This window comes from Pseudomonas sp. HT11 (assembly GCF_044875395.1).
In the GTDB taxonomy this organism is placed as follows: Bacteria; Pseudomonadota; Gammaproteobacteria; order Pseudomonadales; family Pseudomonadaceae; genus Aquipseudomonas.
In genome coordinates this window covers 2,346,287-2,565,965 of sequence record NZ_CP173217.1, presented here as the reverse complement: position 1 = coordinate 2,565,965, position 219,679 = coordinate 2,346,287, and the positions used below count along the sequence as shown (strand labels likewise).

General features: G+C 60.9%; 221 protein-coding genes and 8 pseudogenes (2 of these 229 cut by a window edge). 116 read left to right on the top strand and 113 right to left on the bottom strand.

What is annotated here, in order from left to right; genetic code table 11:
- Window positions 1-420: the beginning of a LysR substrate-binding domain-containing protein gene (locus ABWL43_RS12030; RefSeq protein ID WP_242197924.1), read on the bottom strand. 435 nt of this gene lie to the left of the window's left edge; the window shows 420 of its 855 coding nt (coding positions 1-420); the start codon lies at window positions 418-420; its stop codon lies off the left edge, out of view.
- 94 nt (window positions 421-514) lie between these two features.
- Between ABWL43_RS12030 and ABWL43_RS12025 the strand changes: the two genes are divergently transcribed.
- Window positions 515-1,144: an FMN-dependent NADH-azoreductase gene (locus ABWL43_RS12025; protein ID WP_404487843.1), complete on the top strand. Its 630-nt coding sequence runs from the start codon at window positions 515-517 to the stop codon at window positions 1,142-1,144.
- A gap of 97 nt (window positions 1,145-1,241) precedes the next feature.
- Here the strand turns inward: ABWL43_RS12025 and ABWL43_RS12020 are convergent, their stop codons facing one another.
- Window positions 1,242-1,799: an NADPH-dependent FMN reductase gene (locus tag ABWL43_RS12020; RefSeq protein WP_404487841.1), complete on the bottom strand. Its 558-nt coding sequence runs from the start codon at window positions 1,797-1,799 to the stop codon at window positions 1,242-1,244.
- Between the two features lie 227 nt (window positions 1,800-2,026).
- Between ABWL43_RS12020 and ABWL43_RS12015 the strand changes: the two genes are divergently transcribed.
- Complete coding sequence (locus ABWL43_RS12015; RefSeq protein ID WP_106578721.1) at window positions 2,027-2,263, top strand: hypothetical protein; 237 nt, start codon at window positions 2,027-2,029, stop codon at window positions 2,261-2,263.
- Window positions 2,264-2,323: 60 nt separating this feature from the next.
- On the opposite strand, the gene ABWL43_RS12010 is transcribed toward ABWL43_RS12015, so the two are convergent.
- Window positions 2,324-2,668 carry a hypothetical protein gene (locus tag ABWL43_RS12010; protein WP_404487838.1) on the bottom strand — a complete coding sequence of 115 codons (345 nt, stop codon included), beginning with the start codon at window positions 2,666-2,668 and terminating at the stop codon, window positions 2,324-2,326.
- 85 nt (window positions 2,669-2,753) lie between these two features.
- A complete protein-coding gene (gene gspG / locus ABWL43_RS12005; RefSeq protein WP_404487836.1) occupies window positions 2,754-3,203 on the bottom strand; it encodes a type II secretion system major pseudopilin GspG in 450 nt (149 codons plus the stop codon).
- 156 nt (window positions 3,204-3,359) lie between these two features.
- On the opposite strand from gspG, the gene ABWL43_RS12000 reads away from it, so the two are divergent.
- Window positions 3,360-4,253, top strand: a complete 894-nt coding sequence (locus ABWL43_RS12000; RefSeq protein WP_404487834.1) for a LysR substrate-binding domain-containing protein — start codon at window positions 3,360-3,362, stop codon at window positions 4,251-4,253.
- Here the strand turns inward: ABWL43_RS12000 and ABWL43_RS11995 are convergent.
- The 5 genes from ABWL43_RS11995 to ABWL43_RS11975 all read right to left on the bottom strand — a co-directional run bounded on the left by ABWL43_RS11995 (window position 4,250) and on the right by ABWL43_RS11975 (window position 9,415).
- On the bottom strand, window positions 4,250-4,831 hold the full coding sequence (locus tag ABWL43_RS11995) for a GNAT family N-acetyltransferase (RefSeq protein ID WP_119741603.1): 582 nt from the start codon (window positions 4,829-4,831) through the stop codon (window positions 4,250-4,252). The two genes, ABWL43_RS12000 and ABWL43_RS11995, sit on opposite strands and share 4 nt — an antisense overlap.
- Before the next feature lie 9 nt (window positions 4,832-4,840).
- Window positions 4,841-7,096, bottom strand: coding sequence for an Orn/Lys/Arg decarboxylase N-terminal domain-containing protein (locus ABWL43_RS11990; RefSeq protein WP_145165970.1), 2,256 nt, complete (start codon window positions 7,094-7,096; stop codon window positions 4,841-4,843).
- A gap of 203 nt (window positions 7,097-7,299) precedes the next feature.
- A complete protein-coding gene (dnaQ, locus tag ABWL43_RS11985) occupies window positions 7,300-8,040 on the bottom strand; it encodes a DNA polymerase III subunit epsilon (protein WP_242197927.1) in 741 nt (246 codons plus the stop codon).
- Between the two features lie 79 nt (window positions 8,041-8,119).
- Window positions 8,120-8,572, bottom strand: coding sequence for a ribonuclease HI (gene rnhA, locus ABWL43_RS11980; protein ID WP_029291380.1), 453 nt, complete (start codon window positions 8,570-8,572; stop codon window positions 8,120-8,122).
- 84 nt (window positions 8,573-8,656) lie between these two features.
- Window positions 8,657-9,415: a class I SAM-dependent methyltransferase gene (locus ABWL43_RS11975; protein WP_242197634.1), complete on the bottom strand. Its 759-nt coding sequence runs from the start codon at window positions 9,413-9,415 to the stop codon at window positions 8,657-8,659.
- A 65-nt stretch (window positions 9,416-9,480) separates the two neighbouring features.
- Between ABWL43_RS11975 and gloB the strand changes: the two genes are divergently transcribed.
- From gloB to ABWL43_RS11885, 18 genes are all read left to right on the top strand, one after another.
- Window positions 9,481-10,248 (top strand): hydroxyacylglutathione hydrolase, encoded by a 768-nt coding sequence (gene gloB, locus ABWL43_RS11970; RefSeq protein ID WP_404487831.1) that lies wholly within the window; start codon window positions 9,481-9,483, stop codon window positions 10,246-10,248.
- Between the two features lie 98 nt (window positions 10,249-10,346).
- Complete coding sequence (locus tag ABWL43_RS11965) at window positions 10,347-11,759, top strand: transglycosylase SLT domain-containing protein (protein ID WP_145165966.1); 1,413 nt, start codon at window positions 10,347-10,349, stop codon at window positions 11,757-11,759.
- Between the two features lie 237 nt (window positions 11,760-11,996).
- Window positions 11,997-13,826: an extracellular solute-binding protein gene (locus ABWL43_RS11960; RefSeq protein WP_404487829.1), complete on the top strand. Its 1,830-nt coding sequence runs from the start codon at window positions 11,997-11,999 to the stop codon at window positions 13,824-13,826.
- On the top strand, window positions 13,823-15,655 hold the full coding sequence (locus ABWL43_RS11955) for an extracellular solute-binding protein (protein ID WP_262206465.1): 1,833 nt from the start codon (window positions 13,823-13,825) through the stop codon (window positions 15,653-15,655). The genes ABWL43_RS11960 and ABWL43_RS11955 overlap by 4 nt, the downstream gene beginning before the upstream one ends.
- Window positions 15,656-16,729 carry a microcin C ABC transporter permease YejB gene (locus ABWL43_RS11950; protein WP_404487828.1) on the top strand — a complete coding sequence of 358 codons (1,074 nt, stop codon included), beginning with the start codon at window positions 15,656-15,658 and terminating at the stop codon, window positions 16,727-16,729.
- A gap of 1 nt (window position 16,730) precedes the next feature.
- Window positions 16,731-17,750: an ABC transporter permease gene (locus tag ABWL43_RS11945; RefSeq protein ID WP_106578708.1), complete on the top strand. Its 1,020-nt coding sequence runs from the start codon at window positions 16,731-16,733 to the stop codon at window positions 17,748-17,750.
- 1 nt (window position 17,751) lies between these two features.
- Window positions 17,752-19,365, top strand: coding sequence for an ABC transporter ATP-binding protein (locus ABWL43_RS11940; protein ID WP_404487826.1), 1,614 nt, complete (start codon window positions 17,752-17,754; stop codon window positions 19,363-19,365).
- A gap of 1,280 nt (window positions 19,366-20,645) precedes the next feature.
- Window positions 20,646-20,927: a peptidylprolyl isomerase gene (locus ABWL43_RS11935; RefSeq protein WP_010210937.1), complete on the top strand. Its 282-nt coding sequence runs from the start codon at window positions 20,646-20,648 to the stop codon at window positions 20,925-20,927.
- 130 nt (window positions 20,928-21,057) lie between these two features.
- Entirely contained in the window at window positions 21,058-22,920 is a 1,863-nt protein-coding gene (locus ABWL43_RS11930) for an extracellular solute-binding protein (RefSeq protein ID WP_145165744.1), read from the top strand.
- Window positions 22,920-23,978 (top strand): microcin C ABC transporter permease YejB, encoded by a 1,059-nt coding sequence (locus ABWL43_RS11925; RefSeq protein WP_145165745.1) that lies wholly within the window; start codon window positions 22,920-22,922, stop codon window positions 23,976-23,978. The genes ABWL43_RS11930 and ABWL43_RS11925 overlap by 1 nt, the downstream gene beginning before the upstream one ends.
- Complete coding sequence (locus tag ABWL43_RS11920) at window positions 23,978-25,000, top strand: ABC transporter permease (protein ID WP_242197651.1); 1,023 nt, start codon at window positions 23,978-23,980, stop codon at window positions 24,998-25,000. The genes ABWL43_RS11925 and ABWL43_RS11920 overlap by 1 nt, the downstream gene beginning before the upstream one ends.
- A 10-nt stretch (window positions 25,001-25,010) precedes the next feature.
- Window positions 25,011-26,582, top strand: coding sequence for an ABC transporter ATP-binding protein (locus ABWL43_RS11915; protein WP_404487824.1), 1,572 nt, complete (start codon window positions 25,011-25,013; stop codon window positions 26,580-26,582).
- A gap of 145 nt (window positions 26,583-26,727) precedes the next feature.
- Complete coding sequence (locus tag ABWL43_RS11910; protein ID WP_404487822.1) at window positions 26,728-28,125, top strand: sigma-54 interaction domain-containing protein; 1,398 nt, start codon at window positions 26,728-26,730, stop codon at window positions 28,123-28,125.
- A gap of 297 nt (window positions 28,126-28,422) precedes the next feature.
- Window positions 28,423-29,814 carry a GntP family permease gene (locus ABWL43_RS11905; protein ID WP_145165749.1) on the top strand — a complete coding sequence of 464 codons (1,392 nt, stop codon included), beginning with the start codon at window positions 28,423-28,425 and terminating at the stop codon, window positions 29,812-29,814.
- A 7-nt stretch (window positions 29,815-29,821) separates the two neighbouring features.
- Entirely contained in the window at window positions 29,822-30,595 is a 774-nt protein-coding gene (locus tag ABWL43_RS11900) for a 3-hydroxybutyrate dehydrogenase (RefSeq protein ID WP_369303402.1), read from the top strand.
- A gap of 100 nt (window positions 30,596-30,695) precedes the next feature.
- Window positions 30,696-32,651, top strand: a complete 1,956-nt coding sequence (locus ABWL43_RS11895) for an acetoacetate--CoA ligase (protein WP_404487820.1) — start codon at window positions 30,696-30,698, stop codon at window positions 32,649-32,651.
- Between the two features lie 140 nt (window positions 32,652-32,791).
- A complete protein-coding gene (locus ABWL43_RS11890) occupies window positions 32,792-35,329 on the top strand; it encodes a PAS domain-containing protein (protein ID WP_404487819.1) in 2,538 nt (845 codons plus the stop codon).
- Window positions 35,330-35,379: 50 nt separating this feature from the next.
- Window positions 35,380-35,655 (top strand): peptidylprolyl isomerase, encoded by a 276-nt coding sequence (locus ABWL43_RS11885; RefSeq protein WP_003174397.1) that lies wholly within the window; start codon window positions 35,380-35,382, stop codon window positions 35,653-35,655.
- 128 nt (window positions 35,656-35,783) lie between these two features.
- Here ABWL43_RS11885 and ABWL43_RS11880 read toward each other — a convergent pair whose 3' ends face one another.
- From ABWL43_RS11880 to ABWL43_RS11845, 8 genes are all read right to left on the bottom strand, one after another.
- On the bottom strand, window positions 35,784-36,692 hold the full coding sequence (locus tag ABWL43_RS11880) for a sugar kinase (protein ID WP_404487816.1): 909 nt from the start codon (window positions 36,690-36,692) through the stop codon (window positions 35,784-35,786).
- A 128-nt stretch (window positions 36,693-36,820) separates the two neighbouring features.
- The gene (locus ABWL43_RS11875; RefSeq protein WP_404487815.1) at window positions 36,821-38,029 is read right to left on the bottom strand and encodes an amino acid deaminase; all 1,209 of its coding nucleotides are present in this window, start codon (window positions 38,027-38,029) and stop codon (window positions 36,821-36,823) included.
- Between the two features lie 8 nt (window positions 38,030-38,037).
- Complete coding sequence (locus ABWL43_RS11870) at window positions 38,038-38,802, bottom strand: IclR family transcriptional regulator (protein WP_145165755.1); 765 nt, start codon at window positions 38,800-38,802, stop codon at window positions 38,038-38,040.
- 106 nt (window positions 38,803-38,908) lie between these two features.
- Window positions 38,909-39,298, bottom strand: a complete 390-nt coding sequence (locus tag ABWL43_RS11865; RefSeq protein ID WP_078742925.1) for a RidA family protein — start codon at window positions 39,296-39,298, stop codon at window positions 38,909-38,911.
- A 14-nt stretch (window positions 39,299-39,312) separates the two neighbouring features.
- Window positions 39,313-40,095 carry an amino acid ABC transporter ATP-binding protein gene (locus ABWL43_RS11860; protein ID WP_119735365.1) on the bottom strand — a complete coding sequence of 261 codons (783 nt, stop codon included), beginning with the start codon at window positions 40,093-40,095 and terminating at the stop codon, window positions 39,313-39,315.
- Window positions 40,092-40,754 carry an amino acid ABC transporter permease gene (locus ABWL43_RS11855; protein WP_122541442.1) on the bottom strand — a complete coding sequence of 221 codons (663 nt, stop codon included), beginning with the start codon at window positions 40,752-40,754 and terminating at the stop codon, window positions 40,092-40,094. Before ABWL43_RS11855 ends, ABWL43_RS11860 begins: the two co-directional genes overlap by 4 nt.
- 11 nt (window positions 40,755-40,765) lie before the next feature.
- Window positions 40,766-41,428 carry an amino acid ABC transporter permease gene (locus tag ABWL43_RS11850; protein WP_404487812.1) on the bottom strand — a complete coding sequence of 221 codons (663 nt, stop codon included), beginning with the start codon at window positions 41,426-41,428 and terminating at the stop codon, window positions 40,766-40,768.
- A gap of 52 nt (window positions 41,429-41,480) precedes the next feature.
- A complete protein-coding gene (locus ABWL43_RS11845) occupies window positions 41,481-42,329 on the bottom strand; it encodes a transporter substrate-binding domain-containing protein (protein ID WP_065929539.1) in 849 nt (282 codons plus the stop codon).
- 572 nt (window positions 42,330-42,901) lie between these two features.
- On the opposite strand from ABWL43_RS11845, the gene ABWL43_RS11840 reads away from it, so the two are divergent.
- On the top strand, window positions 42,902-43,150 hold the full coding sequence (locus ABWL43_RS11840) for a hypothetical protein (RefSeq protein ID WP_369303399.1): 249 nt from the start codon (window positions 42,902-42,904) through the stop codon (window positions 43,148-43,150).
- Window positions 43,151-43,246: 96 nt separating this feature from the next.
- A complete protein-coding gene (locus ABWL43_RS11835; protein WP_404487809.1) occupies window positions 43,247-43,579 on the top strand; it encodes a thioredoxin family protein in 333 nt (110 codons plus the stop codon).
- Here the strand turns inward: ABWL43_RS11835 and ABWL43_RS11830 are convergent.
- Complete coding sequence (locus ABWL43_RS11830) at window positions 43,560-45,125, bottom strand: transporter associated domain-containing protein (protein WP_404487807.1); 1,566 nt, start codon at window positions 45,123-45,125, stop codon at window positions 43,560-43,562. The two genes, ABWL43_RS11835 and ABWL43_RS11830, sit on opposite strands and share 20 nt — an antisense overlap.
- Window positions 45,126-45,687: 562 nt before the next feature.
- Here ABWL43_RS11830 and ABWL43_RS11825 point away from each other — a divergent pair.
- Window positions 45,688-46,050, top strand: coding sequence for a DAK2 domain-containing protein (locus ABWL43_RS11825; protein ID WP_404488397.1), 363 nt, complete (start codon window positions 45,688-45,690; stop codon window positions 46,048-46,050).
- 63 nt (window positions 46,051-46,113) lie between these two features.
- Here ABWL43_RS11825 and sohB read toward each other — a convergent pair whose 3' ends face one another.
- Complete coding sequence (sohB, locus tag ABWL43_RS11820; RefSeq protein ID WP_145165759.1) at window positions 46,114-47,139, bottom strand: protease SohB; 1,026 nt, start codon at window positions 47,137-47,139, stop codon at window positions 46,114-46,116.
- A gap of 193 nt (window positions 47,140-47,332) precedes the next feature.
- On the opposite strand from sohB, the gene ABWL43_RS11815 reads away from it, so the two are divergent.
- Together ABWL43_RS11815 and ABWL43_RS11810 are read left to right on the top strand one after the other, a co-directional pair.
- Window positions 47,333-48,043 (top strand): histidine phosphatase family protein, encoded by a 711-nt coding sequence (locus tag ABWL43_RS11815; protein WP_145165760.1) that lies wholly within the window; start codon window positions 47,333-47,335, stop codon window positions 48,041-48,043.
- A gap of 56 nt (window positions 48,044-48,099) precedes the next feature.
- Window positions 48,100-48,414 (top strand): SCP2 sterol-binding domain-containing protein, encoded by a 315-nt coding sequence (locus ABWL43_RS11810; protein ID WP_016969749.1) that lies wholly within the window; start codon window positions 48,100-48,102, stop codon window positions 48,412-48,414.
- Window positions 48,415-48,508: 94 nt separating this feature from the next.
- Here the strand turns inward: ABWL43_RS11810 and ABWL43_RS11805 are convergent.
- The 3 genes and pseudogenes from ABWL43_RS11805 to ABWL43_RS11795 form a co-directional block, all read right to left on the bottom strand.
- Window positions 48,509-49,120, bottom strand: a pseudogene (locus ABWL43_RS11805) (hypothetical protein).
- A gap of 6 nt (window positions 49,121-49,126) precedes the next feature.
- Entirely contained in the window at window positions 49,127-49,714 is a 588-nt protein-coding gene (locus ABWL43_RS11800) for an NUDIX domain-containing protein (protein ID WP_242197680.1), read from the bottom strand.
- A gap of 96 nt (window positions 49,715-49,810) precedes the next feature.
- A pseudogene (locus tag ABWL43_RS11795) lies at window positions 49,811-49,993 on the bottom strand (short-chain dehydrogenase); the annotation flags it as partial.
- Window positions 49,994-50,132: 139 nt separating this feature from the next.
- On the opposite strand from ABWL43_RS11795, the gene ABWL43_RS11790 reads away from it, so the two are divergent.
- Entirely contained in the window at window positions 50,133-51,059 is a 927-nt protein-coding gene (locus tag ABWL43_RS11790) for an alpha/beta hydrolase (protein ID WP_404487804.1), read from the top strand.
- Between the two features lie 192 nt (window positions 51,060-51,251).
- Here the strand turns inward: ABWL43_RS11790 and ABWL43_RS11785 are convergent, their stop codons facing one another.
- Window positions 51,252-52,412, bottom strand: a complete 1,161-nt coding sequence (locus ABWL43_RS11785) for an alpha-hydroxy acid oxidase (protein WP_262209133.1) — start codon at window positions 52,410-52,412, stop codon at window positions 51,252-51,254.
- Window positions 52,413-52,533: 121 nt separating this feature from the next.
- Here ABWL43_RS11785 and ABWL43_RS11780 point away from each other — a divergent pair, with 121 nt between their 5' ends.
- Complete coding sequence (locus tag ABWL43_RS11780) at window positions 52,534-53,319, top strand: DeoR/GlpR family DNA-binding transcription regulator (RefSeq protein WP_145165763.1); 786 nt, start codon at window positions 52,534-52,536, stop codon at window positions 53,317-53,319.
- Here the strand turns inward: ABWL43_RS11780 and ABWL43_RS11775 are convergent.
- From ABWL43_RS11775 to ABWL43_RS11765, 3 genes are read right to left on the bottom strand one after another with little or no spacing between them, the layout of a single operon-like run.
- Complete coding sequence (locus tag ABWL43_RS11775) at window positions 53,284-54,012, bottom strand: DUF72 domain-containing protein (RefSeq protein WP_404487801.1); 729 nt, start codon at window positions 54,010-54,012, stop codon at window positions 53,284-53,286. The genes ABWL43_RS11780 and ABWL43_RS11775 overlap by 36 nt on opposite strands.
- Window positions 54,009-54,440, bottom strand: coding sequence for a DNA methylase (locus ABWL43_RS11770; protein WP_145165764.1), 432 nt, complete (start codon window positions 54,438-54,440; stop codon window positions 54,009-54,011). Before ABWL43_RS11770 ends, ABWL43_RS11775 begins: the two co-directional genes overlap by 4 nt.
- A 2-nt stretch (window positions 54,441-54,442) precedes the next feature.
- Window positions 54,443-54,655 carry a hypothetical protein gene (locus ABWL43_RS11765; RefSeq protein WP_119735379.1) on the bottom strand — a complete coding sequence of 71 codons (213 nt, stop codon included), beginning with the start codon at window positions 54,653-54,655 and terminating at the stop codon, window positions 54,443-54,445.
- A 202-nt stretch (window positions 54,656-54,857) separates the two neighbouring features.
- Between ABWL43_RS11765 and ABWL43_RS11760 the strand changes: the two genes are divergently transcribed.
- A complete protein-coding gene (locus ABWL43_RS11760) occupies window positions 54,858-55,361 on the top strand; it encodes a DUF4142 domain-containing protein (protein ID WP_106580144.1) in 504 nt (167 codons plus the stop codon).
- 29 nt (window positions 55,362-55,390) lie between these two features.
- Window positions 55,391-55,951, top strand: coding sequence for a type 1 glutamine amidotransferase domain-containing protein (locus ABWL43_RS11755; protein ID WP_404487799.1), 561 nt, complete (start codon window positions 55,391-55,393; stop codon window positions 55,949-55,951).
- A gap of 60 nt (window positions 55,952-56,011) precedes the next feature.
- Here ABWL43_RS11755 and ABWL43_RS11750 read toward each other — a convergent pair whose 3' ends face one another.
- Window positions 56,012-56,218, bottom strand: a complete 207-nt coding sequence (locus ABWL43_RS11750; RefSeq protein ID WP_106580146.1) for a PLD nuclease N-terminal domain-containing protein — start codon at window positions 56,216-56,218, stop codon at window positions 56,012-56,014.
- Between the two features lie 161 nt (window positions 56,219-56,379).
- Between ABWL43_RS11750 and ABWL43_RS11745 the strand changes: the two genes are divergently transcribed.
- The 4 genes and pseudogenes from ABWL43_RS11745 to ABWL43_RS11730 all read left to right on the top strand — a co-directional run bounded on the left by ABWL43_RS11745 (window position 56,380) and on the right by ABWL43_RS11730 (window position 58,237).
- Window positions 56,380-56,937: an ATP-dependent Clp protease proteolytic subunit gene (locus tag ABWL43_RS11745; RefSeq protein WP_145165767.1), complete on the top strand. Its 558-nt coding sequence runs from the start codon at window positions 56,380-56,382 to the stop codon at window positions 56,935-56,937.
- A 189-nt stretch (window positions 56,938-57,126) separates the two neighbouring features.
- Window positions 57,127-57,603: a hemerythrin domain-containing protein gene (locus ABWL43_RS11740; protein WP_404487795.1), complete on the top strand. Its 477-nt coding sequence runs from the start codon at window positions 57,127-57,129 to the stop codon at window positions 57,601-57,603.
- Window positions 57,604-57,773: 170 nt separating this feature from the next.
- Window positions 57,774-57,884 (top strand): annotated as a pseudogene (locus ABWL43_RS11735) (KGG domain-containing protein); the annotation flags it as partial.
- Window positions 57,885-57,943: 59 nt separating this feature from the next.
- Window positions 57,944-58,237: a hypothetical protein gene (locus ABWL43_RS11730; RefSeq protein ID WP_404487793.1), complete on the top strand. Its 294-nt coding sequence runs from the start codon at window positions 57,944-57,946 to the stop codon at window positions 58,235-58,237.
- A 91-nt stretch (window positions 58,238-58,328) separates the two neighbouring features.
- On the opposite strand, the gene ABWL43_RS11725 is transcribed toward ABWL43_RS11730, so the two are convergent.
- Together ABWL43_RS11725 and ABWL43_RS11720 are read right to left on the bottom strand one after the other, a co-directional pair.
- Window positions 58,329-58,874, bottom strand: a complete 546-nt coding sequence (locus ABWL43_RS11725) for a putative natural product biosynthesis protein (RefSeq protein ID WP_404487791.1) — start codon at window positions 58,872-58,874, stop codon at window positions 58,329-58,331.
- A 62-nt stretch (window positions 58,875-58,936) separates the two neighbouring features.
- Window positions 58,937-59,320, bottom strand: coding sequence for a DUF2946 domain-containing protein (locus tag ABWL43_RS11720; RefSeq protein WP_242197707.1), 384 nt, complete (start codon window positions 59,318-59,320; stop codon window positions 58,937-58,939).
- A gap of 179 nt (window positions 59,321-59,499) precedes the next feature.
- Here ABWL43_RS11720 and ABWL43_RS11715 point away from each other — a divergent pair, with 179 nt between their 5' ends.
- Together ABWL43_RS11715 and ABWL43_RS11710 are read left to right on the top strand one after the other, a co-directional pair.
- The gene (locus tag ABWL43_RS11715) at window positions 59,500-60,108 is read left to right on the top strand and encodes an SCO family protein (protein ID WP_119735385.1); all 609 of its coding nucleotides are present in this window, start codon (window positions 59,500-59,502) and stop codon (window positions 60,106-60,108) included.
- Complete coding sequence (locus ABWL43_RS11710) at window positions 60,108-60,575, top strand: copper chaperone PCu(A)C (RefSeq protein WP_145165772.1); 468 nt, start codon at window positions 60,108-60,110, stop codon at window positions 60,573-60,575. The genes ABWL43_RS11715 and ABWL43_RS11710 overlap by 1 nt, the downstream gene beginning before the upstream one ends.
- A 449-nt stretch (window positions 60,576-61,024) precedes the next feature.
- Here ABWL43_RS11710 and ABWL43_RS11705 read toward each other — a convergent pair whose 3' ends face one another.
- On the bottom strand, window positions 61,025-61,354 hold the full coding sequence (locus tag ABWL43_RS11705) for a DHCW motif cupin fold protein (RefSeq protein ID WP_404487790.1): 330 nt from the start codon (window positions 61,352-61,354) through the stop codon (window positions 61,025-61,027).
- A gap of 140 nt (window positions 61,355-61,494) precedes the next feature.
- Here ABWL43_RS11705 and ABWL43_RS11700 point away from each other — a divergent pair, with 140 nt between their 5' ends.
- Window positions 61,495-61,980 carry an HIT family protein gene (locus tag ABWL43_RS11700; RefSeq protein ID WP_404487789.1) on the top strand — a complete coding sequence of 162 codons (486 nt, stop codon included), beginning with the start codon at window positions 61,495-61,497 and terminating at the stop codon, window positions 61,978-61,980.
- Window positions 61,981-63,083: 1,103 nt separating this feature from the next.
- Here ABWL43_RS11700 and ABWL43_RS11695 read toward each other — a convergent pair.
- On the bottom strand, window positions 63,084-63,566 hold the full coding sequence (locus tag ABWL43_RS11695) for a GNAT family N-acetyltransferase (protein WP_404487787.1): 483 nt from the start codon (window positions 63,564-63,566) through the stop codon (window positions 63,084-63,086).
- 176 nt (window positions 63,567-63,742) lie between these two features.
- Between ABWL43_RS11695 and ABWL43_RS11690 the strand changes: the two genes are divergently transcribed.
- Window positions 63,743-64,078, top strand: a complete 336-nt coding sequence (locus ABWL43_RS11690; protein ID WP_106580162.1) for a hypothetical protein — start codon at window positions 63,743-63,745, stop codon at window positions 64,076-64,078.
- Here ABWL43_RS11690 and ABWL43_RS11685 read toward each other — a convergent pair.
- The gene (locus tag ABWL43_RS11685) at window positions 64,068-65,681 is read right to left on the bottom strand and encodes a hybrid sensor histidine kinase/response regulator (protein ID WP_369303384.1); all 1,614 of its coding nucleotides are present in this window, start codon (window positions 65,679-65,681) and stop codon (window positions 64,068-64,070) included. The two genes, ABWL43_RS11690 and ABWL43_RS11685, sit on opposite strands and share 11 nt — an antisense overlap.
- A gap of 114 nt (window positions 65,682-65,795) precedes the next feature.
- Between ABWL43_RS11685 and ABWL43_RS11680 the strand changes: the two genes are divergently transcribed.
- Window positions 65,796-66,398, top strand: coding sequence for a LuxR C-terminal-related transcriptional regulator (locus tag ABWL43_RS11680; RefSeq protein WP_404487784.1), 603 nt, complete (start codon window positions 65,796-65,798; stop codon window positions 66,396-66,398).
- Here ABWL43_RS11680 and ABWL43_RS11675 read toward each other — a convergent pair.
- Window positions 66,395-66,829 carry a GNAT family N-acetyltransferase gene (locus tag ABWL43_RS11675; RefSeq protein ID WP_145165779.1) on the bottom strand — a complete coding sequence of 145 codons (435 nt, stop codon included), beginning with the start codon at window positions 66,827-66,829 and terminating at the stop codon, window positions 66,395-66,397. The two genes, ABWL43_RS11680 and ABWL43_RS11675, sit on opposite strands and share 4 nt — an antisense overlap.
- 205 nt (window positions 66,830-67,034) lie before the next feature.
- Between ABWL43_RS11675 and ABWL43_RS11670 the strand changes: the two genes are divergently transcribed.
- Genes ABWL43_RS11670 through argE form a run of 4 tightly spaced genes read left to right on the top strand, consistent with a single transcriptional unit; the run spans window position 67,035 to window position 70,630 of the window.
- On the top strand, window positions 67,035-68,366 hold the full coding sequence (locus tag ABWL43_RS11670) for a flavin-containing monooxygenase (RefSeq protein WP_404487782.1): 1,332 nt from the start codon (window positions 67,035-67,037) through the stop codon (window positions 68,364-68,366).
- Between the two features lie 23 nt (window positions 68,367-68,389).
- Window positions 68,390-68,800: a RidA family protein gene (locus ABWL43_RS11665; RefSeq protein ID WP_010171793.1), complete on the top strand. Its 411-nt coding sequence runs from the start codon at window positions 68,390-68,392 to the stop codon at window positions 68,798-68,800.
- A gap of 10 nt (window positions 68,801-68,810) precedes the next feature.
- The gene (locus tag ABWL43_RS11660) at window positions 68,811-69,488 is read left to right on the top strand and encodes a DUF1028 domain-containing protein (protein WP_404487781.1); all 678 of its coding nucleotides are present in this window, start codon (window positions 68,811-68,813) and stop codon (window positions 69,486-69,488) included.
- Window positions 69,485-70,630 (top strand): acetylornithine deacetylase, encoded by a 1,146-nt coding sequence (gene argE, locus ABWL43_RS11655; protein WP_404487779.1) that lies wholly within the window; start codon window positions 69,485-69,487, stop codon window positions 70,628-70,630. The genes ABWL43_RS11660 and argE overlap by 4 nt, the downstream gene beginning before the upstream one ends.
- A gap of 71 nt (window positions 70,631-70,701) precedes the next feature.
- Here the strand turns inward: argE and ABWL43_RS11650 are convergent, their stop codons facing one another.
- On the bottom strand, window positions 70,702-71,781 hold the full coding sequence (locus ABWL43_RS11650; RefSeq protein ID WP_404487777.1) for a LacI family DNA-binding transcriptional regulator: 1,080 nt from the start codon (window positions 71,779-71,781) through the stop codon (window positions 70,702-70,704).
- Between the two features lie 305 nt (window positions 71,782-72,086).
- On the opposite strand from ABWL43_RS11650, the gene ABWL43_RS11645 reads away from it, so the two are divergent.
- The 3 genes from ABWL43_RS11645 to ABWL43_RS11635 are packed head-to-tail and all read left to right on the top strand — an operon-like array spanning window position 72,087 to window position 75,338.
- A complete protein-coding gene (locus ABWL43_RS11645; RefSeq protein ID WP_404487776.1) occupies window positions 72,087-73,409 on the top strand; it encodes an MFS transporter in 1,323 nt (440 codons plus the stop codon).
- 23 nt (window positions 73,410-73,432) lie between these two features.
- On the top strand, window positions 73,433-74,419 hold the full coding sequence (locus ABWL43_RS11640; protein ID WP_404487774.1) for a dihydrodipicolinate synthase family protein: 987 nt from the start codon (window positions 73,433-73,435) through the stop codon (window positions 74,417-74,419).
- Window positions 74,409-75,338, top strand: coding sequence for a PfkB family carbohydrate kinase (locus tag ABWL43_RS11635; RefSeq protein ID WP_404487772.1), 930 nt, complete (start codon window positions 74,409-74,411; stop codon window positions 75,336-75,338). Before ABWL43_RS11640 ends, ABWL43_RS11635 begins: the two co-directional genes overlap by 11 nt.
- Here ABWL43_RS11635 and ABWL43_RS11630 read toward each other — a convergent pair.
- Window positions 75,335-76,246, bottom strand: coding sequence for a LysR substrate-binding domain-containing protein (locus ABWL43_RS11630; RefSeq protein ID WP_106580173.1), 912 nt, complete (start codon window positions 76,244-76,246; stop codon window positions 75,335-75,337). The two genes, ABWL43_RS11635 and ABWL43_RS11630, sit on opposite strands and share 4 nt — an antisense overlap.
- Window positions 76,247-76,496: 250 nt before the next feature.
- Here ABWL43_RS11630 and ABWL43_RS11625 point away from each other — a divergent pair, with 250 nt between their 5' ends.
- The 3 genes from ABWL43_RS11625 (at window position 76,497) to ABWL43_RS11615 (ending at window position 80,156) form a co-directional block, all read left to right on the top strand.
- Window positions 76,497-77,912 carry a purine-cytosine permease family protein gene (locus ABWL43_RS11625; protein WP_404487770.1) on the top strand — a complete coding sequence of 472 codons (1,416 nt, stop codon included), beginning with the start codon at window positions 76,497-76,499 and terminating at the stop codon, window positions 77,910-77,912.
- A 403-nt stretch (window positions 77,913-78,315) separates the two neighbouring features.
- A complete protein-coding gene (locus ABWL43_RS11620) occupies window positions 78,316-79,755 on the top strand; it encodes an ATPase domain-containing protein (protein WP_262209092.1) in 1,440 nt (479 codons plus the stop codon).
- Between the two features lie 23 nt (window positions 79,756-79,778).
- Entirely contained in the window at window positions 79,779-80,156 is a 378-nt protein-coding gene (locus tag ABWL43_RS11615; protein ID WP_145165790.1) for a response regulator, read from the top strand.
- Window positions 80,157-80,325: 169 nt separating this feature from the next.
- Here ABWL43_RS11615 and ABWL43_RS11610 read toward each other — a convergent pair whose 3' ends face one another.
- The 3 genes from ABWL43_RS11610 to ABWL43_RS11600 all read right to left on the bottom strand — a co-directional run bounded on the left by ABWL43_RS11610 (window position 80,326) and on the right by ABWL43_RS11600 (window position 82,390).
- Window positions 80,326-80,730, bottom strand: coding sequence for a DUF6896 domain-containing protein (locus tag ABWL43_RS11610; protein WP_404487768.1), 405 nt, complete (start codon window positions 80,728-80,730; stop codon window positions 80,326-80,328).
- Between the two features lie 323 nt (window positions 80,731-81,053).
- Window positions 81,054-81,677: an SMI1/KNR4 family protein gene (locus ABWL43_RS11605; protein WP_404487766.1), complete on the bottom strand. Its 624-nt coding sequence runs from the start codon at window positions 81,675-81,677 to the stop codon at window positions 81,054-81,056.
- A 17-nt stretch (window positions 81,678-81,694) separates the two neighbouring features.
- Window positions 81,695-82,390, bottom strand: a complete 696-nt coding sequence (locus ABWL43_RS11600) for a hypothetical protein (protein WP_404487763.1) — start codon at window positions 82,388-82,390, stop codon at window positions 81,695-81,697.
- Window positions 82,391-83,044: 654 nt separating this feature from the next.
- On the opposite strand from ABWL43_RS11600, the gene ABWL43_RS11595 reads away from it, so the two are divergent.
- Window positions 83,045-83,893, top strand: coding sequence for a hypothetical protein (locus ABWL43_RS11595; RefSeq protein ID WP_404487761.1), 849 nt, complete (start codon window positions 83,045-83,047; stop codon window positions 83,891-83,893).
- 645 nt (window positions 83,894-84,538) lie between these two features.
- On the opposite strand, the gene ABWL43_RS11590 is transcribed toward ABWL43_RS11595, so the two are convergent.
- The gene (locus tag ABWL43_RS11590; protein WP_404487759.1) at window positions 84,539-87,370 is read right to left on the bottom strand and encodes a TrlF family AAA-like ATPase; all 2,832 of its coding nucleotides are present in this window, start codon (window positions 87,368-87,370) and stop codon (window positions 84,539-84,541) included.
- A 742-nt stretch (window positions 87,371-88,112) separates the two neighbouring features.
- Between ABWL43_RS11590 and ABWL43_RS11585 the strand changes: the two genes are divergently transcribed.
- The 3 genes from ABWL43_RS11585 (at window position 88,113) to ABWL43_RS11575 (ending at window position 89,618) form a co-directional block, all read left to right on the top strand.
- Window positions 88,113-88,406, top strand: coding sequence for a fructose-bisphosphate aldolase (locus ABWL43_RS11585; protein ID WP_404487758.1), 294 nt, complete (start codon window positions 88,113-88,115; stop codon window positions 88,404-88,406).
- Window positions 88,407-88,682: 276 nt separating this feature from the next.
- Window positions 88,683-89,174 (top strand): GNAT family N-acetyltransferase, encoded by a 492-nt coding sequence (locus ABWL43_RS11580; RefSeq protein ID WP_404487756.1) that lies wholly within the window; start codon window positions 88,683-88,685, stop codon window positions 89,172-89,174.
- Between the two features lie 18 nt (window positions 89,175-89,192).
- Entirely contained in the window at window positions 89,193-89,618 is a 426-nt protein-coding gene (locus tag ABWL43_RS11575) for a GNAT family N-acetyltransferase (protein WP_369303370.1), read from the top strand.
- Here the strand turns inward: ABWL43_RS11575 and ABWL43_RS11570 are convergent.
- Together ABWL43_RS11570 and ABWL43_RS11565 are read right to left on the bottom strand one after the other, a co-directional pair.
- Entirely contained in the window at window positions 89,605-89,847 is a 243-nt protein-coding gene (locus ABWL43_RS11570) for a hypothetical protein (protein WP_404487755.1), read from the bottom strand. The two genes, ABWL43_RS11575 and ABWL43_RS11570, sit on opposite strands and share 14 nt — an antisense overlap.
- Before the next feature lie 256 nt (window positions 89,848-90,103).
- Window positions 90,104-90,643 carry a GNAT family N-acetyltransferase gene (locus ABWL43_RS11565; protein WP_178119754.1) on the bottom strand — a complete coding sequence of 180 codons (540 nt, stop codon included), beginning with the start codon at window positions 90,641-90,643 and terminating at the stop codon, window positions 90,104-90,106.
- 154 nt (window positions 90,644-90,797) lie between these two features.
- Here ABWL43_RS11565 and ABWL43_RS11560 point away from each other — a divergent pair, with 154 nt between their 5' ends.
- Window positions 90,798-91,691, top strand: a complete 894-nt coding sequence (locus ABWL43_RS11560) for a helix-turn-helix domain-containing protein (RefSeq protein WP_404487753.1) — start codon at window positions 90,798-90,800, stop codon at window positions 91,689-91,691.
- Here ABWL43_RS11560 and ABWL43_RS11555 read toward each other — a convergent pair.
- Window positions 91,633-92,220, bottom strand: a complete 588-nt coding sequence (locus ABWL43_RS11555) for a LysE family translocator (RefSeq protein WP_145165802.1) — start codon at window positions 92,218-92,220, stop codon at window positions 91,633-91,635. The two genes, ABWL43_RS11560 and ABWL43_RS11555, sit on opposite strands and share 59 nt — an antisense overlap.
- A gap of 232 nt (window positions 92,221-92,452) precedes the next feature.
- Here ABWL43_RS11555 and ABWL43_RS11550 point away from each other — a divergent pair, with 232 nt between their 5' ends.
- On the top strand, window positions 92,453-93,040 hold the full coding sequence (locus ABWL43_RS11550; protein ID WP_404487751.1) for a TetR/AcrR family transcriptional regulator: 588 nt from the start codon (window positions 92,453-92,455) through the stop codon (window positions 93,038-93,040).
- Here the strand turns inward: ABWL43_RS11550 and ABWL43_RS11545 are convergent.
- Both ABWL43_RS11545 and ABWL43_RS11540 read right to left on the bottom strand, forming a co-directional pair.
- Window positions 93,037-93,174 (bottom strand): annotated as a pseudogene (locus tag ABWL43_RS11545) (winged helix-turn-helix transcriptional regulator); the annotation flags it as partial. The gene ABWL43_RS11550 and the pseudogene ABWL43_RS11545 sit on opposite strands and share 4 nt — an antisense overlap.
- Before the next feature lie 33 nt (window positions 93,175-93,207).
- Window positions 93,208-94,092 (bottom strand): NAD(P)/FAD-dependent oxidoreductase, encoded by an 885-nt coding sequence (locus tag ABWL43_RS11540; RefSeq protein WP_369303366.1) that lies wholly within the window; start codon window positions 94,090-94,092, stop codon window positions 93,208-93,210.
- Between the two features lie 144 nt (window positions 94,093-94,236).
- On the opposite strand from ABWL43_RS11540, the gene ABWL43_RS11535 reads away from it, so the two are divergent.
- Entirely contained in the window at window positions 94,237-94,674 is a 438-nt protein-coding gene (locus ABWL43_RS11535) for an Rrf2 family transcriptional regulator (RefSeq protein ID WP_404487748.1), read from the top strand.
- Between the two features lie 4 nt (window positions 94,675-94,678).
- Here ABWL43_RS11535 and ABWL43_RS11530 read toward each other — a convergent pair whose 3' ends face one another.
- The 3 genes from ABWL43_RS11530 to ABWL43_RS11520 all read right to left on the bottom strand — a co-directional run bounded on the left by ABWL43_RS11530 (window position 94,679) and on the right by ABWL43_RS11520 (window position 98,523).
- Window positions 94,679-96,124 carry a mechanosensitive ion channel domain-containing protein gene (locus ABWL43_RS11530; protein WP_404487746.1) on the bottom strand — a complete coding sequence of 482 codons (1,446 nt, stop codon included), beginning with the start codon at window positions 96,122-96,124 and terminating at the stop codon, window positions 94,679-94,681.
- 250 nt (window positions 96,125-96,374) lie between these two features.
- Window positions 96,375-97,241, bottom strand: a complete 867-nt coding sequence (locus tag ABWL43_RS11525; RefSeq protein ID WP_404487744.1) for a pirin family protein — start codon at window positions 97,239-97,241, stop codon at window positions 96,375-96,377.
- Between the two features lie 76 nt (window positions 97,242-97,317).
- Window positions 97,318-98,523 carry a multidrug effflux MFS transporter gene (locus ABWL43_RS11520; RefSeq protein WP_404487743.1) on the bottom strand — a complete coding sequence of 402 codons (1,206 nt, stop codon included), beginning with the start codon at window positions 98,521-98,523 and terminating at the stop codon, window positions 97,318-97,320.
- 100 nt (window positions 98,524-98,623) lie between these two features.
- Between ABWL43_RS11520 and ABWL43_RS11515 the strand changes: the two genes are divergently transcribed.
- The 4 genes from ABWL43_RS11515 to ABWL43_RS11500 all read left to right on the top strand — a co-directional run bounded on the left by ABWL43_RS11515 (window position 98,624) and on the right by ABWL43_RS11500 (window position 103,832).
- Window positions 98,624-99,730 carry an efflux RND transporter periplasmic adaptor subunit gene (locus ABWL43_RS11515; RefSeq protein WP_404487741.1) on the top strand — a complete coding sequence of 369 codons (1,107 nt, stop codon included), beginning with the start codon at window positions 98,624-98,626 and terminating at the stop codon, window positions 99,728-99,730.
- Between the two features lie 2 nt (window positions 99,731-99,732).
- Window positions 99,733-102,816: an efflux RND transporter permease subunit gene (locus ABWL43_RS11510; RefSeq protein ID WP_404487739.1), complete on the top strand. Its 3,084-nt coding sequence runs from the start codon at window positions 99,733-99,735 to the stop codon at window positions 102,814-102,816.
- 110 nt (window positions 102,817-102,926) lie between these two features.
- Window positions 102,927-103,274: a hypothetical protein gene (locus ABWL43_RS11505; RefSeq protein WP_404487738.1), complete on the top strand. Its 348-nt coding sequence runs from the start codon at window positions 102,927-102,929 to the stop codon at window positions 103,272-103,274.
- Window positions 103,275-103,832: a DUF6896 domain-containing protein gene (locus tag ABWL43_RS11500; protein WP_404487736.1), complete on the top strand. Its 558-nt coding sequence runs from the start codon at window positions 103,275-103,277 to the stop codon at window positions 103,830-103,832. It begins immediately after the preceding gene.
- Window positions 103,833-104,254: 422 nt separating this feature from the next.
- Here the strand turns inward: ABWL43_RS11500 and ABWL43_RS11495 are convergent, their stop codons facing one another.
- The 4 genes from ABWL43_RS11495 to ABWL43_RS11480 all read right to left on the bottom strand — a co-directional run bounded on the left by ABWL43_RS11495 (window position 104,255) and on the right by ABWL43_RS11480 (window position 108,150).
- Window positions 104,255-105,484, bottom strand: coding sequence for a M20/M25/M40 family metallo-hydrolase (locus tag ABWL43_RS11495; RefSeq protein ID WP_404487735.1), 1,230 nt, complete (start codon window positions 105,482-105,484; stop codon window positions 104,255-104,257).
- 49 nt (window positions 105,485-105,533) lie between these two features.
- The gene (locus tag ABWL43_RS11490) at window positions 105,534-106,592 is read right to left on the bottom strand and encodes a diguanylate cyclase (protein ID WP_404487734.1); all 1,059 of its coding nucleotides are present in this window, start codon (window positions 106,590-106,592) and stop codon (window positions 105,534-105,536) included.
- Between the two features lie 89 nt (window positions 106,593-106,681).
- On the bottom strand, window positions 106,682-107,314 hold the full coding sequence (locus ABWL43_RS11485) for a LysE family translocator (RefSeq protein WP_404487733.1): 633 nt from the start codon (window positions 107,312-107,314) through the stop codon (window positions 106,682-106,684).
- The gene (locus tag ABWL43_RS11480) at window positions 107,311-108,150 is read right to left on the bottom strand and encodes a sugar phosphate isomerase/epimerase family protein (RefSeq protein WP_404487732.1); all 840 of its coding nucleotides are present in this window, start codon (window positions 108,148-108,150) and stop codon (window positions 107,311-107,313) included. The genes ABWL43_RS11485 and ABWL43_RS11480 overlap by 4 nt, the downstream gene beginning before the upstream one ends.
- Before the next feature lie 136 nt (window positions 108,151-108,286).
- On the opposite strand from ABWL43_RS11480, the gene ABWL43_RS11475 reads away from it, so the two are divergent.
- On the top strand, window positions 108,287-109,699 hold the full coding sequence (locus ABWL43_RS11475) for a PLP-dependent aminotransferase family protein (RefSeq protein WP_404487731.1): 1,413 nt from the start codon (window positions 108,287-108,289) through the stop codon (window positions 109,697-109,699).
- Here ABWL43_RS11475 and ABWL43_RS11470 read toward each other — a convergent pair.
- From ABWL43_RS11470 to ABWL43_RS11450, 5 genes are read right to left on the bottom strand one after another with little or no spacing between them, the layout of a single operon-like run.
- Complete coding sequence (locus tag ABWL43_RS11470; protein WP_404487730.1) at window positions 109,658-109,864, bottom strand: sigma 54-interacting transcriptional regulator; 207 nt, start codon at window positions 109,862-109,864, stop codon at window positions 109,658-109,660. The genes ABWL43_RS11475 and ABWL43_RS11470 overlap by 42 nt on opposite strands.
- 2 nt (window positions 109,865-109,866) lie before the next feature.
- The gene (locus tag ABWL43_RS11465) at window positions 109,867-110,535 is read right to left on the bottom strand and encodes a methionine ABC transporter permease (RefSeq protein WP_404487728.1); all 669 of its coding nucleotides are present in this window, start codon (window positions 110,533-110,535) and stop codon (window positions 109,867-109,869) included.
- The gene (locus ABWL43_RS11460; protein WP_404487727.1) at window positions 110,532-111,278 is read right to left on the bottom strand and encodes a methionine ABC transporter ATP-binding protein; all 747 of its coding nucleotides are present in this window, start codon (window positions 111,276-111,278) and stop codon (window positions 110,532-110,534) included. The genes ABWL43_RS11465 and ABWL43_RS11460 overlap by 4 nt, the downstream gene beginning before the upstream one ends.
- Complete coding sequence (locus ABWL43_RS11455) at window positions 111,275-112,069, bottom strand: MetQ/NlpA family ABC transporter substrate-binding protein (RefSeq protein ID WP_404487726.1); 795 nt, start codon at window positions 112,067-112,069, stop codon at window positions 111,275-111,277. The genes ABWL43_RS11460 and ABWL43_RS11455 overlap by 4 nt, the downstream gene beginning before the upstream one ends.
- Window positions 112,070-112,082: 13 nt before the next feature.
- On the bottom strand, window positions 112,083-113,114 hold the full coding sequence (locus ABWL43_RS11450; protein WP_404487725.1) for an isopenicillin N synthase family dioxygenase: 1,032 nt from the start codon (window positions 113,112-113,114) through the stop codon (window positions 112,083-112,085).
- Window positions 113,115-113,362: 248 nt separating this feature from the next.
- Here ABWL43_RS11450 and ABWL43_RS11445 point away from each other — a divergent pair, with 248 nt between their 5' ends.
- The 3 genes from ABWL43_RS11445 (at window position 113,363) to ABWL43_RS11435 (ending at window position 116,662) form a co-directional block, all read left to right on the top strand.
- The gene (locus ABWL43_RS11445; RefSeq protein WP_404487723.1) at window positions 113,363-114,103 is read left to right on the top strand and encodes a response regulator; all 741 of its coding nucleotides are present in this window, start codon (window positions 113,363-113,365) and stop codon (window positions 114,101-114,103) included.
- A complete protein-coding gene (locus ABWL43_RS11440) occupies window positions 114,100-115,404 on the top strand; it encodes an ATP-binding protein (RefSeq protein ID WP_404487722.1) in 1,305 nt (434 codons plus the stop codon). Before ABWL43_RS11445 ends, ABWL43_RS11440 begins: the two co-directional genes overlap by 4 nt.
- 175 nt (window positions 115,405-115,579) lie before the next feature.
- Window positions 115,580-116,662: an LLM class flavin-dependent oxidoreductase gene (locus ABWL43_RS11435; RefSeq protein WP_404487721.1), complete on the top strand. Its 1,083-nt coding sequence runs from the start codon at window positions 115,580-115,582 to the stop codon at window positions 116,660-116,662.
- A gap of 917 nt (window positions 116,663-117,579) precedes the next feature.
- On the opposite strand, the gene ABWL43_RS11430 is transcribed toward ABWL43_RS11435, so the two are convergent.
- Both ABWL43_RS11430 and ABWL43_RS11425 read right to left on the bottom strand, forming a co-directional pair.
- A complete protein-coding gene (locus tag ABWL43_RS11430) occupies window positions 117,580-118,374 on the bottom strand; it encodes a class II aldolase/adducin family protein (RefSeq protein WP_106580745.1) in 795 nt (264 codons plus the stop codon).
- A 123-nt stretch (window positions 118,375-118,497) separates the two neighbouring features.
- A complete protein-coding gene (locus tag ABWL43_RS11425; protein ID WP_404487719.1) occupies window positions 118,498-119,403 on the bottom strand; it encodes a LysR family transcriptional regulator in 906 nt (301 codons plus the stop codon).
- A gap of 225 nt (window positions 119,404-119,628) precedes the next feature.
- Between ABWL43_RS11425 and ABWL43_RS11420 the strand changes: the two genes are divergently transcribed.
- From ABWL43_RS11420 to ABWL43_RS11390, 7 genes are all read left to right on the top strand, one after another.
- Window positions 119,629-120,240 (top strand): cysteine dioxygenase, encoded by a 612-nt coding sequence (locus tag ABWL43_RS11420; protein WP_262207699.1) that lies wholly within the window; start codon window positions 119,629-119,631, stop codon window positions 120,238-120,240.
- A complete protein-coding gene (locus tag ABWL43_RS11415; RefSeq protein WP_404487717.1) occupies window positions 120,237-121,820 on the top strand; it encodes a rhodanese-related sulfurtransferase in 1,584 nt (527 codons plus the stop codon). Before ABWL43_RS11420 ends, ABWL43_RS11415 begins: the two co-directional genes overlap by 4 nt.
- Window positions 121,821-121,919: 99 nt before the next feature.
- A complete protein-coding gene (locus tag ABWL43_RS11410; RefSeq protein ID WP_404487716.1) occupies window positions 121,920-122,894 on the top strand; it encodes an ABC transporter substrate-binding protein in 975 nt (324 codons plus the stop codon).
- A 14-nt stretch (window positions 122,895-122,908) separates the two neighbouring features.
- Window positions 122,909-124,273, top strand: a complete 1,365-nt coding sequence (locus ABWL43_RS11405; RefSeq protein WP_404487715.1) for an LLM class flavin-dependent oxidoreductase — start codon at window positions 122,909-122,911, stop codon at window positions 124,271-124,273.
- The gene (locus tag ABWL43_RS11400; RefSeq protein ID WP_256676539.1) at window positions 124,270-124,395 is read left to right on the top strand and encodes a hypothetical protein; all 126 of its coding nucleotides are present in this window, start codon (window positions 124,270-124,272) and stop codon (window positions 124,393-124,395) included. The genes ABWL43_RS11405 and ABWL43_RS11400 overlap by 4 nt, the downstream gene beginning before the upstream one ends.
- A gap of 143 nt (window positions 124,396-124,538) precedes the next feature.
- Window positions 124,539-125,711, top strand: coding sequence for an acyl-CoA dehydrogenase family protein (locus tag ABWL43_RS11395; protein WP_404487713.1), 1,173 nt, complete (start codon window positions 124,539-124,541; stop codon window positions 125,709-125,711).
- A 13-nt stretch (window positions 125,712-125,724) separates the two neighbouring features.
- Window positions 125,725-126,672, top strand: coding sequence for a D-isomer specific 2-hydroxyacid dehydrogenase family protein (locus ABWL43_RS11390; RefSeq protein WP_404487712.1), 948 nt, complete (start codon window positions 125,725-125,727; stop codon window positions 126,670-126,672).
- 135 nt (window positions 126,673-126,807) lie between these two features.
- Here ABWL43_RS11390 and ABWL43_RS11385 read toward each other — a convergent pair whose 3' ends face one another.
- The 5 genes from ABWL43_RS11385 to ABWL43_RS11365 form a co-directional block, all read right to left on the bottom strand.
- Window positions 126,808-127,695, bottom strand: a complete 888-nt coding sequence (locus ABWL43_RS11385; RefSeq protein WP_145166220.1) for a LysR family transcriptional regulator — start codon at window positions 127,693-127,695, stop codon at window positions 126,808-126,810.
- A gap of 119 nt (window positions 127,696-127,814) precedes the next feature.
- Window positions 127,815-128,432 (bottom strand): isochorismate family cysteine hydrolase YcaC, encoded by a 618-nt coding sequence (ycaC, locus tag ABWL43_RS11380; protein ID WP_145166221.1) that lies wholly within the window; start codon window positions 128,430-128,432, stop codon window positions 127,815-127,817.
- 35 nt (window positions 128,433-128,467) lie between these two features.
- The gene (locus tag ABWL43_RS11375) at window positions 128,468-130,306 is read right to left on the bottom strand and encodes an amidohydrolase (RefSeq protein WP_404487711.1); all 1,839 of its coding nucleotides are present in this window, start codon (window positions 130,304-130,306) and stop codon (window positions 128,468-128,470) included.
- Complete coding sequence (locus ABWL43_RS11370) at window positions 130,303-130,893, bottom strand: antibiotic biosynthesis monooxygenase (RefSeq protein ID WP_145166223.1); 591 nt, start codon at window positions 130,891-130,893, stop codon at window positions 130,303-130,305. The genes ABWL43_RS11375 and ABWL43_RS11370 overlap by 4 nt, the downstream gene beginning before the upstream one ends.
- 1,706 nt (window positions 130,894-132,599) lie before the next feature.
- Entirely contained in the window at window positions 132,600-133,508 is a 909-nt protein-coding gene (locus tag ABWL43_RS11365; RefSeq protein ID WP_106580719.1) for a LysR family transcriptional regulator, read from the bottom strand.
- A gap of 204 nt (window positions 133,509-133,712) precedes the next feature.
- On the opposite strand from ABWL43_RS11365, the gene ABWL43_RS11360 reads away from it, so the two are divergent.
- Together ABWL43_RS11360 and ABWL43_RS11355 are read left to right on the top strand one after the other, a co-directional pair.
- On the top strand, window positions 133,713-134,111 hold the full coding sequence (locus ABWL43_RS11360) for a helix-turn-helix domain-containing protein (RefSeq protein ID WP_145163655.1): 399 nt from the start codon (window positions 133,713-133,715) through the stop codon (window positions 134,109-134,111).
- Window positions 134,112-134,169: 58 nt separating this feature from the next.
- Window positions 134,170-136,923, top strand: coding sequence for an ATP-binding protein (locus ABWL43_RS11355; RefSeq protein ID WP_404487710.1), 2,754 nt, complete (start codon window positions 134,170-134,172; stop codon window positions 136,921-136,923).
- Here ABWL43_RS11355 and ABWL43_RS11350 read toward each other — a convergent pair.
- Entirely contained in the window at window positions 136,870-138,369 is a 1,500-nt protein-coding gene (locus ABWL43_RS11350) for an ATP-binding protein (protein ID WP_404487709.1), read from the bottom strand. The two genes, ABWL43_RS11355 and ABWL43_RS11350, sit on opposite strands and share 54 nt — an antisense overlap.
- 95 nt (window positions 138,370-138,464) lie before the next feature.
- Window positions 138,465-139,415, bottom strand: a complete 951-nt coding sequence (locus tag ABWL43_RS11345; protein WP_404487708.1) for a GlxA family transcriptional regulator — start codon at window positions 139,413-139,415, stop codon at window positions 138,465-138,467.
- Between the two features lie 180 nt (window positions 139,416-139,595).
- Between ABWL43_RS11345 and ABWL43_RS11340 the strand changes: the two genes are divergently transcribed.
- The gene (locus ABWL43_RS11340) at window positions 139,596-140,318 is read left to right on the top strand and encodes a pirin family protein (protein WP_404487707.1); all 723 of its coding nucleotides are present in this window, start codon (window positions 139,596-139,598) and stop codon (window positions 140,316-140,318) included.
- Window positions 140,319-140,465: 147 nt separating this feature from the next.
- Complete coding sequence (locus ABWL43_RS11335; protein WP_214248621.1) at window positions 140,466-140,891, top strand: hypothetical protein; 426 nt, start codon at window positions 140,466-140,468, stop codon at window positions 140,889-140,891.
- Between the two features lie 62 nt (window positions 140,892-140,953).
- On the opposite strand, the gene ABWL43_RS11330 is transcribed toward ABWL43_RS11335, so the two are convergent.
- Complete coding sequence (locus tag ABWL43_RS11330) at window positions 140,954-141,952, bottom strand: quinone oxidoreductase family protein (RefSeq protein WP_404487705.1); 999 nt, start codon at window positions 141,950-141,952, stop codon at window positions 140,954-140,956.
- A gap of 102 nt (window positions 141,953-142,054) precedes the next feature.
- On the opposite strand from ABWL43_RS11330, the gene ABWL43_RS11325 reads away from it, so the two are divergent.
- Window positions 142,055-142,918 (top strand): LysR family transcriptional regulator, encoded by an 864-nt coding sequence (locus tag ABWL43_RS11325; RefSeq protein ID WP_404487704.1) that lies wholly within the window; start codon window positions 142,055-142,057, stop codon window positions 142,916-142,918.
- A 291-nt stretch (window positions 142,919-143,209) separates the two neighbouring features.
- Here the strand turns inward: ABWL43_RS11325 and ABWL43_RS11320 are convergent, their stop codons facing one another.
- Window positions 143,210-144,535, bottom strand: a complete 1,326-nt coding sequence (locus ABWL43_RS11320; protein WP_404487702.1) for an LLM class flavin-dependent oxidoreductase — start codon at window positions 144,533-144,535, stop codon at window positions 143,210-143,212.
- Window positions 144,532-145,470: an aliphatic sulfonate ABC transporter substrate-binding protein gene (locus ABWL43_RS11315; protein ID WP_369303448.1), complete on the bottom strand. Its 939-nt coding sequence runs from the start codon at window positions 145,468-145,470 to the stop codon at window positions 144,532-144,534. Before ABWL43_RS11315 ends, ABWL43_RS11320 begins: the two co-directional genes overlap by 4 nt.
- Before the next feature lie 245 nt (window positions 145,471-145,715).
- On the opposite strand from ABWL43_RS11315, the gene ABWL43_RS11310 reads away from it, so the two are divergent.
- The 3 genes from ABWL43_RS11310 to tal all read left to right on the top strand — a co-directional run bounded on the left by ABWL43_RS11310 (window position 145,716) and on the right by tal (window position 147,828).
- A complete protein-coding gene (locus tag ABWL43_RS11310) occupies window positions 145,716-146,660 on the top strand; it encodes an aliphatic sulfonate ABC transporter substrate-binding protein (protein WP_242200061.1) in 945 nt (314 codons plus the stop codon).
- Window positions 146,638-146,802: a hypothetical protein gene (locus ABWL43_RS11305; RefSeq protein WP_262207766.1), complete on the top strand. Its 165-nt coding sequence runs from the start codon at window positions 146,638-146,640 to the stop codon at window positions 146,800-146,802. Before ABWL43_RS11310 ends, ABWL43_RS11305 begins: the two co-directional genes overlap by 23 nt.
- A 102-nt stretch (window positions 146,803-146,904) precedes the next feature.
- A complete protein-coding gene (tal, locus tag ABWL43_RS11300; RefSeq protein WP_369303446.1) occupies window positions 146,905-147,828 on the top strand; it encodes a transaldolase in 924 nt (307 codons plus the stop codon).
- Between the two features lie 79 nt (window positions 147,829-147,907).
- On the opposite strand, the gene ABWL43_RS11295 is transcribed toward tal, so the two are convergent.
- From ABWL43_RS11295 to ABWL43_RS11275, 5 genes and pseudogenes are all read right to left on the bottom strand, one after another.
- Complete coding sequence (locus tag ABWL43_RS11295) at window positions 147,908-148,267, bottom strand: lysozyme inhibitor LprI family protein (protein ID WP_404487701.1); 360 nt, start codon at window positions 148,265-148,267, stop codon at window positions 147,908-147,910.
- 89 nt (window positions 148,268-148,356) lie between these two features.
- Window positions 148,357-148,482 (bottom strand): annotated as a pseudogene (locus ABWL43_RS11290) (aquaporin); the annotation flags it as partial.
- Window positions 148,483-148,591: 109 nt separating this feature from the next.
- On the bottom strand, window positions 148,592-149,779 hold the full coding sequence (locus ABWL43_RS11285) for a sugar transporter (RefSeq protein WP_145163632.1): 1,188 nt from the start codon (window positions 149,777-149,779) through the stop codon (window positions 148,592-148,594).
- A 111-nt stretch (window positions 149,780-149,890) separates the two neighbouring features.
- On the bottom strand, window positions 149,891-150,253 hold the full coding sequence (locus ABWL43_RS11280) for a type 1 fimbrial protein (RefSeq protein WP_262207758.1): 363 nt from the start codon (window positions 150,251-150,253) through the stop codon (window positions 149,891-149,893).
- 86 nt (window positions 150,254-150,339) lie between these two features.
- Window positions 150,340-151,338, bottom strand: coding sequence for a bile acid:sodium symporter family protein (locus tag ABWL43_RS11275; protein ID WP_404487700.1), 999 nt, complete (start codon window positions 151,336-151,338; stop codon window positions 150,340-150,342).
- 85 nt (window positions 151,339-151,423) lie between these two features.
- Here ABWL43_RS11275 and ABWL43_RS11270 point away from each other — a divergent pair, with 85 nt between their 5' ends.
- Entirely contained in the window at window positions 151,424-152,212 is a 789-nt protein-coding gene (locus tag ABWL43_RS11270; RefSeq protein WP_404487699.1) for an AraC family transcriptional regulator, read from the top strand.
- Between the two features lie 1,018 nt (window positions 152,213-153,230).
- On the opposite strand, the gene ABWL43_RS11265 is transcribed toward ABWL43_RS11270, so the two are convergent.
- The gene (locus ABWL43_RS11265; RefSeq protein WP_404487698.1) at window positions 153,231-154,244 is read right to left on the bottom strand and encodes an ABC transporter substrate-binding protein; all 1,014 of its coding nucleotides are present in this window, start codon (window positions 154,242-154,244) and stop codon (window positions 153,231-153,233) included.
- Window positions 154,245-154,338: 94 nt separating this feature from the next.
- Window positions 154,339-154,608, bottom strand: a complete 270-nt coding sequence (locus tag ABWL43_RS11260) for a RidA family protein (protein WP_404487697.1) — start codon at window positions 154,606-154,608, stop codon at window positions 154,339-154,341.
- Between ABWL43_RS11260 and ABWL43_RS11255 the strand changes: the two genes are divergently transcribed.
- Complete coding sequence (locus tag ABWL43_RS11255) at window positions 154,601-155,032, top strand: hypothetical protein (protein ID WP_404487696.1); 432 nt, start codon at window positions 154,601-154,603, stop codon at window positions 155,030-155,032. The two genes, ABWL43_RS11260 and ABWL43_RS11255, sit on opposite strands and share 8 nt — an antisense overlap.
- 49 nt (window positions 155,033-155,081) lie before the next feature.
- Here ABWL43_RS11255 and ABWL43_RS11250 read toward each other — a convergent pair whose 3' ends face one another.
- The 3 genes from ABWL43_RS11250 to ABWL43_RS11240 all read right to left on the bottom strand — a co-directional run bounded on the left by ABWL43_RS11250 (window position 155,082) and on the right by ABWL43_RS11240 (window position 158,788).
- Window positions 155,082-156,326: a zinc-dependent alcohol dehydrogenase gene (locus ABWL43_RS11250; RefSeq protein WP_404487695.1), complete on the bottom strand. Its 1,245-nt coding sequence runs from the start codon at window positions 156,324-156,326 to the stop codon at window positions 155,082-155,084.
- A gap of 125 nt (window positions 156,327-156,451) precedes the next feature.
- Complete coding sequence (locus ABWL43_RS11245; protein ID WP_404487694.1) at window positions 156,452-157,396, bottom strand: methyltransferase; 945 nt, start codon at window positions 157,394-157,396, stop codon at window positions 156,452-156,454.
- 12 nt (window positions 157,397-157,408) lie between these two features.
- Window positions 157,409-158,788: an iron-containing redox enzyme family protein gene (locus ABWL43_RS11240; RefSeq protein ID WP_404487693.1), complete on the bottom strand. Its 1,380-nt coding sequence runs from the start codon at window positions 158,786-158,788 to the stop codon at window positions 157,409-157,411.
- A 216-nt stretch (window positions 158,789-159,004) separates the two neighbouring features.
- Here ABWL43_RS11240 and ABWL43_RS11235 point away from each other — a divergent pair.
- A pseudogene (locus ABWL43_RS11235) lies at window positions 159,005-159,237 on the top strand (AraC family transcriptional regulator); the annotation flags it as partial.
- Window positions 159,238-159,474: 237 nt separating this feature from the next.
- On the opposite strand, the gene ABWL43_RS11230 reads toward ABWL43_RS11235, so the two are convergent.
- From ABWL43_RS11230 to ABWL43_RS11205, 6 genes are read right to left on the bottom strand one after another with little or no spacing between them, the layout of a single operon-like run.
- Entirely contained in the window at window positions 159,475-161,217 is a 1,743-nt protein-coding gene (locus tag ABWL43_RS11230) for an ABC transporter substrate-binding protein (RefSeq protein ID WP_404487692.1), read from the bottom strand.
- Between the two features lie 32 nt (window positions 161,218-161,249).
- The gene (locus ABWL43_RS11225) at window positions 161,250-161,522 is read right to left on the bottom strand and encodes a DUF2160 domain-containing protein (RefSeq protein WP_106580628.1); all 273 of its coding nucleotides are present in this window, start codon (window positions 161,520-161,522) and stop codon (window positions 161,250-161,252) included.
- 10 nt (window positions 161,523-161,532) lie between these two features.
- On the bottom strand, window positions 161,533-162,333 hold the full coding sequence (locus ABWL43_RS11220; RefSeq protein ID WP_369302658.1) for a carbohydrate ABC transporter permease: 801 nt from the start codon (window positions 162,331-162,333) through the stop codon (window positions 161,533-161,535).
- A 10-nt stretch (window positions 162,334-162,343) separates the two neighbouring features.
- A complete protein-coding gene (locus ABWL43_RS11215; RefSeq protein ID WP_017137728.1) occupies window positions 162,344-163,210 on the bottom strand; it encodes a carbohydrate ABC transporter permease in 867 nt (288 codons plus the stop codon).
- A complete protein-coding gene (locus ABWL43_RS11210) occupies window positions 163,207-164,304 on the bottom strand; it encodes an ABC transporter ATP-binding protein (protein WP_404487690.1) in 1,098 nt (365 codons plus the stop codon). Before ABWL43_RS11210 ends, ABWL43_RS11215 begins: the two co-directional genes overlap by 4 nt.
- Complete coding sequence (locus tag ABWL43_RS11205; RefSeq protein WP_145163607.1) at window positions 164,304-165,398, bottom strand: ABC transporter ATP-binding protein; 1,095 nt, start codon at window positions 165,396-165,398, stop codon at window positions 164,304-164,306. The genes ABWL43_RS11210 and ABWL43_RS11205 overlap by 1 nt, the downstream gene beginning before the upstream one ends.
- A 366-nt stretch (window positions 165,399-165,764) precedes the next feature.
- Between ABWL43_RS11205 and ABWL43_RS11200 the strand changes: the two genes are divergently transcribed.
- Window positions 165,765-167,597: a sigma-54-dependent Fis family transcriptional regulator gene (locus ABWL43_RS11200; RefSeq protein WP_404487689.1), complete on the top strand. Its 1,833-nt coding sequence runs from the start codon at window positions 165,765-165,767 to the stop codon at window positions 167,595-167,597.
- A 1-nt stretch (window position 167,598) separates the two neighbouring features.
- On the opposite strand, the gene ABWL43_RS11195 is transcribed toward ABWL43_RS11200, so the two are convergent.
- The 3 genes from ABWL43_RS11195 to ABWL43_RS11185 form a co-directional block, all read right to left on the bottom strand.
- Window positions 167,599-168,531 (bottom strand): FecR family protein, encoded by a 933-nt coding sequence (locus ABWL43_RS11195; RefSeq protein ID WP_404487688.1) that lies wholly within the window; start codon window positions 168,529-168,531, stop codon window positions 167,599-167,601.
- Window positions 168,528-169,070, bottom strand: a complete 543-nt coding sequence (locus ABWL43_RS11190; protein WP_404487687.1) for a sigma-70 family RNA polymerase sigma factor — start codon at window positions 169,068-169,070, stop codon at window positions 168,528-168,530. Before ABWL43_RS11190 ends, ABWL43_RS11195 begins: the two co-directional genes overlap by 4 nt.
- Before the next feature lie 348 nt (window positions 169,071-169,418).
- Window positions 169,419-171,536: a TonB-dependent receptor family protein gene (locus tag ABWL43_RS11185; RefSeq protein WP_404487686.1), complete on the bottom strand. Its 2,118-nt coding sequence runs from the start codon at window positions 171,534-171,536 to the stop codon at window positions 169,419-169,421.
- Window positions 171,537-171,796: 260 nt separating this feature from the next.
- On the opposite strand from ABWL43_RS11185, the gene ABWL43_RS11180 reads away from it, so the two are divergent.
- Both ABWL43_RS11180 and ABWL43_RS11175 read left to right on the top strand, forming a co-directional pair.
- A complete protein-coding gene (locus ABWL43_RS11180) occupies window positions 171,797-171,955 on the top strand; it encodes a hypothetical protein (RefSeq protein ID WP_369302664.1) in 159 nt (52 codons plus the stop codon).
- Between the two features lie 5 nt (window positions 171,956-171,960).
- Entirely contained in the window at window positions 171,961-172,587 is a 627-nt protein-coding gene (locus ABWL43_RS11175; RefSeq protein WP_369302665.1) for a helix-turn-helix domain-containing protein, read from the top strand.
- A gap of 49 nt (window positions 172,588-172,636) precedes the next feature.
- Here the strand turns inward: ABWL43_RS11175 and ABWL43_RS11170 are convergent, their stop codons facing one another.
- From ABWL43_RS11170 to ABWL43_RS11160, 3 genes are all read right to left on the bottom strand, one after another.
- Entirely contained in the window at window positions 172,637-173,164 is a 528-nt protein-coding gene (locus tag ABWL43_RS11170) for a hypothetical protein (RefSeq protein ID WP_404487685.1), read from the bottom strand.
- A gap of 266 nt (window positions 173,165-173,430) precedes the next feature.
- Entirely contained in the window at window positions 173,431-173,721 is a 291-nt protein-coding gene (locus ABWL43_RS11165; RefSeq protein WP_145163598.1) for a hypothetical protein, read from the bottom strand.
- 131 nt (window positions 173,722-173,852) lie between these two features.
- On the bottom strand, window positions 173,853-174,593 hold the full coding sequence (locus tag ABWL43_RS11160) for a hypothetical protein (RefSeq protein WP_262206160.1): 741 nt from the start codon (window positions 174,591-174,593) through the stop codon (window positions 173,853-173,855).
- 270 nt (window positions 174,594-174,863) lie between these two features.
- Between ABWL43_RS11160 and ABWL43_RS11155 the strand changes: the two genes are divergently transcribed.
- The 3 genes from ABWL43_RS11155 to ABWL43_RS11145 are packed head-to-tail and all read left to right on the top strand — an operon-like array spanning window position 174,864 to window position 178,925.
- On the top strand, window positions 174,864-175,331 hold the full coding sequence (locus ABWL43_RS11155) for a (2Fe-2S)-binding protein (RefSeq protein ID WP_262206161.1): 468 nt from the start codon (window positions 174,864-174,866) through the stop codon (window positions 175,329-175,331).
- Window positions 175,331-177,568: a molybdopterin cofactor-binding domain-containing protein gene (locus tag ABWL43_RS11150; RefSeq protein ID WP_404487684.1), complete on the top strand. Its 2,238-nt coding sequence runs from the start codon at window positions 175,331-175,333 to the stop codon at window positions 177,566-177,568. The genes ABWL43_RS11155 and ABWL43_RS11150 overlap by 1 nt, the downstream gene beginning before the upstream one ends.
- Window positions 177,569-177,584: 16 nt before the next feature.
- Window positions 177,585-178,925 (top strand): c-type cytochrome, encoded by a 1,341-nt coding sequence (locus tag ABWL43_RS11145; protein ID WP_404487682.1) that lies wholly within the window; start codon window positions 177,585-177,587, stop codon window positions 178,923-178,925.
- A gap of 59 nt (window positions 178,926-178,984) precedes the next feature.
- Here the strand turns inward: ABWL43_RS11145 and ABWL43_RS11140 are convergent, their stop codons facing one another.
- The 4 genes from ABWL43_RS11140 to ABWL43_RS11125 are packed head-to-tail and all read right to left on the bottom strand — an operon-like array spanning window position 178,985 to window position 180,888.
- Complete coding sequence (locus tag ABWL43_RS11140; RefSeq protein WP_242200109.1) at window positions 178,985-179,347, bottom strand: hypothetical protein; 363 nt, start codon at window positions 179,345-179,347, stop codon at window positions 178,985-178,987.
- Between the two features lie 2 nt (window positions 179,348-179,349).
- On the bottom strand, window positions 179,350-179,544 hold the full coding sequence (locus ABWL43_RS11135; protein ID WP_124417036.1) for a hypothetical protein: 195 nt from the start codon (window positions 179,542-179,544) through the stop codon (window positions 179,350-179,352).
- A complete protein-coding gene (locus ABWL43_RS11130; protein ID WP_404487681.1) occupies window positions 179,534-179,896 on the bottom strand; it encodes a hypothetical protein in 363 nt (120 codons plus the stop codon). Before ABWL43_RS11130 ends, ABWL43_RS11135 begins: the two co-directional genes overlap by 11 nt.
- Before the next feature lie 2 nt (window positions 179,897-179,898).
- Entirely contained in the window at window positions 179,899-180,888 is a 990-nt protein-coding gene (locus ABWL43_RS11125; protein ID WP_404487680.1) for a hypothetical protein, read from the bottom strand.
- A 483-nt stretch (window positions 180,889-181,371) separates the two neighbouring features.
- Between ABWL43_RS11125 and ABWL43_RS11120 the strand changes: the two genes are divergently transcribed.
- Window positions 181,372-181,674, top strand: coding sequence for a DUF6124 family protein (locus ABWL43_RS11120; RefSeq protein ID WP_124417032.1), 303 nt, complete (start codon window positions 181,372-181,374; stop codon window positions 181,672-181,674).
- An 87-nt stretch (window positions 181,675-181,761) separates the two neighbouring features.
- On the opposite strand, the gene ABWL43_RS11115 is transcribed toward ABWL43_RS11120, so the two are convergent.
- Window positions 181,762-182,007, bottom strand: a complete 246-nt coding sequence (locus tag ABWL43_RS11115) for a hypothetical protein (protein WP_404487679.1) — start codon at window positions 182,005-182,007, stop codon at window positions 181,762-181,764.
- 172 nt (window positions 182,008-182,179) lie between these two features.
- Here ABWL43_RS11115 and ABWL43_RS11110 point away from each other — a divergent pair.
- The 3 genes and pseudogenes from ABWL43_RS11110 to ABWL43_RS11100 all read left to right on the top strand — a co-directional run bounded on the left by ABWL43_RS11110 (window position 182,180) and on the right by ABWL43_RS11100 (window position 184,907).
- Window positions 182,180-183,126 (top strand): annotated as a pseudogene (locus tag ABWL43_RS11110) (ornithine cyclodeaminase family protein).
- A 21-nt stretch (window positions 183,127-183,147) separates the two neighbouring features.
- A complete protein-coding gene (locus ABWL43_RS11105; protein ID WP_145163568.1) occupies window positions 183,148-184,281 on the top strand; it encodes an FAD-binding oxidoreductase in 1,134 nt (377 codons plus the stop codon).
- Window positions 184,281-184,907, top strand: a complete 627-nt coding sequence (locus ABWL43_RS11100) for a transcriptional regulator (protein WP_262206170.1) — start codon at window positions 184,281-184,283, stop codon at window positions 184,905-184,907. The genes ABWL43_RS11105 and ABWL43_RS11100 overlap by 1 nt, the downstream gene beginning before the upstream one ends.
- A 59-nt stretch (window positions 184,908-184,966) precedes the next feature.
- Here ABWL43_RS11100 and ABWL43_RS11095 read toward each other — a convergent pair whose 3' ends face one another.
- Window positions 184,967-185,743: an ABC transporter substrate-binding protein gene (locus ABWL43_RS11095; RefSeq protein ID WP_404487678.1), complete on the bottom strand. Its 777-nt coding sequence runs from the start codon at window positions 185,741-185,743 to the stop codon at window positions 184,967-184,969.
- A 296-nt stretch (window positions 185,744-186,039) separates the two neighbouring features.
- Between ABWL43_RS11095 and ABWL43_RS11090 the strand changes: the two genes are divergently transcribed.
- Window positions 186,040-186,168 carry a hypothetical protein gene (locus ABWL43_RS11090; protein WP_262206172.1) on the top strand — a complete coding sequence of 43 codons (129 nt, stop codon included), beginning with the start codon at window positions 186,040-186,042 and terminating at the stop codon, window positions 186,166-186,168.
- A gap of 48 nt (window positions 186,169-186,216) precedes the next feature.
- Here the strand turns inward: ABWL43_RS11090 and ABWL43_RS11085 are convergent, their stop codons facing one another.
- On the bottom strand, window positions 186,217-186,450 hold the full coding sequence (locus tag ABWL43_RS11085; protein ID WP_262206174.1) for a hypothetical protein: 234 nt from the start codon (window positions 186,448-186,450) through the stop codon (window positions 186,217-186,219).
- Window positions 186,451-186,897: 447 nt separating this feature from the next.
- Here ABWL43_RS11085 and ABWL43_RS11080 point away from each other — a divergent pair, with 447 nt between their 5' ends.
- Window positions 186,898-187,134 carry a hypothetical protein gene (locus tag ABWL43_RS11080; protein ID WP_262206176.1) on the top strand — a complete coding sequence of 79 codons (237 nt, stop codon included), beginning with the start codon at window positions 186,898-186,900 and terminating at the stop codon, window positions 187,132-187,134.
- A 6-nt stretch (window positions 187,135-187,140) separates the two neighbouring features.
- On the opposite strand, the gene ABWL43_RS11075 is transcribed toward ABWL43_RS11080, so the two are convergent.
- A complete protein-coding gene (locus ABWL43_RS11075; RefSeq protein WP_106580020.1) occupies window positions 187,141-187,356 on the bottom strand; it encodes a hypothetical protein in 216 nt (71 codons plus the stop codon).
- A 36-nt stretch (window positions 187,357-187,392) separates the two neighbouring features.
- Complete coding sequence (locus tag ABWL43_RS11070) at window positions 187,393-188,103, bottom strand: glycosyltransferase (protein WP_404487677.1); 711 nt, start codon at window positions 188,101-188,103, stop codon at window positions 187,393-187,395.
- Between the two features lie 169 nt (window positions 188,104-188,272).
- On the opposite strand from ABWL43_RS11070, the gene ABWL43_RS11065 reads away from it, so the two are divergent.
- From ABWL43_RS11065 to ABWL43_RS11050, 4 genes are all read left to right on the top strand, one after another.
- A complete protein-coding gene (locus ABWL43_RS11065; RefSeq protein ID WP_404487676.1) occupies window positions 188,273-188,815 on the top strand; it encodes a cupin in 543 nt (180 codons plus the stop codon).
- 59 nt (window positions 188,816-188,874) lie between these two features.
- On the top strand, window positions 188,875-189,156 hold the full coding sequence (locus ABWL43_RS11060; protein ID WP_145163558.1) for a hypothetical protein: 282 nt from the start codon (window positions 188,875-188,877) through the stop codon (window positions 189,154-189,156).
- Window positions 189,157-189,257: 101 nt separating this feature from the next.
- A complete protein-coding gene (locus ABWL43_RS11055; protein WP_145163556.1) occupies window positions 189,258-189,515 on the top strand; it encodes a DUF6555 family protein in 258 nt (85 codons plus the stop codon).
- Window positions 189,512-189,751 (top strand): hypothetical protein, encoded by a 240-nt coding sequence (locus ABWL43_RS11050; protein ID WP_145163554.1) that lies wholly within the window; start codon window positions 189,512-189,514, stop codon window positions 189,749-189,751. Before ABWL43_RS11055 ends, ABWL43_RS11050 begins: the two co-directional genes overlap by 4 nt.
- 37 nt (window positions 189,752-189,788) lie before the next feature.
- Here ABWL43_RS11050 and ABWL43_RS11045 read toward each other — a convergent pair whose 3' ends face one another.
- The 4 genes from ABWL43_RS11045 to ABWL43_RS11030 form a co-directional block, all read right to left on the bottom strand.
- Window positions 189,789-189,968, bottom strand: a complete 180-nt coding sequence (locus ABWL43_RS11045) for a hypothetical protein (protein ID WP_404487675.1) — start codon at window positions 189,966-189,968, stop codon at window positions 189,789-189,791.
- A gap of 9 nt (window positions 189,969-189,977) precedes the next feature.
- The gene (locus ABWL43_RS11040; RefSeq protein WP_404487674.1) at window positions 189,978-190,904 is read right to left on the bottom strand and encodes an NADP-dependent oxidoreductase; all 927 of its coding nucleotides are present in this window, start codon (window positions 190,902-190,904) and stop codon (window positions 189,978-189,980) included.
- Window positions 190,905-191,060: 156 nt separating this feature from the next.
- Window positions 191,061-191,906: a DNA/RNA non-specific endonuclease gene (locus ABWL43_RS11035; protein WP_404487673.1), complete on the bottom strand. Its 846-nt coding sequence runs from the start codon at window positions 191,904-191,906 to the stop codon at window positions 191,061-191,063.
- Window positions 191,907-192,357: 451 nt separating this feature from the next.
- Entirely contained in the window at window positions 192,358-192,639 is a 282-nt protein-coding gene (locus ABWL43_RS11030; RefSeq protein ID WP_404488395.1) for a hypothetical protein, read from the bottom strand.
- Window positions 192,640-193,072: 433 nt separating this feature from the next.
- Here ABWL43_RS11030 and ABWL43_RS11025 point away from each other — a divergent pair, with 433 nt between their 5' ends.
- Window positions 193,073-193,747 (top strand): HAD family phosphatase, encoded by a 675-nt coding sequence (locus ABWL43_RS11025; protein WP_145163545.1) that lies wholly within the window; start codon window positions 193,073-193,075, stop codon window positions 193,745-193,747.
- A gap of 142 nt (window positions 193,748-193,889) precedes the next feature.
- On the top strand, window positions 193,890-194,654 hold the full coding sequence (locus tag ABWL43_RS11020) for an OBAP family protein (protein WP_404487672.1): 765 nt from the start codon (window positions 193,890-193,892) through the stop codon (window positions 194,652-194,654).
- 60 nt (window positions 194,655-194,714) lie between these two features.
- Here ABWL43_RS11020 and ABWL43_RS11015 read toward each other — a convergent pair whose 3' ends face one another.
- Both ABWL43_RS11015 and ABWL43_RS11010 read right to left on the bottom strand, forming a co-directional pair.
- The gene (locus ABWL43_RS11015; protein WP_145163542.1) at window positions 194,715-195,173 is read right to left on the bottom strand and encodes an Hsp20 family protein; all 459 of its coding nucleotides are present in this window, start codon (window positions 195,171-195,173) and stop codon (window positions 194,715-194,717) included.
- A 244-nt stretch (window positions 195,174-195,417) separates the two neighbouring features.
- Entirely contained in the window at window positions 195,418-195,828 is a 411-nt protein-coding gene (locus tag ABWL43_RS11010) for a phosphate-starvation-inducible PsiE family protein (protein WP_124528285.1), read from the bottom strand.
- Window positions 195,829-196,067: 239 nt separating this feature from the next.
- On the opposite strand from ABWL43_RS11010, the gene ABWL43_RS11005 reads away from it, so the two are divergent.
- The gene (locus tag ABWL43_RS11005; RefSeq protein WP_404487671.1) at window positions 196,068-196,208 is read left to right on the top strand and encodes a DUF2256 domain-containing protein; all 141 of its coding nucleotides are present in this window, start codon (window positions 196,068-196,070) and stop codon (window positions 196,206-196,208) included.
- Window positions 196,209-196,253: 45 nt separating this feature from the next.
- Here ABWL43_RS11005 and ABWL43_RS11000 read toward each other — a convergent pair whose 3' ends face one another.
- The 7 genes and pseudogenes from ABWL43_RS11000 to ABWL43_RS10970 form a co-directional block, all read right to left on the bottom strand.
- On the bottom strand, window positions 196,254-196,619 hold the full coding sequence (locus ABWL43_RS11000) for a histone-like nucleoid-structuring protein, MvaT/MvaU family (RefSeq protein WP_404487670.1): 366 nt from the start codon (window positions 196,617-196,619) through the stop codon (window positions 196,254-196,256).
- 157 nt (window positions 196,620-196,776) lie between these two features.
- Window positions 196,777-196,932 (bottom strand): annotated as a pseudogene (locus ABWL43_RS10995) (DUF4113 domain-containing protein); the annotation flags it as partial.
- A gap of 42 nt (window positions 196,933-196,974) precedes the next feature.
- Complete coding sequence (locus tag ABWL43_RS10990) at window positions 196,975-197,274, bottom strand: hypothetical protein (protein ID WP_404487668.1); 300 nt, start codon at window positions 197,272-197,274, stop codon at window positions 196,975-196,977.
- A 129-nt stretch (window positions 197,275-197,403) separates the two neighbouring features.
- Window positions 197,404-198,357 (bottom strand): sugar kinase, encoded by a 954-nt coding sequence (locus tag ABWL43_RS10985; RefSeq protein WP_404487667.1) that lies wholly within the window; start codon window positions 198,355-198,357, stop codon window positions 197,404-197,406.
- 70 nt (window positions 198,358-198,427) lie between these two features.
- Window positions 198,428-199,480: an L-idonate 5-dehydrogenase gene (idnD, locus tag ABWL43_RS10980; protein ID WP_262206191.1), complete on the bottom strand. Its 1,053-nt coding sequence runs from the start codon at window positions 199,478-199,480 to the stop codon at window positions 198,428-198,430.
- A gap of 11 nt (window positions 199,481-199,491) precedes the next feature.
- Window positions 199,492-200,856, bottom strand: coding sequence for an MFS transporter (locus ABWL43_RS10975; RefSeq protein ID WP_404487666.1), 1,365 nt, complete (start codon window positions 200,854-200,856; stop codon window positions 199,492-199,494).
- A 91-nt stretch (window positions 200,857-200,947) separates the two neighbouring features.
- Window positions 200,948-201,715, bottom strand: a complete 768-nt coding sequence (locus ABWL43_RS10970; protein ID WP_404487665.1) for an SDR family oxidoreductase — start codon at window positions 201,713-201,715, stop codon at window positions 200,948-200,950.
- A 253-nt stretch (window positions 201,716-201,968) separates the two neighbouring features.
- On the opposite strand from ABWL43_RS10970, the gene ABWL43_RS10965 reads away from it, so the two are divergent.
- From ABWL43_RS10965 to ABWL43_RS10910, 12 genes are all read left to right on the top strand, one after another.
- The gene (locus ABWL43_RS10965) at window positions 201,969-202,706 is read left to right on the top strand and encodes a FadR/GntR family transcriptional regulator (RefSeq protein WP_177017707.1); all 738 of its coding nucleotides are present in this window, start codon (window positions 201,969-201,971) and stop codon (window positions 202,704-202,706) included.
- 28 nt (window positions 202,707-202,734) lie between these two features.
- On the top strand, window positions 202,735-203,988 hold the full coding sequence (locus tag ABWL43_RS10960) for an enolase C-terminal domain-like protein (RefSeq protein ID WP_145163522.1): 1,254 nt from the start codon (window positions 202,735-202,737) through the stop codon (window positions 203,986-203,988).
- Between the two features lie 117 nt (window positions 203,989-204,105).
- Complete coding sequence (locus ABWL43_RS10955; protein ID WP_145163520.1) at window positions 204,106-205,416, top strand: MFS transporter; 1,311 nt, start codon at window positions 204,106-204,108, stop codon at window positions 205,414-205,416.
- Between the two features lie 348 nt (window positions 205,417-205,764).
- Complete coding sequence (locus tag ABWL43_RS10950; RefSeq protein ID WP_145163518.1) at window positions 205,765-206,757, top strand: transporter; 993 nt, start codon at window positions 205,765-205,767, stop codon at window positions 206,755-206,757.
- 15 nt (window positions 206,758-206,772) lie between these two features.
- Complete coding sequence (locus ABWL43_RS10945) at window positions 206,773-207,954, top strand: MFS transporter (protein WP_145163516.1); 1,182 nt, start codon at window positions 206,773-206,775, stop codon at window positions 207,952-207,954.
- Window positions 207,955-207,989: 35 nt separating this feature from the next.
- The gene (locus tag ABWL43_RS10940; RefSeq protein ID WP_404487664.1) at window positions 207,990-209,435 is read left to right on the top strand and encodes a carotenoid oxygenase family protein; all 1,446 of its coding nucleotides are present in this window, start codon (window positions 207,990-207,992) and stop codon (window positions 209,433-209,435) included.
- Between the two features lie 234 nt (window positions 209,436-209,669).
- Window positions 209,670-210,521 carry a fumarylacetoacetate hydrolase family protein gene (locus ABWL43_RS10935; RefSeq protein WP_404487663.1) on the top strand — a complete coding sequence of 284 codons (852 nt, stop codon included), beginning with the start codon at window positions 209,670-209,672 and terminating at the stop codon, window positions 210,519-210,521.
- Window positions 210,522-210,524: 3 nt separating this feature from the next.
- On the top strand, window positions 210,525-211,346 hold the full coding sequence (locus tag ABWL43_RS10930) for an IclR family transcriptional regulator (RefSeq protein ID WP_369302693.1): 822 nt from the start codon (window positions 210,525-210,527) through the stop codon (window positions 211,344-211,346).
- A gap of 21 nt (window positions 211,347-211,367) precedes the next feature.
- Window positions 211,368-213,014, top strand: coding sequence for a bifunctional 3-(3-hydroxy-phenyl)propionate/3-hydroxycinnamic acid hydroxylase (locus ABWL43_RS10925; protein ID WP_404487662.1), 1,647 nt, complete (start codon window positions 211,368-211,370; stop codon window positions 213,012-213,014).
- A gap of 22 nt (window positions 213,015-213,036) precedes the next feature.
- Window positions 213,037-213,885 carry a VOC family protein gene (locus ABWL43_RS10920; protein WP_242200150.1) on the top strand — a complete coding sequence of 283 codons (849 nt, stop codon included), beginning with the start codon at window positions 213,037-213,039 and terminating at the stop codon, window positions 213,883-213,885.
- Window positions 213,886-213,957: 72 nt separating this feature from the next.
- Window positions 213,958-215,436: an aldehyde dehydrogenase family protein gene (locus tag ABWL43_RS10915; protein ID WP_242200152.1), complete on the top strand. Its 1,479-nt coding sequence runs from the start codon at window positions 213,958-213,960 to the stop codon at window positions 215,434-215,436.
- A 72-nt stretch (window positions 215,437-215,508) separates the two neighbouring features.
- A complete protein-coding gene (locus ABWL43_RS10910; RefSeq protein ID WP_145163502.1) occupies window positions 215,509-216,492 on the top strand; it encodes a helix-turn-helix domain-containing protein in 984 nt (327 codons plus the stop codon).
- Between the two features lie 27 nt (window positions 216,493-216,519).
- Here the strand turns inward: ABWL43_RS10910 and ABWL43_RS10905 are convergent, their stop codons facing one another.
- The gene (locus tag ABWL43_RS10905) at window positions 216,520-217,455 is read right to left on the bottom strand and encodes a helix-turn-helix domain-containing protein (RefSeq protein ID WP_145163500.1); all 936 of its coding nucleotides are present in this window, start codon (window positions 217,453-217,455) and stop codon (window positions 216,520-216,522) included.
- A gap of 359 nt (window positions 217,456-217,814) precedes the next feature.
- Here ABWL43_RS10905 and ABWL43_RS10900 point away from each other — a divergent pair, with 359 nt between their 5' ends.
- The 3 genes from ABWL43_RS10900 to ABWL43_RS10890 all read left to right on the top strand — a co-directional run.
- Complete coding sequence (locus ABWL43_RS10900) at window positions 217,815-217,976, top strand: hypothetical protein (RefSeq protein ID WP_369302697.1); 162 nt, start codon at window positions 217,815-217,817, stop codon at window positions 217,974-217,976.
- A gap of 42 nt (window positions 217,977-218,018) precedes the next feature.
- Window positions 218,019-219,077 carry a phenylacetaldoxime dehydratase family protein gene (locus ABWL43_RS10895; RefSeq protein ID WP_404487661.1) on the top strand — a complete coding sequence of 353 codons (1,059 nt, stop codon included), beginning with the start codon at window positions 218,019-218,021 and terminating at the stop codon, window positions 219,075-219,077.
- 83 nt (window positions 219,078-219,160) lie between these two features.
- Window positions 219,161-219,679, top strand: partial view of a transporter gene (locus ABWL43_RS10890; protein ID WP_404487660.1) — the 5' portion only. 348 nt of this gene lie beyond the right edge of the window; 519 of the gene's 867 nt are visible here — the first part of the coding sequence; it begins with the start codon at window positions 219,161-219,163; its stop codon lies off the right edge, out of view.

Sequence of the window (219,679 nt, the reverse complement as noted above, 5' to 3'; positions counted from 1 at the left end):
CAGCTCGCCTTGTTTCATCAAACTCAGCAACGAACCGGGGATCCCCACCTGCACGCTGATATGCAGGCCAGGGTACTGCGCGGCAACGTCCTGCAGCTCCCGCAGCAAACGCGCCTCTGCGAACTCCTCCGACACACCTACGCGAAGGCTTCCTTCAAACGCCGAACGCGTCAGTTCTGCCCAGGCGTCACGATGCAGCGCCAGGATGCCGCGCGCGTAGGCGATCAACCGCTGACCATCCGGCGTCAGCTGTTGGGAACGCGTGGTGCGCGTCAGCAGTGGCTTGCCGACCTGTTCTTCGAGGCGGCGCAAATGCCCGCTGACGGCCGATTGCGTCAGGTGCAGGCGCTCACCGGCGCGGCTGAAGCCGCCTTCGTCCACGACCGCGACGAAGGTCTTGAGCAGCAAGGCATCAAACATATTCTGATAGGTGATCAATAGACGATGGAAATACGATTTATATTTCATCGAGCGCTATGTTGCAATGTTCAGGTCATCTTTCCTGAGACCTGTCATGACCACTCTCCTGCACATTGAATGCTCGCCGCGCAAACAGCGCTCTGCGTCGCTGGAAATCGCCCGACAATTCATCGCGCGTTATCAGCACAACGCCCCGGACACCCGCGTGGTGACGCTGGACCTTTGGGCTCTGGACCTGCCGGAGTTCGATGGTCCGATCATGGAGGCCAAATACGCCGGCCTCAGCGGCACAGCATTGACCGAGGAACAGGCGGCAGCCTGGGACGCGCTGAGATCGCTGGCGACCCATCTGCATCAGGCCGACCTGCTGGTGTTCTCGGTGCCGCTGTGGAATTTCGCGCTGCCCTACAAGCTCAAGCACTTTATCGACGTGGTTTCGCAGAAGGGCGTGCTGTTCGAGTTCAGCCCGGAGCATGGCTTGCGCGGGTTACTGCATGACAAAACGGCGGTGAATGTGTATGCGCGGGGCATGGATTTCTCAGCGCCTGACGCACAGGCGATGGACTTTCAGAAACCGTACATGGAGGCCTGGCTGGGGTTTATCGGCGTGACCGATGTGCACTCGCTGTACGTGGAAAAAACCATCTTGGGGCCGGAAGTGGATCAGGCGTCTCGCCAGGCAGCCACCGAGCAGGCCCTGGCGCTGGCAGACCGCCTCGCTTGACCACGGGGCGCCAGCTTGCCGGCGAAGGCGATGTGATTGGCAGCGCCAGGCGTGAGGGCCAATCGCCGGCAGGCAGGTTCCTACACAGGCAGACGCATCAGGCGGACTGCTTTTCTACCCACTTGCCGTAGGCGTCGATAAACGCCTGCAGGAACGGCCTGGTCTTTTCCGAGAGTTTTCCTGCGTCATCAAACACGCTGCCCGCGCCCCCCAGGTACGCTTCCGGTTGCTGCATGCACGGCACATCAAGGAACACCAGCGACTGGCGCAGGTGATGGTTGGCGCCAAAGCCGCCAATCGCTCCGGGCGACACACTGATGATCGCCCCCGGCTTGCCGCCCCAGACACTTTGCCCGTAAGGACGAGACCCTACGTCAATGGCATTCTTCAACGGTGCGGGCACGGAACGGTTGTATTCGGGCGTCACAAACAACACCGCGTCGGATGAGCGTACTTGCTGACGGAAACTACTGTAGGCTGCGGGCGGCGATGCTCCCTCGAGGTCTTCGTTGTAGAGCGGCAAATCGCCAATTTCCACAATGTTCAATTTGAGAGTGGCAGGGGCCAGATCGGCCAAGGCCAGGGCGACCTTGCGGTTGATCGAGTCTTTTCTCAAGCTGCCAACCAGGACGGCAATCGTGTAGACCTTGCTCATGGAGGTTTTCCCGACGTTTGACTAAGGAGCTTGCAGTTATAAAGTCTTCGCGGCAGGTTCACCAGAAGGTTTTGATAATTCCGCAGACGTTTGCCGAGCAGTGACTTGCGTAGGAAGACTCTGAAAACATCAGCGAATAGTATTTTTTTTCCATAGGTAAACTACCCCGCTCCATGACGGTCTACAGAACCGCAAATCGAGTGTTTATCTCCAGAGGTTCTAAACAGATGGCTGCAGTACTTGTCGGACAGTTCCATGCCAGAGACGCGGAAGGACGCGTGTATTCAGTGCATGAGTTCCAGGAATCCAACCCGGTGCAAGGCGACCTGGCTGGCTCGGCGCCTACCACTACCTACAAGCTGGCCATTGGCGATCGTGTAGAGAAACTGGAAGGCGATGAATTCAAATTGATCCAGTCGGGGACCATTATCGTCCGCGAATCGCAAACGACCCTCGCGTCATAAGATCTCAGCTTATCGACCTGCTCAGTCCTGGCCATTGATGGCATTGACTGGGCTGGGTGATCACGGCCGGCGTAGCTGCGTCACTTCCACGCCCTGCTCGCCCTCCACCTGCTTGAGCGTGACCATCAAACGCCCCCGCTCGCCCTCAACCGTATACAGCGAACGCTTGTAGCCCGGCGCGCCGTTAGCGGGATAGGCCACCACCTGCCTGATCAACACGACCTCCAGCACCGCCCCCACCTGCGCATCCACCTGTTCCTGGGAACGGATAAACGCCTCGAGTGCGCGGCTTTCCGGCGTGTGTTCATCGTGATTATCGAAGAGATAAGCAGCCACGCACCCCACGGTCACCAGCACCAGGAGTTGCTTGGCCGTTACCCCGAAGAAACGTGAGGGAATAGGCATTCGAGACCAGACCTGTTTTTGTTGTATTGGTCGTTATTGATCAGCGCAGCCATTCTAATCAGGTCGATGGCTAATGCCAGATGAATCAGTTGTCGCCGTAGGTAATGTCCTTGTTATCACCGACCCCACCCAGCGTGCGGTCCTTGCCGAACGAAAACAGGTCGAATGCCGTGTTGGGCTGGGTCGCCGGGTAGTGGTACTGATAGGCAACGCCCCACGGGTCGGTCAACAACTCGTCACTGACGTAGGGCCCTTTCCACTTGGCGTCCTGCGCAGGTGGCGTGGTCAACGCCTCCAGACCTTCCTCATCGGTGGGGTAGCGACCCGTGTCTTGGTGAAACTGTTCGACCGCCTTGCCCAGCTCGGCCACCTGGGCCTTGGCCGTCGCGATCTCTGCCAGCGTCACATCACCAAACAAGCGCGGCCCCACCGCCAGGGCCAGCAAGCCAATGATGACCAGTACCACCAGCACCGCCCAGCGTGTAAAACCTCGCTGGGGTTGCGGTTTGCCTGTGACTGCGGTGTATCCGGGCATTGGAAGGGCTCCCTGTTGAACCTCGGTTGATACGCTCTTTATATGACCCGCTCGTTGCAGCGCACGCAAGGTGAACGTTAGACGACTCGCATCAAGGCCCGCGCTGTTTTTTTCCCAGCCATTGAATCCCCGCCCCACTGACCCTAGACTCCGGCGATGCGTTTACGTCATATCGAAGTGATTCAGGCCATCTTGCAGACCGGACACCTCGGCACGGCCGCCGAGTGGTTGCAACTCCCCGTGGGCGATGTAGACGCAACGCTCAAGGATGCCGAGCAGCAACTGGGCTTCATGCTGTTTGCCAGTGTGCGCGGGCGTTTGCAAGCGACGCGCGAAACACTCGAACTGCAGGCACACATCAGTCACCTCTATGAGGCGCTGGAGCCGGTGCAACGCCTGGCCAGCCGCTTGAAACTCCATCACGCTCCGGCCTTGCGCGCGCTGTGCACCCCACCGCTGGCCAATCAGCTGTTGCCGCAAAGCATCGCCGTACTGCGCCGGCGCTTCCAGGACACGCCGTGCAACCTGTCGAGCCAGCCGACCCGCGAGATCGTCAGAAGCCTGCTGCTGCACGAAGCCGATGTGGGCCTGAGCCTGCATGACCCGCAACACCCGCAAATCCAGAGCAGCGTGTTGGCCGAGGGCAAGCTGCAATTGCTCGCCCCCCATGGCTGGCTGAAACCCAAACAAAAGTACATCGCCTTGCAGGACCTGGCCGGGCAATCGCTGATCGGGCTTGAAGGGCATGACCCGTTGAGCCGCTTGCTGGACGCCAAGCTGCAGGCCCTGCGCCCGCTGCCGGTGGTGCAGACGCGGGTGCAGACCTACCAGATGATGCGCAGCATGGTGGAAGCCGGCGAAGGCCTGGCGATTGTCGACCCGTTCACCGCGTCCGGTGCGCGCGAGGCTGGCCTGGATGCTTGCCCGGTCTCGCCGCCGATCATGGTCAGCCTGTACGCGCTGACTCTCAAGGACGCGGATACGTCACCGGCACTCAATGCGTTGCTGGACATTGTCACGCAGAAGGCCGATAGCTTGCTGGTGAGTTAAACCTGTTCGAGCTCGGTCTTGAACAACCGGTACCAGAAAATCGCCACTTCACGGGTCTGCGGATCGATGCCGCGATAACGCAGCTGATCAATCCCGCCCATGACATAGCCGCAACGCTCATACAGACGACAGGCGCCGAGGTTGTTGTTCTGGGTTTCCAGCATCATGCCCGGCAGGTTTTTCTTGCGACTCCAGAACTGCGCCACGTCCAGCAAGGCCTTGGCCACCCCATGACGGCGCGCAGGCAAGGCCACCGCCAGTTCGTCGACGTGGGCAAAGCCGTTCCAGTTGGTGCTGACCACGATATGCCCCACCGCACGGTCATCCAGGTACGCCATGAAGATCGCGCTGTCAGGCGCATCGCGAAAACTGGCGAACTCTTCCGGGTCGATGCCATAACACTTGCGGTACGGCAGGATGCGCTCAACGGCCCACTGATCGACGCGTTTGCCCATCTCCGGCACGCCGTAGGCACTGACCTCAAAACTGAAATCATTGCCCCACACGTAGGCATCAAAACCTTCATCGGCGACCCGTACGCTGAGCCCCGGGTACTTCGGGTTCATTACAGCTTGCATAAACATCCTTTACCCTTTGATGCAATCGACGGTGTAACAACGACCACCGCCGTCGTCTTCGTGTTGCAACCCATGAACATCGGCGACAAAACCGGGAAAACTGCTATCGAACGTCCTCGCGAACGCCAGGTAGTCAATGATCGATCGTGTCGACTCGGTAAAGCGCTCACCCGGCATGATCAACGGAATGCCCGGCGGATAAGGCACCAGCATCACGGCTGCGATGCGACCTGGCAAGGCGTCAATCGACACCGCCTCCACTTCGCCCCTGACCAACTGGTCGTAGGCGTCAGCCGGTTTCATCGCGATTTGCGGCAACACCGTGTACATGCGCTTGAGGTGTTTGGCCGTGGCATTGCTGCGATAACAGCCGTGCAGCTGGTCACACAGGTCGCGCAAACCGAGGTTCTGATAGCGTGCCGGCCCTTGTTTAAACACCGAGGGCAAGCAACTGGCCAGGCTGACATTGGCGTCGTAATTGCGCTTGAATTCCAGCAGTTCGGTGAGCAAGGTACTCCATTTGCCTTTGGTGATGCCCATGGAAAACAGCACAAGGAAGGAATACAGGCCGGTTTTTTCCACCACCAACCCGCGCTCCCAGAGGAACTTGCTGACCACTGCGGCGGGAATCCCGCAGTCGCTCAAGGCGCCGCCGGCGTTCAGGCCGGGCATCACCAGGGTCACTTTGATCGGGTCAAGCAGCACATAGTCTTCGGCCACATCGCCAAATCCGTGCCAGTCGTCCTGCGGATGCAACAGCCAGTCCGCGGTGACAACTCGATCGATACCCGCCACCGAGGGCGGTTGCCAGATAGAGAACCACCAGTCCTCGGCGGCGATGTGCTGGCGCAGGTTGGCCAGGGCGCGCCGAAAACTCAACGCCTCATCAAACATTTCCTGCAGCAGTGAGCGCCCGGCGGGGCCTTCCATCATCGCCGAGGCCACGTCCAGCGACGCGATGATGCTGTACTGCGGCGAGGTAGAGATGTGCATCATGAATGCTTCGTTGAAACGATCACGGTCCAGCTGCCGCGCGCCGCCGTCCTGCACATGAATCATCGAGGCCTGGCTGAAGGCCGCCAGCAGCTTATGGGTTGAGTGCGTGGTAAACACCAGAGGGCTGTCGGGCGTGCGTGAAGTGCCCATGCCGTAACGCCCGGCAAAGAACTCGTGAAACGCCGCGTAGGCGTACCAGGCTTCGTCAAAATGCAACACCTCGACACTGTTGCCCAATTGTTGCTTGATCAGCTCGGCGTTGTAGCACAGGCCGTCATAGGTGGAGTTGGTGACTACCGCCATCTTCACTTTCGGTGGCCGGCCACGCGTCAGAGGGCTGGCTGCGATTTTGGCGCGGATCGACTCGGGGCTGAACTCGCTCAAGGGAATCGGGCCGATGATCCCCAGTTCGTTGCGTTCCGGGCACAGGTACAGCGGGATCGCACCGGTCATGATGATCGAGTGCAGCACCGACTTGTGGCAGTTGCGGTCCACCAGCACCAGGTCGTCACGGCCGACCATGGAGTGCCAGACGATCTTGTTGGCCGTGGAAGTGCCATTGATCACAAAGAACGTATGATCGGCGCCAAAGTTACGCGCGGCGCGGGCTTCGGCTTCGGCCAAGGGCCCGGTGTGATCGAGCAGCGAGCCGAGTTCCGGCACCGACACGGACAAGTCCGAACGCAGCGTATTTTCGCCGAAGAACTGATGAAACGCCTGCCCCACCGGGCTTTTACGATACGCCACGCCGCCGCCATGGCCGGGCGTGTGCCAGGAGTAATTGGAGTCAGCGGTGTGTTGCACCAGGGCCTTGAAGAAAGGCGGCAGCAAGCCATCCAGGTAAGTGCGCGCCGCGCGAGCCACTTGTCGCGCCAGAAACGGCACGGTGTCTTCAAACAGATAAAGAATCCCGCGCAACTGGTTGAGCTCACTCATGGCATCGGCGGGCGCGTTTTCCAGAGTGACTTGCTCGCCCAGGGCAAAGATCGGCAGGTTGGGCGCCCGCACCCGCGCCAGGCGGATCAGTTCGACCATGTTTTGCAGCAAGTGGGTATTTTCCCCGGCACCTTCGGCGGCGATCAACATACACGCCAGCCCGTGATGGGTAGAAGCCACCAGGCGGCCCTCGGCGTAATCCACTGCAGAAAAAATACTGAAGCCTTCTTGTTCCAGCTCGTGGGCGATGCCTCGAACCCGGTCACCGGCAACGGTGTCGGCCTTGATATCACGGTGCACAATCAGAACAGGAAACTTCAGGTCTTTGTACATGAGTGCGGGCAGTCCCCAGGGCTATGTACTCAGGGTAGAAGCTGGGAGCGGATGTGGCGAATGAAGATTTCCAAGGCGCTGCAAATCAACAGTGGGAGCTGGCTTGCCTGCGATGGCGGTGGATCAGTCACAGATATGTTGGCTGGCCTACCGCTATCGCAGGCAAGCCAGCTCCCACATTTTTTAACCGTGTTCGACCGAGGCTATTGCTGGGTCAGCTGCGACCACAACGCCGGCGCGCCCGCCGACTTGGCAATCGCTTCCAACCGCGCCGCGTGCTCAGCCAGATCCTGCTCACTGGCACGGATGATGGTGGTCGGCTTGCGATCAGCCGGCAGGCGGCGGATTTCCGAAGGGCGATTACCCGAGCCCTCTGCCGAGCCGGTACCGTCGGAGGCGTTACCGGCCAGGGACAGGCTGGTTTGCCCGCCGGTCATGGTCAGGTAAACGTCGGCCAGAATCTCGGAGTCGAGCAAGGCGCCGTGGAGTTCACGGCCAGAGTTGTCGACGCCGTAGCGTTTGCACAAGGCATCCAGGCTGTTGCGCTGGCCCGGGTGACGCTCGCGCGCCATCATCAAGGTGTCGAGGATCGAGCAATGCCGGGAAATATCCGCACGCTCGGTCTGCCCCATCAGGGCAAATTCGTTATTGATGAAGCCGACGTCGAACGCCGCGTTGTGGATGATCAGCTGGGCGCCGTTGATGAATTCGAAAAATTCGTCGGCCACTTCGGCGAAGCGCGGCTTGCCCTTGAGGAACTCGTCGGTGATGCCGTGGACGCCGATCGCGCCCTCGTCACTGTCACGGTCCGGTTGCAGGTAGACGTGGAAGTGACGCCCGGTAAGACGGCGACCCATCAATTCGACACAGCCGATTTCGATGATCCGGTGACCATCGGTCACCGGCATGCCGGTGGTTTCGGTATCGAGTACAACAGATCGGATGGCCATCAGGGTTCAGCTCTCAACGGTGGTATGCACTGTGGTGTGCGTCAAAGGGCGCGATGTTAACACGTCAGTGGGCTCAGCTCTGTTTGTAGCCGCGCACTTCATCCACACCCCGGTTGGCCAACTGGTCGGCGCGCTCGTTGCCGGGGTGACCGATGTGCCCACGCACCCATTTCCAGGTGATGTTATGGCGATTGCATTGCTCATCGAGCAACTGCCAGAGGTCGGCGTTCTTCACCGGTTCCTTGGCCGCGGTTTTCCAGCCGCGCTTTTTCCAGTTGACCATCCACTCGTTGATGCCCTTCATCACGTACTGCGAGTCGGTCACCAACAGCACGTCACAACGGCGCTTGAGCTCTTCCAGGCCACGAATGGCACCCATCAGCTCCATGCGGTTGTTGGTGGTATTGGCTTCGCCGCCCCACAATTCCTTCTCCACGCCCTTGCACACCAGCAAGGCGCCCCAGCCGCCGGGGCCGGGGTTGCCTTTGCAGGCGCCATCGGTGAAGAGTTCTACGCTATCGGTCATCGGTTGCATCCATCAAAACGGGCTGGCGATCATCGACCGACAGTATCCCGAGGCCGAAAAATTCGGCGGTCATCAAAAAGAGGTTTACGGTTCGCTTTGCTTGCGATTGACCTTGGCCATCGGCATCGGCACCAGCTTGCCCATGGGCTGGCGCTGCACCTGACGCACCGGCCGCAGCCCGACCACGATCTTGCGCGCGACCAATAAATAGAAGCCGCCGCCCGACAATTGCCAGGCGCCCGCCCGGCGCTCCCAGCCCGCCAGACGGCCTTGCCACTTGGCCGACGCAAGCGGCGGACGATAGCACCCGAAGCGGCGTTTCTCCAGCGCAAAGCCCAGCAGGTTCAGCCAGTCGCCCACCCGCGACGGCGAGATGCAGCGTGCCTGGCGCAGGCCATCATGGGCGAACACATGGCGAAGGCCCCAACTGCTCCAGGGGTTGATGCCGACAATCAGCAAATGGCCCCCCGGGCGCACACTGCTGGCGGCTTCGCGCAACAAACCATGGGGCGACAGGCAAAAATCCAGGCCATGCTGCAACACCACCACGTCGGCGGCGTGCTCGCTCAAAGGCCAGGCCTGCTCCTCGCAGACGATCTCCACACCCGGCAACGGTGCACCGAGGCGCACATTGCGCTGCACCTGAGGCGCAGAAGGCGGCGTCTGCGCAGACGGGCCGTAATGCACCAGATAGCCACCAAAGAACCGACCCAGCTCGTCTTCGAGCATGCGCCGTTCTTCATCCAGCAAAAATTGCCCGATCGGCCCGGACAGCCATTCACGGGCTGCGCCGATCAGGGCCAGCCACTCAGGATCGGCCTGGGCGAACGCTTTATCAGTCATTGCATTCTCCAACTCGCCTAGACGTTCTAAGATGCACCAATGTGTTCAGCTTGGCGAATCGAAGAATGATACAGATCAGTGCCCTACCCGCCTTCACCGACAACTACATCTGGTTGTTACAAGACCCGCAAACCCTGCGCTGCGCCGTGGTCGACCCCGGCGATGCCGCGCCGGTGCTGGCCTGGCTCGAACAAAATCCGCAGTGGACCCTCAGCGACATCCTGATCACCCACCATCACCATGATCATGTCGGCGGCGTCGAGCAACTCAAGCGTGTGACAAATGCCAAGGTCTACGGGCCGGCAAACGAGAACATCCCGGCGCGGAACGTCGCGTTGCAGGACAACGACCGTGTCAGCGTACTGGGCCTGGACTTCGACATTTATAGCGTACCGGGCCATACCCTCGGCCATATCGCCTTTTACCATCAAGGCTTGCTGTTCTGTGGCGACACGCTGTTTGCCGCCGGCTGCGGCCGTCTGTTCGAAGGCACGCCGCAACAGATGTACACCTCGCTGGAACGCCTTGCCGCCCTGCCAGCCGAGACCCTGGTGTACTGCACCCACGAATACACACAAAGTAACCTGAAATTTGCCCAGGCGGTGGAGCCTGACAACGCCGATATTGCCGAACGGGTCGAGCAGGTCAAGCAATTGCGGGCCCACGGCGAGATGACGTTGCCGTCCAACCTCGCCCTGGAAAAACGTACTAACCCTTTTTTGCGTACCGCCGAAACATCCGTTAAACAAAAAGCGGACGAACGGAATGGGCGCGATAACCGCTCTGGGGCCGAGGTGTTTGCTAGCTTGAGGGCGTGGAAAGATAAGTTCTAAGCGGATGCAATCTGATACGGATTTTCTGAATGGTTGACCGGAACCAAAGCGCTTTCTAGAATCGCCCGACATTTTTGCCCGGAACTTACTTCCAGCCAATGTCGTCATCTATTCGTAAATCCATTTCTTCAGACGCATTGACCCGCCTGGCTCAAGCCGTGGCGGTGGCTGTGTCCGCTACTCTGGCGGGCTGCCAATCGACTCATTTCGCTGCACAATCCACCGTGCAACCCAAACCCAATCTTGCCGCCAAGATCAAGCAAAAACCTATTTGGCTCTCAGAGAAGCCCAGCCCCGAAGTGCCCCAGGATGTCTGGGAACGCATGCGACGGGGCTTTCAATTGCAGGACGGCCTGGGCGTCAACCCGCGCATCGAGCAACAGCGTTTGTGGTTCGCCAGCAACCCGTCCTTTTTGGAGAACGCCGGAGAACGCGGCAGCCTCTACATTCATTACATCGTCGAACGCCTTGAAGAACGCAACATGCCCCTGGAGCTGGCGCTGCTGCCAGTGATTGAAAGTGCCTACAACCCAATGGCCTACTCGCGCAGCGATGCGGTCGGCCTGTGGCAGTTCATTCCCTCCACCGGGCGCTACTTCAACCTGCGCCAGACCCGCGCCTACGACGGGCGCCGCGACATCACCGCCTCCACCACCGCCGCCCTGGACTACCTGACACGTCTGCATGACATGTTCAACGGCGACTGGCTGCTGGCCCTGGCGGCGTATAACGCCGGGGAAGGCACGGTCAGCCGGGCCATCGAGCGTAACGAAAAGCTCGGCCTGCCGACCGACTACTGGAACCTGCCCCTGCCCCAGGAAACCAAGGACTACGTGCCCAAGTTCCTGGCATTGTCCCAGGTGGTGCTGGCCCCCGAGGCCTATGGCGTCAACCTGAGCCCGATCGCCAACACCCCGTACTTCGAAGTGGTTGAAGTCAAGCAAAGCATGGACCTGTCACGGGTTGCCGCGCTGGCTGAAATCGACGAAGACGAACTGTTCCAGCTCAACCCGGCCCTGAAACAACGCACCACCCTCGACGGCCCCCAGCACCTGCTGGTGCCGAGCTCCAAGGCGCATCTGCTCACCAGCACGCTTTCGATGATGAAGCCCGAAGAACTGCTGGCCATGCGCCCGAAAAAGCAGGTGTTCGACGAAGTTGAGACCGCGCGCGTGGCCGGGCGCAGCCGCAGCTACAAAGTGCGCAGTGGCGACAACCTCACGCTGATCGCCAAGGCGAACAGGGTCGATGTGCATGACCTGCAGCGCTGGAACAAGCTCAACGGCCAGGCCCTCAAGGTCGGCCAGACCCTGGTGATGCAGGACACGCGCAAGCTGGTGGCCAAGGCTGACAGCAAGAAGCCGGTGCAGTACAAGGTCAAAAAAGGCGACTCGCTGTACATCGTCGCCAAGCGCTTCAACGTTGAAATGCAACACCTCAAGCGTTGGAACCCGCGCACCGGCCAGGCACTCAAGCCAGGCCAGATGCTGGTGGTTTCCGGGCCAAGGTAAACCTGCGTAAACGCTGGCCCGTGTGGGAGCTGGCTTGCCTGCGATGCAAACACCTCGGTGCATCAGTTGCACCGAGTTGATGCTATCGCGGGCAAGCCCGCTCCCACATTTGTTCTGCACGCCGTTCAATACCTTATCAGCCCCTGACCAGGAGCTTTCCAACAGCCTTTTTCCAGCCGGAACAAGCTGTTACTGTACCGATCATAAAGCCCAAGCCGCCTGGATCGGATCTCTGACTTGAAGCGTCCCCTCCTTCTACTAATAAGTCTGGCCTTGAGCTTTGCGGCGAACGCGACGATTACCGAGAGCCACGGTTATACGCAGTTCGGCACACTCAAGTACCCGGCCAAATTCACCCACTTCGATTGGGTAAACCCTGCAGCGCCAAAAGGCGGGACACTGCGGGTCATGGCATTTGGCACCTTCGATACGCTCAACCCCTACACCTTCAAGGGCTCAAGCCCGGTTTCCACGCCCAATTTCCTGCAATACGGCGTCAATGAGCTGAACGAGCCGTTGATGGTCGGCACCGGCCAGTACGCGCCGTCCGGCGACGAACCCACCTCCAGCTACGGGCTGATCGCCCAGTCGGTGGAATACAGCGAGGACCGCAGTTGGGTGGTGTTCAACCTGCGCCCCGAAGCACGTTTCCACGATGGCAAGCCGATCACCGCCTATGACGTGGCGTTTTCCTATCGCACGCTGCTGACCGAAGGCCACCCGCAATACCGCACCAACCTGCAGGAAGTGGCGCGGGTCGATATCCTCAACCGCCATCGCATTCGCTTTGTGTTCAAACGCGCCGGCAACCCGCTGCTGATCCTGCGCCTGGGCGAACTGCCGGTATTGCCCCAGCACTACTGGAAAAACCGCGACTTCAAGGCCACGACCTTTGAGCCACCGTTGGGCAGCGGGCCCTATCGCATCACCAAGGTCACGCCTGGCCGGCAGTTGGTGTTCGAGCGGGTCAAGGATTACTGGGGCAAAGACCTGCCGGTGAACCAGGGTTTCTACAACTACGACAACGTCGAAGTGGAGTTCTACCGCGACAGCGACGTGGCGTTCGAAGCCTTCAAGGCCGGCGAATTCGATATCTATATCGAGCACCAGGCCAAGAACTGGGCCACCGGCTATAACTTCCCGGCGGTCAACCGCGGCGACGTGATCAAGGCACAGATCGCCCATCAGATCCCGACCCAGAGCCAGGGCCTGTTCATGAACACGCGGCGGCCGACCTTCGCCCAGACCAAGGTGCGCGAGGCCCTGGGGTTGATGTTCGACTTTGAATGGACCAACCGCACCCTGTTCAGCAGCGCCTACAAACGCACCCTGAGTTACTACCCCAACAGCGAGTTTTCCGCGACTGGCGTGCCGGTGGGCCATGAGTGGCTGATGCTCTCGCCGTACCGCGACCAGCTGCCGCCCAACCTGTTTACGCAAGCCTTCAGCCTGCCGCAGACCGACGGTCGTGGCATTCCGCGCGACACCCTGCGCCGCGCCCTGGCGTTGCTGGGCGAAGCCGGCTGGAAGCTGTCGGGACAGCGCCTGCTCAACAGTGACGGGCAACCGCTGCGCTTCGAGATCCTGCTGGTCAACCCGAACCTGGAGCGCATCCTGCAGCCGTATGTCGAGAACCTCATCAGCATCGGCATCGACGCGCGCCTGCGTACCGTTGACCGCGCGCAATACAAACAGCGCCTGGATCAGTTCGACTTCGACATGATCCTGATCACCCTCAACCAGACCTTGAGCCCGGGCCTTGAGCAGTGGCAGTACTTCCACTCCAGCCAGGCCGGTATCAAGGGCAGCAAGAACTACGCCGGCATCGCCAACCCGGTGGTCGACCGCCTGCTGGAACAACTGCTGGCGGCGCAGACCCGCGAAGAACAACTGGCCGCCGGCCGCGCGCTGGACCGGATGCTGCTGTGGCAGCACTACAGTATTCCCAACTGGTACCTCAACTATCATCGCTTGGCGTACCGCAACCGGTTCGCCTTTGTCACCACGCCGCCTTACAGCCTGGGCCTGAGCGCGTGGTGGCTGAAAGCTTCGGAGAAAGCCCAATGATGAATTTGCGCAACGCATTCCTGAGCGGCCTGTTGCTGTGCAGCGCGGCCAACGCCGCGCCGCAACACGCGTTGACCCTCTACAACGAGCCGCCCAAGTACCCCGCCGACTTCAAGCACTTCGACTACGTAAACCCCGACGCGCCCAAGGGCGGCACCTTTCGCGAATCGAGCATGGGCGGCTTCGACAGCCTCAATCCCTACATCAGCAAGGGCGTGCCCGCAGACAACCTGCCCTTGATCTACGACACCCTGGCCATGCAAAGCCTGGACGAGCCTGTGACTGAATACGGGCTGGTGGCCGGCAAGATCGAAAAGGCCCCCGACAACAGCTGGGTGCGATTCTACCTGCGCCCCGAAGCGCGCTTTCACGATGGGCACCCGATCCGGGCCGAAGACGTCGTCTTCACCTTCCAGACCTTGCTCAAGGACGGCTCGCCGCTTTACCGCACCTACTACGCCGACGTCGATGAAGTGGTGGCCGAAGACCCGTTGCGCGTGCTGTTCAAGTTCAAGCGCACCAACAACCGTGAGTTGCCACTGATCCTCGGCCAGTTGCCGGTATTGCCCAAGCATTTTTGGGCCACCCGTGACTTTGCCAAGGGCAACCTGGAAATACCGCTGGGCAGCGGGCCGTACAAGGTGGCGCAGGTCAAGGCCGGGCGCATGGTTCGCTATGAACGCGTGAAGGATTACTGGGCCAAGGACCTGCCGGTCACCCAGGGTTTCTACAATTTCGATAACCGCATCACTGACTATTACCGCGACAGCACGGTGGCGCTCGAAGCCTTGAAAGCTGGGCAATTCGACTACTGGCTGGAATTCAGCGCGAAGAACTGGGCCAATGCCTACAACATCCCGGCCGTCACCCAGGGAAGGCTGATCAAGGAAGAAATCCCCAACGGCAACCCCACCGGCATGCAGGGTTTTGTGTTCAACACCCGCAAACCGATGTTTCAGGATGTGCGGGTGCGCAAGGCGATCAGCCTGCTGCTGGATTTCGAGTGGAGCAACAAACAGCTGTTCAACGGCGCCTACACGCGCACCCGCAGTTACTTTGAAAACTCGGAAATGGCCGCCACCGGCCTGCCGGGCCCGGATGAAACGGCAATCCTGGAGCCGTTTCGCGACAAACTTCCCGCCGAAGTCTTCACCCAGGCGTTCGAGCCTGCCAAGACCGATGGCAGCGGCATGATCCGCACCCAGCAGCGCGAGGCCTACCAGCTGCTGCAAGAAGCCGGCTGGAAGATCGTCGACGACAAAATGGTCGACACCACCGGCACACCGGTGACCATCGAGTTTCTGCTGACCCAGACCGACTTCGAACGCGTATTGCTGCCGTTCAAACGCAACCTGGCGGACCTGGGCATCAATCTGGTGATCCGCCGCGTTGACGTCTCGCAGTACATCAACCGCCTGCGCTCTCGCGACTTCGACATGCTGGTGGGCAGTTTCCCGCAATCGACCTCACCGGGTAACGAACAACGCGAATTCTGGGCCTCTTCCAGTGCCGACAAACCCGGCAGCCGCAACTACATGGGCCTCAAGGACCCGGTCATCGACCAACTGGTCGAACAACTGATCGATGCAGACTCGCGCAAAAGCCTGGTGGCCCACGCCAAAGCCCTCGACCGGGTATTGCAGTTCGGCTACTACGTGATCCCCAACTGGCACATCAAAACCTTCCGTGTGGCCTATTGGGATCACCTGGGCCACCCCAAAGTCCCGCCACGCTACGACGTCGGCATCGCCACCTGGTGGGCCAAACCTGACGTAAAACCAGCCGTTACCCTGGACACAAGCGCCGATCCGGCGAGCGGAGGCGATTAAATGCTGGCTTATATTGTTCGCCGTCTGTTGCTGATCATCCCCACGCTGTTCGGGATTTTGCTGATCAACTTCATCATCATCCAGGCCGCTCCCGGTGGCCCGGTGGAACAGATGATCGCCAAGCTCGAAGGGTTTGAAGGCGCCACCAGCCGTATTGCCGGCGGCGGCGCCGAAGTGTCGGTGGCCGGTTCCAGCTACCGCGGCGCCCAGGGCCTGGACCCGGCGCTGATCAAGGAAATCGAGAAAATGTACGGCTTCGACAAATCGGCGCCGGAACGGTTGTGGATCATGGTCAAGAACTACGCCCGGCTGGATTTCGGCGACAGCTTCTTCCGTGACGCCAAAGTCATCGACCTGATCAAGGAAAAGATGCCGGTGTCCATTTCCCTCGGGTTATGGAGCACGCTGATCATGTACCTGGTGTCGATTCCGCTGGGGATCGCCAAGGCCACGCGCCACGGCAGCCACTTCGACGTGTGGACCAGTTCGGCAATCATCGTCGGTTATGCGATCCCGGCGTTCCTGTTTGCGATCCTGCTGATCGTGGTATTTGCCGGCGGCAGTTACCTGGACTGGTTCCCCTTGCGCGGGCTCACCTCGAACAATTTCGACGAACTGACCTGGAGCGGCAAGATCCTCGATTACTTCTGGCATTTGGCCCTGCCCGTCACGGCGCTGGTGATCGGCAACTTTGCGACCATGACGCTGCTGACCAAAAACAGCTTCCTCGACGAGATCAACAAACAGTACGTGGTCACCGCCAAGGCCAAGGGCCTGACCCACCACCGCGTGCTCTACGGCCATGTGTTTCGCAACGCGATGCTGTTGGTGATTGCCGGCTTCCCGTCCGCCTTTATCGGCATCTTCTTCACCGGCTCGTTGCTGGTGGAAGTGATCTTCTCCCTCGACGGCCTGGGCCTGATGAGCTTTGAAGCGGCGATCAACCGCGACTATCCGGTGGTGTTCGGCACGCTGTTTATCTTCACCTTGCTGGGGCTGGTGGTGAAACTCATCGGCGACCTCACTTACACCCTGGTCGATCCGCGTATCGACTTCGCCAGCCGGGAGCATTGAGATGAACCTGTCCCCCCTCAATCGCCGCCGGTTCGAGCGTTTCAAGGCCAACAAGCGTGGCTGGTGGTCGCTGTGGCTGTTCCTGATCCTCTTTGTACTGAGCCTGGGCGCGGAGTTGATCGCCAACGACAAGCCACTGGCCGTGCACTTTGACGGTGACTGGTACTTCCCGGCGCTCAAGCGCTACCCGGAAACCGCCTTTGGCGGCGAATTCCCGCTGGAGGCCAACTACAAGAGCCCGTACATCCAGGAACTGCTCAAGGCCAAGGACGCCTGGACGCTGTGGGCGCCGATCCCGTTCAGCTACCAGAGCATCAACTACGACCTGAAAGTGCCGGCGCCCGCCCCGCCCTCCTCGGTCAACCTGCTGGGCACCGACGACCAGGGCCGCGATGTACTGGCGCGCGTGATCTACGGGTTCCGCGTGTCGGTGCTGTTCGCCCTGACCCTCACCGTGCTCAGCTCGATCATCGGCGTGATCGCCGGCGCCTTGCAGGGGTTCTACGGTGGCTGGGTCGACCTCGCCGGGCAGCGTTTTCTGGAGATCTGGTCCGGCTTGCCGGTGCTGTACCTGTTGATCATCCTCGCCAGTTTTGTGCAGCCCAACTTCTGGTGGCTGCTGGGGATCATGCTGCTGTTTTCGTGGATGAGCCTGGTCGATGTGGTGCGCGCCGAATTCCTGCGCGGGCGCAACCTCGAATACGTGCGCGCAGCCCGCGCGCTGGGCATGCAGAACGGCGCGATCATGTTCCGGCACATCCTGCCCAATGCCATGGTCTCGACCATGACCTTCATGCCGTTCATCCTCACCGGCGCCATCGGCACCCTCACCGCGCTGGATTTTCTCGGCTTCGGCCTGCCAGCCGGCTCGCCGTCACTGGGCGAACTGGTGGCCCAGGGCAAATCCAACCTGCAAGCGCCGTGGCTGGGCATCAGTGCCTTTGCCGTGCTGGCGATCATGTTGAGTTTGCTGGTGTTTATCGGCGAGTCCGCTCGCGATGCCTTCGACCCGAGGAAATGAGATGAATCAGGACAATCTGATCGAAGTCCGCGACCTCTGTGTCGAGTTCGTCACCGGCGACCATCACCACCGGGTGGTCAATAAGGTCAATTTCGATATCAAACGCGGCGAAACCCTCGCCCTGGTCGGCGAAAGCGGCTCGGGCAAATCGGTCACCGCCCACTCGATCCTGCGCCTGCTGCCCTACCCGCTGGCCCGCCACCCGGCCGGCACCATCACCTATTCCGGGCAAGACCTGCTGACGCTCAAAGAAAAAACCATCCGGCATATTCGCGGCAACCGTATTGCGATGATCTTCCAGGAGCCGATGACCTCGTTGAACCCGCTGCATTCGATTGAAAAGCAGATCAACGAAGTGCTCGGCCTGCACAAGGGGCTCACTGGCAAGGTCGCCACCCGGCGCACCCTGGAATTGCTTGAGCTGGTGGGCATTCCCGAGCCGCACAAGCGCCTCAAGGCCTTGCCTCACGAGCTGTCCGGCGGCCAGCGGCAGCGGGTGATGATCGCGATGGCCCTGGCCAACGAGCCGGAGTTGTTGATCGCGGATGAACCGACCACGGCCCTCGACGTGACGGTGCAGTTGAAGATTTTGGAGTTGCTCAAGGAGTTGCAGGCGCGCCTTGGCATGGCGTTGTTGCTGATCAGCCATGACTTGAACCTGGTGCGGCGCATCGCCCACCGCGTGTGCGTGATGCAGAAGGGTTGCATCGTCGAGCAGGCTGACTGCGAGACGCTGTTCCAGTCGCCCCAGCATCCTTACACCCAGGAGTTGCTGGCGGCGGAACCCAGTGGTGGGCCGGCGGCCAATGAAGTCGGGCCGCCCTTGCTGGAGGTTGATGACCTGAAGGTGTGGTTTCCGATCAAAAAAGGTTTTTTGCGTAACACCGTGGATTACGTCAAGGCGGTGGACGGTATCAATTTCAGCCTGCCTCAGGGTCAGACCCTGGGCATTGTCGGTGAGAGCGGCTCGGGCAAATCCACCTTGGGCCTGGCAATTCTGCGTTTGATCGCCAGCAAAGGCGGGATTCGTTTTGAGGGCCAGCAGTTGGACCGGCTGACTCAGCAGCAGGTGCGCCCGTTGCGGCGGGAAATGCAGGTGGTGTTTCAGGACCCGTTTGGCAGCTTGAGCCCGAGGATGAGCGTCAGCGAGATTGTTGGCGAGGGGTTGCGGATTCACAAGATGGGCACGGCTGTTGAGCAGGAGGCCGCGATTATCGCGGCGCTGCGTGAGGTTGGGCTGGATCCGGAGTCGCGGCACCGTTATCCGCATGAGTTTTCCGGGGGGCAGCGGCAGCGGATTGCCATTGCCCGTGCGCTGGTGCTCAAGCCGCGCCTGATTTTGCTGGATGAGCCGACCTCGGCGCTGGACCGTACGGTGCAGCGGCAGGTGGTGGAGTTGTTGCGCAGTTTGCAGGCCAAGTACAACCTCACCTATCTGTTTATCAGCCATGATTTGGCGGTGGTGAAGGCCTTGAGTCACCAGTTGATGGTGGTCAAGCATGGGCAGGTGGTGGAACAGGGGGAGGCTTCGGCGATTTTTGCTGAGCCGCAGCATGTTTATACGCGGCAGTTGTTGGAGGCGGCGTTTTTGGTGCCTGCTGGGGTCTCGGGGTGACGGGGTGTATATCCGTTACTGGGTGATGGCTGAGGTTGGTTTCGCCCTTACGGCGAGTCACTTTTGAAAAGAGCCCAAAAGTAACCAAAAGGCTCTTGCCCCACCACTCGGCACCTCGCTTAGGCTCGGTGTGCCCTCACGCAGGCATTACTCCGCGGGCCGCCGCGACGGGGCGTCCCTGCCCCGTCGCGGCTAAACCGGCGTCCTGCCGGTTTACCCGCTCCGTACTACCTGCGTTCGGCCAGCGTGGTTTAACGGGGCGCCTAAAATCAAAATCAAAAGCAGAGCACAGCGGCCTAGTAGCCGACCTGAGTGGTTAGATCAAAAGCGGAAGCGAGGCGGCCTGACAGCCGACCTGATCCTTGAAACTCAACCCAATTCAATGTGGGAGCTGGCTTGCCTGCGATGGCATCTACTGGGTTTCACTGATAGACCGAGGTACCTGCATCGCAGGCAAGCCAGCTCCCACAGAAAAGCAAAGCGGTGCGGTGCGGTGGTGGAGGTTGAACTCGGTCAACTTGTGGGAGCGGGCTTGCTCGCGAAGGCGCTGGGTCAGTGACATATGAGCTAACTGACCCACCGCATTCGCGAGCAAGCCCGCTCCCACCTTTGGATCTCTGTGCATCAGGTAGATGGGTGTCGGTTGTACTCGGTCAAAGGTGGGAGCTGGCTTGCCTGCGATGGCATCTACTGGGTTTCACTGATAGACCGAGGTGCCTGCATCGCAGGCAAGCCAGCTCCCACAGAAAAGCAAAGCGGTGCGGTGCTGGCGGGCTGCACTCGCTCCCACATTTGGAGCTCAGTGCATCAGGTAGAGGTGTGTTGATCTACTGTTGCCCTGCTTTTGCTTCTACCACTCAGGTCGGCTTTCAGGCCGCCGTGCTTTGCTTTTGATCTTGCTTCTGATCTGACAGGCCCCGTCAACCACGCTGGCCGAACGCAGGCTTGAATCCGTGGGTAACCCGGCAGGACGCCGGGTTAGCCGCGTTGGGCCATGGATGGCCCGTCGCGGCGGCCCACGGATTCAAGCCGGAGTGAGGGAATGCCGAGCCTAGGCGAGGCACCGAGTGGTGGGGCAAAGACCTTTTGGTTACTTTTGGGGCGTTTGCCAAAAGTGACCCGCTGTAAGAGCGGAACCCTAAGTGGCCGTTACCGCAGCAACGGATATGCCCCCAACCCAAACCCAAACCCGACCGAACCCAAACCCAACGGAACTTTGCCAACAAATAACCGCCTGAATCCGGTACGCTCACCCTTTTTAATTCAAGGAGTTACTCCCCATGGCCAAAGCCACCGCCCGTCACATCCTCGTGTCCACTGAAGACAAGTGCAACGAACTCAAGGCCCAAATCGAAGGCGGCGCCGATTTCGCAGAAATCGCCAAAGCCAACTCCAGCTGCCCGTCCAGCCGCGACGGCGGCAACCTCGGTTCGTTCGGCCCAGGCCAGATGGTCAAAGAATTCGACACCGTCGTCTTCAGCGCCCCGGTCAACACCGTGCAAGGCCCGGTCAAGACCCAGTTCGGCTACCACCTGCTGGAAGTCACCAGCCGCCAGGACTGATCCAGTCTGTGCTGATGCTATAAACAACGGCCCGCCTTTTGGTGGGCCGTTGTGCATGTGATGACTGGCAAGGCTTAAGTCGATAACGTACACATCTCTATTCTTCTTCACCCGGCGCTCAAGGCTGACAATGCGATTGGCTTTTTCCATAAAACTCTGCAGCTCCGCCCTGGCCCTGCTGCTGGCCAGCACCGCTGTGATCGCGGCCCCGCAGACCTACCTCACGGTCTACGGCGAACCGGCCAAGTACCCCGCCGGCTTCAGCCATTTCGACTACGCCAACCCCAACGCGCCCAAAGGCGGCAGCCTGCGGCGCTCGGCGATCGAGATCGGGCGTTTTGATCATGTGCTGCCGTACATCGACAAAGGCATTGGCGTCTCTCAGGTCGACGGCTGGCTCTACGCCCCGCTGGCCCAGCGCTCCCTGGATGAGCCCTACACCGTCTACGGCCTGGTCGCCGAGAAGATGGAACGCGCCGACGACGGCCTGTCCCTGCGCTTCTACCTGAACCCCAAGGCGCGCTTCGCCGACGGCACGCCAATCACCGCCGAAGACGTGCGTTACAGCTTCGATCTATTGATGACCCAAGGCAGCCTGCGCTTTCGCACCCTGTTCGCCGACGTCAAGCACGTCGAAGTCGAAGGCGAGCGCCAGGTGCGCTTCGATTTTTCCAGCAATGAAAACCGCACCCTGCCGCTGGATATCGCCACCTTGCCGGTGTTTCCCGAGCACTGGTGGAAAACCCGCGACTTCGCCAACGGCGGCGGCTACGAAGCCCCGCTCGGCAGCGGCCCGTACAAGGTCAGCAAGATCGACTCCGGCAGCACCATCACCTTCACCCGCGACCCGGACTGGTGGGGCAAGGACTTGCCCGTCAGCCGTGGCCTGTACAACTTCGATCACCTGAGCCTGGAGTACTTCGGCGATACCGAAGTGGCCCGTCAGGTGCTGCGCGGCGGTGCCTACGACTTCAATCGTGAGTTCTCCGCCACCGGCTATTCCATCGGCTACAACGGCCCGGCGCTGGACGACGGCCGCCTGCAACGCGCGCACCTGGCCAAAGAGATGCCACAACCGGCCCAGGGCTATGTGTTCAACGTGCAAAAGCCGATGTTCAAGGATCGCCGCGTGCGCCAGGCCCTGGCGATGCTGTGGGATTTTGAATGGGCCAACCGGCAGATGATGCGCAACCTGTACATTCGCCAGCAGAGCTATTTTTCCAACAGCCCGCTGGCCGCCAGCCAGCTGCCAACCCAGGAAGAGCTGGCCATTCTTGAACCGCTGCGCGATCAAGTGCCCGCTGAGGTGTTCACCCAGGTGTTCAAGGCGCCGGTCACCGACGGCAGCGGCATGATTCGCGACAAACAGTTGCAAGCCCTGGCGCTGCTGGAAGCGGCGGGCTGGAAACCCAAGGGTGACAAGCTGGTCAACGCCGACGGCGAGCCGCTGGAGTTCACCTTCCTCAATGCCCAGCCCGGCCTGGAACGCCTGCTGTTGCCGTACAAGCGCAACCTGGCGCAGATCGGCATCACCCTGAATATCCGCCGCATCGACTCCTCGCAGTATGTGAACCGCATGATGGCCCGTGATTACGACATGATCGTCGTGGGCTTCCCGGTCACCACCTCGCCGGGCCTGGAGCTGTACAACTACTTCGGCTCGCAGGCGGCTTACGATCCCGGCGCCAATAACTACATGGTGCTCAAAGACCCGGCCGTCGACACGCTGATCAGCGGCCTGGTCAAGGCCACGACCCAGGCGCAGATGCTCACCTACGCCCATGCCCTGGACCGTGTGCTGCAATGGAATTACCTGTGGATTCCCAACTACTACCCGCCCGGCACCTCGGCCGCGTGGTGGAACCGCTTCGGCCGTCCGGCGATCGAGGCCAAGAACGACGAAGCCCTGGAAACCTGGTGGGAAATCAGCCCCACGCCACTGACCAATGAACAAATGAACGCCGAGTTGAAAAAACGTGGAGGGACCCGCTGATGTTTGCCTATATCGTGCGGCGCCTGCTGCTGATCATTCCGACGCTGGTGATCATCCTGCTGGTCAACTTCGTCATCGTGCAGGCCGCACCGGGCGGCCCGGTTGAACAGGCCATCGCGCATTTGCAAGGAATTGGCGGCGGCGGCATCGGCGGCGGTTCCGGCGAAAGTATCAGCGGCTCCCGCGCCAGCCGCGGCCTGGACCCGAAACTGATCAAGGACATCGAAAAACAATACGGCTTCGACAAGCCCGCCCCCGAACGCCTGTGGCTGATGCTCAAGAACTACGCGCAGTTGGACTTCGGCAACAGCTTCTTTCGCGGCTCGACGGTGATCGACCTGATCCTGGAAAAAATGCCGGTGACGATTTCCCTCGGCCTGTGGGCCACGTTGATCACCTACCTGGTGTCGATTCCCTTGGGAATTCGCAAGGCGGTGCGCCACGGCAGCAGTTTTGACGTGTGGAGCAGCACCGCCATCGTCATCGGTTACGCAATGCCGGCGTTCCTGTTTGCGATGTTCCTGATTGTGGTGTTTGCCGGCGGTACGTCGCTGAACTGGTTCCCGGTGCGTGGGCTGGTCTCGGAGAATTTCGACGAGCTGAGCACCGTGGGCAAGATTGCCGATTACTTCTGGCACCTGGTGCTGCCGGTCACCGCGCTGGTGATCGGCGGGTTCGCCACGCTGACCATCCTGACCAAAAACTCTTTCTTGAATGAAATTACCCGCCAATACGTGGTCACTGCCCGCGCCAAGGGTTTAAGCGAACGGCGCGTGCTCTACGGCCACGTATTTCGCAACGCCATGCTGCTGGTGATCTCGGGGATTCCCCAGGCGTTCATCAGCGTGTTTTTCGCAGGCTCCCTGCTGATCGAGGTGATTTTCTCCCTCGACGGCCTGGGCCGCATGAGCTATGAAGCCGCCGTGTCCCGTGACTACCCGGTGGTGTTCGGCTCGCTGTTTATCTTCACCCTGTTTGGCCTCTTGATAAAACTCATCGGTGACCTCTGCTACACCCTGGTGGACCCGCGTATCGACTTCGCCGCGAGGAACGCCTGATGCTTAATCTGTCTCCGGTGGCGCGTCGGCGTTTCGAGCGCTTCAAGAAAAACCGTCGCGGCTGGTGGTCGCTGTGGCTGTTTATCGGCCTGTTTATCCTGACCCTGGGCGGCGAGCTGATTGCCAACGACAAGCCCTTGGTGCTGAGCTTCAAAAACGAGCTGTATTTCCCGGTGTTCAAGCGTTACACCGAGCAGCAGTTCGGCGGGCAACTGCCGTTCCAGGCCGACTACCGCAGTGACTACGTGCAAAAGCTGATCAAGCAGGACGGCGGCTGGATGCTGTTCCCGCCGATCCCGTTCAGCGATGACACGCCCAATTACGAACTGAGCCGCCCTGCCCCCAGCCCGCCCTCGGCAGTGAACTGGCTGGGCACCGATGATCAGTCCCGCGATGTGCTGGCGCGGGTGATCTTTGGCGCGCGCGTGTCGATCCTGTTCGCGCTGGCGCTCACCGCCATCAGCGCCGCCATCGGCATTGCCGCCGGCGCTTTGCAGGGTTATTACGGCGGCTGGGTGGACTTGCTGGGCCAGCGCGTTCTGGAAGTCTGGTCCGGGCTGCCGGTGTTGTACCTGCTGATCATCCTGTCAGGGTTTGTCGAGCCGAATTTCTGGTGGCTACTGGGGATCATGGCGCTGTTTTCCTGGCTGGCACTGGTGGACGTGGTGCGCGCCGAGTTCCTGCGCGGGCGCAACCTGGAATACGTCAAGGCCGCACGCGCCCTGGGCCTGGGCGATGGCAAGATCATTGGCCGGCATATCCTGCCCAATGCCATGACCGCCACCTTGAGCTACCTGCCGTTTATTTTGACCGGGGCGATTTCCACCTTGAGCGCCCTGGATTTCCTCGGGTTCGGCATGCCGGCAGGCAGCGCGTCGCTGGGCGAACTGATCGCCCAGGGCAAGCAGAACCTGCAGGCGCCCTGGCTAGGCCTGACGGCGTTTTTCACCTTGGCGCTGATCCTGTCGTTGCTGGTCTTTATCGGCGAGGCATTGCGTGATGCCTTCGACCCCCGCTCATGAGTGACTGCCTATGAACCTCATTGAAATCCGCGACCTCAGTGTCGCCTTCAGCGGCCAGACCGTGGTGCGCAACCTGTGCCTGGACGTGCGCCAGGGCGAATGCCTGGCGCTGGTCGGCGAGTCGGGCTCGGGCAAGTCGGTGACGGCGCATTCGATCCTGCAACTGCTGCCCGAAGCCGGCACGCACACCACGGGCTCGGTGAAGTATCGCGGCCAGGAACTGATCGGCGCCTCTGCCGCCACGTTGCAGAAGCTGCGCGGCAACCGCATTGCGATGATCTTCCAGGAGCCGATGACCTCGCTCAACCCGCTGCACAGCATTGAAAAACAGATCGGCGAAACCCTGCTGCTGCACAAGGGCCTGGGTGGCAAGGCGGCGCAGGCGCGCATCCTTGAATTGCTCGAGCTGGTGGGTATCCAAAAGCCCAGGGAGCGCCTCAAGGCCTATCCGCATCAGCTCTCCGGCGGCCAGCGCCAGCGCGTCATGATCGCCATGGCCCTGGCGTGTGAGCCGGAACTGTTGATCGCCGATGAACCGACCACCGCGCTGGACGTGACCGTGCAGCGCAAGATCCTGCTGCTGCTCAAATCCTTGCAACAACGCCTGGGCATGTCGCTGCTGCTGATCAGCCATGACCTCAACCTGGTGCGCAGCATTGCCCAGCGCGTGTGCGTGATGCGCGCCGGTGAGATTGTCGAGCAGGCCGACTGCCAGACGCTGTTCAACGCACCGCAACACCCGTACAGCCGCCTGTTGCTGGATGCCGAGCCGGCCGGCGATGCGCTGTGCAGTGATGAGCGTGAAACGGTGTTGCAGGTCGATGACCTGACGGTGCAGTTCCCCCTCAGCGGCGGGCTGTTTCGGCGCAAGACCTACCTGCGCGCAGTAGACGGCATCAGCCTCAGCGTGCAGCGCGGCAAGACCCTGGGGATTGTCGGCGAGTCTGGCTCGGGCAAATCGACCCTGGGCCAGGCGATCCTGCGCCTGCTCGATTCCACCGGCAGCATACGCTTCCAGGGTGAAGCGCTCGACCCGCTGAATAATCAGCAAATGCGCCCGTGGCGCAAGCAGATGCAGGTGGTGTTCCAGGACCCTTACGGCAGCCTCAGCCCACGCATGTCGGTGCAGCAGATCATCAGCGAAGGCCTGGAAGTGCATGCGCCGTGCAGCCTGGCCGAGCGCGATGCGCAAGTGGTGCAGGTGCTCAAGGACGTGGGCCTCGACCCCGCCAGCCGCCACCGCTACCCCCACGAGTTTTCCGGTGGGCAGCGCCAACGCATCGCCATCGCCCGCGCGCTGGTGCTCAAGCCGGCTCTGATGCTGCTGGACGAACCGACCTCGGCGCTGGACCGCACGGTGCAAAAACAGGTGGTGGCGTTGCTGCGTGAGTTGCAGGAGAAATACGGCCTGACCTACCTGTTTATCAGCCATGACCTGGCCGTGGTGCGTGCCATGGCCCATGACATGATTGTGGTCAAGGACGGCAAGGTGGTGGAGCGTGGCGCGAGCCATGTGGTGTTCGACGCGCCGCAACATCCTTACACCAAAGAGCTGCTGGCGGCGGCGCACATTCCCTTGTAGGAGCACTCTCTCCCCTGTGGGAGCGGGCTTGCCCGCGAAGGCGGTGTGTCAGCCAATACCTGCGGCACTGATACACCGCTTTCGCGAGCAAGCCCGCTCCCACAGGATTGCGACTCCACCCTCCATTTGTGTTGACGGCATAAATATGAACATCAGCCACAGCCTCAAGGACTACCAACAGGTTCGCGGCCTGGCCATCCAGTCGCTGTTCGAAATCATCGAGCAGTCCAGCGAAGGCACGGTGATTGTCGATCGCGACGCCAATATCGTGTGGATGAACGAGCGCTACGCCAAGCGTTTCGGGCTCAAGAGCGCCGACGAAGCCATCGGCCAACCCTGCGAGCAGGTGATTTCCAACAGCCTGCTGCGCCAGGTGGTGCGCAATGACCAGCCGATTTTGCTGGACATCCAGGACACGCCCAAAGGCCCGCTGGTGGTGATGCGCCTGCCCATTCACGATGATGCCGGCGCGGTGATCGGCGCGATTGGCTTTGCGCTGTTCGATGAGTTGCGCAACCTCTCGCCGCTGATCGAGCGTTACCTGAGCATGCAGCAGGAGCTGGCGTCCACCCGCTCGCTGCTGCGCTCGCGGCAGAGCAAATACAACTTCGCGCACTTTATCGGCACCAGCGCGGCCAGCCTGGACGTCAAACGCCGGGCGCGGCGCAGTGCGAATGCGCAGTCGCCGGTGTTGCTGCTGGGTGAAACCGGCACCGGCAAAGAACTGCTGGCCCAGGCGATTCATGGCGCCTCGCCGCGTGCCCACAAAGCTTTTGTCAGCATCAACAGCGCGGCGATTCCCGCGGACCTGCTTGAAGCCGAATTCTTCGGCACTGCGCCGGGTGCCTTTACCGGGGCCGACCGCAAAGGCCGTCCCGGCAAACTGCAGATTGCCCAGGGCGGCACGCTGTTTCTCGACGAGATCGGCGACATGCCCCTGCCGCTGCAAAGCAAACTGCTGCGGGTATTGCAGGAAAAGGAATACGAGCCGGTAGGTTCCAACGAAATGCTGCACAGCGATGTGCGGGTGATTGCAGCCACGTCCATGGACCTGGAAGCGGCAATCAAGCGCGGCGAGTTTCGCGCGGATTTGTATTACCGGCTGAATGTGTTGCCGATCCAGGTGCCGCCGTTGCGCGAACGCCTGGATGACATCCCGGCGTTGAGCGAGGCGATTCTGGAGGAGCTGCGCAGCCAGCATGAACTGGACCGCGAGGCACTCGCGTTGCTGGCGCAGCATGCGTGGCCGGGGAATATCCGCGAACTGCGCAATGTGCTGGAGCGGTCGGCCCTGCTGAGCGATGACCTGGTGTTGGATGCTGAGGAGATTCGTGCGGCGATTGGCACGTTCAGCCCGGTGGCGCGTGGCGCCGTAGAGACCGTTCAAGGCGAGACGTTCGCAGCGGCGCGGGAGCGGTTTGATCGGCAGGTGATTGAGGCCGCGTTGGTGGCGTGTGAAGGCAACGTCGTGGAGGCAGCCAAGCGGTTGGGGCTGGGCCGGTCGACGCTGTACAAGAAGATGGTGGCGCTGGATATTGCCTAGTCTCAAAAAAGAGACAAAATTCCAAGTTTGTAGACATCCTAATGTGGGAGCTGGCTTGCCTGCGATAGCGTCGGTTCAGCCACAGGTGTGCTGGCTGGAAGGCCGCCATCGCAGGCAAGCCAGCTCCCACATTCAATCTTCGCTTGTCTCCAAATAGAGATAAAACTGCGAAGCACAGTTTAAAAGAAAAATAATATTCTTATATTTCAGCAAGTTGCGCAGTTGGCACACATCTCGCTATAGCCCCTCTCCAACGCCTCACCCCACAAAAATAACAATTCGATCTGGAGACACACCATGAGTGTGATCATTGCCCTGGCAGCCCTCGCGCTGCTGATGCTGGCGGCCTACCGTGGCTACAGCGTGATCCTGTTTGCCCCCATTGCCGCCCTTGGCGCCGTACTGCTCACCGACCCGTCCGCTGTCGCCCCTGCGTTTACCGGGGTGTTCATGGAGAAAATGGTCGGTTTCATCAAACTGTATTTCCCGGTGTTCCTGCTCGGCGCGGTGTTCGGCAAGCTGATCGAGCTGTCGGGCTTTTCGCGTTCGATTGTGGCCGCCGCCATCCGTTTGCTCGGCACGCGCCAGGCGATGCTGGTGATTGTGCTGGTCTGCGCCCTGCTCACCTACGGCGGCGTGTCGCTGTTTGTGGTGGTGTTTGCGGTGTACCCGTTTGCGGCGGAGATGTTTCGCCAGAGCAATATCCCCAAGCGCCTGATCCCCGCGACCATCGCCCTCGGCGCGTTCTCGTTCACCATGGACGCCCTGCCCGGCACGCCGCAAATCCAGAACATCATCCCCAGCACCTTCTTCAACACCACCGCCTGGGCCGCGCCGTGGCTGGGCCTGATCGGCACGGTGTTCGTGTTCTGCACTGGCATGCTCTACCTGGCGCGCCAGCGCAACAAGGCCCAGCGCGCCGGCGAAGGCTATGGCACCGAGCTGCGCAACGAGCCGGAAACGGCCGACAACCTGGCGCTGCCCAACCCGTGGATCGCGCTGTCGCCGCTGCTGCTGGTGGGTGTGATGAACCTGCTGTTCACCCACTGGATCCCGCAGTGGTACGGCAAGACCCACAGCCTCAGCCTGCCGGGCATGAGCGCGCCGGTGACCACTGAGATCGCCAAGCTGACGGCGATCTGGGCGGTGCAGGCGGCGTTGCTGGTGGGCATCGTCATGGTGTTGGTGTGCGGCTGGTCGGCGATCAAAAGCAAGCTCGCCGAAGGCAGCAAAAGCGCGGTCAGCGGCGCGCTGCTGGCGGCGATGAACACCGCGTCGGAATACGGTTTTGGCGCGGTGATCGCCTCGTTGCCGGGCTTTCTGGTGCTGGCGGACTGGCTCAAGGGCATCCCCAACCCGCTGGTCAACGAGGCGATCACCGTAACCCTGCTGGCCGGCATCACCGGTTCTGCGTCCGGGGGCATGAGCATCGCCCTGGCGGCGATGTCCGAGAGCTTTATTTCGGCGGCCCATGCGGCCAATATCCCCCTTGAAGTGCTGCACCGGGTCGCGGCCATGGCCAGCGGCGGCATGGACACCCTGCCCCACAACGGCGCGGTGATCACGCTGCTGGCGGTGACCGGGCTGACTCACCGCGAAGCCTACAAAGACATTTTCGGCATCACGATCATCAAGACCCTAGCGGTGTTCGTGGTGATCGGTACTTTCTACGCCACCGGCATTGTGTGAGGTTTTCATGACGACATTGAACGGCAAGACCGCCCTGGTTACCGGCTCCACCAGCGGCATCGGTTTGGGCATTGCGCTGAGCCTGGCAGAGGCCGGCGCCAACCTGATCCTCAACGGTTTTGGCGACGCCAGCGCGGTGATTGCTCAGGTGCAGGCATTTGGCGGCAAGGTCGGCCATCACCCGGCGGACGTCAGCGACCCGGCGCAGATCGCCGACATGATCGCCTACGCCGAGCGTGAATTCGGCGGCGTGGACATTCTGGTCAACAACGCCGGCATTCAGCATGTGTCGGCGGTGGAGGACTTCCCGGTCGAGCGTTGGGACTCGATTATCGCGATCAACCTGTCGTCGGTGTTCCACAGCACCCGCTTGAGCTTGCCGGGCATGAAAGCCAAGGGTTGGGGGCGCATCGTCAACATTGCCTCGGTGCATGGCCTGGTCGGCTCGGTGGGCAAGGCGGCCTATGTGGCGGCCAAGCACGGCGTGATCGGCCTGACCAAGGTGGTGGGCCTGGAGACCGCCACCAGCAACGTCACCTGCAACGCCATCTGCCCGGGCTGGGTGCTGACCCCGTTGGTGCAACAGCAGATTGATGACCGCGCAGCCAAAGGCGTAGACCCACAGCAGGCGCAGCACGACTTGCTCGCGGAGAAACAGCCATCGCTGGCGTTTGTGACGCCGCCGCAGCTGGGTGAGTTGGTGCTGTTCTTGTGCAGTGAGGCGGGTGCGCAGGTGCGCGGTGCCGCGTGGAATATCGATGGCGGCTGGCTGGCCCAATAAAAACAGACGCTGACGATCGAACGTGGGAGCTGGCAAGCCAGCTCCCACAGTTTCGACCTGTGTTGGCTGCAAGATTTGTACAAGAACAAGAGACTTCCTCATGTCCGAAATCCTCTGGCAACCCTCCCCCGAGCGCATCCGCAACACGCGGATGGACCAGTTCCGGCGCTTCATCAACCAGCGCCACAGCCTGCAGCTGGCCGACTACCCTGCCCTGCACCAGTGGAGCATCGACCAGCGTGCCGACTTCTGGCAGGCCATCGTCGCGTTCTTCGACGTGCAGTTTCGCAGCCCGCCCACCGCGGCGCTGATCGAAGGCACTCAGATGCCCAGCGCCCAGTGGTTTCCCGGCGCCACCCTGAACTTTGCCGAACACCTGCTGCGCCGTCGCGATGATCACCCCGCGGTGGTCGCGATCAGCGAGGACGGCCAACGCGAACAGCTGACCTACGCCGAATTGGCCGAGCACGTCGCCGGCCTGCAACACAGCCTGCGCGCAGCCGGTGTCGGCGTGGGCGACCGCGTCGCTGCGTGCATGCCCAACACCTGGCAAACCCTGGTGGGCATGCTCGCCACCACCAGCCTCGGCGCGATCTGGTCTTGCTCCTCGCCGGACTTCGGCACCCAGGGCGTGATCGACCGTTTTGGCCAGATCGAACCCAAAGTGCTGATCACCTGCGCGGGTTATCGTTACGCCGGCAAGGGCATCGACCAAACGGCCAAACTGAATGAGATCCTCGCGCGCCTGCCGTCCCTCGAACAGTTGATTATCGTGCCTTACGCGCGGCCTCAAGCGCGCGTCGCGGACTATCAGACCCAGGCCAAAGTCGCGCTGTGGGACGACTTCTACACCCCCGGCGGCGAGCCTGAATTTGTCGCGGTGCCGTTCGCTCACCCGCTGTACATCCTCTATTCCAGCGGCACCACCGGCGTGCCCAAATGCATCATCCACGGCACCGGCGGTGTGCTGCTCACCCACCTCAAGGAACACGGCCTGCACGCCGACCTGTCGCGCGAGGATTGCCTGTTCTACTACACCACCTGCGGCTGGATGATGTGGAACTGGCTGGTGTCGGTGCTGGCCCTCGGCGCCACGGCGGTGCTGTACGACGGCTCACCGTTTCACCCCGGACCGGAACGCTTGATCGACCTGATCGACGCCGAAAAAATCAGTGTGTTTGGCACCAGCCCCAAATTCCTCGCCACCCTGGAAAAAGCCGGCGTGCAGCCGCGCCGGAGCCACTCGCTGAACAGCCTCAAAGGCCTGATTTCGACGGGCTCGCCGCTGTCGCCGCAGAGCTACGACTACGTTTACCGCCAGATCAAGGCCGAGCTGTGCCTGTCGTCGATGTCCGGCGGCACCGATATCGTCTCCTGCTTTGTGATCGGCAACCCGGTGCTGCCGGTGCGTCGCGGGCAGATGCAGTGCAAGAGCCTGGCGATGGCCATCGAAGTGTGGGACGAGCAGGGCAAAGCGGTGATCGGCGAAAAAGGCGAACTGGTGTGCACCCGGCACTTTCCCGCCATGCCGATTGGCCTGTGGAATGACCCGCAGCAGCACAAACTGCGCGCCTCGTACTTCAGCCAGTTTCCCGGCGTGTGGGCCCAGGGCGACTACGCCGAGCAATGCCCGACTGGCAGCTGGCTGATTCACGGTCGCTCCGACGCGGTGCTCAACCCCGGTGGCGTGCGCATTGGCACGGCGGAAATTTACCGCCAGGTGGAAAAAGTCCCGCAGGTGCTGGAAAGCCTGGCCATCGGCCAACGCTGGCAGGATGACGTGCGCGTGGTGCTGTTTGTGCGCCTTACTGACGGTATCGAGCTGGATGAGGCCCTGGAGCAGCAGATTCGCCAGGTGATTCGCGCCAACACCACACCGCGTCACGTGCCGGCGAAGATCCTCACCGTCACCGATATTCCGCGCACCATCAGCGGCAAGATTGTCGAGTTGGCGGTGCGCAATGTGGTGCACGGTGAGCCGGTGAAGAACACCGACGCCCTGGCGAATCCGCAAGCGCTGGAGCAGTTTCGCCAGCGCCCTGAGCTGGCCGAATGATGAAAGGTTTCAGCGCAAAAGCACTCAATTGAAGACAAAGCCCCAATGCATGCTATTTTTCGAGGGGTAGTCAGCCGCTCCCGTCTCGCGGGATAATCGGCTTTTGTTGTACTTCAAAGTGTCAGGTGTAGGGCTTTTTCATGAATGGAACATCCACCGGTAGCGAAGCCGCTGCATTGATTGCGCGGCTGGACTGGGCGCAAAGCCCCCTCGGTGAGGCCAACGACTGGCCGCAAAGTCTACGCACAGCGGTCGACATCGTGGTCCACTCACCGATGCCAATGCTGCTGCTGTGGGGCCCCCTGCTCACGCAGCTTTACAACGACGGCTTTGCGCGGCTTGCGGGCAACAAGCACCCCGGCGCGTTGGGCCAGCCGGCGCATGAGACCTGGCCGGAGCTGGCCAGCTTCACCGCGCCAGTCTACGACGCCGTGCTGAGCGGCCAGGTGCGCACGTTCAGCGAGCAACGCTTTGTACTGCAACGCAACCACCGCGATACCGAGATCTGGCTCGACCTGACCTACAGCCCGGTCCGCGATGAAAGCGGGACCGTCGCCGGTATCCTGGTCACCGCCATCGAAACCAACGAACGGCGCAGCAAAGCCCTCGAGCTGCAGCAGCGCTCCGAAGACAGCCTCAAGGCCCAGCACAGCACCGAGCAACGCCTGCAACTGGCGCTGGCGGCGACCGATGCGGTCGGCACCTGGGACTGGGACATCGGCGAAGACCGCTTTATCGCCGATGCCCATTTCGCCTACCTGCACGGCGTCGACCCGAGTGACGCCGGCCTGCTGCCCATCAGCGACTACCTGCAAGGCGTACACCCCGAAGACCGCGGCACGGTGGCGCGCAGCATCAAGCATTGCATCACCTTCGGCACCGAGTACGCCGAGGAATACCGCCTGCTGCAAGCCGACGGCCAGGTGCGCTGGGTGTTCGCGCGCGGGCGCTGTTACAAGGATCATCAAGGCCGCCCGGCACGCTTTTTAGGCGCAGCATTGGACCTGACCGAACGCAAACACACCGAGCAGGCCCTGCGTCAAAGCCAGACCGAGCTGCAGTTGATCATCAACGCCATGCCGGTGCTGATCGGTTACGTCGACCACGAACAGCGTTTTCGCCTGAACAACAGCGCCTACCTCGACTGGTACGGCATGACGCCCCAGGAGTTGTACGGCAAGAGCATCCGCGAAGTGCTCGGCGATGAGGTGTATGCCGGGCGCGAAGACAAGATCGAGGCCGCGCTCAAGGGCAAGGCGTGCAGCTTCATGACCGTGACGCCCCACCACGACGGCCGGCCGCGCCATGCACTGATGAAGTACTTGCCGCGCTTCAGCAATGACGGCTCGGTGAATGGCTTTTACATCTTCGTGATCGACGAGACCGAGCGCAAACTCACCGAAGAGGCCCTGCGCCACCTCAACGAGAACCTCGAAGAACGCGTGGCCCAGCGCACCCAGGCGCTGGCCGAGGCCAACCAGCGCCTGCAAAACGAGATGTTCGAACGCGAGCGCGCCGAAGACGCGCTGCGCCATGCGCAGAAGATGGAAGCGGTGGGTCAACTGACCGGCGGCATCGCCCATGACTTCAACAACATGCTCACCGGGATTATCGGCAGCCTGGACCTGATGCAGCGCTACATCGCCGCCGGGCGCAGCGATGAGATCGGCCGGTTTACGGACGCGGCGGTCTCCTCCGCTCACCGTGCGGCCGCCCTCACCCACCGGCTGCTGGCGTTCTCCCGGCGCCAGTCGCTCGACCGCCGCCCGCTGGACCCGAACACGCTGGTGGCGTCGCTGGAAGACTTGTTCCGCCGCACCAAAGGCGCGCATATCTCACTCAAGGTGCAGCTGGGCAAGGACATCTGGCCGGTGAATACCGATGCCAGCCAGTTGGAAAACGCCCTGCTGAACCTGGTAATCAACGCGCGCGATGCAATGCCCGACGGCGGCGAACTGGTGATTGAAACCGCCAACAGCTACCTGGACGGCACCGACATCACTACCCTCGAACCGGTCAAGGCCGGCGACTACGTGATGCTCGGCGTGAGTGACAACGGCAGCGGCATGGCGCCGAAAATTCTGGCCAAGGCCTTCGATCCGTTCTTCACCACCAAGCCTATCGGCCAGGGCACTGGCCTGGGGCTGTCGATGATCTACGGGTTCGCCCAGCAATCGGGGGGCCACGTGACCATTCAAAGCGAACCCGGCCAGGGCACCTGCGTGCGCCTGTACCTGCCGCGCCTGTATGGCACCGCGCTGGAAAGCAACCTGCCGCAGCACCTGAGTGAAGCGCCGCTGGCACTGGCCGGTGAAGCGGTGGTCGTCGTCGAGGATGACCCCGCGGTGCGCATGCTGGTGGTCAATGTGCTGGCTGAACTGGGCTACACCGCCCACCAGGCGGCGGATTCACGCACGGCGCTGCCGCTGCTGGAGTCGGATTTGCGCGTGGACCTGCTGGTGACCGACGTCGGCCTGCCGGGCATGAACGGCCGCCAACTGGCAGAAATCGCCCGCCAGCACCGGCCCGGCCTGCGCGTGTTGTTCATGACCGGTTACGCCGAAAAAGCCGCCGAGCGCCAGGGCTTCCTGGAAGACGGCATGGACATGGTGGCCAAGCCGTTCTCGGTTGAGCTGCTGGCGACCAAAATCCGCAGCATGATCAGCGTCGATGAATGAGTTCAGGCATAATCGCGCGCCCTTACGTTTGACCGTTGCCAGGTAACAACATGAAAGCCCAAGCCCGTCACATCCTGGTGAAAACCAGTGAAGAAGCCGAACAGCTCAAGCAGCGTATCGCCAAGGGCGAAGCGTTTGATGTGCTGGCCAAGAAATACTCGACCTGCCCCTCCGGCAAGCGCGGCGGTGATTTGGGTGAAGTGCGGCCAGGGCAGATGGTCGGGGCGATTGACGCGGTGATTTTCAAGAAGCCGGTGAAGGTGGTTCATGGGCCGATCAAGAGCAAGTTTGGCTATCACCTGGTGCAGGTGTTTTACCGCGACTGATAGAGATACCGCCGGTTTTTTTGTGGCGAGCGGGCTTGCCCCGCGTTGGAGTGCGTAGCGCTCCCGTTTTTTTTGGGGCTGCTGCGCAGCCCAACGCGGGGCAAGCCCGCTCGCCACAAGGGATCGGCCTAGGCTTTGGGGATCAGTGCACCAGGTACTTGGATAACCCGGCTGGCCAACCGATGCCCAGCCAAGGCCGCCGCCTCCGGCGACTGACCTTTCAGCCGGCTGGCCAGATACGCTGCACTGAACGAATCCCCCGCCGCCGTCGTGTCCACCACCTTCTCGACCTTCAGCGCCGGCACGGCAAAGTGCTCACCCGCACAACGGATCAAACAGTCATCCGCGCCGCGCTTGAGCACCACCTCTGCAATCGCCGGGTACGCCGCAAACACCTGCTCGCTGTCGGCGTACCCAAACAACGCACGCTCGTCGTCCTCGGTCAGCAAGGCAATATCCACCTCGGCCAACACGGCGTGATACGCCGCGCGCGCCGCTTCGACGCTGGCCCATAAACGCGGCCGGTAGTTGTTGTCGAAGACTACCTTGCCACCGCGCTTGCGCGTTTCGATCAAGGTTTGCAGTAACCGCGTACGCCCGATTTCTCCCAGCACCGCCAGGGTAATACCGCTGAAATACACCACGTCATAACCCGGCAAAGCCGCCAGGATCGGCTCGGCGGCCGGTGTGGTGAAGCAGTCGCGCACGGCGGCTTCGTTGCGCCAGTAGAGGAATTTGCGTTCGCCGTTGGCGTCCGTCTGGATGCAGTACAACCCCGGCAACCGCCCGGGCAGGCGTTGCACCATGCCCAGGCCCAGGCCCTCTTCGGCCCACTGCTTGCACATGGCGTCGCTGAAGCTGTCATCGCCCAGGGCGGTGACGTAGTCGACCGTGCCGATGTCGCCCAGCTCGCGGCGCAGGTACACCGCTGCATTCAGGGTGTCGCCGCCGAAGCTTTGTTGGAGGCTGCCATCGGCGCGGTGTTGGAGTTCGATCATGCATTCGCCGATCAGGGCGATGCGCGGTTGTGGGTTCATGCCTTGGTCTCTCGCTGTTCTGGAGGGCCTCTTCGCGGGCAAGCCCGCTCCCACATTCGACCGCATTCCTTCAGTTGAAATGCAATCAAATGTGGGAGCGCGCTTGCCCGCGATAGGCGCGACGCGGTCTAGAAGCAGGTGTGCAGCGACTCGATCACCTGCAACTGCTCATCCACCAGGCAGCCCACTTGCCACTTGTCGAAGGTCAGGCAAGGGTGCGAGGTGCCGAACGAAATGATGTCGCCGATGCGCAACTCAACCCCCGGTGCCACCGTCATGAACGCATGCTGGTCCATCACCGCCGTCACGATGCAGGCGGTGACGTCATCGCCTTCGGCCGGCACAATTCCGGCCCGGTAGCGCTTGAGCGGCACCGGCAAACCGGCGTCGTAGGCCACGTCGCGCTTGCCCAGGGCGATCACCGCAAAGCCTGGCTCGGGCATCGATTGCACGTGCGCCCAGACTTCCAGCGCCGGGCGCAGGCCTTCATTGAGGTCGCTGCGACGGTCGAGCACGCAGCATTGCGCTTGCTTGTAGATACCGTGGTCGTGGGCCACGTAACTGCCCGGGCGCAGCACGCTTAAGAAACGCCCCGCGGCGTTTTGGGTTTCGAAGGACTCGGCGATCAGGTCGTACCAGGCCGAACCCGAGGCGGTAATGATCGGTTTGGGCAGGTCGAAAGAGCCGTTGTTTTGCAGGTCCACCGCCAGGCGCACAAGGCTGGCGGCGAAATCGCGGATGCCGCTGATGGCGTGCTCGCCATGGATCACGCCTTCGTAGCCTTCAATGCCGGTGAGGGCCAGCGCCGGTTGGGCCTTGATCGCCTTGGCCAGCTCGCGCACTTCCTGTTCGCTGCGGCAGCCGCAACGGCCGCCGACCACGCCATACTCGATCATCACGTTCAAACGCAGGCCACGCGCGGCGAAAAACAGCCCCAGGTCGGCGACGTTGTCCGGGTGATCGACCATGCAATGGAAGTCGAAGTCTTTGTCGGCCAGCAGATCGGCAATCAACGCCATGTTCGGCGCGCCGACCAATTGGTTGGCCATCAACACGCGACGCACGCCCCCGGCATAGGCAGCGCGGGTCTGCACCGCATTGGCCAGGGTGATGCCCCAGGCGCCCGCCTCGATCTGGCGCTGAAACAACGCCGGCATCATGCTGGTTTTGCCGTGGGGCGCCAGTTCTGCGCCGCTGTTACTGACGAAGTCCTGCATCCAGCGAATGTTGTGTTCCAGGGCGTCGCGGTGCAGCACCAGGGCCGGCAGGCTGACGTCGCGGACCAGGTAAGCGCCAACGGCGGCGGCGCCTTTTTCAACGGCGTTGAGGGCAGTCATAAACACTCCTATTCGTTGATGCGTCGGGCCAGGTTGTTGGCGCTGTCGATCAACACCCGGCGATAGTCGTTGTAGTTTTTGATCGCGTCGGCCCGTGGGGCAACGATGCACAAGGTTGCGATGCTGATGCCTTGCGCGTCCCGCACCGGGGCGGCGAAGCAATGGGTAAAGGTGTCGGCCACACTGTCGAAAGAGAAGAACCCGTCGAGGGTGGCCTGACGGATCTGCGCCAGAAACGTCTCCAGCGGCAGGCGCTGGCCGTCCGGCAGGATGAAATCGTCGCAGTCGATCAGGTCGATAATCTGCTGGTCGCTCAAGTGCCCAAGCAGCAGGCGCCCGGAAGCAGTCCAGGGGATCGGTGCGTTTTCGCCGATGTCCGACGAGATGCGGAAATGCCGCTCGCCTTCGCGCATCAGCGCCACCGTGTATTTACGCCCGTTGAGCAGGCACATCTGCGCGGTTTCGTGGGTTTGGCTGACGATCTCCTGCAAGGCGTGGTCGGCCTCGCGGGTCAGGTCGAAGTGGCGCAGGTGCGCCTGGCCGAGGAAATACAGTTGACGGCCAAGGTAGACGTGGCCGTCCTTGCCCACGGTTTCCAGGATACGCCGTTCCAGCAACGAGGCGACCAATTCGTAGACGGTGGATTTGGGGCTGCCGATGCCGCTGGCAATATCATTCGGGCGCAGGGGCTGGCCGATCTCCTTGAGAAAATCGAGGATATCGAATGCACGGTCCAGTCCTTTGGCGCGGCGTTTGATGGTGTCTTCGGTCATGGCAGTTCGGTCCGGTCGAAATTCTAGGGTCTGGCAGAGATCCCTTGTGGGAGGGGGCTTGCCCTCTGCCACATTTGATCTTCAGTGGATGTCAAGAGAGGGGCATTTAGCCTTTTTTCTTGTAGGCCACGCAATCAATCTCAACCTTGCAGTCGACCATCATGTTGGCCTGCACACAGGCACGCGCCGGGGCGTGTTCGGGGGTGAAGTATTCACCGAACACCTTGTTGAAACTCCAGAAGTCGCGCGGGTCTTCCAGCCATACGCCAACGCGCACCACGTCTTTCAACTCGTAGCCGGCCTCTTCGAGAATCGCCACCACGTTGCGCATGGTCTGGCGGGTTTGCTCGACGATGCCGCCGTTGATGATTTCACCGTCCACTGCCGGCACTTGGCCCGAGACGTAGAGCCAGCCGTCCGCTTCCACTGCACGTGCGAAAGGACGCGGTTGGCCACCGCCGGCGGTGCTGCCGGTGCCGTAACGAGTAATGCTCATAAAGTTGCTCCTGATTAAAAACGAATATTCTTCAAAAATTCCGCCAGGCGCGGCGATTGCGGGCGTTCGAAGATGTCCTTCGCACTGCCCTGCTCTTCAATGCGGCCCTGGTTCATGAATACGATCTTGTCCGACACTTCATAGGCAAAGCGCATTTCGTGGGTGACCAGCAACATGGTCATGCCCTCCTCTGCCAAGCCCTTGATCACGCTGAGCACCTCGCCCACCAACTCAGGGTCGAGGGCCGAGGTGACTTCATCGAACAGCATCAAGCTGGGGTTCATCGCAATCGCCCGGGCAATCGCCACGCGCTGTTGCTGGCCGCCGGACAACTGGCCCGGGAAGTGATTGCGCCGCTCCAGCAGGCCGACGCGGTCCAGCCATTTTTCGGCCAGGGCCACGGCTTCGTCCTTGCCCATCTTCTTGACCTTGAGCAGGCCGAGGGTGACGTTTTGCAACGCGGTGAGGTGCGGAAACAGGTTGAACTGCTGAAACGCCATGCCGGTCATCGCGCGGTGCTGGGCAATCACCCGCTCGGGGTGGCGCACACGCTTGCCGGCGATTTCGCTGTAGCCGATGGACTCGCCGTCCAGGGTGATCTGCCCGCCCTGGAACTCTTCCAGCAAGTTGACGCAGCGCAGCAGCGTGGTTTTGCCCGAGCCGCTGGAGCCGATCAACGTCACCACGTTGCCGCGCTGCATGGACAGGTCGACGCCCTTGAGCACTTCGACCTGGCCGTACTGTTTACGCAGGCCGCGAATGTTCAAAAGCGGTTGGTTGGTTTGAGGTTGGTTCATGGCAAGGCCACCCGCTTTTCAATGTAGCGCCCGAATAACTCGATGGCGTAGTTGATGACAAAGAACAGAAACCCGGCGAACAGGTAGAACTCCAGGGTCATGAAGGTGCGCGCGATCACTTGCTGGGTGCTCAGCAGCAATTCAGCCACGCCGATGACCGAGAGCAAGGTCGAGGCCTTGACGATTTCAGTGGAGGAATTGACCCAGGTCGGCAGGATCTGGCGCAGCGCTTGAGGCAACAGCACATAGCCCAGGGATTGGTAGAACGTCAGGCCAATCGCCTTGCCCGCTTCCAGTTGCCCACGGGGAATGGCTTGCAGCGCGCCGCGCACGATCTCCGACACGTGAGAGCCGCAGAACAGCGTCAGCCCGACGGCGCCGGCCTGGAACGCGCTGATCTGCCAACCGAGTGCCGGCAACATGTAGAAACACGCCAAGACCAGCACAAACACCGGCGTGCCACGGATCAGGTCGACATACAGACGAAACGGCGCGCGCATCCAGAATTTGCCGTAGGTCAGGATCAACCCGGCGACGATGCCGATCAGCGTGCCAAAGATAATGGCCAGCGCAGACACATACACGCTGGCCTGAAAGCCCGCCCACAGGGTATCCCGGGCGATCCACAACTCATGCAGCCAGCTGGGGGACTCGTACATGGAAACCCTCCTTAACGACGGATCGCCAGACGCTGTTCCAGGTAACGGAGCAGCATGGCGATGAGGTAACAGGCAGCCACGTAGAGCGCAGTCGTGACCAGCCAGGTTTCAATCACCCGGTAGCTTTCGACGTTGATCTTGCGGGCGTAATAGGTCAGCTCCGGCACGGCAATCGCCGCCGCCAGCGAGGTGTCCTTGAACAGCGAAATGAAGTTGTTCGACAACGCCGGCAAGACGTTGCGCAGCATCACCGGCACGGTGATGTAGGCGCGGATACGCCACTCACCCAGGCCGATGGCCAAGCCGGCTTCGCGCAAACCCTTGGGAATATTCAGCAGCCCGGCGCGGAACACTTCGGTGAGGTAGGCACCGGCGTACAACGACAGCGTGATGATGAAGGACGGAATTTTGTCGAGACGAATCCCCAGTGACGGCAGTGCAAAGTAGATCAACAGGATCAGCACCAGAATCGGCGTATTGCGGATCACCGTCACGTACACCGAGGCGATAATGCGCAACGCGCGGTGCCTGGACAGCATGGCGAACGCCATCATCAAGCCGATCACGCAGCCAATCGCGATCGACAGCAGTGCCAGCTCAAGGCCCAGGCCGAGCCCCGCCAGCAAGCTGGGGAAATCACGCCACACGGCGGCAAAGTTCAACTGATAGTTCATGGTCGGCAGTACCTGATTGGGGCGCCGTCAGCGACGCCCCAGGGTTTACGATTTACTTGAACTCAACCGGGAAACCGATCGCAGGCTCTGGCAAATCCACACCGAACCATTGCTTGAACGAGGCTTTGTAGGTCGGGAACTCCACGCCGGTCATGGCTTCATGCAATGCGGTGTTGACGAAGTTCAGCCAGTCCTGGTCGCCACGCTTGACCGCGCACGCGTAGGTTTGCGGGCTCCAGGCGTAGGTCGGGCTGCGGTAGCGGCCTGGGTTCTGCACCATCAGGTACTTGACCGAAGACTGGTCGGTGGCGGCGGCGTCGGCACGGCCGGAGTTCACGGCCTGGTACATCAGGTCGACGCTGTCGTACTGATCAACCTTGGCCTTGGGCAGCGCCTGGTGCACCAGCTCTTCGGCGTAGACGTTTTGCAGCACGGCCACGGTGACGCCGTCGCCGGCGGCTTGCAGGTCTTCGATTTCCTTGTACTTGCTGTTGTTCGGCAACAGCAGGCCCACGCCTTCGCGGTAGTACGGCAAGGTAAAGGCCACCTGCTGCGCACGGCTGGCGGTGACGGTAATGAACTGGCAACTCATGTCGACCTTGTCGGTCAGCAGGTTGGGAATACGTGCGTCGGAGGACTGCACCACAAACTCGACCTTGCTCGGGTCGTTGAACAAGCCTTTGGCCACAATGCGGCCGATGTCGATATCAAAACCCTGCAACTTGCCATCCGCTCCCTGGAAGTGCCACGGCGCATTGGTACTGCCTGTACCCACGATGAGATGCCCACGCTTGAGCACATCATCGAGCTTGCTGTCCGCCGCGTGCACAACGCTTGCGAGGGAAGCCGATGCGGCGAAGAGAAAAACACACGCTTTAAACACGGAAGGTCGGTGATGCATGACAAGCACTCCAGGAGTTGTGTATTCCGCTATACCGGAACTTAGTATGTAACAACGGAATAGACAGCAGAAAGTGTGCCACACGCGGTTGCAGAAAAACATGAAGGGGACAAAGTTGTTTTAAATCAATTGGATAAATATTGAGCTGCGGTAAGGCGCTGTGCCAGCAGCCGTGGATGTGTTGCTACGCAAGGCCACACACGGCGGTGACAGTTTGGATGCCGTGCACCACGGTAGCGTTACCGTGCACCGGGGCGGTGCTGAGGCGTGGATGTTTTCTGTGGCGAGCGGGCTTGCCCCGCGTTGGGCTGCGAAGCGGCCCCAAAACCTGGCGACGCGGTTTTTCAGGTATAGCGCGGTGGCCGAATTGGGAGCGCTTCGCACTCCAACGCGGGGCAAGCCCGCTCGCCACAAGAAGCTCGCTCGCCACAGGAAGCTCGCTCACTATGAGAAGACCGCTCACTACAGCTAGCCGGTTTGCCGCAACTCACCAGAGTTTCTTGGCGAGGCTCTGGTTGTTTTTTTGTGCTGGGCTAGGCTGGTGGGATGTCTGTGTGCGGGAGCGTGGCGTGATGAAGGTAAGCCTTATGGTGGTGTTGCTGGGCTGTCTGGTGGCCGGTACGGCTTCGGCCAGTAATGATCGCCGTGAATGCAAAGAAGAACTGCAGAAGCTCAAGGAAGCCTTCAGCACCGATTACACCAGCCAGAACCACCATGGCTATCGTCGGGCGAAGGCGTCCAGGGACAATGAGGAATACAAGAAATGCGCGAGCCAGGCGCGCAAGGCACGTGAACGAACGGAACGTGCCGACGATGCATGAGCCTGTCTACCTGTGAAGGTTGACAGTAGACGGTGGTGATCTCGCGATCTAGCGTATCCGGCAGGCCCCATCGGCCAGGTGCACAAGGAGATCATCATGGGTGCTGCCAATGCGGTGATTGATAACATCAGCGATTACCAGCAGGTTCTGAATCAGCACCCGCTGGTGATCGTGCTGTTTACTTCCCAGTCCTGCCAGGCGTGCCTGGGAGTTCACCCACGCTTTAATAGCATCGCCGAAAAATACGCCGGCCGAGTGAAGAGCATGATCCTGGACACCGCCCGGACGCCGAGAATCGACGGCGTAGACGGCACGCCTACCCTGGTGGTCTACAAAAATGCCCTTGAGGTCGAAAACCTCAAGGGCATTGGCGCGCCGGAAGAACAGGAAGCACTTCTGGATCAGGTGTTCAAAGACTACGCGCCGTAGGTACCAGCAGCACCTGCGTCACCCGCCGCTCCTCCACCGCCGCCACCGTCAGGTGCCAGCCTTCGTGCTCCAGGCTGTCGCCCACTCGCGGCAAGCGGTCCAGCAGACTCATCACCAAACCTGCGAGCGTCTGGTAATCGTCGGTGGCCACGGCCTTGAAGCCGGTGCGCTGGCGAACCTGGTTAAGGGTCAAGGCACCATTGGCGCGAAAGCCTGCGCCCTCCTCGACGATATCCGGCCCTTCGATTTCGCTGGCATCGGGCAATTCACCGGCGATGGATTCAAGAATGTCGGTCATGCTCAACACGCCCATGAAATCGCCGAATTCGTTGATCACAAACGCGATATGGGTGGATGCCTGACGCATCTGCTCCAGGGCGTTGAGGATCGAAAAGCTCTCCAGCAGGTTGACCGCGCGGCGTGCCAGGTGCTCCAGGTTCGGCTCGTGACCGGCCAGGTATTCCTTGAGCAACTCCTTCTTGTGCACAAAGCCCAATGGCTCATCGACAGCACCGTTGCGGATCAACGGCAGCCGGGAGTAGGACGAATGCATCAATTTACGGCGGATAGTGTCGGCATCGTCCGCCAGATCGATACAGTCGACCTTGGCCCGCGGCGTCATCAAGCTGCGGATCGGGCGCTCGGCCAACTGCAACACGCCACTGATCATCACACGCTCGCGTCGATCAAACAGCGGGCCCTGGGTCGCATCCGGCTCGCCCATCAGGTCGGCAACGTCGTCATCCATGCCCTCCACCGCCAGACTGCGGGCCCCCAGTAAACGCATCACCGCATGCGCAGTGCGCTGGCGTACCGGCAATGTGCCCTGTACCGACTTTTTGCGGCGGGCGCGGGCCAGCTGGTTGAACAGCTCCACCACAATCGAGAAGCCCATCGCCGCGTACAAGTAACCCTTGGGCACATGGAAGCCCAGGCCTTCGGCAGTCAGCACCAGGCCGATCATCATCAGGAAACTCAGGCACAGCATGATCACCGTCGGGTGCGCATTGACGAAACGCGTCAGCGGCTTGCTCGCGACAATCATCAGGCCGATGGACACGATCACTGCGATCATCATCACCGCCAGCTCGTCGACCATGCCCACCGCAGTCACCACCGCATCGAGGGAGAACACCGCGTCAAGCACCACAATCTGCGCGACGATCGGCCAGAACATCGCATAGGTGGCATTGCCCGCACGCTGGGCCACATGACCTTCGAGGCGCTCGTGCAATTCCATGGTGGCCTTGAACAACAGGAACACACCGCCAAACAGCATGATCAGGTCACGGCCGGAAAACCCCTTGCCGAAAACCTCGAACAGCGGCTGAGTAAGGGTCACCATCCAGGAAATACTCGCCAGCAAGCCCAGGCGCATCAGCAGCGCCAGGGACAAACCGATCAACCGCGCCCGGTCGCGCTGCTCCGGCGGCAGCTTGTCCGCCAGGATCGCGATAAACACCAGGTTGTCGATGCCCAGCACCAGTTCCAGCACAATCAAGGTCAACAGGCCGAGCCAGGCCGTTGGATCCGCTAACCATTCCATTTATAGAGTCTCGTTATAGATGTCTGAATGCCGGACACGGCAAGGCGCGGTCAGTGGACCGGGACGAGGGTAGCAATCGGAATACGGGGTGCTTCAGCGGGAACAGCAGCAGCGGATGTCTTGGGGAAAGACGACTGGGAGGCTCCGAGAGGGTGTTCATGCAAGTCCTGCAGTGGAAAAAGGACTTGAATCGTACAATCGAAACCTAAACTTCCTACAACGCAAAACTATTACAAAATCTGTAACCCCAACACACACTTCGAAATAGGCCACTCCAGAGCAGCGCTACCAGTGAAGCTGGACTACCGATGGACAGAGCCACCTATGGGCCAAATCTACCCGTGGAGCAAGGCCATCTGTAAAGCAGAGCTACCTGTGAAGAAGAGCTATATGCAAAGCAGAGCCATCTATGGTGCAGGGCCACCTGTGGCGAGCGGGCTTGCCCCGCGTTGGGCTGCGCAGCAGCCCCAAAACCTGCTGACCGAATTCTCCTGATACTGCGAGTCGCCTCAACTGGGGCTGCTTCGCAGCCCAACGCGGGGCAAGCCCGCTCGCCACAGTAATCCCGCGCCCACACTTCTCTCAGCGTTTACGCGTCGCATCATCCAGCGCCAAAATCGTATGCGCAATCCACAAAGTCCCGAAATCCATCGCCCCCGACAAAGCCATCCTCATCGAACCGCTGGCCTGTTCGCTGCAGGCCGCCGAGCGCGCACATGCCGGCGGCGCCTCCTTCAACGATGCGCTGCAAGCCATGAAAAAAGCTGCCTCGCAAAGGCGTGATTCAACCAAGGACTTAGTCGCGAAAATCGGCCGCGCGAGTCGGCTGGGTGAGCGCTCGTTGGGCGTGCTCGACGCAGGCGCGGTGTCGGGCTGCCTGATCCTGACGCGGTTGGCGGATTCGGTTCAACCGCGCTGGGTGTAGCGCCCCGGATGGCCCTTTCGCGAGCAAGCCCGCTCCCACAAGGGCTTGACCTGCAGTCTGGAATTACCAGAACCGCTGCTGGGTCAAGCGGCTCCACCAGGTCAGCAGCACTCGGTCCACCGAACCGCTGGCCGCCAGGCCGACCCGCTCTTGCAGGCTCTTGCGCTCGGCATAGTGCAGGTGGAACACCTCGGCGGTCTTGGCCTTGGTGGCCAGGTATTCGTCGCTGGTTTGCAGTTCGTCGACCAGTTGCTTGTCGAGGGCTGCAACACCCAGCCACACTTCCCCGGTCGCGACATCATCGATTGCCAGTTGAGGGCGATAGCGCGACACGAAGTTCTTGAACAACTGATGGGTGATGTCCAGGTCTTCCTGGAACTTCTCGCGGCCCTTCTCGGTGTTTTCGCCAAACACGGTAAGGGTGCGCTTGTATTCACCGGCCGTCAGCACTTCGAAATCGATGTCATGTTTTTTCAGCAGGCGGTTGACGTTGGGCAACTGCGCTACCACGCCGATCGAACCGAGGATGGCGAACGGTGCGCTGATGATCTTCTCGCCGATGCACGCCATCATGTAACCGCCGCTGGCCGCGACCTTGTCGATGCACACGGTCAATGGCACGCCCGCCTGGCGAATACGCGCCAGTTGGGATGAGGCCAGGCCGTAGCTGTGCACCATGCCGCCGCCGCTTTCCAGGCGCAGCACCACTTCGTCTTTCGGCGTGGCCAGGCTCAGCAGTGCGGTGATTTCATGGCGCAGGCTCTCGGTGGCCGAGGCCTTGATGTCGCCGTCGAAATCCAGCACAAACACCCGGGGCTTGGCCTCGGGTTTCTTCTTGCCTTTCTTCTTTTCGGTTTTGCTTTCGGCTTTGCGCAGGGCCTTGAGCTGGTCCTTGTCGAGCAGGCTCGACTCCAGGCGCTCACGCAGGCCCTTGTAGAAATCATTGAGCTTGCTGACCTGCAATTGGCCGGCGGACTTGCGACGGCCTTTGCTGCGCAGCGCCGCGAAACTGATCAGTACCACCACAATAGCGACCACCAGGGTGACGGTCTTCGCCAGAAAGCTCGCGTATTCGGCCAGAAAATCCATATGTCTCCTTAAAAATGCACTGCGCCAGGCGCGGATGGGCCCAGCATACCGACGGCACCGCGTTCGAGCCAGTGATCAAACCGCCAGCAAGCGGGCTCTAACGGGCTTTTAAAACAAGCGTATGTTTTTTCATTGACAGCTCTCCGGCATCCTCATAACCTCGCCAGACTTTCAACGTACCGGGAAAACGGACGTGGGCAGCATTTATCTGATTCGACATGGCCAGGCCTCTTTCGGTGCAGACGACTATGACGTCCTGTCGCCCGTCGGCGTGGAACAAGCGCAAGTGCTCGGTCGCCACCTGGCAGACCTGGGCCTCACGTTCGAGCGCTGTGTATCGGGCGACCTGCGCCGTCAGCAGCACACCGCCACGTCCGTGTTCGATCAATATGCAGCCCGTGGCCTGCCGGTACCTTCGCTGGACATCGACAGCGCCTTCAACGAATTCGACGCCGAGGCGATCATCCGCGCCCTGCTCCCCGACCTGCTGAGCACCGAACCCGAAGCCCTGGAGATCCTGCGCAATGCGGCGCACAACCGCAGCGAATTCCAGCGCATCTTCGCGTTGATCATCGAGCGTTGGCTGGCCGGCACTTATGACCCACCGGGGCTGGAAAGCTGGCTGGGGTTTGTCGAACGCGTACAAGGCGGCCTGCAACGGATTCTCGAAACCGCCCGGAACACGGACAAGATCGCCGTGTTCACCTCCGGCGGCACGATCACCGCCCTGCTTCACTTGATTACCCGAATGCCTGCTGCCCAGGCGTTCGAACTCAATTGGCAAATTGTTAACACCTCGCTCAACCAGCTGAAATTCCGTGGACGCGAGGTGGCGCTGGCTTCCTTCAACAGTCATACCCACTTGCAACTGTTGAAGGCGCCGCAGCTCATCACTTTCCGTTGAGCTGCGGCCAACCGTGACCCCAAGGTCACTGGACTCTACCCTTAAGGATCGAAACCATGACTGACGTAGCCAAAGCTGTAGAAGCAATGAAAGCCAAATTCAACCCAGCCGCTGCCGACGGCCTGGACCTGGTGTTCGGTTTCCGTATCGACGACACCCAGAACTTCTCGCTGGTGGTCAAGAACAACACCTGCGAACTGCTCGAAGGCGAAAACCCTGACGCCCAGGTCACGCTGGTCACCGACGGCGAAACCATGGAAGGCATCGTCAGCGGCGACACCGACGGCATGCAGGCCTTCATGAGCGGCAAACTGCGCACCGAAGGCGACATGATGCTGGCAATGAAGCTGAGCGAGCTGTTCCCGGCCTGATCACGCTGATTGTGTAGCGCGCTTCACCCCGACAAATCCCGCCACATGGCGGGATTTGTTGTTTGCGCGAGCGGACAACGGCCATGCCCGCACCTCATCGCCCACAATTGCCCTTGATAGCCTCCCCCGCAAACGCCCGCCGAACAAACCCTGTCGAATCCCCCAAAGACCCATTCACCGCCCCGGAGTGATCGAGCTCTGGATACAAATGCCATTCCACCCGATCCCCTGCCTGGCAGGCGTCCCGGACCAAGGCTTTTTGCCCCGGTACAAACACATCTCGGTCTTTACCGCCGGTGCCGAGAAAGATCGGAATATCGGTTTCACCGAGGGATAAGCCGATTCACGCCCCAGCCGATCCAACGCCGCCTTGGGCGAACGCTTGAAGCTGTTATTGAAGGTCAAAACTGCCGACCGTGTCGTGAGCCCACGCCATCAGTGGCCAGCCGCCCGCTGGTGCTGGGCCTTTGGGCACGAGCAGCGCACCGGAAACCGCGACAGGCGTGAGGTTGTCGAGCCCATCGGTGGAGGAATACAGAATCCGCAGGTTCAGCCCGGCCGACGCCAGGCTCTGCTGCGGCGTCAATGCTTCACTGCGCAGCAATTTGCCGGGCATTGGCGGCACAGGGTCAGCCCAGGTGTAGAACGCGTCAGCGGCGCTGCTACTGCCGGCCGCCAGTACCCATAGCAACGCCCACGCGCGCATCGCGCATCACCACCCTTCTTTCAACATGCGCAATTCCAGGTGCTGCAACAGCATGATGGTTTTGCCATCGACAATCTCACCGCTCTGCACCATCGCCAACGCCTGTTCAAAGCTCAGCTCCAGTACTTCGATGTCTTCACCCTCGTCGATCAGCCCGCCACCATCGCCAACGCGGTCCGCCGCCTGGTACTCGCCGATAAAGAAGTGAATGCGCTCGGTCACCGAACCGGGGCTCATGAACGCCGCGTAGATTTTCTCTACGGGGCCGACGCGGTAGCCGGTCTCTTCTTCGGCTTCGAGGCGAATGCGCTCTTCGGGGGTGGCGTTGTCCAACAGGCCGGCGGCCGCTTCGATCAAGTAGCCGGGGTAATCGTTGACGAACGTGGGCATGCGGAACTGGCGGATCAGCAGCACGGTGCGCTGTGCGCGGTTGTACAGCAGAATCGTTGCGCCGTTGCCGCGGTCGTACACCTCACGGGTCTGGGCTTGCCAACTGCCATCCTGGCGGCGCAGGTCGAAGGTGTATTTTTTCAGAAGATACCAATTGTCCGACAGGGTTTCTTCGGCGGTGATGCGAACGGGGCTATTGTCCATGGCCTGGCCTCTGCTCAAAGGAGCGCGAGCATGTCGCGGCGCCAATGTCAGCGTCAAGCGAAACGCTTGTGCAGACCGGCGCGCGGCGTATCGGGTTCAGGAAGCAGTCACGGCCTGAGCCAGCGGCTGCTTGATGCGCGGCCACGCGGCCGCAACCTCTTCAGCGCTGGCGGCCTGGATCCGTGCCAGATCGCGCGGGTAATCCACCCCGGGGTTCTCAGTGAACCGCGTCGCCGTGAATTGGCCATTGCTGGCCCACAGGATGTATCCCGTGTCCTGGTCACCCAAACAACCCAGGCACGCGTCGTTCAATGCTGTAACACTTTGCAAGCAATCCCCATTCACGGCTGTCGAATTAATTCCTGCCCCTTAAAGCCATCTGGTAAAACCCGAGCTTCGCTTTTGTCCTGGAACCTTCATGTCATCTCGTTTTCTGTCTCGCCTGGGCCTGCGCTGGTTTCCCCTGCTGTGCATGGCCATCCTGATCATCGGCCTGCCGGTAGGCTGCGCTGTGCTTCAACACAAGGAACGCGAGCTGGTGTTTCGCATTGAACCGGGTACCGCCGGCTGGTACACCGGCTTGCCCAAGGCCGTGCAGGAATTCGATATAAAACCCGCCAGTTTCAAATCAGGCCAGAACCTGCACGGCTGGTGGTACCCGGCCGACAAGCAGGATGCTCCGGCGATTCTGTACCTGCACGGCGTGCGCTGGAACCTCACCGGCCAGCTGTTTCGCATTGAACAACTGCACGCACTGGGCTTTTCGGTGCTGGCCATCGACTACCGCGGTTTCGGCCAGAGTCACGGTGACCTGCCTTCGGAAACCAGTGTGTATGAAGACGCGCGCATCGCCTGGGAGCGCTTTCAGGTGCTGCAGCCAGACCCGAGCAAACGTCTGATCTACGGGCACTCGCTGGGTGGTGCGGTGGCCATCGACCTGGCAGCGCAGTTGAGTCAACAGACACCGGTGCCCGTGCGCGGCCTGGTGATCGAATCCACGTTCACCTCGCTGGGGGACGCGGCCGCGGCAGTGGCCAACACCTCACTGCCGGTGCGCTGGTTGCTGTCGCAGAAGTTCGACTCCATCGACAAGATTGCCGGCGTGCACATGCCGCTGCTGGTGGTGCACGGCCTGGCCGACCCCTACGTGCCACCGCGTTTCAGCCAACAACTGTTCGACGCCGCCCGGGAGCCCAAGCGGTTGCTGCTGGTGCCTGGCGCCACGCATAACAACAGCATGAGCCTGGCCGGGCGCAATTATGGGCAAGCGCTGGAAAAACTCATGCAAGCGCAGATGCCCGCACAGGTGGTGACGCACTCCACAGGTCGCAACGGCGACTCTTGAAAGTACTTTTCGGCACTGGGTTCACGCTTGGCTGTCAAGCGTAAACCCTGCCCATACTGGCCCGCGCCGCAAGTTGATCAAATATTAACCGAGGGTTAAATCGCCAACCCTGCCGGGCCTTCGCAAAGTTATCCACAGAGATACCCACGGTTTTCGTGGACAACTCTTTTTACTTTTTTACGATCTTTTTGCTCAGCAAACCCCTTCGGGAAAGGTGCCTGGCAGCAAAATATCGCGATTCACATCGCGTATATCGTTATAGCCGCACAGCGCCATCGACACATCCAACTCACGGGCAATGATGTCAAGGGCCTTGGTCACGCCCGCTTGGCCCATGGCGCCCAAACCATACAGGTGCGGTCGACCGATCATGGTGCCTTTGGCGCCCAGTGCCATCGCCTTGAGCACGTCCTGGCCGGAGCGAATGCCGCCGTCGAGCCACACTTCAATCTGCTTGCCCACCGCCTCGACAATTGCCGGCAGCTGGCTGATGCTCGACGGTGCACCATCCAGCTGGCGGCCACCGTGGTTACTCACCACCAAGGCATCGGCGCCGGAGTTAGCTGCCAGCCGCGCATCCTCCACATCGAGAATGCCCTTGATAATCAGCTTGCCGCCCCAGCATTTCTTGATCCATTCCACGTCGTCCCAGCTCAGGCGCGGGTCGAACTGCTGGGCGGTCCACGACGACAGCGAACTCATGTCCGCCACGCCTTTAACGTGGCCGACGATATTGCCGAAGCCACGGCGTTTGGTGCCCAGCATGCCCATCACCCAGCGTGGTTTGGTGGCCATGTTGAGGATATTCGGCAGGGTCAGTTTTGGCGGCGCCGACAAGCCGTTGATCAAGTCCTTGTGGCGTTGCCCGAGGATCTGCAGATCGAGGGTCAGTACCAGCGCATCCACACCCGCCGCTTTGGCGCGCTCGATCAATTGCTCGACAAACCCGCGATCACGCATCACATACAACTGGAACCAGAATGGCTGGCCGACCTGTTCGGCGATGTCCTCAAGTGAGCAGATGCTCATGGTCGACAGCGTGTAGCGCAGGCCAAAAGCCGCGGCGGCGCGGGCGGTCAGGATCTCGCCATCGGCATGCTGCATGCCCGCAAGCCCCGTGGGCGCCAGCGCGACCGGCATGGCCATGTCCTGGCCGATCATGCTGGCGCGAATCGAACGTTCATCGATGTTGCGCGCCACGCGCTGACGAAATTTGATGCGGGCAAAATCGCTTTCATTTGCCCGATAGGTGCTTTCAGTCCAGGAACCGGAATCGGCGTAGTCGTAGAACATTCGTGGGACACGTTTTTGCGCCAGCTTGCGTAAGTCTTCGATGGTTGTGATCAACGACATCTAGGTCACCTCTCCCTGAACTGAGCCCAGAGAGTAACCGCCGATCAGCCGCGCAACCAGTCATTGCGTTTATATCGGCAGAGGCCTAATCTCGCACAAACCCGCAAAAAGATGCACAAACATGCAGAACACTCATCAAGCCATCGACCTGCCTTCGTTGCGCAAACAGAAAATCCTGTTGCTGCTGGAGCGCGATGGCAAAGTCACCGCATCCGAATTGGTGGAGCATTTTGCCGTGTCCCAGGACACCATCCGCCGCGACCTCGGTGAACTGGCCGCCGCCGGCCTGTTGCAACGCGTGCACGGCGGCGCCCTGCCCCGGCCCAAAGACACCGGCAAAGACTTCTTCACCCGTGTGGGCGAGACCAATGAGGTCAAACGCCACCTTGCGCGCCTGGCCGCCGATCGCGTGGAAGACGGCCAGATCGTGTTGTTCGATTCCGGCTCGACCACGCTGCAGATTGCGCAATCCTTGCCACGTGCGATCCGCCTGACGGTGGTCACACCGTCGCCGATGATTGCCATCGCCCTGGCCGACCACCCGGATGTGAAAGTGATTTTAGCGGGTGGCCAACTCAACCCTGCCACCTTGTCCACCAGCGGCCATGAAGCCGTGCGGCTGATCCAGAGCATCAAGGCCGACCTGCTGTTTACCGGCGTGTGCGCGTTGCATCCGCAAGTGGGCATCAGCTCGTTGCATTTCGACGAAGTGGCGGTTAAGCAAGCCTTGCTCGACAGTGCCTCCCACGTGGTGGCGGTGACCATGGCCGACAAGCTCGGCGCGGTGGAACCCTTTGTGGTGGGCCCGTGCAGCCGCATCCACACGCTGATCACCGAGTGGCACGTACCGAGTGTCGAAGCCTATGAGCAGTTAGGGCTGGAAGTGCTGCGCGTGGAGGTTGAGTAGGTACAAGGCATCGGCAGTGGCATGACCGCTGGCGGTGTTGTCGAAGATGCACCAGGTGGGAATGCCTGCGGCAACGTATTGGCTCAGTTGCTGCGAGAATGCCTGCACGCGCTCCGGCCCATACGCGCTGTGATAGATGCGCGGCGAGCCGTGCAGTCGCCAATACTGCACGCCCTGCCAGCTGGTGCCCGCGTCGATGACCGGAGGGTCGGCGACCACACGGCCTATGTGTAAATCCTGCAATAACGCCTCGGCCTCAAGCCAACTGGCGTGGCGCGGTTCCAAAACCACGGCACCCGCAAATCGTTGGCGTAACGCCGTGAAAAACGGTGCAGCAATCGCCGCGTCATAGCCAAAAGACGGTGGCAATTGAATCAGCAGGCAGCCCAGTTTTTCACCCAATCTGAGGCACTGCTCGAGGAATTCATCCAGCGCGGTTTCGCAGCGTTGCAAGCGCAATTCATGGGTGATGCGCTTGGGCACCTTGACCGAAAAACGAAACGCCGGCGGCACCGATTGCGCCCAGCGCTCATAGGTCTTGGGCAGGTGCGGGCGGTAAAACGAACTGTTGATTTCCACCGCGTTGAAACGCGACGCGTAACGTTGCAGGTGTGTGCCCTCGCCCGCAAAAGCCGGCCACTGTTCACGCAGCAAACTCCACCCCGCGCAGCCCACATACAACGCTGCCTTCAAAACAGCACCTTGGCGGCGTCGCGCATGAAAATCTCGATGGTCTTGGGCCCGACGCCTGCAAATTCACCCAAGCGTTTTTCAAAGGCCTGACGGTCTTCGCTGGCGCTGCGAATATGGCTGATCTTGCCGCCATATTCGGCATTCAATTTGGCACTCAGGTCGAGCAAACGCTGCGCCGTGGTTTCGTCATAGCGCACGTAATGCGCGCGCCCAAGCATCGACACCAACTCCCTGGAGGTGCAGTGCTGCAACTTGCGCGCAGTATCGCGGCCTTGCTCTTCAACAATCACCTTGTACGCCTGCGCAGCAATCGGCGCCTGAATGCGCTTGCCCATCAGGAAGCTGGCGATAAACCACTTGAACAGGCTGGCGTCGTCTTCAGGCCTTAACTCAATGCCCAACTGCGCAGCGGTAATCGACCTGGCCATGCTCAGTGGCCCAACTTGCGCTCAGCCTTGGCGGCTTGCTCGTTGATGGCGTCGGTCTGGCGTTCGATGTCCTTGATCGACGTGGGCGTGAGCACCTTGTCGACACTTTCGGTTTTCGGGTTCGGGCGTTCCAGCGTATGGCCCTTGTCGGCTTTGTCGGTGCCTTTCTGGGCGTCTTCGGAACTGATCGGGGTTGGGGTTTTATCGGCAGTCACAGTTTGTCTCCAAGCAGTTAAAGGCCCACAAAAAATAGCGGGCGCTTATGCAGCAGAGCCTGTCGAATTTCGATAGTTCAAGGAAATTGGCGTGCATGACCACCGGAGAAAAAACCGCGAATTAATTTAAACCTTTTGCCGAGGCTCCCCCTCAACAGTCAGGTACGGCATCACGCCACTGTTGATTTCAAGGAGATCCACCATGACTACTCTGCTGATGAAACAAATGGGCCTGACCTTTGTGCTGGTTGCGGGCTCGATTTCCACGGCCATGGCCGCAACGTCCAACAGCTTTGTCGACGACGCCGCCCAAGGCGGTATCACCGAGGTGGAAGCCGGCAAGCTGGCCCTGGAAAAAAGCAGCTCGGCCGACGTAAAGACTTTTGCTCAGCACATGGTCACCGACCACACCAAAGCCAATCAGGAACTGACGGCATTGGCGAAAAAGCTGGATATCGAAGTACCCGATGACGCCGCCCTGACCGACAAGGCCAAGAAAGCCATCCTCGAAATGCGCGACGAGTCGTTCGACAAGGCCTACGCCAACAACCAGGTCGCCGCTCACGAAAAAACTGTCGAATTGTTCCAGAAAGAAGCCGCTTCCTCGGACAACGCCGAGCTGAAAGCCTTCGCCGCCAAGACCCTGCCGACCCTTGAAGCCCACCTGAAAATGGCCAAGGAGCTGCAAGCCAAACACGACCACTAAACCATCCCTGACCCAGGAGACACTCGACCATGAGTTCGCAACTCAACGGCAAGAAAATCCTCATCATCACCTCCAATACCGGTATCGAACGCGATGAGCTGGTCAAGCCACTGGAAGCGCTGCGCGGTTATGGCGCCACGGTGACTCACGCGTCCAGCAAAGGCGGTACCACCCAGACCTTCGTCGGTGACACCGAGAAGGACAAAACCGTGGAATCCGACGTGCAATTGTCGGACGTGGCAAGCAGCGACTTCGACGCCTTGGTTATCCCTGGCGGCACCGTCAACGCTGACACCTTGCGCCAGGATGCCAACGCGCTGCGCCTGATCAACGACTTCGTCAAGGCCGGCAAAACCATCGCGGCGATCTGCCACGGGCCATGGACGCTGATCGATGCAGGCGTGATCAAGGGCAAAACCCTGACCTCGTACAAAAGCGTGCGGATCGACCTTGAAAACGCCGGCGCCGCCGGTTGGGTGGATGCCCAGGTCAAGGAATGCAAGGCCAATGGCTGGACCTTGATCACCTCGCGTACCCCGGATGACTTGCCGGCGTTCAACGAAGCAATTGCCCAAGCTGTTGCGGGCTAAACCACCCGCTTGAACGTAAACAGGCGCCCAATGGGCGCCTGTTTGCGGTCTTCAATGGGCTCAGCTTTTGCGCTGTTCAGCCATCTCACGTTTTGGCCCGAACAAGGCCCAGACAATCAGCCCGAACAGCGGCACGAAAATCAGAATGATCAACCACAGCCCTTTGGTCTCCCAGCCACCGGTGCTGCGTAATACGACGTTGATCGCCCATAATTCCAAGATCAGCAGAATCACGGCCAGAATGATCCAGATAGTTTCCAATTGCATAGCTTACCTCCTGAGGTCTATGCATTAGGTCAAGCAGATGGCCTGAGGGTTCCATTCGATTTTCAGCAAGGGCTCACGCCCAACGGTTGCAGCTAATCCTGCGCGACCTTCTAGACTCAACACTGAATCACCTCGCCTGCACTGAATTAAGGAGGTTCAGGATGACCGAGCACGTTATCCACTTTCACTGCCAGATCGACCAGAGCACCACCGAGCGCTTTCGCGACTGTTGCCTGGACGCTATCGGCGAAGGCGCCAGTTCCCTGCTGCTGAACCTGTCGACCACCGGTGGCAGCACCAATTTCGGCTTTACCCTCTACACCTTTCTCAAGGCGTTGCCGGTGCCCTTGTGCGCAATCAACGCGGGCAACATCGAGTCCATGGGCATCATCATGTTCCTGGCGGCGAACCGACGCATCACCACGCCGCACTCACGATTTTTGATTCACCCGATGAACTGGTATTTCAGCCAGAGTTCAGTGGACCACCAGCGTCTGCGTGAATACCTGTCGAGCCTGGATAACGACCTGGCGCGCTACGTGAAAATCTATGAATTGGAGACCACTCAAGCCGAGACCCAGCTGGATATTTTCAAGTGCCTGTCGGCTGAGGAAAAAGTCATCGCCGCGCATGAATCGCTGGCCTATGGCATTGCCCACGAGGTGCAGCAGGTGGTGTTTGCCGAAGACATCAAGCATTGGAAAGTCAGCGGCGCCTAGAAGCGGCGTATTGCAATCTGCTGCCTGCCCAACCATGCAAGGTGCACGAATGCGTTGCCTTGCATGTTTTTCTATCTCATTGATTAATTAGGTTTTATTCAAGTTATCCAAGTTGGTACAGCTGATGCAACCTCAAAGGAACGAGGCGTGCACTTCAACGCGCCCGAATGCTATCCGTGAGGTTCCACCATGAATGCAATCGACCTTCTCAAGGCTGACCACGAACGCGTCAAAGCGCTGCTGACCCAACTGAGCGAGTCCACCGAGCGTGGCGTCAAGAAACGCACTGAATTGCTGGCCAAACTCGAGATGGAAATCAGCCTGCATACCCGCCTCGAGGAAGAGATCCTTTACCCCGCCTTCCGCAAGGCCGGCGGTAAAGAGCAGGACATCATGTACCACGAGGCCAAGGAAGAGCACCGCACCGTCGACTCTCTGGTGCTGCCCGACCTGAAACAGACCGAGCCTTCGACCACTGAATTTTCCGGGCGCGTCAAAGTGGTCAAGGAACTGTTGGAGCACCACATCGAAGAAGAGGAATCCGAGATGTTCCCGCAGGCCAAAAAGCTGTTGGGCAAGACTGTGCTCGAAGCCCTTGGTGCAGAAATGGAAGCGATGAAAGCCGCGCACAAGAAAGCCCTGGGCGCCAAGCCGATCGCGGCCTGATGCCCGTTCGTCGCATGCCCGCGAACTATTTCAAACTTTGATTTCGATTGAGCATTCCCAATTAAGCGACACCGTTGATTCATTCATCGAAGAGGGATTTTGAAATGGCTACCAGCGGAAAAACCACGACAGGTGCAGGCGGTAAAGCCAAGCCAGATACTGCCAAGAAAAGTGGCGGTCAAGGCTCCGGCGGCAATTTTGCCAACGACCGTGAAAAAGCTTCTGAAGCCGGCAAAAAAGGCGGAGCTCACAGCTCCGGCGGCGGCGCCAAGAAGTCTTGATTGAAGCACCACCGGGGCCCGGGTTTCCCGGGCTTCGGCCCAAGCAAGGGGATTGAGTCATGAAGACCAGTATTTCCCACAGGATGTTGCTCATCGTCGGCTTCTCAGCGCTGCTGGCAAGCCCTGCTTTCGCCGCCTTTGGCGATGCCATTGCCCCCGCCGCCAATTCGCTGAGCGGCAGCAGCGCAGCAGGTTCCGCCCTGCCGCCAGGCACCTATCCGAGCAGCCCCTCCGACAGTGACAAAAAGGCTGAAACGTCGCCCAAAGAGAAGGCCTCGACGAGCGGGAATTCACACAAGCAACCCGACGCGAAAAAGACTCAGAAAAAGACTCCGCGCAGCAGCAGCAACTAGCCGCTTAACAAGGGCCAGGCGAAACGCCTCGCCGCTGCCTTTCGCCCAAGGCCATGGCGTGGCCAGGGACCCGCTGTGGCCTCTCAAGGACTCAGGGCACCGGCAACCAACCGCTGAAATCACCCTGACGGTTCAACGGGCACCAGCCGAAGTCGTTCGACAGGGCTGGCAATGGCTGATGTTCGACGCTTGCCAACGCACTGCCCTTCCAATCGAAAATCCTCGCCCCTCGCCATCCCACGACCACGCCCTGCGCCTGGCTTTGATCGGTAGTGATCCAACGCGCCGCCGCGGCCGCCATGAAAGCCTCGATGGGCTCCTCATCAATCTGCGATCGATACCCCGAGGCGAGCAGCCAGCGGCAAACGTTGAGGTGGTACGTCCAGTCCAGCGGCGGCTGGTTGTGATAGGCCCAGGTCATGAAGCTGCGAAACAGGTTCAACCCTTCCGGTGGATCCAGCTTGAGCAAGGCCGGGCAGATATCGAACAAGGTGTGCCAATACGGCAATAAACGCGCATCCAGGTGCACGAAGCAGCGCGAATTGCTTGGGTAATCAGCCAGTGTCGGTTCGGCGCGCATACGCCGGGATGCCTTGCTGACCAGGCGGCTGGCGCCTGCAGGCAATACAGAGATCATGAAATACACTCATAGTCGTGACGATAGAACGCCTCCTGAACACAGGAAGCCCAAGGCACACGTCAGAATGCGGGGGAAGCGCGGGGGTTGGCCGAGGGCCAGGAATAACGCGGCGGCGCCTTGTTGCGCCGCTCATGGGCAGGACGCGGGGTGTGTCCGAGGCCCAACAACCAGGCCAGCCCGATGAGGAACACGATGGCCACGGTCACGGCAGCGCATACCGGGCAGGCAAAGTAGTTCGAGATGTTGCCAGACGCCGGGTTACCCAACCCTTTGTCGGAAAGTGGCGCCTGGCTACCGTCCACCGAGCAGAACGCACCACCGATGCCGTTGAGTTGCTCGCCAAGCATCTGCCCATGGCCCAAACCGCAGACGAACAGGTTCATCAGCACGCAGAAGTACAGGGCCCAGGCGATCAGCGAACGGTCAGGGTGGCTCAATTTCATGGCGGCGACTCTACCACTGAAGCCCCAAAGGGATGAAGCACGGCGCGCCCTGTGGCAGAACGTCGCAGATTACGTGGGCTGGCCTGGGTTGGTAGACTGTGCACCCGCATCATTACTCCTTTTCAAAGCCTGCCATGCCGTTGCAGAGTCATCCAGGCGTTTCACAGGATGCACAGTTGATGAGTACGTTATTCACCCGCCGCAAAGTGCTGACCGGTATGGGCCTGTTGGGCCTGGGCAGCCTGCTGGGCGGCTGTGATTACAGCCCCAAGCTGAACTTCAAGTACGGCAAGGACCTCAGTGACAAGATCATGGGCCGCACCTTCAAGCTCAAGAACACCGACGGCGAAACCGTCACCCTGAGCTCGTTCCGTGGCCTGATGCCGGTGGTGTTCTTCGGCTTTACGCAGTGCCCGGCCGTGTGCCCGACCACCCTGGCCCGCGCTGCCCAGGCCAAGAAGCTGATGGGCCGCGACGGCGAGATCATGCAAGTGGTGTTCATCACCCTCGACCCCGAACGCGACACCCCGGCGATTCTCGACAAGTACGTCAAGGCCTTCGACCCAAGCTTCGAAGCGCTCTACGGCACCCCGGAAGAAATCGCCGTGGCCGCCAAGGAGTTCGGGATCTTTTATGAAAAGATCCCCGCCGGCGACACCTACACCCTGTCGCACACGGCCACCAGTTTCGTCTTCGACACCCGCGGCAACCTGCGCCTGGGCCTGTCGGCATCCCTTACCGCTAAAGAGTGCGCAGAAGACCTGCTCACCGTCATGGAGGTCTGCTAATGACTGCTGTTCAACACCTCAAGCGCACCCTGATCGGCCTGTCCCTGCTGGGCCTTGCGGCGCACGCCAGTGCCCAGGTGCTGGTGACCGACGCGTGGGTTCGCGCCTCTGTGCCGGGCCAGCCGTCCAGCGGCGCGTTCATGACCGTCACCGCCGACACCGACAGCAAACTGCTCAGCGTGGCAACGCCGGTGGCCAAGGACGTGCAGATCCATGAGATGAGCATGAAGGACGACGTAATGCGCATGGGCCCGGTGGACTCGGTCGCGCTGCCGGCAGGCAAAGCGGTCAAGCTCGACCCCAACGGTTACCACGTGATGCTGATGGGTCTGACCGGGCAGATCAAGGAAGGCGACCAGGTGCCGCTGACCCTGACGGTGGAGAACGCCAAGGGCGAGAAACAGTCGATTGAAGTCAAAGCGCCAGCCCGTGGGCTGGACGGTATGGACCACAGCACGATGCACTAAGCCACTGCGTGGCGAAAATGAGCTTGTTGTGGCGAGCGGGCTTGCCCCGCGTTGGGCTGCGTAGCGGCCCCAGTCAATCCACCACAGTACATCAGTGAAAGCGCGGCGCCTGGCTTCAGGGCCGCTTTGCGCCCCAACGCGGGGCAAGCCCGCTCGCCACTACAAGCCGGCCTGCCACACAAGCCCGCTCGCCACAACCGGCCCCTGCCAGCCCCCGCCAACGCCATATCCAAAAGCTCTGCCCTCAACACTTTCTCTATATCTGCAAACAGACCCGATAGCCTGATTCTGCGCCGCGAAAGCGTGGTGTACTGCCGGATCAGCAACGCCGGCCCAAGCTGCTGGCGCCGATCACCCTGGTGCGGCGCGTGTTCAACTCGTCGGCGCCGCTGCAGAACTTTATTGACCTGGCGCGGGCGTCTGCTGGGGTGTATCGCAAAGGGTGAGGCTCAATCCACGATAAACAGCTTCGCGCCGGTGAGGGTGGATGAGCGATGCCCTTCCATGTCATTGCCCACCTGGTAACTCATCCCGGCCGTCAGGGTGAACTCGCGGCCGTCTTCCAATTGCGTGTGCAACTCCCCTTCCAGACACAGCAACACATGCCCGCGCCAGCACCAGTGATCGGCCAGGTAACCGGGCGTGTATTCGACCATGCGCACGCGGGTGGTGCCGAAGTGGCACGTGCGCCACAGGGCAGTGCCGGTGACGCCTGGGTGCGGTTCGGGTTCGAGGGTGGACCAGTCGGTGGTGGCAAACGGGACAGCGGTCAGTTGCATGGTGGGCTCGGTCGTCAGTTAACGTGGCTCGACCCTATCCGCCCGCCACGCGCAGCGATAGACACAGATCGCCGGCTTTTGTGGGATACAGGGGCTCGCGCTTGTTATCCTGCCCGCCCGGCTCTCATGGACGCGTGCTTATGCCGATCGACCCCGCTTTCATCCTTCACGACACCGAGCACTGGCGGCTCAATCATCACCTGGCCTCAAAGCTGCCGGGCTACCTGATGCTGGGTGCCAAGGCACCAATCGACTCGCTCGCCGACATGCCGGAAGCCGCGCTGACTGAGCTGGGCGGCTTGCTGGCTAAAACCCAGCGGGTGATCGAGGCGCAGCTGCAGCCCAAATGGCTGTACATCAGCCGCTATGGGCACATGCCCGGCTTCCCGCTGCACTTTCACTTCATCCCGGTGTACGACTGGGTCGAGCAGGCGTTTTGGCAGGACCCGCGCTACCGCGTGCTGCAAGGTTTTGGCGCGCAGGCGCCAGCGCAAAGCCTGACCGACGGCGCCGAGTTGACACTGTTTGTGTGGCGCGAGTTTGGCGAAAGCCCAACGCCGCCGGCGGTTCAGGGGGACTCGGTTAAGCAGGTTATCGAGCGACTGCGCACGGCCTTCCAAGCCTGACCCCAGTCCCCTGTGGGAGCTGTCGAGCTTTAGCGAGGCTGCGAAGACGGCGGCACTGCCGAAATAGTTGTCGCCTGACCCACCGCTTTCGCAGCCTCGCCGGGGCTCGACAGCTCCCACACGGACCGCGGCCATAGCTCAGACTCCACCGAAGCCTCAGTTGATCCGCTGCGCACGCCCCCTCCAAGCCCGCCCCCGATCCCCTGTGGGAGCTGTCGAGCTTTAGCGAGGCTGCGAAGACGGCGGCACTGCCGAAACAACGGTCGCCTGCCCCACCGCTTTCGCAGCCTCGCCGGGGCTCGACAGCTCCTACACGGACCGCGCCCATGCTCAGACTCCACCGAGGCTTCGGTTGATCGGCCGCGCACGGCCTTCCAAGCCCGCCCCCAATCCCCTGTGGGAGCTGTCGAGCTTTAGCGAGGCTGCGAAGGCGGCGGCATTGCCCAAATAATTGTTGCCTGACCCACCGCTTTCGCAGCCTCGCCGGGGCTCGACAGCTCCCACAGGGATCGCGTTCATGCCCAGACGCCGCCGAGGCTTCGGTTGATCGGCCGCGCCCACCCCTTCAAGCCCGCCCCCAATCCCCTGTGGGAGCTGTCGAGCTTTAGCGAGGCTGCGAAGGCGGCGGGACTGCCGAAACAACGGTCGCCTGACCCACCGCTTTCGCAGCCTCGCCGGGGCTCGACAGCTCCCACAAGGAGCGCGCCCGTACCCAGACGCCGCCGAGGCCTCAGTTGATCGGCTGCGCACACCCCCTTCAAGCCCGCCCCCGTTCCCCTGTGGGAGCTGTCGAGCTTTAGCGAGGCTGCGAAGGCGGCGGCACTGCCGAAACAGCTGTCGCCTGACCCACCGCTTTCGCAGCCTCGCCGGGGCTCGACAGCTCCCACAGGGATCGCGTCCATGCCCAGACGCCGCCGAGGCCTCAGTTGATCGGCTGCGCACACCCTCTCCAACCCCGCCCGCGATCCCCTGTGGGAGCTGTCGAGCTTCAGCGAGGCTGCGAAGGCGGCGGCACTGCCGGAACAACGGTCGCCTGACCCACCGCTTTCGCAGCCTCGCCGGGGCTCGACAGCTCCAACAGGGATTGCCTGTGTTAGCCGGAGCTAGTTCGCGTCTTCAGCAATCAGTCGCTTGGTCATCGGTATACAGGCCAGGGTCAGCCCCGACGGCGAGTGATACACCGCTTGTTTGTCGCCCACATAACCGCATGCTCTGTAGAAGCTCGCCGCGTTGAGCGTCGAATCCAGCACCACGTGCTCAATGGCCAGTTCCCGCGCTACGTTTTCCAAGTGATCAAGCATCGCCTTGCCATACCCGCGTCCGGCGAATTCAGGGAGCACAAACAGCGCGCCCACTTCGTGGTTATCCGGGTCGAGCATCCCGGTGACCACGGGCTCGCCATTCACCCAGCCCAGGTAAAACGGTTTGTCCATCAGCGCGCTGTAGCCGTCTTCGGCGCGGCCGCGGGTCCACAGCAGCATCTGTTCGCGGCTGTAGGCGCCGATGCATTGGCTGCGGATGGCCAACAGGCGAATGTCGAACGCCGCCTGGGCGTCCGCTTGGGTGGCGCGTTTAATCTGCAGCATGCTTCTCTCCGTCCATGACCTCATCGTGCCATTAGCACACTTGTGCTAATCGACCCCTTTGCCCGTCAGCGCTATATTCCACGGCACTTCCAACGCTCCCCCCGGCACCGCACGCCTGTTGCGCGAGGGTGCCTTGCGCGCTGGAAAAACCCTGACAATCCCAAGGAAGAAGCCTCATGAACCTGCACGCCTGCGTTACCCGTCTCACCCTGCTTGGCGCCCTGATCATCGGTGTCGCCGGTTGCAGCAACGTCAAGCCCAATGAAGACCATCTCAAGACGCTGTCGGAAACCAACCTCGGTGAGCCGGTCAAGCGTATCTCCAACGTGCGCAATGACTCCATGACCACCTACTACATCGCCAGTACCGCGTCCGGTGATTACAACTGCACCGTGCCCAGTGGTGCCAGCGGCGGCTTGTTCACCGTGGCCAGCTTTGGCCTGATGAAACCCAGCGCCTGGTGCATGCCCAAAGGCGCCAAAGGCGGTCAGGCCGCACCGTTCATGCAGTGACGCTTGGCTGGCTGAGGTCACGCAGCGTGCCGCGTAGCTCTGCAGGCCGCACCGGTTTGGACAGAATCGCGATCTTGCGGTCATGCAGGGCAGCGTGGATTTTTTCCACGTCGTGCCCGGTCAAAATCAGCGCCGGCACCGCCCAGCCGCGTTGCTGGCGCAGGGCATCGATGCACTCGATGCCGGTGGCGTGGTTGCCCAGGTCATAGTCGGCGACGATGATGTCGCAGTCGCTGACCAGGCCCTGCCCGCTGGATTCGGCCTGCACCTCGCAGCCCCAGCGCTCCAGCAAGGCCTGGGTGGCCAACAGCACGTTGTGGTCATCTTCCACCAGGCAGACTTTCAGCCCCGTCAGCAAGCCGGCCTGGCGCGGGTCGTCTCGCGCAGCCGGTTGGCGCGGCGCCGTCGCCAGTGCCAGGCCGTACAGGCTCACGGAGGTGCCATGGCCCAGCCGCGAACGCAGGCTCACGTGCACGCCCATCAACTGCCCCAACCGCTTGACGATGGACAGCCCCAGGCCCACGCCTTCGACGTCCTTGTCACGCAGTTGGCGCACCCGATAAAACTCTTCGAAGACCTTCGCCTGATGTTCCTCGGCAATGCCCCGCCCCTGGTCATGCACCTGTACCGACACGCCGCCGTCGCGAACGCGCGCGCCAATCAGCACCGGGCGCTGCGCGCCATATTTGAAGCAATTGGAGAGCAGGTTTTGCACCATCGTCGCCAACATCGCGGGGTCGACCTGCACCCAATACGCACACGGCCGCAGGCGCAGTTCCACGCCGGCCCAGTGCGCCGCCTCGGCGTGCTGGTGCACCAGGTCGGCGAGGAATTCGCCCAGGTGAATCACTTGGTATTTAGGCAACAGCCTGCCGTTGTCGAGGGTGTAGAGGTCGAGAATCGAACGAAACAGCTGCGACACGTTGAGCAGCGAGCGGTCGATATTGTCCACCAACCGCTGTTCGTCATGCCCAAGCTTTGCTTCACGCAAACACGCCGTGAACAAACCGATGGAGTGGATCGGCTGGCGCAGGTCGTGACTGGCCTGGGCCAGGAACCGCGATTTTTCCAGGTTGGCCGCGATGGCTTCTTCGGACGCCTTGCGCGTGCGTTCGAGCAAAATATGCGCGTACACCGGGATCACCGTGCTGGTGATCATCAGCATCAGCACCATGAACGGTTGCGCCTGCCACAGGGGCGTCAGCCGGTACACGATCAGCAGCGCGAGCAACGCCAGCCCCGTGGCAATCGCCAGGTAGCGCGAGCCGTAGCGCATGCCGTTGCCCAGGTTGACCCACACCATCACGGCATACAGCGGCAATGCCGCTTCACCGCCCACCACCAACCCGAACGAGGTGCCGGTGTAGTCGTGGATCATGCCCAGCACCCGCCGCGCCGGGTAATGCCCGGGCCAGCGCGCGATGACCTGGCGCAGCGCGATGGAGGCCAGCAGGAACGCCACGATGTACAGGATCACCGGCACGTAGGTGTCCACCGACTGACCGGGAAAGAACCCCAGCGCGCCGATGTAGACAATCGCGATGGCGGCCACCACGATGCGCAGGTTGGCCTGATCGAGTTCGGAGTTGGTCTCATGACTCATGGATGACGTCCTTGTGCGGCAATCGATCTGTCCGGTACGCGCCAGAAGCGTCCCTGTGGCGCGGTGCTAAAGTAGCATGTCACAGCACTCTCTTGCCCAAGGAAGGCGCACACCATGACTGGCCGAATCATCATAGCCGACGACCACCCGATGTTTCGCGAAGGCATGCTGCGCACCGTGCAGCGGCTGCTGCCCGAGGCCGTGGTGCAAGAGGCCGGCGACCTGGACGCGGTGCACGCCTTGACCCGCGACAGCAGCGATGTCGACACACTGATCCTCGACCTGCGCTTTCCCGGCCTGACCTGCATGAGCCAGCTGGCCGAGCTGCGCCAGCACTTGCGGCGCACCACCTTGATCGTGGTGTCGATGGTGGATGACCCGACGCTGATCGAGCAGGTGATGGCGCTGGGTGCCGACGGGTTTATCGGCAAGAACATCACCCCGGACGAAATCGGCCAGGCCCTCCTGGCGATTCGCGACGGCGAAGTGCTGGTCAAGTTCGCGCCCTCCGGCCTGCTGCCCTTGGGCACCCCCGCCCTCACCGCGCGCCAGCAAGAAGTGCTGCGCCTGATCGCCCAAGGCAAGACCAACAAGGAAATCGCCAAAGCCCTGGCGATCTCGCCGTTCACAGTGCGCATTCACGTGTCGTCGCTGCTGCGCAGTTTGAAGGTGCCCTCGCGCGCGGCGGCGGCCGTTAAGTACTCAGCAGAACTCTAGGCGTTTTCGTTGCCGGGGCGCGTGAAGGAGTAACGGTCGATGTCCGTTCGCAGCGTCCAGCCCTGCCCTTGCCAATACGCGGCGGCATGGGTGTTGGTCTTGAACACGTCGAGGTGGCATTTGCCGATGCCCAGTTGCTCCAGCGCACCGAGGCAGCGCTCGACCAGTGCCTGGGCGATGCCTTGGCGGCGATAGTCCGGCAGCACCAGCAGGTGTTGCAGGTAGCCACGCCGGCCATCATGGCCGCACATCACGCAGGCGATCACCCGGCCGTCAGCTTCAGCGACAAAACTCATCTCAGGGTTGCGCGCCAGGTAGCGTTCGGTGGCCTCGCGGGAGTCGGCATCGCGCAGGGAAATGCCAGGGGTGTTTTGCATGAGGGCGAGGACGGCGTCGTAGTCGGCAGGGGTCATTGCGCGAAGCGCGGGCATGGCATAAACCTTGTGGGAGCGGGCTTGCCCGCGATGGCGTTGGGTCAGATATGACGCTATCACCCGGCAGATTGCAATCGCGGGCAAGCCCGCTCCCACATTTGATCTGTGGGGTTACGCACACCGCTCTGCATCCGATATTTATGCTCTGTTCCCAGCTTAATAATATTTTATTAAAAATCGCCCTCCCCCTAGCCTTGACGCCATGCCCAAGCTGAATCCAACTGCATTACGCAAGGACAGACACATGACGCAAGCAATAACAAAAACAGACACCCTGGTCGTGGGAGCCGGTCAAGCTGGCGTGGCCATGAGCGAGCACCTGAGCAAGCACGGTGTGCCGCACCTGGTGCTGGAGCGCAGCCGCATCGCCGAGCGCTGGCGCACCGGGCGGTGGGATTCGTTGGTGGCCAATGGGCCGGCCTGGCATGACCGTTTTCCAGGCCTTGAATTTGATGACGTCGCCGCCGATGGCTTCGCGCCTAAAGAGCGCGTGGCCGATTACTTTGAAGCCTATGCGCGCAAATTCAACGCGCCGATCCGCACCGGCGTGGAGGTGAGCGCTGTGGTGCGCAATGTCGGCCGCCCGGGCTTTACCGTGCACACCAGCGAAGGCGTGATCGAAGCCAACCGCGTCGTCGCCGCCACCGGACCGTTCCAGAAACCGGTGATTCCAGCGATTGCGCCCAAAGACACCGCGCTGCACCAGATTCATTCCGCCGACTATCGCAACCCTGCGCAACTGCCCGCCGGTGCCGTGCTGGTCGTGGGTGCCGGCTCGTCCGGCGTGCAGATCGCCGATGAACTGCAACGCTCCGGCCGCCAGGTGTACCTGTCGGTCGGCGCCCACGACCGCCCGCCGCGTGCCTACCGCAACCGCGATTTCTGCTGGTGGCTGGGCGTGTTGGGCGAATGGGATCAAGCCGCGATGAAGCCTGGCCGCGAGCACGTGACCATTGCGGTGAGCGGCGCCCACGGCGGCAAGACCATCGATTTTCGTGAGCTGGCCCAGCAAGGCATGACCCTCGTCGGCCTGACCCAATCCTTCAATGGCAGCACCGCCACCTTCCAGGCGAACCTGGTGGAAAACCTGGCACGCGGCGATGAGAACTACCTGGCCCTGCTGGACGCGGCGGATGCCTACATCGAGCGCAATGGCCTCGACCTGCCGGTGGAACCCGAAGCACGCCGCGTGTTCCCCGACGCCGAATGCATCAAACAGCCGATCCTGGAACTGGACCTGGCAGAGGCCGGTATCACGTCGATCATCTGGGCCACCGGCTTTGCCGTGGATTACAGCTGGCTGAAGGTCGATGCCTTTGACGCCGCCGGCAAGCCGCAGCACCAGCGCGGCGTGGCCCCCGAGTCGGGGATCTACTTCCTCGGTTTGCCTTGGCAATCGCGCCGTGGCTCGTCGTTTATCTGGGGCGTTTGGCATGACGCCAAGTACGTGGCCGACCACATTGCCATCCAGCGCCAATACCTTGAGTACCGTGAACCCGCACCGGTTGTTCAACCGTCATTTGTCAGCGCCTGATCACTTTTTTTTGGAGTTTTTTGATGCCTACTCACACGCGTATCCGCATGTTCAACACCAAGGAAACCTATCCCAACCAGAGCCTGGACAACGACCTGTGCCAGGCCGTGCGCGCCGGCAATACCGTGTACGTGCGCGGCCAGGTGGGCACTGATTTTGACGGCAACCTGGTTGGCCTCGGCGACCCGCGCGCGCAAGCCGAGCAAGCCATGCGCAACGTCAAGCAACTGCTCGAAGAAGCCGGTTCCGACCTGAGCCACATCGTCAAGACCACCACCTACCTGATCGACCCGCGCTACCGCGAGCCGGTGTACCAGGAAGTCGGCAAGTGGCTCAAAGGCGTGTTCCCGATTTCCACCGGGTTGGTGGTGTCGGCCCTGGGCCAGCCGCAGTGGCTGATGGAAATTGACGTGATCGCCGTCATCCCCGAATAAGGAGCCGCACATGACCTTTTCAATCGTCGCGCGCTGCGCAGACACCGGCCAGCTGGGCATCGCCATCAGCTCATCGAGCATCGCCGTGGGCGCGCGTTGCCCGTGGCTGCGGCCCGGTGTGGGCGCGGTCTCGACCCAGAACATCACGCTGCCGGCCCTGGGCCCGGACGTGCTCGACCTGCTCGAACAAGGCCTCGCGCCGGCCGAGGCCGTCGACCAGGCCCTGACCCGCAACGGCTACAGCCAGTACCGGCAATTGACGGCGATTGATCACCTGGGCCGCAGCGTGCATTTCAGCGGCAGCGAAACCCTCGGTACGCACCACGCGGTGGCGGGCGAACAATGCGTGGCGGCGGGCAATATGCTCGCTGACCGCGCGGTGATCGAGACGATGGTCACGGCCTTTGAGCAAGGCGAAGGCCAACTCGCCGACCGCCTGCTGGCCGCCATGCACGCGGCCATCGCCGCCGGTGGCGAAGCCGGCCCGGTGCACTCTGCCGCGTTGGTGGTGGTGGGCGAACTGACGTGGCCGATCATCAACTTGCGGGTGGACTGGGCCGATGAACAGCCGATCGGCGAACTGCAAAAACTGTGGGACGCCTACCGCCCACAAGTGCAGGACTACATCGACCGCGCGCTCGCCCCCGACCGCTCGCCCGGCTACGGCGTGGCCGGGGACGAGCGATGAGCCCCAGCCGCCAATTGCTGCAGACGCTGGTGGGCTTTGACACCACCAGCCGCGAATCGAACTTGCAGTTGATCACGTTTGTGCGCGATTACCTGGCCGAATTCGGGGTGACCAGCGAACTGGTCTACAACGCGCAGCGCAGCAAGGCCAACCTGTTTGCCAGTGTCGGCCCCACGCAACTGCCGGGCATTGTGCTGTCGGGGCACACCGATGTAGTGCCGGTGGATGGCCAGCCGTGGACCGTGCCGGCGTTTGAGTTGACCGAGCGCGACGGCAAGCTGTTTGGTCGCGGCACGGCGGACATGAAGGGGTACATCGCCTGTGTGCTGGCGCTGGTGCCGGCGTTGGTGGAAGCCGACTTGCGCCTGCCGGTGCATATCGCCCTGTCTTACGACGAAGAAGTCGGCTGCCTGGGCGTGCGCTCCTTGCTGGCGGTGCTCGAGCAGCGGCCGGTGAAGCCGATGCTGTGCATCATCGGCGAGCCCACCGAACTCAAACCGGTGCTCGGCCACAAGGGCAAATTGGCGATGCGCTGTGATGTGCATGGCGAGGCCTGCCATTCGGCGTATGCGCCGTCTGGCGTGAATGCGATTGAGCATGCCGCCGAGTTGATCGGTGAGCTGGGGCGAATAGGCCAGCGACTGCGCGAGCAGCAGGACCCGCGGTTTGATCCGCCGTTCAGCACGGTGCAGACCGGGGTGATTTCGGGTGGCAAGGCGCTGAATATCGTGCCGGCAGACTGTCGGTTTGATTTTGAGATTCGCGCCTTGCCGTCGCAGGACCCAGGCGACGTGGCGTCAGCGCTGCGGGCCTACGCCGAACAGCAGGTGCTGCCACGTATGCAAGCGGTGAGTGCGCAGAGTGCGATTCGGTTTACCGAGTTGTCGGCGTATCCGGGGCTGGTGACCGATGAGCGCAGCCAGGCAGCAGAGTTGATCGCAGCGTTCAGCGGTTCGCGGGATTTCGGCACCGTGGCGTTCGGCACTGAGGGCGGGTTGTTTGATGCGGTGGGTATTCCCACGGTGGTGTGTGGACCGGGGAGCATGGACCAGGGGCACAAGCCGGATGAGTTTGTCAGTGTGGCGCAGTTGCAAGGCTGCGATGCCATGCTGCAACGGATGCTGGACTCGATTCGCGCCTGAGCCGCCAGGCTGTCAAACCCGCACCTCAACGGTGAGGGGGAGCAAGTCCCCTCTCACCTTCAAGGGTGTGTTCAATCCTGGCGTGGCGCTGCGCCCGTCGACTCGCGCTCAATGAGTTGTACTTCAAGCATCGGCGGCGCCTCACAGGCAAGCCCGGCAAGACGATCAATCAGGTACTGCGCGGCCATTTCGCCGATCTGCCGGTCGGGCACCTGAACGGTGGTCAAGGCAGGCCGACTGTGGGCCGCGATCTCGATGTCGTCGAACCCGCAAATGGACAATTGACCGGGCACCGCAATGCCCAGCGCCTGGGCTTCCAGCAATGCGCCGATGGCAAGCATGTCGTTGCCGCAAATGATCGCGGTGGGCGCCGGTTGTTGGCTCATGATGTGTTGAAGGCTGGCGCGGGCAAACGCGACGCGCCCCTCGTTCAGGCTCTGGGCGCGAATGGCCTGATGCTGAGGCCGCAGGGCCAGCCCTTGCTCGGCCAGGGTGGCGTGCACGGCCTGCAGCCGGGCCTGGATGCGGCCGTTGTCGGTGACCGACTGGAAAATGATGCCAAACCGCTGATGCCCCAGCGCCAGCAGGCGCCGGGTAATCATTGCGTAGGCCTGCCCATGGTCAAACCCGGCGCAGGGATGCCGCGCACCGGCGCGCTTGCCAAAGGTGACCACATACGGCGTGCCTTTGGCATCCAACTGATCAAATAACGCATCGGGGTAATCATCCCCAAGCAGTGCCAGCGCATCGACGCCGCGCGCCAGCATGCCTCTGGCCTGACGATAACCTTCGCCCGGGTCATACGCCGAGCAGGCGACAAACACCGCCAGCCCCTGAGCGCCCAAACGGTTCTGGAACGCCTGCAACTGCTGGTGAAATTTCTCGTGCTCCAGGGTCGGCACGATCACGCCGATGGTGTACGAGCGCCTGGAAACCAACGAACGCGCCGCCGCGTTGGGCACCCAGTCCAGTTGATCGATGGCCGCGCGTACCTTGGCGCGGGTTTTCTCACTGACACGTTGCGGCTCATTCAAATAGCGCGAAACGGTTGCGGTGGACACATTGGCGATCCGGGCGACATCGGCGAGCACCGGTTCCTGGGTACTGTGCGCATGAGGCGTGTCGCGGGGCGTGGTGGTTGCAGCGGGCATAGGTGGCTTCATGTCAAAAAGTAAGCGTTACGCACAACCTAAGCGGGCACCTCGGCACAGTCAATGAATCGTTGACAGCCAGCAAACTGAAAATCTAGGATGTAAGCGCTAGACAAAAAATAAACATTTTAAACATCGGTGTTTATATTGGGCACTCTGCGTTAACGATTCGAGGGCCCAGGGACGATTTTTGTCAGGATGACAAACGATTACATAATGCCATGTGCTGCCACGTCAGCCGGGAAGCCGGGCCAACGTGCCGGGTCAGCGCACGCTGTCAAAAACAATAAAAAGAGACATCCATCATGAGTCAGACACCTGCACACCCGGTTGCGCCACCGCGCATTCGGCGCCAGCAAACCCTCGCCCTCAGCCTGCTGGTGCTCAGCGGCATCATCAACTACCTGGACCGCGGCACGCTGGCCGTTGCCAATGAATTTGTGCGCGCCGACCTTGATCTGTCGCTGGGCGAAATGGGCATCCTGCTCTCGGCTTTTTCCTGGAGCTATGCGCTTTGCCAACTGCCCGTCGGCGCCCTGGTTGACCGCGTCGGGCCACGCTGGTTGCTGGGCGGCGGCCTGGTGCTGTGGTCCCTGGCCCAGGCGGCTGGTGGCCTGATGTCGAGCTTCGGCTGGTTCTTGCTCGCCCGCGTGCTGCTGGGGATCGGCGAGTCGCCGCAATTCCCGTCTGCCGCGCGGGTGGTGAGCAACTGGTTTCCACTGCGCTCACGCGGCACGCCCACCGGCATCTTCAACTCAGCCTCGCCGCTGGGTATCGCGCTGGCCCCGCTGTGCCTTTCGGCGCTGATCGCGGCACTCGACTGGCGCTGGGCGTTCTACCTCACCGGCGCCGCCGGGCTGTTGGTCGCCGTGGTGTGGCTGGTGGTCTATCGCGACCCGGTCAAGGACACGCTCACCGAAGAGGAACGTCGCTACCTGTACAGCGATGAACCCCACGTCACCACCCCCAAAGTCACGTTTGCTGACTGGCGCGCACTGTTCTGCCACGCGACAACCTGGGGCATGATGCTCGGCTTCATGGGCTCGGTGTACTTGAACTGGGTCTACCTGACCTGGCTGCCCGGCTACCTGCGCAGCGCCCGGCACATGAGCCTGGAGATGAGCGGCGTGGCCGCTGCCATTCCGTTCCTCTGCGGGTTTATCGGCGCGCTGGTCGCCGGCTGGGTGTCCGACCGCATCACCCGACGCAGCGAGACGGCGGTGCTGGGACGCCGCAACGCGATGGTCGTCGCGATGGTGGGCATGGTGATCTTCACCATCCCGGCCGCGCTGGTGGAGAGCAATGTCATCGCCGTGGCCTGCATTTGCGTGGTGATCTTTTTGGCCAACGCGTCCTCGGCGTGCGCCTGGTCTTTGGCCACCGCCGTCGCGCCAGCCAATCGCGTGGCTTCACTGGGGGCGATCCAGAACTTCGGTGGCTTCCTGGGCGGCGCACTCGCGCCGATCATGACCGGCTATATCGCCCAGACCTGGTCGTTCGTGCCCGCACTGCTGACCGGCGCCGCCATCGCCATGATCGGCGCCCTGTCGTACCTGTTCCTGGTACGCCACCCCATCCCCGATACCCCGCCAGCCTGCGCGGTCACCGCCGTGGCGGCTCACCCATGAACATTCATCCAGAGGACGCCTCTATGCCCCGCCCTGCCCAACCTGTCATCGAAGGCATCGTGCCGGTGATGCTCACGCCCTTTGACGAGACTGGCCACATCGACTTCCCCGGCGTCGACCGCTTGATCGAGTGGTACCTGGGCCTTGGTTGCGACGCGTTGTTCGCCGTGGCGCAGTCCAGTGAGATGCAATGGCTCAGCCTCGACGAGCGCACGCAACTTGCCCGGCATGTGGTTGAGCGAGTGGCCGGGCGAGTGCCGGTGGCGGTGTCCGGTCATATCAGCGACTGCCTCGACACCCAGGTGCACGAGCTTAATGCGATGGCCGCCAGTGGCGCCGACGCAGTGGTGCTGGTGACCAACCACCTCGACCCGCAACGCCAGGGCAGCAAGGTGTTTCTCGATAACCTGCACACCCTGCTCGAACGCCTGCCCGCTGACGTGCCCCTGGGCCTCTACGAGTGCCCGGCACCCTACCGGCGCTTGCTCAGTGACGAGGAACTGCAGGCCTGCATCGACAGCCAGCGCTTCATCATGCTCAAGGACGTGAGCTGCGACCTGCAAGTGGTCAAGCGGCGCGTTGCCTTGGCGCAGGGCTCGTCGCTGCGCATTCTCAACGCCAATGCGGCGATCGCCTGGGACGCCATGCAAGCCGGGGCCGCGGGCTTCAATGGTGTGTTTACCAACTTCCACCCCGACCTGTATCGATGGCTGCGCCTGCATGGCGCACAACACCCGTCACTGGCTGACGAGCTCGCGACCTTTCTGGTGCTGGCGGCCACCACAGAAGGCATGGGCTACCCAGCCCTGGCAAAAATCTACCACCAGCGGATCGGCACCTTTGCATCCATACGTTGCCGAGTGATCGACTACGACGTGCGCGAACGCCATTGGGCCCTGGACGCCGTGCTCGATAAAATCGTCGCGGGCACCGAACACTTTCGCGCCCGAATCCGCGCGCTCGATACCCCGCAGGCGAGACTGCCGGGAGAACCGCGCCATGGCGGATAACCGTGTCATCTGCGTGGGTTGCGCCCTGTGGGACACCATTTTCAGCGTCGATCACATCCCGTCGCGCGGCACCAAGATTCTCCCCCGCCAGGCGGTCCAGGCCGCGTCAGGCATGGCCACCGCCGCCGCGGTCAGCATCGCGCGCCTGGGTGGCCCGGTTGCCCTGTGGGCGCGTATCGGCGACGACGCCACCGGCACGATGCTCATCGAGGACCTGAGCCAGTCCGGCGTCTGCACCGCATGGATTCGCCAGGTGCCTGGCGGGCGCACGCCGTTCTCGACCATCCTGGTGGACCGTGACGGCGAGCGGCTCGTCGTGCCGTTCATCGACCCCGCACTGGAAGCCGACGCCGCCTGGCTGCCACTTGAGGACATCGCCGGCGCGGCGGCGGTAATGGCCGACATGCGCTGGCTGCAAGGGGCTCACGCAGCGTTCAGCGCCGCCCGGCGGCTGGGCGTGCCGACCCTGCTGGATGCCGACGTCGCCGCCGTGGAAGACCTTAACGCGCTGATCCCCCTGGCAGATCATGTGCTGTTTTCCGAGCCGGCCTTGCAGTTGCTGGCTGGCAACGTTCCGCCCGAAGAGGCGTTATTGGCCCTGGCGTCGCGCTGCGAGGCCAAGGTGATCGGCGTCACCCTGGGCGAACGCGGCTCGCTGATCTGGCAGCGCGAAGGGTCGAGCACTGCGGTGCAGCACTTCACGACACCCCACATTCGCGCAATCGACACGCTCAACGCCGGGGATGTCTGGCATGGCACCTATGCGTACGGCCTGGCGCACGGCTGGACGCTGGCCGAGCGCGTGCGCGCCGCGAGCGTCGCCGCCGCGATCAAGTGCGAAGTGTTTGGCGGGCACCGAGGCGCGCCGACCCTGGCGCAACTGGTGGCGCGCCTGGGCGCAGAAACGTCGCCGTGCTAACCCAGCAGCCGCGCGAGCTCTTCGCGGCAGTAGTCGACGAACAGTTGCACCGGCTTGGTCAGCGGCGCGCGACGCAGCCAGACTGCCGATAACCCTGAGCCGGTCACCGTCTCCGCCAACGGCACACACACCACCTTCTGGCCATCGTAGGTGTATTCGGTAAAGGGTTTGGTCACCAGAATCGAAAATCCGAACCCCCTGCCCACCATGCCCCGCACCATCTCGATCGACGGCGAGCTGAACACGATATTGGGCGTCAGCCCGCGCTCTTCAAAGATGCTCACGAAGTAGGTACGGCTGGGCAGCACATCCAGCAAGATCATGGGCTCCAGCACCAGGTCCGCCAGCGATACCCTGGCCTGCTGCGCAAAACGGTGATCCGCCGGCAGCAAGGCATACGGCTGTTGCGGCGGCATCAGCGGCGTGGTTTCAATCGTGCCGCCCAGGTCATGCTCGAACAGCATCGCTACATCGATACTGCCCGCCGTCAGGGCCTGCACCAGCTCTTGCTGCTCGCCATCACGAATACGGATTTCCACCCCGGGCCAGCGCGCCTTGAAGCCCGCGATCAAACGCGGCAGGTACAACGGCGCCACCGTTTCAAAGCAGCCGATATCGATCTGCCCCGCCACCACATCATTGTCGGCCAAGGCGTTTTGCTCGAACTCATGCGCGACCCGCAGCAGCTCCAGCGCCTTGCGATAAAACCGCGCGCCGCTGGGCGTGAGTGAAACACCCTGGGCGTGATGGCGAATAAACAACTGCACGCCAAAGCTGTCTTCCAGCTGCTTGATCGCGGTGGAGACCGACGGCTGCGCGATATACAGCTTGCGCGAGGCCTCGGCGACGCTGCCGCACTCGGCCGTGGTCACAAAATATCTGAGCTGGCGCAGGTTATAGGCAGCCATCGGGACCTCCAGAAACGTGGGACTTCGCCCCAAACAAGTGCGCGAAAATCGGCTTTTTTGTACTGCTTCAAGCCCCTGCAACATACCCGAGCAAAAAATCCGGCGAGATACTTTTTTTAAGGTCTATAGCAACAAACTTACTAATTTACCTCCCTGCGCCCATTGCAGATGATCACTCCAACAACAAAGCGTCGCCCACGCGTCGCACAGCGAAGTACGTCAACGTACTCACCTTGCCTTGGAGCTCGTCATGGTTACCACTGCAACATCCTGCGCCCCGCTTATCGAAAAACACACGATTGGATACGTGCCCCCGGAAGATCGCCATGGAAAGGTAAGAGACCTGTTCACCCTGTGGTTCGGCGGCAACATCGCGCCGTTGCCCATCGTCACCGGCGCGTTGGGTGTGCAACTGTTTCACTTGAACCTGGTGTGGGGCATCGTCGCCATTCTCGTCGGCCACCTGGTCGGCGGCGTACTGATGGCGTTGCACTCAGCCCAAGGCCCGCAGATGGGCATCCCGCAAATGATCCAGAGCCGCGCCCAGTTCGGCTCCCTCGGCGCGCTGCTGGTGGTGGTGATCGCCGGCGTCATGTACATCGGCTTCTTCGCCTCCAACATCGTGCTGGCCGGTAAATCCCTGCACGGCGTGGTCGACAGCGTGCCCGTGCCGGTCGGCATCGTCATCGGCGCCATCGGTTCCGGGATCATCGGCATCATCGGCTACCGCTTCATCCACATACTCAACCGCATCGGCACCTGGGTGCTCGGCGCCGGCATCGTGCTGGGCTTCGGCTACATCTTCACCCACGTGCAAACCACGGACTTTCTGAGCCGTGGCAGCTTCAACATTTCCGGCTGGCTGGCCACCTTGTCCCTCGCGGCGCTTTGGCAAATCGCCTTCGCACCCTACGTGTCGGATTACTCCCGCTACCTGCCGGCCGACGTCCCCGTGGCGTCCACCTTCTGGACCACCTACCTGGGCTCGGCCCTTGGCTCCAGCCTGGCCTTCATCTTCGGCGCCGTCGCCGTGCTCGCCACCCCGGTTGGCATGGACACCATGGACGCCGTCAAACTCGCCACCGGCGCCATCGGCCCACTGATGCTGGTGCTGTTTTTGCTCAGCGTGATCAGCCACAACGCTCTTAACCTCTACGGCGCGGTGCTGTCGATCATCACCTTGGTGCAGACCTTTGCGTATCGCTGGATTCCTACCGCCAAAAGCCGTGCGGTGATCTCGATTCTCGTGCTCGCTGCCTGCGCGATGGCGGCGGTGTTCGCCTCCAAAGACTTCATCGGCCACTTTGTCGACATGGTGCTGGTGTTGCTGGTGGTACTGGTGCCGTGGACGGCGATCAACCTGATCGACTTCTATGCGATTCACAAAGGCAAGTACGACATCGCCTCGATCTTCCGCGTGGATGGCGGGATTTACGGCAAGTACAACCCACAGGCGCTGCTGGCGTATGCCATCGGGATTGCAGTGCAGATTCCGTTTATGAATACGCCGCTGTATGTAGGGCCGATTTCCGCACACATCAATGGCGCAGATTTGTCCTGGGTGGTGGGGTTGGTGGTGACCTCGCCGTTGTATTTTTGGTTGGCGAGTCGCGACAGTGCGTATAAGCGACGCATGGAGGGGGGCAAGTTGGTGGGTGGGGTTTGAGGTAACAGGCTGAAGTATTTTTAGAGCACTGAATGGACCATCCCTATCGTGGCTTTGCGGCTGCGGTATGGATGGTTTTTTCGTTTGGGCTGGGGTTGCAGGAATGAAGGCTGTGCAAGCGCGCTTGCGTGGCGTTTGATTAGCCCGTTGAGGGGTGGTGGCCAACGATGACCTTAGTTCGATCCGATGGGTGGTTCAGTCTGGCAACGCCGCTGAAACGGAGCGCGCTGCTTAGTCTGCTTTGGGCCATAAGTTGCCACTCGTGAGGGGTTCTTTCGACATAACAACGGCGACTGGCGCGACAACTTTCCATTTAACCCTAATGGCTCCCGAGCCGAAATGGAGTAGCATTCCCTCCATCAGCTTGGTTTAAACAGATTGTTTTTCGGATCAGGGTCGCATTGTGGAAAAGCTAAAACGCCTTCAAAGCGGAATAGAAGGGCTCGATGCTCTGCTCAAGGGCGGATTGGTCGAGGGTGCTTCATATATTATTCAAGGACGCCCAGGGTCTGGAAAAACGATCCTTGCCAATCAGCTTGGGTTCCATCACGCGAACAATGGGGGCCGGGTTCTGGTCGCCACGCTGCTGGCAGAGTCACATGACCGTCTTTTTCAATTTCTTTCTACGTTGAGCTTTTTTGATTCATCTAAAGTCGGTGCCGAAATTCAATTTGTCAGCGCCTTCGACACGCTGGAAAACGACGGTCTGGATGAAGTCGTCAAGCTGCTTCGGCGTGAGATAAGCCGCCAGAAAGCCACGGTGATGGTAGTAGACGGGCTGCTCAACGCGCGCTCTAAAGCCGACTCGCCCATAGACACCAAAAAATTCATTTCAGAATTGCAAGGGCACGCCGCCTTCGCCGGTTGCACGGTGCTGTTTCTGACCAGCTCCCGACTTGATGACGGAAGCCCTGAGCACACCATGGTGGATGGCGTCATCGAGATGGGCGAAGAGCTGTATGGCACTCGCTCGGCGCGTCGTATCCACCTGCGTAAGACCCGTGGCAGCGGAGCAATGACCGGTCTTCATGAGTGCGAAATTACCGAGCATGGCTTGGTGGTTTATCCCCGCCTCGAAAGTCTTTACAGCCACCCGTCCGCCCCCGACAGCGCCGACATGACGCGCATCGCCAGTGGCGTTGATTCACTCGATGGCATCTTGGGCGGAGGCCTTTACAGTTCCAGTGTGTCTCTTGTCATAGGGCCCTCCGGGATTGGTAAAACGACGCTGGGCCTGAAGTTTCTGTCCGAGTCGACGGTGGATATGCCAGGGCTGCATTTTGGCTTCTACGAGAGCCCACAACGGTTGCGGCTCAAGGGCCAGTCACTGGGTATCGATATCAAAGCCATGGAAGACAGCGGCGCGCTGAGCATTGCCTGGCAGCCAACCACCGAAGGCCTGCTGGATGGGCTGGGCGCACGACTGCTGAGCATCGTTGAGGAAAAGGGCATCAAGCGCCTGTTCATCGATAGCCTCAGTGGCATGACGCGAGTCTCGACAAATCCGGCGCGGATTACTGACTTCTTCAGCGCCCTGATGAACGAGCTGCGGTCCAGGGGCGTGACGGTATTTGCATCCTGGGAAATGCGCGATCTGTTTGGCTCCGAGATCAGCGCACCGAGCTCTGACCTGTCCAGCATCGTCGATAACCTGATGCTGATGCGGTTCTCTGAGAATCGGGCTGAACTAAGCAGGACGTTATCCATTCTTAAGGTACGAGATAGCGCTTATGACCCCTCGCGATTTGAGGTCGTCATCCAAGATCAAAATGTTTTTCTGAGAAAGGCTTCAAGACATGAACCTTCAGTTATCACTGAGTCATCACCTGGTTCAATTTCTTAAGCTTTCGAGTGGGTTGAACTAACATGACCACCATTCTGGTCGTCGACGACGAGTATTTGATCGCTGATATTCTCAGCTTCGCGCTGGAGGATGAGGGGTTCATGGTGGTAACGGCCAGCAACGGCCGAAAAGCACTTGAGGTGCTGGACAGAGAACGCCCTGCCCTAATCATTACCGACTTCATGATGCCGGTGATGGACGGCCAGGAGTTCGCCACCGCTGTCCGCGCCCTTCCTTCAGCTAATCATTTACCGATCATTTTGATGAGCGGCGCTCAGGCGCACATTGGCATGCAGCGATCGGACTTGTTTGATGTTGTGTTGCCAAAGCCCTTCAATATCGATTTGATCATTGCCGAAGTCAGGAAGCTGTTGTCCTCTGATCAATCAGTCGTTCTCTGAGGCATGACGTGGGTGGGCATTGAACGCATTTGCCCGCCCAGTTGCCTTTAACTGAAGCCGACCATCGCACTGCAAGGTTATAAGCGGCGTAGAACGACCCGCGGCAGGCCAGGTGGAGTCTGCGGCGCTTTGTCTGAGAACTTAAAATGGACTGTGTCGACATGAGTTGTCAGGTGGCATCCACCAAGTAGTAAAGGATGTACCCGCAATACATAAGAGCACCGGCCGCCACCTCTGCGTCAAAGCACGTTTTGAGTGCATCCTCATCAGCAAAACCGTACGCCGACAACTTGTCGCCGGCAAAATCAGCAAGTCGCCACACGTCGAAACCATCGATCTCACCGTGGGCCCCGAAGTCGAAGTCCACCGTGCCCGTGGGGAGGCTGACCGCGCAGCCGTAGCCGTGCTTGAAGTAACGAACGCCGCCTTCAAGCTCGCCGTGCTGAGCAATGTTATTTACCACCCAATCCATATTCGTCGCGGGCAGCGGGATGCCAGACCGCTGCATCATGGCCACCGCGACGCCGACACTTGCCTGGTAGTCGCTGATCAAAATGGCGAGTTGATTATTCATACCGTCTCACTGTTATAGATGCCCGTGATGGTCAGAAAAATAGTTGGCCCGTTCGGTAGTGTTGGCGCTCGATAGCAACCCCGTGTGTTCACGGGTGTGAACCGCGCCCGAACTGTTCAAGTTTGACTTCACACTCATCAACCATCAGGGCATCTGCAGGTAATAAACCTGTTCAATAAGCTCGACGAGCATTTTCACCCATCACAGCACTTCCATTTGCCCCGTTCGATACCGGCAATCATCAGGCCGCGCTGAAAAACTTTCTTCAAGAAGCCCCATGCGCAACGCCTTGATAGAGGATTCAAAGCGCCCGCACGCTTGTATCAGATCGGCCTGTCTACAACCCGTGCATTCCAGACGTCCCGATAGCGCTCGCGCCAACCCGGGCTGCCTTGATCCAGCCACGCCAATGTCGCCTCGATCGTATCCGCGCTGATGACAAAGTGATTGATATGCTCGGCAATCCGTTCCTGCGACAGGTGCAGCATGTCCAGGTAGGCATTGAAGCCGTCCGCCAACACCACGTACTCATCGCCTTGCTGGCGGCGCCCCGTCCATGCGGGTAAACCCGCGACCATCGCGCCCACGTCCTGACGGCCCTCGCGCAGGTCAAGCAGCAACAGGCTCGCACCGCCATCGCGGCCGATAGGCAACACCCCCGTAGCCGGGAAGCCAGGTTGTTTGCGCAGTTGCTCCAGTTCATAAGGGTTGGATTCATAGCCTTCGCCGGGCTGCAGCCCATACAGCGAAAAGCTCAGCAACTCCTTATCACCATTACTCATAGTGGCCAGCACGTCGTAATCCACGGTGCCGCCGTTGCACACCTTGAGAAACTGCCGGTAATCGTCCGGCAGGCGCGCACCGAGCAGCGCCTCCAGGTGCGAGATGGCCTGCTCGGAGGCGCCTTCGCGGGTGTCGTCAAGAATCAATCCACGGTAGTCAGTCATCGAGAGCTCGCAAAACCTTAGTAAAAATCATAATAAAGTGCCCATTCACCGGTTTCGATGTGCTTCCAGAACATCAGGCTCCCGCTGTGAACGACGTTCAGATTGATCTTCGCGTCTGACGAAATCTGGAACACAAACTCGAAGCCTTCACCCGGGTCAACACCCGGCTGGCAGAACGAGGGGTAACCGCCGATCTTGTGTTCGTAGGTGTGAGTGACCAGGTCGTAATAGCTGGGTACCTCGCCCGCGCGTACCAGCGTAAGTATGGCTTGCTCAAGGTCGGCCGGCACACCGCCGCCATCCCACAGTGGAAAGTCCTCCGGCACCGCTTGCGCGTTGAGTGGGAAGGGTTTGAGAAATGAACCGTCCACCCGCAGCGCCTTGCGAACCAACACATCATCCGCCGCATATTCGCGGATAACCCAGTTGTTCCCCATCGGCTCAAAGGGCTCGGGAAGCGGATTAGACATAAACACCGTCAGCACACGAACCCCTTCCAGCAGGGGGCTGCTGAAGGGCATGGCGGGCAGAAAAAATTGCGCATAGGGAAGCAATGGCTGCCCCGCCTGATTGGTCGGCACGCCTTCATCAGGTCGAAACAGAAAGACATTGCCCAGCCAGCTTTCTTCATCGGTGCCAGAGGGACGAAAGCCGCCAGCAACGAACTTCACCGCAGGGCGGGCCAGGCGTTGCTTGATAAGTTGAATGTCCATGGCGATGTAGACCGTCCTTTTTGCGACTCACGTGACAAGCATAAAGGCCGCAGATTAGCAGTGTGAGCGAGTGGATGCCTGTGCAGTTTGTGAGCACGCCTGGCCGAGTTGAGCGTGTTCGGGCATCGGATTCGGTCGGCGTTAGTTGGCCATGAGACCGTCCCGGGTCATCGATAGGATAATCAGCACCTTGGGCGGGGCCATAGGCATGTTGAATTGAAAGCCAGTGGTTGCTAGGGGCTGACTACTGATCCCGTTCTCTTAGCAAGTGGGGCAAGGTTCGGTTTTGGCGATGGCTGCCGTTCGCGATTGGCAGCTTGCGGCCAAAAGCAGACGCTCATAAATGCATTTTCACAACCCACAGCAACCCTTTAGCATAGAGTACTAGCGCCTGAACGTTGAAAAGTAGCCGGTATAACGACTTCTGGGATTGTGATCGGTTTATTTGAATGGAGTCTCGTGCGACGCTTGCAGTATCATCCTTACATCACCTCTGGCTTCGCGCATTGACGCGGTCGTGATTATCGTTAACTGCCTATTTGACAACAGTTAGCGTATCTGAATAAACCAAAAGTTTAGGACGAAAACGCTTACAGACTACTTGATTTAAAATTAAGTATTGTTCAGGGTTAAACTTAGAGAGAGTCGACCAATATGATTGTACTTCTAATCGGACTAATCTTTAGCCTTGTTGGCGTATCGGGGCTTGGACTTTATTTTTACCTTCTATCTCGAGACAAACAAAAAGACAAGAAACAATTGATGCCGTTTGATTCAACGTTAGTAGCTTGGTGGGCAGCCGCTTTCGCCTTATTGATATGCTTTGTTTTTTTTCTACTTTTTGATCAGGATTTTATCATTGATAACAATATTGGACAGGTTGGTGATTTTGTTGGCGGGCTTACCAATCCAATCTTAAGCTTTATCGCACTTCTGGTATTGCTGAGAACCACAATGATCCAGACAGCTGAAGCAAGAAAAACTGCTGACTTCCTAGAGCGTCAAATGAGATTTATTGAACGAGAAAAATTTGAGGGGACCTTCTTTCAAATCTTGGAAAGGTTGGAAGCGTATTGTGAGATTCATTACAGGCAGGCAGATGCTGATACCGGCATTACAGAGGGGGATAAGATATCAAGGCTGATTAGTGCGAACAGTATCGCTCATAGCAAACTATCACCGCGCGCACAATACAAAGCAGTTAAAGGGGTGGTGAGTGGTGTGCTAAATAACGATATCTGTATTGGATTTAATAATCGCGCCATTCGTGCCTTACGCCTTATCAATAGTGCAGACATACCAGAGCCGTTGAAGCGATCTTTCTCGAGTCTATTGACTGACTCTATGTACCCAAGCGAGCGAAAAATTTTAGCGCATTACTCTTTTTTTTATAATCGTAACGCACGAAGACTGTTGCGTGAGTGGAGGTTTCCGAGGCTAAAAGAACATGCGTTTGCCTCAAAATTAACGTTTCAATATTACGATAACGGAGTCAAAAAGTAGTTCTTGAAGAGCACAACTAAAAAGAGTGAAATGATTTTATTAACCTGAATTGCCGGTTTTGACCGATTGCTGGCTGTCGCGCATGGCTGCAGTCGACTCATAGCTGTCCTTGGTGGAGGACAGTTCACTAGCCCATGGAGATGGCCAACCTCAAGTTGTCGTAAACGTTTGCTAGGGGATGCTGGGAGTCATATAAGGGCTAAGCAGTGCGCCACTATTCGGCAATAGACAGCAAACGAATCGTCATAAGCGCTAAGGCTAAGGCGAATGTACGACTTACTTATGGCTTGTTCTCAGATATCCACAAGACTAAAACCATTTCGGCAACCGCATGAAAGGCGACAACAAGCTCTTCTCTGGGATCAACTTTATGATGTTCAGAAAAATATCCACCTTGACATAAAGGGTGAAAGTCTCGTTTTATACTTACTATTTAATGTCTTCCCTAACATGATTATCAATTCAATACTAAGACTTCCAAATATCTCGACCGTATGACCTGTTGCCAGAGCTAACACTCGTCGTCGACTACGTCACAGCATTCTCTAGCCCCAAATCTCGGGCATATCCCTGAATCTATATTGCGCACCATGGGGTCAATTTTTTCTGACCATCAACACTTTACGTAGGCGCCTAAGCCCCTAATCAGAATTCCCCTCCCAAACGCTGGTAGCGGCGCTCAAACGCCTCCGAACCTCCCTCCATCACTTGGCAAACCTCTTTCCGCATGTCCTGCTCCTGTAGTGAGCCAGTCTGCTTCACATGACACTGGTTGTTAAAATCCAGCACATGAATCAGCTCGGCATCTCCATTTACTACGATGTTGGGGTTATGAGTGACGATGATTAGCTGGCGGCGCTGCTTGTTAGAGCGGATCTGCTGAACGACCAGTCCATAGATAAGATGGTTGTCCAGGTCATCCTCGGGCTGGTCGAGCACCAAAGGTTCACCTCCATGCGCCAGCAAAAAAGCCAGCATGGCAGCTGCGCGCTGACCCGCAGAGGCCTGACCGATAGATTGGAAGTCTCGTCCGTTGCCTTTGCGACTATATTCAACCTGTAGACCATCCTCAGGGAACCAGCACAGCAGGTGGTCCATGTATTCAGGTCGTCTGTCCGTTTCACTTTTCAAAAATTTATTGAACCAGCTCCCAAATTCTGGTTTGCCACGGCAGGCTTGGGATAACCTCGTCCTCAAAGTCTTCAGCAACTCTTCGAAACTGGGCGTGTCCCCGAGCAACTCGTCTGCCAACATGAGATCTGCTATGAGCCCCTTAGGAGTCGAACCCTCCTGCTCCTGATACAAGTCATCCGCGTATTTGCCGTCTCCCACACCCAGCGCTTCGCGCAATGATCGCTCGATCCCCCGCGTATCGCGGCTATAGGGAACGAGCTCAATTCTTACGTAGAGGTTGTCATTTAGGGTGGCCTGGAGGAATTCGCTGCGTCGATGACTGATTGCTCGGCGTGCCACCTGGATTTGCTCCAGCTGTGAAATCGCAGTGTTGCGCAGCTCAGCATGTTGCGACTTCAACGCGTTCAAGTTCCTCAACTCGGTATCCAGTCGCTGAGCTTCTTGAACCAAGCGGCCGTACTCGCTGGGATCGTTGACCCCCTGCTGCTGAAGACTCTCCTTTAGCCGGTGGTAGGCTTCTCTAGCAGTTGCGATTCGGGTAAACCAAGGCGATGACTCAAGGTCTGTTTTCAGCGTTTGCCCAAACATTGCCAACTCGGCAGCGGAAGCCTCGATGTCCTGTCTTACTTTGCCGATAACCGCGTTCAAGGCCTGAATGGAGGCCAGAGCCGGACTGTCATCATCGGCATCAAATAGCCCTACTTGCAGGTCCTCAGGCTGCAAAATGGCAGCGACATTTTCCAGTTCTGTAACAAGCTTGGTCGCCGCCTGAAATTGACGTTCTAGCTCCCGATTCTGTTGGCTGGTGCGTTGGTAGTTTTTCAACACAACCGTGTGATCGTAGCCTTCGAACCGTTCAAGTTTTCGCTTTATGTCTTGCAATGCGAGCGTTAAGGATTCGAGAGCTGATAACTTCCCTTCCATTTCGCGCATCCTTGCGCGGGAAGCCAGAAATGCGCTTTTTGCGTCTTCAAGTGCGTTTCTCTGCGGTCGCGTGTCAGCGGCATCATCGATCACCTTCAGCAAAGCCTGCTGACTATCGCCGGCCAAGGCAGCAATTTGCCCCTGACTAAACAGCCTTACAGGAAAGCGCTGCTCATTGATGACCTGGCTGTCGGAGGGCATGAAATCAGTTGATAGGATGTCCCATTCTTCCACACTGTTTTCGGTGTCATCCCTTCGCCAGGTAAGGCGATAGGGCGAGCCATTGCGAAGAACTTGCACACGGACCTCTGTGTCGTCGAGTAAGCCGCCGTTGTCGTTTTTGGTCTTCGGGACAGCGTTGAATTTATTAAAGGTCTGTCCAGCCTCGGAAGCCTGCGGTAGTTCCCTTTCCCTCCGATAAGCCAAGCGAAGGGCGTGCACGATGGTTGATTTCCCTGTTCCTCGACCACCGATCAGCGCATTGAAATATGGATTGAGGGGGAGAGATGCACTATTTTTTCCGCGCCCCATGTAGCGTGCATTTCGAATTTCAATCGATTCGATGAAGTGATCGGGGGTAGTGAATGGTGCAAAGCCATCGCTTTGGTCGCTACGGCGTACTGAGACCTCTTGCCCGTCCAATAGCGCGAGGCGCAGACCTTCCATGTTGGGTTTGGCCATTTTGAGCCAGGTGAAGCGCGAGCCAGGAACCGCCGTCCCCTTGAAACTGTGGCAATCACTACCAACCACACTGGCGAAGCGAAGCTTCAGTTCTTCAAGCACTATGGGAGATGAGCTGCTTCCTAAGGTCCACTCCAGGGCCAAAATGCCCGGTTCCTGTAGAACTTGCTTAACGGTGTTCGTATCGAGCAAACATTTTCGGGTTCCCTGCTCAACCTGCAGTAAGCCCTTGTCACCCTCCACATGAGCAGGAATCGCTAATCCGCCCTCGGCAATGACATGCTCGATCACCTTGGCAGCGCCTTCACGTGTCACACCGTCGCTATCCCCACGCGTTCCCGCGTAATGCACTTTCGCCAGCAAATCACTGACGGTTTGGCTGGAGGCAGATGGGTCGAAAATGGCGAGCAAGTGGAAGCCGCCCTGAACAGAAATCTCAACGCCAGGGAATAAATGGAGTTCGCGAAATCCCTCAGGTGGACTCCCGGCATTTGCTTCACGCTTCATGTCCAAGTAAGCGGCCTTGAGCGCATCCACCCATTCACCGCTATTGTGATCGGTGACAGCCACACAGTCGATCTCAGCAGCCATGTACTTGAGCAACCATTTTTGCGGCGTCAACTCATCGGCGGTACCAATCGCGGCTTGCCAAGCATTCGTATCCTTTGATGCCGGGGTGTGAGTGTGAAAATCGAATTTCCACCAGCGGGCGCCAGCGTATGGCCAAGCCTGACTCATATTCTCTCCTTGTTGGCCATCCTTACCGGCTTGTTACGCAATGGCGCTCAGGTCCATTCATGGGTGGCACTGTGCCAACAATATCGCTCAATGGCCCCATTCGGCTAGTGATCAAGGGAGGTTGAGGAAGCTCTCGAAATGAGAGAGTTATGTGAATTTCGAATCGCCTCGAGTTTCATAGATGCTTTCGAGCGTCAGGGATACCAGTCTAGTCCCGACGAGACTGTCCGCTTTTGGCCGTTTGCGGCCGTTAACGCCCGACGATTCCTCGGCTATTTGCGCCCGATTGTGCTAGGAGTCAACCAGCCAGTTCCGCCAATAATGTGCGCAATCTTGCTGACAAACTTCGAAGAAAACGACGGGCCAAATAGAACACAAATGGATGAGCACGTTCGTGATCCAGCCAAGATCTCCTAAATGATGGATGGATGAAATTGATGGCTCGAGGTGTGTTACATCCTCTCGGTTGCACCCTGGCCAACAGCACCTTATAGTTCGCCCCGTCGCCGACCTCGGTCAGCGATCGGGTTTCGCAGCCCTACCTAAATAGAATCAACCTGCACAGTCATCAGACCCTCAGGCGGAGCCCGCCTGCGTCTTGTTTATGGCGGCTGTGCGTGGGAGACCTTCGGGTCTGCCGGGGGTGATTCTTCCTGGTCTGCGAACCCGCGCACAGTTGCCACCCAGACTGTTTCGCAGCAGCAAGGTGGCAGTTCTTTTTACCCAAATAGAATCGAACCTTATGACTCCTCAACACCCGCCCCGCCGCTTCACCCCCATGTCCCAGACCGCAACCGAATACCCTGTCCTCCTCATCGACAGCGACGCCCCGCTCAGCGAGCTCCACGCTTGCGCCAGCGAACGACTCAACGCCGCCCTCGCCTACCTGCACCTGATGGCCTGCTCCAATGTGTCCGACTATGCCGAGCACGACATCAATACCGTCGCCAATACCGCCAGGATCATGGTGCAGGATGTGGCAGATGTGTTTTCGGTGATTGAGAAGCGCGGGTTTGATGTGCCTGCTGTGGCTTGATGAAAGGTGAGTTGTGAGAAAACCCGCTTCGGCGGGTTTTCTGGTTTTCGGCGGTCGGTTCAAGCCCACCTTTTTTTGTGGTGAGCGGGCTTGCCCCGCGTTGGGTTGCGCAGCAGCCCCGAAACCAGTCCCTCAATTTGCCTGGCGTACCGCGTTTGTTTTGACTGGGGCTGCTTCGCAGCCCAACGCGGGGCAAGCCCGCTCGCCACAATCCGTGTCAGGCCCTTGATGTTTCTTTATGATGTTGCCTTTCGCTTAACGTCCCAGGAAATACCCATGCCCGCCCTCACCTTCCGTAACGCCCTCCCCGCCGATGCCGCGCGCTGCTTTGAAATCGAAATCAGCGCTTACGAAGGCGATGAGGCCGCGACCCTGGAGAAAATCGCTACGCGCATTGCGCAGTACCCCGAAGGCTTTTTGATTCTGGAAGCGGATGGTGAGGTGGTGGGGTTTATCAACTCTGGCTGCGCCCATCAGGTGGTGATGTCGGACGAGGCGTTCAAGGAGTTGGTGGGGCATTCGGCCGAGGCGCCGAATGTGGTGATCATGTCGGTGGTGGTTGACCCGGCGCAGCAGGGCAAGGGCTACTCCAAGCTCTTGATGACCGAGTTTGTGCAGCGCATGCAGGCCATGGGCAAGCAGACGATTCACTTGATGTGCAAGGAGCAGCATGTGCCGTTGTACACGCGCATGGGTTACAGCTATGTGCAGCCTTCGCCTTCTGACCATGGCGGGATGGCGTGGCATGAGATGGTGATGGCGCTCTAACCAAGGGAGTTTGCGGTGATGACTGCTTTGCGTATTGAAATCAGCGACCAACCCAACCCCGACGCCGAGCGCCTGCTCGGCAACGGTCTCGCCGCGTTCAATGAAGCCATCACCGGAGCCAACGACCGCCAGCCACTGACGGTGCTGGTCAGAGATCCGGACACCCGGCAGATCCTCGGCGGCATCACCGGCAAAACCTCTCTGGGCATGGCCTTCCTCGACCTGTTCCACTTGCCCGATGCCCTGCGCGGCTCGGGCCTGGGCAGCCAATTGCTGCAAGCCTTTGAAGACGAAGCCCGGCGCCGGGGTTGCTTGAGCGCGGTGCTGTACACCCTCAGTTTTCAGGCACCGGCGTTTTACCAGAAGCAAGGATGGGTGCGGTTTGGCGAGGTACCGTGCATGCCTGCGGGCAGCAGCCGGGTGTTTTTGTCTAAGGCGCTTTGATGGCTTGCCAGTCGAGGCCGGCAAAGTGTTGCGTAAATTCGAGTAGCTCGCGGTCGATGGCTTCGGCATGCCCATGCACCCCGCTATCCGCCAGGCTGTACGCATCATCAAAATACCCGCACGCCTGCAGGGTGCCGGGTAAGTCGTAACCTGACCGGCCCCATAGGCGATAGATGCCCTCGGCCAGGTCGCCCGAAGGCGGGGTCGCGGAGAAGTCGGCTGTGCGCAACCGACAGCACATAAGGCAGCATTTCGTCTTCGGTCATGGCCGGCGCGGCGACTTGCAGGAGCTGGCCCATGACCGCCTCGCGACTCGACCTGGTCATGAGCGCAAGTTCTATCAGCGCATACGGAGGGTGCTGCAGTGTCGCCAATGTCGCATCCGCCCATTGAATGACCGCGGCCACATCGATAACGCCGATGTCCAGGGCGCCCCTGAGGTAGGCGACGGTAATACCCAAGGCGGCTTCAGCCTCGCTCATCACTCACCCGCCGGCGCTCAGGGCTTTACCAAATAACCGGTTCTCGTGGGTTTCCCCCTGGAATGTATAGGTCGGCGAGCCCAGCAGTTCGTAGCCGCGCCGCGGGTAAAAACCCAGTGCCCGTTCATTGCCGACCCACACCGTGGCCCACAGCAGTGAAGCCCCGGCCAGCGCCGCGTGTTGCTCGGCCGCTTGCAGCAGTTGATAGCCGATACCCCGGCCGGTAAAGCGCTCCTGGATGTACAGGCGTTGTAGCTCGGCAACGTTGGACGACGGGAGCATCGCGTGCTCGGCGCGCAGTTTGACTTGAGCAAAACCGACGAGGTGGCCGTTGGTTTCTGCCACCACCAGGGCGCAGCCGGGTTCGGTCATCAGCCGCGAGATGGTAGCCGGCGCAAAGGCTTGCAGCGCTTCGGTGGCGATGGCGCTGCGAATGCCTTCGGTCGCGTAGGTGTCGAGAAATACCTGCATGCCCAGCACGCCGATGCATAAGGCATCCTGGGGGCTGGCAGCGCGAATCTGGATGGGCGAAGACGATGTCATGTGCGGCTCTACGGCTGAAAACGGCGTGAGCAGGGTTTTAGCATAAATGGACCTTGGCCGGCGTATTCCATACGCCAATGGGACTTCCAGGCTGACGGCCCTGGCGGTCTGTGTAATGATCGCCCTTCGTTCCTCAAGGGATGGAGCCACCGCCATGTCGCTGAACACCTCTGCTGACCCCGCGCAAGCGCCGCGCTTCTGGCGTGATGAGCGTCTGCCGTTCATCGAAGCGCGGACCATCGCCGACGGACGCAAGGTCACTTATACCCGTCACGCCCACGAGCATTTTTCCATCGGTGCAATCACCACCGGGCGCAGTTATTACCACTACGGCGCGCAGACGTTTGAGATCAGCGCCGGCACGGTGGTGTTGATGAACCCCGGCGATGTGCATGCGTGCAATCCGATCTACGACCAGCCTTGGTCGTATCACATGATTTACCTCGACACGCCTTGGCTGACCGACCTGCAATACCAGCTGGGTTTCAGTACCGATCAGGGTTATCGGCCATTCAACACGCCCCACACCCGCGATCCGGTGCTGTTCAACGGTTTGATCGAGCTGTACGCAATGCTGTTGGATGAGCACGCCGAACTGCTGCAAAAACAGAGCGCGCTGGTGAGTTTTTTTACTGAGGTGCAACAGCGTTTGAACCCTTCGTTGACGCCGGTGCGAGAGGTCAACCACAAGCTGGAGCGCGCCGCCGAGTACATCCGCGCGCACTGCACCGAGGCGTTGAAGCTCGAAGAGATTTGCCTGGCGGCCAAGCTGTCGCCGTCGTATCTGATCCGTGCGTTCAAACAGTATTACGGGCTGACGCCGCATGCCTTTCTGGTCAACCGGCGTATCCAGTTTGCCCGGACGCAATTGCGCAACGGCGAGCTGATCGCTGACGTGGCGCTGGCGGCAGGGTTTGCCGACCAGGCGCATTTTCAGCGCGCGTTCAAACAGCATTTCGCTGCTACGCCGGGGCAGTACCGCGACTTGCTCAAGCCATCAGCAAATAACCCACACTGGCCACCAGCAACGCGGCCATTGAGCGGTTGAACAGGCGTACGCCTTGCGGGTTGCTCAGGTAGCGTCGCAAGAACGTCCCGGCGTATGCCCAGCACGCCACCGACAGGTAGCAGATCACCAGGTAGAGCGCCGCAAACAGCCACACTTGGCCCGCGTCGCCGTCCGCCACAAACAACCCCATCCCTGCCACACAGGCCAGCCAGGCTTTGGGGTTGAGCCATTGCATGATCGCGCCGTAAAGCATCGACGGCGCGGTGGCGGTGCCGTCGGCGTCGAGCCGGCCATCGTCCACCGCCAACTTCCAGGCCATGTACAGCAAAAACGCGACACCGCCCCACTGGATCAACTGGGTCAGGATCGGCCAGCGCACCAGCACTTCATGCAGGCCCAGGCCGATCAGCACCAGCAGCAGGGTGAAGCCGACGGCGGCGCCGAACACATGTTTCTGGCTGGCGGCAAAGCCGAAGCGCGCGCCGGAGCTGAGCGCGACCACATTGACGGGGCCCGGTGTAATGGAGGTGGCCAGGGCGAAGGCGGCCATGGAGAGGATCAAGCTCATTGCAGTTCCTTTTTGTTATACCAAGCGAAGATGGCACCACGGTAAACGACCCACTGAACGCGGTATTGAACAAAATGCCCCTGAGCCTTGGATGCATTGATCCATTACCCGCGCTGAAGGGCCCGGAGTTGTGCAATGCCTCACTGTTGGGCTTCCTCGACAGCAAATAGACCCTGTACCCTGTCGGCGCGCGCGGAATGCGCGCCCACAATGACCCGCCATCAGGACGCTAATGCCCAACCCCATTCCCCGCCGGCGCGATGCCGCCGTCACCCGCGAAGCCATTGTGTTGTCTGCGCGCAAAGCGTTTGCCCTATCCGGCTACGATGGCACCGGGCTGGGCGAAATCGCCGCCGGCGCGCGGGTCACCGTGATGCTCGTCAACCGCTACTTCGCCTCCAAGGAGCAGCTGTTCGCTGAAGTGATCGCCCAGGCGTTGGCCAGCCCGTTCCCCCTGACACAAGGCACCCTGAGCTCGGCAAACTTCGGTCGTACCCTGGCGACCGCGCTGGTCAGCATCACCGAAGCCGGCAGCACGCCGCTGGAAGGTTTCCTGATCATGCTGCAGTCGGCATCGAGCAAACGCGCCGCCATGATTGGCCGCGAGCACCTGGAAAATGGCCACCAGGCAACCCTGGCCGCCGCGCTCAAGGGCGCGCATCACCAGGAGCGCGCAGCGTTGATGCTGGCGCTGGTGTCAGGCGTTCAGGTGATGCGCCAGATGCTCGAGTTGTCGCCGCTGGTCAAGGCCGACCCGCAGGTGTTGATCGACTTGCTGACGCCCCTGTTCCAGCAACTGGTGGATGGCCAACCCGCCTAGCTCACCTGCGCGACGATGTCGTCAACGCCCAGCGTACCGTCATGCTCAGGCTCGGTGTGCGCCCCGCCCCATTGGGCCAACGTGACGAGCACCGGCATCAGCGCGCGGCCTTTGTCGGTCAGTTGATATTCACTGTGCGCCGCTGTCCACCGACAGCGCGGCCTACCTCACCCGTTGATCAACGAAAAGTGCGCGCCGACGCCGGCGCGTACGCCCTCGCCCACCGCCAGCGCCACAGAGCCGCCCGCCAGGGCGACATCACCACAGGCGAAGACGCCGGCCACCGAGGTCTGGCGCATGTCGTTGGTGTGCACATAAGCCCCGGTCGGGCCGTCGACCAACTCGCAGGCCAGGTGCTCGGCTAACGGGCTGATTCGGGTGCGCGACTGGGTGAACAGGCCGTCCAGCGCAATGACCCGCCCGTCTGCCAGTTCCACATCGGCGCGTTCGCCGCTGATGCGCGCAACCTGTGCGCGCTCCACCATCACGCCACGTCGATCCAGCTGCGCCTGTTGCTCGGCATCCGGGGTGAATACGCCATTGGTGAACAAGGTGGTGGCGCCCCAATCCGGCAACATCAGCGCGTGATGCATCGCCAATGCCGAGGTGGCCAATACGCCGATGCGGCCTTGATCGAGTTCATAACCGTGGCAGTAAGGGCAATGAAACACGCGTGTGCCCCAGCGTTCCTGCAGGCCTTCGAGCGTGGGTAGCTCGTCGACCACGCCGGTGGCGAGGATCAGGCGTTTGGCCTTGAACTCGCCATTGCACTGGGTGCGCACACTGAAACCGCCCTGCTGCGCGACGGCCGTCAACACGCTGTCCTGCACCCAGGTTACCGTCGGGTATTCCATCAGTTGGCTGCGGCCCTCGGCTGCGATGACATCGGGTGACTGGCCGTCCTGACCGAGAAAACCGTGGGAGGTGGCGGCAAACCGATTGCGCCGCTGACCGGCATCGATCATCAACACCTTGCGCCGCGCCCGCGCCAATTGCAGGCCCGCGGACAGGCCTGCATAGCTGCCGCCCACAATAATGACGTCGTGCACCATGAACGTGACCTCGTGTGTTGCGCACAGGGTTATCCGTGCGCTTTCACGACACACCATAAGTTACGTAAAAATCCCGCGTCAAGCATCTCGCAACTTTTCAGGTTACGAACGATACTTTGCGCCGACTCGACTGGGGATTATTTGATGAGAAACGACACCCGCCTCTCGCGCATGCTGCATGTGCTGATCCATATGGGCCGCCATGAAGAGCGCGCCACCTCGGAAACCATCGCGCAGATGCTCGGCACCAACCCGGTGGTGGTGCGACGCACCTTGGGGTTGCTCAAGGAAAAGGGCTATGTGCGCTCGGAAAAAGGCCATCAGGGCGGTTGGACGCTGGGCAAACCCTTGAGCGACATCACCTTGCTGGATATTCACAACGCGCTGGGCACGCCGTCGATATTCGCCATTGGCCTGTCCACCGACCACCCGCAGTGCCTGGTGGAACAGGCCGTAAACGCCGGCCTGACGGACGCGTTCGACCAGGCGCAGGCGCTATTGATGGCGCGCTTGGGCGATGTAACGCTGGCGCAGTTGGCGGATGATTTTGACCAGCGCTACCGCGTCGCAATGGCGCCCTGAGCGCTTACAAGCCGCGATTGCGCAACCACTGCAAAAAGCCTTTTTTGACCGGCACCACCGGCGCTTCCTGGGTCATGGCCTGCGCTGCGTGCACGCGAAAATCCAGCAGCGCCTTCATCGCTTCGCTGATGTCATGCCGCGCGTCCAGGCAGGGTTTGAGGTATTCCTTCTCGATGCGGTACAGGGTGCAGAAAGTCTTGGCGGAAAAGTCCGCCAGCGTCGCCTGGTCGGACAGAATCCCCGCCTCGCCAATCACTTCGCCCGGCCCCATGCGCCCGGCTTCGAATTTGTGACCGCCCTTGATCAGCATCACCGAGACCACGCCGGACTCGACGATAAACAAATGATCGCTGACCTCCCCCGCCGGCAGGATCATCTCGCCAGCGCGATAGGTGTGCAGCGTCATGTTCTGGCTGAAGGTGTCCTTCTCCTCCTGGCGCAGCGTGGAGAAAATCGACGAACGCTCCAGCAACGCGCGTGCGCCGGACAACGCCGGCGGCGCGCCGCTTTCGGTGGCGGACAGCAACCCCACACCCGCCGCCTGCAGGTGCCTGAAAGCCAAATCGTAAAGCTGGTTGCGCACTTCGCGCTTGAGGGTCATGGCCGGCACAAAGCCGCTGATTTCGTACTCGACGCCGCCACTGGCGGAGGTCTTGAACGCCACGCTTGGCGCGGGGTTGGCCAGCAGCGGCCGGCACCCTTGCATGGCGCGCTCGAGCGCCTCGATCACGATTTGCGGGCGCGCATGAGGGCTGACTTGCAGGCTGACGGCCAGGCCAAACATGTCGGCGGGGCGTGAGAAGTTGATGATCTTGGCCTTGGCCGCCAGGGAATTGGGGATCACCGCCATGCTGCCCTGAGAGGTTTGCAGGCGTGTGGCACGCCAGTCGATATCGGTGACGCGGCCTTCGGTGCCGTCGATGGAGATCCAGTCATCCAGCTGATACGGCTTGGTGGTGTTGAGCACGATCCCGGAAAACACGTCGCTCAAGGTGCTTTGCAATGCCAGGCCGACGATGATCGCCACCGCGCCGGAAGTGGCGAGTACGCCCTTGACCGGCAGGTCGAGCACGTAGGCCATGGCGGCGATGATCGCAATCAGGAAAATCACCGCGCCCATCAGATCCTGCAGCAAGCGCCCGCCATGGCCGACCCGTTGCATCATCACCGCACCGAGCAATACCGTCAGGGTCCGTGCGGCGAACAGCCACCAGCCGATCTGCAAGGCAGTAGCCGCCAGGTGCAAGGCGGTGTTGTCGGTATAGGGTGCGAGTTGCATGGGGTTCATGCCGTCGTTGAACAGCACGGCGCTGTACACGGCAAAGATTGCCAACCGCGCCGCCAGCTTCCAGTTGGCGAGGTTGACGGAAATAAGCCGCCACACGGCAACGTCGATAAAGATCAGCGCCACGGCGCACAACATTGGGTGATCAGCGATAAATGAGGGCATCCAGGCGACTCCAGGGCGAATGCTCAGAAGATCGCATGAATCGGGAAGGCAGCAAACAAAATGTATTGGCAAAGGCTTGCTGTGGCGAGCGGGCTTGCCCCGCGTTGGGGCGCGAAGCGGCCCCGAAACCTGACGACTCAATTCAGCTGGAAAAAACGCGGTGACTGGTTTTGGGGCGGCTTCGCGCCCCAACGCGGGGCAAGTTGGCTTGCCACAGCAAGCCAGCTCCCACAGGGTTTGCGGTGTGCAGTCAGGCGTGCATTTGCCCGAAACGACCGGACTGGTAGTCGGCAAATGCCTGGTGGATTTCCTGCTCGGTGTTCATCACGAACGGGCCATGGCCGACGATGGGTTCATCGATCGGTTCACCGCTGAGCAGCAACACCTTGGCGTCATCATTGGACTCCAGGGTGAGTTGATCACCGTCGCGTTCGAACAACGCCAGTTGCCCCTGGCGTGCCACTTCCTCGCCATTGATCAGCACGGTGCCACGCAGGATCACCAGCGCAGTATTGCGCCCGGCGTGCAGGTCCAGCGTGACCGCTTTACCGGCGTTGAGCCGCAAGTCCCACACGTCTATCGGCGTGAACGTACGCGCCGGCCCTTGAGTACCGGAAAATTCACCGGCGATCAGGCGCAATTGCCCGGCGTCGTTGGCCAACGGCAGCACCGGAATGTCGCCGTCGACGATGGTCTGGTAACCGGCATCGGCCATTTTGTCCTTGGCCGGCAAGTTGACCCACAGCTGCACCATTTCCAGCGCCCCGCCGCTGCGGGCAAAGGCTTCGGAATGGAATTCTTCATGAATGATGCCTCGCGCGGCGGTCATCCACTGCACATCGCCGGGACCGATCGTGCCGCCGGCGCCGGTGGAATCACGGTGCTCGACTTCGCCGTCATACACGATGGTCACGGTTTCAAAGCCGCGATGCGGGTGTTGGCCTACACCGCGTCGTTGTTCGGTGGGGCTGAAATCGGCGGGGCCGGCGTGGTCCAGCAACAGGAATGGGCTGATGTGCTTGCCCATCGCGTCGTAGGAAAACAGCGTGCGCACCGGAAAGCCGTCACCGACCCAATGGGCGCGGGGGCTGGTGTAGATGCCGATGATTTTTTTCATGGTGTACCTCCAAAGTGCCTACACCATAAGTCCGTCGCCTTCTGAACACTAGCCGGCAAAAGCAGCCCTGATCGTCCTACGTATAGGACAGTCCCTTGACCGGACGTTGGCGCAGCAGGTGGAACGCGACAAACGCCAACACCGCAAAGCTGGCCTCAATGACGATCATCGGCGTGGCACTGCCATCGCGCAAATGGCTCAGCAACAGGCCGCTGCAGGTCGCGCCAAACATCTGCGAAAACCCCATCAGCCCAGCGGCTAGGCCCGCACGGTGCGCGTTGGGCATTACCGCGCCCGTGACCGAGCCGGGGAGCACCAGGCCACCGCCCAGGGTCACCAGTGCCACCGGAAGGTCCAGGCCCAGCACCGACAGGCCGAACAGCTCGTAAATCAGCACCGCCGATAGGCCGCCGATGGCCACCAGTGTCACGCCCATCGCCACAATCCGCTGCGGCCCCAGGCGCATGATGTTGCGCCGGGTGTAGGTGGAACCGACGATCAGCATCGACACAATCACACCAAAATTGATGCCGTACTCAAGGCTGCTGAAACCCAGCAGGTTGATAAACACTGCCGACGAACCCGCAATCACCGAGAACATCGCACCATAGGTGCACGCCAATGCCACGGCGTACGCCCGGTATTGACGGCCCTTGAGCAAATCCAGGTATTGCCCGCCGAGGGTACGCCAATGGCCGGCCGTGGGATCGAGGCAGTGGTTGCTCTCGCGAAAGAACAGCACAGCCAACACCAGCACCACACTGCCGATGATCAGGGCCAAAACAATTGGCGCGTGCCAGCCCAGCAGCTTGATCAGCAGCCCGCCGATCATTGGCGCGACGACAATGGCGTAGAGCATGCCGATCATGGTCAGCGCCAGGGCCGGCCCGGCTTCGGCTTGCCACACGTCACGCACCACGGTGCGCGCCAACACCAACGCGGCGCAGGCGCCGAGACCTTGCAACACGCGGGCGGCAATGAATTGGCCGATGTCGTTGACCAGCAGCATCGCCAAGGTCGCCAGCACATACAGCGCCAGGCCGCCGATCAGCACCGGACGACGGCCGATCCGGTCCGACAACGGCCCGAACAGCAATTGCCCGAGGCCGAATGCAGCTACAAACGCCGACAACGCCATCAGCGCCGAACCGGCTGGCGCCGCCAGCGCCTGCTCGATGGCGCCAAGGCCTGGGATGATCAATTGAGTCGACACTTCACCCAGCGCCGTAAGGGCCACCAGTAAAAACAACAAGCTTCGCGAGGGGGCCGGGGCGTTTGCCATGAGGAGTATCCGGGGGCTGGATTAATTTATATTTCGACCATAATATGCGTAAAAAATTATGTCCATAATTTTTTATTCACTGGTTATCCCGGAGCCCGTCATGACCCCTCTTCCCCTGCGTCTTCTCACGCCTTTAGCCCTGTTGATCCTCCTCGGCGGCTGCAACAGCAAGGCCGACACCGCCGCCGAAGTGCCGCCGCCCCGCCCCGTGCTTGCGGCCAAAGTCGAAGCCGCCGGCACCCAGCAAAGCGCCTACACCGGCGTGGTGGCTGCGCGCACAGAAAGCGACCTGGGCTTCAGGGTCAGTGGCAAGGTCATAGACCGCAAGGTCGACCCCGGCCAGCATGTTTCCCGTGGCGATACCTTGCTGGTGCTGGACATCGGCGACTTCGAGCTGGCCCTGCGCTCGGCCAAGAACCGCGTGAACGCGGCCCAGGCGCAAGTGCGCCAGCGCCGCGATGATGAAAACCGCTACCAGCGCCTGGCCAGCACCGGCGCCGTGTCGCGGCAGATTTTCGACCAGTCGGCGACCAACCTGCGCGTCGCCGAAGCTGAGCTGGCTTCGGCGCAATCGGACGCCAGCCAGATCGAAAATCGCCGCACCTACTCGGTGCTCAAGGCTGACGGCGACGGCATCATCACCGACGTGCGCGTAGACCGCGGCCAAGTCGTCGCCGAAGGGCAAATCGTCACGCGCCTGGCCCATGACGGCGCTCGCGAAGCCATCGTCAACCTGCCGGAAAACCAACGCGACCAAGCCTCACAAAAAGCCTTGGCGTTCCCCTTCGGCGCGCCGGACCAGGCCGTGACTGCCACCCTGCGCGAGCTGTCCGCCAGCGCCGACCCGACCACCCGCACCTACCGCGCGCGCTACGTATTGCACGGCGCCGTTGACCGTTTCGCCCTTGGCTCGACCATCACCGTCCGCCTGCAAGGCGATGGCCAGGCCCAGCAAACCCGCGTGCCCATCGGCGCGTTGCAGGACGCCGGGCAAGGCACCGGCGTGTGGCTGATTGGTGCTGATGACACCGTCAGCTTCGCGCCCGTCAAGGTCGCCAGTCTCGGCCAGGAAGACGCCCTGCTCGACAGCGGCCTCACACCCGGCCAGACCATCGTTGCCCTGGGCGCGCACTTGCTGCACAGCGGTGACGCGGTGCGCCTGCTGCCCGCCCAAGCACTGGCCCTCAATCGCAAACAGGACCACTGAGCATGCGCGGCATCAACCTCTCCGAACTGGCGGTGAAACACCGCGCAGTCACGCTGTTTCTGATCATCGCGATCCTCGCCGCCGGCATCTTCTCATTCGGCCAACTGGGGCGCGCCGAAGACCCTTCATTTACCGTCAAGGTCATGACCATCACCGCCGCCTGGCCCGGCGCAACCGCCCAGGAAATGCAGGAGCAAGTCGCCGACCGCCTGGAAAAGCGTCTGCAGGAACTGGACTACTACGACCGGGTCGAGACCATCGCCCAACCGGGTTTTGTGTCGATGCGCATGACCTACAAAGAGTCCACGCGCCCCAGTGAAATCCAGGACTTGTTCTACCAGACCCGCAAAAAACTCAGCGATGAAGCGGCGAAACTCCCCAAAGGCGTAATCGGGCCGTTCTTCAACGATGAATATTCCGACGTGTATTTCGCCCTTTACGCACTGGAAGCCGAGCACCTGCCACATCGCCAGCAAGTGCAAATGGCCGAAGAACTGCGCCAGGGCTTGCTCAACCTGCCGGGCGTGAAAAAGGTCAACATCCTCGGCGAGCAGGCCCAGCGGATCTTTGTCGAGTTTTCCTACGAGCGCCTGGCTACCCTGGGCATCAAGCCCGATCAGATCTTCGCCGCCCTCGCCGCGCAGAACGCGGTAGCGCCATCGGGCTTCGTCGAAACCGCCGGCGCCCGCGCCTATATCCGTATCGACGGCGCCTTCGACAGCCTCGCGCTGATCGAAAACGTGCCGCTGGAAGTCAACGGTCGCGTGCTGCGCATTGCCGATGTGGCCACCGTCAGCCGTGGCTATGAAGACCCGCCCAGCTACCGGATTCGCCATCAGGGCGACCCGGCGCTGATGCTCGGCGTGATCATGGAAAAGCACTGGAACGGCCTGGAGCTGGACAAAAGCCTCAAGGCCCAGGAAGCCAACATTCAGGCCGATCTGCCGCTGGGCGTGAACTTCGCCAAGGTCTCCGACCAGGCAAAAAACATCAGCCTGGCCGTGAATGAATTCATGCTCAAATTCTTCGTCGCCCTGGCCGTGGTGATGGTCATCAGCCTGCTGGCGCTGGGCTTTCGCGTGGGCCTGGTGGTGGCCGCCGCAGTGCCGCTGACCTTGTCCGTGGTGTTTGTGATCATGCTGCTGACCGGGCGTGAATTCGACCGTATTACCCTGGGCGCGCTGATTATTTCCCTGGGTTTGCTGGTGGACGACGCGATTATCGCCATCGAGATGATGGTGGTGAAACTGGAGGAAGGCTTCGACCGGATTCACGCCGCCACCTTTGCCTGGAGCTCCACCGCCGCGCCGATGCTGACCGGCACGCTGGTGACAATCATCGGCTTTCTGCCGGTGGGTTTTGCGCGCTCGGGCGCCGGGGAATATGCCGGCAATATCTTCTGGATCGTCGGCTTTGCGCTGATTTCGTCCTGGCTGGTGGCGGTGGTGTTCACACCGTACCTGGGCGTGAAATTGCTGCCGCAGATCAAACCGGTGCCGGGCGGCCACGACGCCATTTACGCCGGCCGTTACTACCAGAAACTGCGGAATGTCGTCCAAGCCTGTGTGCGCAGGCGCTGGTGGGTAACTGGCTTGGTGGTGGCGGCCTTTGTGCTGTGCGGTTTAGGGATGGGCGTGGTGAAGAAGCAGTTCTTCCCCAATTCCGATCGTTCCGAACTGATCCTTGAGGTGTACATGCCGCCCGGCAGCGCGTTCAAAAGCACCGAGGCGGTGGCGGCGCAGCTGGAGAAAGCCCTGCTGCAAGAGCCACAGACCAGCCTGGTCGACACCTACGTGGGCGGCGGCGCGCCACGCTTTTTCCTGTCGCTGAACCCCGAGTTGCCCGACCCGGCGTTTGCCAAGCTGATTGTGCAAACCCCGGACTCGCATGCCCGCGATGCGCTGAAGCTGCGCATGCGTGAGCGCATAGCGGCCGGTGAATTCCCGGCTGCGCGCGTGCGTGTCACGCAATTGCTGTTCGGCCCGCCCGTGCCGTTTCCCGTGGTGTTTCGTGTGTCCGGGCCAAATGTGGATGTGCTGCGCGGGGTGTCCGAAGATGTGCGTCGCATTGTCGCCGCCAACACGCTGACCAAGGACGCCTTTCTCGATTGGGGCGAGCGCACCAGCGGCTATCGCCTGGTGCTGGATCAGGACCGCCTGCGCCTGCTGGGTTTCACGCCTAACGAGGTCAAATCGCAGCTCAATGCCCTGCTCAGCGGCAACTCGATCACTGAAGTGCGCGAAGGCAATCGCACCGTCTCCGTGGTCGCTCGCGCTCAGGGCAACCAGCGCGAAGACCTCGGCAATCTCAACAATATGACCCTGACCAACAGCGCTGGCACCTCGGTGCCGCTGGCTCAGGTCGGGCATTTTCAGGCGGTTATGGAAGAGCCGATCCTCAAGCGCCGCAACCGCGCAAGCACCGTGGAAGTGCGCGCCGACATCATCGACGGCGTACAACCGCCCGACGTGGAAATGGCCGTGTACAAAGACCTGCAACCGCTGATCGCAAAGCTGCCGGCCGGTTACCAGATCGATATCGGCGGCCCGGTGGAAGAAAGCGCCAAGGCCAATGTCGCGCTGGCCGCACTGTTCCCGATCATGATCCTGCTGACCCTCACCGTGATCATGTTCCAGGTGCGCTCGTTCGGCGTAATGTTCATGGTCTTCGCCACCGCGCCCCTGGGCCTGATCGGCGCGGTGCCGACCTTATTGCTGTTCAACCAGCCATTCGGGTTTAACGCGATTCTGGGCCTGATCGGGATTGGCGGCATCCTGATGCGCAACACGCTGATCTTTACCGACCAGATCCGCCAGAACCAGGAGCACGGTATGGCGATTCACGAAGCGATTATCGAAGCCACCGTGCGCCGCGCAAGACCGGTGATTTTGACGGCACTGGCGGCGGCCCTGGCATTTATCCCGCTGACGCTGTCGGTGTTCTGGTCGTCCCTGGCTTATGTGCTGATTGGCGGGGTACTGGTGGGTACGGTGTTGACGCTGTTGTTCCTGCCGGCGCTGTGCAGTCTGGTGCTTGGGCGAGAGAGGACAAGGACTACCGAAACCTCCCACGCAACACCCGGATAAGCTCTACAGATACCACCTGAAAACCTCGGCAAAGTCCTTCGCCTGATCACACAGTGCGAGGGATTGCTGATGGTTTTTTTCGTTAAAGCCCCGGTTATTGGGGCTGTCTTTTGATCGCCGCCACCCGCCAACACATTGGCCTTCTGGTACTGGCCGTGATGGATTCCGAGACGCGAGACGTCGAATCCGTTCTCAGCAATTTCAAACGCTGCCTCAATACCTACGAGCTCTGGGTCGAAAGCTATGTCAGCTTTTCGGCACTGGATGTCGATCAGGTATTCAAAGTCGGGGATGAGGCGGCACTCGTCGCGCCGATCAACCGCTCCATCCTGCCCAGCTCGGCCGTTGCGGCCTGCACGCAAGACGGCACCCTGACTCTGGTGCACATGTTCCATGGATTCCCGATTTGTACCCCTCGGCAACACGCCAGTGGTGTTGCAAACCATCGACTCCCATGAATGCCCTACTCGAACGACTTAAACACTATAAGAGAGAAGCGGCCTCTGAAAAAACAATACAAGACCATTAAAGACCTGCCCCTAACATTACCTATACTTCGACAGCCTCGCAGCACACATACTTTCTACAGCGATAATCTGATTGGATCGCATGCATTTCTTTTGAGGGTGACATTTATTTTTCAAATCTATCATTTCCTCCAAACCCATAAAAATCAAACTATAATAATAGGACCCCGCAGATTGATTCGATCAAGAACAATAAAGACTCACTCCATAGAAAATTTGATCAACGATTATCTAGCGCGAGTGAAAAGCGCAACAGCTCTACTTGAGGACTCATTCGGAGTCAAAAATATCCTGGGTCTATGGCGCTCTAAAAAAATCCCCCAGCGAGGGCCAGTCACCGCCGGCGTAACCTACGAACTACATGGAATTGGTTGCTGTGTTTACTTATCCGAAATATGTATCGACTTTGATTATGGCCCTGACGGAAGAGTCGACGGCTTCGACGCATGGCGACTGTACATGTACGCGTGCGAGTTGCCACACAAATAAAAAAAATATACCAATAAAGAATTCTTGGAACGCGAATTCACTGAGTACCTAAAAGAGGGAAAAGCCAAAAAAATCGAAGCGTCCACATCTAATTTATACTTTATACAGCCTTGAAAAGTGTTGAAAGACTACCTCTAAATAGACTATTCGATCTTTACCTGTGGCGAGCGAGCTTGCTCGCGTTGTGTTGCGCAGCGCAGCAGCAGCAGCAGCTCCAACAAGGGCGACGCGGTTCTACAGCCAGATCCGCGTCGCCAGTTTCGGGCCTGCTGCGCAGCCCAACGCAGGGCAAGCCTGCTCGCCACAATAAGCCTTCTCATCACAATAAGCCTGCTCATCACAATAAGCCGGTTCATCACAACAAACCTACTCACCCGATACCCAGGTTCACCCTCAAAAAATGAGTGAACCCGGCGCCCCGGTCACCGCTTCGATAGCTCCATAATCATCCGGCTAAGCAAGTAAATTCGCGGCGCTACACTCTCCACTTCTGCATATTCCTCTGGGGTATGGATGTTGCCACCGACAATCCCGAACCCATCCAACGTCGGCGTGCCAACCCCGGCAGATAAGCTGGCATCCGCTGCCCCGCCGCTGCCTTCGATGGTCAACTTACGCCCCAACTCCCCGTAAATCCCTTGGGCGATTGCGACCAACTTGTCCGACTCCGGCGTCTGCGGCATTGGCGGTAAACCGCGCAGCAAACTGGTTTTGACTTCGGTGTCCGGAATCAACTTATTCGCCGAAACACGGGCCAGGTCCTTCTCGATCCGGTCGAACTCTTCCGGCAATGCCGCACGTACGTCCGCCTTGGCCGTCGCTTGGTCGGGGATGACGTTGACGCGGTCGCCGGCCTTGAGCACGGTGAAGTTGATGGTGGTTTTCTTCTCTTCGTCGCCCAGTTTGCCCAGTTGCAGGATCTGGTGCGCCGCCTCCATCGCGGCGTTGCGGCCCAGTTCCGGGGCGACGCCGGCGTGGGCGGCTTTGCCTTTGACTTCGACCACGGCGGTGGCGCTGCCTTTGCGCCATACCACTAGGCCGTCGGCTGGGCGGCCGGGCTCGAGGTTGAGGGTGACGTCGTGGCTTTTGGCGGTGGTGCGGATCAGTTCGGAGGCGGCGTCAGAGCCGGTTTCTTCGCTGGCGTCGAGCAGGAAGGTGATTTGTGCGTAGTCCTTGAAGCCCTGGTCTTTGAGCACCTTCAGCGCATAGATGCCAGCGACGATGCCGCCCTTGTCATCCATCACGCCGGGGCCATAGGCGCGGCCGTCCTTTATGTGGAACGGGCGTTCGGCGGCTGAGCCTTCCTTGAATACCGTGTCCATGTGGGCCATCAGCAAAATCTTGGCTTTGCCGGTGCCTTTGAGGGTGGCGATCACATGGCTGTTGTTGGCGGCTTTGTCCGGCACCAGCTCGATGTTGAAACCAAGCTGCTTCAATTCGTCTACGGCGATGTCGCGCACTTGGGTCAGGCCGGGCTCGTAGCCGGAGCCCGAATCGATATTCACCAGGCGCTCGAGCAGTTTCAGGGCGGGGGCCTTGTACTGTTCGGCGCCGGCCTGGATCTGTTTATGGGGTTCGGCACTGTAGACCGGCGCAGCGAAGGACAAGGCCAGGGTCGCGGCCAGGAGGGTACGGGAGAAGGTGAAGAGCATGGACCGATCCTTGTTTTTTTGTTGAGAGGTGCGCCGCCACCCTACCCCACTAGACCGATCGCAACCAACTCCCTTGCACTGAACTCACACGGTTGCGCCCGCTGCTCTTGGCTTCATACAACGCCTGGTCGGCGTCGTTGAGCCAACTGGTCGAATCCGCATGCGCAGGTTGATACGGCGCCAGGCCAATGCTCAAGCTGGCGCGCAGTGTCGGGTCTTGGGTGTACGCCAAGGCGTTGAAGCGATCGCGCAAGGCGTCCATTACTTCGGTGGCGCGGTGCAGGGGCATGTCCGGCAGGATCACGCAGAACTCATCGCCGCCATAGCGCCCGGCAAGGTCGGCGGTGCGCAGGTTCTGTCGCAGCACTTTGCTCAGTTGGCGCAGCACGATATCGCCGGTGACGTGGCCGTAGGTGTCGTTGATAGTCTTGAAATGGTCGATGTCGATCAGCGCAATGGCGGCGCCCACCTGCTCTGTGCGGCAGCGTTGAAACTCGATCTCCAGGTGGTCCTTCCAGGCACCGTGGTTTAGCAGGCCGGACAGGCTGTCGGTGCGGCTCAGCGCCAGCAACTCGCGTTTGTGCCGGGCGAGGGTCACGGCCTGGCGATAGCAGATCCAGCCCAGGGCCAGCGGGTACACCATCAGAATCGGCAAGCAGGCGTAAAGCTGGGTTTCAGTGGTGACGGCGATGAACGCCGGGGCGAACACCAGCAACGACGCGCCGACACCCAAGGCCTGCGCCACCCAGCCCGCCAGCATAAAGCGCGGCCCGCCAATGGCGACGTTGTTCATGGTCATCATCGACAGCGTGGTGACACTGGGCAGCGGGTTGAAGTGCATGGCACCGACCCAGAACCCGCCGCAAAAGGAATCAAACAGCAGGTTACGGCGCTCGCTGCGCAGTGAGTTGCTGGCGCGGCGCGACCACAGATAGGCCATGTGCGGCCAGACAAAGGCGTTGATCAGCATCCACGCCCACACCCAAGGCGGGGGATGCAGGGGAAACATGCCAAACACCACGCACACAAAGCCGAGCGTCAGCCCCAGCATGCGCGATTTATACAACCGTGAAGCGAGCGGAAGTCCATTTCCTCCGGCGGTTGACATGGCTTGATGTGATCCTGGATGAATGCCTGGAGTCTATCAGGGCGACGTCAAATCGCCACTACCGCTCATAAGCCTGCGGGTAGCGCCCCTCAGTGCGAAAAACCGCGCGCCAGCATCAGCGCCACACCCAGCAGCAGCACTGCCGTGACCCGTTGCAGCAACGCCCGTCGCCTGGGGTTTTCCAGCACGTGCTTGATGCGCTGGCCGAAATAGCAATACAGGCAGCCGCTGGCAAACTGCAACGACAAAAAGGTAAGCCCGAGGATGGCGATATCTGCCGCGCGGCTGTGCCCTCCCGCCCCGGCAAACTGTGGGAACACGGCGCTGAACATGATGAGGGTCTTGGGGTTGGAAAACCCGGTCAGCAAGCCCTTGCCGAACAGGCTGCGCGCGCCCTGCGCGGCAGCGTCCCGGTTGATCGATACGCCGCTGCAGGTCCACTGTTTGTAGGCCAGGTAGAGGATGTAGGCCACACCCACCAACTGGAGGGTCTGGGTGATGGCAAGGTTGCCCTTGATCAACTCCGAAAAGCCCACGGCAAAGATCAGGATCGAGATCAGGTACGCCACACTGGCGCCGATCTGCGCCGGGATCGAGCTGCGCAGGCCGTCCTTCAAACCCAGGCTCAACAGCAGCAGGGTCATCGGGCCGGGGCTGAAGGTCATGGTGGCGCAAAACAGCAGAAAGTAGAGAAACGAAGAAAGCGTCAACGTACTTGTCATGAGCCCAAACCCGGATTGGAAGAAACAACGGCAAAGGCGCGCGCCAACTCGGCCAGGGCGGCCTGCGCACTGTGGTGACAGGTTTCAAAGGCCACCAGGCCTTTCCAGTTCGTCTCGACGATAGCCTGCAGCACTTCGGCGTACGCGCAGTTGTCGGCGTGGTGCCCCTCCTTGTGGTTACTGAAGGAAATGCCCTTGATCAGCGCGGGGTACTTGCGCACCACTTGCGCGGGCAAGCCGCTGTCGAGGCGGGCGTGGCCGGCGTCAAGCAAGCAGTACACATTGCTGTGCGCTTGCAGGTGCTCGAACACAAAGGCGAATTGCGCTTCGTGGGTGAAAATCCGGTAGTTGACGTAGTTGGACAGACTCTCTAGGTAGATATCCGTCCCCTTGGCCTCGGCATATTGCGCCAGCTCCTTGACCGATTTGAGGTAATGCTCCAGGGCAATGTCCCTGGTCTCCAGCACCCTTTGCGGCCCGACGATGCAGCCGCCGTGGATGATCAACGGCGCGCCCAGACGGCAGGCAACGTCGACCTCTCGTTCCACGTACTCCACCGCCGCCGCACGAAAAGCACCGACATCGCTGCCCAGCGGCGCCTTGAAGTTACTGTGGAATATCGGCTGAACACCGCTGGCCGCAATCTTTTCCTGCAGGCGGGCGATGCGCGCATCAGTCCAGTCCTCGACCCTTTCACCTAACAGGCTGGCGTCGATGTACCAGTGGCTGTAGCCCCCTTCAACGGCGCTTTGCAGGCCCTTTTCGGCCCCCAGGTATTTATGCTGGGCCACCCCCAGGCAGAACGGCGCGCCGGGGTTGATCAGTTGGCTTTCCATCACGTAATCCCTGTCATTGATGGCCCGCAGTCTAGAGCGGCAGCCTTGCACAGGGCAGGTAAAGTGAGGCCTAATCCGGCCGAACTTTACCGGTAACAATGGCCGGTAAAATCACCGGCAAATACCAGGAAGGTTTATGTTTGTATCCGCCATCGCCTTTGTTGACGGCACACCCAAGGTTCAGCAGATTGTCGACGCGTTCAGCCACGCCATCGAGCACGGTGAATGGGCGCCGGGCAGCAAATTGCCGTCGGTGCGTGAATTGACCCAGACCCTGGGCGTGAGCAAATTCACCCTCAATGAAGCACTGGACCGCCTGCGCGGGCGCAACCTGCTGACCTCCAGCCAGGGTCGCGGCTACTTCGTGGCGATGGACAGCGCCCGCCCCGCCGCGATGACCTGGGTCGACCTGTTACCCCAAGACCTGCTCAGCGTGTTGCGCCGTCCCTTGGTCACCGCCGGCGGCGAGCTGCGCCCCGGCAGCGGGCACTTGCCGGAGGACTGGCTGAACAACGACGCCATCCGCCAAGCCCTGCGCAGCGTGGTGCGCGCGCCGTCGTTGCGCATCGCCGGGCTGGGCGCGCCGGCCGGGCTGTTGCCGCTGCGCCAGGCGCTGCAACAAAAACTGCACAGCGAAGGCCTGTCAGTGCCGGTGGAACAAATCATCACCACGCCCAACACCGTGCAAGGCCTGGACATGCTCATGCGCCTGCTCGCACGCCCCGGCGACACCGTGCTGCTGGACGCGCCGTGCTACTTCAACTTCCACGCCAACCTGGCCTTGCACGACGTAAAAGTGGTGACCCTCGAGCGCCGCCCCGACGGCTTTGACTTCGCTGCCCTTGAGGCGCTGCTGGCCGAACACCGCCCCAGTCTGTACCTGACCACCAGCGTGCTGCATAACCCCACCAGCCACTCCTTCAGCCCCAGCCAGGCGTTTCGCCTGCTGCAACTGACTCAGCACTACCACTGCCATATCGTCGAGGATGACCTCTACGGCGACCTGCACCCTAACCCGCCACCGCGCCTGGCCGCTCTCGCCGGGCTGGATCAGGTCACGTACCTGTCAGGTTTTTCCAAGATCCTCAGCGCCAACACCCGCGTCAGCTATGTGGTGGCCGCACCGCAACTGGCGGCGAACCTGACCAACATGAAGTTGATGAGCGGCGGCGTGACCTCAGAGCTGTTCGAACAGCTGGTCTATCGCATGCTCAGCGAAGGCAGCTACGCCAAGCACCGCAAGCGCATGGTGCAACGGTTGATGGAGTGCGGCGGGCGCGTCGAGCAATGGCTCAAGCGTTGCGGCTGCGAGCTGCCGATGGCGTACGAGGGCGGGATGTTTATCTGGGCGCGGCTGCCGCAGGGAGTGGACGGCGAACTGCTGGCCCAGCAAGCGTTGAAACACAGCATGGTTCTGGCGCCGGGCGCCTTGTTCGGTTACGACCCAGCGCACCTCAATTCGATGCGTTTTAATGTCGCCCACAGTGATGAACCACGCGCGCAGCAGCTATTCGAGACGCTGCTGCTCAAGGCCGTGCGCGCCCCTTGAGCATGCCGTGGTGGACTTGCCGGTGCCGGTCTCGCCATTGATCAACACCGGCGCTTCGCTGGGGCCGACGCGTTTCAAATAATCGAGCAGTTGCAACGAGCGCGGCTCGGAAAACACCAGGGCCTTGGCACGGATCGACCGCAGGTCTTTTTCGCCCTGGGGCAAAGTCAGGATCGGCGGTGCGCCAGCGACCTCACACAGCGATCCCCCAGGCTTTGCACGCCCTGCACCAGCACCACCAGAACGATGACCGTGACCACCATGATCTGGTTGTTAAAACGCTGATAACCATAACGAATCGCCAGGTCACCCAGCCCGCCGCCACCGATCACACCAGCCATGGAGGAAAAGCCGATCAGCATCACCAGCGTCAGCGTCACCCCGGCCACCAGCGCGGGCAAGGCTTCCGGCAGCAGCACTTTGAGGATCACATGACGCACGTCACCGCCCATGGCAACGATGGCTTCTATGCGCCCCTTGTCCACTTCATCCAGGGCGGTCTCGACAATGCGCGCAAAAAATGGAAAAGCGCCAATCGTGATCGGCACCACGGCCGCCGTACTGCCCAATGTGGTGCCGACGATCAGGCGCGTCAGTGGGATCAACGCGATCAGCATCACCACAAACGGCAATGACCGCCCCAGGTTGATCACGGCGCCCAACGCCCGGTTGAGCCGTGGCAAAGGCAACAAGCCGCTGCGTCGGCTGATAAACAGCACCACGCCCAGCGGCAAGCCGATCAACAGCGTGAACATGCCCGCCAGCAGCACCATGTACAGGGTTTCGCCGGTAGCGTTGAGCAGCAGTTGAACAATCTCGTTCCAGTCGGTTTTCATACGGCCCTCACCACCGGCAGGCTTGGCGCCAGCGAACGGCCCAGGTGCGATGCCGGGTCGGCTTGCAACTGCAGCAGCGTGCCGCTTTCCACCACGCGTCCATCGGCCAGCGACACCGCGCTGTCACAGATGGCCTTGACCACCTCGAGTTCATGGGTGATCAACACGATGGTCACGCCCAGCTGCCGGTTGATGTCGCGCAACAACTCAAGAATCGACGCGGTGGTTTGCGGGTCAAGCGCGCTGGTGGCCTCATCCGACAACAGATACGTCGGACGCGCCGCCAATGCACGGGCAATGCCCACGCGTTGTTTCTGCCCGCCGGAGAGCTGCGACGGGAACGCCTCAGCCTTGTCACTCAAGCCCACCAACGCCAGCAACTCGGCCACCCGCGCCGCGCGCTCAACCTTGGGCACCTTGGCGATTTCCAGCGGCACCGCGACGTTGCCCGCCACCGTGCGTGAATGCAGGAGGTTGAAGCCCTGGAAGATCATGCCGATGCGCTGGCGTTGCTCGCGCAGTTGCCTGTCGCTCAGTTGGGTCAGGTCCTGGCCGTCCAAAAGGATGCGCCCGAAGGTGGGCCGCTCCAACAGGTTAAGGCAGCGCAGCAAGGTACTTTTACCCGACCCGCTACGGCCGACAATGCCAAAAATCGACCCGTCGTTTATCCGCAACGACACGTTATCCAGGGCCGCCGGCTGGCCGTCGGCGTAGGTTTTGCTGACGCCCTCGACGACGATCATTCGGCCGCCACCGGGATCACCGAGCCCGCGTATTTTTCGCTGATGAACTTGGCCACCTGCGGCGAGCGCAGGTCCTTGGCCAGTTGCTTGATGCGCGGGTCATCCGCGAGTTTTGGTGTGGTCACCAGGATATTCGCGTAAGGGTTGCCCTCGGCTTTCTCCAGGCCCAAGGCGTCTTTGGCCGGCACCAACCCGGCTTCCAGGGCGAAGTTGCCATTGATCACCGCCAGGTCCACATCGTCCAGCGCGCGCGGAATTTGCGGCGACTCGATCTCCAGAATATTCAGGTGCTTGGGGTTCTCGGCGATGTCCTTGGGCGTGGCCTGCTCCCTGGACGCGTCATTGAAACCCGGCTTGAGCGTGATCAGGCCATTGGCTTGCAACAGGTACAGCGCGCGGCTGAGGTTGGTGACGTTGTTCGGCACCGCCACCGTGCCTTTGTCCGGCACCTGGGCGAAGCCGGTATGGCGATGGGAGTAAATGCCCAACGGTTCGATATGCACCGTAGCGGCCACCGCGAACTTCTGCCCGAGCGCCTGCTCCTGAGCATTGAGGAACGGCAGGTGCTGGAAGTAATTGGCGTCGACATCACCATGGGCCAGCAACTCGTTGGAGTTCACGCCGCTGGGGATCTCGATGATCTTCAAGTTCAGGCTCGGGTCGAGCTTCTGCACGTATTCGAGGATCTGTGCATGGGGAATCGGGTCGGCGGCGACGCGCAACGCATCGGCGGCCGACACGCTCAATGAGGCCAGCAACGCCGCCAGGGTAAGTGCAGATGTCTTCAGCATGGTGATCTCCTGATCAGGCGGACAGTGCGTGGGGAAGTGTGGCGTCGGCATAGAAACGTTGGGCGACATCCGGGTGCGAGCGCAGACGGCCCTTGAGGTAATTCCAGCCGACATCGCGCAGCAACGGGTTGCGCGGGTCGCTGGTCGGCCCGTGGGCATCGCGCAGCAGTTCGGGTGCCAAGTCGTACACCGGCACTACCGCATCCAGCTGCGCACCGAGAAAAAACGCCAGGGACAAACGCTCGCTGCCCACCGGCGGCGACACCACGCGGTGCACGGTGGCGCGCAAATAACCGTTGCTGGCCAACTCGAGCAGTTCGCCGATATTCACCACCAGCGTGTCGGGGCGCGGCGACGCGTCGATCCAGCGGCCCTCCTCCACCTCCACCTGCAAACCGGACTGCTCGTCCTGCAGCAGAAAGCTCAAAAAGCCGGAGTCCTTGTGTGCGCCCACGCCCTGGCGACTTTGTTGCGCGTGGCGGCCGGGGTAGCGGATCAGCTTGATGTGTTCGTTGGGTTGGTCACCGTACAGTGCGTCAAAGGCCTGCTCGGGCAACGACAAGGCTTGGGCGAAGGCGCGTAGCAAGCGCAACGCCATTTGCGTCATTGCCTGCTGCCAGGCCAGTACCAACGGCTTGAGTTCGGGCAAGGCGACAGGCCATTGGTTCGGGCCTTGCAGACGGGCCCACGCGGCCGGGTGTTGATCCGCGTTCAGTGGCTCGCGCTCGGCGCCGACATCAAACTGTTCACGCAGGTCTGGCTGGCCGCGGGTGATCTCCGACGCGGCGCGGTTGTAGCCGCGAAAGTGTGGCGAGTTGAGCATGCCGACCGCCAGTTTGTCGGCCTCGGGCAAGGCAAAAAATGCGCGCGCCTGCTGCTGCACCTGAGCCAGCAGCGCCGGGTCGATGCCGTGGCCGGTCAGGTAGAAAAAACCGATCTGCCGCGCGGCAGCGCGCAACGCATCGAGAAATTCGCCGCGTTGCTGAAGCGTGCCGTCAAGCTGCGACAGATCCAGCAGCGGCAAGGTGGTGACTGATTGCAGCATCGGCGGCTCACTCCATAAGCGTCTTGGGTTGGAGCAACCAAGCTAAACGATCTTAAAAAACCTTAATAAATACCTTTTTAGCATTAGCTTAGGCACGCAGGTGAACGACGCCGGACGCTGGCCTGTCGGTTTTTTTGCCTCGCTGTGTATCTCGTTATCGCCAGATACACTGCAATACAAAGGGCACAAGGCAAACCCTGCGGCGATGGCTAGACTGCGGCCCATGAGCATTTAACGAGGAACGCAGCATGGACCATGTCGACCATATCCTGATCGTCGATGACGACCGCGAGATCCGCGAGCTGGTGGGCAATTACCTGAAGAAAAACGGCATGCGCACCACAGTGGTCGCCGATGGCCGCCAGATGCGCAGTTTCCTCGACACCACCCCGGTTGACCTGATCGTGCTGGACATCATGATGCCCGGCAACGACGGTTTGCAGCTGTGCCGCGAGTTGCGGGTGGACAAGCACAAAGCCAAGCCGGTGCTGATGCTCACCGCGCGCAACGATGAAACCGACCGCATCATCGGCCTGGAAATGGGCGCTGATGATTACCTGGTCAAACCCTTCGCCGCCCGCGAACTGCTGGCGCGGATCAACGCCGTGTTGCGGCGCACGCGCATGCTGCCGCCGAACCTGGTGGTGAGTGAAACCGGGCGGCTGATTCGTTTTGGCCGTTGGCGCCTGGACACCACCGCCCGCCACCTGCTCGACGAAGACGACACGCTGGTGGCCTTGAGCGGCGCCGAATACCGCCTGCTGCGGGTGTTCCTCGATCACCCGCAGCGCGTGCTCAACCGCGACCAATTGCTCAACCTGACCCAGGGCCGTGACGCGGATCTGTTTGACCGTTCCATCGACCTGCTGGTCAGCCGCCTGCGCCAACGCCTGTTGGATGACGCACGTGAACCGGCGTATATCAAGACCGTGCGCAGCGAGGGTTATGTGTTTTCCCTGGCGGTGGAAATCCTTGGAGCCACGCAATGAAATGGCGCTTGGGCTGGCCGCGCACGCTAGCGTCGCAGCTGTCGCTGATCTTCCTGATCAGCCTGGTGTGCGCCCATGGGTTGTCGTTCAGTGCGCAGTTCTACGAGCGCTATATCAGCGCGCGCACCGCGATGCTCGGCAACCTGGAGAACGACGTGTCGACCTCGGTGGCAATCCTCGACCGCCTGCCCGCCAACGAGCGCGCCAGTTGGCTGCCGCGTATCGACCGCCAGAACTACCATTACCTGCTCAATGCCGGCGAGACCGGTGAGCCGATGAGCAATGACGACATGCCGATGGCCGCCACCTCGATTGCGGATGCGCTGGGCGAGCAATACGCGCTGACCTTTCGCACCATTCCCGGCCTGCAGAAGCACTTCCAGGCGCACCTGACCCTGGCCGACGGCCACCCGATCACCCTCGATGTACGCCCGGCCGCCCTGCCCGTGGCCTATTGGTTGCCGGTGGTGCTGATCCTGCAATTGGCGCTGTTGCTCGGCTGCACCTGGTTGGCCGTGCGCCTGGCGACTCGCCCGCTGACGCGCCTGGCCCGCGCGGTGGAAACCCTCGACCCGAACGCTCATCCGACGCCGCTGGACGAACACGGCCCGACCGAAGTGGCCCACGCAGCGGCAGCGTTCAACCAGATGCAACAACGCATCGCCGAATACCTCAAGGAACGCATGCAGATCCTTGCGGCGATTTCCCACGACCTGCAAACGCCGATTACCCGCATGAAACTGCGCGCCGAGTTCATGGAAGATTCTGCCGACCGCGACAAGCTCTGGAGTGACCTGGGGGAAATGGAACACCTGGTGCGCGAAGGCGTGGCCTACGCGCGCAGCGTGCACGGCGCTACCGAAGCCCGTCATCGCATCAACCTCGACGCGTTTCTGGACAGCCTGGTGTTTGACTATCAGGACATGCACAAGCAGGTCAGCATCACCGGTAAAAGTGCGCTGGTGCTCGACACCCGCCCTCACGCCTTGCGGCGAGTGTTGGTAAACCTGCTGGACAACGCGCTGAAATTCGCCGGCAGCGCAGAACTGGCAGTCGGCTCGACGCCAACCGGGCAGCTGTCGATCAGCGTATTGGACCGCGGACCGGGGATTGCCGAGGACGAACTGGTGCACGTCATGCAGCCGTTTTATCGGGTGGAAAGCTCACGCAATCGCGGCACCGGCGGCACCGGGCTGGGCCTGGCGATTGCGCAGCAGTTGGTGGTGGCGATCGGTGGCTCGCTGACCTTGAGCAATCGCGCGGGCGGTGGGCTGTGTGCGCAGATTCGCCTGAGCCTGTAGCCCGCCTTTTAATGCACGTTGCTAATAAATAAATCGAATGATAATTCAATATTTTAATACTTAGGTTAGAACCAACAGGCATTTTACAGACCCGACTCCCGCCCTTACTTTTGAGCCGAGTGACCGACCCCACGCCCGGAGGAGGTGTTGATCCCGTACCTGACAAGGACTGACCATGAGCATTGAATTCATCGGCTATATCGGCGGCCATCACGCCTCTGAGATACACCCGCGCAGCGGGCCGACCCTGCAACCGGACTACGTCGAAACCGTGGCCCGCGCCCACGAAGAGGCCGGCTTCGACCGCGCCCTGGTGGCCTTCCATTCCAACAGCCCAGACAGCACGCTGATCGCCGCGCATGCCGCCAGCGTGACCCAGAAGCTGCAGTTCCTGATCGCGCACCGCCCCGGCTTCGCCCAGCCCACGCTGGCTGCGCGCCAGTTCAGCACCCTGGATGTTTTCAACGGCGGGCGCACCGCCGTGCACATCATCACAGGTGGCGATGACCGCGAACTGCGCGCCGATGGCAGCCACATCGGCAAGGACGAACGCTACGCGCGCACCGACGAGTACCTCAGCGTGGTGCGCCAGGAATGGACCAGCGAGCAGCCCTTCGATTTCTCGGGCACGTACTACCAGGTGCAAGGCGCGCACTCGACGGTGAAGTCGCCGCAGCAGCCGCACATTCCGCTGTATTTCGGCGGCTCTTCCGCGGCAGCGATTGCGGTGGCGGGCAAACATGCCGACGTGTATGCGCTGTGGGGTGAAACCTATGAGCAAGTGCGCGAAGTGGTGACTCAGGTGCGCGCCGAAGCGGCCAAGCATGGGCGCACGATCCGCTTCAGTTTGTCGTTGCGCCCGATCCTCGCCGAGACCGAGGAACTGGCGTGGGCGCGCGCCGAGACGATCTTGCAACAGGCCACGGCGCTGGCTGAGAAGACCGGATTCGTGCGACGGGAACCGCCGAACGAAGGCTCACGCCGCTTACTGGCAGCAGCGGCGCAAGGCTCGCGGCTGGATAAGCGGTTGTGGACCGGGATTGCCGGGCTGCTTGGCGCCCAAGGTAACTCCACCTCACTGGTGGGCACCGCCGAACAAGTCGCTGAAGCCCTGTTGGATTACTACGACCTGGGGATTACCACCTTCCTGATTCGCGGCTTCGACCCGCTCAATGATGCAATCGACTACGGCAAGCGCCTGATTCCACTCACCCGCCAATTGGTCGCAGAGCGCGAGCAGGCCAAGGAGGTCGCGTAAACACAGCTCCCACAGAAAAGCGAAGCACTGCGGTTCTGGCAGTTAAACTCGGTCAAATTGTGGGAGCGGGCTTGCTCGCGAAGGTGGTGTGCCAGTGACACATGAGCTGCCTGAACCACCGCATTCGCGGGCAAGCCCGCTCCCACATTTGGATCTCTGTGCGTCAGGTAGATGGATGTCGTTTGTACTCGGTCAAAGGTGGGAGCGGGCTTGCCTGCGATGGCGTCAACTGCGTGTCACTGATACACCGAGGTGCCTGCATCGCAGGCAAGCCAGCTCCCACAGAAAAGCAAAGCAGTGCGGTGCTGGCGGCTGCACTCGCTCCCACATTTGGATCTCTGTGCGTCAGGTAGATGGGCGTCGTTTGTACTCGGTCAAAGGTGGGAGCGGGCTTGCTCGCGAAGGCGGTGGACCAGTGACACATGAGCTGACTGAACCACCGCTTTCGCGAGCAAGCCCGCTCCCACATTTGGATTTCTGTGCATCAGATAGAAGTGTGTTGCTGTGCTTTTGATCCGCTTTTGCTTCTACCACTCAGGTCGGCTACTAGGCCGCCGTGCTTTTGCTTTTGATCTTGCTTGTGATCTGACAGGCCCCGTCAACCACGCTGGCCGAACGCAGGCTTGAATCCGTGGGTAACCCGGCAGGACGCCGGGTTAGCCGCGTTGGGCCATGGATGGCCCGTCGCGGCGGCCCACGGATTCAAGCCTGCGTGAGGGAACACCGAGCCTAGGCGAGGTGCCGAGTGGTGGGGCAAAGACCTTTTGGTTACTTTTGGGGCGTTTGCCAAAAGTGACCCGCTGTAAGAGCGGAACCGCCAGCCGCCGTTACCGCAGCAACGGATATGCCCCCAATCTACCTAAACACCCCCCATCACAAACAAACCAGCCCCCCAAGCCCCCACACCGCCGCCAACGTCAGTTTTTATACTCGGTATCCGTACGCTCCAACTGCCGAACCAACGCATTCCAATGCCGTGCCACACCCGGCCCGGCCCCGTTGCTGAACACCTTGGCCTGCTCTTCAACCTTGGCCACCACCTCCGCCGGCGGGAAGATCAACTGCGCATTGCCGCCCGCCTGCGCCGCCACCTGAATATTGCACGCACGCTCCAGCCCCTGCAGTTGCTGAAACGCATGCTCAACGCTCACCCCCGCCGTCAACAACCCATGGTTACGCAAAATCATCACACTCTTGTCCCCCAGGTCCGCCACCAACCGCTCACGCTCGTCCAGGTCCAGCGCCACGCCTTCATAGCCGTGGTACGCGATACGCCCGGAGAACGCGATGGAGTGCTGGGAAATCGGCAACAGACCGTCCTTCTGCGCCGACACCGCAATACCGTCACGGGTATGCGTGTGCAGCACCGCTTGCAGGTCATGCCGCGCACCGTGGATGGCGCTGTGAATCACATAGCCTGCGTAATTGATGCCCAGGCCCGTAGGGTCGTCGACAATCGTGCCGTCAAGGTCAACCTTGACCAGGTTGGACGCGCTGATTTCATCGAACAACAAGCCAAAGGCATTGATCAGGAAATGCTCATCCGGACCCGGCACGCGGGCCGAGAAGTGCGTGTAGATGTGATCGGTCCACTTGTACAACGCCGCCAGCCGATAGGCCGCAGCCAGTTTGACGCGCACCTCCCACTCTTCAGGCGACACGCGCTGGCGGACGTTGCTGGAAACGCTGGATAGAGAGGTGACGCTGCTCATGGCAAAACTTCCTGGATGGCCTTAAGGACTCCCAGGCAGCCTAGGGGATGCCGAAAAATAATAAAAAGCACATTTTAATCTAAGCTAATTATTATTTTTTTTTATAAAAACCACATCCCTCACTCAGGCGGCGTTGCGGATCTTGTGCAGCGAGTCCGCGACCCGCTTGCCGAATGCATCCACCGGCCCCTGCAGGTTGCCGAGAAAATGCGGATAGATCAGCCACAAATCCATCACCGGCTTGAAATCCTTGAGCGGCATGACCGCCAGCTGCTCACGGTGAGCGCTGCGCTCCAGCAAAGGCCGCGGCACCAGCCCCAGGCCCAAACCGTCGGCCACCAGCCCCAATTGCAATTCGGTGCCGAAGGTTTCCAGGTTCACCCGCAATGCCAACCCCTGATCGGACAAGGTGCGCTGCAAGCCGGCGCGGAAACCGCAGCCATCCGGGTTCAGAATCCAGCCGTTCTGGTACACATCGGCCAACTTGCATGGCTTCTTCGGCAACTGCGCCTTGGCACACACCACCACCAACTCCATCTTGCCGATGGACTCACCGACGATGTTGTCCGGGAAAATCTTGCCCGCCGGGAACAGCGCCACCGCCGCGTCCAGCTCACCGCGCTCGATCTTGCCGACCAGTTGGCTGCCCCAACCCGTGGCGACCTGGGTGCGCAGGTCGGCGTATTCGGTGCGCAGGTGCTTGAGCGCATCGAGCAGCACCACATCGCCAATGGTCTGCGGCACACCCAGGCGCAATACGCCAGTGGGCGGCGCGTCGGTGGCCACCAGTTCGCGCAGGGCATCCATTTCACGCAGGATCAGCCGGCATTGTTCATAAACGCGCGTACCGATCAGCGTAGGCTTGAGGGGCTTGGTGTTGCGGTCGAACAACTCCACGCCCAGCGCCTGCTCGAAGTTCTGCACACGGCGGGTAATGGCCGGCTGGGTCAGTTGCAACGACTCGGCGGCATGGCTGATGGACTGGCAACGAATCACTTCGACAAAGGCATCGATATCGTCAATTTTCATTTGGGCCGCACATAGAGAACAGTCATTAAGATGTGTGCGAAGCATAGTTGCAGGAACGCTGCATGGATAGTCCACGCTGTGATCGATAACGTCTAACGCTATGCAGACCGGTTCTAAATTACCTAAAGCTATAAGCTAATCATTAAAAAATAGCATATTAACCATAAACATTATGCTTATATAAACCCATCACACCCTCCCCGTTAAAGCAGCGATGGAAGTGCCATGACCCAGGCCCGACACCCCGAGAGACTCAGAGCCTTTATAGGCGCCCTGGCGGAATTGATCGACGGCAATCCACGCGAAGGCGACCTGCTGCACCGTGGCGGCAAGCTCTTGGCGCAACTGGTCAGCCACGATGACTGGCTGCCCGACGAATACGCCCAACCCGACCCCGCGCGTTACCAGCAATTTCTGCTGCATGCCGATTCGCGCCAGCGCTTTTGCATCGTCAGCTTTGTGTGGGGGCCGGGGCAAAGTACGCCGATTCATGACCACCGGGTGTGGGGCTTGATCGGCATGCTGCGCGGCTCGGAATTTTCCCAGGGCTTTGAACGCGCACCCGACGGCCGCCTCGTTGCCGAGGGCAAGCCGATTCAGTTGGTGCCGGGTCAGGTCGAGGCCGTGTCGCCCAAGGTCGGCGATATCCATCAGGTCAGCAATGCCCACAGCGACCAGGTGTCGATCAGCATTCATGTGTACGGCGCCAATATCGGTGCGGTACGCCGCGCGGTGTATCAGCCCGACGGCAGCGAGAAACTGTTTATCTCCGGTTATTCCAACGCCTACCTCCCGAACATCTGGGATGTGTCCAAAGAAAAGAGCCCTGCCCTATGACCACCGTATCGAACCGCAGCTTCGCCCAAATCCGTCAGGCCCTGTTGGACCGTGAAGAAGTCGCCCTGGTCGATGTGCGCGAAGAAGCACCGTTTGCCGAGTCGCACCCGCTGTTCGCTGCAAATATCCCGCTGTCCAAACTGGAGCTTGAGGTGTACGCGCGCATTCCGCGCCGCGATACCCAGGTCACCGTCTACGACAACGGTGAAGGGCTGGCGCAGCGAGCAGCCGAGCGCCTGGTTGCGCTGGGCTACACCCAGGTCGGCCTGCTTGAAGGTGGGTTGGACGGTTGGCGCAAGGCCGGTGGTGAGCTGTTTATCGACGTCAATGTGCCGAGCAAGGCGTTTGGCGAGCTGGTGGAGAGCGAGCGCCATACGCCGTCCCTGGCCGCCGAAGAAGTCCAGGCCCTGCTCGACAACCAAGCCGACGTGGTGGTGCTCGACGCGCGTCGCTTCGACGAATACCAGACCATGAGCATCCCCACCGGCATCAGCGTGCCCGGTGCCGAGCTGGTGCTGCGCGCCCGTGAACTGGCGCCGGACCCGTCCACACGCATCATCGTCAACTGCGCCGGGCGCACGCGCAGCATTATTGGCACTCAATCGTTGATCAATTCTGGCATCGCCAACCCGGTGTCGGCGCTGCGTAACGGCACCATCGGCTGGACGCTGGCCGGGCAAAAACTCGCCCACGGCCAGTCGCGGCGCTTTGCGCCAACCCGCGAAGAACACCGCCAGATCGCCGCCCGGGACGCGCGCCGCGTGGCCGATAAAGCTCGCGTCGGCCGCGCCACCCTGGCTGACCTGCAACGCTGGCAGCAGGAACCGAACCGCACCACGTACCTGTTCGATGTGCGCACCCCGGAAGAATTCGAAGCCGGCCACCTGCCCGGCGCACGCTCCACACCGGGCGGCCAGCTGGTGCAGGAAACCGATCACGTCGCCAGCGTGCGCGGTGCGCGCCTGGTGCTGGCGGATGACGACGGCGTGCGTGCCAATATGTCCGCCTCCTGGCTCGCGCAACTGGGCTGGGAAGTGCATGTGCTCGACGACCTGCAAACAGCGCACTTCAGCGAAACCGGTGCCTGGGTAGCCCCCGTACCGGCGCCGCAGCAAGCCGAGTTGATCAGCCCGCACACCCTGGCGCAGTGGCTCGCCCACGGCGACACGGCGGTGCTGGATTTCACCCCGAGCGTCAATTACGTCAAGCGCCACATCCCCGGCGCCCACTGGGCACTGCGGGCGCAATTGCCCGAAGCGCTGACCAAAGTGCCGCGTGCCGAACGTTATGTGCTGACCTGCGGCACCAGCCAGCTGGCGCGCCTGGCCGTGGCCGAAGTCGAGGCGCTGACCGGCAAGCCGGTGTTCCTGCTGCAAGGCGGCACCACCCACTGGATCGCCGAGCAACTGCCGCTGGAAACTGGTGAAACCCACCTGGCTTCACCGCGTATCGACCGCTACCGCCGACCGTACGAAGGCACCGACAGCCCCAAGGAAGCCATGCAGGCGTACCTGGATTGGGAGTTTGGCCTGGTCGACCAGCTGGCCCGCGACGGCACCCATGGTTTCTATGTGATCTGAGCCACCTTCACGCCTGCCCCGGACCGGGGCAGGCCGCACCGACCCCTTTCCAGGCGGAGGTAACCCACACCTTTTCGAACTGTCTGGAATCTACCGCTCATGACCTTTACCCCTGCGTTCAAACGCCTGCTGCTGGGCACCGCCCTCGCCTTTGGCCTGCTCAGCACCGCCCAGGCCGCCGACCTGCAACCGCTGCGTGTGGCCAATCAGAAATCCACCATCAAGGCCCTGCTGGAAGCCTCGGGCGAAACCCAAAACGTCCCCTACACCCTCCAATGGTCGGAATTCCCCTCCGCCTCGCCGTTGGGCGAAGCCCTGAATGCCGGCGCCGTGGATGTCGGTGCGCTTGGTGATGCGCCGTATGTGTTCGCTCTGGGCGCCGGCGCCTCGCTCAAAGTGGTCAGCATCATCCACGCCGAAGGGCGCAACACCACCGCCCTGGTGGTGCCCAAGGATTCACCGATCAAGACGGTGGCCGACCTCAAGGGCAAGAAAATCGTCACCGGGCGCGGTTCCATCGGCCACTACCTGGCGATCAAGGCCCTGGCCAGCGCGGGGCTGACCACCAAGGATGTGCAATTCATTTTCCTGCTGCCCGCCGAATCGCGGCTGGTGCTCGATAACGGCACCGTCGACGCCTGGGCCACGTGGGACCCGTACACCACGGTGGTCACCTCACAAAGCCAGGCCAGGGTGCTGGTCAGCGGCAACCAGCTGCTGAGCAACCACCTGTATTTTGCGGCCACCAACCAGGCCATCAGCGAAAAACGCGCGCAACTGGACGACTTTGTCGCCCGCGTCGATCGCGCTTATGCGTGGGCCAATGCGCACCCCAATGAATACGCTGCCGCCCAATCGAAAATCACCGGCCTGCCGTTGGCGGTGCACGTCGAGGTGGCCAAAGACACTCATCTAAGCCCCGTGGTAATCGACGACAGCGTGATCAGCGGCCTGCAAGCCACGGCCGACACCTATCAGAAGGAAGGCCTGCTGCCCAAGCACATCGACGTGTCGCAGGGTTTCGACAAGAGCTTTAACGCCGAGCGTTTTCCCACTTCCCAAGCATCGCGCTAAGCAAGGAGCGACACATGAGCAAGCCAGATCAATTGCAGCCACGCCATTTGAAACTAGGCGCCATGGTGCACGGCGTCGGTCACGGCTGGGGCGAATGGCGTCACCCGCAGGCGCAACCGAATGCCAGCACGAATTTTACTTTCTACAAGCAGCAGACTGAGTTGGCCGAAGGCGCCAAATTCGATTTCGTGTTCATCGCCGACAGCCTGCATATCCACGCCAAATCCAGCCCGCATTACCTCAATCGCTTCGAGCCATTGACGATTCTCTCGGCCCTCGCCGCGCTGACCACGAACATCGGCCTGGTCGCCACGGTGACGGTCAGCTACACCGAGCCTTATCAGGTGGCACGTCAGTTTGCGTCCCTGGACCACATCAGCGGCGGCCGCGCCGGTTGGAACGTGGTCACCTCATGGCTCAGCGGTACCGCCGACAACTTCGGCAAGGCCGAGCACCCACCGCATGCCGTGCGCTACCGCATCGCCAAGGAGCACTTGAACGTGGTCAAGGGCCTGTGGGATTCCTGGGAGGACGACGCCTTTGCCTACAACAAGCAAAGCGGCGAGTTTTTTACCCCGCAAAAGCTGCATGCGCTGAACCACACAGGCGAGTTTTTCTCGGTCAAAGGCCCGCTCAACATCGCGCGTTCGCGCCAGGGCCAGCCGGCGATTTTCCAGGCCGGCACCTCGGAAGATGGGCGCAACTTTGCGGCGCAAAACGCCGATGCGATTTTCGTGCACGTCGAGAACATTGAAGAAGGCAAAGCCTACAGCGCCGATTTGAAGCGCCGCGCCAAAGGCTTCGGGCGTGACGCCAGTAGCCTGTCGATCCTGCCGGGCATCCGCCCGATTGTCGGGCGTGACGCCGCCGAGGTGGAAAGCCGCTATCAGCAGGCCGTGGACCTGGTCACCGTGGAAGATGCGATTGTCGCCCTCGGCCGCCCGTTCAACGACCACGACTTCAGCCAATACCCGCTGGACGACCCCTTCCCGGAACTCGGCGACCTGGGCGCCAACAGCCAGAAAGGCGGCTCCGAGCGCATCAAGCAACTGGCCAGGGACGAAGGCCTGACCCTGCGCGAAGTGGCCCTGCGTTTCTCGCGGCCCAAACGCGATTTTGTCGGTACCCCGGAGCAAGTCGCCGATGCGATCCAGACCTGGTTCGAAACCGGCGCCAGCGATGGTTTCATCATCAACTCGGTGCTGCCGGATGGCTTGCAGTACTTCACCGAGCTGGTGGTGCCGGTGCTGCAACAGCGCGGCCTGTTCCGTAACGAATACACCGGCCACACCCTGCGCGACAACCTTGGCCTGGACGTGCCGGCCAACCGTTACAGCGTCGCCACCGAGGTCGAAAAGCAACAGGAGGCGCTGGCATGAGCGAGTCCCTGAACCGTCAGTTAGCTGAGCTGCATGCCGAACGTGTGGCCACCTGGGCGCCGGCGGCGTTGCAGGTGGTGGAGCGCGTGTTGGGCCAACAGCCTGTGCGCATCGCTATCTGAAATCACACCGATTCAATGTGGGAGCTGGCTTGCCTGCGATCGCGGTGTTTCAGCCACCAACACTGTCAGCCTGGAATGGCTATCGCAGGCAAGCCAGCTCCCACAGGTATCGGCGTACACCTATCGAACAGAGTGAAGCAACCATGAGCCACTTTTCCCAACCGTCCTTACGCTCCGTGGAAGTCGCCAACTTCGAAGCCCTGCTCGAACGCCTCAGCGCCGAGCTGGCGAGCACTGCGCACCTGTACGACGCCAGCGGCGCCTTCCCCCACGATAATTTCACGCTGTTGCATGACCACGGCCTGGTCGCCCTCACCGTGCCCAAGGCCTTGGGCGGCGGCGGTGCCAGCTTGCCCCAGGCGCGCAAGGCGATCAGCGCGATTGCCAAGGGCGAGCCCTCCACCGCGCTGATCCTGGTGATGCAGTACCTGCAACACACGCGCTTGCAAGACAGCAAGACCTGGCCCCAGCACTTGCGCGTGCAAGTCGCCGAAGACGCAGTGCGCAACGGCGCGCTGATCAACGCCTTGCGCGTCGAACCCGACCTTGGCACCCCGGCGCGTGGCGGACTGCCGGCGACCACCGCCGTGCGCACCGCCGAGGGCTGGCGCATCAGTGGGCGCAAGATTTACTCCACCGGCAGCCATGGCCTGAGCTGGTTCAGCGTATGGGCGCGCAGCGATGACGCCGACCCGCTGGTGGGCGCCTGGCTGGTGCCTAAAGACAGCCCCGGCGTGAGCATCATCGACACCTGGGATCACTTGGGCATGCGCGCCACCTGCAGCCATGAAGTGCTGCTCGACAACGTGCTGGTGCCGCTGGACCACGCCGTCAGCGTGAGCCCCTGGAGCGCACCGCAGCCAGAGCTGGATGGCGATGGTTTCCTGTGGATGTCGGTGTTGCTGTCCTCGGTGTATGACGCCGTGGCCCAGGCCGCACGGGACTGGCTGGTGCAATGGCTGGAGGAGCGCAAGCCATCCAATCTGGGCGCAGCGCTGTCGACCTTGCCGCGTTTTCAGGAAACCGTCGGCCATATCGACACGCTGCTGTTTGCCAACCGCAGCCTGCTGGATGCCGCCGCTGAAGGCCACACACCGGCCGCGAATGCCGCGCAGTTGAAGTACCTGGTGACCGGCAACGCGATCCGCGCCGTCGAGTTGGCCATCGAAGCCTCGGGCAACCCGGGCCTGTCACGCCACAGCCCGCTGCAACGCCATTACCGCGACGTGCTGTGCAGCCGCGTGCATACCCCACAAAACGACGCCGTGCTGCAAGGCGTCGGCAAAGCTGTGTTCGCCCAACGTGGCCCAAAATGAATAAGGAACGCTCATGAGTCAGGTGATTATTGCCAGCCAGCTGGACGAAGATTACAACGCGGTAATCCGCGAACGCCTCGCCTCGATTCATCCCGAAGCCCAGGTGATCGGCGTGCCTGTTGGTGTGCCGAGTGACTTGCCGCCCCAGGCCAATATCCTCTTGCTGCGCCCGATCAACGTGCGCGGCTACACCGCGCCGGACACCCCGCCGCCGGGCTGGCCGTATGGCGCGCAGTGGGTGCATCTGGTCTCCTCGGGCATCGACTTCTACCCGCAGTGGCTGTTCAAAGGCCCACCGGTGACCACCTCGCGTGGCAGCGCCGCCGATAACCTCGCCGAGTTCGCCCTGGCGGCGATCTTTGCCGCGTCCAAGCGTTTGCCGGCTATCTGGGTGAAGGATGCCCAGTGGAATTTCACGCCATTGCGTCCGCTCAAGGGCACGACCCTGGGTATTCTCGGCTTTGGCGCGATTGGTAAAAGCCTTGCGCAAAAGGCGTTGGCACTCGGCATCAACGTGGTTGCGTTGCGTCAAAGCCATGCCTCTTTTGACGTGGACGGCGTCGAAGCCGCGCGGGATACCCACGACCTGTTCGCCCGTGCCGACCATCTGGTACTGGCGGCGCCGCTGACCGAGAGCACGCGGCATATCGTCAACCGCGATGTGCTCGGCAGCGCCAAGCCGGGGTTGCACCTGATCAACATCGCGCGCGGTGGTTTGCTTGATCAGGAGGCGTTGTTGGAAGCGCTGGACAACGGGCAGATCGGCCTGGCGTCGCTGGACGTGACCGAGCCGGAACCGCTGCCGGATGGGCATCCGTTGTACAGCCATCCACGGGTGAGGCTGTCACCGCATACCTCGGCGATTTCGACCAACAGCCAAGAGGAGATTGCCGATACGTTTCTGGCGAATCTGCAGCGGTATGTGCAGGGCTCGACGCTGGCCAACCTTGTCGATCTCTGAGCCGAACCACAATCAAAATGTGGGAGCTGGCTTGCCTGCGATAGCGGTGGTTCAGTTGGCATAGTTTCAACTGATACATCGCTATCGCAGGCAAGCCAGCTCCCACATTTGATCTTCACCGGGTTCTGGAATGATTTAGCAACCACCCGCCAGGCGCTCGCGCAAGAATTCCACCAGCGCCTGCACGGGCCTGGAGCTCTGCCGGTGCTGCGGGTAAACGGCTGACAAGGTCAGCGCTTCAGGGGCGAAGTCTTCCAGAAGCGTGACCAAGCGCCCGTCCTTCAACGCCTCAGCCACGATAAACGTCGGCAGGTAAGTAACACCCAACCCGGCAATGGCCGTGTCGCGCAACAACTCGCCGTTGTTCACGCGCATGCGGCCGCTGACATTCACCGACTGCAGCTTGCCCTTGGTCTGGAAGCGCCATTGCACCTGGCGGCCGTGGCCGTAGGGCAGGCAATCGTGGTCGGTCAGGTCGTCGGGCTTGAGCGGCGTGCCGCGCAGGGCCAGGTACTCGGGGCTGGCGCAATACACCCGCTCGACGCTGGCGATACGTCGCGCGATCAAGGTCGAGTCTTCAAGGGTGCCGATGCGCAACACCAGGTCGTAGCCTTCACCGATCAGGTCAACAGGGCGGTCGCTGAGGTCGACTTCCACCGACACGTGCGGGTAGCGCTGCAGAAATGACGGCAACAGGCAGCCCAGGTGAGCCATGGCAAACGACAGCGGCGCACTCAGGCGTAGCGTGCCGCGCGGCTCGCTGTTCTGGCCAGCGATGCCCTGCTCCACTTGCTCGACGTCACTGAGCAGGCGCAAGGCGGATTCGTAATAACTCTGGCCCAGCGGCGTGACGTCCAGGCGGCGCGTGGAACGGTTGAGCAGGCGCACGCCCAGGCGCTCTTCCAGCTGAATCAGGCGGCGGCTGACAAATTGCTTGGACAGGCCCAGTTGCTCGGCGGCGGCGGTGAAGCTGCCAGACTCCATGACCTGACAGAACAGGCGCATGTCTTCGAAGGGGTTCATTGTCGCTTCTCGGTGGACATTTTGCTGTTTTATAACCGGTCAGTCATGGCACCACAAATCAAATGTGGGAGCCGGGCAAGCCGGCTCCCACAGGGTTCAGCGGTGTGCTGTCTGTCGGGTTACTTGGCAGTAAACGCCGAGTAGCTGTTCATCAGGTTGCGGTAGTTGGGGATGCGCGGCGACAGCAGGTTGGCCAGGCCTTCCATGTCGTTGCGCCAGTCGATCTGCAGCTCGCAGGCCACCGCGAACCAGTTCACCAGGTGCGCGCCCGCTGCGCTCATGCGCGCCCACGACGCACGTTGCACGGCCTCGTTGAACGTCCCGGAAGCGTCGGTCACCACAAACACCTCGAAGCCTTCAGCCAGCGCGGCCAGGGTCGGGAACGTCACGCAGACGTCGGTCACCACACCGGCGATGATCAATTGCTTGCGGCCGGTGGCCTTGACGGCCTTGACGAAATCTTCGTTATCCCAGGCGTTAATCTGGCCAGGACGCGGGATGTACGGCGCGTCCGGGAACAGTTCTTTCAGCTCCGGCACCAGTGGGCCATTGGGGCCGGTTTCAAAGCTGGTGGTGAGGATGGTCGGCAGCTTGAAGAACTTGGCCACATCCGCCAGCGCCAGCACGTTGTTCTTGAATTCGTTGGGCGAGAAATCCTGCACCAGCGAGATCAAGCCGGTCTGGTGGTCCACCAACAGCACCACGGCGTCGTCTTTGTTCAAGCGTTTGTAAGTCATGGGATAGCTCCTGTTTTTGATTGAGAGGGGGAGTTTTAGAAGGCAAAGCACGAGCAGCCAAACGCGCCCCAGAAACCCTGGAAGTCGCTGACCGGCACACTGGAAAGGCGCGCTTTTTCATGGCCATGGGCATGCACGCCACACGGGCCGCTGCATTGATGGACCTGGGCTTGTAACGGTGAGCTTGGGCGCCAGTGCCCCGGCACCTTGACCACCGGCGACCAGTCCGGCAGCACCGGCACGCGTGGCGGTGCGAAATCGTCGAAGTCGCCGGCGCCGTACACCACCTTGCCGCCGACCACGGTCAGCACCGACTCAATCCACTTGATGGCTTCTTCATCGACACTGAAAAAGTCCGCCGACAGCGCGGCAACGTCCGCCAACTGGCCGACCTTAATCTGGCCTTTCTTGCCCTGCTCCGACGAGAACCAGGCACTGCCGTGGGTGAACAGCTCCAACGCGGTGAGGCGCGGCAGGCCTTCGGCGTGCAGTTCCAGGCCGCCGACGGTGCGGCCGCTGACCATCCAATACAACGAGGTCCACGGGTTATAGCTCGACACCCGCGTGGCATCGGTGCCCGCCCCGACCGGCACGCCTTCAGCCAACATACGCTTGATCGGCGGCGTGGCTTCGGCCGCTTTGGCGCCGTAACGCTCGACAAAATATTCGCCCTGGAACGCCATGCGATCCTGGATCGCGATACCGCCGCCAAGAGCACGCACGCGCTCGATGTTGTGCGGGGTGATGGTTTCGGCGTGGTCGAAAAACCACGGCAGGCCATTGAACGGAATGTCGCGGTTGACCTTCTCGAACACGTCGAGCATGCGCGAGATGGATTCGTTGTAAGTGGCATGCAAGCGGAACGGCCAGCGCTGCTCGACCAAATGCCGCACCACCGGTTCCAGTTCCTGCTCCATGCTCAGCGGCAGGTCGGGGCGCGGTTCGAGGAAATCCTCGAAGTCCGCCGCCGAAAACACCAGCATCTCGCCGGCGCCGTTGTGGCGCAGGTAGTCATCGCCCTGGTGCAGGGTGACGCTGCCGGTCCAGTGCTTGAAGTCGCTGAGTTCTTCCTTGGGCTTTTGGGTGAACAGGTTGTAGGCGATGCGCACCGTCAGTTGTTCGTCCTTGGCCAGTTGCTCGATCACCGCGTAGTCATCGGGATAGTTCTGGAAACCACCGCCGGCATCAATGGCGCTGGTGAGACCCAGGCGATTGAGTTCACGCATGAACTGGCGGGTCGAGTTGACCTGATATTCCAGTGGCAATTTCGGGCCCTTGGCCAGGGTTGCATACAGAATCATCGCGTTGGGCCGCGCCACCAGCATGCCAGTGGGGTTGCCGTTGCTGTCACGCACGATCTCGCCACCCGGTGGGTTCGGCGTGTCTTTGGTATAGCCGGCCACCCGCAGGGCAGCGCGGTTGAGCAAGGCACGGTCGTACAGGTGCAGCACGAACACTGGCGTGTCCGGCGCGGCCTGGTTCAGCTCTTCCAGGGTCGGCATGCGTTTTTCGGCGAACTGGAATTCATTCCAGCCACCGACCACGCGCACCCACTGCGGCGTGGGCGTGCGGTCCGCCTGATCCTTGAGCATGCGCAGCGCATCGGCCAGGGACGGCACGCCTTCCCAGCGCAGTTCGAGGTTGTAGTTCAGCCCGCCACGGATCAGGTGCAGGTGCGAGTCGTTGAGGCCGGGGATGACGGTGCGGCCCTTGAGGTCGATGACCTGCGTGGCACTGCCACGTAACGCCATGGCTTGGGCGTCGGTGCCGACCGCGACGAAGCGGCCCTGGTGAATAGCAACGGCGGTGGCGCGCGGGTTTTCACGGTCCACGGTGTGGAACTGGCCATTGAACAGAATCAGATCGGCGTTCATAGGGTTTCCTTTACAGAGGCTTCAAGCCAGGGAGCGAACAGGCGGGTGGCGGCCGGCATCAGCAGGTAGACCACCAGCAGCACGATGGTCAGGGTGACCAGGAAGGTGGCGACCACGTAGTTGGAGAGGAACGGATGCAGGCGCAACACCGGGGCCCAGATGATCGGGATCAGCAGGGTCAGCGGCAGGATGACAAACAAGGTCACCACGGCTTGTTTCCAGCGCGGTGGTTTGGCGGCGCTGTCGGCCAGGGGGGCGAACCAGAATTCGTTGACGGCACCGATTTCGGTGTTGTCGCCATCGGCGAGCATGGGCGTGGCTTCGTTGATCAGGGCTTGGCGCTCGGGGGAGCCGAGCCAGCGTTCGAGGTCGTCGGTGGAGCGGTAGCGCAGGACGCAGGTGAACAGCGCCAGGCGGTTTTGTTTGCTGCGCACGACGTCGACGCCGAGGTGGCCAGGGCGTTCGCCGGCGATGCGCACGATGCGCCGGAGCCAGGCTTCATAGTCGGCTTCGCGGCCGGGTTTGATCAGGTGTTTGACGACCAGGGTGACGACTTCGTCGGGGCTGGTTTTGGGTGTTGGGTCCATGGTTCTGATTCCCCCCTGGAGGGTTGTGCGATGGGGGGAGTTTGGGGGGCATTGGGGGGGTTGGAATTGGATGTATGTGCTGTTTGACGTGGCGGCCTTGGGGGCAGGTTTTTATGGAGTACATATCCGTTATTTGAGTAACGGCCGCTATGGGTTCCGCTTTTACAGCGGGTCACTTTTGAAAAGAGCCCAAAAGTAACCAAAAGGCTCTTGCCCCACCACTCGGCACCTCGCCTAGGCTCGGTGTGCCCTCACGCAGTCTTGAATCCGTGGGCCGCCGCGACGGGCCATCCATGGCCCAACGCGGCTAACCCGGCGTCCTGCCGGGTTACCCACGGATTCAAGCCTGCGTGAGGCCAGCGTGGTTTAACGGGGCGCCTAAGATCAAAGTCAAAAGCAGATCAAGATCAAAAGCAGAGCACGGCGGCCTAGTAGCCGACCTGAGTGGTTAGATCAAAAGCGAAAGCGAGGCGGCCTGACAGCCGACCTGATTCTGGAAGCTGAACTCAATTCAATGTGGGAGCTGGCTTGCCTGCGATGGCATCAACTGGTTATGCCTGATACACCGAGTTGTCTGCATCGCAGGCAAGCCAGCTCCCACAGAAAAGCAAAGCAAAGCAGTGCGGTGCTGGCGGCTGAACTCGGTGAAATTGTGGGAGCGGGCTTGCTCGCGAAGGCGGTGTGCCAGTGACACATGGGCTGACTGAACCACCGCATTCGCGGGCAAGCCCGCTCCCACATTTGGAGCTCTGTGCATCAGGTAGATGAGTGTTGTTTGTACTCGGTCAAAGGTGGGAGCTGGCTTGCCTGCGATGGTATCGACTGTCTGTCACTGATACACCGAGGCGCCTGCATCGCAGGCAAGCCAGCTCTCACAGAAAAGCAAAGCAGTGCGGTGCTGGCAGTTGAACTCGGTGAAATTGTGGGAGCGGGCTTGCTCGCGAAGGCGGTGTGCCAGTGACACAAGAGCTGACTGACCCACCGCATTCGCGAGCAAGCCCGCTCCCACATTTGGATCTCTGTGCATCAGGTAGATGAGTGTTGATTGTACTCGGTCAAAGGTGGGAGCTGGCTTGCCTGCGATGGCATCAACCCGGTGTACCTGATGGACCGCGGTGCCTGCATCGCAGGCAAGCCAGCTCCCACAGAAAAGCAATAGCAGTGCGGTGCTGGCGGGCTGCACTCGGTGAAATTGTGGGAACGGGCTTGCTCGCGAAGGCGGTGTGCCAGTGACACATGGGCTGACTGAACCACCGCATTCGCGGGCAAGCCCGCTCCCACATTTGGAGCTCAGTGCATCAGGTAGAGGTGTGTTGATCTGCTGTTGCCCTGCTTTTGCTTCTACCACTCAGGTCGGCTTTCAGGCCGCCGTGCTTTTGCTTTTGATCTTGCTTTTGATCTGACAGGCCCCGTCAACCACGCTGGCCGAACGCAGGCTTGAATCCGTGGGTAACCCGGCAGGACGCCGGGTTAGCCGCGTTGGGCCATGGATGGCCCGTCGCGGCGGCCCACGGATTCAAGCCGGAGTGAGGGCACACCGAGCCCAGGCGAGGTGCCGAGTGGTGGGGCAAAGACCTTTTGGTTACTTTTGGGGCGTTTGCCAAAAGTGACCCGCTGTAAGAGCGGAACCGCCAGTGGCCGTTACCGCAGCAACGGATATACACCCACCCCAACCCCCCACCTGGTCGGCCCAGAGGCCGCCACGCCTAAACCGCCCGCGACATATGCTCACTGATACGCGACCGCAGCCACCGCTCCGCCGGGTCATTATCATGCACCCCACTCCACACCATCGACAACTCCGCCGCTTCAATCTCAAACGGCGGATCCTGCGCCCGCAACACCGTCCCCTCAGTCAACGCACAGGCCGCATAATCCGGCACCGTCGCAATAATCCGCGTGCCCGCCAACAACGCCCGCAACCCACTGAACTGCGGCACCGCCAACACCACCCGGCGCGCCCGGCCAATCCGCGCCAGGTCCAGGTCGATATTGCCGCTCAAATCCCCCGAAAACGACACCATCGCATGCGGCCGCTCACAGTAATCATCCAGGGTCAGCGGCGCCTCCCCGTCATCCCCCCGCAGCACCTTGCACGGAATATCGCGCAGCTTCTTGCGCTTGGCATTCGCCGGCAATTCCGTGGTGTAACTCACCCCCACCGAAATCTCCCCACTGGCCAACAACGCCGACATCAACAGGTAGTTGGCCCGACGCACCACCACGATAATCCCCGGCGCCTCCTCACGCAGTTGACTGAGCAACGGCGGAAACAACCCGAATTCCGCATCATCCGACAAACCAATACGAAACACCGCGCAGCTGGTGGAAGGGTCGAAATCCTTGGCGCGGCTGACCGCGCCGGAAATGGTGTCCATGGCCGGTTGCAACTCCTTGAGTATCGCCAGCGCCCGTGGCGTGGGCTCCATGCCCCGCCCATTGCGCAACAGCAGCGGGTCGTCGAACAAATCCCGCAAGCGCCCAAGCGCCGCACTCACCGCCGGTTGGCCCATAAAGAGCTTCTCGGCCACCCGGGTCAGGTTCTTCTCGAACATCAATGCTTCGAAAATCACCAGCAGGTTCATGTCGACGCGGCGTAAGTCGTTGCGGTTCATGGCGGCTTCCAAACGGTTTTCAGGCCGCCAGATAAGCAGATACCGCCATGCGGCGATTGCACGCCTGTGCTGTCTTTTCCGCGCCATGACCTGGCGAAATTAACAACGATTAACTCGTCAGCCAGACGGTCCGGCGCCAAAAATGAAGCGGTCTACACTGGATCCATTCACCGGGAACGCTCCCATCGACTACGGATATTTGTCATGGCCCGACTTGAGTACTGTGCTCCGCGCTTCTCCGCGACCGGCGGCCTATGCCCCCGACGCGAGCGCATTGCCAAACAACTGATCCTTGCCAACCTCGGCGAAAGCCTGGCAATTGCCGACCTGGCGCAGGCGTGCGCGCTGTCGCGCAGCCACTTCTCCCGCGCCTTCAAGTGCACCACCGGGCTGTCGCCGCAGGAGTGGATTCGCCAACAGCGTATCCAACGGGCCAAGGAACTGATCACCGGCTCTTCCTTGAGCCTCACGCAAATCAGCCTGGAATGCGGGTTTTGCGACCAGGCGCACTTCTGCCATATGTTCACGCGCAGCGAAGGCGTCAACCCGATGACCTGGCGAAACCACCACTTGCGTCACAAGCCGCACGTGATTGCGGCCTAGTGGTCTGTACGCACCTGGAATATGCTGGCCAAACCCTTTTTCCCGAGCATGGGCCACCATGAGTGACCTCAGCGACCAGGCCGTGCATTTCGGCCCCTACCGCATCCACCCGCGCCAACGCCTGGTGCTGGAGGCCGGTCGCCCGTTGCGACTGGGACGGCGTGCGGTGGAGATTCTGCTGATCCTGCTGGAGCAGGCCGGCAATGTGGTGAGCAAGCAGGAACTGATCGCGCGGGTCTGGCCGAAAACGGTGGTGGAAGACGGCAACCTGCGGGTGCACATGGCGGCGTTGCGCAAGGCACTGGGCGACGGCCAGGCCGGCCAGCGCTACATCGTCACCGTGGCCCAGCGCGGCTACAGTTTTGTTGCGCCACTGAGCATCGAACCCATGACGATTCCTGCCGACGGCCCGCCCCACAGCCAGGGCCATAACCTGCCACTGCGGCGCACGCGCATGATCGGTCGCCAGGCGCTGATCGATGCGCTGGTGCAGCAACTGCCGCAGCAACGCTTTATCACCCTGACCGGCGCAGGCGGCATCGGCAAGACCACCGTGGCGCTACGCGTGGCCGAGTTGCTGATCGGGCATTACCGCGACGGCATTCGTCTGCTGGACCTGGCACCGCTGAGCGCGCCGTCGATGATCCTGCCCAACCTCGCCGCGCTGCTCGACCTCACGCCCCAAGCACATGAGCCGCTGCTGACCTTCGCCCGCAGCCTGCACGCGCGTCAGCTGTTGCTGGTGATCGACAATTGCGAACACTTGCTCGACGACATCGCCCTGATCAGCGAAACCCTGCTGCGCCACGCGCCCCACGTGCACATCCTGGCCACCAGCCGCGAAGCGCTGCGCGCCGAAGGCGAATACGTGCAGCGCCTCGAACCGCTGGCCTGCCCGCCCGCCTCCGGCAACCGTGCCCAGGCCCTCGGCTACCCGGCGTTGCAGCTGCTGATCGAACGCGCCATGTCCCATCAAGACCGTTTTGAACTCAGCGAAGCGCAACTGCCGCTGGCCATTGATATCTGCCAGCGCCTGGACGGCATTCCCCTGGCGATCGAATTGGTGGCGGCGCAGATCCAGCGCTTCGGCCTGCCGGGGCTGCTGGTGCAAATGGAAGACAACTTTCGCCTGCTGGTGCGTGGCCGGCGCAGCGCCCTGCCCCGCCAGCAAACCCTGCGCGCCACGCTGGACTGGAGTTTCGAGCTGCTGACGGCCTGCGAGCAGATTTGCCTGCGGCGCCTGGCCGTGTTTCGTGGCGGGTTCAGCCTGGCCAGCGCAGCGGCGGTGATCGCCGGGGAGCGCATCGCGCCGAACGAGGTGCTGGGCTCGATCACCCAGTTGGTGGCCAAGTCGCTGCTCAACGTCGAGGCTGGCGATGACGATGTGGTCTATCGCCTGCTCGACATCACCCGCACCTACGCGCTGGAAAAACTCAGCGTGGCCGCGGAGCTTGAGGCCACCCGCGAGCGCCACGCGGCGCGCTGCCTGGCGCTGATGGAACAGGCCCGGGAGGACTGGGAACTGATCGCGACCCAGGTGTGGATCAGGCGCTATGCCCCGCTGCGCGAAGACATTCGCGCCGCCCTCGATTGGTGCTTGGGCGAGGTGGGTGCGCACCTGTTGGGTATTCGCCTTACGGTCAGTGCGATGCCGTTGTGGCAGGAACTGTCGCTGCTGCACGAGCACGGGCTGTACGTGGGCAAGGCCCTGGCGCAGTCAACCGCGCCGAGCCAGCGCCTGCAGATGGAATTGCAGCTGGCGCTGGGCAGTTTTTCCTACCACGCCCAGGGCAGCACGCCACAGACCATTCAAGCCTTTGCCGGCGCACTGCGCCTGGCACAAGCGAGCAACGAGCTCACCGGCCAGCTACGGGCAGTGTCGGGCCACATGGCGGTCAATTTGTGCAGCGGCAACTACCGTGAGGCGTTGGCACAGAGCCTGCATTTCGATCAGCTCGGCCCACAATCCGAGCCCTTGCTGGACCTCAGCGCCCAGCGCCTGCGGGTGCTGGCGCAGCACTTTGCCGGCAACCAGGCACTGGCGCTGCACAACGCCGAACAAGTGATGCAGCGCATGGCCCACAGCGGCCATCTCAATCGGTTTACCCATGGCTTTGGCGTGCAATACGACCAGAGTGTGGCGTCGTTGACGATGCTTGCGCGCATCCTGTGGCTGCGCGGTTTTGCAGAGCGTGCCTGGCGTACCGCCAACCAGGCGCTGGAGCTGGCGCTGCAGATCAACCACGGCACCTCGATCTGCTACACGCTGGCCCTGGCCGGCGTGGTGATCGCCCGCTACAACGGCGATAGCGCTGCGGCGCGCTCGTTGCTCGACCTGTTGCTGCAACAGGCACAAAAACACTCGGTGCAGTTGTTTCACACCTGGGCGCAGCACTACGCGGGCACGGCGCCGCAGGCGGATTTGCAAGGGTTGGGCCTGGTCCGGGACACACTGGTGACGTTCAACGCCATCGACGTAGATGATGAAGTGTTTGAGCGCGCCAGAAGTGGCGCGGCCGGTTGGTGCAGCGCCGAGATTCTGCGCGTGCGGGCCGAGGCGTTACCTGACCTTCACGCGCGCGAAACGCTGCTGCTGGAGGCGCTGGCCCTGGCGCATCAGCAAGGCGCGCTGGCCTGGGAGTTACGCAGCGCAATGTCGCTGGCAAGCCTATGGCAACGCCAAGGACGGCGGCAGGCGGCGCGCGACCTGTTGAACACTCTCTACAAGCAATTCAACGAAGGCTTTGCCACCCACGACCTAGTCTGCGTACGCCGCCTGCTCGACGAGTTGCAGGACAAACGGCCGGCCTGAACGGGAGCCCAGGTAATGCCCGTAACCCTTTTGCAATTGCGCGACTTGCAGCGGGTCGCGCAGTAGCGCCAGGGCGTAGCTGCGCACGCTGTTGAGCAGGCGGTAACGCGCAGGGCCGGGGCCCGGCTCCACTGCCAGCATCGAGGTGGCCGCCAGACGCGACAGCAGGTAGGACAGGTCGGCGTGTTCCAGCTCGGTGCCTGCCACCAGCTCGCTCAAGCGCGGCAAGGTCACGGCCATTTTGAACAGCGCCAACTGCAGGAACAGCCAGCGCTGCGGCAGGCTCAGGCGCTGATACGACCAGTCGAGTGCCGCGATCAGGGATTGGTGCCGTTCCACTGCCGTGCGCCGGCCGCGCGTCAACACCTGCAAGCCTCTTTGCAACTGCTCGTGCACACCCCGTATGCCCAGGGCATCGACCTGGGCCGCCGCCAGTTCCAGGGCCAGGGGAATACCGTCGAGGCGCCGGCAGATGTCGCGCAGTGGCGCCAAATCCTGGGCACGCAGCACAAAACCCTGCTGACCAGCACGCACCCGTGCGACAAATAACTGGACCGCCGCGGCGGCCATCGCCTGCTCGACACCGCGCCAGGCCGAGGGCATCGGCAGCGCCAGCCTGGGCACGTGTTGCACCCATTCGCCGGGCACCTGCAAGGCTTCACGACTGGTCAACACCACCGTCACCTGCGGCGCGTGTGCCTGCAGCGTGCGCACCAGGTGGCGGCAGGCGCCGAGCAACACATCGGCGCCGTCGAGTACCAGTAACAGCTGGCGCAGCGCCAACTGCTCGGCCAATACGTTGGCGCTGCCACAGGGCTGCAGGTTCAGCGTGGCGGCCAGATGAGGCAGCAGGTGGGTCGGCCCTTGCACCGTTGCCAGATCCACCCAGCACACGCCGTCGCGATAACGCGGCAACACGCGTTCAGCCAGGGCCAGAGCCACCGTGCTCTTGCCCACGCCAGCGCAGCCGGTGAGCATGATCAGCCGTTGGCTGTACAAGCGCCGCACCAATGCGCCCAACAGCTCATCACGGCCCAGCACCGGGCTGAGTCGCACGGCCAGATTGTGCCAGGGCAACGCCGATGCGGCGCTGGCCGGCGCAACAAAGCAGTAGCCACGCAAGGGTTCATTGAGGATATAGCGCTGCCCGTCCAGCGCACGGCGCAGGGCCGCGATGTGCACGCGCAGGTTGTTCTCTTCCACCACGCTGCTCGGCCAGACCCGGGCAATCAGCGTGTCTTTGCGCACAAATTGCCCAGGTGTCTCCAGCAGTACCGCGAGGATATCCAGCGCACGCCCACCCAGCGGCACCGGCAGGCCGGCCTTGCTGACCAGGCGCTGTTGGCGGTGAAAGGTGTAGGGGCCAAAGCTGACTGCGTGTGGGTTGTGCATGCGGGTCAAAGCGCTGGAACACCCGGCCTTGGGCGTTTGCGCATCCTTTTCCATGGGCCTGTGGCTATCTTGCCAGCTCGCCATGACAGGACAATGCTGGCACGGGGAGCGCCACGGCCAATCAGGTGCGCGAAACAGACATCCTGTCGCTAACTGAACTGTTGTCGGTATTGCGTAGGGTTCAGGCCGAGCTTTTCACTGAACAGAAAACGCATGTGCCGCACGCTGCCAAACCCGGCGCGAAACGCCACGGTCTTGAGTGGCAGGTCGGTGGTTTCCAGCAACTGCCGGGCGCGGTCGATGCGCGCGCCTTGCAGGAACGCCATGGGCGTCATCTGCACCTCCTTGGCAAACAGCCGCGTGAAGTGCCGCGCGCTCATGCCCGCCAGCGCGGCCATTGAGTCGATGGTAAAGGGCTGGTCCAGCTGCGCCAGCACCTGGTTCTGCACACGGGTGATCGCCGTTTCCAACGGCGCCACAGCTGCCGTCATCGGGCTGAACTGGGCCTGGCCGCCCTGGCGTTTCATCACCACCAGCAATACTTTGGCCACGTCCACCGCCACCTGTTTGCCATGGTCCTGGGCGACGACCGACAGCGCCAGGTCGATACCGGCGGTCACCCCGCCGGAGGTGATCAAGCGTCCATCCTGCAAATAAATATGATCGGTCTCGACGATAGCCTTGGGGAAGCCCTTGATCAGCCGTTCGGTGTAATGCCAGTGGGTGGTCACGCGGTGGCCGTCGAGCAGCCCGGCATGCCCCAGCACAAAGGCGCCGGTGCAGATCGAGCCAAAGCGTCGCGCCCTGGGTGCGGCGGCCTTGAGCCAGGGCAGCAGCGCAGGATGGCATTCGTTATAGGCACCGGGGCCGCCCGGCACCAGCAACAGGTCATAGGCGTCGTGGGCCTGCTCCAGTAACAGGTCGGGTTGCACCTGCACACCATTGGAGGCGCGCAGCGGGCCAGGCTCGGTGCCAATGGTCAGGATCTGATAGTGAGCGTTCGCCGGCAGGTAGCGATTGGCGATGGAAAACACTTCGAGTGGACCGGCCATATCGAGCAGCAAAAAGTCCGGAAACAGCGCCATGGCCACGGTTTTCATGCAGAGAAAGTCCATCGAGAGGGAAGTCGAGGCGACATTATGGCACGCCTTTTACTGTCAACCTCAGAGAGACAGTTATTCAAATTTCAGCTTCTTAATGAATTTCACGCTAACCATTAACCTTCTTCTCAACGCAAGAGCCCTGCATGACGCAGCCCGCTCTCACTTGAGGACAAGACCATGCTGACACTTCGCAAAGCTTCGGACCGCGGCGCCGCCAATCACGGTTGGTTGAAGTCGTTTCACACCTTCTCGTTCGCCAATTACTGGAACCCGGCCGAGCAGGGTTTTTCTGACCTGCTGGTGATCAACGATGACCGCGTCGCCGCCGGCAAAGGCTTCGGCCAGCACCCGCACCGCGATATGGAAATTTTTTCCTATGTGCTCGAAGGCGCCCTGGAACACAAGGACACCCTGGGCACCGGCTCGGTGATTCGCCCTGGCGATGTGCAGTTGATGAGCGCCGGCAGCGGCGTGGCGCACAGTGAGTTCAACCATAGCCAACGCCAGGGCGTGCACTTCCTGCAGATTTGGATCGTGCCGAATGTGGTCGGCGCCGAGCCGCGCTATCAACAGGAGCACTTCAGCGAGGCGCAGAAACGTGGGCGCTTGCAATTGATCATCTCGCCGGAAGGTGCCGAGGGTTCGCTGAATGTGCGCCAGGATGCGCGGGTGTATGCCGGGCTGTTCGACGGCGACGAAGCCGCGACGCTGGACGTGCCGCCGGATCGCCATGTGTACATCCACGTGGCCCGAGGCAGTGTTGAAGTCAACGGCCAGCGCTTGCAGGAAGGCGACGGCGCCCGCGTGCGGGATGAACGGCAGATCAGCCTGGGCCACGGCGAAGATGCCGAGGTGCTGGTGTTCGACCTGCGCCCTCAGGAACGGCCGCAGATGCCTTGACCGTCACCGCGATGACCCGCCCCAAAACGGGTCATCGCTGGCGTCGATAGTCACCATCAGCTCAATGAAGTTCTCTTAAAAAAACCAACGCGTAACATCAAACCCATGCCAAACGGCACCCAACTAGAACACTCGGAGCACACCACCATGAAACGCCAACTCTTGCTTAGCCTCGCTTTCTCGGTACTTGCTGCAAACGCTTTTGCTCACCCGGTTGTCGCTGAAGGCGGCGCGGATCGCCTGCAAGGTAACTCCGTAGCCGAAGGCGGTTCTGACCGTCTGCTGGACCGTCGTGTTGCTGAAGGTGGCGCGGATCGTCTGCAGGAACGTGGTCTGGCTGAAGGCGGTGCGGATCGCTTGCAGGAACGCGGTCTGGCTGAAGGCGGTGCTGATCGCTTGCAGGAACGCGGTCTGGCTGAAGGCGGTGCGGATCGCTTGCAGGAACGCGGTCTGGCCGAAGGCGGTGCGGATCGCTTGCAGGAACGTGGCCTGGCTGAAGGCGGTGCTGATCGTTTGCAGGAACGTGGCCTGGCTGAAGGCGGTGCGGATCGTCTGCAAGGGCACAACGCGTAACCCCGCACTGTTTGCGGGGCACCCCAAACCGGCCTGATCAGCCGGTTTTTTTTCGCCTGCGGTTAACGCAGGTCGCGGTCCACCCACAGTACCGCCTTGCCGATCTGCTGCCGCGCCTCGATACGGGCATGGACCTGCTGCACCGTCTCCAGGCTGTAATGCCCTTCAATGTCCACCGTCAGCGTGCCTTCCAGCATCGCCGCGAACACAGCGTTGGCACGCCGTTGCACGGTCGCGCTATCGGTCATGTGGTCAGCCAGCCGTGGACGCGTCAAGAACAACGAGCCCGCCTCCCCCAGCTCCATCGGGTCCAGGTCTGTCAGCGAGCCCGAGACATTGCCGTAGTTGACGATCAAACCGCGCGTGCGACAGGCGCGAAAACTCTCACGCAAGGTGTTTTTGCCGACGCAATCAAACACCACATCCACCCCTCGCCCGCCCGTGGCTTGCAGCACCTGATCGGCAAATCGCTCATAGGTCCAGGCTTGAAGGGCGCCCTGCTGCAAGGCAATCGCACATTTCTCGACGCTGCTGGCGGTGGTCAATACCGTTGCCCCCAACCGACGCGCCATCTGCACCAGCAATTGGCCGATGCTGCCGGACGCGGCATGAACCAGGCAGGTACTGCCCGCCTGCAAACGCGCTACATCGTCAATCAGGTAGTGCGCGGTGCAGCCCTGAAACATCGCCGCAGCGGCCTGATCGAAACCGATTGCGTTCGGGATCTGCGCAATTTTCTCGACAGGCACATTCGCATACTCGGCATACGCACCCCAGGCGATGCACCAGGCCACGCGGTCGCCCACAGCCAAGTGGCTGACGCCCGGACCGACTTCGGCCACCACACCGGCGCCTTCCATGCCCAGGGTGCACGGCAGGCGCACCGGGTACGTCGAAGAGTGTGCGTATTTGCCCTGGCGGGTATGAATGTCCATGAAATTGATCCCGGCGCAGGCCACCTTGACCAGCACATGCCCCGGCGTGACCTGGGGTTTTTCAACGTCGTGGCGCAATTGGGCGACTTCGGGACCGCCGTAGGCTTGCAGGGTGATGGCTTTCATCGGGAAACAACTCCGTTTGCACTGGGGAGCGGCCATGGTAAAAGGACACGCTCGGTAGGAATATTCCCCAACCCTTCCTAGCCTCTGTGCGGAAATAACCCGATGTTCGATTGGCAGGATCTGTATTACTTCACCGTTCTGGCCCGCACCCAGTCGCTGTCGGCGGCCGCCCGCGAGTTGCAGGTGGAACACGCCACCGTCGGGCGCCGCGTCGATGCGCTGGAAAAAGCCCTCGGCGTAAAACTGGTAGACCGCCTGCCACGCAGCCGGCCACTCACGGCTCAAGGCCTGGCGCTGGCCGAGCTGGCCGCAGGCATGGGCGAGATGGCCACCGACGTGCTGCGCCTGTCGCGGGTAGCCTCCATCGAACTGGCCGGCACTGTGCGAGTCAGTTGCCCGCCGTCCATCGCCAACCACTGCATCGCGCCTCACATAGCGCGGTTGCGGGCCCAGTACCCCCAGCTGAACCTGGTGCTGATACCGTCCACTCAACTGGCTGCGCTCGACAAGGGCGAGGCCGATATCGCCCTGCGCACGGTGCGCCCCGACGAAGAGGCGCTGGTGCGCCGCAAGGTCGGCGTGGTGCGCTTCGGTCTTTATGGCGCGCCCGCGTTCAGGCAGTTGCCTACTGCCCAATGGACCTTCATCGCCTACGACAGCAGCCGTGATCACCTGCCGCAACAGGCGTGGCTGCACCAACTGCGCGGCCAACGCCCGATCGTGTTTGCCGCCAGCGAGTTGATCACCCAACAGACGGCCGCGCGCGCGCACGTCGGCGCAGTGGTGTTGCCAACGTTGGTGGGCGACCACGATCCGCTGCTGGCCAGGTTGCCGACGCCCAGCGACGGGCCGGTCCGCGATATCTGGCTGACGGTGTACCCGGATATGCGCCGCTCGCCGTCGGTAAAGGTGGTGATGGAGTTTCTGGTGGCATGCATCGAAGGTGAAGTGCAGCTGCGGCGTTGAATCAGCCGGCGGTGGCGTTGACTCCAGCACCTGCTTGGCGCGTTCCAGGCGCAGGGTTTGCACATAGCTCTGTGCATCAGGTAGATGGGTGTCGGTTGTACTCGGTCAACTTGTGGGAGCGGGCTTGTTGTGGCGAGCGGGCTTGCCCCGCGTTGGGGCGCGAAGCGCCCCTAAAACCTGACACCGCCGTCTACCAGTCAGCGCGCGGTGGCCTTGATGGGGGCCGCTTCGCAGCCCAACGCGGGGCAAGCCCGCTCGCCACGACAGCCCGGCTCTTCTCAGGAGGCGGTTTCAGGTCGCCAGATCAGCCAGCCCCAGGTGCTCGCGCAGCGTCGAGCCTTCATAGGCGGTACGAAACAACCCCTTGCGCTGCAAGTGCGGAATCACGCTCTCGACAAACTCAGTGAACGAACCCGGCAGGTAACCCGGTGAGATCACAAACCCGTCGCAGCCGCCTTGCTCGAACAGCTCCGCTAATTGGTCGGCGATCTGCGCGCCAGTGCCCACCAGTTGCGGCACGCGCACGCTGCTGGCGAAGATGCGGCCGAGTTGCTCAAGGGTAATTTCAGGCCCTTGCATCAACAGCTTTTCCGCCGCAGCGGCAGGGATCAGTGGCGACCGGGCAACCTCGGCCAGGGTGGCCGTCAGCGGGAACGGCGACAGGTCCACATTGAGCTGCGAAGCAAGTGTCACCAGCCCCAGCTCAGGCCGCGCCAGGGCGTTGTGCCGATCGCGCTTGGCGCGGGCTTCGGCCTCGCTGCCGCCAATAAACGGCATCACCGCGGTCAACACCTTGCAGCTGTCGGCGTCGCGGCCTTGCTGCACCACCTGGGCACGCACGTCATCGCGAAAGGCGCGCATCGCGTTCAAATGCGGGTGAATGGTGAAAATCGCCTCGGCCCAGCGCGCGCCAAACCGCCGACCGCGCCCGGACGAACCGGCCTGAATCAATACCGGACGGCCCTGGGGCGTGCGCGGGATATTCAGCGGGCCTTCGACCTTGAACCACTCGCCCTGATGCTGCACCGACGTGATCAAGGCCGGGTCGGCGAGCACGCCATCTTCGCGGTCCAGCTTGAGGGCGTCTTTGCCCCAACTGTTCCAGAGCTTCAATGCGACTTCAACAAACTCATCGGCGCGGTCGTAGCGCAGGTCGTGTTCCAGGTGCTTGTCCTTGCCGAACAGGCGCCCTTCACTGTCGTTCATCGACGTGACGATATTCCACGCCGCGCGGCCCTTGGACAGGTGGTCGAGGGTGGCAAATTCGCGCGCGATGTGCGCCGGTTCGTAATAGGTGGTGGAGCGCGTCGCGCCCAGGCCCAGCTTGCGGGTCTGGCCTATCAAGTAAGAGAGGATCGGCAACGGGTCCAGGCGCGTGGCGTCCTGGGCGCCGTAGCGCAAGGCAAACTCGCGCGAGCCGCCCATCTGGTCGCCCACGGCCAGGCGGTCGGCGAAGAACAGGAAGTCGAACAGGCCCTCCTCCACCACCTTGGCGATGCGTGAGTAGTAGTCGGGGTCGAGGTAATTGCCGAGCGTTTCGGGGTGGCGCCACACGGCGTGGCTGTGCACCACCGGCCCACTCAGGAGGAAGGCTGACAAATGGATCTGGCGGCTCATGGTTTGGGGGTCCACACGGTGATATCGGCGACGTTCAGCGGCTTGGGAATCAGCTTGGCGGCGTAATAGGCGTCGGCGATGCGTTGCTGTTCGGCAAGGTTTTGCACCTTGACCGGGATGATGTCGTAGCTGCGTCGGCTATTGGCGCGCTCCACCGTGGCCGGTGGGATGTTGCCCCACAGCGGCGCAAGGATGTCAGCGGCTTGCTTGGGATGGGCTTTGACCCATTGGCCGGTTTCGCGCAGGGTATCGAAGGTGATTTGCAGCACCTCCGGGTGCGCCTTGGCAAATTGTGTGGTCGCCAGGTAGAAGCGGTTGTAGTTGGCCAGCCCGTCGTTGCCATCGGCGATCACACGCACGTGATGCTCAAGCTGCTGGGTGGCGAAGAACGGGTCCCAGATCACCCAGGCATCCACGCTGCCATTTGAAAACGCCGCGCCACCGTCGGGTGCCTCAAGGTAACGCGGGGTGATATCGGCCAGCGTCAGGCCGGCGTTGTGCAGCGCCGAGATCAGCAGAAAGTTGCTGCCCGAGCCCTTGGACACGGCGACGGTCTTGCCCTTGAGGTCGGCGATGCTGTGGATCGGGGATGCGTCCTGGACGATGATCGCCTGGGCGCCGGGCGATGAGTTTTCCTGGGCGTAATACGTCAGCGGCGCATCGGCGGCCTGGGTGAACAGCGCAAAGGCGTCAGCCACGTCCGCGTGCAAATCGACACTGCCGGCGTTCAAGGAACTGAGCAGGCCGGTGCTGAATTCATGCCAATTGACGGTGAACCCCAAGGGCTTGAGGCGCTGTTCGAGCTGGCCATTTTGCTTGAGCAGGATCCACAGCGTCGACGAGCGCTGGTAGCTGATGTCCAGGGTCTGCTCGGCGTGGGCCGCCGCTGCGGCAAACAGCAGGCTGGCGGCGAGAATGAGTTGTTTCAACGTCATGGAAGGCCTTGGCATAGGTGAGTTGAAGGAAGCTGCTTATGCAAAAAGACCACATAAGACCTGGCAGACAAGCGAACTCGATTATATTAACGACGGGTAATTATGAAAGAACCCTATAATTCTATGGTTATGCCCAATTCGTCGGAACGCGTGAAAAGCGCCCTAAGCTCAGACCGAAAGAGTATTTATCGAATGCTTTTTAGAACTTTAAGCTTGGCCTTATTTCGCTGAAGATCGAGCGCGCCATGTCTATTCGTCGTCCCCTCGCCGTTGTCCTCGGGCTATTGGCTTTTTCGGTTGCGGTGAGCGCCGAGGCTCAGGAAACCGTGCGCATCGGTTACCAGAAATCCTCGACCCTGATCACCCTGCTGAAAACCCAGGGCACGCTTGAAAAAGCCCTCAAGGCCGACAACATCGACGTGAGCTGGCATGAATTCCCCAGCGGCCTGCCGCTGCTCGAAGCATTGAACGTGGGCAACGTGGACATCAGCGCCGACGTGGCTGACACCGTGCCGATCTTCGCTCAGGCCGCCCAGGCCAAACTCACCTACTTCGCCCAGGAAGCGCCCTCGCCCTCAGCCCAGGCCATCGTGGTGCGCAAGGACTCGCCGATCCAGCAGCTGGCAGATTTGAAAGGCAAGAAAATCGCGGTGACCAAGGCCGCCGGCACTCACTACTTGCTCATCGCCGCACTGGCCAAAGCCGGCTTGGCGTTCTCGGATATCGAGCCGGCCTATCTGTCGCCGGCCGATGGTCGCGCGGCCTTCGAGAACAACAAGGTTGACGCCTGGGTCACCTGGGAACCGTTCCTCACCAGCGTGCAGCGTCAACTGCCGACCCGCACCCTGGCCGACGGCGCAGGCCTTGCCAGTTACAAGCGCTATTACCTGACCGGCACGCCTTACGCCAAGGCGCATCCCGAGGTCTTGAAACGGGTGTATGAGCAATTGGAAAAAGCCGGTCAATGGGTAAAAACCAACCCACAGGACGCGGCGAAAGTACTCGGCCCACTGTGGGGCAACCTGGATGTGGCCACGGTGGAAGCCGCCAACGCGCACCGCAGTTATGAGGTGCAACCGGTCACGGTCGAACAGTTGGGTGAGCAGCAGAAGATCGCAGATGCCTTCTTCAAGGCCGGCTTGTTGCCCAAGGCGGTGGATGCGCAGGATGTGCAGACCTGGAAGCCGTGAGAAGTTTCATTTTGACGATGAGGCCCATGTGCGCGCATGGCTGGCGGCCGAACCGTTTACGCATGGAGGGTTGTTCAAACAACTGGATGTGCAGGTTTTCCAGAACCGCTGGCCGCAGAAAGTCGGCTTCCCAGAGGCGTAAAGGCGTGGCGCGCGGGTAAACAAGCCGCCTGGGAAGTGGTACAACGGGTGTCCCGTGCCGCCCAGCGCTGCGCCACATCCCACTTCCTGGAGACCGCCGCTCATGACGTCCAAGCTCGAACAACTCAAGCAATTCACCACCGTGGTCTGCGACACCGGCGACCTGGAAGCCATCAGCCGCCTGCGTCCGGTCGACGCCACCACCAACCCGTCGTTACTGCTTAAAGCCGCCGCCATCCCGGAATACGCCGAGCTGCTGCGCACTGCCGTGAGCCTGTCCAAGGGCGACGTGGGCCTGGCCTGCGATCACTTCGCCGTGTCGGTCGGTGCGGGCATTCTCAAGGTGATTCCCGGGCGCATCTCGACCGAAGTCGATGCGCGGCTGTCCTTTGACGAAGACGCACTGTGGGCCAAGGCCAACCAGCTGATCGCCCTGTACGACCAGGCCGGTATCGGTCGCGAGCGCGTGCTGATCAAGCTGGCGTCCACCTGGGAAGGCATCCGCACTGCCGAACGTCTGGAAAAAGCCGGCATCCAGACCAACCTCACGCTGCTGTTCTCCTTCGCCCAGGCCGTGGCGTGCGCTGATGCCGGGGTGTTTTTGATCTCGCCATTCGTAGGCCGCATCTACGACTGGTACCGCAAAAGCACAGGCCTGGATTACACCGGCGCCGAAGACCCGGGCGTGCAATCGGTTACCCGCATCTACAACTACTACAAGGCCAACGCCATCCCGACCGTGGTCATGGGCGCAAGCTTTCGCACGCTTAGCCAGATCGAGCAACTGGCAGGTTGTGACCGCCTGACCATCAGCCCGGACCTGCTGCACAAACTCGATGAAGACAACGGCACGCTGGAACGCAAACTGGTGCCGGGCGCTGAAGGTGAAGTGCGTCAGCAACTGACCGAAGCGCAGTTCCGCTGGGCGTCGAATGAAGATGCGATGGCAACGGAAAAACTCGCCGAGGGCATCCGGCAGTTCGCGCGCGATCAGGAGAAGTTGGAGGCGGTGCTGGCGGCGTTGTAACAGGACGCTCGATTGCTGTGGCGAGAGAGCCTGCGCCCTCGCCACGGCAATCACCCAAAGGCTGAGCGTTCGCTGTGATTCAGAACGGCCCCTTTGTCATCACCCGCTCATCAATAAACCCGCGCAACATGCCAATGCGTTGCGTGTAGGCATCACTCAGGCAACTCAGCCGCGCGCCACACGCGCGCCGCTGCTTGAGCCAGTCCGCCTGCCCGTCCATCAATGAGCCGCGCCCGCCCATGGCCATGAAGTGCTTGTTCAGGTCGTAGAGCAACGCCATCGTTACGTCCTGGTCATTCAAGCTGCGGTTGGCGCAGATGGCAATTTCGTCAGCGGCCTTGGCCTTCGCGCAATCAAAGCTGGCGGCCTGGCTTGCAAGGCTGAGCATCAGGGTGCAAATACCGGTAAAGAGTGCAGGTTTGAGCAATAGACGTGACATCGGCGGTGGGCTCCGAAAAAAGTGGGCAAACGGCGGCGTTATAGATAGGCCCGCCGCCGGCGAAAAAGTTCTTCGACACCGAGCACCGTTCAGTCGCGTTCACCCAACGCACGGGCGGCCAGCGCACCGAGTAGTGCGCCGACGATCGGCGCCAGGCAGCGCTGCGACAGGTATTCGCCGCCGGCAAACAGCGCCGGGCCGGTGCTGCGGGCCGGTTGACGGATCAATGCACGTTTTTAGACTGATCCACGGCATCCATATAGGCGACGAGGTGTCTCACGGGTTCGATCCTTTGATTTTTTCAAGTCATCATTGACCAACGCATCAGTTGCTACGCGCCACACCCTGCCCATACCGGTGAATCGCCAGGCAGTAGCCGATCAGCGCCACTGCCGCGAGTAACCCGCCCGCCGCGCCGATCCAGGCGAAACCGAAGTGGCTGCCGACCCAACTGCCCATCAGGGCGCCGCCGCCGATGCCGATGTTGTAGATGCCGGAGAACATCGCCATGGCCACGTCGGTGGCGTCGGGTGCCAGCACCAGCACTTTGGATTGCATGGCCAGGCCAAAGCCCATGATCGCCATGCCCCAGAACACGCTCAGGCCGACGAGGTAGGACTCGGCGCCGCTCAAGGGCAGCATCAGCGCCAGGCACGCAGCAAGCAGGAACACCGCACTGACCACGAACAAGTGCGGGTTGAAACGGTGCACCAGGCTGAACAGCAGCGAGCCGATGATGCCCGCGCCGCCGAACACCAGCAGGAACAGGGTCACCACGTTACCGCTCAGGCCGGCGACGCCTTCGACGAAGGGTTCGATGTAGCTGTAGGCGGTGAATTGCGCGGTCACCACCATGGCGGTGAGCACGTACAGCGCCACCAGCGCCGGGCGCTTGAACAGCAACGGCAGGCTGCGCAGCGAGCCGGAGTTTTGGCTCGGCAGCAGCGGCAAGGTGCGCGCCAGCCAGAACACCAGGGCCGCGGCAAAGGCGGCGATCACCAGAAACGTGGTGCGCCAGCCCATGGCTTCGCCGAGCAGGCGGCCCAGCGGAATGCCCAGGACCATCGCCAGTGACGTGCCGGTGGCCAACAGGCCGAGGGCTTGCACCTGCTTGCCCTCCGGCGCCAGGCGCACGGCCAGGGAGGCGGTGATCGACCAGAACAACGCGTGGGACAAGGCGATGCCGATGCGGCTGACCATCAGCAAGCCGAAGCTGGTGGCGACGCTGGAGAGAATATGGCTGGCGATAAACAAGCCGAACAACACGATCAGCAACTTGCGCCGTTCGACGTTACGCGTCAGCAGCATCACCGGCAGCGACGTCAGCGACACGATCCAGGCATAGATGGTGAGCATCAGGCCGACGCTGGCGATGGGCATGTCGAAGCTGGCGCCGATGGCGCTGAGCAGGCCGACCGGTACGAATTCGGTGGTATTGAACACAAATGCGGCCAAAGCAAGGGCGATGACCGGTTGCCAGTTGGCTTGGGGGGTTGCGGCTGAAATGCTCATTGGCGGGCGAGGTACTCTGGCGATGATCCAACGGCCACGCAGAACAGCGCCGCCGCCGAGCATTCTATAGGTTTCTCGCCGCGCTGTTGGCGCGGATCGTCGCTCTGAGGTTCAGGGCAAGGTCATGGTGATTACATAGTTGCCCGACACAATCGGCGTGCCGGCGCTGTCCACCAGCAGGTAGCGCTGGTCGTAATAACGCCCGGCGCCACTGTCGGCAACCAGCCTCACCCGGGCCGCATCGACGCTGGCCACCGGCGCCAGACTGCGCACCTCGAAGCGGCTGCCGCGGTTAAAACTGGCGCAGCCGGTCAACTCCATCACCGCGCCGCTGCGCGCATTTGTCGCACACCCAGGCTCGACGATTGCGCCGGTGAACTGGATAGTGCCCTGCCCCACGGTCTGTGCCGCACCACAGGCACTGGCCCATAGGCAAAACAGGCCTGCAAACACCGAAATACCTTTAACGCTCATGCCGACACTCCTTATTGGGCTCTTACCCAGGAAGTCGTCTGGCCGGGCGTTAACTTGAGGTGATTCGGCCTAGGGTGTGATCTGGATCACGGATCCACCTGCCCCATCATCTCGGGGATGCTTTCCGGCCGCTTGGCGTAGCGTTGCGCCAGCGCCGCGCACACCATCAACTGGATCTGGTGAAACAGCATCAGCGGCAGGATTAACACGCCCATGGTTGCGCCGGCGAACAGCACTTGCGCCATCGGCACGCCGGTGGCGAGGCTTTTCTTCGAGCCGCAGAACAAGATGGTGATGCGGTCTTCCTGGTTAAAGCCAAAGGCCTTGCCCAGCACGGTGGACGCCACCAGTACCAGGACCAGCAACACACAGCACGCCACCACCAGGCCGCCCAACTCCCACAGCGGGATCTTGTGCCAGATGCCTTCGTTGACCGCTTCGCTGAACGCGCCGTAAACCACCAGCAGGATCGAGCCCTGATCGACGAACTTCAGCCAGGACTTATTCCGGCCGACCCAATCGCCGATCCAGCGACGAGCGATTTGCCCGGCGATAAACGGCAACAGCAATTGCACGCTGATTTTCAGGATCGCGTCGACGGTGGAGCCCGCGTCGCCGTGCACGTTGAGCAGCAGCGTCACCAGCAGCGGCGTGAGGAAGATGCCGAACAGGCTGGAGGCCGCCGCACTGCAGATCGCCGCCGGAATGTTGCCGCGCGCAAGCGACGTAAAGGCAATCGCCGATTGCACCGTGGCCGGCAAGGCACACAGGTAGAGCATGCCCATGTACAGGTCTTTGCCGATCAGCGGCGACAGCACCGGCTTGAGCGCCAGGCCGAGCAAGGGGAACAGCACAAAGGTCAGGCTGAACACCAGCAGGTGCAGGCGCCAGTGCCCGGCACCGGCAACGATGGCCTGGCGCGACAGCTTGGCGCCGTGCAGGAAAAACAGCAGCGCAATGGCCAGGTTGGTCACCCAGCCAAAGGCCACGGCGGTCTGGCCGCCGGCGGGCAGCAGGGAAGCGAGAATCACCGTGGCAATCAGGGTCAGGGTGAAGTTGTCAGGCAGAAAACGTGGACGGGTCATAAGCAAATCTTCCAGGGGTTGCCAAGAGCATCGATGCGACTCTAACGTAACGGCTTGTTACCGACTAACGCCAATGAGCCAGTAAATGCCGCCTAAAGGACATGAAAAGACCGTCCGGCGCAGTGTGCCCGGGCTTTCCAGCCTGCCGCGGCCCGTGTATGGGCGCACGGAGTCACTGCGCAATCGCGCGCTGACCCGCCAGCACAGCCACCCGTGGGTGCAGTTGTCCTACGCGATATCCGGGGTGCTGGAGATCCAGACCAGCGTCGGCCGCTTCGTCGCCCCGCCCCAGCGCGCGGTGTGGATCCCTGCGGGCGTACCACATCGGGTGTTCAGCTCGCCGCACACGGAAATGCGCAGCCTGTACCTGGATTGCAGCGTTACCGCCTGGGCGGCCGAGCGGTGTCAGGTGTTGGAGGTGAGCAGTTTGTTGCGCGAGTTGATCCGCAGTTTCAGTGAGTTGCCGGTGGAATATGCCGAGGACGGGCCGGATGGGCGCCTGGCCCAGGTGGTGCTCGACCAGTTGGCCGCTGCGCCGCAGGTGGATTTGATGCTGCCTTTGCCCCTGGACCCGCGGTTGCGTCAGGTTTATCGCAGCTTGAATCTGCATCCGGAGCAGCAGACGACCTTGGGGGATTGGGGGCGCAGGCTGGGGGTGAGTGAGAAGACGTTGAGTCGGTTGTTTTTGAGTGATACCGGGCTGACGTTTCGCGCTTGGCGTCAGCGGTTGCGGTTGCTGAGTGCGTTGCCGGCCCTGGAACAGGGGGAGCGGGTTACGGATGTGGCGTTGGGGTGTGGGTATGAGTCGACTTCGGCGTTTATTGCGGCGTTTCGGCAGCAGTTTGATGCGACACCTGGGGAGTTTTTTCGGTGATGTTTGGGGTGGGTTATTGAGTACATATCCGTTATTTGCGTGATGGCGAATATCGGTTCCGCCCTTACGGCGGGTCACTTTTGAAAAGAGCCCAAAAGTAACCAAAAGGCTCTTGCCCCACCACTCGGCACCTCGCTTAGGCTCGGTGTGCCCTCACGCAGGCTATGGAGCGTGGGCCGCCGCGATGGGCCATCCATGGCCCAACACGGCTAAACCGGCGTCCTGCCGGGTTACCCACGCTCCAAAACCTGCGTTCGGCCAGCGTGGTTTAACGGGGCGCCCAAGATCAAAGCAAAAGCACGGCGGCCTAGTAGCCGACCTGAGTGGTAGAAGCAAAACCGAGGCGGCCTGACAGCCGACCTGATTTTGGAAGCTGAACTCAATCAAATGTGGGAGCTGGCTTGCCTGCGATGGCATCAACTGGTTATGCCTGATACACCGAGGTGCCTGCATCGCAGGCAAGCCAGCTCCCACAGAAAAGCAAAGCAGTGCGGTGCTGGCAGTTGAACTCGGTGAAATTGTGGGAGCGGGCTTGCTCGCGAAGGCGGTGGGTCAGTCAGCTTATGTATCACTGAACCACCGCATTCGCGGGCAAGCCCGCTCCCACATTTGGAGCTCAGTACATCAGATAAAGGTGTGTTGTTTTGCTTTTGATCTGCTTTTGCTTCTACCACTCAGGTCGGCTACTAGGCCGCCGTGCTCTGCTTTTGATCTTGCTTTTGATCTGACAGGCCCCGTCAACCACGCTGGCCGAACGCAGGCTTGAATCCGTGGGTAACCCGGCAGGACGCCGGGTTAGCCGTGTTGGGCCATGGATGGCCCGTCGCGGCGGCCCACGGATTCAAGCCGGAGTGAGGGCACACCGAGCCTAGGCGAGGTGCCGAGTGGTGGGGCAAAGACCTTTTGGTTACTTTTGGGGCGTTTGCCAAAAGTGACCCGCTGTAAGAGCGGAACCGCCAGCCGCCGTTACCGCAGCAACGGATATGCCCCCTAAAAAACGCCCGCCATCAGCAACCACTCAACTCCCATCCCCACCATGAGCCTCTTCAAAGAAGTAATCCTTCCAGCTCGCCGCCTTGTTCTTCAACACCCCCAGCTCCTGCAATTTCTCGGCATAGATATAGGTCCGCTGCGGCACGATGGTGAAATCGATCTCCGGGTCCTGGACAATTTTCTCCACCAGGTCCAACGGCAGCTTGGATTGCTCCACACGGATATACGCCTTCGCCGCGGCCGGCTTATCGGCCTTGATGATCGTCTCGGCCTCAGCCAGCGCGTCGTAAAACGCCTTATAGGTCTTGGGGTTCTCGTCGTGGAATTTCTCAGTGGTGTAAAGCACGTTGAACGTAGCCTGCCCGCCAAGGATGTCGTAGGAACTGAGCACCTTGTGCACGTTAGGGTTAAGCAACTCCTGGTACTGGAACGGCGGACTGGAGAAGTGCGAGTTAATCTCCGAACCACCGGCAATCAACGCCGCCGTGGCATCAGGGTGAGCCAGGCTGATGGAGATATCGTCAAACTTCTTGTAGTTCGCATCGCCAAACTGCTTGGCGGTTTCGATCTGCAGGGTGCGCGACTGAAACCCCACACCGGCAGCGGGCACGGCGATGCGGTCTTTCTCGGTGAAGTCCTTGAGGGTCTTCACGTTAGGGTTGTTGGTCAGCAGGTAATTGGGCATCGAGCCGAGGGAGGCGATGGCCTTGACGTTCTGCTTGCCCTTGGTGCGGTCCCACAGGGTGAGCATCGGCGGCACACCGGCCGAGACCACGTCCAGCGCGCCCGCCAGCAGCGATTCATTCATCGCCGTGGCGCCGGAGATGCTGTTCCATTCCACCTTGATATCCAGCCCCTGCTCCTTGCCGTGTTTCTCGATCAAGTGCTGGTCGCGCACCACGTCGAGGATCAGGTAGCCGATGCCGAACTGCTGGGCGATGCTGATTTTGCCTTCGGCCTGGGCACCGGGGCTGAGCAAGCTGCCAGCAGCGGCCAGGGACGCGGCCAATAGGGTCAGGGGGGAACGCTTGAAAGTCATGGGGGAATCTGCCGCGTTTTCAGGAAGGTGATGAAGCCTAGCGGCGTTTTTTAAGACACGAAAAGAATATATAGCTCTATTCTTATGCAATAAATCAGCAGCGCTGAACGGCGGCGATGTTCGAGCGTCCGACACCAAAACCTGCCAGCACGTGGTCGAGGTTTTCCAGGGTTTTACGCGTTTGCGCTGCGTCGCCATCGACGGAGGTCGATTGGGGAAACGCTAACAAGGCTATTGGCGAATGGACGTCGACCCTGAAGCGAGTACCTTTCGCGCAAAAAATCCCCATGGGCGCCGCTCGGCTGGTATTGTGCCGCGCTTTGAAATGCACCTGCCGACCTGCGAGGAAATGGACGTTGAACACTGACGATAAAATGACCGGAGACCTGTTCGAGGTGGATAAGCGCCTGTCACTCAAGCCCGTGGTGGACTTCAACGCCTACCTGCGCAGCGCGTTCGGCGACGGCCCATGCACCTGCGTACGCTGCGCCGCCAGCAACGGTGACGAAACCGGCTACGCGTACCAGCACAGCTTCAACTTCGACGGCAAACCCAGCCACCGCCGCTTTGCCTCGACCGCGGGCAGTGATGTGCTGACGATGCTGAAAAAAGCTTGGCTGTCGTACACCAAGGCTGAGCTGGCGCTCAGTGGCGAGCTGGCGCTGGACACGGTCAAGGAGTTCGTCGAGCCGCAGTTGCACAAGCGCGTGGCGCCGTTGTTTGTGGCCAGTGGCCTGGTCAAGGACGTGGACGGCGTGCTGCAGATCCAACCGCAGGCGGCAGCCTGACGTGAATGCGGGAGGGGCTTGCCCCCTCCCGGTTTGCGCTGTGTTTGGTTTAGAAGCCTGGAACGCCCTGCAGGCGTAAATCGGGCGTCACTTCTTCCAGCGGTTCGACAATCGGCCGCTCATCCATGCCCGGCAGCAGGATCACCTTGCGGCACTCCTCCTCGGCCTTGTCAAACAACTCATAGCCGCGCGCAGCCTGCTCCAGCGACAACCGATGCGTGACGATCGCCTCGGGGTTCAGATGCCCCAGCTCGATGTGCTCAAGCAACTCCGGCAGGAAGCGCTGCACATGGGTCTGGCCCATTTTGAACGTCAGCCCCTTGTCGAACGCGTCGCCAAACATGAACCCGTGAATAAACCCGGCATACACCCCGGCCACGCTGACCACCCCGCCACGGCGCACGGCAGCGATGCACTGGCGCAGGGCCTTGCCGCTGCTGCCTTCGATCTTGAGCGTGGTAAGAATGGTCTCGGTGGTGCTGCCCTTGGCTTCGAACCCCACTGCGTCCACCACGCCGTCGACCCCGCGCATGCCGGCGGTCTGGCGAATGATGGTGTCGGCGGGGTCGTCATCTTCTTCGAAGTTGATCGGGATCACCCCGTACATTTTTTGCGCGTAGGCCAAGCGGTAGGGATGGTCATCGACCATGAAGATCTGCTCGGCGCCAAGCATCTGCGCGCACGCCGCGCTGAGCAGGCCGACCGGGCCGGCGCCGTAGATCGCAACGCTGGAGCCCTTGCCGATGCCGGCGTTGGTCACCGCCTGCCAGGCCGTGGGCAGGATGTCCGAGAGGAACAGGACCTTTTCATCCGCCAGCAACCCAGGCACCTTGAATGGCCCGGTGTTGGCTTTCGGCACCCGCACCAGCTCGGCCTGGCCGCCGGGAATGCCGCCATACAGACGGCTGTAGCCGAACAACGCGGCCCCCGGCGGGATCGCCTTTTTATTCAGGATCGCGCCGCGCCCATCATTGGTGGTTTCGCAGGCGGCAAATTGTTGCAGTTGGCAGAAGAAGCAGTCGCCACAGGCAATCACGAACGGGATCACCACGCGGTCGCCGCGCTGCACGGCCGTCACCGCCGGCCCGGTTTCCTCAACGATGCCCATGAACTCATGGCCGAAAATGTCGCCATGCTCGACGGTCGGGATCTTGCCGCGGTACAGGTGCAAGTCCGAGCCGCAAATGGCGGTGGCGGTGACGCGCAAAATAATGTCGTCGGGTTGCTCAATGATCGGATCGGGCACCGTATCGACCTGCACTTTGTGCGCGCCCTGGAAAGTCATCGCTCGCATGCTCTGCACTCCTGTTGTTGAGAAGGTGTTGAAAGGCTTATTGATTAAGGGGCGCGACACCTGCGAGCGTTCCGTCGAGGTAGGGCCACAGCCGATCAGTGGTCACCGCTGATGCGCGCCAAGCTTCAGCGCAGTCGGGTGACGGTGAGCGCCACCACGGCGATCCGCTCGACGCCCTCATAGCCGGGTTTTTCCAGCTCTTCGCCAAAGACGTCAGGGTCGATTTCGCGGTAGGTCCAGCCGTAGTCAGCACTGGCCACCAGCGGTTTGATCGCCTCCAGAAAGGCATCGGCGCCGGCCACCATCGCCACGCCCGTGTAGAGCACCAGACTGCCGCCCAGAGCCAGGCGCTCGCGGGATTCGCTGACGATACGCACCGACAACTGCGCCCCCAGGGCACCGCCACCATGGCGGTAGGCGCGCTGATGCTGGTCATTCATATAGGGCGGGTTGGCAACGATCAGGTCGAATTCGCCGTCGACGCTGGCCAGTATGTCGCTGTGGTACGCGCTGACATTCGCCAGGCCCGCCAGCTCGGCATTCACCGCGGTCATGCGCAAAGCGCGGGGGTTGATGTCCACCGCCAGCACGTCAGCGTCAGGCCGGGCGCGGGCGATGACCAATGCACCGACACCCGCGCCGCAACCGATGTCCACCGCCCGCCGCACAGGCTCGAAACGCTGTTGCAGATGGGCTTGGATCACGTGGGCAAACCGGTAGCTGTCGGGGCCGAAAAACACCGCGTCGGCCTGGGTGGTCGGGTACGGCGAGTGGGCGAACAGCAACTCGTCCAGGCTCGACCAGCGCACGGTGCTGCGCCATAAGGCGTCGTGTTTTTCGATCACCTGCGCTTGCTGCAATTCTTCGCGAAAGGCCTCAGGCAACAACGCGTTATCAAATGGCAGCGACCAGCCGAACACATCGCGCATCGTCATCGCCAGCGGCGTTGCCAGGCGCTGGCACACCCGTTGATGGGTCAGGGGCGTCGGCGTGATAAACCGGTAGCCGTTCTCCTTCAATCCGCGGCCCAGGTTCAACAGGGTGCGATCGACGAGCTGCTGTGCTGACATGAACGACACTCCTCAGCGCAGACGCGCGCGCAGTTGGATAAAGCGCCGCGTCGCGTAAAGCCCGGCCGGGGCGCAATGGCGCCGCGCCGACATCCACGGAATCAGCGCATCGAGCTGCTGTTCATCGGCCAGTTTGCACAGTGACTCAACCAGCGCCTGGGTGTCCGGATCGGCCGGGCGATGCTGCTCCCGGGAGAAACGGCTGCCGCGCCCCGGCCGTGCAGGCGGCACGCGCTCGCCGCTGACCCAGTCACCGGCAATCCAGTCGTGCAGCAGCTGCTTTTCAGCGCCGCTGAACACGCCGAACATCGCTGCACCGGCGCCCTCGATCAGTTGCCAGAAGCGGCTGTCGGCAGGGTCCTGGTTGCGCTTGATCCAGCCTTTGTCTTGCAGCGCCTGCAGGAACTCAGCGATCTGCCCAGGCTCTGCCAGCCATTGATTGACGGTTTTGCCCTCGAAGCGGCAGTAATCGGAATGCATGTGCTGACCGTACGTGCGCTTACGCTCAAGCATGGCCACCACTTGCTCCTGCAGGTTGAAGCGCTCGATCACGGCCGTGGTGCCCGGCCCGAGGTCATTGAGCTGATAACCGCGGGCCACGCGGCGGTAGAACTGCTCCCTGCCCTCGCCCAGCGGCAGCAGGTTCAACACCGCTTGCGCGGCCTTGCAGGCATGGCCGCTGCTGGCGTTGTCGATGGTGACGTGGAGGGTGAAGTAATAGGGATCGATGCCCAGCTCGCTCAGCTCGTACGAGGTGATCAGCAGGTGCAGGGGTAATTGCTCATAGCCCAGGTTGTAACCGATCACTTCCGGCAGGAACTCCTCGGCACACAGGCCCAGCGCCAGTTGCAAGGCGCCTTGCAGGTAGTCGTCATCATTGAGGCCGGCTTCGCTGTCGGCATCGTGCTCGCTGAGCAGCTTGCGATAGATCACCACATGGTTTTGCGCCGCTTCGCCGTCGCCCAGTTCTTCGAGGTAGGTGGTCAGCAGCCCATCGAAGCGCTGGTCCTGCCAATAGCGCAGTAAACCGTACAGCCAGGCGCCATCGACCTGTTTGGTCGGCGCCAGGCATTGCAACACGTACAAGGCGTGGGCCTTGTTCTGGAAGTAGCGCCGTGGCTGACCCTGCTGGCGTTGCTCCAGGTAGTCGGCGTAGTCGCGGGCTACGGCGGCGCAGCGCTGCTCGACCCACGCGGGCAGTTGTTCGGGCGTGTCGGGCAATTCGCAGGGCACGTCCTGCACCTGGGCCAATTGCGCCAGCAAGAATTCCCGTGCCAGCGCCTCGCAACCCTCCGTCTCGTTGTACAGCTGCTGGTACACGCGTTGATGGCGGCCGTCGGCCGAGTCAGTCAGGGTGGCCGGTTGGCCCGACAGCGCTGTAAGAAGCGTCATGATGGCAGTTTCCACAAAGTCCGATACAACTCGGCTTTCTCACCAGAAAGCCCCGCAAGAGCGCTCAAAACGCGCGCTTCTAAAGTGCAGAGCATCTGGCTGTGGGGAAAATTCAATCGGCATTGCATGGCTGCGGATCAGCGGTTATTCGGCACCACTCGACAGATGCCAGGGGGTTGTAGACCAACTCCAGGCTTTACGACTACGTTGGCTGCGTACGAACGGGAGATTCTCTTCCTCGTATTGCAAGGCCCCCATGGCTGGATGTTGCCCGACATCGCCGCGCCGGACACTGCCATGGCGCGCGTCAGCCAGGCCAGCCAATGGATTCGCCAGGATTTTGCCCAACCGGATACGAAAGCGCGACCCAGTTCAGCCGCGACTATGCGCGGGTGTCCGGGCTGCCGCCCGCGCGGGACACGGCGCGGATTTTGGCGGCGAACAAAGGGGGGGGCAGTAGACGCAAAATCAGTGGGCTGAGCGGCCCATTGGGGCGAGTGGGTTTGTTGTGGCGAGCGGGCTTGCCCCGCGTTGGGCTGCGAAGCAGCCCCATAAAAGACGCCGAGTTCACCCAGACACCACTCGGTCGTCAGGTTTTGGGGCTGCTTCGCAGCCCAACGCGGGGCAAGCCCGCTCGCCACATAAGCCCGCTTGCCACAACAAGCCCGCTCGTCACGGATGCTGTGTTACTTACGCGCTGCCTCCCACGACTTGAGCAGGTCGTTGTAGCTCACGGTTTCGCCTTTGGGTTTCTCATTGGCCAGTTTCGGCTTCGGCGCGCCGGGTTGGTCGAACCAGTATTGGGCACCACGCTCGGGGTTCATTTTCGGGCCGCATATTGGCTGCACGTTGGAGCGTTCCAGGCGCGTCATGATCGCGTCCTGCTCCTTGGCCAGGTTGTCCAGCGCCTGCTGCGGGGTTTTCTCGCCGCTGGCGGCGGCGGCGATGTTGCTCCACCACAGTTGCGCCAGGCGTGGGTAGTCCGGCACGTTGGTGCCGGTCGGGGTCCACTCGACCCGTGCCGGGCTGCGGTAGAACTCCACCAGGCCACCGAGTTTGGGCGCCAGGTCGGTCATGGCCTGGGAGTTGATGTCGGACTCACGAATCGGCGTCAGGCCAACGATGGTTTTCTTCAGCGAGACGGTTTTCGAGGTCACGAACTGCGCGTAGAGCCAGGCCGCGAGTTTCTGCTTCTCGGGCGTCGACTTGAGGAACGTCCAGGAGCCCACGTCCTGATAGCCCTTCTTCATGCCCTTTTCCCAATAAGGCCCGACCGGCGATGGCGCCATGCGCCATTTCGGCGTGCCGTCGGCATTCACCACCGGCAGGCCCGGCTTGGTCATGTCGGCGGTAAACGCGGTGTACCAGAAGATCTGCTGGGCGATGTTGCCCTGGGACGGCACCGGGCCGGATTCGGAGAAGGTCATGCCCGCCGCTTCCGGTGGCGCGTAGGCTTTCATCCAGTCCACGTATTTCTGCGTCGCGTACACCGCGGCCGGGCCGTTGGTGTCGCCGCCGCGGGTCACGCTGGAGCCCACCGGGTGGCAGTCCTCCACGCGAATGCCCCACTCGTCCACCGGCAAGCCGTTGGGCAGGCCCTTGTCGCCGCCGCCGGCCATGGAGAACCAGGCATCGGTGAAGCGCCAGCCCAGTGACGGGTCTTTTTTGCCGTAGTCCATGTGCCCATAAATACGTTTGCCGTCGATTTCCTTGACGTCTTCGCTGAAGAATTTGGCGATGTCTTCATACGCCGACCAGTTCACCGGCACGCCGAGGTCGTAGCCGTATTTTTCCTTGAACTTGACTTTCAGCTCCGGCCGCTCGAACCAGTCGGCGCGGAACCAGTAGAGGTTGGCGAATTGCTGGTCGGGCAGTTGGTAGACTTTGCCGTCCGGCGCGGTGGTGAACGAAAGGCCGATAAAGTCCTTGATGTCCAGGGTCGGCGAGGTGAAGTCCTTGCCTTCGTTGGCCATCAGGTCGGTGATCGACTCGGTCTTGCCATAGCGAAAGTGCGTGCCGATCAAGTCGGAATCGTTGACCCAGCCGTCATAGATGTTCTTGTCGGACTGCATCTGGGTTTGCAGCTTTTCCACCACGTCGCCTTCCTGCAGCAGGTCGTGGGTCAGCTTGATGCCGGTGATTTCGCTGAAGGCCTTGGCCAGCACCTTGGATTCGTACTCGTGGGTGGTGAGGGTTTCCGACACCACGTTGATCTTCATCCCACGAAACGGTTCTGCCGCCTTGATAAACCACTTCAACTCTTCGAGCTGCTGGTCTTGGGTGAGGGTGGACGGTTTGAACTCGCTGCCGATCCATTTTTTCGCCGCGTCTTCGTACGCATCGGCCCAGGCCGTGGCGCTCAAACCGCTGAGGGCCAGTACGCCGGCCAATGAAATGCTATGTCGCAGCTTATTGTTTTTATTCAACATAGAGACCTCCTGGTGGTTTATTCACAAGGGCACTAGCCCCAACGCATCACACTCAACAGCCATACCAGGGACAGCGCGGACGCCACCCAGATGCTCCAGTCGGTAACGCCGATAACCAGTAAATGCAGGTAGGCGCTGCCGAGAAGACCGATAAACAGGCGATCACCACGGGTGGTGCTGATCGGTAAAAAGCCGCGCCGAGGGATGCTCGGCGAGCGCAGTTCCCAGGTGGTCATGCCCACCAGCAGCACGCCGATGGCCGCAAAGAACAACGCGGTGGGAGTGGTCCAGGCCATCCATTCCATCATCAACTCCTCAGACCCGGCCCAGGGCAAAGCCCTTGGCCACGTGGTTGCGAACAAACCAGATCACCAGCATGCCAGGCAGGATGGTCAACACCCCCGCCGCCGCCAGCACGCCCCAGTCGATACCCGAGGCCGAGACCGTGCGGGTCATCACCGCCGCGATGGGCTTGGCGTTGACCGAGGTCAGCGTGCGCGCCAGCAACAGCTCGACCCAGGAAAACATGAAGCAGAAAAACGCGGTTACCCCGATGCCGGAGCCGATCAGCGGGATAAAAATCTTCACGAAAAACTTGGGAAAGCTATAGCCGTCGATGTAGGCGGTTTCGTCGATTTCCTTGGGCACGCCGGACATGAAGCCTTCCAGAATCCACACCGCCAACGGCACATTGAACAGGCAATGCGCCAGGGCCACTGCGATGTGTGTGTCGAACAGGCCGATGGACGAATACAGCTGGAAAAACGGCAGCAAAAACACCGCCGGCGGTGCCATGCGGTTGGTCAGCAGCCAGAAGAACAGGTGCTTGTCGCCCAGGAAACGGTAGCGTGAGAAGGCGTAGGCCGCCGGCAGCGCCACACTCAGGGAAATCACCGTGTTCAGGCTCACGTAATACAGTGAGTTGATATAGCCGGTGTACCAGCTCGGGTCGGTGAAGATCACCTTGTAGTTGGCCAGGGTGAAAGCCTGCGGAAACAGGGTCAGCCCGCCGAGGATTTCGGTGTTGCTCTTGAAGGACATGTTCAGCAGCCAGTAGATCGGCACCAGCAAGAACAGAATGTAGACCAGCAGCGGTATGACCTTGCGTTTGCTCATGTTGGCGGCCTCAGCGGTTGGCGTCGGAGTGGGTCATGGCGGTGTAGAACAGCCAGGACACCAGCAGGATGATCAGGAAGTACACCAGCGAGAACGCCGCCGCCGGGCCCAGGTCGAATTGGCCGACAGCCATCTGGGTCAGGGTCTGACTGAGAAAGGTGGTGGCATTCCCCGGGCCGCCGCCCGTGAGGACGAAGGGCTCGGTGTAGATCATGAAGCTGTCCATGAACCGCAGCATCACCGCGATCAGCAGCACGCTTTTCATCTTCGGCAACTGGATATGCCGGAACACCGCCCAGGCCGATGCGCGGTCTATTCGCGCGGCCTGGTAGTACACGTCCGGGATCGCGCGCAGCCCCGAGTAACACAGCAACGCCACCAGTGAAGTCCAGTGCCACACGTCCATCACCAGCACCGTGACCCAGGCGTCCATGGTGTTGGCCGCGTAGTTGTAGTTGATGCCCATGGCGTTGAGGGTTGAACCGAGCAAACCGATGTCGGCACGGCCGAAGATCTGCCAGATGGTGCCCACCACGTTCCACGGAATCAGCAGCGGAATCGCCAGAATGATCAGCACCAGCGAAGACCAGCGGCCCTTGGTCGGCATGGTCAGGGCAATGGCGATACCCAGCGGGATTTCAATCAGCAGCACGCAAGCCGAGTAGATGAACTGGCGCAGCAAGGAGTCATGCAAACGCGGGTCGAGCAGCACCTGCTTGTACCAGTCGGCGCCGACAAAGTAGCGGCTGGACTGGTCGAAGATGTCCTGCACCGAGTAGTTGACCACGGTCATCATCGGGATCACCGCACTGAACGCCACCAACAGAAACACCGGCAACACCAGCCACCAGGCCTTGTTGTTCTGCACCTTGTTCATGGCTGCACCTCCAGCAGGTAGTCATCGGCGTAGACCATCAGCCACTGCGCCGGGAAGCTGATCGAGGCACTGCCCTGAGGGACCGGTTTGTCTTCGGCCAGGCGTATTTTCAACGGCGCGCCGTCGAGGTTGAGGGTCATGATCTTGTAAGTGCCAAGGTCTTCGACATGGGTGACATCGGCCTGCAGCGCGTCAGGGTTGTACTCGTCCCACACGTGGATAAATTCCGGGCGGATGCCCACCTGCAGTTTTTTGTAGTCGGTGTCGCGGATGCGCTGCTGCATCGCCTCGGGCAACGGCAGCAGCGTGCCGGCAAACCGCACCCCGCCCGCCTCGGCCTGCACTTCAATCAGGTTCATGCCGGGGCTGCCAATGAAATAGCCGACAAATGTGTGGCTCGGCCGCTCAAACAACTCGCGCGGCGTGCCGAACTGCACGATCTGCCCGCCGTACATCACCGCGATCTTGTCGGCAAAGGTCGAGGCTTCAAGCTGGTCGTGGGTCACGTAGACCATGGTGATATTGAACTGCTCGTGGATCTGCTTGAGCTTGCGTCGCAGTTTCCACTTCAGGTGCGGATCGATCACCGTCAGCGGCTCGTCGAACAGGATTGCCGACACGTCATCACGCACCAGGCCACGGCCCATGGAGACTTTCTGCTTTTCATCGGCGGTGAGGTTGCGCGCCTTTTTGCTCAACAGGGTTTGCAGGTCGAGGACTTCGGCAATTTCCTGCACCTTGCTGTGAATTTTCGCCTCGGGCATGCCTTGGTTGCGCAGCGGAAAGGCCAGGTTGTCGAACACCGTCATGGTGTCGTACACCACCGGAAACTGGAACACCTGGGCAATGTTGCGGCGTTCCGGGGTGAGTTCGTTGACCACCCTGTGGTCGAACAGCACCTGGCCTTCCGAAGGGTTGAGCAGGCCGGAGATGATATTCAGCAAGGTCGACTTGCCGCACCCGGACGGCCCGAGCAAGGCGTAGGCGCCGCCCTGCTCCCACACGTGGTTCATTTCCCGAATCGCGTAGTCTTCAGGGCCGGCGGGTGTAGGGCTGTAGCTGTGCGCGAGGTTCTGCAAATGGATCTCGGCCATCAGGCAACCCTCGCTACGCGGCGCCCGGGGGCCTGGACCAAGCGGCCCTGGCCATCGAACACAAACAGTTTATGGGTGGGGATATACACGCGGATCGGCGCATCGACGTCGTACTCGTGCACGCCCGGCAGGTGCAGCACCAGCAGGAAATGCTCGCTGCGCACGTGCAGGAAGGTTTCCGAGCCGCTGATTTCGGCCACTTCCACGGTCACGGCCAGTTCCAGGTCATCGTCGTTGCTCGGCACCAGGCTGATATGGCTGGGGCGCACGCCAAAGCGGAACTCGCCCTCGCCGATGGGGCGCAGGTCGACGTTGAGCGGGAAGTGCACGAAATTGGCGAAGCTGACTTCATTGCCGCTGATCCGCCCCGGCATCAGGTTGATCGGCGGCTCGGAAAACAATTCGGCGGCCAGCACGGTCTGCGGCTGGTGGTACACCTCGGCAGCCTTGCCGCTCTGGATCACCCGGCCCTCATGCAGAATCGTGGTGGTGCCGCCAAGGGCGAGGGCTTCATTGGGTTCGGTGGTGGCGTAGAGGGCGATGGTGTGGCGGGCCTTGAACAGCTCGCGCATTTCCTGACGCAGTTCTTCGCGCAGTTTGTAGTCCAGGTTCACCAGCGGTTCATCAAACAGGATCAACTCAGCGTCTTTGACCAGCGCGCGGGCCATGGCCGTGCGTTGCTGCTGGCCACCGGACAGCTCCAACGGATGGCGCTGCAGGAATTTCTCGATGCGCAGCATTTTCGCGGTTTCGAGCACCTTGCTATGGATCAGCTCGTTGGACACACCGGCCTGGCGCAGCGGCGAGGCGATGTTCTCGAACACGGTCATGGTCGGGTAGTTGATGAACTGCTGGTAGACCATCGACACGTTACGCAGGCGCACCGGCTTGTGGGTGACGTCCACGCCATTCATCAGGATGCGGCCGCTGTCGGGCTTGTCCAGGCCGGCCATCAGGCGCATCAGGCTGGTCTTGCCGGACAGGGTGCGGCCCAGCAAGACGTTGAAGGAACCGGCTTCGAAACGCAGGTTGGCGTCGTCGATCCAGGTCTGGCCTTCGACGACGCGGGAGACATGTTCCAGGGTCAATGACATGACACGCTCTTTTTTATTATTGGAGTGAATCTGGCAACGACTCAGAGCGAGTTTCGTGCCAGATGCGGCAGGTGCTTGATCCCTAAGGAAATGAGCCAGATTGGCTGTTCAGGCATCAACAGAAGTGAACAATTGGAGCTGAACAACTGAACAACTGGCGGGTTGACAATGAACAGTTGTGAACAACAATTGATGGGCGACGCGAATCAAAGGTGGGAGTGGGCTTGCCCGCGATGACGGTAGAACAGTCGGCATCTGTATTGACTGACCCACCGCATTCGCGGGCAAGCCCGCTCCCACATTTCGACCCTGTTTCTTCAGCCAGATTGTGCAAGCCCAATAACAATAAAAAAGAAGGTCGCCTCCATGGCCGAACCCCTGGCTCACGACACCCTCATCCAGGATTCCTGGCGCCGCTGCCGCGCGTTTGGTCTGGATCACCAGAGCACGCCCAGCTTCGACCAACTGCCCGCCGAGGGCATCAGCCAATTGCTGGAAAGCCAGCATTCACTGGTGCAGACCACCCACCAGGAAGTGCTGCCCTACTACGAAAACATCCTGAGCAATTCCAACTGCCTGATCATGCTGGCCGATAACCAGGGCCAGGTCCTGACCTCGTGGGGCACCCAGCGCTTTATCGAGCCGAAACTGGCGCGCGGTTTCAGCGCCGGCGCCAGCTGGAGGGAGCGCAGCAGCGGCACCAATGCGATCGGCACCGCGTTGGCCTGTGCCCAGGCAGTGCATATCGAGCACGACGAACATTTCCTCAAGGCCAACCGCTTCATGACCGGCTCGGCGGCGCCGATCTTTGATGCCCAGCGCGAAATCATCGCGGTGCTGGATGTGTCCAGCGACAGCTATCTGCCGCCATCCCACACCTTGGGCATGGTCAAGATGATGAGCCAGACCGTGGAAAACCGGCTGATCCTCAACCTGTTTCGCGGCGAGCATTTCCAGCTGACCTTCAACACCGGCCTGAACAACCTCGACAGCCAGTGGGCCGGCCTGCTGATTTTTGATGAGAGCGGGCCAGTGCTGTCGGCCAACCGCCGTGCGGACAACTTGCTGGGCATCAGTTTGTCGCGGGTGCTGATCGACAGCTTGTTCAAGGTCTCGTTGCTGGAGTTGCTGAACCAGCCGGAAGGCTTGCCGTTCTCGCTGCAGGCGGCGGGCCGCAATCGGTTTCAGTGTTTATTGAAGCGCCCGAAGAAGATGCCGATACAGGCGCGGGTCTTCAGTGAGCCCAAGCCGGGCAAGCCTGCCGAGCTGAAGCCGACCTCGATCAGCCTCAACACCCTGCACTTTGGCGATGCGCGTGTGGAAAAAGCCGTGCGCCAGGCCGAGCGTCTGCTGGAAAAAGACATTCCGCTGCTGATCCACGGCGAGACCGGCGTCGGCAAAGAGGTGTTCGTCAAAGCCCTGCACCAGGCCAGCTCGCGCAGCGCGCAGGCGTTTATCGCGGTGAACTGTGCGGCGATTCCGGCGGAGTTGGTCGAGTCAGAGCTGTTTGGCTATGAAAAAGGCGCCTTCACCGGCGCCAATCAGAAAGGCAGCATCGGCCTGATTCGCAAGGCGGACAAAGGCACGTTGTTTCTGGATGAGATCGGCGATATGCCGCTGCCGACCCAGGCCCGTTTGCTGCGGGTGTTGCAGGAGCGCTGCGTGCAGCCGGTGGGCAGCAGCGAGCTGTTCCCGGTGGACTTGCGGATCATCTCCGCCACCAACCGCGCGCTGCGCGAATGGGTGCAGGCCGGGCGCTTTCGCGAGGATTTGTACTACCGCATCGGCGGCCTGACCCTGGAGCTGCCGCCGTTGCGTGAGCGCACCGACAAGCAGGCGCTGTTCCAGCAGTTGTGGCAGCAGCACCGCGAGCCAACTCAATGGGCCGGGCTGAGTGCCGAGGTGCTGGCGTTGTTCGAGCAACACCCGTGGCCGGGCAATTTGCGCCAGGTCAGCAGCGTGCTGCAGGTAGCGCTGGCCATGGCCGAGGAGCAGCCGGTGCGCCCCGAGCACCTGCCGGATGATTTTTTTGTGGATTTGAACGTGCCAGCGCCGTTGCCTGCCAGCCAGGGTGTGGAAGATGGCATCGACCTCACGCAACGCTTGGAGGCCGCTGGCGGCAATATTTCCCACCTGGCGCGGGAGTTGGGCGTCAGCCGCAACACGCTGTACAAGCGCCTGCGCCAGCATGAACCTTGACTTAACGCGGCTTGACCACCACCAGCAAGTCCGTGAAGTACTCCACCTTGATCGGCAGGTTATCGGCCAGTGCCGCGAGCGCCGCCGCGGTGTCGTCGAGCTTGAACACACCGGACACCCGCAGGTTTTGCAGGGCCTGTGGGTCAAACCGCACCAGGCCATGGCGGTAGCTGGCGAGGGTTTGCAGCACATCGCTCAAGGGCTGGTCATTGACCTTGAGCAGGCCACGCGTCCAGGCGTCCGGGTCGGTGTTGCCAATCGCCTGCGGCGACTGGGCGCGGCCATGGTCAAGCACCGTACGCTGGCCGGCTGCGACCTTGACGCCTTCTGCGCCCTCGCCTTTGACCGCCACGCTGGACTCGATCACCGTGACCACGGTGGTGCCGTCCGCGGCGCGCTTGACCAGGTAGCGGGTGCCCAAGGCGGTGGCCGTGCCTTGATCGGTGCGCACCACGAACGGCCGTTGCGCATCCTTGGCCACCTCGACCCACAACTCGCCTTGCAGCAGTTCAACCACACGTTGGTGGCCGTCGAATTTCACGTCCACGGCCGAGTTGCTGTTGAGCTGCAAGCGGCTGCCGTCTTCGAGCGCGACCTGACGGCGTTCACCGACACCGGTGCGCTGATCGGCCATCCACACTGGCGCGCGCTCCAGACCGACCCAGCCGCAGAGCAATACGCCGAGTAAACCCAGCACCTGTGCGCCCCGCGAGCGTCGTGGGGCGAAGGCACGGTTAAGGGCGATGCGCGCCGGGCGCGCGGGCACGGCGTCGAAATTGCCCCACAGCGCACGCATGCGTTCGATGGCGACAGCATGGCGCGGGTCGGCCTGGCACCAGATGTTGAAGGCCTGGCGGTCGGCGTCGCTGACGTCTTCGTCGTGCAGGCGTGTCAGCCAGTTCGCCGCTTGCTGGATGATGTGTTCGGTGCTCACGACAGCGGGTCCGCCGCGTGCAGGCTGTGGTAGCAATGCACCAGCGCCGTGGAAATGTAGTTTTTGACGGTACTGGGCGACACGTCCAGGCAGCACGCGATTTCGCTGTACGTCAGCCCGTCGAGGCGGCTTAACAGAAAGGCTTCGCGGGTCTTGGCGGGCAAGCCGGCGAGCATCTCGGCGATGCGCTCCAGGGCCTGCAACGCCACGTGGATTGCCGCCGGATCAGGCATGCCGACGTCTTCGCACTCAATCACCAGGGCTTGCATGTAGGCCTTTTCGATGCGTCGGCGCCGCGCGCCGTCAATCAGCAAACGCCCGGCGGTGGTGGTCAGAAAAGCCCGCGGTTCCTTGATGTTGTGGGGGTCGGCCAGCATCAGGACGCGGATGAATGCGTCGTGGGCCAGGTCGGCGGCGTGCTGCGAACAGCCGAGTTTTTTGCGCAGCCAGCCGTGCAACCAGCCGTGGTGCTCGCGGTACATTGCCGTGAGGGTCTGCTGACGGGCGCCATCGCCCGGCGCGGCCGGAATGTCATGCATGCGCAAAAACTTCTCAAATGGGAAATATTACCAATTGCGCGAACAATGCCAGCAAAACGGTATGAGGGCAAGGGGGCTCAGGTCTGCGGCGTTTCGGGCTTTACAGGCTGGTAGTTGTGGCGAATGGGCTTCCTGTGGTGGGCAGGCTTCTTGTGGCGAGTGGCTTCCTGTGGCGAGTGGGCTTGCCCCGCGTTGGGGCGCGCAGCGGCCCCAGTAGGCCCACCGCGTTTTGGCAGGTAGAACGCGGTAGCTGGTTTTGGGGCTGCTGCGCAGCCCAACGCGGGGCAAGCCCGCTCGCCACAGGAAGCCCGCGTTTCACAGTGAGCCCCCTCGTCATGCAAGTGTTGCTTAACGCCAACTCCACGACACGCCGGTATAAATGCCTCGCCCGTCTGCCGGTGTGGACCGCGCCACGTCCAGGCCCTTGTCGTCATAGCCCGGCGTGACCGTATTGGCGTAGCGCCGGTTGGTGAGGTTGCGCACATCGACCCAGGCTTGCCAGTCCTGCTGGGGCGCGTCGTAGCCGAAGGTGGCGCCGAGGGTGGTGTAGGCCGCCGCGTAGTAGGAATTGGCGTAGTCCACCGCCACGCGCGAGGAATGCTCGGTGTTGAGGCTGGTGTAGAACCCCGTCGGGTGGCTGTAGCGCAGTTGCGCCTGGTAGTAATGCTTGGGGATGCCCGGCAGGGTGTTGTCGCCGAAGCGGTCGTCGTCGCGGTAGTGGAAGTCGCTGAACGTGTAGGCCTGGCGCAAGGCCAGTTGGCCATTGCCGCCGCCGTCCCACAGCGGGCTGAGCAGGCTCAGTTCCACACCCTGGTGCACGGTGGGGCTGGCGTTGGCTTCGGCGACAATCGCGTTGGTGGTGGCGGTTTGCGCCTGCGTTTCGACGGTAAGCAGTTCGTGGCGCACTTCTGAGCGGTACAGCGCCAGGTCCCACTGGCCGAACCACTGTTCGCCACGGCCGCCGACTTCCACAGTGGTAGCGGTCTGATTGCGCAGGCTCACGCCTTCACGCTGCAAGCCGGTGGCCGGGCCGCTGCCGGTGGGAAAGTATTTATTGGAACCCCAGATCATCGACCACGCGTGCGGTGGCTCGACCGAGCGACTCAGGTTGCCATACACCTGCAATTGCGCGTTGAAGTCATAGCGCAGGCCGATACGCGGGGCGTAATCCCAGTCGTGCTGGCTCAACGGCGCCTGACCTTCTGGATAAGTGACTTGGGTTTCGCGGCGGGTGTAGATCGCGGCCAGGCCGGTGGTCAGCCATAGGTCCGGAACCAGTTCCAAGTCGTTGCCGACATGCAGCACGGTGTCAGCGCCGAGATAGCTGTAGTCGCGGGTCTTGGTGCCGGGCGCGTAAATAGCCGTATTACCGGCAGGCGTGCGCACGTATTCCGAGGCACCGTTATTCGGCATCGCCTGGGTGCTGCGCAGCCCTACCGTGGTCTTGCTGTCGTGGCCGAACAGCAGGTCCTGGCGGATGTAATTGAGCGTGCCACTGACGTCTGTGTAGGCGACTTTCAGGCGATTGGTGCCCTCGCGCAAGTCCATCGGATAGTCGTGATAGGCCAGCCCGACCTCGACGCGGGAATTGTCATCCAATTGCAAGGTGGTCTTGTTGGCGATCCAGGTCGAACCGGGCTGCAAACGCTTGGAATCGCGGGCGGCGTTGAGGCTGTTGGCGGCCGTCGGATCGTGGCTGATCTGCTCACGCGTTAGCTTGCCGGGGGTTTCGTTGGTGGTTTCGCGGTAGCGAAAATAGAAGCGCGTTTCCAGGTCCGGATTGAAACGGTAGCCGAAGTTGGCGGCGATGCCCTTGCCGGTACCGGCGCTCTGGTGCTGGTAGCCATCGGATTCGGAGTCGGTGAGGCTGATGTAATAGTCGGCATCGCCCAGCACCTGGCCGGAGCTGATCTCGCGCTGGGCATAACCGCGACTGCCTGCTTCATAACGCACCTGCAGTTTGGGTGCGTCGTAACCCGTGCGGGTGACGTAATTCACCGACCCGCCCAAAGCCAGCGCGCCCTGGTCAAAGCCATTGGCGCCGCGCAGCACTTCGACGCGGCTTTGCCACAGTGGGTCCTTGAGTTCGTAGGGTGTGCCGCCTGGGCCGGTCAGCGGCAAACCGTCGAACATTTCATACAGGCCAGAGGCGTGCGAACCGGGGCTGCGGTTCAAGCCCGAACCGCGTATCGAAAGCTTCACGCCTTCATTGTTGGCCGCCTTGGCGTACACCCCGGCCTGGTACTTGAACACGTCTTCATTGGTGCTGACCCGGCCCTGCTGCACGCTGCTCATGTCGATGTAGTTGGTGCCACCGGGCACGCTTTTGAGTTGCGCCTGGGCTACTTCGCCTGCGCTGACCTCGCTGCTGGTGACCTCGATCGGTGCCAGTTGCAGGTCTTCGGCCTGCACCAGTGAACTGAGGGTCAAGGCGGCAAAAAGGAGCGGAGGTTGGCGCAACAGCATGGGCAGATCCTTGGAATTTGGGGGCGAGACAGGCCTGGGCCGAGCACGCGAACAGGGGTGGGAAGCCACGCAGGCTTACCAAGTCACGCCTTATTAACGGACCAGACCCTTCCCACAACAGCTTCGGACGGCCCGTGTTGGTTAAGTCCAAAATCGAATTAACACATGCAAACTCAGTATTTAAGGAAATAACCGCCACGCAGTACTGTGGAGCCACTGAGTCACCTACGTGAATCACCAGGCCCCAAGAGATCGCGCCCATGCAAACATCTGCCACCGTCATCGACTTCACCCTCCACCGTAAGCGCCGCCAGGCACGTGCAGCGGCCGAGCTGATGTGGGCGATGTACGCGGCACGCGCCGGGCTTGCTGTGTTGACCGCCCAGGCGGCGCCCTCCAGTGATACGCGCCGGGCGTAAGGCCGATGAATTTTCTGCAGGTACTTGCCGAGTCACCCGAACCGCTTCCAAAACCTGGCACCGATGACGACGACACCAGCCTGTGTGTCGCGCAGAACCTGCAGCGCCTGCGCAGCAAACGCCACCTGTCGCTGGACGGCCTGGCGCGCGCCTGCGGCGTCAGCCGGGCAATGCTGGCGCAGATCGAGTCGGGCCGCAGCGTGCCGTCGATCAAGGTGCTGTGCAAAATTGCCAAGGGGTTGAAGGTGTCAGTGGCGGCCTTTCTGGAAGACCGCGCTTTTGAAGGCGTCGAGGTGTTGCCGGCGCAGCAGAGCAAACGCCTGGTGAGCGCCGATGGTGCGTTTGTCAGCCGCGCGTTGTTCCCCTACGACACGGCCCGCCAGTCCGAATTCTACGAGATCCGCCTGCGCGCCCTCGGCGAGGAAGTCTCGGAAGGCCATGGCCCGGGCATCCAGGAAAACCTGGTGGTGGCTCAGGGCGTGCTGGAAGTCAGCGTCAACGACGAACGCTACCTGCTCTCCACCGGCGATTCGATCCTGTTCTACGCCGACCAGCCCCACCGCTACCGCAACCCGGCGGACAGCGAGGCGGTGGCGTTTTTGGTGATCACCTACCCGGAACGCCTGGACTGAATGCAAAACGCCCCGATTCATCGGGGCGTTTTTTATTCTGCGGGTGCTATCAGCAGGTGCAGCACATCATCGGCATGCCATTGCAGCTCATCATCATCGGCATGGCGCAGTCATTCATCAGCTTGTTCATCAGCATGCAGCAGTTTTCCATCATGGCCATGCTCATGCCCGGCATCGGCATCATTTTGCACTGCAGGCTGTCGCCCATCAGGGTGCATTCCATCATGCACTTCATCATCGGCATCGACATGCCCATGGCCATCATCGGCATCATGTTCGGCATTTCCATGTTCATCTTCATGGCGTCGGCCGACAGGCACATCATCGACAGGTTGGCGCACTGCATCATCATCGGCATGCCGCAGTTCATCATCATCGCCATCATTTCGGCGTTAGTCTTGAACTGAGCCATGTCCATACCGGCTGCGGGCTTCATGGTGCACATCATGGCGTCGCCGGCCATTTCGCACTGCATGGTGGCCATCATCATCGGCATGCCCATCATCATCGGCATGCCCATCATCATCGGCATCATTGGCATGGAGGTGTTCATCGGCATCTGCATTGCATTCATCATGTTCGAAACTCCGTAATCGACAGGAAATGGCTAAGTTCTGGCGCCGATTCTAGAGACCCAGGGCAGCGGCGCAAGACGGCGGCAGAGCAGCAGAATTGGCTGTTCGGGGACATGCTTCGTTGAGCGCAACAGCTGCGCACGCTGTGATAACAGAGCAAGCGACGCCGCAACGTCGTTGACCTCTTGTATAGACAGATAAACGTCGCTGTAGATATGCGATTAGGCTCTTGAGACCAATCGTAAGGAAATAAACGATCTAACCCGCTTCAAATAAACCCTGCTGGGGTCTCATCGGCCGTCGACGCCAGCGAGCGCAGCAAATCATCCGCCTCCGTGCCCTGCGCAAATCTGAACCCAAGCATTTCGTCACACGCCAGAACATTCGCGAGCGCGTCACGCAACTGCGCCTCTGTCGGCGCGTCGCGCAGCAGTTTGTGGGCGGGCAATAGCACGTCAGCGGGGACGCCTTGAGCACTTGCCACGTCGATCACGGCAAACAGGATAAATCGCAGGCGGACTTCGCGATCAGTAGGCCAAACCGTTTTGCGCTTTCCCAAGGTAGGCACTCATCGTTAAGAAAAGTCCGAGGCTATTGCCGACCGTGGGTATGTTTCAAGCAAAGGGGGGCAAGATAGGCCGTTTCCCACATATGAAAGGGAAATGCCGCACCGCATGATCGGTCCCCGCATCACTGCACGGGCAAAAAATTCATCAGCAGCAAGCTCTGCGCGTAATTGAGTGCAACGCGCCGGTAACGCTCGTCAAGCATTTGGGCAAGCAGGTCGAGGCGCGCAACCACTTTGCCGAACTCAACGGCGAAACTGAGGTTGCTGCCCTCCTCCGAGATTTCATTGGAGAACAGCAGCAACACGCCATTGGCGTCCTGACGCTGGCTGAGCAGCCAGGTGGCTTTCTCGATATTGCGCGCGGCATTGCTGACAAATTGCGGGTTGATCGAGTCGGTGACATAAAACTGCGTGCGCCCACCGTGTGCAGTCACCAGCATGCTGCCGATGGCATAGATAAACGCCCCGACCCGGTCGCCGCGAAACTCCGGGCTCAGCGAATAGCTCAATGCCACCAGGTCCCGACGGTCCCCCAGGGCAGGCAGCGGTTGCCGGTTCTCGATGGCGCGGCGAATTTCCCGTGCGGCACTCACGGCATCGGTATAACCCGATTGGCGCCACTGGTTGGGGTTGCGCAGGTAGAGCTTGTTCATCAGCACGTACAGGCTTTGCAGGTTGTCGCGCATGCTCAAGGTTGCCATGCGGTCGACGCTGGTCTGAAAAAACTCATCGGGCTTGCCATCGCGCAACTGCCTGGCGATATCGCGGCCCTGTTGCTGGCTGCAGCCGGTGGCACAGAGCATAAACACCGCTGCGATCAGCAGCGGCCAGCGGGTGATAAAAGCAATTGACGTTCGATCCATCGGCACCGGGTCTGGCTGCTGTCCACGCGCAGAATGAGCGCGGTCGTGACAGGGATAGATCAGAAGAATGAAAAAAAGTGCGGCGCACCGGCCTGGATCAGCAAAGGCCTACAGGCTAAAAGCATGCACAGTGGTGCAATCCTGTCGAATTCTTGCCTGATCCTCCGAGTTGTCGATGACTGGATCGATAGCTGTTGCGCCGTGGTCTAGAGTGCAACGATGGGCAACTTATAAAAAAAGCCACACCAACCGATGATCAGCAGGTGAACCATGCAATTACGTATCAACCAGAAATCCTACGAGGTCGATGCCGACGCCGATACGCCGCTGCTCTGGGTGATCCGTGATGACCTGGGGCTGACCGGCACCAAATACGGCTGCGGCCTGGCCCAGTGCGGCGCCTGCTCGGTGCTGGTGGACGGCAACGTGGTGCGCTCGTGCGTCACGCCAGTGGCGGGTGTGGTTGGCCACGAGGTCACCACCATCGAGGCGATCGAAGCCGATGACGTGGGCAAGCGCGTGGTCGCGGCCTGGGTCGAGCATCAGGTGGCGCAATGCGGTTACTGCCAGTCCGGGCAAGTGATGGCCGCCACTGCGCTGCTCAAGCACACCCCGGCGCCCAGCGATGCGCAGATCGAGGCGGCGATGATCAACCTGTGCCGCTGCGGCACCTATAACGCCATTCGCACAGCGGTGCATGACCTGGCCGTTCAGCCCGCCCGGCAGGAGAGCGCCTGATGAACACGCGCAACGCCCTCCTCGACACGCCATTGGGCGAACCGATCAACCTGTCCCGGCGCCGCTTCCTGGCCAGCACCGCCGTGGGCGCGCTGGTCATTGGCTTCGGCCTGCCGCTGGGCACGCCCAGGGCCTACGCCGCCACGCCCGACGCGGCAGAACGCGGCACCCAGGTGCCGGCGTTTTTAGAGATTCGCCCTGATGGCACCGTGCGTTTGCTCAGCCCCTTCATGGAAGGCGGCCAGGGCACTCACACCGCCATGGCGCAGATTGTCGGTGAAGAGCTGGACGCCGACCCCGCCACCTTCCTCGTCGAGGCCGCGCCGCCCGGCGATGCGTATGTGGTGATGGAAAACGGCATGCGCATCACCGGCGGCAGCATGTCGGTGCGCATGAGTTACCCGACCATGCGCCGCCTCGGCGCCCTGGCCCGCGCGATGCTGCTGCAGGCCGGCGCCGAGCAGCTTGGTGTGCCGGTCGCGCAACTGACCACAACACCCGGCCGCGTGGTGCATGCCGCCTCCGGCCGCTCGCTGGGCTACGGTGAGCTGGCCGGGCGCGCCCTGGACATGCCGGTGCCCGACCCGGCCACCATCACCCTGCGCGACCCGAGCCAATTCCGCTGGATCGGCAAGCCGGTCAAACGCCTGGATGCCTACGACAAATCCACCGGCAAGGCGCAATACAGCATCGACTTGAAAGTTGACGGCATGCTCCACGCCGCCGTCCAGCACGCGCCACGCCTGGGCATGACCGTGGGCAGCCTGCGCAATCAGGCACAGGTCGAAGCCATGAAGGGCGTGCACTCGGTGCATCAACTGCCCGGCGCCGTGGCCGTGGTGGCCGAGCGCTGGTGGCACGCCAAGCGCGCGGTGGAGGCGATCCAGGTGGAATGGCTGGAAGCCGCTGCAGATTCGACCGTACGCGCGATGCCGGCGGATTTTTCCAGCGACAAGTACCGTGACTTCCTCGCCGCCCAGCAAGGCCCCACCCGCGACGATGAAAATGAAGGCGATGTAGCCGGCGCGCTGGCCAACGCCAAAACCAAAGTCGAAGCCACCTACCATAACCAGTACGTTAACCACGCCCAGCTGGAGCCGCCTTCTGCCCTGGCACGCTTCAACCCCGACGGCACGCTGGAGGTGTGGCTGCCGAACCAGGCGCCGGATATGTTCCGCGCCGATATCGCCAAACGCACCGGCCTCGACCCGGCGAAGATCACCCTGCATTCACCGCTGCTGGGCGGTTTTTTCGGCCGGCACTTTTTGTATGACTCCGCCAACCCTTACCCGCAAGCTATCGCGCTGGCCAAGGCAGTCGGTCGCCCGGTCAAGCTGATCTGGAGCCGTGAAGAGGAGTTCCTGCGCGATGTGCTGCGCCCGGTCGCCGTGGTCAAGTTCCGCGCCGCGCTGGACGCGCAAGGGTTGCCGGTAGCCATTGAAGCGGTGAGTGCCACCGAAGGCCCCAGCGAAGCCATCGCCGGTAAACAGGGCGACAAAATCGACCCCACGGCCCTCGAAGGGCTGTCGGGCAAAAGCTACGCGATCCCCAACAAACGCATCGCGCAGATCTACGTCAAAGGTCCGACCATGCTCGGCTACTGGCGCTCGGTGGGCAATTCGCTGAATGACTTCTTCTATGAAGCCTTCCTCGATGAGCTGGCCGACAAAGGCGGCCAAGACCCCTACGAGCTGCGTCTGCATTTGCTGCGCGATAACCCGCGGCTGACCACGCTGCTGCAGGCGGTGGGCGAGTTGTCCGGCGGCTGGAAGCGCGGCCCCTACACCGCAGAAGACGGCAGCCGCCGCGCGCGTGGCGTGGCCATGGCCTCACCGTTCGGCTCCCACGCTGCGGTGGTCGCCGAGGTGTCGATCGAAAACGGTCAGGTCAAGGTGCACCACATCTGGGAAGCCATCGACCCGGGCAGCATCGTCAACCCGGCGATTGTTGAAGCACAAGTGAATGGCGCGGTGGCCCTGGGCTTGTCGCAAACCTTGCTGGAGGAAGCGGTGTACGTGGACGGCAAACCACGGGCGCGCAACTACGACCTGTACCCGATCCTGCCTATGTCGCGGATGGCGCAGGTGCACGTCAAGATCGTCGAGAGTGGTGAAAAAATGGGTGGCATCGGCGAACCGCCGTTACCTGCAGTGGCGCCGGCTGTTGCCAATGCAGTCGCGCACCTGACCGGCCAGCGCATTCGTAGCCTGCCTTTGAGCCGATACACTTTCGCCTGACCGACAAGGAACGCGCATGAACAACCAACGATTGGCTAGAACCGCAGGCTGGCTGGTGCTGGCCGGCGCGGTCGCCGCAGGCGTACTGGCCTGGTACGTGACCCGCGAGCCCGCCTCGCCTTTTGATCAACAACCTGCCGCCAAAGCCGACCCGACACTGGTCAGCCGCGGCGAGTACGTCGCCCGCGTCAGCGACTGCGTGGCCTGCCACAGTTTGCCGGGCAAGGCGCCGTTCGCTGGCGGCCTGGAGATGGCCACGCCGCTGGGCGCGATTCACGCCACCAACATCACGCCTGACCGCAACACCGGCATTGGCGCCTACACGCCGGCCGACTTCGACCGCGCAGTGCGCCACGGCGTCGCGCCGGGTGGGCGCAGGCTTTACCCGGCCATGCCCTACCCGTCTTACGCCAAGCTCAGCGATGACGACATGCGTGCGCTGTACGCGTTTTTCATGCAAGGCGTGGAGCCGGCCAATCAGCCCAACATCGAAAGCGGCATTCCCTGGCCGCTTAACATGCGCTGGCCCATCGCCCTGTGGAACGGCGTGTTCGCACCCAACGCCACCTACGCGGCCAAACCCGCCCAGGACGCGCTGTGGAACCGTGGCGCCTACATCGTCCAAGGCCCTGGGCACTGCGGCAGTTGCCACACGCCGCGCGGCCTGGCCTTTAACGAGAAAGCACTGGACGAGTCCGGCGCGCCCTACCTGGCCGGCGGCCTGCTCGATGGCTGGTATGCACCGAGCCTGCGCCAGGACCACAACACCGGGCTGGGCCGCTGGAGTGAGGACGAGATCGTGCGGTTCCTCAAGACCGGGCGTAACCAGCACGCGGTGGTGTATGGCTCGATGACCGAAGCGTTCAACAACTCGACGCAGTTCATGAGCGATGAGGATTTGAACGCCATCGCCCGCTACCTCAAATCCTTGCCCGGCGACCCGCAGCGCGACGGTTCGCCGTGGCAGTATCAGGCGGTCAACGCGGTTGCGGACGTACCGGGTGCCCATACCTACGCGACCCGCTGCGCGTCCTGCCACGGCCTGGACGGCAAGGGCCAGCCGGAGTGGATGCCACCGCTGGCGGGCGCCACCTCGGCACTGGCCAAGGAAAATGCCTCGGCGATCAACATCACGCTCAATGGCTCACAACGGATCGTGACCGCCGGTGTGCCGGATGCTTACCGGATGCCGGCGTTCAGGGAGCAGCTGTCGGATGAGGAAATCGCGCAGGTGCTGACTTACGTGCGGGGTACGTGGGGCAACAATGGAGGCGCAGTCGATGCCGCGGCGGTGAACACGCTGCGCGGGCATACGGACCCGGCGAGCAGCAGCCCGATTATTTTGCATATGCGCTGAGAGAGGGCTCCCACGCTCCCGCGTGGGAATGCAGCCCGGGGCGCGGTGTGCCCCCGGGCCTACCAACCGTACAAAAGGGTCCAGAGGACACCGCTGGCAGCCACTATCATCCCAAAATAATACGGCCACAACGCCCAGCGTTTGAGGGACAAAGGAACGGCCGCCAGTTCAGCCTCGGTTACTTCCCCTCTGTTGATATGAAATTTAGGCATCCCCAACAGTTCAGTGATCAGGAGCATGCGATGAAACCTGTCGATGTGCTTATTTCTGCCCCAAAAGCGTTTGTTGTCGCAGATCACCTTGTTCTCGCTGAAGTAGCTTTCCAGGGCTTCGAGCTTTGTGTACTCAGCGTATAGAGTGAGCCCCGAGAACACGAACACACCTGCACACATAAAAATTGCAAGGATGAGTTGAAAATCCATGCTTAAGCCCCCTCTGGTTGAAAGATCAAATCACCGTCGATCTCTTCGATCTTCCCGCCCAGAAACGCACCGCCAGTGCCGAATACGTTGCCTATCACTGCGCAGGCCAGCGCACCGTTTTCTTTAGCCGCGACGCCAGTGTCAAGCACCCGTGAGAATGCCGCCAGAAACGTGGTGCGTCCCGGGCTACCAGCCATACAAAATGGACCAAAGCATACAGCCGGCAAACCATACCATTCCAAAACGATACGGCCACAACGCCCAACGCTTTAGGGACAAGGGCACGGACGCCAGTTCAGCCTCGGTTACCTCCCCTCTTTTAATGTGAAATTTAGGCATTGCCAACAGGCCATTGATCACGAGCATGCGATGAAACCTGTCGATGTGTTTATTTCTGCCCCAAAAGCGTTTGTTGTCGCAGACCACCTTGTTCTCGCTGAAGTAGCTTTCCAGGGCTTCGAGCTTTGTGCACTCAGCATATAAAGTGAGTCCCGCGCCAACAAACGCCCCTGCAAATAAAAAGATTGCCAGGATGAGTTGAAAATCCATGCTTAAGCGCCCTCTGGTTGAAAGATCAAATCACCGTCGATCTCTTCGATCTTCCCGCCCAGAAACGCACCGCCAGTGCCGAATACGTTTCCTCCCGCATACCCGCCCGCAGCGCCGCCGATCACTGCGCAGGCCAGCGCACCGTTACCTTTAGCCGCTATGCCCAAAAGAACCCTACAGCCGCTACGGGCTAATGTTGCACCCAGCTTCCCTGCGCCATAAGCCCCCGCCACCCCTCCCATCAATTTCCCCGTCTCCACATATTTCGCCCGCCGACACTGCGCCTCCCGCCCCGCCACACACGCCTCCTTGATTTCCAGCCCTGCCACGCCCACGTCCAGTGCCAATCCCACATACGCGCCCTTGCCCAACCATTTCGACGTTTGCACAATATCCCGCATCCGCTGCGCATACCCGGCGATCTCGCCCTTTTGCAGATAGCTTTTGGTAGAAATCCCCAACACCTTCTTCAGCGCCTGATTGCCCTGCAACCCGGTGCCAAATCGCGCCGCACCTTGCAGCTGGGCGTCCAGCAGCCCGAACAACGCCTTACGCTGGCGAAGAAACGCCTCACGGTCCAAACCAGTGTTTTTCAGGCGCTGATGCAGCTGTTCAATCGCCTCCAGGGTCTGCGCCACTTCATCCAGATGCCGGGCCCACGCTGACGTCGCGCTGCCCACGCCCAACGAGCCGTACCCCAAAAAACTCTGTAGCAGGTCATAGTTATTGACGACTTGGGGTCCGGCGCCAGCGTCCAACTCCCGACGAATTGCCTCGGCCCGGCGTACCAGCCAGGCCTCTTCCATCGAACAGGTCACGCTGTAGGGATCGGGAACAATCACCAACTGCCCAGGCATCACCAGCCCAGGCCGCAGGTGCCTGTTCAGCACGTCGAAATGGTCGGAACGCTGCCGACTCGGGGCACTGCCCATCAACCGGGATTTCAAGCCGTTGTAGTCCGTGGTGCGGTCGTTGATATAGCCCTGCGCCATGCCTCACATCCCTGGATGCAATGAAGTTGGCGTCGGAATATAAGCAAGCGGATACGCCCCGCACACAAGCCTGGGTAGGCTGAGTGATATTTCAGAAGCTGCCTACGTCGCAGGGGAAAAGCACCTACAAAAAGCTATTCACCACCACCGTTGATGGGCGGGTTAGTGGCATTCAGTCATGGTTTTTGAAGGGCCAGCAGGGCGTGTCTCTTTAAATTGCAGGACGTTTCCTAGACAATTCCTGCCGCCTTGTGCCTGCTCGAATCGATGGCTAGTCTGCGGTCCGTCACTGCTTATCAGTGATCGGGTTTAGTCGCTCGGGTCTCATATGGCGCATGGTCCTCCGTGAAGTTTTATGGTGGCTGTGCGTAGGGCACCTCCGGGTGCGCCGGTTTTCCATGTGGCCGGTCGACTAACCTGCGTACAGCCGCCACCCTCGTTTAGTCGCGACGGATGTCAGCTCCAATCATGTGGAGTTACACCATGAAAAAAGTCGTCCCCGATCCACCCCACAACGCCACTAAAGACCGCGCCGCCTTCAACCGCGCCATCGACCATTACCTGCCAGCCCAAGGCGTTCAAATCGAAGACCTGAGCTTCGAAGACGCCCTGCTCTACACTTCCAGCTTGCTCGACAGCGCTTCGGCCACAACACTCAATTGCAGTGAGCGACTGCCCAGCCCCGAGCGGGCGAAGATTCTGGCGGTGTGGCATTTGCTGGAAATGGCCAAGACAACCGTAGACCGCTCCATCGAGTGCCTGAACCCCACCAAATCGCCTGCCTGAATTCAGTAAAACTGTGGGAGCTGGCTTGCCTGCTCCCACATGAGTCCACCTTAAACTTCACTCGGGTATTGGCCGCCCACACACCCGCTAGGATTTAAACCGATCAGGCAAATATTCCTGCCTCTGCATCGCCTTCAGTACATCCGTCACCCCTAAAAGAAAGTACGCAAGCTCTTCCTTCGATTCACACACCGTCATGTCGGCAACCTGGGAATCGGTGCAGTGCTCCATCACAATTCTCATGCAATCGGCAAACACCATCAGCTCGCCCTCTGAGACCTTCAAATCAAACAGCGTGACGCTGGCAATACATTCCTTACTCAAAATATCCATAACACCCTTTCGCATGAATCAGCGGGCCAACCACCCCTCGGCCGGCCAGGCGCTCATTAAAGGCATGGGCGTGTACCTGCCGCTACGGTGCGCTTGCTTTTTTGCAGGCGGATATTGCTCAACAGAATTATAAGTCCATAATGGACAAATCAGTTTATCCGCGGAGATAGCCATGCCCAGCACGCCTCACGTGATCAACCAGGCCCAGGCCCACGAATTACTTGCGCAAATCGATGTGCCTCACATCCTGCGCAAGCTGTTTCGCGACCTGGCCGCAGGGCTTGCGGTACAGCCGGCGCAACAGCTGGTGGAGTTCCCGCAAGGCGCCGGCGACTTTATCAACTACCTGGGCGTGCTGGCCGAAGACGGGGTTTACGGGGTCAAGACCTCGCCCTACATCGTGCGCGAGCAAGGGCCGCTGGTGACCGCATGGACGCTGTTGATGTCGATGCGCACCGGCCAGCCTTTGTTGCTTTGCGATGCCGCCGAACTGACCACTGCGCGCACCGCGGCTACCACTGCGCTGGCGGTGGACGCGCTGGCACCGGCGGCCGCGCGGCGCCTGGCGATTATCGGCAGCGGCAAGGTTGCGCAGGCGCACGTGCGCTATGTGCAGAACCTGCGCGACTGGCAGCACATCAGCCTGTATTCGCCACGCCTTGGCCGCGCGAATGCCGACACCCTCGCCCACCTCAAGGGCCTGGACCCGCGCCTGACCCTCGCCACGAGCTGTGAAGCCGCCCTGGAAGACGCCGACGTCATCCTGCTCTGCACCTCCTCGGCAATACCTGTGATCGACCCGACACGCTTGCGCAAACCCGCGCTGATCACCTCCATCAGCACCAACGCGCCGCGCGCCCATGAAGTGCCGCCGAATGCCTGGAGCACATGCACGTGTTCTGCGACTATCGCCAGACCACCCCAGGCGCGGCCGGCGAAATGCTGATCGCCGGCGAACGGCACGGTTGGGACAAGCGCACCATCGGCGGCGACTTGCCTGAGCTGCTCAGCGACATGGCGCAGCGCCCGGACTACGACCGCCCTGTGTTTTTCCGCTCCATCGGCCTGGGCCTGGAAGACATTGCACTGGCCAATGCCCTGTACCAGATCCAGCGCTAACCGCCTTTTGAGGAGACGTTCATGAACTCTGCAGACTTCATCATTATCGGCGGCGGCATTGCTGGCGCCTCTACCGGTTTCTGGCTGGCGCAGCACGGCAAGGTGCTGGTACTGGAGCGCGAAAACCACCCGGCCTATCACTCCACCGGGCGCTCGGCCGCCCTCTACACCGCCGCCTATGGCACCCCGCAAGTGCGCGCGCTGACCTTGGCGAGCCGTGCGTTTTTCGACAACCCGCCGCCTGGCTTTTGCGAACATCCACTGCTGACGCCCCGCGGTGAAATGACCGTGGATTTCATTGGCGACCCGGTGGAACTCAACAGCCAATACCTGAGCGCCAAGGCCACCGTGCCGCAAGTCGAGCGGCTGAGTGCCGACGAGGCCTGCGCACGCTTGCCAATCCTGCGGCGGGAGAAAGTCCATGGCGCGATCTTTGACCCTACCGCCAGCGACATCGATACCGACGCCCTGCACCAGGGCTATTTGCGCGGCATCCGTCGCAACCACGGCGACGTGCGCACCGACAGCCACGTACTGGGCTTGAGCCGTGACGCCGACGGCCTGTGGCATGTGCGCACCCAGGACGCGACCTACACCGCCCCAGTCATCATCAACGCCGCCGGCGCCTGGGCTGATCATATCGGCGGGCTGGCCGGCGCGGCGTCCATCGGCCTGCAACCCAAGCGCCGCTCGGCGTTTATCTTCGCCGGGCCCGAGGGTGTGGACACCCACCACTGGCCGATGCTGGTGGCGCTGGACGAAGCCTTCTACATGAAACCCGACGCCGGGATGTTCCTGGGTTCACCGGCCAACGCCGACCCGGTCGAGCCACAGGATGTGCAGCCTGAGGAGCTGGACATTGCCATGGGCATTTACCAGATCGAAGAAGCCACCACCCTGACCATCCGCCGCCCGACCCGCACCTGGGCCGGCCTGCGCAGCTTTGTCCACGACGGTGATTTGCTCTCGGGGTTCGATCCGCAGGTTCCGGGGCTGTTCTGGGTGGCGGCGCAAGGCGGCTATGGCATCCAGACGTCACCGGCCATGGGCCAGGCGAGCGCGGCCCTGGTGCGCGGTAACCCGTTGCCGGAGCCACTGACGCGGTTCGGCCTGGACGCTGGTATGCTCTCGCCCGTCCGCCTGGAGCCGCATTGATGAACACCGCCGAGCAAGAAAAAGTCATGCAGAATTTTCGCGCGATCGCCGATGCGATCGCCACGCTGTTCTTCCCCCATGCCGAAGTGGTGCTGCATGACTTGCGCACGCAAAAGGTCGATTACATCGCCAACAACCTGTCCAAACGCGCTATCGGTGACGACTCGTCGCTGGAGGAGATGCTCAGCGATGACGTCAGCGAAGTGAACATCGGCCCGTACGAAAAGCTCAACTGGGACGGTCAGAAAATCCGCAGCCTGAGCACCGTGCTGCACGACCAAAAAGGGCGCCGGCTTGCCGTGCTGTGCATCAACCTGAATATCTCGCTGTTCGAAAACGCGAAGGCGGCGCTGGACCTGTTTCTGTCGCCGAGCAAGCTGATCCCGCAGCCGGACTCGCTGTTTCGCGATGACTGGCAGGAACGGATCAACACCTTCCTGCATGCGTGGATGCGCGAACGCCAGTTGAGCCTGAATCTGCTGACGCGCGACCACAAGCGCGAGCTGGTGTTGGCGCTGCATGCCGAAGGCGCGTTCAAGGGCAAGAGCGCGTCGAACTATGTGGCGAATGTGCTGGGCATGGGACGGGCGACGGTTTACAAACACCTCAAGGAATTGAAGGGCTGACCCGTCGCACGAGCCGGCGTGCCGGCCCCTGCGGGGAGTCGGCACGCCGGCTTGAGGCGTCAGTCGCCGTAGATGTCGGACTTGAAATACTGCTGTGAAATCTTCTGGTACTCGCCATTGGCGCGGATACCGTCGATGGCCGCGTTCAGCTCGCCGACCAGTTCGGTATTGCCTTTGCGTACCGCAATCCCGGCGCCCTCGCCCACGTATTTCGGGTCCTTGAGTTCAGGGCCGACAAAGGCATAGCCCTTGCCACGTGGCACCGACAGAAAGTCGCTCAGCGGGATGGTGTCGGCAAAGATCGCATCGAGGCGCCCTGATGCCAGGTCCATGTAGATTTCTTCGTTGTTGCTGTAGCGCTTGACGTTGATGCCCTTGGGCTCGAACACCTCGGTGGCATAACGGTCGGTGGTCGTGGCGCGCTGCACACCGACGGTCTTGCCCTTGAGGCTGGCGTACTGGTCATCCACGGCTGCGCCGTCCTTCATCACCAGGCGTGAGGAGGTGAAATAGTATTTGTGGGTGAAGTCCACCGACTTCTTGCGGTCTTCATTGATGGTCATGGACGACAGGGCCATGTCGATTTTCTTCACTTTGAGGGAAGGAATCAGACCGTCGAATTCACCCTCGACCCACACGCATTTGACTTTCATCTGCGCGCACAAGGCGTTGCCGATGTCGTAGTCGAACCCGACGATCTTGCCATCCTGAGTCTTGGAGGCGAACGGTGGATACGCCGCCTCAATGCCGATGCGCAAGGTTTTTTCGGCCGCCAGCACATGGCTGGAAGCGAGCAGGCTAAAGGCCAGGGCGGTGATAAGCGTGTGTTTCTTCATGGTTGAGGTCTCGCAAGTTATTGTTGGTTTGGCAAGCGTGAAGAAATAAAAGCAGGGTTGACGCATTTTTTTGTACTTATAATTCCATACTGGACTTTTACGTATCACACGTCAATCCGCCGTCCCTTCAGGAAAAAAACGCCCGCCTCCATCGTTCCTAAACAAAACCTCCCATGAAACTGTATCTGGGTTGCGCACAATAACGCCGCGCGCTGCAAGTGCAGCTGGCACTCAAACTGACCTGTTGCTGTTGGACGTGCTGAAGCGGCACGTGGGTGGCTGGCAGGTACCGGCGGGTGACCGCGCCGATGATCAGTGGGCTGATCGTGGCGCAAATCATCATCGACCAGAACCCTATGAACCTGCTGTTGCGTGTGGACCATGCGCGCGACCTGCTCCGGCGGGCACGGCAAAGCGGCCTGTAATCAGACTGCGATACGGGGCAAGACCACAGCGACTAAAGCCCGTCGCCCTCACAACACAAGCAGCGCCTCATGCAATTGAATGCACGGTGTAGTGCCCTCGGCACGCCGGCTGTGCAGCCAGTCACGCGTCTTGGCAATATCGAAGATCTGGCCGTTGTCCATCAACGCCAGGATCAGTTCGTCTGCCACCCGATAACGCCCGCAGTCCGGGCAGTCGCGTTCTTCCCACGGGCCGTCACAGGAAACCCGTTCGGCCACTCCCACACAAATGAGGCAATTCATCGCGATCACCCTTTTTATCATTGTAAGCGGTGCAGTCCAGGCTGCTCGCGACAGCCCGGCCCCTCACGGGTTTACTGACTTTCCTGTGACTTGCCTTCCTGCATCTGCACCGAGGACTTGCTACCGCTGGTGTTGTCCTTGGTGGTGTTATTGGCGCTGTCAAAACAGCCGTGAAGCATCAACACACTGCACAGCCCCAAGCATCTATGTAACGTCTTCATCATCGTTTACCTGTTAGTGAGGGGGGTGAAAGCGCAAGGCCTTGCCAGGCGTCAGACTGTTATCGGTCCACACATGATTTATCTGGCCGGAGCGCAGCCGCGCTCGTTCAACTATTAGGCTCAATAGCTGACGAGTGGTCAGGACGTTACGCGGGTTAAAAAAACTGAATCATTCATCCCACCCGCCCTCTTCCTATTTAAAGGTCTGGCAATTAAGGAAGCGGGTTTGAGTAATCTGGATTGGGTGCAGTGGCCAGCAATGCTGGTGACGGTTCTGGCGGCGTGGCTGATCGGCTCTCAGCGCCCATCGCGCAGAATGGCGGGGTTCGTGTGCTTTTGTTTGAGCAATGTTCTGTGGGTTGTCTGGGGCGCTTACGCTGATGCCTATGCGCTGATCGTGCTGCAAATCTGCCTGGGCTTGATGAACCTGCGCGGGTTTAAAAAGAACTTCCAGAATCAGTAATCCGGGTCATTCAGACGCCCGGTGTGTGCGCAGATTTTTCCTGAAGCCGCGCGCGTTCATGCCCAGCAGCGTGCACTCGAGCACGATCAACGCATAGGCATTCGCGTGCCAGCCCCAAGCCACCCATAAGGCGTTGCTGAGGATGAAGCCCCAAAACGCGAACATGCGCCGGCGAGGCCGTTGAGAGCCGATGAACCAGGCCGAGATCACCGTCACGACCATCGCGGGCCATTGCACCCAGTCGATAAGCACCCGAGGTCACCCGGCCCCGAGCGTGACGTTTGCACTCGCGCAGGGCTCGCTCACCACGTGGCCCGTGCCAGGCATGAGCGAAGCCAGGTATTCGCCGAACCCGCCGCGACATTTGTAATCGCGGCGCGCACTGGTGATCACCGGGTTGGTGGCCGTCCACGCAATTCGCGCGCCGGTCCTTTCCAGGTCGGCCACCAGGCGCACGTCCTCGTGGGCAACCAAATGCTGAAACCCACCGGCGTTGCGATAGGCGTCTGCACTCAGGCCCAGGTTGGCGCCATGGATATGCCGATGGTTTTCGACAAATTGGTAGAGGGCGAGGTATCGAGAGCGTGCGACTTCGTCGTACTCGCTCCAGCTGTCCACTTCGACGGTGCCACACACCGCGTCGGCGCCGAACGCGAGCTGGCGCACCAGCCAATCCTGCGGCACGAGCGTATCGGCATCGGTGAAGGCCAGCCATTGGGCACCGGCCTCCAGCAGTTGCTCTGCACCGACGGCCCTGGCCTGGCCGACGTTTCTAAAGCAGACGTCAAGCGTTGCCACGCCCAGTGCGGTTGCCCGCGCGCCGGTTTGGTCCGAGCAGTCGTCCAGCACCACGAGGACCTCGACGCGCTGGTTTTGCAACGCCGGATGTTCAATGGCAAGCAGCACCGAAGCCAGGCAATCACTGATGTGCCTTTGCTCGTTATGGGCAGGTATCACAATCCCTATCATTGACGTTCCCTCTACCTGGCGAAGTGTCTCCAGCTATCGACACCTCGCTTATCACGAAGGTTTAAAGTTTCTGGAACGTCCCTAGGCGGTGGCCGCTCAGATAGTTTATCGGCGCGCCACACTGGCGCTCAGCGGCTTTGCACTGTTATTGCGTGCAGGAGAACACGGCATGAAAAACGCGCATCCATCGGCAGGTACGGTCAAGACCTTGCTGCTCGAACGCAACGGCTGGGTGCCGAACAACCCGCGCTTGCCGGTGATCATTTACCCAGACGCCATCCCCGTAACAGGACGTGATCCGGCGGCGCTGTTTGAACAGACGTTTTCGGCAAACGGCTGGCCGCCACAATGGCGGGACGGGGTCTACGACTACCATCACTACCATTGCGAAGGGCATGAGGTATTGGGCGTCGCCCGTGGTCATGCTCGCCTGATGCTCGGCGGGCCCAATGGCCACGTGGTGTCGGTGAAGCCAGGCGACGTGTTGCTGCTTCCGGCCGGTACCGGTCATTGCAATCTCGGTTGCAGTGAAGACTTTCAGGTGGTTGGCGCCTACCCGCCCGGCCAGCACGCAGATATAGGCCGCGAGGCACCGAGCGACGCGCAGCTGCAGAGCATTGCCGGCCTGGCGTTTCCACAGCAAGACCCGGTTCAGGGCGACGCGGGCGCCGTGTGTGCACATTGGTCTGACTTGCGCGCAACTATCGAATGAACAGCAGGGTCAAAAATCGACACTGTTGAATTCGCAGTCACCACAGAAGGTAGCCCGTTATGTCCTACGATTATCAAGGTATTGCCAGCGTCATTACTGCATCACGTCACCTGGGAACCGGCTCAGACGAACATCTCAATGAGTCGGTGAACATCCAATTGACCAGCAGCGGCAAGCCGACGATTGCGCGCCTGAGCTTCGACAAGCCCCTGCAATGGCCCGGTCACCCCAACTTTGTCGCGGTCAACCTGCCGGATGGCACCTCGATTGGCGGCGTCATTATGGAAATCGAAAGGGCGAATGACGGCCCGGGTTGGGTGACCTTTACCGTGGACGACTGACACCTGCGAGTGTCACCAGCACGGCCATCGAATTGTCAGACAACTTTTTTGAATCTTCTTTGACGCCAAATATCTGTACTTCATGAGCAACAGGAGGCCTCATGAAAGCGAGCGATCTATTTACCATCGAGTATCAGCTTCACGGGGTGCCGAAGTCTTTCATCGTTCGCGCGCCGCAGATGGACAACGCCCAGGCCTGGCACTGGGCCAGCTGCGACGCCGGCGTCGCAGTGATACCCAAATTTGGCCAGAACACGCTCAAGCGCGTTTCCAAGCCGATGGCCGAGCAATATGGAATTACTCACGTGCGCTGGAACAGCGCAGCAGAGATTCAATGGATGGAGGAACTCACGCAATGACCCGTCAAACCCTTCAATACTCCACGAGACAGGCGTGGGATGACCAAATCGCGCACACCACCGAGATGTTTTTCGAAGCCGATCGACTCGAAGCGGCGGCCTACAACATCATCGAATCCTACAGCGGTGACACGGCGACTTGGGCACGCTTCAGCCAGGCCAAGCAGACCGCCGACAGACAACGCGCCGCCGCGCATCAAGAATGGATGCGAATACAGCGGGCGATGCGCAACTAGTCAGCCGCCAGCCCTGTCACGGCAGGGCTGGCTTGCCTCATGCACCCGACTCTGGATCCTTCGACGGTCCGCCGGGGGCAACTGCGCCCTGATTGACATCAGGCTCCCAGGGCCGGGCGACATTCGGGTCTTCTGATTTGTCATTTCGTTTCGCCGTCTCGGGGCGTACTTTCTGCCCGGTAGGGGCGCCTTCAGGTCGCTTCAACTGATCGCTCATGCAGCCTCCTCAATCGCTCACGTGCAGGACAACCTTGCCGTGCACATGCCCGTTGGCCAGAAAGTCCAATGCCTCTACTGCCGCCGCCAGCTCAAACTGCCTGGCGATATAGACCTGCACATTGCCCGCCTCGATCAACCCGGCAATCTCGGTCAACTCTTCACCGCGCGGCGCCGCCGTAAACCGCGTACCGGTCTTGCCCGCGGCCTGCGGATGATGGGCATCGGGCTGGGTCAGGGTCGACACCAGCCGCCCGCCCTCGCCCAGCACCTGCCATGAGCGCGCTTGCGTATCGCCGCCAATCAAGTCGATGACCAGGTCAAAGTCCTGGCAGATGTCTTCGAAACGCTCGGTCTTGTAGTCAATCGCACGGTCCACGCCCAGCTCACGCAAAAACGCCAGGCTGTCGGTGGATGCCGTGGCGTAGACCTGCGCGCCCTTGACCTTGGCAAATTGAACGGCGAAGTGCCCCACACCGCCGGTGCCACCGTGGATCAGGACCTTTTGCCCCTGCTCGATGTGGCCATGCTCCACCAACGCCTGCCAGCCGGTATGGCCCGCCAGCGGCACACCGGCGGCGACCGGCCAATCGAGCGCGGCCGGAATGCGCGCCAGATGCGCGGCAGGCACGCGGGCATATTCGGCGTAGCCGCCATCGGCGCCGATCATTGCAAAGACCCGGTCGCCCGGTTTGAAATCACTGACACCCTGCCCGACCTTCTCGACCACACCGGCCACTTCGCGGCCCAGGGTCAACGGCAGTTTGTCCTGCTTGACCTCGGGGTATTGGCCCTGGCGAATCTTGTAGTCCACCGGGTTGATACCCACAAAAAAATTCTTCACGAGCACTTCGCCCGTTTTCGGTTCCGGCACTTCGACATCGCGTAGCTGCATGACCTCGGGGCCGCCGAACCGCTCAATCCTGATCGCTTTCATGCCACACACCTCATTGTCTTTTCAGAACACACAGGGGTGTGGAGGACTGTCGGCAACCTGGGGTTCAGTGGGTGTTGGGTTATGCAGACCAACGGTCCGGTCTGCCCTGCGAAAGCGCCTACGCGTTTTGCTCCGCATAGGCGCTTTGTGTGAGGGTTATTTACAGCCGATACGGCCCGGCAACTGGCCCTGCTTCGCCTTCAGCGCAGCCTGCACCGGCTGCGGCAAATTGCTCCAGAAGGTCAGCCCCGAACGCTCTTCGATTTGGTTCACGGTGACCTGGTAGTCGCAGAAGTTGGCACCCTTGGGCGTCTCCTGGTTCATCACAAACGATGCGTACACACCGTTTTCGGGCGAGCTGCCGACAAAGATGATTTTCCAGTAGCCACTGGGAATGGTGTGCACCTTGTTTGTGCCCGGCAGCGTGCCGACAAAATGCTCATACAGCGGCCCGGTGCTGACATACACCTGGTCGACGCCCGCCTGTTTGCTGAGGTTGCGCTCCTGATCTTCAAGATGCGCCCAGGGCCCCTGGTTGAGGTCGGACTTCTGCGGGGTGATGTTGGACAAATAATTGAGCGTCTGCCAGTCAGGCACGCCCGCCATGGAGGCGAGGTTGGCCTGATGGCCACGGTCGACTTTGAGCGCGACATTCGCGCCGTTGTAATCCACCGGGTCGAGCGTTTCCCCGGCCGGAATGTCCGGATCCGTCTTCCAATCGCGCGGGCGTCCGCTCGCCGGGGTGTCCTTGGTGATTTTGTACGAGACCCAGTTGGCAAACTTGGTCGAGCCGTTGTTGTTCAGCGTGTAGGCCTGACGGTTCAACGTCAGAGGGCTGCCGCCGGCCGGACAGCCCACCGCGCAGTTGTCGAACTGCAACGCCTGCTGTGGCTGAGGCTGGGCAATGACTGCCGATTCGCGGTTTCTATCCGGTGTGGTACAGGCGGCAACGAGTGGGATCAACAGAAACGCGAGGTGCTTGAACTTCATACTTCCTTGCATGGTGTAGCTCCTTGGGTGAATCAATGAAAGAGGTCAATGGAAAGCCGACCGTTGCGATTCCATCGCGGGTCGACATAAACATTAAACCACTTTAAACATTTCAATATGAGGAAGGCTTTCAGGTCGTTTGAAAAAACGGATTCGACATTGCCTTACCAGGCGTTGAGGTCATTCAACGCGGCCAAGCAAAAACAAGGCGGCCATCGAGGCGATGGGCTCAGAGGTGAATAGCGATGCAGTCGGGATTTTCGGCTGGTCATCCTGTATCGACTGCCGCGGATAGGTTGATGGCGTTCATGGAAACGGACGCTGCAACCGTAGGCCGTTTTTTTTGCAGGGAGCCCTGCGTGATGGGATGGCAACTCGGGATTGGCGCGCGGCCTTTTGAGCCGCCGCCTTTATCGAAGACAAACCCGCGTGAAGAAGCTAGGGCATGAAGCCCTAGCAGGTATCACTTTTTCTTTTTCGGCGTCTTCTCTGACTTCTCGGTTTTTTCTGACTTCTTCGCCTTTTCTGGCTTGCTATCCGCTTTTTTTACAGACTTCTTTGGATCGGCTTTTACAGATTTCTTCGGTTCGGCCTCTTTTTTCTTGTCTTTCTTCTCGGAAGACTTTGAAAGAGCCGATGCTGCTGCGGATTTTTTTGCGGGTGAGGACTTTTTGTCTTTCAATTCCTTGCTGGCTTTCGAAGCGTCACCTTTGCTTTTCTTCTCGTCTTTAGCCACGTTGCCCACCTCTCGGAGTATGCCGATATTGGCAAATCGCCTGTGCAATTCGTCACAAGCTAATCGTTAGGTAAGCGTGTTCAGCGGCGGTTCAAATTTTTGCTGTGTCGAAATCGGCTGACCGATTGGGTGTCGTCTTTGCAGATCCAGGTTTTCAGCAATCTTGTATCGGGACCGTACGGCACAACGGCGAGCAATCCCTTTTGGTTGGCAACAGGCGTGGTGTGAACGCCCCCGTCGCCGACGAAATAATGAACGCGTGGCGGCCTCACGTTTCAGAACGGTACGCGCCAAGCTTTGATTGACGGGAGATAGGCAATGGGGGTCGCGTTAGAGCGGCCCGCTGATGATGAACGAATTGAAAAAACAATGACCGCTTAATCTCAAACTGCCAACGAACTACCCGTCACGAACATTACAGCTATCAACCTGGAGACACGCCATGCGACCTCAAACATCTTTTATATTCGACCTCGATGGCACGCTCACCGACAGCGTTTACCAAAACGTGGCGGCGTGGAAAGAGGCACTTGATTCCGAGGGCATCCCGCTGGCTATGTGGCGTATCCATCGCAAGATCGGCATGAGCGGAGGGCTCATGTTAAAGACCCTGTCGCGTGAAACGGGTGTAACCATTACTGCAGCGCAAGGCGCGACGTTAAGTAAAAAACATGCCGCTGCCTACGAGGCCCTCAAAGGCCAGATAACGGCACTTCCAGGTTCAGTCGAGTTATTAAAAACACTGACTGAAGAAAATAAACAGTGGTGCATCGCCACCAGCGGCGGTTTGTCTACTGCCAAGATCAATTTAGAAGCGCTTGGCTTGGATATTAACGAGATCAATATAATCACCCGCGACGATGTTAAATACGGCAAGCCGGATCCAGATCTTTTCCTTGCCGCAGCGCGCAAGCTCAACGTGCCGATTGAGGATTGTGTGGTAGTGGGAGATGCCATATGGGACATGCTTGCGGCAAGGCGCTGCAAAGCGACAGGCGTCGGCTTGCTTTCCGGTGGCTACGATATCAGCGAGCTTGAAAGAGCCGGAGCGCTGAGGGTGTACGAGGACCCGCAAGATCTTTTGCAGCATTTAGAGGAAGTCGCCTCCAGGCCGTGATTTCCCACAACCCATCCAGTTTTTTAACAGCCGTATGACGCTGCCCGATGGATATCCAAAGCGCTGTAATCGAATGGTGTGCCAAAACCCTTTTCAAGCAGCCTGGCAGGCACACAATGAAATCGACTGAAGGGACTCTCCAATGAGCGCAATCTGCAAACCCTATGGGATCAACACGCTGTGCGCGGCGGTGCTGGCTCCATTGCTCGCCGCCTGTGCGGGCAATAACTCGCCCTCTAACGTCGTCGCGCCGGGGGATACCAAATCGCCCACTACGCAGTCTCTGGATGCAGGCGCCGCACTGCTTCAATCACGCCCGCCGATAGACGCATTGAATGCCTACCTGGATGGCTTCCATTTTTATAACGGCCATATGAATGCCCAGATGGAGGCCCACCATTACTGCGCCATCCTCAACGAGGAAGTCATCCAGTGTGTGATCTACGATGGCAATCGCAAGGACGCCAAACTGATGGGGGTCGAGTACATCATCAGCGAACAACTGTTTGCCGGTCTGCCCAAAGCCGAGCAAGCGCTTTGGCACAGTCATGTTCACGAAGTGAAATCAGGTCAGCTCATAGCGCCCGGCATCCCTGAAGTAGCCGAGCATGCATTGATGGAAAAGCTCGTCCATACCTATGGCAAGACGTGGCATACCTGGCATACCGATCTCAATAAAGACCTGCCCCTGGGCGTGCCTCAGCTCATGATGGGTTTCACAGCAGATGGGCAGGCAGCCCCCCAGATGGTTGCAGATCGGGATCGTCGATTCGGCGTCGATAGCGCGCAAAAGAAGAACGCGCGAGTGGACATACCGGCACCGGCCGTTGCGCCAGGCGCGGATGGGTGGCGTCAGGGCAAGGTTTTCCAGATCGTTGATCCGACGAACACGCCGCATCAGCACTGACGTCATCGCGCATTAAACGCCAATAAGAAAAAGGCGCTCCGAAGAGCGCCTTAAAGGGAATTATTGCAGGCTTACTTGACGCTGGTCTGGCTTGCCGGCGGTACCGATCTGGATGCGTTTTGGCTTGGCTTCTTCGGGAATCACTCGAAGCAGCTCGATTGCCAACAGACCATGGGTGAGCGATGCACCCTGCACCTCGATATGGTCAGCCAGCCGGAAGGACAAGCGGAACGCCCGCTGCGCAATCCCTTGGTGAAGGTAAGTCACCTTCTCGTCGTTTTCACGTTTTCCACCAGAAACGTTCAATACGCCATTTTCAACCTGAATGTCTATGTCCTCCTCAGTAAGGCCCGCCACTGCAATCACGATGCGGTATTGATCATCACCGTGTTTCTCGACGTTATGAGGTGGATAGGTGTTACCGGCCTCGCTACGAAGCGCCGATTCAAACAGGTCGTTGAAGCGATCAAAACCCACAGACTGACGAAACAGAGGGGCCAAAGAGAGAGTAGTAGCCATAGCAAAATCTCCTGAGTTTTCTCCAAGTGATTTAAGACGCGACCCGTTTGCGGCATCGCGTAAAACCGAAAATAGGTACTACCAAAACATTTTCAAGGGCATCTCGAAAAAATTTTCCAACTCAAAATCTAGGGTGAAAGCCTTGCGCACAGCGTGCCGCGCAGGCGCAGCTTTGAACCGATTTTCTTTCGCCAGAACGCGCCTGCAGCGAGCGAATGCGACAGCTGCTTGAGGGCGGCGCATGCTACTCAGACAGGTCGCGGTGTCGCAAAAGCCAGCAAAGCAGACCCAGTACCAGCGTCGCGAAACCTAGCGCCGCGATGGTCGAAGCCGGAGTGACGGCCGAATCGAGGATGACAAATTTTCGGCTCAGGGCCAGCAACGCAATCATCAGTACCGTTCTGACCTGCACGACGCTGTTTCGCCTGAGGGCGGGTCGCACTATCGAATGCTTGAATTCCAAGGCAATCAATACCGTGAAAATGGAGCCGAATAGTGCTTGGAATGCGTTGTGATCCAGCGGATCAATGGCTCCCCCTATCAGAAGGGGCACTACATTCCTGCAGAGTTGCAACACGGCGATAACGATCACCAGCGCTATGATCAGGCTCAGCGTCAGCACCACCAGTTGCTCGAAGCGTTCATAGGCGCTCATCAACGCCCACTGGATTTTAAAGTTTTTGAATGTCGAGTTATTCTCACGATTTTCTGGATGAAGCTTAGACACGACCTCTCTCCTCTTGTCTTGGAGGACTTATGTAAGACGCTCGAAGTAAGTTCATGAAAAGATAGCTATTGCCTTGAGTTTCAGGACTGCTGATTTGCGCTTGAGATGCGCACCGTTTCACGGGTTGATCAGGTAGGGGCATACGAATTTAATATCAAGGACGCCTCTTGAAAAAGTCAGAGCTTCCAGTCAAAAACTGTGCTACCTGTGGGCTTCCGTTCACATGGCGAAAGAAATGGGCCCGTTGCTGGGACGAAGTACGCTATTGCTCGGAGCGCTGCAGACGCAGCAAATCACTCAAACCCTGAATAAAAAAAAGGGCTCTTTAAGCCCTTTTTGTGTTCAAGCGAAGTTTACTTGGTAAGCCAGGACTCAACCGTGTCAGCGCCGTGCTTGCTTTTCCACTCTTTCAAGCCTTTGTGATTACCACCTTTGGTTTCAATGGTTTCTCCAGTGTGCGGGTTTTTATAAACCTTTACCTGACGAGCTTTGCGGGTGCCCGCTTTTGGCACCGGTGCAGTAGCGCGGCCCTTGGATTGTGGATCGAGCAGATTGATCACGTCTTTGAGGCTATAGCCATACTTTGCGAGCAAATCGCGAAGCTTGGTTTCAAATTCAATTTCTTTCTTTAGACCGGCGTCGCCTTTAAGCGCTTCGAGCGCTTGAAGTTGCTCAGCCAGGTGTTTTTCGAGTTGACGAAATTCTGCGAGTTTAGACATGGGAAACCTCTTCTAGATGTGTTGTTACGTTACACCAAAAAAGACATGTGCATGAACTGGTAAACCTGTCGACACGCGTCCGGGGTCATGAATTGAATCCCATAGAAAGAGTAAGTTCAGCTACTGGGAGAATAGAAATCCCGTGCCTGGACCGTATCTACCGGCAGTAAACAGTCCAAAGCTGATCGACACGGGTCGTGAAACGTTGGCTCATCATCTCTCTTCGCATGCCCCAATCCGGATCGATAGGCACGCCGGCCAAGCGCATCGTCCCCCTGCTCCACCGGCCGTTGATTGCATCCAGAACGCCCATGACCTTCTGCGTAGTGACCATAATGCAAACGCCAAATACTGACTATTGGTGAGTGTCCGCCTCTTCAGCCGGATAAAACTCGCCCTCCTTCCCCATCTTTTTCAACCGTTCGCGCACGATCGATTCAATGCTGGCCACTGCCGCCTGATCGTCAGGGTTGACCAACTGCAAGCACAGGCGTTGGACATTCTGGTCGTGCGTGCCCTCGCTCATCATTTCGTGAGTGAAGACTTGTTCACCACGCCATAGGCACAGCTGGGTATGCGTCTCGCCCAGCCATATCTCGTTGATTGATCCAAGGTCGGCCGTCGCCAGTTGATCCACGGTGATTGTCTTATCCATAGCGCTGTACCTTACCGATGAGTAGATACAGGTAGACTTGCAGGCGTAGTGGGTCGTTCCCGGCGTCGGCCGTTCAACCGCACCAGTGGTGGTCAACCACGCGCCAAACGAAAAAACACGCCGAAGCGTCTATTGCGTAAATCCAGGCATTGCCTCCCGTGCAATTATTGCCCCCGGGTACTGAATGACTCGCCCGGCCAGTCGATGACCTTCGGCAGCCGCTTGCTGCGGTATGCCTCCTTGCAGCCGACAGGCCAGGTAAGCGGCACTGAACGCATCACCGGCGGCGGTAGAATCAATCACCCTGGCAACCCTGGTCGCAGCGACTTCGTGCAACGCCCCTTGGTACTGAAGCAGGCAGCTCTGCGCACCGCGCTTGATCACCACCTCATTCACCCCCATTTGCCGGTAGCGTTTGAAGATCGACTCGACGTCGGCCTCCTCGAACAGGGCCTGCTCATCGTCAAGGGTCAACAAGGCCAGATCCAGATGAGGCAGCAGGCGTTGATAGGTCTCTGTCGCCTGCTGACGGTCGCGCCACAGGCGGGGCCGGTAGTTATTGTCGAATACCAGTTTGGCGCCGCGCGCACGCGCCGCGATCAATCGCGGCAACACGCGATCAAGTCCCGCTTCACCGAGCACGGCCAGTGTGATGCCGCTCAGATAGAACACGCGATAGTCGTCCAGCGCCGTCAATACTTGCGCAGCCGCAGCCTGGGTAAAACACTCGCGGACGGCGGCTTCGTTGCGCCAATACAAAAAACGCCTTTCGCCCTGGGCGTCAGTCTGGATGCAATACAACCCCGGCAGGCGTCCCGGCAGACGCTGCACCAGCGACAGGTCCAGCCCCTCACTGGCCCAGGCGGCGCACATGGCATCGCTGAAACTGTCATCGCCCAGCGCCGTGACATAAGACACCTGCCATTTGGCAGCGAGCAGGCGACGCAAATAAACGGCCGTGTTCAGCGTATCGCCGCCAAAGCTCTGGTTTAGCTGGCCATCAGAGCGTTGTTGCAGTTCGATCATGCATTCGCCGATCAGGGCAATACGCAGAGCCGCTTGGGGCGGCGCAATGGAAGTCATGACGTTCAATTATCCGATGCGGTTCATAAACAGCCCCTCGCAGGGGAAGGGCCGAGGCGTAAAACGGTGTTCAAGCGAAGATCAGTTGCACCTTCGCCGCTTTGCTTTTGTCGCCGGCCAGCTCCAGTGCCTCAACCACCTGGTGCTGATTGAACTCAGCGGACAGCAGCGGCAGCGGATCGATACGGCCGCTCTCCAGCCAGCGCACCGATGTGGTGAATTCGTCGATAAAACGGAACGAGCCGACCAATTTGATTTCTTTGACCAGCAGCAGGCCCAGCGGCATCTCGACCGTGTTGTGGCCCATGCCCACTTGCACCACCGTGCCTTTGGGACGCGTGAACGCTGCCGTGGAGGCGATGGCTGCCGGTGAACCGGAGGCTTCGAAGCAGACATCGAAGTACCCGCCCTCCTCGGCCCATGGCGCGGTGCGTGCGGTGTCGGTCGGGTCCACGGCGAGCGTCGCGCCCATTTGCAGGGCCAGTTCGCGGCAGCGCTCGCTCATGTCGGTGGCAACCACTTCGGCGGCACCCGCCTTGAGCGCGGCCGCCATCACCAGGCACCCGATCGGGCCGGAGCCGGTGACCAGGACCTTTTTGCCCACCAGGTCACCGGCCTGATGCACCGCGTGAATGGCGACAGCCAACGGCTCGGCGAACACCATCACGCTGTCTTTGGAGCTGTCGGCGTACGGCACGCATTGCTGCTCAGTCACGGCGACGTAGTCAGAAAAACCACCGTTCACATGGGGGTTGAATTGCGCGCTGCCCATGAACTTCATGCTGCGACAGACATTCTGTTTGCCCTCCAGGCACAGTGCGCAGCGGTTGCACGGCTGCGACGGGTTGACTGCAATCCGCTGCCCGACCTTCAGCGTGCTGCCCGTGGGCACGGCGGCAATCACCCCGATGAACTCGTGCCCCAGCACCAGCGGGTTCTTGAGGATCGACATGCCCGCCTTGGCATGCTGGTAATAATGAATATCGGAGCCGCAGATCCCACCGCGACTGACCTTGACCAGGACCTGCTCCTCGTCGGAGTACGCCAGGGGCAGCGATGTATGGCGTACGTCCTTGATCCCGTAGGCGACACAGGCGCGGTTTTCGATTGTTTGAATGGCCATTGCGATTTACCTCATGCCTGGGAAGGTTTGCCCAGCGGGCGGTCAGATTCAGGTGCGGATGTGGATTGCTTGTTTGGCAGCTCGACGACTTCGATCTTGCCCACCAGAAAGGTGTAAGCGAGCAGCCCCATCAATGCCACGGCGGCGATGTAAAACATGGCGTACTGAAAGCTGTGGGTGCGCTCCAGAATCACCCCGATAACAATCGGGCTGATGATCCCCGACAAATTGCCGAAGATATTCAAAAAACCGCCCAGCGTGCCGATCAGGTGCCGTGGAATGACGTCACTGCACACCACCCAGCCAAGATTGGAGAAGGCATTGGCGAAGAACGCCACGGACAGAATCGCGATGGCAATCACCGGCTGGTCTTCGAAAAAATTCACCAGGCAAATGCTGGTCGTCACCGCCAGCCCGCACATCACCGGAATCTTGCGCGCCTTGGTGCGCGAATGACCGCGCTTGAGCAGCATATCGCTGAGTACGCCGCCACACAGCACGCCGCACATGGCCATCAGATACGGGAACATGGCGCCGATCCCGGCGGTGGCAATCGACAGGCCCAGGCCTTTTTCCAGATAAACGATGAACCAAGTGAGGAAGAAATACAGGGTCGAGGACGCGGCGAACTGAGCGATAAACAACCCCCACACCGTCGGCTGACGCAGCACGTGGCGTACGTCCGGCCAGTTGACCCTGGTGCTGTTGCCTCGCTGGTTGGCCGAACCATAACCACCACCGTCGCGGATCATGTCCAGTTCTGCCTGATTAGCTTTGGTGCTGTGCTGGGGATCGCGATAGGCGATCAGCCAATAGATGCCGAAGACGATGCCCACTGCCCCAGAGAGGTAGAAGGACGCTTCCCAGCCCCAGGTGGCGACGATGTAAGACAGCACCGGCGTCAGCACCGCCAGGCCAATGTACTGCGCGCTCGAATAGACCGCGGTGGCTCGCGCCCGCTCATGGTCGGGAAACCAGTTGGCGATGATTTTGGTGTTGGAAGGAAACGATGGGGCTTCAGCGACGCCGATCAGCGCGCGGCAGACCAGCAGCATCACAAACGACGCCGACGCGGTGGCGAACATATGATGGGAAGCGAAGCCCATGACAAATGTGAACAGACTCCATAGGATAATCGCGCCGCCGTACAAGCGTCGTGGCCCCACGCGGTCGAGTACGTAGCCGACAGGCACCTGGCTCATGGCGTAGAACCAGGTGAACATCGAAAACAGCAGGCCCAACTGGGTCGGCGACAAGGCGAACTGGCCTTGAATCGCCGAGCCGGCCACCGACAGGTTGGCGCGGTCCATATAGTTGATTGCCGTGACCACAAACAGCATGGCCAAGACCGAAAGTCTTGCGCGTGTGGGTTTCATCGCTCTACCTATTTATTTGTATTTATCAGGTAAGTGCTTGCGCCCGCGGGCATGGCGAACAGGCAATGCCCGCCTTATCGAACGGACCCGGTCAGAGCGTGGCCAGCCAGCCTCCATCGACATAAATAATTTGGCCGCTCACATAGTTAGAGGCCTGGGATGAGAGGTAGACCGCCGTGCCGATCAACTCATCGGGGCGCCCCCAGCGTTGGGTCGGGTTGCTGCTTTTAACCCAATGATCGAAGTCCGGATTGTCCACCAGGGCCGCGTTCATTTCGGTCAGGATGTAACCCGGCCCGATGGCGTTGCACTGGATATTGAACTGCGCCCATTCAGCGGCCATGGCCTTGGTCAGCATCTTGATGCCACCCTTGGCAGCCGTGTAAGGCGCAACCGTGGCGCGGGCCGCTTCGCTGGTCAGGGAGCCGATGTTGATGATCTTGCCGCCACGCCCAGCGGCCACCAGACGCTTGGCCACCGCCCGGCCAACGATGAAGGCACTGGTCAAGTTGACGTCCAGCACTCGCTGCCAATCGGCCAGCGCCAACTCGAGCATCGGCTGACGGTGCTGGATACCTGCGTTGTTGATCACGATATCGACCAGCACGCCCTGGCTGTCGAGTTCGCGGAACATCGCCTCCACCGCCGCTTCATCCGCGACATTGAACAGATGACCCGTGGCGCGATGCCCCTTGGCAGCGAGCTGGCCGACGGCGTCTTCCAGACGCGCCGCGTCGGTGCCATTGAGGATCACCGTGGCACCCGCCTCTGCAAGCCCAAGTGCGTAGGAGAAACCCAGGCCGCGAGTGGAACCGGTTATCAGTGCGGTGCGTCCGCTCAAATCGAAAAGTGATGACATGATTTCCTCGGTGTTCAGCGTTTTTTATTCTTGGAACAAAGCCCCGATACGCCTGGCGACGCCACAACTTAACTAATAAGTTGGCCGTAAAAATACGAACTCATGGGACAACCTGAGGCTATCCTGATCTCGAATCGGCGCAATAATCAAGAAAAAAATCCACTTTCTCCCCTTCAATGTATTTACTTCTTAGATTTATTGGCGGAAGGTGCTAAAAGAATCAAACTTATGTGACGAGTTGAAAACCACAAAAATGAACCGTGAAATCGTCAAAACGCAAAACACCGTCAACGCTGTTTACGAGCAGATGAAGCACAACATTCTGGAGGGTCTCTGGCCGCCCGGCAGCAAGCTGCCCTCCGAATCCGAGCTGATCGCCACCTTCGACGTGAGTCGGGTCAGTGTGCGCAGCGCGGTCCAGCGGTTGCGCGGCCTGGGCATCGTGGTAACGCATCAGGGCAAGGGCACCTTCGTCATCAAGGACCTTGAGCAGCACGGCGTGCTCAATGACAGCCAGCCGATCATGCATCTGTCCCAGGAAGAATTCGAAGACATGCGGGTGTTTCGCGAGGCCGTGGAGTTTCGCTGCATGGAACTGGCAGTCAAGCACGCCACCAGCGACGACATCGCCCTGCTGGAAGCGGCCCTGAACCGGATGCTGGTGAACAAGGACGATTACAAACGCTATTCCCAGGCCGACTTTGACTTCCACTACGCCATCGTCAAGGCCTCGCACAACAAGATCTTCATCCATGCCATGGATTCGATCCGGCACATCTACCTGTATTACCTCGAAGAGTTGAATCGCGTACTGGGGGTCACCCTGGAAAGCGTCAATGCGCACATCAAGGTCTACATGGCGATTAAAAACCATGACGCCGTGGCTGCGGCCGAGACCCTCAACGAGGCGATGGCCAACAACGTAGACGCGATCAACGAGGCACGGCTCATCGAGTCACGCAGCAATGCCGGCGACGGATTCAAGACATAAGCAAACGACAGCTCAATGGGAGAGCGAGATGGAATCCATAACAATCACAAATGTAAAAACGATTCTCACCGCGCCAGGCGGCATTGATCTGGTGGTGGTAAAAGTGGAAACCAACCAGCCGGGGCTCTACGGCCTGGGCTGTGCAACGTTTACCCAGCGTATCTTCGCGGTCGAGGCGGCCATCGAGCAGTACATGAAACCCTTCCTGATCGGCAAGGATGCGCTGCGCACCGAAGACATCTGGCAGTCGGCGGCCGTCAGCGGTTACTGGCGCTCCGGGCCGATCATGAACAATGCACTGTCCGGTGTGGACATGGCGCTGTGGGACATCAAGGGCAAGGTCGCCGGGTTGCCGGTCTACCAGATGCTCGGTGGCCGCTGCCGCGATGGCGTGCCGTTGTACCGCCACTGTGACGGTGAAGATGAAGTCGCAGTGGAAGACAGCATTCGCGCAGCCATGGAAGAAGGCTATCAGCACGTGCGCTGCCAGATGGGCATGTACGGAGGCTCCGGCACCGAAGACCTGAAGCTGATCGCCGGCAAGCTGGCCAGGGCGAAAAACATCCAACCGAAAATCTCACCGCGCAACAAGACCCACGGTATCTACTTCGATCCGGATGCCTACTTGCGTGCCGTGCCCAAACTGTTCGATCACCTGCGCGACAAGCTGGGTTTCGGTGTCGAGTTCATTCACGACGTGCATGAACGCGTGTCGCCGATCGCCGCCGTGCAATTGGCGAAGAACCTCGAACAACACCAGTTGTTTTTCCTCGAAGACCCTGTTGCACCGGAAAACATCGAGTGGTTGAAAACCCTGCGCGCACAGAGTTCGACCCCGATTTCCATGGGTGAACTGTTCACCAACGTCAACGAATTCAAGCCGCTGATCCAGAACAACCTGATCGACTTTATCCGTTGCCATGTCAGCACGGTCGGCGGCATTACACCGGCGAAAAAAATCGCCACCTTCGCCGAGTTCCACGGTGTGCGCACGGCGTGGCATGGCCCGGGCGATATCTCGCCGGTCGGCGTGGCCGCCAACCTGCACCTGGACCTGAGCACCACCAACTTCGGCATCCAGGAATGGACCCCGCTCAACGACAATCTGCTGGACGTCTTCCCTGGCTGCCCGGAAATCGACCGTGGATACGCCTACCTCAGTGACCGGCCGGGTATCGGCGTGGACATCGACGAGGAAAAAGCCAAGCGCTATCCGTGCCAGGGCGGCATTCCAAGCTGGACCAATGCACGCCTGCCGGACGGCACGGCGGCGCGTCCCTGAAAGGTCCCGGGGGCGACGTCGGTCACCCCTCGCCTGGCGTCTGCGCCAAGGCCCCGGCGCTGATCCGCTGCACCTGAATGCAACACCCTCGATTACAACAATAATGAAGGGCTATTCATGAACACCATCAAAGAGACTGCTCTCTCGGCAGGAGACACCCGTGCCACTCGCGGGTCCAAGTCCGAGCGTTTTGCGATCAAACGCTGGCTCTACCTGATCCCGCTGATCTTCATCACTTACAGCCTGGCCTACCTCGATCGGGCGAACTACGGCTTCGCCGCCGCCTCCGGCATCGAGCAGGACCTGAACATCAGCAAGGGCACGTCCTCGCTGATCGGTTCGCTGTTCTTTCTAGGCTATTTCTTCTTCCAAGTGCCCGGCGCCATCTATGCCCAACGCTACAGCGTGCGCAAACTGGTGTTCTGCAGCCTGATCCTGTGGGGCTTCTGCGCCATGGCCACGGGCCTGGTGACCAATATCCCGATGCTGATGATCATTCGATTCTCACTGGGGGTGGTGGAGGCGGCAGTGATGCCGGCGATGCTGATCTTCATCAGCAACTGGTTCACCCGCAAGGAACGCTCACGCGCCAATACCTTTCTGATCCTCGGCAACCCGATCACGGTGTTATGGATGTCGGTAGTTTCCGGCTACCTGATCCACGCCTGGGGCTGGCGAGAAATGTTCATTATCGAAGGCGCACCGGCGGTGCTCTGGGCGTTTGTCTGGTGGCGCCTGGCGCGGGATAAACCCGAGGAAGTCAGTTGGCTGACTCGCGAGGAGAAAGACCGACTGGCCGCCACACTGGCCGACGAACAAAAAAACATGAAGGTGATGCGCAACTACCGTCAGGCATTCACCTCACCCTTGGTGATCAAGCTGTGTCTGGTGCATGCACTGTGGAGCATCGGCGTGTACGGCTTCATCATGTGGCTGCCGTCGATCATCAAGCAGGCCTCGGCGTCTGACATCGTCACCACCGGCTGGCTGAGTGCCGTGCCCTACGTGGCCGCAGTAGTGACCATGCTGGCGGTCTCTTGGGCCTCGGACAAAACCGGGCAGCGTAAACTGTTCGTCTGGCCGCTGCTGGCCCTCGGCGCCTTGGCCTTTCTGGGTTCTTACTTGCTGGGTTCGACGCACTTCTGGCTGTCATTCACCCTGCTGACCATTGCGGCGGCGGCGATGTACGCACCTTACGGCCCCTTCTTTGCGTTGATTCCGGAGTTGCTGCCGGCCAACGTATTCGGCGGTGCTATCGGGCTGATCAATGCCTGTGGCGCGCTGGGCGCATTTCTCGGTTCGTGGATCGTCGGCTACCTCATCGGCCTGACAGGCAATCCGGGAGCGGCCTATATTTTCATGACCGCAGGCATGCTGGCGGCGGCCGTCATCATGGGGTTAGTGGTGGTAAGCGAGAACCGCAGGTAATAAGACCACTGCTGAAATGATCGGATGGCCCCAGGACAACGATAGCGAGCCCGGGGCCCCGAACTTCCGGTGTTGGCCCTGCCCTGGGCAAAGTCGGTCCCTGTGGAGCGCATTGAGCGCTGTGCCTTGCGGCGTTCAAAACAGTCAGCGCCTGGTTGTTATCACTGCCCTCCTGAATGCCATAAGGCACACCAGGCATCACGTGCGCCACAAACCACAGCGCCATCAACCTGGCGCTCTCAGTCAACTCTGACCGCTGCGTTCAAGCAACAGCAAAGCTCAAGAATTAAAGTTGAAGCGCCAGGGGAAGCAACCCCAGCTCACAACTCCAATAATAGAGCGACGTCAATGAAACTGAACGCATCCTTGCCAGCGTGCCTGGCTTTCAGCTTCGTATCACTTGCCGCCCAGGCTGCTGAGGGCCCTCCTCCGCCTTCCGTCAGCCAGCCCAGCGGTATCAACCTGGGCGGCACCAGCTTCTACGACGGCTTCGCCGGGCCACCCGGGCTGACGCATCAGACCTACCTGAAGTTCAGTACGTCCAGCAGCATTCGTGACAATGCCGGCAAAGACAACCGCAACTTCGATAACCCGAAAATCAATGTCATTACCCTGATCAACCAATTCAGCTATTACTCACCCAACACCATCGGTGGCGGCGCGCACCTGGGCTGGAGCCTGTTGGTCCCGGTGGTCTCCCTGGACGGCGACTTTGGCGACAACGGTGTCAAGCTCAAGGACAACGGGGTCGGTCTGGGTGACGTTACCGTCGGCCCGCAGATCCAGTTCGACCCGATCGTCAACGCCGAGGGCCGGCCCGTGTTTGTGCAGCGCGTGGCCTTCGATACGATCCTGCCCACCGGCAAGTACGACAAACACAAGGACTTGAACCCCGGCTCCAATTACTTCTCCTTCAACCCCTACTGGGCCGCCACCTTGATGCCGGCACCGCGTTGGGAAGTGAGTTGGCGCTTGAACTACCTGTACAACTTCAAGAACGACGACCCGGCCAGCAGTTCGGCACAGTTCTATGAAGGGCGACCGGTGCGCGACACCCAGGCAGGGCAGTCCGCCTGGGCCAACTTCACGGCCTCGTACGAGGTGTTCCCGAAGGTCTCGGTCGGGATCAACGGCTATTACTTCAGGCAGATTTCAGATGACCAGGCCAACGGCGATCGCCTGAGCAATTCTCGCGAGAAGGTGCTCGGCATCGGCCCCGGCCTGTTCTGGAAAATAACCGAGGACAAGGCCTTCTGGCTCAATACCTATAAAGAGACCGGCGTGGAAAACCGCAGCAAAACCGATTACGCCGTGCAGGTTCGCTACGTTCACAAGTTCTGACTGAGGTGATGTTTGATGAATGCGCTCAACTCCATCGACAGCAAGAAATCACTGGGCGCTATTTGCCTGATGATGGTCATTTCCCTGGGCACGCTGCAGATCCAGCCGATCCTGGGTGGCGCGTTGATTGATCAGCTGGGTGTGCCGCTCAATGCCATCGGCGTGATTTTCGCCGCTGAGCTGATCGCGATGGCCATCGCCTGCGGCGTATGTGCGCTGCTGATGGCACGTGTCGACCGCCGCCGCTTTGCGCTGGTTGCCTTGTTGATATTGGCCGCCGGCAACCTGGTCAGCACCCAGCTTCACAGCCAGGCGTGGCTGGTGGTTTTCAGGGTGATCTGCGGTGCCAGCGGTGGCGCGGTCATGGCGGTGGTGTATGCAACCGCTGCACTGCGCAGGTCAAAAGACGCGACATTTGCCGTGATCAATATCGGCAACCTGCTCTGGGGCATGCTGCTGGTGACGTCCATGCCCCTGCTCTTGCAGGCGTTTGGCGTGCAAGGTGCCTTTTTCCTGCTGGCCATCACCAGCCTGCTTGCCGCACTGGGTTGCTGGAGAATACCCAGGCACTACTCAGACGCCCATCGCATTGCTCACGGTGCGGCCCGGCCGTTCGGGCTGACCTCCATGCTGCTGATCGCACTGTTTGCGCTGCTGTTTTTCGGGCATTCCGCCCTGTGGGTGTATCAGGAGCGAATCGGCAAGAGTCTGGGCCTGGAGCCCCAGCAAATCGGCGCCATCCTCGGTGGCAGCATCCTGGCCGGCGCCCTGGGTGCGGGACTCTCCGGGATGATCGGACGACGCCTGGGTTTGTTGTTCCCGCAACTGTTGAGTTTTGGCACCGCATTGCTGGCGACGCTGATCATGGTCTACGGCGACAGTACCGTTGCGTTCGCCACCACGGCTTGCCTGATTCATATGGTGTGGTTTTTCAGCTTGCCGTACCTGCTTTCGATGGCCGCCGAACTGGACCCCTCCGGTCGATTGGCGGGCCTGGGCAACGCCGCGATTTTCGTCGGCCAAGGGCTTGGCCCCTTTGGCGCCGCGCTGGTGGTGGGTGATGGACACTTTCGCGCGGTGGGCTGGCTGGCCGCCTGCGCTTATGTGCTGGCCTTGATCATCTCGTGCCTGGTGGTGGCTCGCTTCCGTCGAGGCGTGAAGCCTTGTGGGCAGGCGCTCTCGACGCAATCGGCCTGAATGTCATTAACGAAACCGATCCATGAGATGAAGCGATGAATACTCCATTCCCCAACACCCCCGAATTTTCCGGGGCGCTGTACACACCCAGCCGCGTCGAAGGCGAGGTGTATGACCTTGAGGTTGAAGGCGCGATCCCCGAAGCGATCCGTGGCACCTTTTACCAGGTGTCACCGGACCCGCAGTACCCGCCCATGCTGGGCACCGATATATTCTTCAACGGCGACGCCCTGGTCAGCGGCTTTTACTTTGCCGATGGCAAGGTCTCGCTGCGCCGCCGCTACGTGTTGACCGACCGATTGGTCGCTCAACGCCGTGAAGGACGTTCGCTCAATGGTGTGTACCGCAACGCCTACACCAACGACCCGCTCGCGGCAAAAAACAACACCACCGCCAACACCTCGGTGATCGCGCACAACAACGTCCTGCTGGCACTCAAGGAGGATGCCATGCCCTGGGCGCTGGACCCGCAGACACTGGAGACCCTCGGCGAGTGGAATTTCGACGGGCAAATCGACGCTGCGACCTTCACGGCCCACCCCAAGCTCGACCCGGTCACCGGAAACCTGCTGGCCTTCAGTTACGAAGCCAAAGGCGACGGCACACCCGACATGGCCTATTTCGAGATTTCGCCGCAGGGGAAACTGCTGCATGAGATCTGGTTCCAGGCGCCCTACGCCGCGATGGTCCACGACTTCGCGGTCACCGAGCATTACGTGGTGTTCCCACTGATCCCCTTGACGGTGGACGTCGAACGCATGAAAAACGGCGGCCAGCATTTCCAGTGGCAGCCCGAGCTGCCCCAGCTGTTTGCCGTGGTGCCCCGCCATGGACACGCGCGGGACGTGCGCTGGTTCAAGGGGCCCAAGGACGGCTTCCAGGGCCATACCCTGAATGCCTTCGACGCAGACGGGAAAATCTACCTGGACATGCCGGTCACCGGCGGCAATATTTTCTATTTCTTCCCCCAAGCGGACGGCTTCGTACCACCGCCGGAAACCCTGGCAGCCAGCCTGATGCGCTGGGTGTTCGACCTCCACAGCTCACAGGATGAACTGCAACCCCAGGCACTGACGGACTACCCCTGTGAGTTTCCCCGCTGCGATGACCGCTACATAGGCCGCCAGTATGAACACGGGTTCTTGCTCGCCTTCGATCCGCAGCGGCCCTATAACCCGTCGAACGGGCCGATGCCGTTTCAGTTCTTCAACCTGCTGGCGCACCTCAACCTGACAACCGGCGTCACCGATGCCTGGTTCCCCGGTGACAGCGGATGCTTTCAGGAACCCATTTTCATTCCACGCTCGGCTGAGGCACCGGAAGGTGATGGCTACGTGGTCTGCCTGCTCAACCTGATTGCCGAAGGCCGCAGCGAACTGGTGGTACTGGACTCGGCTGACATGTCAGCGGGCCCTATCGCACGCATCAAAATCCCGTTTCGCATGCGCATGTCGCTGCACGGCTGCTGGGTGCCACGTTAAGTCGGCCTGGCATTCCCCTCTCCTCCAATAGCCACACCCGTCGCCATCCACCCCCCATGGAATGGCGCGGGTTGCTTGGCGTTGGAAATCTCGATTCGATGATCGAACACAAAAACCACATTTATTCCGCAATACGAGATTTATGCATAAATCCCACTTTACAGGATTAATGCATAAGCCTAGATTAACCCCATTACTGCCCCGCTCCCGTTCCCCTTTCCGAGAGGACGCTTCATGAAATTCGCAAGCTTCGTTGTTCAAGGCCGCACGACTTACGGTGTGGTTGACGGTGATCAGATAATCGACCTGGAATCGGTCAAGGCCACCTTTGGCGCCGACCTCAAGCAGGCGATTGCCGTCAACCGCCTGGGAGAACTGACCCAGGCCGTGCTCGCGCCACTGCCACGCGTGGCACTGGCAGACGTGACGTTCCTGCCGGTTATCGCGAACCCCGGCAAAGTGCTGTGCATCGGCATCAACTACGCCACCCACGTGCGTGAAACCGGCCGTGAAATGCCGACTTACCCGATGATTTTCACGCGTTTCGCCGACAGCCAGGTGGCCCACCTGCAACCGATCATTCGCCCCAAGGCTTCGCACAAGCTGGATTTCGAAGGCGAGCTCGCGGTGGTCATTGGCAAAACCGCACGGCACGTCAAAGCGACGGATGCACTGGACTATGTGGCCGGCTATGCCTGCTACAACGATGGCAGCATCCGCGACTGGCAGAAGCACACGATCCAGTTCGTGCCTGGCAAGAATTTTCCGAGCACCGGCGGTTTCGGTCCTTGGCTGGTGACCGGCGATGAAATCGGCGACCCCCAGGACCTGGAATTGACCACGCGCCTGAACGGCGAAGTGATGCAACACACCCGCACCAGCGACATGATTTTCGACGTGCGCCAATTGATCGAGTACTGCTCAACCTTCACCGAACTGGCGCCCGGCGATGTGATTGTCAGCGGTACCACCGGTGGTGTCGGCGCCTTCCGCGAACCGCCGGTCTGGATGAAGCCTGGCGATACCGTCGAGGTCGAGATATCCGGTATCGGCATCCTGCACAACAGCATCGCCGACGAGCAGTAAGCCATGAAGCCAGTGTCTGAATCACAAGCCCCGCCGGAACAGGACGCCGATAACAAAGGCTCGAGCCTGGAACGCATGCTGCGGGTCCTGGATTTATTCACCGAAGCCAGCCCGATCTGGGCGGTCGACGTAATGGGCGCGGAACTCGGTTATACCCGCTCGACCATCTACCGCTACGTTCGCGAACTGGCCGAGGCGAGCCTGTTGTTTCAAGTCGAGGCCGGACGTTACGCGCTGGGCGCGCGGATTATCACTTGGGACCGCCAATTGCGCCTCAGCGACCCCTTGGTGCGCGCGGCACAGTCCCTGGAGCAGGACCTGCCGCGCTGGAGCGAGCAGCAAGTGTGGCTGATCTGCCGGCTGTTCAAGGACCAGGTGGTGTGCATCCACCAACAGGGCGAGTTGTTCAGTGAGGTCAGCTATTCCCGTGGTTCACCCAGGCCGCTGTTCCTCGGCGCCACCTCGAAAGCGATCCTCGCCAACATGACTTCGCGCCAGCACAACCAACTGTTCCTGGAAAACCCCGACGAAGTCCGCGCCAGCAACCTGGGCCACACCTGGGAACAGTTCCGCCGCTCACTGCAGCAACTACGCCGTCAGGGGTATGTCGCCAGCGCGGCTGAAATTGATCCCGGTGTCTACGGCCTGGCGGCGCCGATCCTCGACAGCGACGGCAAGGTGGTTGGCAGCATCAGCTGCGTTCGTCCGATCGAGGAGCGCGACAACACCCTGGAAGCGCAACAAGGGGCACAGATGCTCAGCCTCGCGCAGGCGCTTTCGCAACGCATGGCGGCGCTCACCCACGCCCCCCGACAGCCGGACTGAAACCTTTGGAAGGGAATAACAATGACAACCCTCAACAGCTTCAGCACTCAAGTCCTGATCATCGGTGCCGGCCCCACCGGGCTGACCCTGGCCAACCTGCTCGGCCAGGCCAATGTCGACACGCTGATCATCGACCGCAAGGCCGGTACCGTGACCGAACCCCGCGCCGTCTCGATCGACGATGAATCCCTGCGCACCATGCAGGCGATCGGGCTGGATGACGCCGTACTGCGCGACGTGGTGCCCGGCTACGGCGTGCACTACTTTACCCGCCCGGGCGGTCGTTGCTTTGGCAAGGTCGAGCCCACCGGCAAGGTATACGGGTTTCCCAAACGTAACGCCTTTCGCCAGCCGTTGTTTGAAAGCACGCTGAAAAACGGCCTTGAGCGCTTTGCGAGCCTGACAGCACGCTTCAATCACGAACTGCTGGAGTTCACTCAAGATCAACACGGCGTGCGTGCGTTGATCATGGACGCCGATGGCCAACTGCTCGACGTCAAGGCCAGCTACCTGATCGCCTGCGACGGCGGGCGCAGCCCGGTGCGCAAGCAACTGGGGATCGAGATGGTCGGGTCCAGCTTCGCCTCACGCTGGCTGGTGGTCGATACCGACCAGGACGACGATCCGTTCTGGCAGACCCGCGTGTACTGCGATGCCAGACGCCCGGTCGTGGAAGTACCCGGCCCGCACCGCACACGGCGCTTCGAGTTCCAGCTCAAGCCTGGGGAAGCCGATGCGCAAGCACTGAGCCCCGAGAGCCTGCACACACTGCTTCGTCCGTTCAAGGGGGATGCCCCGGTGTCCATCGTGCGCAAGACGGTCTACACCTTTCACGCTCGCGTTGCCGAGCGTTGGCAGGTGGGCCGCGTCTTTCTCGCCGGCGATGCCGCACACTTGACCCCGCCCTACGCCGGGCAAGGGATGAACAGCGGCGTTCGCGATGCCCACAATCTTGGCTGGAAGCTGATCGGCGTCATCAAGGGAAAAATGGCCGCGACCGCCCTGCTGTCCTACGAAAGCGAGCGGCGCGACCATGCCTGGGCCTTGATCAAGCTGGCCCTGAACCTGGGCGTGGTCATGGCCCCGGCCACCGTACTGCGGGCTCGTTTGATCAGCGCGGCCTTCGCATTGATCGGCCTGGTGCCACCGCTGCGCGATTATTTCCTGCAAATGCGCTTCAAGCCCAAGCCGCGGTTTACCAAAGGCCTGGTGCTGCCCGAAGGCAAGGCGGGAAAGCTAGCCTGTGGGCAAATGTTTCCTCAACCATTGCTGACCGACGCCCAAGGCCATGCCCACCTGCTGGACGCGAGCCTCGGGGACGGCTTTGCGCTTATTCAATATGGCGACCCTGCCCACCAGCGTCTTGACCAACTGCACCACGGTCTTTGGGACCACCTGGAAGCCAAGCGCATCCTGATCCTGCCCGCGCACTGGCAGACACTGCCCTCGCTCCCGGGCTGCACCGTGCTGCAAGACCGTGAAGAGGCGCTCAAGGGCGTGCTCGGCGACAGCCAACAGTTTTTGCTGCTACGCCCGGATCGCTATATCGCCGCCATCTTCGACATGGCCACCCAAGACCAGACCGCCGAATCATTGCAGACGCTGTTCGGCATCACCCTGACGAACAACTGCGCGGCTGAGCCACGCATGGCACCCGTCTACCCCTGAACCTTCAGCCCCAGAGGTGTTTATGCAAACCTTGCAGACTTCCACACCCGCACGCCTGTGCTATCTGCACCTGGCAAGCAAAGATCCCCAGCAGCAAGTCGAGTTCTATCGGCGTCTGCTGGACATGGACGGCCTGGCGCAAGCCGACGGCAGTTGGCTGCTCCAGGGGCCCCAGCGAGCCATGCTGATTTCGCCCGCCGACCACAGCGGCCTGCTCGCCGCGGCGTACGACCTGGGCAGCCAGCCGCGCTTGAGCGAGCTGCACGCGCGCCTGGTAGCCAAAGGGTGCAGCGTCGAACCGCTCGACTCGCCGTTGCTGGAAGCGGGCGCCTTTCAAATCCGTGATCCCCAGGGACGGCAAACCGTCTTTGGCGTCGCCCGCAACGCATCCACGGCCAACCCCAAGGGCATGCCGGGACGCCTGCAGCACGTGGTGTTCCAGACCACCGAACTGGAAGCGATGATCGACTTCTACGTCAACACAGTGGGCTTTACCGTCTCGGACAATGTCGTGGACGAGCAAAGCGGCCAGCTCACCACCTGTTTCCTGCGCTCGGACGATGAGCACCATTCACTGGCGTTTTTCCGCGGTTCGAAAAACGAATGGGACCACCATTGCTACGAAACCAATGAATGGAACGACATTCGCGACTGGGGCGACCGTTTCGCCAAGGAGCGCATCACCCTGTTCTTCGGCCCGGGTCGCCACGGTCCCGGCAACAATCTGTTCTTCATGGTGGTCGACGCTGACCGCAACCGCCTGGAGTTCTCTGCCGAGCTGGAAATCACCGAAGCCAGCCGTCCACCCGGGGTCTGGCCACAAGAGGAATACACCCTCAATTCCTGGGGGCGCGCCTGGATCCGAAGCTGAATACGTTCAACCACAGGGCCTGCCCTCTCCTCCCCTTAAATTGACGCGGCTACCTGCCTCTAAGGTAAGACAATGACAACTCCAATCATCGCGCCCTACGCCATCAACGGCGACCAGTACATCAACGGCACCTGGCGTGCAGGTCGTTCTGCACGACGCCTGGACGACCGCAACCCCTTCAACGGCGAGTCCTTGCTGGAAATGCCCCTGGCCTCGGTGGCCGACCTGGACGACGCCTACCAGGCCGCCCGGCGCGCGCAAACCGATTGGGCAGCGCTGCACCCGACCCAACGCAGCGCGCAGTTGGAAAAACTCGCCCAGGTCATCCAGAACCGTCGCGAAGAAATCATCGACTGGCTGATCCATGAGTCCGGCAGCACCCGTATCAAGGCGGGCATGGAATGGCAATTCACCCTCAGCCTGGTGCGCGAGTGCGCAACGCTGCCGATGCAGGTCGAGGGCCGGATCCTGACCAGCTACAAGCCTGGCGAACAGAGCTTCGTGTTTCGCGAGCCACTGGGGGTGGTCGGTGTAATCAGCCCGTGGAACTTCCCGCTGTACCTGAGCATGCGCTCAGTGGTCCCGGCACTCGCGCTGGGCAATACCGTGGTACTCAAGCCGGCCAGCGATACGGCGGTCACCGGCGGCCTGCTGATTGCCCATCTGTTCGAAGAAGCCGGTTTCCCGGCGGGCTCGCTGAACGTGGTGGTCGGCGCAGGTTCGGAGATAGGCGATGCGTTCGTCGAGCACCCGATACCGAGCCTGATCTCCTTCACCGGCTCCACGGATGTGGGCCGCAATGTCGGACGTATCGCCACCGGCGGCAAGCACATCAAGCGCGTGGCGCTGGAGCTGGGCGGTAACGCGCCGCTGGTGGTGCTGGCGGATGCGGACATCGAGATAGCGGCACATGCCGCAGTGGTCGGGCGCTTCCTGCACCAGGGCCAGATCTGCATGAGCGTCAACCGGGTTATTGTCGACCGCTCGCTGTATGCCGACTTCGCGGCGCTGGTGGTCGAGCGCGTGCGCAACCTCAAGACCGGTGACCCGGCCCTGGCCGACACGGTGATCGGGCCGGTGGTCAACCAGAGCCAGCTCGATGGCCTGCTGGGTAAAATCGACGCCGCCGAGCGCGCCGGCCTCAAGCAATTGTGCGGCGGCCAGGCGCGCGGCCTGGTGCTGCCGGCCCATGTGTTCGGCGAAGTGGGTCCCGACCAGGCCCTGGCCCGGGATGAAACCTTCGGGCCGTTGTTGCCGCTGATGGTGGCAGAAAATCAGGCGCATGCCCTGGAGTTGGCCAACGCAAGCGAGTACGGTCTGTCGAGTGCGGTGTTTACCCGCGACATGGCGCGCGGCTTGAGTTTTGCCCGTGGGATTGTGGCGGGCATGACCCACATCAACGACATTACCGTCGATGATCAGCCGAATGCTCCTTTTGGCGGCGAAAAGAACTCCGGCCTGGGGCGCTTCAACGGCCACTATGCTCTGGACGAATTTACCCGTGCACATTGGGTCACCTGGCAAGCCGGGGGCCATCACTACCCGTTCTGATCGCGTGCCAGGATCGGGCAAGGCTCAGCCTTCGCCCGGTCAGCCAACACCAAAAATAAAAAGGGCGAAACAATGAATAATCTAGCCTGTGTGTCCACCGAACAGGTCGTTTGTTCTGACCGGCTGATGAAGTGGAAAGAGTTCATGAGTGATCACCTGGGCCGCACGCCGGAGTATATAAAGCGCCTGGAATCCACCAGCATCGACCCGTTGCAGGACGGCAACTTCCAGGGCCGGCTGGAATACGGTGACCTGGGCCAACTGCGTTTTTGCCGCATGACCGCCAGCGCCCATCGTTACTCACGCCACCTGAGCCAGGCGCTCGACGTGCTCGACACGCCGCGCATGCTGATCCTGCAAATCGCCGGGGTCAGTCATTTCGACCAAGGCCAGCAACACAGCACCGTCGCGCCGGACGAAATGCTGCTGGTCGATTGCGGCAAACCCTTTAGCGTCACGAGCCCCCAGGGCTGCGAGCACTTTCTGCTACTGTTCCAGGGCGCCAACGGGCAACTGAAACACCCCGGCGACATGCACCTGAACGCCCGCAATGGGCTGGGCCGCATGCTGATGCACCTGATCAGCGACGCCTACCAGCACTATCCGTTGCTCAACAGCCACTCGGCCGCACTGATCGGCGACAGTATCGCCGGGCTGCTGGACAACGCGCTGAAGAACAAGCAGGACGAAAAACAACTCGAACATGACTTCCGCTTCTTCAAGCAGAACCGCCTCAAGGCTTATATCGAGCGCCACCTGGCTGACCGCGACCTGAGCACCGAACGCATCGCCAACGCAGAGCAGTGCTCGGTGCGCAGTTTGCACCGCGCGTTTCAGGATGAGTTGGGGTGCAGTGTCAGCGAATACATCTGGCAGCGTCGGCTGTCCCGTTGCGCCGAGGACCTGCGCAACCGCGAACAAGCCCATCGTTCCCTGACCGAGATCGCCTATGCCTGGGGCTATGGCAGCAGCTCGCACTTCAGCCGGCACTTCAAATCGACATTTGGCATGTCGCCCCGATTGTTCCGGGAAACGGCCAGCGAAAGCCGGGGTTAGTCGCCAGCCGTTTGCGCATCAAGCGCCTCAACTTCGACGCAAGAGGGTATTGGGCGCAACACCAAAGGCCTTGCGAAACGCGTGACTGAAATGGGAGAAGTCAGAAAACCCGAAGTCCAGCGCCGCCTGGGACACGCTGCGCACCTGGCCGCGCTCGATCGCCTCACGGCTGGCATTCAGACGCTCCTTCCAAATCTCTGCAACCGGGGTTTTCTGGTACCGCGCGAAGGCGCGCGTAACGGTTCGCGTGGACACATTGTGGGCTTGCGCGATGACTTCAATCGACAGGTCCGGCTCGGTCAGGTGCCGTTGAATGTACTTCATGATGCGGCCGTAGAGGTCCAGCTCCTGGTGGGTTGTCTTCAGGTCCTGGAGTTCCAGGCTGATCACCAGCAGGTCAATCAATGCGCCTGAATAACGATTCGAGATGTGCTCATCCTGCAACGACGTCGGTGCGCTCGCAGCCTGTCGCAACATTTCACGCAGTGGAATGACGCCGGGGCGCCGGTCGTCGAGGACCATCGCCGTGTAATCGGCGATCCGTGGCAGACGCTCGGTCAACAAGGCTCGCGGAATACGGACCAGGTGGTTTTCGGTACCACCGAAGCTGAATCGAAACGCTTGAGTTGCGTCATAAAGAAACAAATTTCCGGTTGCCAGGTTGGCTTTTCTTCCGCCTTGCTCAATTTGTCCATGGCCATTTCGGGAGAAGCCCAACCATAAGTCTTCAGCCGGTCCGCTGCGCAGGTGCCGCTCGGAGCGTTCCCAGTAATGCAGCGGCGATGACAACGAACAGATGTCCAGATCGCCAACAGTGTTGATGGCAAGCGCTCCGTCAAAACTGCTCTGGGACAAGGGTTTGCTATCTGCCGACAGGCAATGGCGGCAAACCACCTCTTTCCAGTAATCAAAGCGACGGGGCGCCGCTACGGCAAGGGTCGAATACTGCGTGCTTGGGTTCATGGCACTGACCTCAACAACGATGCAATTGACGCTCGATAGGTTTGATTTGCGGCCAATATCCAGCCTTCAAAAGCAATTAGCAGGCCAAGCGCAGCCGCAGGCCTCTTCAGGTGCCGCCGTGCGATTTCCATCGAGACGTTCGCCAGGCTTCGGTGCTATCGCCTTCGCCGTCATCCCCATTTAGAAGCACCGCACGTCACGCGGTTGGCTCACGTGCACCAACGCGGACCACAGGTGCAATTGCAGTTCAGCATTGTCTTTTCCAACCAAACGGTTGTCTCGTCGAACAAAGCGCGCCCTCGCCGCCCAGCCTAATTTCCACCTCACAGCAGCTCACCCCTCCGCTGATGAGGCATGCCATGCATCGACCCTATTCACAACGAATGGCTGATTCCTCCTGGCTTCTGCAAAGGCGCGACCTCGCACCTGAAGAGTCGGCTTATTGGTTGATTGAATGGGGGGCCATGACGCTGCTGCACCGATGGCAGGTCGCCAAGCGCGACCTGCCGCCGAAGCGCTGACGCCCACCCGTAGGCCTGAACGAAAATAACGAGGAGCTCAACATGGAATCTGCAATCGACACACATCTCAAATGCCCACGCACCCTGTCCCGCCGTGTGCCCGACGAGTATCAACCGCCGTTCCCGATGTGGGTCGCGCGCGCTGACGAGCAGCTGGAACAGGTGGTGATGGCCTATCTCGGCGTGCAATATCGTGGCGAGGCCCAGCGCGAGGCTGCATTGCAGGCAATGCGCTATATCGTCGGCAGCTTCAGCCTGGCCGATGGCCCGCAAACCCATGATTTGACCCACCACACCGACAGCAGCGGTTTTGATAATTTGATTGTGGTCGGGTACTGGAAAGACCCTGGCGCCCACTGTCGCTGGTTGCGCTCATCCCAGGTCAATGACTGGTGGAGTTCGCCGGATCGGCTCAGTGACGGCCTGGGCTATTTCCGCGAAATCACCGCCCCGCGCGCCGAGCAGTTCGAGACCTTGTACGCCTTCCAGGAAAACTTGCCCGGTGTCGGCGCAGTCATGGATACCACCAGTGGCGAGATCGAAGAACACGGTTACTGGGGCTCGATGCGCGACCGCTTCCCGATCTCCCAGACCGACTGGATGAAGCCCACCACTGAGCTGAAAGTGGTCGCGGGTGACCCTGCCAAAGGCGGACGGGTCGTGGTGCTGGGGCATGACAACCTCACCCTGATTCGTTCAGGCCAGGATTGGGCGGATGCCGAGGCGGACGAACGCTCGCTGTACCTCGACGAAATTTTGCCAACCTTGCAGGACGGCATGGACTTCCTGCGTGACAACGGCCAACCCCTGGGCTGCTACAGCAACAGGTTCGTGCGCAATATCGACATGGACGGCAACTTTCTCGACCTGAGCTACAACATCGGCCATTGGCGCTCGGTGGAAAAACTCGAACGCTGGGCCGAATCCCACCCTACCCACCTGCGTATTTTCGTGACGTTCTTCCGCGTGGCCGCGGGTTTGAAAAAGTTACGGCTGTACCACGAAGTGTCCGTGTCAGACGCCAAGAGCCAGGTATTCGAGTACATCAACTGTCACTCGCAGACCGGCATGTTGCGCGACGCGCTGTCGCCAACCGCCTGAGCGCCATCGGCGCTTACAGCCCAATTTCGGCTTCCTTGCCACCCTCCCCGGGTGGCCCGGTCTCCCTGTGCGAGGAATAAAAGATGAATAAGATTCGCCTGCTGACACTCTCCACCCTGTTGCCCGTACTTCACGCGAATGCCGGTGAAGTAGCCCCTGGCGACTATGAGCAATACCCGGTCGGCGCGACCATCGGTGCGATTTATTACCAGCACTCCACCACGGACTCGGCTTACGCCAACGGGCACAAGGTCAGCTCTGACTACAGGTTGAGCTCAGACGTCGGCATTCTGCGTCTGCTCCATGTCTACGCGCTCAGTGACACGGTCACCATCGACCCGCAATTCCTTTTGCCGTTCGGGCACGTCTCCAGTGCAGGTGATGCCTCGACGCTGGGCAGTACCCGTGGCGTCGGCGACTTGATCCTGACCGCGCCGGTCAAGTGGCGGCTCAACGAAGCCCGCGACACCCTCAGTGTCGCCCCCTATCTGTACGTACCCACTGGCACTTACGACAAGAATGACGCGCTGAATATCGGTGAGAACCGCTGGAAGTTCGAACTGCAGAGTGCCTACGTCAAGCACTTCACAGAACAATGGGCA

What these genes read in the sequence shown, in the direction of transcription:
- ABWL43_RS11385 (WP_145166220.1), bottom strand. Translation starts at nt 127,695, where the DNA reads ATGAACCCCTTCGAAGACATGCGCCTGTTCTGTCAGGTCATGGAGTCT.
- ABWL43_RS11190 (WP_404487687.1), bottom strand. Translation starts at nt 169,070, where the DNA reads ATGCATGACATTCCGGCCGCGCCGGGCGATGGCGCCCGTCAGCAGACC.
- ABWL43_RS11595 (WP_404487761.1), top strand. Translation starts at nt 83,045, where the DNA reads ATGATTGTACTTCTAATCGGACTAATCTTTAGCCTTGTTGGCGTATCG.
- ABWL43_RS11000 (WP_404487670.1), bottom strand. Translation starts at nt 196,619, where the DNA reads ATGTCTAAACTCGCAGAATTTCGTCAACTCGAAAAACACCTGGCTGAG.
- ABWL43_RS11535 (WP_404487748.1), top strand. Translation starts at nt 94,237, where the DNA reads ATGAGAAACGACACCCGCCTCTCGCGCATGCTGCATGTGCTGATCCAT.
- ABWL43_RS11340 (WP_404487707.1), top strand. Translation starts at nt 139,596, where the DNA reads ATGCTGACACTTCGCAAAGCTTCGGACCGCGGCGCCGCCAATCACGGT.
- ABWL43_RS11185 (WP_404487686.1), bottom strand. Translation starts at nt 171,536, where the DNA reads ATGCTGTTGCGCCAACCTCCGCTCCTTTTTGCCGCCTTGACCCTCAGT.
- ABWL43_RS11585 (WP_404487758.1), top strand. Translation starts at nt 88,113, where the DNA reads ATGACTCCTCAACACCCGCCCCGCCGCTTCACCCCCATGTCCCAGACC.
- ABWL43_RS11465 (WP_404487728.1), bottom strand. Translation starts at nt 110,535, where the DNA reads ATGAAAACCGACTGGAACGAGATTGTTCAACTGCTGCTCAACGCTACC.
- ABWL43_RS11780 (WP_145165763.1), top strand. Translation starts at nt 52,534, where the DNA reads ATGCAGAACACTCATCAAGCCATCGACCTGCCTTCGTTGCGCAAACAG.
- ABWL43_RS11065 (WP_404487676.1), top strand. Translation starts at nt 188,273, where the DNA reads ATGAAAAACGCGCATCCATCGGCAGGTACGGTCAAGACCTTGCTGCTC.
- ABWL43_RS11935 (WP_010210937.1), top strand. Translation starts at nt 20,646, where the DNA reads ATGGCCAAAGCCACCGCCCGTCACATCCTCGTGTCCACTGAAGACAAG.
- ABWL43_RS11690 (WP_106580162.1), top strand. Translation starts at nt 63,743, where the DNA reads ATGAACCTGCACGCCTGCGTTACCCGTCTCACCCTGCTTGGCGCCCTG.
- rnhA (WP_029291380.1), bottom strand. Translation starts at nt 8,572, where the DNA reads ATGACCGATAGCGTAGAACTCTTCACCGATGGCGCCTGCAAAGGCAAC.
- ABWL43_RS11950 (WP_404487828.1), top strand. Translation starts at nt 15,656, where the DNA reads ATGCTGGCTTATATTGTTCGCCGTCTGTTGCTGATCATCCCCACGCTG.
- ABWL43_RS11205 (WP_145163607.1), bottom strand. Translation starts at nt 165,398, where the DNA reads ATGTCATTGACCCTGGAACATGTCTCCCGCGTCGTCGAAGGCCAGACC.
- ABWL43_RS10915 (WP_242200152.1), top strand. Translation starts at nt 213,958, where the DNA reads ATGACAACTCCAATCATCGCGCCCTACGCCATCAACGGCGACCAGTAC.
- ABWL43_RS11740 (WP_404487795.1), top strand. Translation starts at nt 57,127, where the DNA reads ATGAATGCAATCGACCTTCTCAAGGCTGACCACGAACGCGTCAAAGCG.
- ABWL43_RS11580 (WP_404487756.1), top strand. Translation starts at nt 88,683, where the DNA reads ATGCCCGCCCTCACCTTCCGTAACGCCCTCCCCGCCGATGCCGCGCGC.
- ABWL43_RS11440 (WP_404487722.1), top strand. Translation starts at nt 114,100, where the DNA reads ATGAAATGGCGCTTGGGCTGGCCGCGCACGCTAGCGTCGCAGCTGTCG.
- ABWL43_RS11035 (WP_404487673.1), bottom strand. Translation starts at nt 191,906, where the DNA reads ATGCAAGGAAGTATGAAGTTCAAGCACCTCGCGTTTCTGTTGATCCCA.
- ABWL43_RS11715 (WP_119735385.1), top strand. Translation starts at nt 59,500, where the DNA reads ATGAGTACGTTATTCACCCGCCGCAAAGTGCTGACCGGTATGGGCCTG.
- ABWL43_RS11390 (WP_404487712.1), top strand. Translation starts at nt 125,725, where the DNA reads ATGAGTCAGGTGATTATTGCCAGCCAGCTGGACGAAGATTACAACGCG.
- ABWL43_RS11665 (WP_010171793.1), top strand. Translation starts at nt 68,390, where the DNA reads ATGCCTACTCACACGCGTATCCGCATGTTCAACACCAAGGAAACCTAT.
- ABWL43_RS11025 (WP_145163545.1), top strand. Translation starts at nt 193,073, where the DNA reads ATGCGACCTCAAACATCTTTTATATTCGACCTCGATGGCACGCTCACC.
- ABWL43_RS11520 (WP_404487743.1), bottom strand. Translation starts at nt 98,523, where the DNA reads ATGGCAAACGCCCCGGCCCCCTCGCGAAGCTTGTTGTTTTTACTGGTG.
- ABWL43_RS11750 (WP_106580146.1), bottom strand. Translation starts at nt 56,218, where the DNA reads ATGCAATTGGAAACTATCTGGATCATTCTGGCCGTGATTCTGCTGATC.
- ABWL43_RS10955 (WP_145163520.1), top strand. Translation starts at nt 204,106, where the DNA reads ATGAACACCATCAAAGAGACTGCTCTCTCGGCAGGAGACACCCGTGCC.
- ABWL43_RS11345 (WP_404487708.1), bottom strand. Translation starts at nt 139,415, where the DNA reads ATGAAAACCGTGGCCATGGCGCTGTTTCCGGACTTTTTGCTGCTCGAT.
- ABWL43_RS11890 (WP_404487819.1), top strand. Translation starts at nt 32,792, where the DNA reads ATGAATGGAACATCCACCGGTAGCGAAGCCGCTGCATTGATTGCGCGG.
- ABWL43_RS11415 (WP_404487717.1), top strand. Translation starts at nt 120,237, where the DNA reads ATGACCACCGTATCGAACCGCAGCTTCGCCCAAATCCGTCAGGCCCTG.
- ABWL43_RS11640 (WP_404487774.1), top strand. Translation starts at nt 73,433, where the DNA reads ATGCCCCGCCCTGCCCAACCTGTCATCGAAGGCATCGTGCCGGTGATG.
- ABWL43_RS10925 (WP_404487662.1), top strand. Translation starts at nt 211,368, where the DNA reads ATGACAACCCTCAACAGCTTCAGCACTCAAGTCCTGATCATCGGTGCC.
- ABWL43_RS11975 (WP_242197634.1), bottom strand. Translation starts at nt 9,415, where the DNA reads ATGACTGATAAAGCGTTCGCCCAGGCCGATCCTGAGTGGCTGGCCCTG.
- ABWL43_RS11420 (WP_262207699.1), top strand. Translation starts at nt 119,629, where the DNA reads ATGACCCAGGCCCGACACCCCGAGAGACTCAGAGCCTTTATAGGCGCC.
- ABWL43_RS11305 (WP_262207766.1), top strand. Translation starts at nt 146,638, where the DNA reads ATGTGCAGACCTGGAAGCCGTGAGAAGTTTCATTTTGACGATGAGGCC.
- ABWL43_RS11575 (WP_369303370.1), top strand. Translation starts at nt 89,193, where the DNA reads ATGACTGCTTTGCGTATTGAAATCAGCGACCAACCCAACCCCGACGCC.
- ABWL43_RS11695 (WP_404487787.1), bottom strand. Translation starts at nt 63,566, where the DNA reads ATGCTGCAGATTAAACGCGCCACCCAAGCGGACGCCCAGGCGGCGTTC.
- ABWL43_RS11995 (WP_119741603.1), bottom strand. Translation starts at nt 4,831, where the DNA reads ATGCAAGCTGTAATGAACCCGAAGTACCCGGGGCTCAGCGTACGGGTC.
- ABWL43_RS12025 (WP_404487843.1), top strand. Translation starts at nt 515, where the DNA reads ATGACCACTCTCCTGCACATTGAATGCTCGCCGCGCAAACAGCGCTCT.
- ABWL43_RS10985 (WP_404487667.1), bottom strand. Translation starts at nt 198,357, where the DNA reads ATGACTTCCATTGCGCCGCCCCAAGCGGCTCTGCGTATTGCCCTGATC.
- ABWL43_RS11425 (WP_404487719.1), bottom strand. Translation starts at nt 119,403, where the DNA reads ATGAAAATTGACGATATCGATGCCTTTGTCGAAGTGATTCGTTGCCAG.
- ABWL43_RS11720 (WP_242197707.1), bottom strand. Translation starts at nt 59,320, where the DNA reads ATGAAATTGAGCCACCCTGACCGTTCGCTGATCGCCTGGGCCCTGTAC.
- gspG (WP_404487836.1), bottom strand. Translation starts at nt 3,203, where the DNA reads ATGCCCGGATACACCGCAGTCACAGGCAAACCGCAACCCCAGCGAGGT.
- ABWL43_RS11900 (WP_369303402.1), top strand. Translation starts at nt 29,822, where the DNA reads ATGACGACATTGAACGGCAAGACCGCCCTGGTTACCGGCTCCACCAGC.
- ABWL43_RS11670 (WP_404487782.1), top strand. Translation starts at nt 67,035, where the DNA reads ATGCCCAAGCTGAATCCAACTGCATTACGCAAGGACAGACACATGACG.
- ABWL43_RS10900 (WP_369302697.1), top strand. Translation starts at nt 217,815, where the DNA reads ATGCATCGACCCTATTCACAACGAATGGCTGATTCCTCCTGGCTTCTG.
- ABWL43_RS11295 (WP_404487701.1), bottom strand. Translation starts at nt 148,267, where the DNA reads ATGTCACGTCTATTGCTCAAACCTGCACTCTTTACCGGTATTTGCACC.
- ABWL43_RS11020 (WP_404487672.1), top strand. Translation starts at nt 193,890, where the DNA reads ATGAGCGCAATCTGCAAACCCTATGGGATCAACACGCTGTGCGCGGCG.
- ABWL43_RS10990 (WP_404487668.1), bottom strand. Translation starts at nt 197,274, where the DNA reads ATGGATAAGACAATCACCGTGGATCAACTGGCGACGGCCGACCTTGGA.
- ABWL43_RS11400 (WP_256676539.1), top strand. Translation starts at nt 124,270, where the DNA reads ATGAGCGAGTCCCTGAACCGTCAGTTAGCTGAGCTGCATGCCGAACGT.
- ABWL43_RS11610 (WP_404487768.1), bottom strand. Translation starts at nt 80,730, where the DNA reads ATGAATAATCAACTCGCCATTTTGATCAGCGACTACCAGGCAAGTGTC.
- ABWL43_RS11500 (WP_404487736.1), top strand. Translation starts at nt 103,275, where the DNA reads ATGCCCTACTCGAACGACTTAAACACTATAAGAGAGAAGCGGCCTCTG.
- ABWL43_RS10920 (WP_242200150.1), top strand. Translation starts at nt 213,037, where the DNA reads ATGCAAACCTTGCAGACTTCCACACCCGCACGCCTGTGCTATCTGCAC.
- ABWL43_RS11600 (WP_404487763.1), bottom strand. Translation starts at nt 82,390, where the DNA reads ATGGACATTCAACTTATCAAGCAACGCCTGGCCCGCCCTGCGGTGAAG.
- ABWL43_RS10940 (WP_404487664.1), top strand. Translation starts at nt 207,990, where the DNA reads ATGAATACTCCATTCCCCAACACCCCCGAATTTTCCGGGGCGCTGTAC.
- ABWL43_RS11870 (WP_145165755.1), bottom strand. Translation starts at nt 38,802, where the DNA reads ATGACCGAAGACACCATCAAACGCCGCGCCAAAGGACTGGACCGTGCA.
- ABWL43_RS11705 (WP_404487790.1), bottom strand. Translation starts at nt 61,354, where the DNA reads ATGCAACTGACCGCTGTCCCGTTTGCCACCACCGACTGGTCCACCCTC.
- ABWL43_RS12000 (WP_404487834.1), top strand. Translation starts at nt 3,360, where the DNA reads ATGCGTTTACGTCATATCGAAGTGATTCAGGCCATCTTGCAGACCGGA.
- ABWL43_RS11085 (WP_262206174.1), bottom strand. Translation starts at nt 186,450, where the DNA reads ATGAATTGCCTCATTTGTGTGGGAGTGGCCGAACGGGTTTCCTGTGAC.
- ABWL43_RS11650 (WP_404487777.1), bottom strand. Translation starts at nt 71,781, where the DNA reads ATGCCCGCTGCAACCACCACGCCCCGCGACACGCCTCATGCGCACAGT.
- ABWL43_RS11315 (WP_369303448.1), bottom strand. Translation starts at nt 145,470, where the DNA reads ATGACGTTGAAACAACTCATTCTCGCCGCCAGCCTGCTGTTTGCCGCA.
- ABWL43_RS11350 (WP_404487709.1), bottom strand. Translation starts at nt 138,369, where the DNA reads ATGGAAAAGGATGCGCAAACGCCCAAGGCCGGGTGTTCCAGCGCTTTG.
- ABWL43_RS11865 (WP_078742925.1), bottom strand. Translation starts at nt 39,298, where the DNA reads ATGAGCATTACTCGTTACGGCACCGGCAGCACCGCCGGCGGTGGCCAA.
- ABWL43_RS11965 (WP_145165966.1), top strand. Translation starts at nt 10,347, where the DNA reads ATGTCGTCATCTATTCGTAAATCCATTTCTTCAGACGCATTGACCCGC.
- ABWL43_RS11360 (WP_145163655.1), top strand. Translation starts at nt 133,713, where the DNA reads ATGGCCCGACTTGAGTACTGTGCTCCGCGCTTCTCCGCGACCGGCGGC.
- ABWL43_RS11320 (WP_404487702.1), bottom strand. Translation starts at nt 144,535, where the DNA reads ATGAGCCGCCAGATCCATTTGTCAGCCTTCCTCCTGAGTGGGCCGGTG.
- ABWL43_RS11490 (WP_404487734.1), bottom strand. Translation starts at nt 106,592, where the DNA reads ATGTCAACCGCCGGAGGAAATGGACTTCCGCTCGCTTCACGGTTGTAT.
- ABWL43_RS11660 (WP_404487781.1), top strand. Translation starts at nt 68,811, where the DNA reads ATGACCTTTTCAATCGTCGCGCGCTGCGCAGACACCGGCCAGCTGGGC.
- ABWL43_RS11445 (WP_404487723.1), top strand. Translation starts at nt 113,363, where the DNA reads ATGGACCATGTCGACCATATCCTGATCGTCGATGACGACCGCGAGATC.
- ABWL43_RS11455 (WP_404487726.1), bottom strand. Translation starts at nt 112,069, where the DNA reads ATGCTGAAGACATCTGCACTTACCCTGGCGGCGTTGCTGGCCTCATTG.
- ABWL43_RS11150 (WP_404487684.1), top strand. Translation starts at nt 175,331, where the DNA reads ATGAACACGCGCAACGCCCTCCTCGACACGCCATTGGGCGAACCGATC.
- ABWL43_RS11785 (WP_262209133.1), bottom strand. Translation starts at nt 52,412, where the DNA reads ATGTCGTTGATCACAACCATCGAAGACTTACGCAAGCTGGCGCAAAAA.
- ABWL43_RS11175 (WP_369302665.1), top strand. Translation starts at nt 171,961, where the DNA reads ATGAATTTTCTGCAGGTACTTGCCGAGTCACCCGAACCGCTTCCAAAA.
- idnD (WP_262206191.1), bottom strand. Translation starts at nt 199,480, where the DNA reads ATGGCCATTCAAACAATCGAAAACCGCGCCTGTGTCGCCTACGGGATC.
- ABWL43_RS10895 (WP_404487661.1), top strand. Translation starts at nt 218,019, where the DNA reads ATGGAATCTGCAATCGACACACATCTCAAATGCCCACGCACCCTGTCC.
- ABWL43_RS11140 (WP_242200109.1), bottom strand. Translation starts at nt 179,347, where the DNA reads ATGGATTTTCAACTCATCCTTGCAATTTTTATGTGTGCAGGTGTGTTC.
- ABWL43_RS11105 (WP_145163568.1), top strand. Translation starts at nt 183,148, where the DNA reads ATGAACTCTGCAGACTTCATCATTATCGGCGGCGGCATTGCTGGCGCC.
- ABWL43_RS11270 (WP_404487699.1), top strand. Translation starts at nt 151,424, where the DNA reads ATGCCGCCTAAAGGACATGAAAAGACCGTCCGGCGCAGTGTGCCCGGG.
- ABWL43_RS11955 (WP_262206465.1), top strand. Translation starts at nt 13,823, where the DNA reads ATGATGAATTTGCGCAACGCATTCCTGAGCGGCCTGTTGCTGTGCAGC.
- ABWL43_RS11945 (WP_106578708.1), top strand. Translation starts at nt 16,731, where the DNA reads ATGAACCTGTCCCCCCTCAATCGCCGCCGGTTCGAGCGTTTCAAGGCC.
- ABWL43_RS11200 (WP_404487689.1), top strand. Translation starts at nt 165,765, where the DNA reads ATGGCCGAACCCCTGGCTCACGACACCCTCATCCAGGATTCCTGGCGC.
- ABWL43_RS11920 (WP_242197651.1), top strand. Translation starts at nt 23,978, where the DNA reads ATGCTTAATCTGTCTCCGGTGGCGCGTCGGCGTTTCGAGCGCTTCAAG.
- ABWL43_RS11730 (WP_404487793.1), top strand. Translation starts at nt 57,944, where the DNA reads ATGAAGACCAGTATTTCCCACAGGATGTTGCTCATCGTCGGCTTCTCA.
- ABWL43_RS11115 (WP_404487679.1), bottom strand. Translation starts at nt 182,007, where the DNA reads ATGGATATTTTGAGTAAGGAATGTATTGCCAGCGTCACGCTGTTTGAT.
- argE (WP_404487779.1), top strand. Translation starts at nt 69,485, where the DNA reads ATGAGCCCCAGCCGCCAATTGCTGCAGACGCTGGTGGGCTTTGACACC.
- ABWL43_RS11410 (WP_404487716.1), top strand. Translation starts at nt 121,920, where the DNA reads ATGACCTTTACCCCTGCGTTCAAACGCCTGCTGCTGGGCACCGCCCTC.
- ABWL43_RS11010 (WP_124528285.1), bottom strand. Translation starts at nt 195,828, where the DNA reads ATGAGCGCCTATGAACGCTTCGAGCAACTGGTGGTGCTGACGCTGAGC.
- ABWL43_RS11480 (WP_404487732.1), bottom strand. Translation starts at nt 108,150, where the DNA reads ATGGAAAGCCAACTGATCAACCCCGGCGCGCCGTTCTGCCTGGGGGTG.
- ABWL43_RS11120 (WP_124417032.1), top strand. Translation starts at nt 181,372, where the DNA reads ATGAAAAAAGTCGTCCCCGATCCACCCCACAACGCCACTAAAGACCGC.
- ABWL43_RS10970 (WP_404487665.1), bottom strand. Translation starts at nt 201,715, where the DNA reads ATGTCATCACTTTTCGATTTGAGCGGACGCACCGCACTGATAACCGGT.
- ABWL43_RS11475 (WP_404487731.1), top strand. Translation starts at nt 108,287, where the DNA reads ATGTTTGTATCCGCCATCGCCTTTGTTGACGGCACACCCAAGGTTCAG.
- ABWL43_RS11910 (WP_404487822.1), top strand. Translation starts at nt 26,728, where the DNA reads ATGAACATCAGCCACAGCCTCAAGGACTACCAACAGGTTCGCGGCCTG.
- ABWL43_RS11130 (WP_404487681.1), bottom strand. Translation starts at nt 179,896, where the DNA reads ATGGATTTTCAACTCATCCTGGCAATCTTTTTATTTGCAGGGGCGTTT.
- ABWL43_RS11925 (WP_145165745.1), top strand. Translation starts at nt 22,920, where the DNA reads ATGTTTGCCTATATCGTGCGGCGCCTGCTGCTGATCATTCCGACGCTG.
- ABWL43_RS11310 (WP_242200061.1), top strand. Translation starts at nt 145,716, where the DNA reads ATGTCTATTCGTCGTCCCCTCGCCGTTGTCCTCGGGCTATTGGCTTTT.
- ABWL43_RS11605 (WP_404487766.1), bottom strand. Translation starts at nt 81,677, where the DNA reads ATGACTGACTACCGTGGATTGATTCTTGACGACACCCGCGAAGGCGCC.
- ABWL43_RS11395 (WP_404487713.1), top strand. Translation starts at nt 124,539, where the DNA reads ATGAGCCACTTTTCCCAACCGTCCTTACGCTCCGTGGAAGTCGCCAAC.
- ABWL43_RS10950 (WP_145163518.1), top strand. Translation starts at nt 205,765, where the DNA reads ATGAAACTGAACGCATCCTTGCCAGCGTGCCTGGCTTTCAGCTTCGTA.
- ABWL43_RS11245 (WP_404487694.1), bottom strand. Translation starts at nt 157,396, where the DNA reads ATGTCAGCACAGCAGCTCGTCGATCGCACCCTGTTGAACCTGGGCCGC.
- ABWL43_RS11835 (WP_404487809.1), top strand. Translation starts at nt 43,247, where the DNA reads ATGGGTGCTGCCAATGCGGTGATTGATAACATCAGCGATTACCAGCAG.
- ABWL43_RS11215 (WP_017137728.1), bottom strand. Translation starts at nt 163,210, where the DNA reads ATGAACAAGGTGCAGAACAACAAGGCCTGGTGGCTGGTGTTGCCGGTG.
- ABWL43_RS11990 (WP_145165970.1), bottom strand. Translation starts at nt 7,096, where the DNA reads ATGTACAAAGACCTGAAGTTTCCTGTTCTGATTGTGCACCGTGATATC.
- ABWL43_RS11810 (WP_016969749.1), top strand. Translation starts at nt 48,100, where the DNA reads ATGACTGACGTAGCCAAAGCTGTAGAAGCAATGAAAGCCAAATTCAAC.
- ABWL43_RS11280 (WP_262207758.1), bottom strand. Translation starts at nt 150,253, where the DNA reads ATGAGCGTTAAAGGTATTTCGGTGTTTGCAGGCCTGTTTTGCCTATGG.
- ABWL43_RS10905 (WP_145163500.1), bottom strand. Translation starts at nt 217,455, where the DNA reads ATGAACCCAAGCACGCAGTATTCGACCCTTGCCGTAGCGGCGCCCCGT.
- ABWL43_RS11885 (WP_003174397.1), top strand. Translation starts at nt 35,380, where the DNA reads ATGAAAGCCCAAGCCCGTCACATCCTGGTGAAAACCAGTGAAGAAGCC.
- ycaC (WP_145166221.1), bottom strand. Translation starts at nt 128,432, where the DNA reads ATGACTTACAAACGCTTGAACAAAGACGACGCCGTGGTGCTGTTGGTG.
- tal (WP_369303446.1), top strand. Translation starts at nt 146,905, where the DNA reads ATGACGTCCAAGCTCGAACAACTCAAGCAATTCACCACCGTGGTCTGC.
- ABWL43_RS11625 (WP_404487770.1), top strand. Translation starts at nt 76,497, where the DNA reads ATGGTTACCACTGCAACATCCTGCGCCCCGCTTATCGAAAAACACACG.
- ABWL43_RS10945 (WP_145163516.1), top strand. Translation starts at nt 206,773, where the DNA reads ATGAATGCGCTCAACTCCATCGACAGCAAGAAATCACTGGGCGCTATT.
- ABWL43_RS11760 (WP_106580144.1), top strand. Translation starts at nt 54,858, where the DNA reads ATGACTACTCTGCTGATGAAACAAATGGGCCTGACCTTTGTGCTGGTT.
- ABWL43_RS11225 (WP_106580628.1), bottom strand. Translation starts at nt 161,522, where the DNA reads ATGGAATGGATGGCCTGGACCACTCCCACCGCGTTGTTCTTTGCGGCC.
- ABWL43_RS11905 (WP_145165749.1), top strand. Translation starts at nt 28,423, where the DNA reads ATGAGTGTGATCATTGCCCTGGCAGCCCTCGCGCTGCTGATGCTGGCG.
- ABWL43_RS11170 (WP_404487685.1), bottom strand. Translation starts at nt 173,164, where the DNA reads ATGATGAATGCAATGCAGATGCCGATGAACACCTCCATGCCAATGATG.
- ABWL43_RS11540 (WP_369303366.1), bottom strand. Translation starts at nt 94,092, where the DNA reads ATGGTGCACGACGTCATTATTGTGGGCGGCAGCTATGCAGGCCTGTCC.
- ABWL43_RS11015 (WP_145163542.1), bottom strand. Translation starts at nt 195,173, where the DNA reads ATGGCTACTACTCTCTCTTTGGCCCCTCTGTTTCGTCAGTCTGTGGGT.
- ABWL43_RS11485 (WP_404487733.1), bottom strand. Translation starts at nt 107,314, where the DNA reads ATGACAAGTACGTTGACGCTTTCTTCGTTTCTCTACTTTCTGCTGTTT.
- ABWL43_RS11800 (WP_242197680.1), bottom strand. Translation starts at nt 49,714, where the DNA reads ATGGACAATAGCCCCGTTCGCATCACCGCCGAAGAAACCCTGTCGGAC.
- ABWL43_RS11860 (WP_119735365.1), bottom strand. Translation starts at nt 40,095, where the DNA reads ATGAACCAACCTCAAACCAACCAACCGCTTTTGAACATTCGCGGCCTG.
- ABWL43_RS11325 (WP_404487704.1), top strand. Translation starts at nt 142,055, where the DNA reads ATGTTCGATTGGCAGGATCTGTATTACTTCACCGTTCTGGCCCGCACC.
- ABWL43_RS11265 (WP_404487698.1), bottom strand. Translation starts at nt 154,244, where the DNA reads ATGACTTTCAAGCGTTCCCCCCTGACCCTATTGGCCGCGTCCCTGGCC.
- ABWL43_RS11460 (WP_404487727.1), bottom strand. Translation starts at nt 111,278, where the DNA reads ATGATCGTCGTCGAGGGCGTCAGCAAAACCTACGCCGACGGCCAGCCG.
- ABWL43_RS11915 (WP_404487824.1), top strand. Translation starts at nt 25,011, where the DNA reads ATGAACCTCATTGAAATCCGCGACCTCAGTGTCGCCTTCAGCGGCCAG.
- ABWL43_RS11930 (WP_145165744.1), top strand. Translation starts at nt 21,058, where the DNA reads ATGCGATTGGCTTTTTCCATAAAACTCTGCAGCTCCGCCCTGGCCCTG.
- ABWL43_RS11745 (WP_145165767.1), top strand. Translation starts at nt 56,380, where the DNA reads ATGACCGAGCACGTTATCCACTTTCACTGCCAGATCGACCAGAGCACC.
- ABWL43_RS11845 (WP_065929539.1), bottom strand. Translation starts at nt 42,329, where the DNA reads ATGCATCACCGACCTTCCGTGTTTAAAGCGTGTGTTTTTCTCTTCGCC.
- ABWL43_RS11755 (WP_404487799.1), top strand. Translation starts at nt 55,391, where the DNA reads ATGAGTTCGCAACTCAACGGCAAGAAAATCCTCATCATCACCTCCAAT.
- ABWL43_RS11850 (WP_404487812.1), bottom strand. Translation starts at nt 41,428, where the DNA reads ATGAACTATCAGTTGAACTTTGCCGCCGTGTGGCGTGATTTCCCCAGC.
- ABWL43_RS11250 (WP_404487695.1), bottom strand. Translation starts at nt 156,326, where the DNA reads ATGCGAGCGATGACTTTCCAGGGCGCGCACAAAGTGCAGGTCGATACG.
- ABWL43_RS11430 (WP_106580745.1), bottom strand. Translation starts at nt 118,374, where the DNA reads ATGAGCAGCGTCACCTCTCTATCCAGCGTTTCCAGCAACGTCCGCCAG.
- ABWL43_RS11375 (WP_404487711.1), bottom strand. Translation starts at nt 130,306, where the DNA reads ATGAACGCCGATCTGATTCTGTTCAATGGCCAGTTCCACACCGTGGAC.
- ABWL43_RS11530 (WP_404487746.1), bottom strand. Translation starts at nt 96,124, where the DNA reads ATGCCCTCATTTATCGCTGATCACCCAATGTTGTGCGCCGTGGCGCTG.
- ABWL43_RS11560 (WP_404487753.1), top strand. Translation starts at nt 90,798, where the DNA reads ATGTCGCTGAACACCTCTGCTGACCCCGCGCAAGCGCCGCGCTTCTGG.
- ABWL43_RS11100 (WP_262206170.1), top strand. Translation starts at nt 184,281, where the DNA reads ATGAACACCGCCGAGCAAGAAAAAGTCATGCAGAATTTTCGCGCGATC.
- ABWL43_RS11240 (WP_404487693.1), bottom strand. Translation starts at nt 158,788, where the DNA reads ATGACGCTTCTTACAGCGCTGTCGGGCCAACCGGCCACCCTGACTGAC.
- ABWL43_RS11685 (WP_369303384.1), bottom strand. Translation starts at nt 65,681, where the DNA reads ATGAGTCATGAGACCAACTCCGAACTCGATCAGGCCAACCTGCGCATC.
- ABWL43_RS11045 (WP_404487675.1), bottom strand. Translation starts at nt 189,968, where the DNA reads ATGAGCGATCAGTTGAAGCGACCTGAAGGCGCCCCTACCGGGCAGAAA.
- ABWL43_RS11830 (WP_404487807.1), bottom strand. Translation starts at nt 45,125, where the DNA reads ATGGAATGGTTAGCGGATCCAACGGCCTGGCTCGGCCTGTTGACCTTG.
- ABWL43_RS11365 (WP_106580719.1), bottom strand. Translation starts at nt 133,508, where the DNA reads ATGAACCGCAACGACTTACGCCGCGTCGACATGAACCTGCTGGTGATT.
- ABWL43_RS11155 (WP_262206161.1), top strand. Translation starts at nt 174,864, where the DNA reads ATGCAATTACGTATCAACCAGAAATCCTACGAGGTCGATGCCGACGCC.
- ABWL43_RS11590 (WP_404487759.1), bottom strand. Translation starts at nt 87,370, where the DNA reads ATGAGTCAGGCTTGGCCATACGCTGGCGCCCGCTGGTGGAAATTCGAT.
- ABWL43_RS11875 (WP_404487815.1), bottom strand. Translation starts at nt 38,029, where the DNA reads ATGACTGCCCTCAACGCCGTTGAAAAAGGCGCCGCCGCCGTTGGCGCT.
- ABWL43_RS10960 (WP_145163522.1), top strand. Translation starts at nt 202,735, where the DNA reads ATGGAATCCATAACAATCACAAATGTAAAAACGATTCTCACCGCGCCA.
- ABWL43_RS11405 (WP_404487715.1), top strand. Translation starts at nt 122,909, where the DNA reads ATGAGCAAGCCAGATCAATTGCAGCCACGCCATTTGAAACTAGGCGCC.
- ABWL43_RS11495 (WP_404487735.1), bottom strand. Translation starts at nt 105,484, where the DNA reads ATGCTCTTCACCTTCTCCCGTACCCTCCTGGCCGCGACCCTGGCCTTG.
- ABWL43_RS10965 (WP_177017707.1), top strand. Translation starts at nt 201,969, where the DNA reads ATGAACCGTGAAATCGTCAAAACGCAAAACACCGTCAACGCTGTTTAC.
- ABWL43_RS11210 (WP_404487690.1), bottom strand. Translation starts at nt 164,304, where the DNA reads ATGGCCGAGATCCATTTGCAGAACCTCGCGCACAGCTACAGCCCTACA.
- ABWL43_RS11275 (WP_404487700.1), bottom strand. Translation starts at nt 151,338, where the DNA reads ATGACCCGTCCACGTTTTCTGCCTGACAACTTCACCCTGACCCTGATT.
- ABWL43_RS11160 (WP_262206160.1), bottom strand. Translation starts at nt 174,593, where the DNA reads ATGGATCGAACGTCAATTGCTTTTATCACCCGCTGGCCGCTGCTGATC.
- ABWL43_RS11630 (WP_106580173.1), bottom strand. Translation starts at nt 76,246, where the DNA reads ATGGCTGCCTATAACCTGCGCCAGCTCAGATATTTTGTGACCACGGCC.
- ABWL43_RS11355 (WP_404487710.1), top strand. Translation starts at nt 134,170, where the DNA reads ATGAGTGACCTCAGCGACCAGGCCGTGCATTTCGGCCCCTACCGCATC.
- ABWL43_RS10910 (WP_145163502.1), top strand. Translation starts at nt 215,509, where the DNA reads ATGAATAATCTAGCCTGTGTGTCCACCGAACAGGTCGTTTGTTCTGAC.
- ABWL43_RS11635 (WP_404487772.1), top strand. Translation starts at nt 74,409, where the DNA reads ATGGCGGATAACCGTGTCATCTGCGTGGGTTGCGCCCTGTGGGACACC.
- ABWL43_RS11710 (WP_145165772.1), top strand. Translation starts at nt 60,108, where the DNA reads ATGACTGCTGTTCAACACCTCAAGCGCACCCTGATCGGCCTGTCCCTG.
- ABWL43_RS11220 (WP_369302658.1), bottom strand. Translation starts at nt 162,333, where the DNA reads ATGAGCAAACGCAAGGTCATACCGCTGCTGGTCTACATTCTGTTCTTG.
- ABWL43_RS11675 (WP_145165779.1), bottom strand. Translation starts at nt 66,829, where the DNA reads ATGCCCGCGCTTCGCGCAATGACCCCTGCCGACTACGACGCCGTCCTC.
- ABWL43_RS11125 (WP_404487680.1), bottom strand. Translation starts at nt 180,888, where the DNA reads ATGGCGCAGGGCTATATCAACGACCGCACCACGGACTACAACGGCTTG.
- ABWL43_RS11095 (WP_404487678.1), bottom strand. Translation starts at nt 185,743, where the DNA reads ATGAAGAAACACACGCTTATCACCGCCCTGGCCTTTAGCCTGCTCGCT.
- ABWL43_RS11615 (WP_145165790.1), top strand. Translation starts at nt 79,779, where the DNA reads ATGACCACCATTCTGGTCGTCGACGACGAGTATTTGATCGCTGATATT.
- ABWL43_RS10935 (WP_404487663.1), top strand. Translation starts at nt 209,670, where the DNA reads ATGAAATTCGCAAGCTTCGTTGTTCAAGGCCGCACGACTTACGGTGTG.
- ABWL43_RS11330 (WP_404487705.1), bottom strand. Translation starts at nt 141,952, where the DNA reads ATGAAAGCCATCACCCTGCAAGCCTACGGCGGTCCCGAAGTCGCCCAA.
- ABWL43_RS11725 (WP_404487791.1), bottom strand. Translation starts at nt 58,874, where the DNA reads ATGATCTCTGTATTGCCTGCAGGCGCCAGCCGCCTGGTCAGCAAGGCA.
- ABWL43_RS11285 (WP_145163632.1), bottom strand. Translation starts at nt 149,779, where the DNA reads ATGAGCATTTCAGCCGCAACCCCCCAAGCCAACTGGCAACCGGTCATC.
- ABWL43_RS11840 (WP_369303399.1), top strand. Translation starts at nt 42,902, where the DNA reads ATGAAGGTAAGCCTTATGGTGGTGTTGCTGGGCTGTCTGGTGGCCGGT.
- ABWL43_RS11790 (WP_404487804.1), top strand. Translation starts at nt 50,133, where the DNA reads ATGTCATCTCGTTTTCTGTCTCGCCTGGGCCTGCGCTGGTTTCCCCTG.
- ABWL43_RS11555 (WP_145165802.1), bottom strand. Translation starts at nt 92,220, where the DNA reads ATGAGCTTGATCCTCTCCATGGCCGCCTTCGCCCTGGCCACCTCCATT.
- ABWL43_RS12020 (WP_404487841.1), bottom strand. Translation starts at nt 1,799, where the DNA reads ATGAGCAAGGTCTACACGATTGCCGTCCTGGTTGGCAGCTTGAGAAAA.
- ABWL43_RS10930 (WP_369302693.1), top strand. Translation starts at nt 210,525, where the DNA reads ATGAAGCCAGTGTCTGAATCACAAGCCCCGCCGGAACAGGACGCCGAT.
- ABWL43_RS11070 (WP_404487677.1), bottom strand. Translation starts at nt 188,103, where the DNA reads ATGATAGGGATTGTGATACCTGCCCATAACGAGCAAAGGCACATCAGT.
- ABWL43_RS11680 (WP_404487784.1), top strand. Translation starts at nt 65,796, where the DNA reads ATGACTGGCCGAATCATCATAGCCGACGACCACCCGATGTTTCGCGAA.
- ABWL43_RS11230 (WP_404487692.1), bottom strand. Translation starts at nt 161,217, where the DNA reads ATGTTGAATAAAAACAATAAGCTGCGACATAGCATTTCATTGGCCGGC.
- ABWL43_RS11060 (WP_145163558.1), top strand. Translation starts at nt 188,875, where the DNA reads ATGTCCTACGATTATCAAGGTATTGCCAGCGTCATTACTGCATCACGT.
- sohB (WP_145165759.1), bottom strand. Translation starts at nt 47,139, where the DNA reads ATGGATTTTCTGGCCGAATACGCGAGCTTTCTGGCGAAGACCGTCACC.
- ABWL43_RS10975 (WP_404487666.1), bottom strand. Translation starts at nt 200,856, where the DNA reads ATGAAACCCACACGCGCAAGACTTTCGGTCTTGGCCATGCTGTTTGTG.
- ABWL43_RS11050 (WP_145163554.1), top strand. Translation starts at nt 189,512, where the DNA reads ATGACCCGTCAAACCCTTCAATACTCCACGAGACAGGCGTGGGATGAC.
- ABWL43_RS11180 (WP_369302664.1), top strand. Translation starts at nt 171,797, where the DNA reads ATGCAAACATCTGCCACCGTCATCGACTTCACCCTCCACCGTAAGCGC.
- ABWL43_RS11700 (WP_404487789.1), top strand. Translation starts at nt 61,495, where the DNA reads ATGCCGATCGACCCCGCTTTCATCCTTCACGACACCGAGCACTGGCGG.
- ABWL43_RS11880 (WP_404487816.1), bottom strand. Translation starts at nt 36,692, where the DNA reads ATGAACCCACAACCGCGCATCGCCCTGATCGGCGAATGCATGATCGAA.
- ABWL43_RS11550 (WP_404487751.1), top strand. Translation starts at nt 92,453, where the DNA reads ATGCCCAACCCCATTCCCCGCCGGCGCGATGCCGCCGTCACCCGCGAA.
- ABWL43_RS11135 (WP_124417036.1), bottom strand. Translation starts at nt 179,544, where the DNA reads ATGGCTGGTAGCCCGGGACGCACCACGTTTCTGGCGGCATTCTCACGG.
- ABWL43_RS11335 (WP_214248621.1), top strand. Translation starts at nt 140,466, where the DNA reads ATGAAACGCCAACTCTTGCTTAGCCTCGCTTTCTCGGTACTTGCTGCA.
- ABWL43_RS11075 (WP_106580020.1), bottom strand. Translation starts at nt 187,356, where the DNA reads ATGGTCGTGACGGTGATCTCGGCCTGGTTCATCGGCTCTCAACGGCCT.
- ABWL43_RS11055 (WP_145163556.1), top strand. Translation starts at nt 189,258, where the DNA reads ATGAAAGCGAGCGATCTATTTACCATCGAGTATCAGCTTCACGGGGTG.
- ABWL43_RS11855 (WP_122541442.1), bottom strand. Translation starts at nt 40,754, where the DNA reads ATGTACGAGTCCCCCAGCTGGCTGCATGAGTTGTGGATCGCCCGGGAT.
- ABWL43_RS11525 (WP_404487744.1), bottom strand. Translation starts at nt 97,241, where the DNA reads ATGAAAAAAATCATCGGCATCTACACCAGCCCCCGCGCCCATTGGGTC.
- ABWL43_RS11565 (WP_178119754.1), bottom strand. Translation starts at nt 90,643, where the DNA reads ATGACATCGTCTTCGCCCATCCAGATTCGCGCTGCCAGCCCCCAGGAT.
- ABWL43_RS12010 (WP_404487838.1), bottom strand. Translation starts at nt 2,668, where the DNA reads ATGCCTATTCCCTCACGTTTCTTCGGGGTAACGGCCAAGCAACTCCTG.
- ABWL43_RS11145 (WP_404487682.1), top strand. Translation starts at nt 177,585, where the DNA reads ATGAACAACCAACGATTGGCTAGAACCGCAGGCTGGCTGGTGCTGGCC.
- ABWL43_RS11645 (WP_404487776.1), top strand. Translation starts at nt 72,087, where the DNA reads ATGAGTCAGACACCTGCACACCCGGTTGCGCCACCGCGCATTCGGCGC.
- ABWL43_RS11515 (WP_404487741.1), top strand. Translation starts at nt 98,624, where the DNA reads ATGACCCCTCTTCCCCTGCGTCTTCTCACGCCTTTAGCCCTGTTGATC.
- ABWL43_RS11040 (WP_404487674.1), bottom strand. Translation starts at nt 190,904, where the DNA reads ATGAAAGCGATCAGGATTGAGCGGTTCGGCGGCCCCGAGGTCATGCAG.
- ABWL43_RS11435 (WP_404487721.1), top strand. Translation starts at nt 115,580, where the DNA reads ATGAGCATTGAATTCATCGGCTATATCGGCGGCCATCACGCCTCTGAG.
- ABWL43_RS11450 (WP_404487725.1), bottom strand. Translation starts at nt 113,114, where the DNA reads ATGCTGCAATCAGTCACCACCTTGCCGCTGCTGGATCTGTCGCAGCTT.
- ABWL43_RS11895 (WP_404487820.1), top strand. Translation starts at nt 30,696, where the DNA reads ATGTCCGAAATCCTCTGGCAACCCTCCCCCGAGCGCATCCGCAACACG.
- gloB (WP_404487831.1), top strand. Translation starts at nt 9,481, where the DNA reads ATGATACAGATCAGTGCCCTACCCGCCTTCACCGACAACTACATCTGG.
- ABWL43_RS11370 (WP_145166223.1), bottom strand. Translation starts at nt 130,893, where the DNA reads ATGGACCCAACACCCAAAACCAGCCCCGACGAAGTCGTCACCCTGGTC.
- ABWL43_RS11770 (WP_145165764.1), bottom strand. Translation starts at nt 54,440, where the DNA reads ATGGCCAGGTCGATTACCGCTGCGCAGTTGGGCATTGAGTTAAGGCCT.
- ABWL43_RS11510 (WP_404487739.1), top strand. Translation starts at nt 99,733, where the DNA reads ATGCGCGGCATCAACCTCTCCGAACTGGCGGTGAAACACCGCGCAGTC.
- ABWL43_RS12015 (WP_106578721.1), top strand. Translation starts at nt 2,027, where the DNA reads ATGGCTGCAGTACTTGTCGGACAGTTCCATGCCAGAGACGCGGAAGGA.
- ABWL43_RS11940 (WP_404487826.1), top strand. Translation starts at nt 17,752, where the DNA reads ATGAATCAGGACAATCTGATCGAAGTCCGCGACCTCTGTGTCGAGTTC.